Genomic DNA, 230,686 nt, shown 5'->3' with positions numbered 1-230,686 from the left:
CGCATCGCCGCCGGTAAGCAGGATATCACGTAACTGGGAGTCGTCTTTGAAATAATCCAGCAATCTGGGCAGTCGTTCACTCCAGCTTTCATCCGGCTTAAGTTTGTCCAGGTTAAAATTCAGGCGTCCCCGCTGAAAGTCAAACATACGCTGACAGCTGGCGCACAATCCTCCGCAGGCACGGCCGACGGTGTCGGGGATAAAAATGGCTACTTCGGGGTATCTCCGGTGAATGTTGTGCGAAGGAAGAATCCAGCCTGCAGCGTTGGGTTTTCCGGGCTCCGTTTTGTCTTCCTTCTCCCAGGCTACAATTTCACCAAATTCTTCGACCAGCTGCTGGCTGTAAACCACGTAGCAACGAATGGCCAGATCGCCGCCGACAGCAAATTCAGGTGTTTGAACATTAAGCAGCGACAGGTAATAGGGGTTCACAAAAAACGGAATTCCTTTTTCGCGCGCCTCGTATAAAATTTTCATGGTATCCGGATCAAGCGAATAATCGAGCATCTCGTTTAGCAAGTCGGGCGAGCGTACGGCAAATTTTAGGTGAAAATGACTTTCGTTCCACCATTCTTCCATCTTTTCCCGTTTTTGTTTGAGTGTCATTTCTGTTCCAAAGTTGTACGTTGGGCTGGTGATTTCACCCGTATCAATTTTTTTCAGCAGAATGTTGATGATCCGTTCCTTGTTCTTTTTTCGCAGTTCAATGATGTTACTGTCAATTCCTGAAGGATATTTCTTCATCCACGCTAACACTTCTTTCTTTTTGGGCAGGTCGCGCGGTAAAGAGCCGTTTAGTTGCCGGAACAGCTGCAGCATGTCCATAAAGAAGCCGGGTTTGGCACCGCCAATTCCAAAGTTGGTGGCCATCCACAGCATTTTTATCGGGTTGCTTACCGCCATTTCGCCGTGAATATTCTGGTCGACGTATTGTTCTCCCGCATGGTCGACATAGTCCAGAATACGTATGGTTGCAAAATCTTCCCAGTTCAACAATTCATACAATTCCGGATTGGTTTTCGGGCTGTAGTAGAAGCGCTCGGCCGCACTGTTTCTTTTTAGTTTGGGCAAAACCCAGTTGCGAACCGCAGTTAGCGCTTCTTCGCGTGTGGCGGCAGTTAGCAAAATCTTTTCCAGTACAGGATTTTCGTTTAACAGTGTTCGGAGCAGGCGATGGGCGTGAACGGTGATGGCGATATTATCCAGATTTGCTGAAGTTGTCATGGCTTTGTTTTTTTGAAATGGAACCCGTATTCTTTAATATAAGAAAAACAGGGCACTTTTCCTATATTTTAACTTGCTTAAAACGAGGAGTATTATCAGATTTTTAACAAAAAAATGAAAGTGGAATTCAGTATTCGTATTATTCGCCAAAACAATTATCTTTGCGCTGATTTTTAGTAATTTATTTAGAATTCCCGGGAGGGAAGGATCACCTAAAATTTGAAATAATGGCACATAAAGCAGGCTTTGTGAACATTGTTGGAAATCCCAACGTGGGGAAATCCACCATCATGAACGCACTCGTTGGAGAAAAACTCTCCATTATCACCCAAAAAATGCAAACCACCCGCCACCGCATCAAAGGCATTGTTAGTGGCGATGAATTCCAGATCGTTTACTCGGACACACCCGGTATTCTGAAGCCCAGTTACAAACTACAGGAATCGATGATGAAATTTGTTGATTCGGCGTTGATCGACGCGGATGTGATTCTGTTTGTAACCGATGTAAAGGAAAAGAGTGACAAGAATCCGGAGTACATTGAAAAGGTACGCAAGTCGAATATGCCGGTGATTGTATTGATCAACAAAATCGATTTGTCGAACCAGGAGGAAGTGTTGAAACTATATGATTACTGGAGAACTGTTTTTCCGGGCGCGGATGTTTTTCCAATTTCGGCGCTCGAAAAATTTAACATTGCGCCGATTTTCGACCGTATCCTGGAATTGTTACCCGAAAGTCCGCCATTCTTCCCGAAAGATGAACTGACAGACCGGAACGAACGCTTTTTTATACAGGAAATTATCCGCGAAAAGATTTTGCTGAACTACCAAAAGGAAATTCCTTATTCGGTGGAAGTGGAAGTGGAAGACTTCAAGGAAACGGAAAAACTGATCAATATAAGAGCAGTGATTTATGTTTCGCGCGACAGCCAGAAAGGAATCATTATCGGACACCAAGGGAAAATGATTAAAAGAGTGGGCTCTGAAGCGCGTGCAGATGCCGAAGAGTTTTTCGATAAAAAAATATTCCTCGAATTGTATGTGAAAGTGGCCAGGGACTGGCGGGAAACAGACCGTCAGCTGAAGAAATTTGGCTACGACGCGTATTGATTTTAGTAGTGAGTATTTAGTAGTGAGTAATGAGAATTTCTTGTTAGGCAATAACAGGAAACACCGGACTTTGGTCCTTAAACAAAGAAGAAAGAAATGAGCAGCAAAATAGCAGCAATTGTAGGAAGACCCAACGTTGGAAAATCCACGCTTTTTAACCGTTTGATTGAACAGCGTAAAGCCATCGTGGATGAGACGGCCGGTGTAACCCGCGACCGGAATTATGGGAAAAGCCAGTGGAACGGCGTTGAATTTTCGGTAATCGATACAGGTGGTTACGTGGTAAATTCGGATGATGTGTTTGAAGCGGAGATCAACAAACAGGTGCACCTGGCGATTGATGAGGCGGACGTGATAATGTTTGTAGTTGATGTTGAATCCGGGATAACCGATCTTGATGACGCCGTCGCAAACATCCTTCGCAGAAGTAAAAAAGAAGTAGTGCTGGTGGTTAACAAAGTGGACAACAACCAGCGTATCCTCGATGCACAGGAATTTTATGGTTTGGGTTTGGGTGAGATCTTTTGTATTTCATCCATGACCGGCAGTGGTACAGGCGATATGCTTGATGTACTGGTGGATAAACTTCCCAAAACATCGGATGCGGATGAGGAGCATGAGTTACCTCACTTGTCGGTGGTTGGAAGGCCGAATGTGGGGAAATCATCTTTTATCAATGCATTGACCGGGGAAAACCGCAACATTGTGACCGATGTGGCCGGGACTACCCGCGATTCCATTCATACCCGCTACAATAAATTTGGGCACGATTTTATGATCGTCGATACCGCCGGGTTGCGGAAGAAGGGAAAAGTGAATGAAGATCTTGAGTTTTACTCGGTGTTGCGCTCGGTTCGCACCATCGAAAGCTCGGATGTGTGTTTGCTGATTCTTGATGCCACCCGTGGAGTGGAGGCTCAGGATGTGAATATTTTCAACCTGATTGTTCGCAATAAAAAAGGGGTTGTGGTGCTGGTAAACAAGTGGGATTTGATTGAGAAGGATACGCATTCAACCAAAAAGTTTGCCGAACAAATCCAGGAACGTTTTGCCCCGTTTACCGATGTTCCGATCATTTTTATTTCGGCACTTACCAAGCAGCGTGTGCACAAAGCGCTCGAAACAGCCATGGAAGTGTACGAAAACCGGAAGCAGCGTATCAAAACTTCGGAATTGAACGAAGTATTGCTGGGCGCTGTCGAAAATTACGGGCCACCCGCTGTAAAAGGTAAGTTTGTCAAAATTAAGTATTGTACGCAGTTGCCATCGCCAACGCCAACGTTTGCCTTGTTTGCCAACCTGCCGCAGTACATTCGCGAACCCTACAAACGCTATATCGAGAATCAGTTGCGCGATAATTTTAACTTTACCGGCGTACCGATTCAGATCTTTTTCCGCCAAAAATAGGAATAGAACCTTCAAAGAAAGATACAAAGCTCCATTTGAACAATGCGTTTCGAATGGAGTTTTTTTGTTAGCAGGTGTTAAGGGGTAAATTGTATTAACTTCTTTAAATAGTATCTTTAGGGAAACATTCAGGTAATGGCACGATTTTTAAAAGACCGTTCAAAGGCAAAGGGATTGGTACCGGGTTCGCTGGTGCTGATCGGTAAGCAAAAGATGGAGAAGTCCATCATACAATTCATGCAGATTGATACGGATAGTTTGGTGGAAGAAGAAGTGGGCAGCACCCGCGAAGCACTGGAGAAACTAAACCCGGAGGCTGTAAACTGGATCAATATATACGGGATACACGACCTGGATATGATTCAAAACCTGGGCTCGGAGTTTGAACTTCCGGGGCTTTTGCTTGAAGATATTCTGAATACCGACCAGCAGCCGAAATACGAAAACGGGGAGACTTACGATGCTTTTATCATGAAAATGATGCACCAGGTCGGGAACTCAAACCGGATTCATGCCGAGCAAATCACCATCATTCTTCGGAAAGACTGTATCATTACTTTGCAGGAGCGGAGGGGAGATGTGTTTAACCCGGTGCGCGAGCGGATTCGGAAAAACAAAGGCCGGATTCGTAGCCATGGGAATGATTACCTCGCGTATGCACTAATGGATACAATTGTTGATAATTATACCATCCTGATTGAAAGCATCGGAACAAAGGTGGAAGACCTTGAAGACCGGCTGTTCCGGCAAATGGATACAAAAATTGTGGAAGAGATCTATCAGTTCAAAACCGAATTGAATTACCTGCGCAAATCAATCCGGCCGGTCCGCGATTTTCTGGTCCTTCTCAATCGTACGGAAGACTCCTATATTCAGGAGAAGAACCGGAAATTTCTGGCCGACTTGTACGAACTGGCGGTGCAATGTACCGATGCCATCGAGCTATACAACAGTCTGGTTTCGGATCAGCTCAATATCTACAACTCCAATATGAGCAACAAAATGAACGAAGTGATGAAAACACTCACCATTTTTGCTTCCATCTTCATTCCGCTGACTTTTGTTGCCGGCATTTACGGAATGAATTTCAGGTACATGCCCGAGCTCGATTACAAATATTCTTACCCCATTCTTTGGGGAATAATCCTATTGCTGGCAGGTGGTTTGCTCTATTATTTCAAACGTAAAAAGTGGTTGTAATCAGTCGTTTTGAGCGCGAATTCTTTCTATTAAATTATGTTTGAAAAGGTTGAGTGTTTCAGGAAATATTTTCCAATTTTGTAGAGCCCGATGATTGTGCGTTGGGTGTTCAAGTGTCTGAAAATAAAAAAGCAAAGTTATGTACATCGTTCATGTTTTTGTTCATGTAAAAAAGGATTATGTAGAGGATTTTATGGAGGCTACTATCGAGAATGCAAAGAACAGTCTTTTGGAGCCGGGGGTTGCACGCTTCGATATTGTGCAACAACAAGACGACCCGACCCGCTTTGTTCTCGTGGAAGTTTACCGGCACTACGAGGATCCGGCACGGCATAAAATGACGGAACATTATCAGCGATGGCGCGAAACCGTTTCAGACATGATGGCCGAACCACGCACATCCTCTGTATTTTATAATGTTTTTCCGGAAGACGAAAGCTGGGAGTAATTTACAATAGTCCGAACAGCTGGATCTCCGGAAGTAAATTTTTTGTATGTCATTTAGTTTTTCATTTGCAACGGCGTCACAGGTTGTCTTTGGCAATCATGCCGTAAACAAGGTTCCGGACTTGATTTCGGGATATGGTACGAAAGTGTTGATTGTTACGGGAAAGAACCCGGAACGGGCAATAGCTTTGTCAGAAAAGCTTGTGCCTGGTACAGAGGTTTTTTTCTTTTCGGTTGAATCGGAGCCTACTACCCACCAGATAAACAAAGGTACAGAACTGGCTCGCAGTACAAAGTGTGAGGTGGTGCTTGCTTTGGGGGGCGGAAGTGTGATGGATGCCGGAAAAGCCATTGCGGCAATGGCCACCAATCCGGGAGATTTGATGGAATATCTGGAGGTGATCGGGCATGGAAAAGCCTTGACTCAGAAATCGTTGCCATGTATTGCGATTCCGACCACATCGGGGACGGGGGCCGAAGTCACTAAAAATTCGGTCATCAAATCACCTGAAAACAGTGTGAAGGTGAGTCTTCGGAGTAATTTTATGTATCCCGACGTGGCGGTGGTCGACCCGACACTGACTTACTCCATGTCGTCGGCTCTGACTGCGAGCACCGGCCTCGATGCCTTTACGCACCTGATGGAAACCTTTGTTTCGAATCAGGCCAATCCGTTTAATGATATGATTTGCCGGGAAGGAATGCAGCGCATTGCAAGGTCCCTGGCAAAAGCCTGTAAAAACGGGAACGATGAGGCTGCCAGAGCCGACATGTCGATGGCAAGTTTGCTGGGTGGAATGGCATTGGCGAATGTAAAACTGGGGGCAGTTCATGGTTTTGCCGCGCCAATGGGCGGGTTATTCCCGATCCCGCATGGTACGGTTTGTGCCAGCCTGATGGCCGCGGTAATGGAAACGAACATTGAGGCATTGAAAGAAAAAGGACACAGTGTTGCGAAATACGACGAACTGGCCCGGATCCTTACCGGTAGTGAACTGGCAAAGGCAGAAGATGCCGTGGTTTGGGCCGAAAATCTGATCACAGAATTAAATGTTCCGTCACTGGCAGCATTTGGCCTTACTCCGGACGATTTCCCGGGATTGGTGCAAAAAGCAAAAGCCGCCAGCAGCATGAAAGGGAATCCGCTAGAGTTAACCGACGAACAGTTAACCTGGATACTTGAGAAGTCGCTTTGATGCATTTTATCCGGTTTTCTTTCAGGATCAGGTGGGACCAATGGAATAATTTTTGCGGAATAAAGGTTATCTTTGTACATAAATTCTAAGACAATGATTGGCAGATTTTTTCATACACCCGGAACGAAGAAGTTCGGAATTACTCCACGTTTTTGGGATCCTGACAAGGAAGCTCGGGATGAACGCGAACGCAGGATAAAGGAGGAAATGGGAATTGTGGATGAAAAAGTAGATGACGGAAGACCTTATCGTCCAAACGTTAAGGGGCAGTTCCGTTCGCAGGGAGGACTTTCGCGCACCTCGGAAGATGCGCGCAGGTCGCAAAGCCGCCGGTTGATCTGGATCTTTCTGATTCTTGCACTGGTTCTTTACCTGTTTTTTTATTCTGACTTTTTAGGCTAATCAACTTGTTATACTACTCATTTTTAATCGAATAAAAATCTTACTTTGAGCGATATCATCCAGTTATTACCTGATGCAGTTGCCAACCAGATAGCTGCGGGCGAAGTCATTCAACGTCCGGCATCAGTGGTGAAAGAATTGGTAGAAAATGCACTCGATGCCGGGGCCACCGAAATTACCATCAACATAAAAGATGCAGGAAAAACCCTGATTCAGATCAGTGACAACGGATGTGGCATGTCGCCCACCGACGCCCGCATGGCTTTTGAGCGGCATGCTACCTCGAAAATAAAAAATGCCAACGATCTTTTTTGTATTCGCACCATGGGATTCAGGGGCGAAGCGCTGGCTTCGATTGCGGCCATTGCCGATGTGGAGCTGCGCACCAAAAAAGTGGAAGATGAACTGGGAACGTTTATCCATATTATTGGTTCCGAAGTAAAAACCCAGGAACCGGCCGGCGTAAACAATGGCACAAATTTTCTGATCAAAAACCTGTTTTTCAATGTTCCGGCCCGCCGGAAATTTTTGAAAGCCAATTCAACCGAATTAAAACATATTATCTGGGAAGTTCAGCGGGTGGCGCTGCCCAATCCCGGAATCCGCTTTTCGCTCATCCACAACGGAACACCGGTTTACGAACTCCCGGCGGCCAATTACCGCAAGCGGATCGTGGATGTGTTTGGGAAAAGTCTGGCACAGAGTCTGGTAAATGTCGACGAGGATACCAGCATTGTAAAGATCTTTGGGTTTATCGGGCAACCAAAATTTGCCCGGAAAACAATGGGAGAGCAGTTCTTTTTTGTGAACGGCAGGTTTATGCGGCACCCTTATTTTCATAAGGCAATAATGCAGGCCTACGAGCAATTGTTACCGCCCGATTCGTACCCTTCATATTTCTTGTTTCTGGAACTGGATCCGGGAAGTATCGATATCAACGTACATCCGACAAAGACGGAAATTAAGTTCGAGAACGAACGGGACATCTGGCCGATTGTTCATGCGGCCATACGCGAATCGCTCGGAAAACACAACGTGGTTCCGTCCATCGATTTCGACCAGAGCGGAAGTATCGATATTCCGGTGCCCAAACGCAGCGCCGAAGGAATCCGCTTTCCCGATATCAAGATCAATCCCGATTACAATCCGTTTGATACCGACAAACAGCATTCGGGAGGAAGTTATACGCCCTCTTCAACCACCACTTTTCGCGAGAAGAAGAACCTGGATAACTGGGAAGATTTGTACGAAGGAGTTCAACTAAAAATAAAGACAGAAAACGAGCCGGTTGCAGTAAGACAATCGGTTGACTTTTCGGAGGCGCGGGCCGAGCATTTTACCGGCAAAAAAGTGCTTCAACTTAAACAGCGTTATATTCTTACCCCGGTGAAATCGGGATTAATGGTGATTGACCAGCGGCGTGCTCACGAACGTATTTTGTTCGAGCAGTTTTTGGAAGTGCTGAAATCGGATTCGGTGGCCAGCCAGCAACAGCTTTTTCCGCAAACCATTGAGCTGAACCCGGCTGATGCTGCGGTGTTGAGATCGATTCTTGAAGATTTGCTGTCGCTGGGATTTGATATCCGGGAATTTGGAAAGGACACCTTTGTTATTAACGGAACTCCCGGGGTTTTGGATGTTACCTCTCCGGAATTGATTGTTGAAAAATTACTGGAAGAATATAAAAATTCGCCGGTAGATGCACGCACCAAGGCAAAAGAACAGATTGCCCTTTCGCTGGCAAAAGCTTCGGCGCTGAATTACGGAATCGACCTGAAGCAGGAGGAAGTGGATCATTTGATCGATAATCTTTTTGCCTGCTCCACGCCAAATTTTACCCCCGACGGGAAGAAAGTGCTGAACATCATTCCTCTTGAAGACATTGAAAAAGGTTTTTTAAGATGACAGATTGTCGCTATTTTCAGCGAATGATAAAATGGAACGGCTATTGTAAACTTCCAGCCTGAAATGAATGTTTAGTTTTTATAATAAAAAATCGGTAGTTTTTGAGACGGTTCTGTTCCGACTTCTAACTTCCGACTTCTAACTTTTGGAATATGAATTACAGACCTGCACTCAATATGCCACCAGTGGTAAAAAACCTAATCCTGGTAAACGCATTGTTTTTTCTTATGACGGTGGTGCTCGAGCAAGCCGGCATTGATTTGTACAAATACCTGGGTTTGTATTTTCCCGCATCCGATCATTTCAGGCTACACCAGTTGTTTACGCACATGTTTATGCACGGAAGCATCGGGCATATTTTCTTCAATATGTTTGCCTTGTATATGTTTGGGCGTGTGTTGGAAAGTGTTTGGGGACCCAAACGGTTTCTTACCTTTTACCTGGTAACAGGCCTGGGAGCGGCAGCCTTGCATACTTTTGTAAATTATCTTGAGTACCAGTCGGTGGTTTCAAAAATCGCTCCCGAACAGCTCGATTATTTTAAAGACCTGGCAATGCAGGGCAAGTACATTCCGAATACTCTTTCTGAAAAGCTGACAATGATTTTGAATACGCCAACTGTGGGTGCGTCGGGAGCTGTGTTTGGAATTTTGCTGGGCTTTGGAATGCTGTTCCCCAATACCGAGTTGATGCTGCTTTTTCCGCCCATCCCGATCAAAGCAAAGTATTTTGTGATTGGTTACGGAGTACTTGAGTTGATTCTGGGTATTTCACAACCCGGAAGTAATGTGGCTCACTTTGCGCACCTGGGAGGTATGTTGTTCGGGTATTTTATGATCCGGCACTGGAACAAGAATTCGAGGCATTTTTATTAAAAGCGAAAATACGAAGTGGACATTTGGGGCGACATAAAACGAACGTTTAAAGAAGGATCGGTATTAACCCGGCTGATCTACATCAATATCGGGGTTTTCCTGGTGTTAAAAATTATCGGGGTTGTGTTTTACCTCGCCGGACAACCTTTTTCACTTGTCGACTGGCTGGCGGTTCCTTCCGTAACCAGTGAGTTGCTGCACCGGCCCTGGACCCCGTTAACTTATATGTTTTTGCACGCGGGTTTTCTTCATCTGATATTTAACATACTAGGATTGTACTGGTTTGGGCAGTTGTTTCTTTATCATTTTGAAGGAAGCAAATTACTGAGTGTGTATTTGCTGGGAGGACTTATGGGGGCTGCTTTTTATATTGTGGCCTACAATGTGTTTCCTGCATTCGACTCTGTTTACGGACTGTTGCTGGGGGCTTCGGCATCCATTATGGCAGTTTTGGTAGCCGTTTCTTTTTACGATCCGAACCGGGAGATTTACTTGTTTTTTATTGGTAAGTTCCCTTTAAAATATGTGGCTGCATTTTATGTCTTGCTTTCAGTAATAGGAATTTCAACCTCCAATCCCGGGGGAAACATTGCCCATTTGGGAGGTGCCTTTTGGGGCTGGTTTTACATTTCCCAGCTGCGCCGCGGAAAAGATTGGGGAGCAGGTTTGGTTGATTTGATTGATCGTTTGGCTGAATTTCTAAAAGGTTCTTTTAAACCCAAAAGCCGAATGAAAGTAACGTACAAACAGCCACCCCGAAACGACCATGAATACGCACATCAACAACATCTGAAACAGGAGGAAATCAACCGGATTCTGGATAAAATCGGTAAATCGGGTTACGATAGCCTCACCAAAGAAGAAAAGGAGCTGTTGTTTAAGCAGGGGAGAAAGTAGTTCAGAGTTTAGTGTTCAGAGTTTTGGATAACTGATAAAGTAATCCTATTCTTCTAATGCAGAACGTGCCTGGTAAATACTGGCGTTTAGCTCGAACCCGATCAGCAAGATAAGCGACATCATGTACATTAGTAATAAAATGATCAGCAGTGTGCCAATTGATCCGTACAGTGCGTTGTACTGGCTGAAGTTATTGATGTAATAAGTAAAACCAATCAGCCCCAATATGCTTAAAACGGTTGTTAATGTACCTCCGGCAGAGATAAACCTCCATTTGGTTTTTTTTGCGGGTGCCATGTAGTATAAAAACGAGTAAGCAAAAAAGAACAACGAGACCGTAATAATCCATTTACTGATGGTTAGTAACACCACCAGAAAGTCGTCGCGGATAATGTTTATGCGGTCGAGGTATTTAATGAATTCCTGCCCGCCGGTTAACAAGGCAATCGCAACGGTTAGTAATACTGATAAAATAATTAACATGTAAATGGCGGTAACCCGCTGGCTCCACCACGATCGTCGCTGGATGCTGTGAATGGTGGCATCAAAAGCGCTCATCATAGCTGCGAGCCCGTTGGTCGCGAAAAACAAGGCTGCTAAAAAGTTTAGCCAAAGTCTGTCATTCCTTGGAATGGTGATTATCTCAATTAAAGTTTTTTCTATTGTAGTGAAGGTACTCGAAGGAACAATCTGCTTTATAAAAAGAAATAGTTCGTCCTGAAAATTAGGTATTTTTATATAAGGGATAAGTGTAAATAGGAAGATTATAAAAGGGAAGAGGGCAACAAAGAAAGAAAATGCGATGGCTGATGCACGGGTTGTTATTGAGCCGTCAACAATGCTTCTCCAGAAAAACAGTGCCACATCGTACAAGGGAACATCGTCAAACAAAGGAAGTGAGATCTTTTTTGCGCGTTCAACAATGTTCTCTCCTAACTTTTTTACCCGTTCAAAAGTTTGGTTTGTTCCCATACAACGGTGGGATTATTGTTTTTCAATTCGTAACTGGTGAATGTATTCTTTTGCATCCGTTTTTTTCAACAGAAAATAAACCCTGAAGTTTCCCTTTGTGGTTTGAAGTTTCCCGATAACGGATTTAGCTCCTTCTTTTCCACTGTTGTGGATCACTGTAAATGCATTTTCCATGACCGGGGGAAAACTATTAAAGAAACTGGCAACAATCTGTTCGGCCTGCGATTTACTGTAAACATTGTCGTTGTCCAGAACTACCAGCTCAACATTCGGGTTAAAAAAGCCGGAAAGGAGTTTTGAATCGCCGGTGTCAAAACTTTTTATGATATCGTTGGGTACCTGAGCCGTGGAAGTTAGCGTCAGTATTGAAAGAAAAAGAGTGATTATCAATGATATTTTTTTTGTTAACTGCATCTCGTTCTAATTTTTATATTGCATTCGCGTTGCAATCTTACAAAAACTATGCAAAAACAGGATTATACCCTTATTTTTACTGTAAATTTATAAAATTATATGTCAAGTGGGAGTTTACAGAGCTTAGTTATTGCATAAGATTTGCTCAATTTGATGCAACTTCGGAAGCTTTATCCCGGCAAATGTATTGGAACAATGAAGATTACCCTGTTGGTTATTGGTAAAACGGATGCAGCTTATTTGCGCGAAGGAATTGATATTTATCTAAAACGGCTAAAACATTACATTCCTTTTGAAATAGATGTAATCCCGGATATTAAAAAAGCCAGAAACCTGACGACAGACCTTCAAAAGCAAAAAGAAGGCGAGCTTATTTTGTCCAGGTTGGGGGCGGGCAAAGAGTTACATTTGTTTGATGAGGGAGGAAAATCCTATTCTTCCAGAGACTTTGCCCAATTGCTGGAACAGAAAATGTTAAGCAGTGTAAAAGAGCTTATTTTGGTAATAGGAGGGCCTTACGGTTTTTCGGATGAGGTGTATGAAAAGGCAAGCTCAAAAATTTCTTTGTCGAAGCTTACATTTTCGCATCAAATGGTGCGACTTTTGTGTGTGGAGCAAATTTACAGGGCATTTACCATTTTAAAGGGCGAACCATACCATCACGATTAAAATGTGGAAACTGAATAAATACACCTACCTTTTTGTCGCAATCTTTATTCTGATTACAGCTGCGGTTCTTGAAAACGGTTTGTTGAAACGACATCCCGAAACTGCTCTTATTCAGGAATTTCAGGATAAGCTTATTGAAAACGAAAAAGAGCTAAAAGACCGCGTTCATAATTTGGGTGAAAAACTGGCTACGCTGGAGTTTGAAGAAGTGGTGGACGAGTTTTTTCAGCAAAAGGAAACCAATATCCGCGAAACGGGTTTTGGATTTTTGGTGTATCAGAATTCAAATCTTGTTTTTTGGTCCGACCGTTCGATTGCCTTTTACGACAAACCGGATGAGTTGATCAATAAAAAGGCGGGTTTTGCAGAGCTGCCCAACGGTTATTACCTGCTTGATACAATGATCGTTAACGACTACCGGATTTACGGTTTGCAGCTGATCAAAAACAACTACACCTTCGAAAACAAGTACCTTCAAAACAACTTTTACAGCAGTTACAAGATCCCGAGCGACTATATCATTGACGAGCAACGAAACGACGATGCCTATGTGCTGTACGACTGCGAAGGTAATTTTCTGTTCTCGTTGTGGCCCTACGGAAAATATCTTTGTACCACCAACCAGCTGTATGCGCCCGGATTTATTTATTTATTGGGGCTGATCGTTTTGCTTATTTATTTCAGGCGGGAGTTTATTGCCACAAAAGCTTCGATTGTGCTGAAACTTTGTGCCCTGGCAGGTGCCCTCTTTGTTGTATATTGGATACATCTTTTATTTCGGGTTCCCAAAGTGTTTTATCACCTGAAGTTTTTTGGGCCCGATTTTTTTGCCATTAATTACTGGTTACCGTCGCTCGGCGATTATTTTTTACTGGCGGTATTTTTTCTTTTCTGGATTTACAATTTTGCACTCGACCTCAGGTTGAAGGAATTAAAAGAGAATTCAGCGCTTTCAGAAAAAGGGATAATCAGTTTGTTGCTGTTGTTTGCCGGATCGCTTTACCTGATGGTTCACTACCTGATCGGTGAGCTGATCAATAACTCCACCATTTCGTTTGCGTTGAATAAAATTACCGGAATTTCGTTTCAGAGTGTGCTGGGGATCTTCTCGGTGGGTTTGTTGCTGCTGGGGATCACTTTCTTTATCATACGCATTGTGGACGAAGCCAGAACCAGGATGCCGCTGAGGCAATTGTTTCTTTTTTCGCTGATCATTGCTTTGTTTCTGTCCGGAGTGCAGTGGCTGGCGGTTGGGCAGGTGTATTATTACGTGCTGATACTTTTTGTAGCCAGTACCATGCTCGCCAGTTTGTTAAGCGCAAGATACCTGGAAACCTTTACCCTGAGTTACCTGATTGTATTTGTGTCGCTGGTTTCGGTGTATTCACTGATGGTAATTAATCAGACGATCAGCAACAAAGAAAAGGGGCAACAGAAATGGCTGGCAGTAAAGCTGGTAACTGAACGCGATCCTGCCGCCGAGGTCTTTTTGGCCGAAATTCAGTCACGGATAAAAGAAGACCGTGCGATACAGAGTCTTTTGCTCCAGGGAGAAGATGTAGCCGAATACATCGAAAAATCATATTTCAACACTTATTTCCGGAAATACCTGCTAAATATTTATGTGTGTAACGATACTACCCAGTTAATTACGCAGCCCGATGATGTTATGGTAAAGTGTACCAGCTTTATGGATGAACTGATCGAAAATCAGGGCGTCGAGATTCCGGGAACCGATTTCTATTTTATGGACAACATGAACGGGCGGGTGTCTTATACAGGGCGTTTCAGGTACAATCTGGGCAAAGGCGTTGGGGTGGAAATATTCATTGACCTGGATTCAGATATTTTGTTTGAGGGCATTGGTTTTCCCGAGTTGCTGATCAATAAATCGATGGTGCTGTCGAATGTTTACAGGAAATTCTCGTATGCAAAATATTACGGAGGCGAACTGACGGATAAGTCGGGCGAATACAATTACAATTATTACGGGCATGTTTACCTGACTTCTGAAGATGAGTTTTCGTTTATCAGACAGGATAAGTACGAACACCTTGTTTTTCATACCCAGGAAAACAATTACGTGGTGGTTACCCGCGAACTCCTGACTTTTATCGACTACCTGATTGCTTTCCCGTATTTGTTTGTGTTTTATTTCCTTTTGTTGCTGTTTATCCTGGTGGTTGGCAACAACACACTTCGCGAACGCCGGTTTAGTTTTAACCTGAAATTTAAAATACAGGCGGCGATCATTTCCATTGTATTTGTTTCGTTGCTGGTGGTAGCCCTGGTAACCATCTTTTACAATGTAAAGCAGTTCAAAACAAAACACAGCGACGATCTTAACGAGAAAATGAAATCGATCGCCGAAGAGATTGACATGCGCCTGACGAATCAACGTGCCATTACCCCTGAACTGGCGTTGATGTTGCAAAGCGAGTTGATCAAATTGTCCAATATTTTCCGGACCGATATTAATATTTACGGAACAAACGGACGGTTGGTAGCCTCGTCACGTGCCGAGATTTTTGAACGGGGCCTGGTGTCGCCACGAATAAACTCGAGGGCCTATTACGAAGTGTTCTATAATTTCAAGATCAGCTATTTCCAGCCCGAAACCATTGGGACACTCTCGTATTTGTCAGCCTATCGTCCGTTGTTAAACGACTGGAACGATTACCTTGGCTTTATAAACCTGCCTTATTTCATCAAGCAGGATTCCTACAGTCAGGAAATTTCCACTTACATCGTGGCCTTTATCAATTTGTACGTACTGCTGTTCTTGGCCAGTATTATTGCCGCTGTATTTATTGCAAATCAGATTACAAGGCCGCTGGTTCTGATCCAGGAAAACCTGCAGAAAATGCAGTTGGGGAAACGAAACGAACCAATATCGTACAGCCGTCAGGATGAAATTGGCAGCCTGGTGAAAGAATACAACAAAAAGGTGGATGACCTGGCCATCAGTGCCGAGTTGCTTGCCCGTTCGGAACGCGAGTCGGCGTGGCGCGAAATGGCCAAGCAAATTGCACACGAGATAAAGAACCCGCTTACCCCGATGAAGCTGAACATCCAGTATTTGCAACGGGCGAAAGGGAAAGACGAAGACTACAACAAACACCTCGACCGTGTAACCAGCATATTGATTGAGCAAATTGATAACCTCTCGAATATTGCTACCGAGTTCTCCAATTTTGCGAAGATTCCGACGGCGAGCAACCAGGTATTCAAACTGGCCGAGCAGTTGCAGAAGATGATTGATCTGTATGAAACCTACAACCAGGCAGAGATTGTTTTCCATACCAACGGATACGATTATATTGAAGTGAATGCCGATAAGGAACAGTTGTCGCGGGCGATTATTAACCTCATCCGAAATGCTATACAATCCATTCCCGATAACCGGAAAGGGAAAATAAGCATGGAGCTTACCCGGAGGGAAGATATGGCTGTGATAGCTATCACGGATAACGGTGCAGGTATCCCGGTCGAACTCCGGCACAAGCTTTTTACCCCAAGTTTTACTACCAAGACAAGTGGTATGGGGCTGGGCCTGGCCATTGTAAAGAACATTGTAGAAAATTTCTCAGGAAAGATATGGTTTGAAACAGAAATCGGAAAAGGAACCACCTTTTACATCGAGATTCCGATCAGTCAAAAAGGCTCAGACCATCACCTGAAAAGAACAAAACGGGTTTAATTAGAAGAGATTAGGATATGGTGCCACTTTCATTTAAAGAGATCACAAAACGGTTGAAGACCATCGATTTTCCACCGGTTGATATTGTTGTCGGGATCGGAACCGGGGGAGTTCCGGCAGCTACCATGGTGGCTTATCATTTGGATGCCGAGTTACAGGTGCTCACGATGAACTACCGTGACGAACAGAACAATCCGCGGTACGAAGCTCCTGTAGTCCTGGCTCAACCCAATTGGCAACTGCAAGGAAAGCGTATTCTTTTGGTGGATGATGTGTCGGTAAGTGGAAAAACGATGAATGCCGCCCTGGAATTGCTAAAAGGCCTTGATGTAAAAACCTGCGCCATGAAAGGGAAAGCTGATTTTGTGTTGTTTCCCGAGGTGAAAGATTGTGTTAAGTGGCCCTGGAAACCCTGATGGATCTATTTTCCGCTTTTGGCACTCTACCTGTTTCTCAACTAATTGTAACGTGGGAATGTCGGTAGTCGGAGTTGGCAACTCGCGCTGTTATGTTTTTCTTGTGAACATATAGTCGAATTAGTTGAGCTGATTTCAGGGGCAATTGTTTGTTTGAAATCTTCAATACAAGGATAAAGTGTCCTTATTTTGCTATAATTTAGTTGTGCAAAAAATCAGCAAACAGGATTCATCCGGATGGCTGCTGGTAAACCTTGCACCGCCGGAAAATGTCTATTCTTTTGAGCTATGAAAATAAAATTCGATTACTTTCTTAAAATATTGGTACCGGCAATATTGTTGCTTGTCCCTTTTTGGGGGAATTCGCAGTCGGTAGAAGAATCGGCAACCAGGAAGCCAAAGATTGGGTTGGTATTGAGTGGTGGCGGAGCCAAAGGACTGGCGCATATCGGGGTAATCAAAGTGCTGGAAGAAGCTGGTATCAGGCCCGATTTTATTACAGGTACAAGTATGGGAAGCATAATCGGTGCCTTGTATGCATCGGGTTACACCGTTGAGGAGCTTACAGAGATCAATAAAAATGTAGACTGGAACAACCTGCTCACCGATAAGGAGATTCTTCAGAAGGTGAGTATGGAAGAAAAAAAGGAAACACAGAAATATATTTTCGAAATCCCGATCAGCGACAACCAAATCAGACTGCCTGCCGGGATGATTGAGGGACAGCACCTGGAAGCCTATTTCTCGGAGCTGCTGTGGCCACTCACATCGGAAGAGGATTTTGATGAGCTTCCGATTCCTTTTCACTGCATGTCGGTTGACATAATATCGGGGAAAGTTGTTGAGCACAGTTCGGGCGACCTGGTCGAGGCTATTCGCGCCAGTATGGCCATTCCCACGGTGTTTACGCCTGTTGATATGGATTCGATGCTGTTGGTGGATGGAGGCGTTGCGCGTAACTTTCCGGTTCAGGAGGCCATTGACATGGGGGCGGATATCATTATTGGAGTGTATGTTGGTTTTCCGGAAGAAGTAACCAAGTCCGAACTCTGTACCATGCCCGAAATTCTCTCGCGTTCCATTGCTTTGTCAGGAATTGTAGATGCCCGTCAGCAAAACGAGAAAGTGGATATTTTGATTGTTCCTGAGCTGTACAATTATGGCTCGGAAGATTTTACCAATGGGCCGGTAATTCAGCAATTGGGAGAAATAACAGCACGCGAAAAACTGGATGAACTAAAAGCACTGGCCGACAGCCTGAACCTTCAGCTTAAACCTGTGAAAAGGATCAGGCAGCCACGTAGAATAAAAGTGGCGGGAATTGAAGTGGAAGGCCTTGAGTTTGTCGGGAAGGATTACATTGAATCCAAATCAGGAATCGAACCCGGTGATTCGGTTTCGTACAACGATGTTCGCGAGGCGATCGAATACATGCACGGATCGCCGTATTTTGATAAGATTACTTTTTCGCTCAAAAAAGGCCCGGATAACAACGACTACATCCTTGTTTTTCATGTGAAAGAAAACCCGCGGGTTATGTTCAAGTTCACACCGAATTACGACAACGATATGGGAGTAGGGCTGGTCACCAACTTTACCCTCCTGAATGTGGTAATGCCTTCGTCGCGCCTACTGTTTACAGCACATATTTCAGAGAATCCGGCGCTTCGTATCGAAATGAGCAAGCTCTTGGGGCGGCAGCAAAAGTTCTCCAATCATTATTTTTTCAATTTAAGCGACTATAAGCACCCCATGTTTATTGGTGGCAATGAGCTGGGAAATTACAAGTATTTTTCGCTCGAAGGTGGGTATGGAATTCATTATTCTCCGGGCTTGAACCATATTCTGGGAGTAAATGGAATGTTTAGATACAATCGGATTTCCCCGATGGAGGATTTGAAAACTATTTATGATGAGGCAGGATTTTCCCGGCATGCTACCAAAGAGTGGGGCTATAAATTCTTTTATCGTTTGAATACAACTGACGACCTGTATTTTCCAAGCAAAGGAGTAAGGATGAACCTTTCTTTATCGCATGTTTTGAGTGCAAAAGTTAAGCGGACCGGCGAACTGCATGGAGAGGGGGTTGATTATGTCTTGTCGGAGCACGATGGATTGTATGCTTCGGTATTGGCCGATTACGATTGGTACAAAACAACGGCTGATTTTTTAACTTTCGGGTTGGGGCTGAATGCCGGGTTTAATACGGACAATCCCGGTGTGGGTGGTATGTTTTTGTTGGGAGGAGAACGCTTTAATACCCGTGATATTTACCGGGATATGGCTGGTTTTAGTACGGCTGAGTTATTTACGTACAACTTTGCTTTTGCCAAGGCTGAGTTAAATGCCCGCATCGTTAAAGGGCTTTATTTGTCGGCAAGCGTTAATGCAGGCAATATCAACGACAAGTTTGGAGATTTGGTCACCGACTTTACCGACAAATCTGTGGCTGATTATATATGGGGCTATAACTTCGGGGTAAAGTATAATTCGCTTATTGGGCCGATGCAGTTTCTTATTGGAGATAACAACCTCGATTCAAAAACGCGTTTTTTCTTAAGTGTGGGCTTCCCGTTTTAGTGCTTCTTTATGTTTGAGAAGTATTCGAAAGGCATATAGTTAAAAATTAGGTGAGTATTTTCGTTTAGTGACGGGAATCTATTATTTTTAGTGCGCTTACACAAAAATCACAGGTAAACGAAAATCCATTAAAATTATATGAAATGAAAAATAGAAGAGACTTCCTTAAAATTTCTGCTGCCGGAGCGGTTGGTGCAATGGTGCTGGGCCCGGTTGCATGTACTACGGCTGTTACGCCCGATAAAAAAAGCTTTGGAGTGGGTTTGCAGTTATACACCATTCGCGATGCAATGGCGGCCGATGTGGTAGGTTCGCTGCAAAAAGTATCGGATATGGGGTATAAAAACCTGGAATTGGCTGGTTATTCCAACGGCAAATTCTACGGATACGAACCTGCCGAGTTTAAGAAAATTGTGGAAGACAAAGGCATGCAGATTATCAGCAGCCACACACAGGTAGAAGCAGCTGGTATAACCATGGAAAACGCCCGTAAAATGGCGGACGACCATGCAGCGCTGGGTGTAAAATATTGTGTACAGCCCTGGGTAAACGACGAAGATCGCAACATTGAAACCTACAAACGGATGATTGCCGATTGGAACCAGGTGGCGTCTGTAATGAAGGAAGTGGGAATTCAGTTTGGCTACCACAATCATAATTTTGAATTTGCGAACATGGATGGAGTGGTTCCCTACTACGATATTTTTATGCCCGAAATGGATAACGGTTTGATTACCATGGAACTCGATTTATATTGGGCTACCAAGGCCGGTCAGGATCCGGTGGAAATGTTCGACAAGTATCCGGGACGCTTCCAGTTACTGCATTTCAAAGATATGGCCAAACAGACCGATCCTTATTTTGACGTCGTAAAAGACGACATTACTTCTGTGGGGGCTGGCTTGATCGATTTCAACCGGATTTATGCTGCCCGAGAAAAGGCTGGCATGAAGTACCTTTTTGTTGAAGACGACAACCAGGGCAACGGTTTACCTTTTGAAGGAATTGAAACAAGCATCACTAATCTTACTACCAAAATTTTGGTGTAAAGTAGATTTTGAAAAATAATGGGGAACCGGTTTCATTTGAAGCCGGTTTTTTTGTGTCGTAAAGCAGGGGTTGATAAAATTGCGAAGGAACTTGGTAGTTGACTTAAAATAAACTAAGTTCAAACAAGTTTCCGGTTTCGGAACTTTTCATAAAAACCAAAATTTATACAACAGAATCATATGAAGGTACAAGCGCCTATAAAAGTGTTTCTTGCAGCTTGCGTGCTTTTGCTGGCCGGCTGTGGTGGTAAAAAAGAAGTTCAAACTCCTTCCGGTAATATTCTGATTAACCAGGTGGGGTACATAACTACGTCTGCCAAATTAGCCTTGCTGCGCACTGGTTCTGATGATTTTCAGGTTAAAACAAAGGAAGGAAAAGTAGTTTTTGAAGGAGAGACCGGTCCCCTGGAATATTGGGAATTGTCGGGAGATACTGTTCAAGTAGCAGATTTTTCAGATTTGACCACTCCCGGAGACTACTTTTTATGTGCCGGTGAAGAAGTTTCCTATCCATTTAAAATTGCCGGTCGCTTGTACGGAGAATTGGCCGATGCCGCGCTCAAGTCTTATTATTTTGCACGTTGTGGTGTTGATCTGGAAAAAGCCTATGCCGGTAAATGGCACCGCAAAGCCGGGCATCCGGATACGACCGTATTGGTGCATGTTTCGGCAGTGGACGGTTACCGGCCCAAAGGAACCGTAATTTCATCGGCGGGCGGCTGGTACGATGCAGGCGACTTTGGAAAGTACATTGTGAACAGTGGAATAAGCACGTATACATTATTGCTGAGCAGCGAACTGAACAAAGCATACCATCAGTCACAAAACCTGAATATCCCCGAATCTGGAAACGAATTGCCCGATATTGTTGACGAAACCCTGGTGAACTTGAAATGGATGCTAAGCATGCAGGATCCCAACGATGGGGGAGTTTACCACAAGCTGACAACCAAGAATTTTGTGGGCTTTGTGATGCCTTCCGAAACAAACGATCAGAGGTATGTTGTTCATAAAACGACTGCTGCAGCCCTCGACTTTGCAGCAACGATGGCATTTGCGGCGCGCATTCTACCCGAATACAGTCTGATTGAATTGGCCGATGAAATGGCAGCAAGTGCGCAGAACGCCTGGCAGTGGGCGCTCCGGCATCCTGACGAGGTGTACGAACAACCGGAAGATATCAAAACCGGGGCTTACGGAGACAATAACTTAAGCGACGAGTGGTTTTGGGCAGCTGCTGAAATGTATCTTTTGACGAAAGATGCGCAATACCTCGAAAAGAGTAAGGAAAGCTATCAGCAACCAGGCACATCAACCTGGAGACAGGTAAATACGCTGGGAGTGATCTCGTTATTGACTTCCGAAAAGCGGGCTGAGTTCTCCGGGATGGAACAGGATTTTCTTGCGTATGCAGATCTTTTGCTGAGCAAGGAAGAAGAGTCGCCGTACGTTGTCAGCATCGACCGGTTTGCGTGGGGAAGTAACTCCGACGTGGTCAACGATGGCCTGGTAAAATTGATTGCCTTCCGTTTAACAGGAGATGAAAAGTATGTTGCATCTGCCAGAAACGACCTGGATTACATCCTCGGACGAAACGCGACGGGTTATTCATTTGTTACCGGCTTTGGTTCCAAATCGCCAATGCACCCGCACCAGCGAATTTCCTCTGCCGATGGGGTGGAAGATCCCATGCCGGGCTACCTGGTAGGAGGTCCGAATACAAACGTGTTTACCGACTGCGACCAGGATAAAGTGCAGCGAAGTCAGTTTCCGGCCCGTTCGTATGTGGACGAGGAGTGCAGTTATTCCACCAACGAAACAGCCATTAATTGGAATGCTCCCTTGGTATTCCTGGTTTCATCATTGGATGCGGTAGACCGGTAATTTTTGCGTTTGTTCAACAGTTTTTACTGAAAGATTGGGCGAGACTTTTGGGCTGGTTGGTTTCATCTGTGCGTTTACCATTATTTCCTTCCATCTGTTTTAAGCCATGTAACCGCCAATTTAAACGAATTATTAATTCAGCTTAAGTTTTTACCGACTGTAAAAGATTGTTTTTATTTTTGCATTCAATTAAATGAATGAACGTTCATTTATTAATTAATGCAAAATGGCCAGAATAACGGATCAGAAAAAAGTGCAGCGCTTGAAGCAATCGACCATGGAGTTGGTTGTGGAGAAAGGGTTTGGAGGAGCTTCGGTAGCTTTGATCAGTAAAGATGCCCAGGTTGCTTCGGGCTATTTTTATATGCATTACGCAGGTAAGTACGAGATGGTGAATGCCATTTTGCACGAGGTTTACCAGGAGGTTCTGGTTAAGTTTGATGACCTGGTAAATCACGGTTATTCGTTCTGGGAAACGGTGGAGAAGATTGTGTTGCATTTTATCGAGATTGCGAATACGGAGCCGGTTAAAATTAAATTTCTGTACGTTCTGACCAACGATTACAGTTTTGTGTTGGATAACCAGATTCGGGAAAATACGTATCGTATCATTAAACGACTTTTAGACATTGGCCTGAAATCAGAAAGTATCGATAAAAACATCTCTGAAGATGATTTGTACCTGATTATGATGGCTACCATTTTCCAGTACATTAACCAGCATTTCAAAAGAAACAAAACAAATATTCAGGAAAAAGAAACCAAACATTTATTGTATTTGATTCATAAGCTATTAAAGTGAGGACCATGAGAAGGAATAGTATTGCATTTTTTATGTGGGGGCTTGTTGTAATGTTTACCGCAAATGTTACCGCGCAAACAAAGCCTCCCCGTTTGATGAGTTTTGAAGAAGCTTATCAGATGATGGAGCAAAACAATCCCGGATTACTGCGGATGAAGGAGCAGGTAAAGCAAAAGGAATTTGAGCAAAAGGCAAAGCGTGGCCTGCATTTACCAACCGTTTCGCTGAATGCGCAGGCGGTTACCATGTCCGATCCGCTTCATTTGGACCTGACACCGGTACGCGATGCCATTGTGCCCTTGTACAATACCTTGGGTACTTACGGCGTTTTTTCGGGCGTACCCAACCCCGATCCCAACACCAACCAGGTTTTGCCTGTTTTACCCGATGATATAAGTACCCAGGCTGTACGGGAAAAGCTGCTCGAAGCCGGTCAGGTAGTGCAGAACGGAGATTGGGACCAGATGATTCAGGAGAAAAGTTTTGCTACGGTTTCCGCCGGTTTTGTATGGCCCATTTATGCCGGTAGTAAAATTCAGGGAGCCAACGAGGCAGCCGACGTAAATGTGGGGATCAGTAAAGAAGAAGTTCGGGTGGAGCAAGGCGCACTGCTTACGGAGTTGGTTCAGCGCTATTACGGACTGGAGCTGGGCCTGCAGGTGTTGAAAGTTCGGGAGCAGATGCTGAAAAGTATGGACAACCATTACCAGGATGCCCGGAAGATGTTTGACAACGGCATCATTGCCAAAGTGGAGCTTTTGCATGCCGAAGTTGCCCGGAACGAAGCCGAACGCGAATACAAACAGGCGGTGCGGAACCTGGACATTATCCGTTCGGGTTTGGCGGCAACACTGGCCAACGATTCGCTGGATGCTTTGACCCCCACCAGTCACTTATTTATTAATAAAGAACTGAGTGGGCTGGGAGAGTGGATTGCAAAAGCCAAACAGGAAAACCCGCTGCTAAAACAAATTCAGGGCAAAAAGGAATTGGTGAACATTCAGCACAAAGTGGAGAAGCGCGATTACTTACCGTCGGTGGCTGCAATGGGGAACTACAACCTGGTGGATAAAAATCTTTCACCTTACATGCCCGACTGGCTGGTGGGTGTTGGAATGAAATGGACCCTTTTTGACGGGATGGCCCGAAACAATAAAGTACATGCCAGCAAAACACTGCATAACCAGGTTGAATTTGCCGAACAAAAAGCACACAGCGACCTCGAAGCCTATTTAACAAAGTTGTACCAGGAGCTTCACATGCAAATGGAACAGAAAACAGAACTGGAAACCACGCTGGAATTGGCAAGCGAGTATGCCGCAAGCACCGAGAAAGCATTTAATGAAGGCTTTGCTACCTCTACTTCGGTGGTGGATGCGCATACAAAAGTGGCGCAGGTAAAAGCCTTTCGTTTAAAAGTGCTTTACGACTACGATGTGGCGCTGGCACGCTTTCTTCAGGCTGCCGGAACCCCCGAAGAGTTTACGTCGTATTGCCGTGGAGAGAACACCGTTTTGGAATCATTATAGAAAATAGAAAAAATAAAAGCGATGAGTAAAAAAGCACTAGCCTCCCTGTTTGTATTGGTCGCAATTGTAGCATTTATTGTTTACACATTGATTGTGGTACTAAAACCCGAGCCGGTAATTTTACAGGGAGAAATTGAAGCCAAGGAATACAATGTAGCTTCAAAAGTTCCCGGACGAATTCAGGAGATTGCAGTAAAAAAAGGACAGAAAGTGGAAAAAGGCGACTTTATCTTCTCCATCAACAGCCCTGAAATTGATGCAAAACTGGCCGAAGCCAATGCCGCCCGGACGGCTGCCGATGCCCAAAGCCGGAAAGCAAAGAACGGAGCTCAGAAAGAAGACATCGAAGCGGCTTACAGTACCTACATTAAAGCCGAAGCGGCCGCACAGTTTGGTGAAAAGACTTTTCAGCGTATTCTGAATTTGTACAACGACGGAGTTGTGCCGGAACAACAACGCGACGAGGCCGAAACAAAAATGAAAGCAGCACGCGAAACGGCGAATGCAGCCAAAGCAATCTGGCAAAAAGCCGAAAAAGGTGCCCGCGAAGAAGACAAAACAGCGGCCGATGCGCTTGTAAAACGCGCCGATGCAGCCATCGAACAGGTACAGTCTTACCTCGATGAAACCACGATTCACTCCATTGCCAAAGGGGAAATCTCAGGTGTGAATGTGGAAGAAGGCGAACTGGTTTCCACCGGATTCCCGGTAGTAAACGTAATTGATATCGACGATATCTGGGCTACCTTGTACATTCGTGAAGATTACCTGAGCCACTTTAAAATGGGCGAAACGTTTACCGCGATGATTCCGGGACTGGAAAACCGTGAGTACTCATTTAAGGTGACTTACATAAGCCCGACAGCAGATTTTGCACGTTACAATGCCACCAAAACTTCGGGCGAGTTCGACCTGAAATCATTTGAGATTGAAGCCCGTCCGGTAACTAAAATTGAGGGACTGCGTCCGGGAATGACGGCTGTGGTTCGTTTGTAAAAAGAAGATGGAGATGAGCATCCCGAAAAGACATCCGGTATTTATGGTGATGGGGCGCGAGGCCGAAAGGATCAAGCACAATCCTGCTTACCGTTTCCTTTTGTTCCTGGGACCTCTGATCGGTATCTTTCTGCTGTATTTTATTTTCCGGCAGGGAGTAACGCGCGATTTGCCCATTGCGGTTGTCGACCAGGATAATTCCAGTCTTTCCATTAAATTGAGAAATGCACTGGAGGCTTCGCCAGATTTGGCGGTAGTGGCATCGCCGGCCGATATTTTTCAGGCGCGCGAAATGCTGGAAAGCGCTCAGGTAGATGCGATCGTTCTGCTGCCATCCGGTTTGGAGAATAAGGTTTACCGGGAAGTGGAAGCGGTTGTCCCGGCCTACATTAACGGCACCAACGTGCTGACAGGCGGAATCATCCAGCGCGCAGTGCTGAAAACGGTGGGTACGATCTCAGCCGGTATTCAGCTAAAAAAACAACTGCTAAACGAGAAGAACGAAGCCCAGGCCATGGCGCGGGTAATGCCGGTTGAGTTGCGGCAACACATCCTGTTCAACCCATACGGAAACTACAATTACTTTCTGAACTCGGCGATGATGAACATTATGTTGTACCTGTTTGCTTTCCTGGCGTCGATTTATACGTTTGGGAATGAGTTGAAACGAGGTACCGGGCGTGAGTTGCTGGAAGCCAGTAATTCGAGTGTGAGGCTGGCCATTGTCGGAAAAATGTTCCCGTACACCGTAATTTTCACCGGATTTGCCATGCTGATAAATCTACTTTTGTACGAATTTGGTGGCATGCCGATAAACGGCAGTTTCTTCCTGATCCTGTTCGGGCAGTTGATAACCATGCTTACCTACCAGTTGCTGGGGGTTTGGCTGGTAGCGCTCACTTACAACCTGCGTCTGTCGTTGTCGATTGCCAGCGCCTATTCAATGATGGCGGTAACATTCTCGGGGCTTACCTTTCCTTTTGAAGGAATGCCTCTGGTTGCGCGCATTTTTGCCGCATTTTTCCCGTTTACCTGGTGGGAAAAACTATTTATATCGCAATCGCTGTACGGAGGGCCCAGGAGCGACGCACTGATCTACATTTGTTGCATCCTGATTTTTCAATTACTGGCCTTTACCGGCTTTAAGTTATACAAACGTCGCCTGGGCGATGAAAAATATTGGGGAAAAGCATAAGGAAAATGATGACCGAAAAAGAACATAATCCGGGAAGTCTGGAGTTGATAGCCATTCATTTTAAGCAGGAATTAAAGGAAGTTCTTGCTGATAAGGGGGCGATGCTTATTCTGATTGGCGCGATGATTATTTACCCCCTGGTTTATTCGATCGGCTATTCGGGCGAGGTTCTTACCGAATTGCCGGTTGGCCTGGTCGATCTCGACCAGAGCTCTTTTAGCAGGCAGTATTCCCGGATGCTGGACGCTACCAGCGAACTGGACGTAAGCTGCAATCCTTCGAGCCTTGATGAGGCCGAGAACTTATTCATGAAAGATGAAATAAAAGGGGTGCTGCTGATCCCGAAAGGTTTTGGAAAAGACATTCTGGAAGGGAAACAGGCGCATGTTTCGGTCTATGCCGATGGAAGTTATTTCCTGAAGTATAAAACGGAGATTCTGGCGTCGAACATGGTTAACTCGTATTTTAATGCGGGTGTGGCTGTTCAGCGTTACATGATCGAGGGCAAGTCGTTTGACCAGGCAGTGGTGGCCAGCAGTCCGATCAGCACACACACGCATATTTTGTACAACCCAAGCGCTTCGTACGGGAGCTTTGTTATGCCGGGTTTAATCCTGATCATCATTCAGCAAACCTTGCTGATTGGAATCGGGATTTTGGGAGGTTCTTTCTCGGCATCAAAGAAAACACCGTTCTTGCTTCCGGAGAACAGGCGGAGGAGGGAAGTCCTTCCTTATTTGCTGGGGAAAACCGGGGCCTATCTGCTGGTTTCGTTGTTCAACGTGGCACTGGCTGTAATTTTGGTACACCACTGGTTCAATTACCCCGATAAAGGAAGCATCCTGCATGTGATGATGCTGTTGTTTCCTTTTTTACTGGCAGTTATTTTTCTCGGGATAGCGCTTTCCACCTTGTTCAAACACCGCGAATCGGCGATTGTTTTTATGGTGTTCCTGTCGCCCATCGCTTTGTTTTTAAGTGGTATTTCGTGGCCGGTTTCGGCCATGCCCGAATGGCTGGTGGTGTTGTCGAAAATATTTCCCGGAACTACCGCTATTCCCGCCTACCTGCGTTTGCGAACCATGGGGGTGGGGATGTCTGATATCCGGCACGACATGATTGCTTTGTATATTCAGGCCGCGGTTTATGCCGTATTTACACTGGTATATTTTTACCTGCACGTTTATGCCGATAATTCAAAACTAAAAGAAGAAAGCCATACGTGAGTTAGGGCTAAAAGAAGACATAAAAGAGAGAGGCTGCCGAAATACAATCGGACAGCCTCTTCTTCTTTGATCTATTAATTGCAGCAACGAAAACTGAAGTATTATTTTAATATGACTCCCCATTCAGTCACGTAAAAATCATTCCGTACCAATGGCTTTATCACAGGTTCTTTTAGAACTTTCGCCTTGTTGGCACCGGTTATCAGGTAAAACAGGCGGCCCATATTATCCGGGAGGGTTGAAAAATTGAGCTGAATGGCTTTATCGATGATTTCATTGGTTTGCGGATAGATTAGATAGAAACTGTTGGTATTTAGCCGGGGAACCCAGTAATCGGTAAAGTCGGTGATTTCCTGTGGCGAAAAATTGTACTGTTGCAGGTTGTTTTCGAAGAAAGTTTTTAGCTCGTTGCGGGGGATGCACCACCCTTCCTTATCTTGGAAAATATCGGGTTGCGAGCTTTCGTAAAACAAAAACGTGTATTGATTGTCAATCAGCCCACTGGGGAGAACATTGACACACCATTCACCGCCATATTCCGGAATCGATTCAATAACCTCTCCTCCGAGTGGAAATTCTATTTTCACACAAAGATTTGTTTGTTCGGTTGGGTAAATATAGATGTTGGGTTTGTAAACTGTAATATTTCCAATTGACGCTGTGTAAATATCCTTCAATCGTCCCTTTTGGGCGGTTAAACTCACAAAATAAGGAGGTGAAGAGGAAAATGTGTGAACCGGGCTTTTCTCGGTCGAAGTTTCACCATCGCTAAACTCCCACAAGTAAGTGCTTGCATTTTCAGAACAGTTGGTAAAATGAATTTGGCCTTCGGTTGTGTCGCTGAACTGATAGGTAAAACAGGCCTCCAGAAAGTCCGAATCATCATCGTTGCAACTCCAAATGAGGGCAAAAAGGAAAAACAGCGCCAGGTACTTTTTCATTATCAGTAAGTTTGGATTTTCAATAAGATGGAAGTGGAAATGAATTGGTTGCGTTGGTTTTTAAAATTGTTGGGGAAATATTGAATATTGCTGATTTCAAAAACCAAAAAAGGAACTCATTTCTGAATTCCTTTTTCAATGGTTGACCTGCCAGGGCTCGAACCTGGACTCTTCTGATCCAGAGTCAGACGTGTTGCCAGTTACACCACAGGTCAATGTGGCTGCAAAAATAAGAAAACTCTGAAAAATAAAATGTTCTTTGGTAAAAATATTCAGTGGAAAATGCTTCCTGTATCCCGCGTTTTAGTTCGAATAAGAAAGGGCATTTTAGGCCTGGGAATGAATTTTAACCTAACTTGTACGCCCAATTAAATACCGAATCGTAAAAATGAGTTCAGCCAATTGAATGTGCATGCGGCTGACTTGTCAAAAGAAACCAGGTTATGATGAGAAAGACACTGCTTTGGCTCGTAATGATTGTTGTTTCCGGAACTGTTTTTTCGCAGGAACTTCAAACCGGATTACGTGAGAAATCTTTTTCGCGAAATGATTGGGCGAAGGAAAAAATAGCGAAACGAATTACCTGGTATCAGTTAAAAAGTGGAGAGTTGTTTGGTGAGCCGCAAAGTATCAATGTTATCAAAGTTGATTTAAGAAAGCACAAGTACGACGTGTCGGTGGTTTATTCTGATTCTGCACGTATTCTTTTGAGTGAAATGGCCGAACAACAGAATGCGCTGGCCGCCATAAACGGGACATTTTTCGATATGAAAAAAGGAGGGGCGGTTGTGTTTCTAAAAGCGGGTAATGAAGTAATAACTCCGCCCAATCCAGAAGCAACAGCACTTATCCGAGAGGCAGCTTTTGCTGTGGGCGATTCTGCCCTGGTTGTTGAGTTTCCAAAAGAGGAATGGACCCACTGGCATACAAATTTCGAAGACATCATGGTGTCGGGCCCCATGCTCGTAAAAAACGGGAAACTCGTCGAGTCTGATTCCGTTGCGTTTAACACCACCAAACATCCACGTTCTGCCATTGGCATTACCTATGATTATGAACTGTTACTGGTGACCGCCGACGGAAGACATAAAGACAAAGCCAATGGACTTTCGATGAACGAATTGGGGGTTTTAATGAAGGAACTGACTTGTAAAAATGCCATGAACTTGGATGGTGGCGGATCGACTACGCTTTGGCTAAAAGAAGAGGGAGTAGTTAATTTCCCGTCTGATAATAAGGCTTTCGACCACGAAGGTGCCCGGAAAGTGGCCAATGGCATTGCGATTCTGCGAAATAAGTGATGTTGTGACATGCAAAAAAAACATCAAACAAAAAGGGGAAAACTTTCGTCTTCCCCTTTGTTTGGTGGTGCCACTCGGGATCGAACCAAGGACACACGGATTTTCAGTCCGTTGCTCTACCTACTGAGCTATGGCACCCCTTTATTTTGGTGTTGCAAAAGTAGACATTTTTTTGAAACTCCAAAGAAAAAATGTAGAATTTGGAAAAAAATCCATCTTTGTTTCTCTTGCCCGGCGCCGGATGTGATCATTTTAGGGATTCCCCGGAATCCTGACTTTGCAATTGAATACTTTTCTTACTTTTGCAGGCTGATTATAACACATAATGGTAGAGACTGATTTTCTGACACATACATTGGGGAATGGGATTCGCATTATCCACCAGTTTACCGATTCACCGGTGGGCCACCTGGGAGTGCTGATAAATGCGGGCTCGCGTGATGAACTGGAAGAAGAACACGGCCTGGCTCATTTTATCGAGCACTCGGTTTTTAAGGGAACGCAAAAACGGAAGGCTTTTCATATTCTGAGCCGGATTGAAGGAGTAGGGGGAGAGCTGAATGCATACACTACAAAGGAAGAAACCGTGCTCTATGCAACTTTTCTGACCGAGTATTACGAGCGCTCAGCCGAGTTGCTGGCTGATATTCTTTTTAACAGCGTTTATCCCGAGAAGGAGCTGAAGCGCGAAAAGGAAGTGGTGGTGGAGGAAATCAATTCGTACAAGGATTCGCCTTCTGAATTGATTTTTGATGAGTTCGAGGAGCTGGTTTTTGATGGCCATCCCATTGCGCGCAATATTCTGGGAACAAAAAAGAACCTTCGGTCTTTTACCCGCGATTCCATTTTTCGTTTTATCGAAAACAATTACCACACCGATCAGATGGTGATCAGTTCGGTGGGAAATGTCGATTTTGGCGTGCTGGTAAAAATGCTGGAGAAATATTTTGGTGCGGTACCGGCCAAACTCCGGAACAACTCCCGTGTAAAATTTGAAAACTACAAGCCGCAGCAGCAAATCATTCAGAAAGATACTTTTCAGTCGCACTGTATTATCGGAAACATTGCTTTTGATGCCTGTCATCCGCAGCGTACGGTAATGGTTTTGCTAAACAATATTCTGGGCGGTCAGGCCATGAATTCACGTCTGAACCTGGCATTGCGCGAACGGCGTGGAATGGCTTACAACGTAGAGTCGGGCTATACGGCTTATTCTGATACGGGGCTTTTTAACGTCTATTTTGGAACGGATAAAGAAAACCTGGATAAAGCGCTGGCTTTGGTTCTGAAAGAGTTTGACCTGTTGCGCGATAAAAAGCTGGGCGCACTGCAAGTAAGCAGGGCTAAAAAACAGCTGATCGGCCAGATTGCAGTGGCTACGGAAAGCCGCGACGATATGATGCTGACCATCGGGAAAAGTTATCTTTTGTACGACAAGGTAGACCCGCTTCGGGTGGTTTTCAAAACCATTGAAGAGATCACTGCTGAGCAATTGCTGGAGGCGGCCAACCTTGTTTTGGATAAAAACCAGATGAGTACGCTGATTTATAAGTAGTCATAAAATTTGGAAAATGAACCGGCGAAAGGACATTGATCAGTACATTCTGGATCACATTGACGAGGAAGACGATGTTCTGAAGGAACTCGATCGTGAAACACATTTGAAAGTGCTGGGAGCCCGCATGTTGTCGGGGCATTTGCAGGGGCAGTTGCTGGCAATGATCTCCCGGATGATCCGGCCCAAATTCATTTTGGAGTTGGGAACTTTCACCGGTTATTCTGCCATTTGCTTGTCGAAAGGCTTGCAGGCTGAGGGCAAAATTGTGACCATTGAGATTGACGACGAGTTGGAGTCGCTGGCGGCCAAATACTTCAAAAAAGCCGGGATTCAGGAGCAGGTGGAACAACGCATTGGTTCGGCACTCGAAATTATCCCAACCTTAAACGAAAAATTCGACCTGGTTTTTATCGATGCTGACAAACGCGAATACGTGGAATATTACAATCTGCTTATCGACGGGCTGGAGAGCGGTGCTTTTATCATCGCCGACAATACGCTCTGGAGTGGAAAAGTGTTGGATAAGCCCCGGGCTGATGATTTTCAAACCCATGGAATCCTCGCGTTCAACACGCTTGTTAAAAACGACAATCGCGTAGAGAAGGTGTTACTTCCGCTACGCGATGGTATGACGTTGATCCGAAAAAAATAGATTTATTCGGCTTTCTTATTTGCTTTAAACTTTGGTTTCCGGTTTCTGTTGCGCTGGTTCCTGTTATTGGATGGGCCTTTTTCCTGCGGATTTTGCATTTCCTGCGGGTTGTTTCTCCTCTCTTGTTGAGGATTCCTTTTTTCTTGCTGGTTGTTTCTCGGACCCCTGTTGTTGCCGCGGCGTTCCTTGCTTTTGTTCCGCGTTTTTTTCTTGTCGAAACGGTCGAGCTCGCCATCCAGCGTTACTTCCATCTGGCTCGATTCTTTTACTTTTTTCCCAAGCAGATCAACCTCGGGCTGTATGCCTCGTTTGTTTTGCTGAATAATGTCTTTTACCTGTTTCAGGGAAAGGTTGAAAGTGGTTCCCATGCTGCCTGCAAGCGCATACCAGATCTCTTTTTTCAGGTAATCGGTTTTGAAGGGTTTGGCGATACCTTTGGCCAGTTCCAGATCGAGCAATTCTCTTGGGAACTCATTTCCTGCTTCCACATATGCGTCGAGTTCGTACAGCAAACAGCATTTTAGTTTTCCGCAGGCGCCGGCCATTTTCTGTGCCGATGGCGACAGGCCCTGCCGCAAGGCTGCTTCCGACGAGATACTGGAGAAATCGGTACGCCAGCTTGAGCAGCAAAGCTCGCGGCCACACGATCCGATCCCGCCTACCAGTCCGGCTTCCTGTCGGGCACCGATCTGCTTCATCTCGATTTTGATGCGGAAATCACGCGCAAAAATTTTGATTAGCTCGCGAAAATCAACACGTCCTTCGGCGATGTAATAAAAAATGGCTTTTTTGTTGTCGCCCCTGTATTCGACGTCCCCGATTTTCATATCAAGCCCCAGTTCTGCTGCAGCCTGACGTGCTTTTATCATGGTTTCCTTTTCACGTCCGCGGGCTTCCTTCAATTTCTCGATATCCGATTCGGTGGCCTTCCTGTAAACAGGATTCAGCGTGTAGCGCGACGGGTTTTTTATGCGAAGTTTAAATTGTTTCTCCGCGAGATACCCGGTTAGGGTTACTTCGCCCACATCGTGACCGGGTGATGTGGCAACTACCACTTTGTCGCCTCTTTTTACCGGCAGTCGGTCTATATTTTTAAAATACTCCTTCCGGGTAGTTTTGAATTTGACTTCAACAATATCTGATTTATCTGAGGTGTCCGGCAGATCGCTCAGCCAGTCATATCCTTTTACTGTATTGGTCGAATCGTTGTTAAATGAACATCCGTTACAACTCATATATCCTCTCCACGTTTTAATCTCAACGTGTTACATGCTTTGTTGCACGACACGTTTCCTGAAAATATTTGGGTACAAAGATTGGAAAAAGAATTGAATATCGTAATTTAATTAGCGTCTAATTTAATACCTATAAGTATGAATATGTCTGAAATTCTTTCTTCAATCAATGTTTGGGCGGTGTTGGTGGCTGCTCTGAGTGCATTTGTTGTGGGCTGGCTGTGGTACGGACCTTTGTTTGGAAAACAGTGGATGAAGCTAAATGGTTTCACCGAAGAGATGTTGCGCGAAGGAGGGGGGATGTCCATGCCTTTGATCATGATTATCAACTACATTGCCACTGCTTTGGCCGCTTTTGCCATTGCCATGTTTATCGGAAGCGAAGCCGATATGCACTTTGGAATTTTTGCTGGTTTTATGATTGCTTTGTTTTGGATCGGTACCAGCCGCCTGAACGATGTGTTGTACGAGCGAAAGCCGTTCAAATTGTACCTGATCAACGTGGGGTACTACCTGGTTATCTACATCATAATGGGGGCAGTGCTTGGCGCCTGGCATTGATTGGCAGGTAGGGGTTTAGGAGGCAGAATGCAAAAGTGTTCTGCTTTTTTTGTTCTTTTACTATCCTAATAAAGCTGGCATAATGGCTATGAAGATACATTGGCTTCCACTTTTGTTCCTATCCTTGTTTCTTTCTGTGAATTTTAAAGGCAAGGCTTTTGAGTTGTCGAGTTGTGCGGAAATCAGTGTAATAACTTGTAGTCCCGGTAATGAATCCTATTCTGTATACGGACATTCAGCAATTCGGGTGAAAGATTTGTCTCTCAATTACGACATGGTATTTAATTACGGAATATTTGATTTTAACTCCTCCAATTTTCTATATCGTTTTGCGAAAGGAGAAACGGACTATTTGCTGGGTGTGTATCCATTTGTAAATTTTATGGAAGAATACATCGAAAAACAACGTAGTGTTTATGAGCAGGTGTTGAATCTTCAGCAAAATGAAAAACAAAAGATGTTGAACTTTCTTCTTTGGAATGCGAGGACTGAAAACAGGATTTATCGTTACGATTTCTTTTTTGATAACTGTGCTACCCGGGTGCGCGATGTGATCGCCAATAATGTGGAGGGGGGAATAGAATATTTTGACGAAACCCCAGAAAAAACATTTCGTGATTTGATAAAGGAATACCAGAAACAGTTTTTATGGCTGGATTTTGGTATTGATTTTTTGGTTGGTGCCGATGCTGACCGTAAAGCTACTTTGGAAGAAGAGATGTTTTTGCCGGAATACATCATGGCGCATTTTGCTGAGGCCCGTCGAAGGAATGGTGAGTTGCTGGTGATGCGTGCGAATGTAATTTTTTCAGCAGGAGATAATACCGTTAAAAATAAATGGATAACACCTTTGGGAGTTTTTGGTATGTTGCTTCTTTGGATATTGGGTCTCACTATTATGCAATGTCGCAAAAGAAAATCGGGAGGCGTAGTCGATATTGTTGTTTATGGTTTGAGTGGAATAGCCGGACTGCTTATAGGCTGGTTTGTTTTGTATTCAGAACATCCGGCAATGAGCCCGAATTATAACTTACTCTGGTTGGTTCCGCTAAATCTGATTTTCGCTTTTGCCTGGTTGAAAATTAAATGGAGGCCAGTATTAAAATACTATCATTTGTTAGTATCTGTCTGGTTGGCGGCGTTTGTTGTCCTTAGCAACTTTCTCCCTCAGAAATTTCATCTGGTTTTTTACATATTGATCGCGATAATACTCACGCGCTCTTTGTCGCATTCTTTGCAAATTCTAAAGGAACGAAAAGGGTAATAATTCGGTATCACTGTTTACATTGTTGAAAAAAATCTTTGAACAATCAGGTCGCAGATTTCCTTTCCGTAGCTAAACTTTTATCTTTGTTTCGTTCAAAAAACAGATTGATTTGACAGGACAAAAAAAATATGTGGAAACACCTTTGATGAAGCAATATTACGACATCAAGGACAAACATCCGGAAGCCATTTTGTTGTTTCGCGTGGGTGATTTCTACGAGACATTTGGTGAAGATGCCATTAAAGCTGCCGAGATTTTAGGGATAACACTTACGCGCCGGGCAAACGGAGCTGCCAGTTATGTGGAACTGGCCGGATTTCCGCACCATGCGCTTGATACGTATTTGCCAAAACTGGTGCGCGCCGGTCAGCGCGTAGCTATTTGTGAGCAGCTCGAAGACCCAAAACTCACCAAGAAAATTGTAAAAAGGGGCATTACCGAGTTGGTTACTCCGGGTGTTTCCATCAACGATAATATTCTCGAAAACAGGGAAAATAACTTTCTGGCATCGGTTCATTTTGATAAAAAACGTGCCGGCGTGGCATTTCTTGACATTTCGACCGGGGAATTTCTGGCAGCGGAAGGTACCCACGAATACGTTGATAAACTCTTGTCTTCGTTTCAACCCAAAGAAGTGCTTTATCAGCGCGGAAGAGGAAATGATTTTCAGGCCCTGTTCGGATCAAAATACTACACCTTTAATCTGGAAGACTGGGTTTATACCAGCGATGCGGCCAGCGATCGGCTGACCCGGCATTTTGAAACCAGTTCGCTAAAAGGATTTGGTGTGCAGTCCTTGCAAATGGCAGTGATTGCTGCCGGAGCCGTGTTGCATTACCTCGATATCACCCAGCATCAGCATTTGAGCCATATTTCCGGATTGAGCCGGATTGAAGAAGAACACTATGTCTGGATGGACCGGTTCACGATCCGAAACCTGGAGCTTTTTGCGCCCATTCACGATGGTGGCAGGTCGCTGATTGAGGTGATCGATAAAACCATTTCGCCGATGGGCTCCCGCTTGTTGAAACGCTGGATGGCGCTGCCTCTAAAAGAGGTTGGCCCGATCAACGAACGCTTGGAAGTGGTCGAGATGTTCCTGAAAAAGCCGGATGTAAAGGAAAACCTGGAAGAACATTTACGACAGATTGGCGACCTGGAACGGCTTATTTCAAAAGTGGCGGTGGGGAGAATTAACCCGCGCGAAGTGGTGCAGGTGAAGAATGCGCTGAATGCCATTGTCCCGATAAAAGAGGCCTGTGCTGCCGTTGAAAATCCAGCGTTGAACCGCTTTGCCGAACAGCTGAATACGTGTAGTCTGATTCGCGATCGGATTCATAAAGAAATTACGGCCGATCCGCCAACCGCAATCCAGAAAGGAAAAGTAATTGCCGAAGGAGTTTCGGAAGAACTGGATGACCTGCGTTCGCTGGCGTATTCGGGGAAAGATTATCTACTGAAAATACAACAGCGCGAAAGCGAAAAACACGGTATTTCGTCGCTGAAAGTGGGGTTCAACAATGTTTTTGGTTATTACATTGAGGTTCGGAATACGCATAAAGACAAAGTCCCTGACGAGTGGATACGCAAACAAACACTCGTAAATGCCGAACGGTACATTACCGAAGAGCTAAAAGAATACGAATCAAAAATACTGGGGGCAGAAGAGAAGATACAGGTGCTGGAGAGCAGATTGTTCAACGATTTGGTGATGGCCTTGTCGGAATACATTTCCGCGATTCAGCTGAATTCGAATATTCTGGCGCGGATCGATTGTTTGTTGTCGTATGCGTCGTGTGCGGTTCAGTATAAATATTTCAGGCCCGAGGTAAACGAAACGGCCGAGATTGACATCAAAAACGGTCGCCATCCGGTAATCGAGCACCAATTGCCGATCGGGGAGTCGTACATCTCCAACGATGTTAAACTGGATCAGGACGATCAGCAGATCATCATCATTACCGGACCCAACATGGCCGGTAAATCGGCCTTGCTGCGGCAAACGGCCCTGATTGTTTTGCTGGCGCAGATGGGAAGTTTTGTGCCGGCAGAGGTTGCCAAGATCGGTTTTGTTGACAAGATATTTACGCGTGTAGGCGCTTCCGATAATATTTCGCTGGGTGAATCTACTTTTATGGTGGAGATGAATGAAGCGGCCAGCATCTTGAACAACGTTTCGAACCGCAGCTTGATTCTGTTTGACGAACTGGGGCGCGGAACTTCGACTTACGATGGTATTTCCATCGCGTGGTCGATCGTGGAGCATCTGCACGAACATTCGTATGCAAAAGCCAAGACACTTTTTGCCACGCATTACCACGAACTGAATGAAATGGAAGGCGCTTTTCCGCGGGTGAAAAACTACAATGTGTCAATCAAGGAAGTGGCGAATAAAGTGATTTTCCTTCGGAAACTGGTGCGAGGAGGCAGTAACCACAGCTTTGGTATCCATGTGGCAGCGATGGCCGGGATGCCAAAATCGGTGATAAAACGGGCCGAACAGATATTAAAAAAGCTGGAAGGGGGAAAAGAAAAGGAAAGTCTGGCAAAACCATTGGGAGAGATTGGCGAGAAGAGGGAAGGGATGCAATTGAGCTTTTTTCAGCTCGATGATCCTGTGTTAAAGCAGGTAAGAGATGAAATTGCAGGCTTGGATGTAAACAATCTGACCCCGCTGGAGGCCTTGAATAAGCTGAATGAAATAAAGAAATTAACCGGAATCAAATAAAGCTGTGCATTTATATTTTGCGAGATTAAAAAATAGCAATATATTTGCAACGCTTTTGAAAAACGTTCTTAAAGATACGCGAGAATAGCTCAGTTGGTAGAGCACGACCTTGCCAAGGTCGGGGTCGCGGGTTCGAGTCCCGTTTCTCGCTCATAAAAGAAGGGAAGGAAATGTCTATCCCTAATCCGTAAGAAGGATTGGGACGTCACCTGCCCGTCGTTCAAAAACATAAGGATGCCCGGGTGGTGGAATGGTAGACACGTTGGACTTAAAATCCAATGAACATTATGTTCGTGGGGGTTCAAGTCCCCCTCCGGGTACCAAATGCGAGAATAGCTCAGTTGGTAGAGCACGACCTTGCCAAGGTCGGGGTCGCGGGTTCGAGTCCCGTTTCTCGCTCGAAAAGAAAGCTTCACATTTTTGTGAGGCTTTTTTTATTGCCCTTTCTTCAGCAGGAGAAGCATTTGATATGGATGGAAGCAAACGTATGGATGTTGATTTTCCTTGGTAATTTAACTGCGTATATTTTGTGGCGGCTTTGGATTTTGTCGGTTCTCCGGTAATTTTAAGTTGACCGGAGATGGTGTATATGTGTGGGTTTTAATTTATTTTGCGCTTTGGTTTAATATTAGCGCTTCAAATCATGAAGAAATCAAAAGTGACAATCAAGGAAATTGCAGAGAAGTTGAATGTTTCGCCCTCTACAATTTCCAGGGCTTTGCAAAATCATCCGAGTATTGGCAAGAAGACTACCTCGGAAGTGCAGAAACTGGCTAAAAAAATGGGATATTATCCCAACTCGCTTGCGGCCAACCTTCGGAGGAATAAAACCAATCTGATCGGCGTAATTATTCCGCGGATCGACAGACACTTTCAGTCGCTGGCAATCAGCGGAATTGAGGAGGTCGCGAGTAAGGCCGGGTATTATGTGGTTATTTTTCAGTCGAACAACTCCTACGAAAGAGAGAAAGAGAATGCGCGCATGTTGATGGCCAGTCAGGCGGATGGAGTGATTGCTTGTTTGGCCATGGAAACCAATAACTATGATCATTTAAACGCCTTTAAAAACAACAATGTACCGCTGGTTTTCTTTGACAGGGTGTGCTACGAACTTGAAACACACAAGGTGGTCATCGATGATTTTGGTGCCGCGGTAAAAGCAACCGAGCATTTGATTTCCATTGGCTGCAAACGAATCGCACATGTTGCCGGTAATCAACACATGGCAATTTTCAGGGACAGGTTGCGGGGCTACCAGGAAGCGTTGCGCAAGAATGGTATTCTACCCGAAGATGAACTGATCGCATACACCGAAGATCTTAGCAGGGAAGAGGGAGCCTTGGCGGCCCGTAGATTTTTAAACATGCAAGCTCGTCCGGATGGAATATTTTGTTCCAACGACACCAGTGCAATTAGCGTTATTCAGGAAGTTAAACGATTTGGGCTGAAAGTTCCGGACGATGTGGCTGTTATTGGTTTCAGCAATACTCCTTCGTCATTGATAGTGGAACCGGCCCTGACTACAATCGACGACCATGCTTTTGAAATGGGGCAGGCAGCAGCGCGCATGGTTATTCGCCAGATTGAAGATCCGCAACAGGATATTGCATCAGAAACCATTGTTATTCGAAATGATTTGGTTGTAAGGGATTCTACGCTAAGCGGGGAGCGTAACGTTGATTAAGACATTGATTTTATTCATTTTTTTTGCTTTGCTAAAACAAACGATTGTTTTTTAATAGTCACTTGTAGTTCTACATCTAAAAATATTTATTGTGAAAGTTGTGTTTTTATTTACACAAACGATTGCGTAATGTTTTTTGTTTTTTATTTTTGTTGATCATTACAGGGATGCCGAAGCATTGAAAAATTTCCATAGGATGAGAAAACGAATGTTAGTTGTGCTTTTTCTGGTGGGTGTAGCGCTTGCTTCCCTTTTGTTTTGGAGCGTAGACTCTGATGCAAAAACAGGAGGACTTTTGGCTGGTGTGTTCTGTAGCACAGAAGATAGTGCTTTTGCCGGACAGGATGTGGCAGGTCAGTTGCCAGATTCGATTTTCTTACCACCCAATAGATTTGCTAAAAAGTACGGTGAATATCGTTCTCCGCTGAATTTCTACGATGGTACACCGGTCGAAACAGCAGGTGACTGGAGTGAGCGCCGCAAAGAAATGCTCGATCGCTGGCACGAAATGATGGGCGAATGGCCGGCTGTCATTAAAGACCAGGAGTTGGAATACCTGGAAACGATCCGTCGCGAAAATATTACGCAACATCATGTTCGGTTTTACTGGACTCCCAACGAAACAACGGATGGGTACCTGCTGGTACCCGATGGAGATGGACCGAAACCGGCAGTGATTACGGTTTTTTATGAACCCGAAACTTCCATTGGAGGGGGGACGAAGCCATACCGCGATTTTGCCTGGCAGCTGAGTAAGAGGGGATTTGTGACTTTGTCTCTTGGAACGCGGGAAGCTTCAAAGGCCAATAACTTCTCGTTGTATTATCCTTCAATCGATAACGCGCAGGTTCAGCCGTTGTCGATGCTGGCCTACGCTGCGGCCAATGCCTGGAACGTTCTGGCAAAGGTCGACGGTGTTGATTCTTCCCGGATTGGCATTGCGGGGCACTCATTTGGCGGTAAATGGGCCATGTTTGCATCGTGTTTGTACGAGAAGTTTGCCTGCGCCGTTTGGTCCGATCCCGGAATTGTTTTCGAAGAATCACGCCCGTCAGTAAATTACTGGGAGCCCTGGTACCTGGGTTATCATCCCAAGCCTTGGCGGCAACGGGGGTTAATTACGGAAGACAACCCCGCAAAAGGCCTTTACCTGAAACTAAGAGAAGAAGGATATAATCTGACGGAGCTTCATGCACTAATGGCTCCCCGTCCCTTCCTGGTGTCGGGAGGTTCGGAAGATCCTCCGGAGCGGTGGATGGCTTTAAATCATACCATAAAAGTGAATGAGTTGCTCGGATATGATAAGCGGGTGGCAATGACCAACCGGCCCGAGCATTCTCCAAATAAAGAATCGAATGAGCAGATTTACCAGTTTTTTAGCTATTTTTTGAAACCGTAATAGCAGACCTGAATCAATAAAATGATAAACCAAAAAAAAAGATATTATGACTAAAAGATGGATTTCTATTAAAGCAGGAGTATTGGCGACAGTAATGGCCCTTTTAAGTGGCTTTGGCATAGCACAGAATGTGACAAAAGGCAAACGGGTAGGCATCATTGGCCTCGATACTTCGCACAGTATTGCATTTACAAAAGCAATGAATAGCCCTACTGCCGGAGATAGTTTTCTGGGATATAAGGTAGTGGCTGCTTATCCGCAGGGAAGTTTGGACATTCAGTCTTCAGTGGATAGGATTGAAGGTTATACCAAGGAAATACAAAATTATGATGTCGAAATTGTTGCTTCTATCGAAGAGCTGCTTACCAAGGTAGATGTTGTGTTGCTGGAAACAAACGATGGACGCCGTCACCTGGAGCAAGCTTTACCGGTACTGAAAGCCGGAAAACGATTGTTCATTGACAAACCGATGGCAGCATCGTTAAGTGATGCCATGGCAATCTTTGACGCAGCCGAACATTATAATGTGCCGGTTTTCTCGGCTTCTTCACTGCGTTACATTGCCAAAATGGACGAGGTCGCCAGTGGAAAAGCAGGAAAAGTATTAGGGGCTGAAACGTTTAGTCCCTGTAAGTTGGAACCAACACATCCTGATTTCTTTTGGTACGGGATTCATGGTGTTGAGCCGTTGTTTACCGCCATGGGAACCGGTTGTAAAACTGTAGTGCGTGTAAGTACGGCCGATACCGACATGGCCATTGGTACATGGTCCGACGGACGAATCGGTTCATTCCGTGGATTACGCGGAGGAAAAGCCGGTTATGGTGGAGTTGTATTTGGCGAGAAAGAAATCATCACTTTAGGGTCTTACAATGGTTACAATCCTTTGCTCGAAGAAATTGTTCGTTTTTTTGAGTCGGGCGTTTTGCCTTTTCCAAAAGAAGAAACACTTGAAATACTTGCCTTTATGGAGGCTGCCGATTGGAGCAAGAAAAAAGGCGGCATCCCTGTTTCGATGGAAGATGTGATGAAAAAGGCCGAAAAAGAAAGTAAAAAGAAAATCAAATTATAACAATCAAACGATAAATCATGGAAAAAGATAGAAGAACCTTTATAAAAACGACAGTGTTGGGAACCGCCGCTTTATCATTGGGTGGAGTATTACCCGGATTTGCAGCCAAAAATTACCGCAATGTGATAGGAGCCAATGAGCGAATTAATGTTGGTGCGATGGGAGTCAACTCCAGAGGATTGGCCTTGGCGAAAAACTTTGCGATGCAGAAAAATTGCAACCTGATGTCGGTTAGTGACGTGGATAGCAGGGCTACTGAGAAATGTGTAAGCAGCATTAATGAGATTACCGGCAGTCGTCCGAAATCTTTTGGTGATTTCAGGAAGGCGTTGGAAGATAAAGACATGGATGCGATAATTATCGCTACACCCGACCACTGGCACGCTCCGGCTGCTTTGCTGGCCCTGAAAGCCGGGAAGCATGTTTACCTTGAAAAACCCTGTAGCCATAGTCCTGCCGAGGGCGAGATACTGGTAGAAGCTGCCAGTCGTTACAACCGGATTTTGCAAATGGGAAACCAGCGTCGTTCGTGGCCCAATGTGATGAAGGCAATCGACGAAATTAAATCAGGCGTCATTGGTAAACCGTATTTTGGAAAAAGCTGGTATACAAATAAACGGGGCTCGATTGGTGTTGGTAAATTGTCTGCTGTTCCTGAATGGTTAGATTGGGAATTGTGGCAGGGACCGGCTCCGCGTATGCAGTTCAAAGACAATTATGTACATTATAACTGGCACTGGTTCTGGCAGTGGGGAACAGGCGAAGCTCTGAACAACGGAACGCATATGGTTGACTTGTTGCGCTGGGGAATGGATGTTAATTACCCGGTACGCGTTAGTTCAAATGGCGGAAGATTTCACTTTCAGGACGATTGGGAAACTCCGGACACACAGGTGATCAGCATGGATTTCGAGGAAGGTTTCACAATGACCTGGGAAGGCCGCAGCTGTAATGCCCGTAACATTGAAGGATCGTCGGTAGGAGCCATGTTCTATGGAGACAAAGGTTCGCTGCTGATTACCGGAGGTAATGGTTATACGGTTTATGACCTGGCCGGGAAAGAGATCAGTAAAGTAGAGGACAAAGAAAAAATTGATCCGCGTAACGCAGCCAGTCCTGCACAGCAATTGGATGCCCTGCATATTCAGAACTTTTTTGGCGGCATAACAAAAGGAGAAAAACTTAGCTCTGATATTGACTCCGGTCACAAGAGTACTTTGCTGGTACAATTAGGAAACATCGCACAACGCGTAGGCAGGTCATTGGATATTGACCCGGCAAACGGTCATATTCTAAAAGACAAGGAAGCCAACAAACTGTGGGCGCGCGACTATCAAAAAGGCTGGGAAATGAAGCTGTAATCAGCACAATTCGCTGTTTTAAATGAATAAAATGAAGAACAATTATACCCGTTGGCAGCTAACTTTTCTGGTGGCTTTGCGCTTCCTGATCGGATGGCATTTGCTGTACGAGGGGGTGGCAAAACTGCTAAACCCCCAATGGTCGTCAGTCGGCTTTTTAAAAGAGTCGCAATGGATACTTGCCGGGTTTGCTGATTGGGTTGTTACTAATCCGAACATCCTGAATACGGTTGATTTCCTCAATACCTGGGGGCTAATTGCCATAGGTTTGGGACTTATCCTGGGGATGTGTTTCAGAGTTGCCGCCCTGTCGGGATTTGTGCTGCTGGTAGTTTATTACCTGAATTGTCCGCCGTTGGTGGGTATCGAATATGCATTGCCGGCTGATGGGAACAATCTGATTGTCAATAAAACCCTGATCGAGGCTTTTGCACTGGCTGTGCTTGCCTTGTTCCCAACCAGTAAAATTCTGGGAATGGATGCGCTGGTTGACCGGTTCAAAATAAAGAAGGAGGAGAAATAAGATGAGTGATAAAAAAACGGATCAGGGAGCTTCGCAGCAGGAAAATACCGGTTTAAACCGGGATATGAAACGAAGAACTGTTTTGAAAGCCATGGCCGGGCTGCCCGTTTTGGGCTTGTTTGGAGTTGGCTTACTTGACAAACGTAATTACGATCTTTCCAAGAAAAATTCAATCATAAAAGATTTGGGCCTGGATTCTCTGGAACTTCCTAAATCTGATTACGGACAAAAAAAATCACAGGGAGAATTGATCCGTGTTGGGTTTATTGGTTTTGGTACCCGTGGCAAACAGTTGTCGAATGCGCTGGGATTTATGCATCCGGATGATGTGAAAACACGTCAGCAAAAAAATACACTCAACAGTTGGCTGGAACAGGAGTACCTGGATGTGGCCATAACGGGTATTTGCGATGTTTTTGACAACCATGCGGAAAACGGACTGGCCACTGCCGGAAACTATACACGTCCGGGAGGGGAGGCTGCGCCGAAGTTACCGGTTAAACGCTATCGGACCTATCAGGAGATGCTGGCCGACAAAGAAATCGATGCGGTAATTATTGCCACTCCCGATCATCATCATGCTCGGATCGCAACCGATGCCGCAAAAGCGGGTAAGCATATCTATTGCGAGAAAAGCGTGGCACTCCACGAAGCGGAACTCAACGAGTTGTACGAAACGGTGAAAAACAGCCCGGTTGTCTTTCAGCTGGGGCATCAGATTCCGCAGAGTGTGGTTTTTCAGCAAGCCAAAGAAATTGTCAAAAAGAATATTCTTGGGAAAATTACCTTGATTGAAACCACCTCCAACCGGAATTCTGCCAACGGTGCCTGGGTCAGACATCTCGACGCAAAGGGAAACCTCAAACCTGGTGATGAAACAGTAATCGACTGGAAGCAGTGGCTTGGAGCAGCGCCTGAGGTTCCGTTCAGTGTCGAAAGGTTTTATAACTGGACCAAATGGTTCGACTATGATTCGGGAATGATCGGTCAGTTATTCACGCATGAATTTGATGCGGTAAATCAGCTGCTACGGGTAGGAATTCCTAAATCGGTGGTTTCTTCGGGCGGCGTGTATTACTGGAAAGACGGGCGGGAAATGCCTGATTCGCTTCATTGTGTTTTTGAGTACCCTGAAAAGGAACTAACGCTGATGTACAGCGGTAACCTTGCGTCAAGTCGCAGCAGGGGAAGGGTTTTTATGGGGCACGATGCCTCGATGGAGCTTGGAAACAATGTGATTATCCATGCCGATTCGGGCTCAACCCGTTACCGGGAGCAGATTAAATCGGGAGCCATTGACACCCGTTCGCCTCTGTTGACCTACAATCCGGCTTCGCAGCAGATTGATGCGGTAAGTTCGGCTTCCGAGAAATACTATGCTTCCCGCGGACTTACTACGACCACGCTTAACGGGCGGGCGGTGGATGTTACGCACCTGCACCTGCGCGAATGGCTGAACTGCATCCGAAACGGAGGGACCACCAGTGCCAACATCGATATGGCTTTTGAAGAAGGTATAACCTGTATTATGGCTCATCGGTCCTACGTCGAGAAACGAAGAATGGAGTGGGACGAGGTGAACAGGAGAATTGTATAAAACTAAACAGAAACGAATCATAAATGGGAGTATTCCCGCACTCCTGGGAAACCATTCAAAACAAACAATTTTAAACTGATGAAGAACAAAACATCCTTTATATCCATCGCCATACTTGGCTTAATGTTTTTTATTTTTGGCTTTGTCTCCTGGGTCAATGCCATTCTGATACCGTATTTTAAAATAGCCTGTGAACTCACGCATTTTCAGTCCTATTTAGTAGCTTTTGCCTTTTATGTGGCCTACTTTTTTATGTCGGTACCTTCTTCCTTTTTGCTGGAAAAGGTGGGATTTAAAAAAGGGATGATGATGGGCTTTTTTGCCATGGCTTTCGGGGCATTCCTGTTTGTGCCGGCAGCTCTTAGCCGCGCCTATCCTGTATTTCTGACAGGTTTATTTCTGATTGGAACCGGACTGGCTTTGTTGCAAACGGCGGCTAATCCGTATATTACCATTGTGGGGCCGATTGAAAGGGCCGCACAGCGCATCAGCATCATGGGAATCTGTAACAAAGTGGCCGGTATTCTGGCGCCGCTTATTTTTGCAGCCGTTGTGTTGAAAGTAACCGACAGCGAATTGTTCCGTACGCTCGAAAGCGGTACGCTTTCAGTTGCCGAGAAAAACCATTTGCTGGATGAGCTTATCCGACGGGTGATTCTTCCGTATTCGGTGCTGGGAGCAATGTTGATCGCGGTGGGACTGCTGGTCCGTTTTTCGCCCCTGCCCGAGTTAAATACCGAGCAATCAAACAAAGAAGAACTGGCAGAAGGTGAACACAGTAAAACCAGTATTTTCCAGTTTCCATACCTGATTCTGGGGGCACTGGCCATTTTCTTTCACGTGGGGTCTCAGATTATTGCCATCGATACCATTATCGGTTATGCACAAACCATGGGGCTCGATTTGCTGGAAGCCAAAGTGTTCCCGTCGTACGTGCTGGGAGCTACCATGTGCGGCTATTTTATTGGGGTGATCACCATTCCCCGCTATATCAATCAGCGCAATGCTTTGTTGGTTTGTACCATCATGGGGCTGGTTCTTTCAGGAGGAGTGCTTGTGTTTAGCGGGCAAGTAAATGTATTCGGGCACCAGACCGATATTTCCATCTGGCTTTTGGCAGCGCTGGGATTACCCAATTCTCTGATATTTGCCAACATTTGGCCGCTGGCCATCAAAGGGCTCGGACGTTTCACAAAACTGGGTTCTTCCATTATGATCATGGGCTTGTGTGGTAACGCACTTACACCGGTTTTGTACGGAATAATGGCCGATCATTTTAGTGTGCGTTCGGCATACATGATCCTGATTCCGTGTTATATATACCTGGTTTTCTTTGCAGCTTACGGTTACCGTGTAAAGCGTTGGAAACCGGCCGTAAAAGCGCTGGCTTAATTTTTCTGAAAAATAAAAGAAAGGAATACAATGAAGCGGATAAAAATTACAAACGGAAAACTGATTACTCCTTTTCGGATAGTTGAAAACGGAACCCTGCTGATTGAAAACGGAAAGATTGTGGGGACCGGAGAAGGTGAAATGAGTTTTCCGGGTGCAGAGGAAATAGATGCTGCCGGAAATTATGTTTCCCCGGGATTTATCGATATGCATACGCACGGTGGTGGCGGCTACGATTTTATGGATGGTACACCCGAAGCTTTTCGGGAAGCAGCCCGAACGCATGTTCGGTTCGGGACAACGGCACTGGTACCAACCACGCTTACCGCCGAAAAAAAAGACCTGTTGGAGCTTCTGGAGTCGTACAAGCAGGTGAAAAATGAAAATTTCGGGGGCGCTCAGTTTCTGGGGCTGCACCTCGAAGGGCCCTATTTTGCCATGAGCCAGAAAGGAGCTCAGGATCCGCGTTACATCCGCAATCCGCAACGTGAAGAGTACCAGGCTTTGCTTAATCAATCGTCGGATATTATTCGTTGGAGTGCAGCTCCCGAGCTGGAAGGCGCCATGGAGTTTGGCCGCGAACTAAGCAAAAAAGGTATTCTGGCTGCCATCGCTCATTCCGATGCGACTTCTGAAGTAGTGGCGGAAGCCCTGGAAAATGGTTACACCCACCTGACCCATTTTTATTCGGCAATGTCGGGTGTAACCCGTCGCAATGCTTTCCGTTATGCCGGAATTATTGAAAGTGGCTATTTGTACGATCAGTTAACCGTGGAGATCATTGCCGATGGCGTACATCTTCCGCCCAGTTTGTTGCAACTGATATATAAACAGATGGGACCCGCGCGGATTGCGCTGATAACGGATTCGATGCGGGCTGCCGGGCAGGAAGTTGACGAAAGCATATTGGGAAGTAAAAAGGACGGCCTGCCGGTACTGGTTGAAGACGGAGTTGCCAAACTTCCCGACCGCACAGCTTTTGCCGGTAGTGTAGCCACAGCCGACCGACTGGTGCGAAACATGATTCAGCTGGCGGGCGTGCCTTTGTTGCATGCCATTCAGATGATAAGTTCTACACCTGCACGAATTTGTGGAGTAGAAAAGCAAAAAGGGAGCCTGACCATCGGAAAAGATGCCGATGTGGTGATTTTCGATCCGGATATTCAGGTGTTGGCAACCCTTGTTAAAGGAGATGTTATGCATAGCAAACTATAATAAATCGGTCAATAATAAAGCCGTTGCATTTTCGGGGGTGAAGTGCAGAATAGCGGCAGTTTTTACCGGAATGAAAATTTCCGGATGGATAAACCCTTGTCAATTATGTTGTTGTTGAAAATTTAAAACCAATGATACAAGAAACTGAATTTAAGAAAGATACTCTTTCTGTGAAGTTGTTTTCTACCCGTAGGGAAATGGGAGAAGATGCTGCCTTGCAGGTAGCTCAAACAATGCGTTCTTTGCTGGCAGAGCGCGAAAACATCCGAATGATTTTTGCCGCTGCGCCTTCTCAAAACGAATTTCTGGAGGCATTGATTGCCCAACCCGGTATCGATTGGCACCGGGTGATCGCTTTTCACATGGACGAATACATTGGCCTGTCTGCTGATGCTCCGCAGGGTTTTGGTAATTTTTTAAAAGAACGGATTTTTTCCAAAGTGCCGTTTCTTGAAGTACATTACCTGAATGGCCAGGCAGCTGATCCGCAACAGGAATGCATCCGTTATGCCGAACTGTTGAATCGTTTTCAGCCCGAAATTGTTTGCATGGGAATCGGCGAAAATACACACATTGCTTTCAACGATCCGCACGTGGCGCGTTTCGACGATCCGCAGTCCGTAAAGGTGGTTGATCTGGACTTGCAGTGTCGCCAGCAACAGGTAAACGACGGATGTTTTACCTCGATTGACGAAGTGCCCACTCACGCACTTACGCTTACCGTTCCAACACTGATGAAGCCCGGCTTTGTATTTTGCATGGTGCCGGGTACCAACAAAGCTCAGGCAGTTCAGAGTACGTTAACGCAAACGGTCGATCAGCATTACCCGTCAACAGCCTTGCGTAAGCATCCGAACGCTGTTTTATTTCTTGACGCTGCCAGTGCCGCATTGCTTCAGTAGAAGCAATTTGCATAAACCACCAACCGAAACACCGTTCATTCTTGATTGAAAAAGAGGAGTAAAGAATTTCTGACTTTGAGAAATCCTGTTCAGGTCAGGATTCTTTACTTCTGATACTTTTTGCTAAATTCACCCTGAGTATTTTTACTTAAACCAACCGGTTTCACCCGAGAAGAAATGAACTTCATTTGTTTCCGGCTGAATTCTGTAACCTGTAAAATCATGAATAAAACAAAAGTATCACTGTTGGTCGTTTTGCTTCTCTTTTTTATTTCACTTTCCGGAATTGCACAAGAGTTGCACATTACCCACGGGCCCTACATTCAGGCGCTGGGCGAGAATGAAGTGACCGTTGTTTGGACCACCGACAGCAACGCGGTATCGTGGGTAGAAGTAGCCCCGGCAGGAGATGACAGTTTTTACGCCAGCGAACGCCCGAAGTACTATGAAACGTCCAACGGAAACAGGATTGTAGGAAAGCTGCACAAAATAAAGATTCTGGACTTAAAGAAAGGCACTGAATACCGTTACCGTATTTTCTCGCAGGCCGTGTTAAGTTACGAAGGACACCGTGTTTTGTACGGAAACATTGCCTCTTCCAATGTATATTCGAAAAAGCCCTTGCGGTTTTGTACGCTGGACGACGACAAGAAATCGATCTCTTTTCTTATGCTGAACGATATTCACAGCAGAGTGGATGATCTGAAAAATCTGTCGCAAAAAGTGAAGTACGGAACTACCGATCTGGTGTTTTTCAACGGCGACATGGTTTCTTCCATGAATGATGAAACCCAGTTTTTCAGCGGTTTTATGGATGAATCGGTAAACATGTTTGCCGGAGAAGTACCTGTTTATTTTTGCCGCGGAAATCATGAAACACGGGGAAAGTTCAGCGTGGCTTTTCCTGAATATTACCCCACCAATACCGGGAAACTGTATTATTCATTCCGGCAGGGGCCTGTGTTTTTTATTGTGCTCGACGGGGGAGAAGATAAACCTGATTCGGACATTGAATATTCCGGGCTGGCACAATTTGATGCGTATCGTACGGAGCAGCAAAAGTGGCTGAAAGAGGTCGTGCAGAGCGAAGCGTTTACAACTGCCCGCCACAAGGTGGTGTTGATACACATTCCTCCGGTGGGCTCCAGTTGGCACGGCCCGGCAGATATCCGGAATAAGTTTTTGCCGGTGTTAAACGGACAGGGAATAACAGCGATGTTGTGCGGGCATTTACACCGGTACGAATATGTAAAACCGGAACCGGAAGTGCACGATTTTCCTATCATTATTAATGCACACAATACGTCGCTGGAAGTGGAGGCCGGCCTGGATAATTTTACCGTTATTCAAAAAAGTACGGGAGGAGAAGCCCTGCAAAAACTGACTTTCTGAGGAGGAGCCTGGCTCTTCGACAAATGAATTGCGTCGCTTATTTTTGAAAGTGGAAGCGTTCTGTTTTTGAAACATATCAATACAACCGTCATGAAAAAACAACGAAGCCTGCTTATGCTGGTGGCATTTTTTGCCGCTTTTTATGCGTGTCAAACCACTGTTGAACCCAAGCCGGAACCTCAGTTTATCACCATTAACGGCCCAGACCTGGTGGCTCCCGACGGAAGCAAGTTTTTTATCCAGGGAACCAACCTGGGGAACTGGCTGAACCCGGAAGGATACATGTTTCGTTTTCAAAAAGCAAGTTCGGCAAGGCTGATCGATCAGGCATTTCGTGAAATGGTGGGGCCTGATTTTGTGGATGAGTTCTGGCAAAAATTCAAAGACAATTATGTTACCCGCGAAGATATTCAACACATTAAAAGTACCGGAGCCAATACCATTCGCATTCCTTTTCATTACAAACTTTTCACCCACGAAGATTACATGGGGTTGAGCCATGATCAGGATGGTTTTCAGCGTTTGGACAGCCTGGTGGAGTGGTGCCGTGCTTCCGAAATTTACCTGATACTGGACATGCACGATGCTCCCGGCGGACAAACCGGCGATAACATCGATGACAGTTACGGTTATCCGTGGCTGATGGTAAGCGAACGCAGTCAGAAGTTGTTTGTGGACATCTGGAAACGAATTGCGGAACATTACAAAAACGAACCGGTTATTCTGGCCTACGATTTATTGAACGAGCCCATTGCTACGTATTTTAAAGAGGATGAGGCCATGCTGAATGAACAGCTGGAACCTTTGTACAGGAAAGCCGTGACAGCCATCCGCGAAGTGGACACCAACCATATAATTATGCTGGGAGGTGCACAGTGGAACAGCAATTTCCGGGTTTTTACCGATTCGAAACTGGATGACAAAATGATGTACACCTGCCATCGTTACTGGTGCGATACCCTGCAGGCCAACATCCAGGACTTTGTCGATTACAGGGACTCGGTAAATCTGCCCATGTTTATGGGAGAAACCGGCGAAAATACCAACGAATGGATTTCGGCCTGGACCCGGCTGATGATCCGTAATAACATTGGATACACCTACTGGCCTTACAAAAAGATGGGAAGCGAAAGGGGAATGGTAACAGTTCCGACTCCTGAAAACTGGGACTTGATCGTCGCATTTACCGAAAGCGCGCGGGGTAATTTCGCCGAAATTCGTGCAGCCCGTCCCGATCAGGAGCTGGTGAAAAAAGCCCTGCTTGAATTCATCGAAAACTGCCAATTCAGAAATTGTACAGTTAACGATGAATACATTAAGGCGATGGGGCTAAACCCCTGATTCTTTTATTGGGAAATTACTTTAATCAGTTTGCCTCTTGTTAGTTGCTGGTTCAGCTCCATGTTGTTCAGAAGCGCCAGTTCCTTGTATTGTTCTTTCGGAACTTTGAAGTAAGCAAAGGCGTCGGCCAGTGTACTTGTTTTTTGTACCGTTTTTATGCGGATTCTGTCGGGTTTAACGTTCAGTTTCGATGCTTCTGTTAAAGTTGCAAAACCTTTCATGGTGGATTGGAAAGAAGGCAGGAACTGGTTGAAGTCAGCGTCGCTGGCAATTCCATGGAACGTGTAAACTTTTCCATCTTTCTGAATAAAATACGAGCAAAGTTTAATAACCTGTTGTTGTCCCGACTGGCTTTGCGAAGCCTGCTGCGAGATAACGGCCACGGCGTTGTTCCCGTTTACTTTTACATCCTTGCTTTCGATGATCGAAAGTTTCAGGTCGCTGATGGCTTTTTGCGAAGCGGCAGCTGGGGTGCTTTCGTCCGAAAGCATGAAAATAATTCCTGCTTTCTGATCGGGGGCGGCCATCTGTACCTGGGTAGGCGCATTCACCAGCTTCCATCCCGAAGGAAAGGCAAATTTAAATTTCAGTTCAGGATGATAAAATGTATTGTTCTCCACAAATCCTTGGCGCGGATCTTCTCCGTAAACAATCCCGTCAATCATGCTGAGGTAATCGTTGGTGTCAACAATAAAGTTTTTTCCCGGGTATTTGGCCTGCCATTCGTCGCTGATGCGGTGAACCGAATTAAAACGGTCTTCGGGATTGGGGTGAGTTGAAAAGAAAGTCGGCACGCCTGCCTGCTCGCTGCCCATGCTCATTTTCTCCAACACCTGGAAAAAGTCGGCCATTTTGTGGGCATCGTATCCAATTTTAGTAGCGTACTCCACTCCCAGCCGATCCGATTCGCGTTCGTTTTCACGGCTAAAACTCATAAACAGCAATTGCATGCCGGCCATGGCTTCATCGGCCAACTTGTAAATTTCTTTGGAGGCAAGCATACCGCCGAGCAATACTGCCTGCCCAATGGTTTGGTTGGTTTGCTGTTGAGCAGAGTGGCGCGCGGTTACGTGGCCCATTTCGTGTCCCAAAACACCGATCAGCTCGGCCTCGCTGTTGAACTGCGCCAAAATACCCCGGGTAACATACAGGTAACCTCCGGGTACTGCAAAGGCGTTTACCACCGGCGAATCAAGAATGGTAAAATGATATTTTAAATTGGGGCGATGCGAGATCTTGCCCATTTCCGTTCCTTTTTCTTCAATAAACTTTTGAATGACGGGGCTGTCATAAATACCAAAAGTGGAAACCACCGAAGGGTGATACTGGGCTCCCATGGCAATTTCCTGCTCTTCCGAAACAAACATGATTTGCTTTTTCCCGGTAACCGGGTTTATTGCACACGAGGGAACCAAAAAAATAAGCGATGCAATTAATAAAATAGAAAAAATCGATTTTGTTGTTTTCATATTCTGAATGTTAGTTGCAGTTTCTTTGTTATACGACAACACTTGCAATGTTAAAAGGGTTTAATGTAAACGTTGCGTTTATTGTTACTTTATAAACCAATGTGTAAATTTCTTCAAAATTTCAGATAATACCTATGTTATTACAAAAAACTGCATTTACGGGTTTATTTTGGACACTGTTTTTTTTGAATGTTTTCGCGCAGAATTCAGCGGTTGATAAGATTGACAAAGCGGGTTTGCATGAACATCTGAGCTATCTGGCGTCGGATAAACTTGAGGGGCGTTGTTTGGGAACAAAGGCCAACGGACTGGAAATGGCAGCTGATTACATTACTGAACAGGCGGAAAAACTGGGATTGCAACCCGGATTTCCGGCGTACAGCCAAAAGGTACCCCTGCTTTCGTCGCGTCCCGATCCGGAAAGTTTTATAGCGGTGATTGGGAGAAACGGAAAAACTGTTTTTCGTACGTCCGATTTCATTCGCCTGGATGGCCGCATGGAGGAAGAAGTGTTGAGCGATGCAACCATTGTAATGGCAGGTTTTGGAGACATTGATGATGAAACAGACGTAAGCGGGAAAGTGGTGGTAGTAGCCCAGGGCAAGGCCGACGGTTTTCCTGAATCCGCAAAGTTCTCGTGGAATAACCGCGATGAGCGGCGTAAAATCCGTTCGCTTGCGGAAAAAAAGCCGGCAGCCATTGTTGTGGTTACTTGTCCGCACGATCGTCACAATCATGCATTCAATGAAATAAAAGTCTGGAATAACCGCGAACGATACAGCCTGTCCGATAGTCAGACAAACAAAGGAATTCCGGTGTTGGTGGCACTGCCCCGGCTGGCTGATAAAATTCTGGGAGGGAAAGGGCAGTTTGAAAAGTACCTTGTTAGTGTAGCTGCCTCCGGCGTTAAGCAAGGATTTGAGATGGATGACAAGCAGCTTTCGGTGAATTCAAAAGTGATAAAAAATGAAATAAAAGCCCGTAATATTGTCGCTTATGTGGAAGGATCAGATCCGGTTTTAAAAGACGAGTGTGTGGTGTTTATGGCACATTACGATCATGTAGGAGTGGATCAGAACGGCGATGTGTACAACGGGGCCGATGATAACGGATCGGGAACTGTGGCCATTATGGAAGTGGCGGAAGCGTTTGCCAGCCTCGATCCAAAACCCAAACGAAGCATTGTGTTTTTATGGGTTACCAGCGAAGAATTGGGAATGTTTGGCTCGAATTATTATGCACAGCATCCGTTGTTTCCACTCGAAAAAACGGTTACCTGTTTTAACCTCGATATGGTAGGGCGGGTGTTCGAACCCCGCGATACAATCTGGAACAAATCGCCCAAAAAAGTAAAAGATTTCGACGGCCTGTATACTTTATCCAACAATGCATGGCCAGAACTGGCGGAGATCAACCGGCAAAAATGCGAAGAACTGAAGCTGATTCCGGATACCACTTTGCCCGCTTATTTTCTAAGGGCCAGCGACCATTACAGCTTCCACAAAAACGGGGTGCCGGTGTTAAATTATGCAACCGGTTATCATGCTGATTATCATCAGGTGGGCGACGATGTGGACAAGATCAATTTTGACAAGCTAAAACGCGTGGCAGAGCTTTGCTTTTGGATGGGGCTCGATATCGCCAACCGCCAGGAAATTCACATAAAAATCAAGGAAGAGTAATTTTGAGAAGTGAATGCTGACTCATCAAACATTAAGCCGATTATAAATGAAGAATAAATTATTACTGACTTCTCTTTGCCTCTCAGTGGCAAGCCTTCTTTTCGCACAAAAAAAAGAAATGGAGACCATCACCGAAAGTGATCTTAAAGCACACCTTGAGTTTATTGCCAGCGACTACATGCAGGGACGCGATTTCTCGACACCCGTTCCGGGGGTGGATTTAGCCGCCGATTATTTGAAAGCTCAGTGTAAGCTGATGGGACTGAAACCGGGAGTTGAAGATTATTTCCAATACGTGGAACTGGAGATGACCAAGCCCGATTTGGGAAATACTTTTCTGGAGATTCAAAACAACAAGGGTGAAGTGCTGGAAACCATCAGCGACGACTTTTTTTCTTTGCTGGGGCCTCTTAACGGAGATACGATTGAAAGCGAAGTAGTTTTTGCAGGGTACGGATGGTACAACGACAAAACGAAATACAACGACACCGAAGGTATAGATGTAAAAGGAAAGATTGTTTTGGCCATGAGCCGGAACCTCGAACTGTGTAGGGATTCTGCTACCAAAAGCATGGACTTTGGTACCGAGATGCGCAAAATGAACAAGATGCTTTTAGGCGGAGCAAAAGCTTTGATTCTGGTCCCCGATCCCCTGAATCCTGACCCAACAGGATTTGATGAGGTTAAGCAGTATGCCAACGGGGGAAGCATGGTGATAAAAGGGAGCAAAAAGAGAAGACAGTCTTTACCCCTGAACCTGATTTTTGGAACCGGGGAACTCGCCGATCAACTTTTAAAATCGTCGGGAAAAACACTGGCGCAGCTCCAAAGCGAAATCAATGAAAGTGGTTCGCCAAAGTCGTTTGAACTGGAGGGGATCAGGGCAAAAATCCAGCTTCCGAAGAACCAGTCTGAAATGTTGGGAAAAAATGTAATTGCAGTGGTGGAAGGCAGCGACCCGGTTTTGAAAAACGAGTGCGTGGTTTTTACGGCTCATTACGATCATGTTGGAGTAGATGCCAACGGGGAGGTGTTTAACGGTGCCGATGATAACGGTACCGGTACTGTGGCTTTGCTTGAAATTGCGCAGGCTTTTCAAAGCATGAAAAAGAAACCCAAACGAAGCATAGTTTTTGCATGGGTAACCGCCGAAGAAAAAGGATTGTTCGGATCAGATTATTACACGCAGTATCCCGTGTATCCGCTCGAAAAAACACTGATTGATATTAACCTCGACATGGTGGGACGCTCGGCAGAAGCAGAACCCCTGCCCGGTGCATCTACCGAAAAACAACTGGCCGGACCCAATGGCCTGTATGTAATTACGGGGAAACAAAGCTCTGAATTTTGGGAGCTGAGCAAAGAAATTAGCCAGGAGCTAAACCTGGTGTTGAACGATAAGCTGTCCAACACATTTTTGAACAGTAGCGACTATTTTCATTTCTATAAAAACAATATCCCGATATTGGGGCTTTCAACCGGAATGCACGACGATTATCACAAAGTAAGCGACGAAATTGACAAAATCGACTACACCAAAATGAGGCGAATTGCTCAATACGCATTTCTGGTTGCCAACAGGGTGGCTAATCAAAAGACCCGCATTGTGGTGGACAATCCTGTGAATAAGAATTGATTTGCGAGCGTCGATGAACGAAGGTTGATGGCAGATATACTTGCTTTACATTCGTTTCCATCGCAAATTGGCAATCGTTAATTATCAATCATCATTCAGGAGAGAGCCTTCAGCTGTGGGCTCGTTTGTCTTACAGCTTATTATTAAAGCAAAGTGTTCAATTGAAAAATTGCTATAAAAAAATTCACCGGGTGACTTTGAGTTAAATCAAACAGTCACCCGGTGAATATTGTACTCAGTTAACAAAAGTCGATGGCTGATTTCTGTTTCAGGTCAACTTTTATTCCATTGCTTTTTTCAAGCCTTCGGTAGTGGTGTAGTATTTTACAATCATGTTCGGAACTTCCCATTCCGGTAGTTTACCGTCCACCAGGTATTGCAGGTATTTTTCGGTTACCTGTCCGAAATGCGCTTCGTGTCCAACTTTGTACTCATCCGGAATATTCAGTTTCCATTTCGAATCGCTTACTTTTTCGAGTGTAATACCGGGGAATTTTTCAGCCAGTCCTTCCACTGCATTGTACAGGAAGCCGGCAAAAGCTTTTAGGTCTTCTTCGCTTGTTTCAATGTACAGCTGAGGTTTGTAACCTTCCTCTTCTCCTTGTTGAATGATGAGGTCGCATTTGGTTCCGCGCATGATCGAATAATGCGTGTCGCCTGTACCTTCCGGAGCCTGGAAGTTCCAGATAACCGAAACTTTTGCATGAATCCCTTTTAATGTATAGTTGATTTCGCCGTTGCTGTAAACTTTCAGCACATCGTTGTCAAGGTCTTTTTGCAGGTAGTCGGGGTAAGTGGCCAGTCCGGTAACTTTCTCAAACATTTCGGGTGTCATGTCGGTTGTCCAGCGTTTGGCCGATAAAACCTGCACATCCGATTTGTTTAGCGTTACTTCGGGGAAAGCTTCCCACTGGATCATGTCAACAAGGTGAGTGGTAACATCCACAACGCCTTCGCCCTGCTGTTGGGTGTCGAAAAACCAGGCCGGACGAACAAGCGGATTTCCCGAAACGTATTTAAAGAAGTGGTGCACACTTTCTTTGGTAATGGCCGGATTTTCTTCTGTCCCCACTTGCAGTTCGCCAAAAACTTCGGGAAGTAATGACAACTCGCGCTGCAACATGGTCGTGATTTCGTAACGCTCGGTCATAATATCATACAGCAAAACGCCTTTTTCCTGGGCCAGCTTAAAGGCTTCTTCCAATCGGGGGAATTCTTCGGGCGAGATAACCATTGGTTTGTCGGCCAGCACATTAATCCCGGCTTCTATCGATTTGAGGATGTACTCGGTTTTCTTGGCATTATTTCCAGCTGTAACCATTACATTTCCCGGTTTTTCGCTTAGCATTTTCTCCAGGAAATCAGGACCGGTATATACTTTTTCCAACCAGGTTGTCGGGTTTTCGCTACGGGTGTTGTAACGTTCAATCAATGCCAGATGACCTTGTACATCGCGGCCTTCCGGAGCATAAACATACACGGTTGGGTCTACCTGTTCATACATATTTTTTTGAACCAGGGCAGCATGGAAATGTCCCGGGTCAAGGGTCATGATTCTGACCTCTCCTTTGGCTCCTGTAAACATAGGTTGTGAATCTTTTTGGGTATCCGTTTTTTCGCGATTCCCTCCGGCACAGGCCGCAAGAAAAAAGCTGATTATGGCAACGCCAATAGCTTGAAGCTTCATAGTGATTTTCTTTATGGTGAATTTAGTTTCTCAAAAATATAATTTTATTTGGATTGCCCGGGTAATCAGGCCTTCAGGAATAGAGATTGTAAGCAGAAATTTCAATTTAGGTCCGGGGCAGACAAATTAAAATTTTTCAAAAGATTTTCGGTTGTTTTGAAAATCATTATTTTGTCGACTGAAATCGAAAGCTAATTTTTGCCATCTTTTATGAAACGAGCATATAAATCATTCACCTCCGAGAGAATGATTGTCCGTCAGCTGATGGATGTGCGAGTTCCCTCCGTTGGTTGCGAATCTTTGAAGAATAATTTTAATCGTATGAGAAAAGTTGCTGTACTATTGCTGAATGTTTTGGTATTTCTTTTAGCCGCGTGTCAACCAAGCATTTTTGAAATTTATGTTTCGCCCGGGGGAGACGACTCGGCAAACGGGAGTAAGACTACACCCGTAGCAACGCTTGGCCAGGCTGTTGAGCTGGCACGGGCCGCTGCCGGACAAAGGACGGTTCATGTATTGGTAGAAGATGGAACTTACTATTTGCCGCAAACCCTGAAACTGGATGCCGGTATTTCAGGAACCGCTGAAAAACCCGTTGTTTTCAGGACCTTGAATCCGCCGGGAGAAGTTGTGATTAGTGGCGGGCAGAAACTGGAACTGGATTGGAAGCCTTACCGGGAGAGCATTTTTTGTGCGCGAATATCCGAAGATGTAGATATCGATCAGCTTTATATCAATGGGCAACGGCAACGCATGGCCCGCTTTCCGAACGCGGTGCCCGGGAAAAACGTGTTCGATGCCTGGGACCTGGAACATACGCGTGAGCCGGAACCCGGAACCGACCCGCTTACACCCGAACGGATTGCTTCGTGGGAGAATCCGGCGGGAGCTTTTATTCATGCCATGCACATGGCTTTGTGGGGCGATATGCACTGGGTAGTGAAAGCAAAAAATGCGGACGGGACGCTTGATATGGAGGGTGGTTGGCAAAACAACCGGCCTTCGCAAATGCACCCGCGCTACCGCATGGTGGAAAATGTGTTTGAAGAGCTCGATGCGCCGGGAGAATGGTACTACAATGAAACGGAAAGCATGTTGTACTATTTTCCGTTGAACGACGAAGACATTTCGAAAGCCTTGGTGGAAATTGTTCGGCTGAAACACTTGCTTGAATTAAACGGAACAAAAGAAGAGCCGGTAAAACATGTTCAATTCGATGGCTTTGTATTTCGCCATGCCGCCCGCAGTTTTATGGAAAACAGAGAGCCGCTGCTTAGAAGCGACTGGACAACCTACCGCGGCGGGGCTGTTTTTATAAACGGTGCCGAAGATTGTTTGCTTCAGAACTGCGAGTTCGACCAGGTGGGTGGCAACAGCATTTTTGTCAGCAACTACAACCGTAGAATTACCATAAAAAGTTGTTACCTACATCATTCGGGAGCCAATGGGGTTGCTTTTGTCGGCGATCCCGGGGCTGTGCGCAGTCCCTTGTTTCGCTATGGGAAACAGGATTTCGAAGCCATTGACCGCACTCCCGGGCCAAAGTCAGATAATTATCCGTCGGAATGTTTGGTGGAAGACTGCCTGATTACGATGACCGGGCGCGATGAGAAACAAACTGCACCCGTGCAGATTTCCATGTCGCACAAAATCAGGGTGAATCATTGTTCTATTTACGATGTCCCGCGTGCCGGAATTAACATCAGCGAAGGTACTTTTGGCGGGCACATCATCGAAAACTGCGATGTGTTTAACACGGTACTCGAAACCAGCGACCACGGAAGTTTCAACTCGTGGGGCCGCGACCGTTTCTGGACGCCCGACACCCGTCAGACCGATGTGGAAGTAAAAAAGGACCGCAACTTACCGAAAATCGATATGCTGGATAAAAACATCATTCGGAATTCGCGCTGGCGCTGCGACCATGGCTGGGATATTGATCTCGACGACGGATCGACCTGGTATGAAATCCACAACAACGTGTTGTTAAGCGGAGGTTTGAAAATGAGGGAAGGATATTACCGAACCGCCACGAACAACATCATCATTAACAACAGCCTGCACCCGCATGTCTGGTATCCTGAAAGCGGCGATGTGTTTAAGCACAACATTGTGTTTGGGGCTTACCGTCCGGCAGTGATGAATTATACGCTGGGCCCGGATGACAAGTGGGGGCAGGAACTCGACTCCAATCTTTTTGCGACCGGAGAGGCGGATCGTCTTAAATTTGCACAAAACGATTGCGATGCCCACTCTGTTTCGGAGGCACCTCTTTTTGCCGATGCGGCACACGGCGACTATACGGTGAGCGAACAATCACCTGCATTGAAAATTGGCTTCCGTAATTTTCCAATGGATCAGTTTGGAGTGAAATCAGAACGTTTGAAAAAGCTGGCTAAAACTCCTGATATTCCCCAGCTAATCACCGAACGCTCCAACGAAAGCGGCAAAGTATTTAGCTGGAAGGAAGGGAAGGTGAAAAACATTGAAACCATGGGCGAACAGTCGGCAGCCGGGTTGCCCGCTATGGCCGGAGTAGCTGTTCTTGAGGTTCCTGAAAATACCGGAATTCATTCGATGAATTTAAGGACGGGCGACGTAATCCTGAAATGCAACGGACAGGATGTGGCGAATTTTGATCAACTGGTAAAGATTTTTGAGAAAGCAAACCAGGAGGAAGAGCTGGTGATCACCATATTCCGAAACCAAAAAGCGGAAGAGATCAGGGTTTCTCTGGCCAACCCTTCAAAAAAGTAATAAGAAGAATAAGGTAATTGTTCGGTAAGCAATGGTAAATTTGAAGGATATTCATTTTCCTGTTTTTCTTGAAAGAACGAAAGTCAATAACAACACAACAACAATAGAAATGACACAACTTCGCAGCCTGATTTTATTTTTTGCGGTAGCCTTATTTGCCGCCTGTAGTGTGCAGCCCGAAAAAGCATCCGATCTTAAGTTATGGTACAACGTGCCCGCCGATGCCACGGTTAAAGATGATCCGAATGGCTGGCGCGACGATCGCGAGTGGCTGAAGGCTCTGCCGCTGGGAAATGGATCAATGGGCGTGATGGTGTTTGGCGATGTAAACCAGGAACGCATCCAGCTGAGCGAAGAAAGTATGTGGTCGGGAAGTGTGAACGATAATGACAACCCCGAAGCACGCGAAGCACAACAGGAAATAAGAAGGTTGTTGTTTGAAGGGAAGTACAAGGAAGCAACCGCGCTAACCAATAAAACACAAATATGCAAAGGTGCCGGCAGCGGACATGGAAACGGTGCAGAAGTACCGTTCGGATGTTTTCAAACGCTGGGTGATTTGCGCTTCGACTTTGGGATAAATGCCGCTTTTGAAAACTACTACCGCGAGCTCGATTTAAACGATGCGGTGGTGCGCGTAAAATATACCAGGGAGGAGGTGAATTTTCAGCGCGAGATTTTTACCAGCTATCCTGATCAGGTGATGGTGGCCCGCTTAACGGCTGATAAACCGGGGCAGATTTCTTTTAGCTGCACGATGGATCGTCCCGAGCATTTTAAAACCTATGCCGAAGGTGGTCAGTTAATTATGACAGGTGCTTTGCCCGACGGAAAAGGAGGCGAGAATCTTCATTACATGGCTCGTTTAAAGGCCATTGCCAAAAATGGCAAGATCGCTTACAAAGATTCTCAACTGGTGGTAAAAGATGCCGACGAAGTGATTCTTTTGTTGGCGGCGTCAACTGATTATGTATTGAGCTATCCAGAATACAAAGGCCGCGATTATGCTGATGTAACAGCCAAAAGCATTGAAAACGCATCCAAAAAATCATACAAGGAATTATTGAAAGCACATCTTTCAGAATACCAAAACTATTTTGCACGGGTAGATCTTGATCTTACTCCGGCAGAGATTGAGCCCGTTCCTACCGACAAGCGGATTGAGTTATTCCGCGAAAGCAATTCAGATCCACATTTGGTTGAGTTGATGTTTCAGTACGGGCGCTATTTGTTGATTTCCTCTTCCCGTCCCGGATGTTTGCCGGCCAACCTGCAGGGCTTGTGGGCCAATAAAATCCAAACGCCCTGGAACGGTGATTACCATACCGATGTGAATGTGCAGATGAATTACTGGCCAGCCGAAGTAACCAATTTATCCGAAATGCATTTGCCCTTGTTTGATCTTTTGGAATCGTTGGTAAAGCCCGGCACTAAAACGGCTGATGTTCAGTATGGAAACCGGGGTTGGGTAATTCATCCGATAACCAACGTTTGGGGCTACACGGCTCCGGGCGAAGCAGCCAGCTGGGGAATGCACACCGGCGGTAGTGCCTGGATTAGCACGCACATTGCCGAGCATTACCGTTTTACGGGCGATAAGGAATTTTTGAAACGAATGTATCCCGTTTTGAAAGGTGCTTCCGAGTTTTATGTCGATTGGCTGGTAAGCGATCCCGAAACCGGGAAACTGGTTTCCGGTCCTGCCGTTTCGCCCGAGAATACTTTTATTGCTCCCGATGGAAGCCGCAGCCAGATAAGCATGGGGCCGGCACACGACCAGCAGGTGATTTGGCAACTTTTTACCGATTTTATTTATGCTTCGGAAGAGCTTGGGATGGAAAATGATTTTGTACGCGAAGTAAGGGAAGTCAGGCAGGAATTAGCAGGGCCTAAAGTTGGCTCCGACGGCCGTTTAATGGAATGGGCCCACGAATTTCCGGAAGTAGAGCCCGGGCACCGGCATATTTCGCATTTGTTTGCAGTGCATCCGGGCGAACAAATCAACACCTGGGATACGCCTGAGTTGGTAGACGCTGCCAAAAAATCGCTGGATTACCGCATTGCCAACGGTGGCGGACACACCGGCTGGAGCGCTGCCTGGTTGATCAGTCAGTATGCGCGTGTTTTTGAGGGAGACAACGCAAAGAATAGTCTGAATACGGTACTGCGCAAAAGCACCTCGCCCAACTTGTTTGGACAACACCCTCCGTTTCAGATGGATGCCAATTTTGGAACCACGGCCGGAATCGCCGAAATGCTGCTGCAAAGTCATGCCGGGGTGTTGCACCTGCTGCCTGCTCTCCCGGCTGAATGGCCTGAAGGAAGTGTGAAAGGATTAAAGGGCCGCGGTGGCTTTGTAGTAGACATGAACTGGAAAAACAGCCGCCTGGTGAGTGCAAAAATTTACTCGGAAAAAGGAGGCAAGATCCGTTTGCTGTACAATTCTGATTACTCCGAATTGTCGCTGGAACCCGGCGAAACAAATGAATACAAGGTGGAACTTAACAGTGGGATGTAAACGATTCCGGAGCGAATTATAGAATTGGATATTTCGGCAGAGGACGTATGGATTCATAAAGAGGGTGAAGGGAACCGAATGATTATCCTTTCGATATTTGTTTTACATTTGCTTTCTAACGATACCGGTTTTGAGCGATAAACTTATATGGGAGAATATAGCCAAAGGTGATAAAAATGCCTTGAAGCAACTTCATGAAAAGTATTTTTATCAAATGGGGCTTTATGCACATAAAATGCTGCATGACGACCAAATTGCGGAAGAACTGGTGTCGGACTGTTTTATCAAGATATGGGAGAACCGAAGAAAGATTGAGATTGAGTCTTCTGTCAAACATTATCTTTTCCTGATGTTGCGAAACGGTATTGTCGATCATTTCCGTAAAAAGCGGATTGTAAGTACCGAACCGATTGAAAACATTAACGACCCCGCCAGCGAAGAGTATTTTGATGAACAAAAACAATATGCAAAACTGTACCAGTTCTTACAGAAACTGCCGGAACAACGCAGAAAAATCCTTGAGATGGCTGTTTTTGATTCGCTTACTTATGCTGAAATAGCACAAAAGCTGGACATCACTAAAAATACTGTGAAAACACAAATCGGGCGGGCCTATCGTTTTCTGAAAGAGAACCTCGAACCCACTGATTTTTATCTTTTTTGTACTTTACATCCTGCTGATAAAGAGTCTGCTAAGAAAGATATTTAAATATTTTTCAAAAAAACTCCTTCTGATGTCGCCCTCTTTTTCCCCTATTTCCGTCTTTTAAATAGATCAGTGATTGTTATTGTCTGGTTTAGTTATGGGATGGTAGAAAAGGGCCATCCCATTCGTTCAACAGTTTAAAAAGTACAATGGAAAAGCAAGATAAATTTTGGGAGCTATCGGCGGGGAAGATCTTTGATGAACTCACTCCCGAGGAGGAACAGGAGCTGAGCCAGCTTCTTGGAGAAGGGGAAAACAGTGCAGTTTTTAAGCAAGTTGAGAACGTTCATGAAGGCTTAAAGAAAAGCCAGGCTTTGCAGAATTTTTCGTTGAAACTTTCGTGGACAAGGATTTCCAACAGTATGAAAGTTCGGAGAACGCAGCTCTACCGGTCGGTGTTTAAGTATGCTGCTGTTCTGCTTGTGGCATTTCTTGCTGGCATACTGGTGAAATCGCAATTTCCCTCAACCGGAATACAGGGTTTTACCGAGTTAAAGGTCCCGCTGGGGCAAATGTCGGAAGTTACGCTTTCTGACGGTACGCATATCTGGTTAAACTCGGGAACCACACTAAAGTATCCCAACTTTTTTGGCGATGACAGCCGCGACATATCACTGGATGGAGAAGCGTTTTTCAAAGTTGAGCACAGCAAGGTTCCCTTTGTGGTAAAACTGAAAAAAAGCGAAGTCGAAGTTTTGGGAACCTCGTTCAACGTGGTTTCGTATGCCGAAGAAAGTTCGAGCCAGGTAACGCTTGTCGAAGGTTCGGTGCAAATAAATACGTTGGAAGGGAAGGCGATTACCAGGATTAAACCTTCGGAACAAATAAATATCCCGGATAACCTGGAAGAATTGACTATAAAAACGGTTAACACCGGTTTCTACAGCAGTTGGATCGACGGGAAGATTGAGTTCGATGAGGAACGACTGGCCGATATTGCATTACGGCTGGAACGCTGGTACAATGTTAAAATTAGCTTTACCAGCAAAGATGCCGAAGACCTTCGGTTTTCCGGAACTATCCTGAAAAACAAACCTTTTGATCAGATTATTAAGGCGATCAGCTTGCTGCTTCCGGTCGAAATAAAGTATAAAAATAACTTGGGAATAAAAGACGAAGTAATCATATCAAAAATTGAAAAGCCTATGTAAGTATTTCAAAATGCTAAAAAGCTAAAAACGGCGGAGATGCGCCACATATCCACCGTTTAATGCTTAAAACAAATTGTCGTAATTATTTTAAACATTCAAATTTATGAAAAAACGATCAAACCGGGTCGGTTTAAACCGGCCATTGAAAAAACTTTTACTAAAAATGAAATTGACTTTTGCGATATTTCTTTTTTGCCTCGTAAGCGTTAGCGCTTCTACCTATTCGCAGGTAACCAGGTTAAATATTTCTTTAAGCGGTAACAACATGGTAGATGTGTTTAAAGAAATTGAAGAACAGAGCGAGTTTTATTTCTTCTATCAGCGTGAAGACCTGAAAGATCTAAACAATATTTCCGTAAATGTGCAGGATGCTACCATTACGCAAATTCTTGATGAGGTGCTAAGTGGAACCAACCTAAGTTATAAAATTGTTGACCGTTATATCATTGTAAAGCAAGAAGGGAGCGATTTTGGAGAAACTCTTTTGCAGCCGGACCAGCAAAAAGGGGTTCGCGGAGCGGTCACAGATAATAAGGGGGAATTTCTTCCCGGAGTAACGGTTTTGATAAAAGGCACTTCTCAGGGAACCGTAACCGATATGGATGGCAAATTCTCCTTTTCGGAGATCCCGGAAGGTGCAGTTTTGCAGTTTTCTTTTATTGGTATGAAAACCCAGGAAATTGCTGTCGGAAGTAATCTTGTTGTTAATGTATCTATGCAGGAAGATGCCATTGGCCTGGAAGAAGTGGTGGCTGTTGGATACGGAACACAGAAAAAGGTTAACCTGACGGGGGCTGTTTCTGCCGTAAAAATGGAAGAAGTACTGGGCGACAGACCGGTTACCAGTCTGGGGGCCATATTGCAAGGCTCCATCCCGGGATTTACTGCTTCTTCGTCAGCTGTTCCCGGAGGCGGAAATAATTTTAATATCAGGGGGTTGGAATCCATTAACGGAGGAGCACCGCTTGTGCTGGTTGATAACGTTGTTTTCAACGATCTGTACCTGATTAACCCGGAGGACATTGAAAGTGTTTCGGTGCTGAAAGACGCGTCTTCGGCTGCAATTTACGGGGCCCGCGCATCGTTTGGGGTTATTCTGATCACGACCAAAAAAGGGAAACGGAATGAGAAGCTGACCATCAACTACAATAACAATTTTGCCTTTTCCAGGGTAGATAACCTTCCGGAGCTGGCTTCACCGTCCGATATGATCAAAACCCTGCAGGATGGAGGTTATTCATCTATCTGGTCGGGGCAGAATATTGAGACGTATGTTGGTCTCTTGCAGGATTATATCAGTAACCCGCAAAATTATCCGCTGGGCTGGACAGAAGTAAACGGAACAAAATATTTCCTGAAACAAACCGATGTCATGGGAGACATGTTTGAAACCTCGTGGAAACAAAACCACAATATTTCGGTACAGGGAGGAAGTGAAAAGATCAATTATCGTATTTCGGTTGGCTATACCGATGAAGATGGTATTCTGGTTAGCGGAAAAGATGCATTTACCCGGACCAACGTTTCGTCCTATGTCAGTGGCGATATCACACCCTGGCTGAGCACTTCCATGGACATGAAATACAACAGCGGAGATAAGCGCTATCCTTTTCTGGACGGAAGCAGCGAGCTGGGAATCTGGAAAACCAACCTTCCGTCGTACCATCCGGATGGAATGCTGCCATACGGAACCGACGGGCAAGAGTATTTGGTTATGACCCCGGCCAATGTTATTAGCATGGCCAAGGCGTCAAAAAGTGTAAGCGACGATAGCCGTATATTTTCGCGTACAGAACTCAAACCGCTTAAAGGTCTGAGTGCCATCCTGGAATATTCATTTCAGTTAAGTATGAATGATTATGAGGCTTATGCCAATTACTTTCAGGTACATCAGGGACTGGCAGAAAGTATAAAGCCTTCCACCTCCACCGATCCGTTTACAACCTCAAGGTCGTCAACACGGTATACCACCATCAATGCTTACGCCAATTATTCCAATACTTTTAACAAGCTACACAATGTTTCGCTGGTGGCGGGTTATAACCAGGAGTACAACGATTACCGGTACATTTATTCTCAGGCGTATAACATGATCAGCAATGATTTACCTTCGTTGAGCGGGACAAACGGAGCAACTCCTTCACAAACAAGCGATGCCTACAGTCAGTATGCACTTCGTGGGAGTTTCTTCCGTGCCAATTATAACTACGCACAGAAGTATTTTATTGAATTTAACGGCCGTTACGATCTCTCGTCCAAATTCCCGAAAGATTACCGTTCCGGATTTTTCCCCTCGGTGTCGGCAGCCTGGAACATGGCCAATGAGCCTTTTATGAAAGGCGCCGAAAAAGTTATCTCGCAACTGAAACTAAGAGGTTCGTACGGAACGCTCGGAAACCAGGATATTGGTAATTACGGCTATTTGCCAACTCTGCCGGTTGTTGACGGCCAGTGGATTTACAACGGTGTTGAGCCTCAGACAATCGGAAATATGCGCATGGTTCGGGCCAATTACACCTGGGAGCAGGTAAATACCATTAACGGAGGTATTGATTTTGGTTTCCAGAACCAGAAACTCACCGGAACCTTTGACATTTACCAACGCAATACCATTGGGATGTTAGGACCGGGCGAGGAGCTCCCGGCCGTTGCAGGAGCCACTGCTGCCGACCAGAATGCTGCCGATATGGAAACAAACGGCTGGGAATTCTCTCTGAACTGGAAAGGAAATGCCGGAGAAGTAAAGTATGGTCTTGGCTTCAATATCTACGATTCCCGCTCAAAAATTACCAAGTATAAAAATGAAACGAAATTGCTTTCGGCCCCTTATTATGTAGGCCAGGAGATTGGCGAAATCTGGGGTTATGTTGCCGATGGTTTTTATACTGAAAGCGATTTTGACGAAACCGGTGCCTTACGCAGCGATGTGGTGAGCATTAAAGGTGTAACCTCTCATGTGGGAGATATCAAGTATAAAAACCTGATGGATAACGAAACCAGCGTCAATATTATCGATCAGGGCGATAATACTGTTAATGACCCGGGCGACCGCACCATAATCGGAAACAGCCGTCCGCGCTTCCAATACGGGTTCAACGGAAATGCCGAATGGAATGGATTGGGCCTTTCGTTCATACTTCAGGGAGTTGGAAAACGCGACGCGTGGATAGGTGGTAATATCAAGTTCCCCATGTCCGATCAATATGGTACGGTTTATAAAGACCAGGTGGGAAAAATCTGGACTCCTGAGAATAGCACCAATGCTTTCTATGGCCGGATTTATGAAAACGCCGGCAGTTCGCAGGGCGCCAACCAAAGAGCATCCGATAAGTTCCTGAGTAACGCGGCTTACCTGCGGGTAAAGAACATCACATTGAGCTATAATCTGCCTGCTAGTATTTTGCAACGGATACATCTGAAAAATGTAAAAGTCTTCTTTAGCGGAGAAAATCTGTTCACTTTTGATCATCTGCCTTCGGGTATTGATCCTGAAAGCCTAGGATGGACTTATCCACATTACAGAACACTCTCATTTGGGATAAACTTAAACTTATAACAACTATGAAATTCAAAAAATATATACTCTACATACTGATAGCGACGCTATTTAGTTGTAATAATGACTTTTTGGAGTATGCTCCCAAAACCTCGCTCACAGAGAAAACGGCCTTTGTTACCTACGATAATTTTAAAACCTATTCATGGGGATTGTATAATATCTTCTCTGATCCGTTAATGCGACAGTACCTTGGCACAGGAGCCCAGGTTTATACCCACGCTTTGGGCGATGTACATGCAAACTACTTATACAGCAGTAGTGGTACGAATGTACAGAACAACGACTGGCAATGGAACAACATAAGTTCTACAACGAATACTGACGACTCGTGGGATTTTAGTTATATCCGGAAGGTAAATATTATGCTTCGTAATATTGAAAATTCGGAAATGACCGATAAGGAGAAGGCGCACTGGCGGTCGGTGGGCTTGTTCTTCCGCTCGTATCGTTATTACGATTTAATGGCCCGTTACGGCGATGTGCCGTGGCTGGAAAACGTTGTTGAAGACGATGATCTGGAGGTTTTGTACGGAGAAAGAACTCCGCGTGAAACGGTGGCTGAAAACATCCTGCGTGATCTAAAGTATGCCGAAGAGAATATCAATGTAAACGGTGAAGGAGCAAACACCAATACCATTAACCGGGATTGTGTAAGGGCCGTTATGTCGCGGTTTTGCCTGTTCGAGGGCACGTGGAGGAAGTATCATTCCCTTGCTGACGCTGCAACTTTCCTGAACGAGTGCGAAAGGGTTTCCAAACTTCTTTTGGAAGCATACCCTACCATTGCAAACAATTTTGTTGATCTCTGGACCTTAGATGATTTGGCAAATGTTCCCGGTATTATTCTTTATAAACAGCTGGAGCCTGATTTGGAAATGTCGACGCTGCCTCGTATGGAAAGAGGTGGTTCTCAGAAAATTGGACTGCATGCACGTACTGTTGGCCGGTATTTATGTCAGGACGGAAAACCGATTGCAACCAGTCCGCTTTATGAAGGAGCCGGTCCGGCCGCATCGGTTAACGACGAGTTTAAGAACAGGGATCACAGGCTCTACTGGCGTTGTGTTCCTCCTTATAAAACCAACAAAGGAAATGGTGTAGCCGTGACAGATGCCAACAGAGATTCGTGGTGGACCGAAGGAATGGACCCCAAAGACCGGTACTACATCGATTACATGAACAGCATCAACGATGCCAACCACCAGTTTCCGTTACATACCTGGCAGCCACAGTTTCTGTCGCGGGTGCCGATGATTCAAACTTCACCCTACTCATGGGGGCCAATGCGGAATTATGGCGGTTACTATCTCTACATGTATTTTAATACTTACAACGAAGCTGCTATTCAGGCCGGAGGAAGGTTTGCCGTAACCGATTGTCCTGTCTTTCATATAGAAGAAATTATGCTGAATTATGCAGAGGTAGAGTTTGAATTGGGAAAATTTGACCAAAATGTGGCCGACTTAACCATCAACAAACTACGTGCACGGGCCAATGTGGCAGCCATGAAGGTATCCGAAATTTCGGAGTCGTTTGATCCGGCGAGAGATGCTACGGTTGATCCTGTAGTATGGGAAATTCGCAGGGAGCGTATGGTTGAATTACTGGGAGAAGGATTTGGCTTTTATGATATTAGAAGATGGAACCGGGCAGATTATTTTATGAATCAAAGGCCTCTTGGAGTGCGGGTTGCTGCCGATGAAAAGAGTCAATACTTTGGCGGAGCTTCCAGGTTTATTACCGCCGGTGATGTCAACCCCGATGCTTCTGTTACCGCCGATGACATTGACAGGGTTGTTTGCGTTGATGATTTTGTGAAACAGGGAAAAGGATGGAAAAACCATTACTATCTTAATCCGATACCAAAAACTCAGTTGATACTGAACGACAAACTGGTTCAGAATCCTGACTGGGAGTAAACGTATTTCCTATGTACTAAAGAAAAAAGGAATTGAGATAAATAAAGGGGAAGGTTGATACTTCCCCTTTTGACTAGTTGAAAATCCATACTGAAAAATGTATCACCGCCGGAATATGTTTCATAGAGTGAATTTGCTTTTCGAATAAGAGGTGAGCATTTGTTATTTTCGTAAAATACTCTTCACTGCCAGGTGTTTATCGCGGGCATAGTATTTTTCAGAATAGAAGACTAAAAATGAATACGATAGAAATGAGAAAAACTAAACTTTGTATAGTTCTGACCCTCTTTTTCGTGCTGTTCTTACACGCGCAACAGGGAAGATCGGAAACAGAAAATGAACCTTATGGTCTGACTTTTAAACGAATGCCAACCACCTGGGACGAGGGCATTCCGCTCGGAAACGGTATGATCGGTGAATTGGTCTGGCAAAAGGACGGCAAGCTCCGCTTTTCTCTCGACCGTGCCGATTTGTGGGATTTGCGGCCGATGGAAAACTTAAGCAAGCCCGAGTTTAGTTTTAAGTGGGTGCAACAACAGGTAGAAGATAACAATTACAAGGCGGTGCAGCAGATGTTTGATGTGCCTTACGACCGGGCTCCGGCTCCTTCGAAGATTCCGGGAGCAGCCCTCGAGTTCGATCCGGTTGCTTTGGGCGAACTTCAGGAAATTACACTTTCATTGCAGAATGCGATTTGCAATGCGATCTGGAAAAACGGGGCGAAATTGGAAAGCTTTGTACATGCAACGCAGCCGGTAGGTTGGTTCAGATTCACGAATGTGCCGGATTCTTTTAGTCCCGAGCTTGTTGTGCCTCCCTACAGGAAAGAAGGTGCTGCCGGTGCCGACAGTCCGGTAACCGGGCAGGATTTGCAACGGTTGGGCTACGAACAGGGCAAAGTGAGCAAAGACGAGAACCGCATTGTTTATCGCCAAAAAGGATGGGGCGGATTTGAGTACGAAGTTGCCGTGGCATGGAAACAATCCGGCCAAACAGTGACCGGAGTATGGTCAATCAGCTCAACGTTTTCGGAAGAAAAAGGTGAGAAAAAAGCCAGTGAACTGGTGAGTGAATGTATAAAGGATGAAAGCTTTGATAAGGCATTTCAGACACACTCCGACTGGTGGCGAACCTTCCATAGCAAATCATCTGTTAGTATTCCTGATCCGGTTTTGGAAAAGCAATGGTACCTCGAACAATACAAATTTGGTTCGGTAGCCCGTGCCGATGCGCCACCCATTTCGCTGCAGGCGGTTTGGACGGCCGACAATGGCAAACTACCTCCGTGGAAAGGCGATTTTCACCACGACCTGAACACCCAGTTAAGTTACTGGCCGGCCTATTCGGCTAACCACCTTGATTTGGAAGAAGGGTTTATCAACTGGCTTTGGGACAATCGTGAGACATTCAGAAAATACACGCGGGACTACTTTTTAACTGATGGAATGAACGTTCCGGGAGTAACTACCTTGACCGGCGAACCAATGGGGGGCTGGATTCAATATTCACTGGGGCCAACGGTGGGCTGCTGGTTGGGGCAACATTTTTACCTGCACTGGAAATATTCAGGCGACGAAAAGTTTCTGCGCGAAAAAGCCTATCCCTGGATTAAAGAGACAGCGGTTTATCTAGAACAACTCTCGGTGAAAAATGCCGCAGGACAACGACAGCTTCCGCTGAGTTCCAGCCCGGAAATATTTGATAATTCGATGAAAGCCTGGTTTAAGCAAACCAGCAACTTCGACCTGGCACTTGTTCGGTGGACGTTTGGAAAAGCTGCCGAGCTCGCTTTGCAGCTAGGTTTACATGAGGAGGCAGCTAAATGGGAAACCCTTCTTGCCGAGTGGCCGGATTTTGCCCTTGACGAGTCAGGTGCCCTGGAAATTGCCCCGGGAGTGCCATATGTCCATTCACACCGGCATTTTTCGCATCTTGTTGGCTGGCATCCTCTTGGAGTTATCGATTGGTCGAATGGCGGGAAAGAACAGGCTATTATCAGAGAGACATTGAAAACGCTGGAAAATGGGAGTCCCGATTATTGGGTTGGCTACTCATATAGCTGGTTGGGAAATCTGTACGCGAGAGCCTTTATGGGTGACGAAGCGGCCCGAACCTTGCGGATTTTTGCCGAACATTTTTGTTTGCCAAACAGTTTTCACGCCAATGGTGACCAAACAAAACAGGGCTTTTCGAAATTTACCTACCGCCCATTTACCCTGGAAGGCAACTTCGCTTTTGCCGCTGGTATTCAGGAAATGCTGCTACAGAGCCACACCGGAACAATCGGCGTGTTTCCGGCTATTCCTGATGATTGGCAGAATGTCTCGTTCAATACATTAAGAGCGCAGGGTGGTTTTCTGGTGACGGCTCAGAAAGCAAACGGCAAAATAGCCAAAGTGAGTATTGCTTCTGAAAAAGGAGGAGTTTGTAAAATAAGCAATCCTTTTCCGGGGAAGACATGTCGCGTAAAATGCAGTTGGAAAGAAAGTGGTAGTTTAACCGGAGATACCTTGTCAATAGAAGTTCCTGCCGGGGAAACGATTGAGTTGATGGAGTAACAACAGGAACTAAGATTTCCACTCCTGAAGATTGGCTGTGTAAGCCAGAGTAACTTTAGAAAATGATAAATTAAAAGAAAATCCGATGTTGAAAAAAATAGTTCTGTTCTCAGCTGTAATCGCGTTGTTTCATTTTGGAAATAGCGCAAAGGCTGGTGAACCGAAGCAAAAGCCCAACGTAATTTTTATCTATGCCGACGATCTGGGACGTGGTATGTTATCGTACGAAGGGCAGGAAATAGTAAAAACACCCAATATTGATAAACTGGCAGACCGGGGACTGCGTTTTAACCAGGTTCGCGGCTGCATGTTTTGTGCTCCTGCGCGTGCCAGTTTGCTAACCGGTTACAACGATTGCCGCACCGACAAATGGAAAATAACCAGCGGCGGAGCTTATAAAAAGGTCTTCGCGGGTAAGGTTACTGCCGACGAAGTTTCGGAGGCATTGGATAAACAGGTGGGGCGTTCAGGCGATTCTATTGTTACCATGGCCGAAGTGTTTAAAAAGGCAGGCTATGTTACCGGGCAGGTAGGGAAACTGGAGTGGGGCTTTTCGGTTTCTTTTGAGGAAATGAAACGTCATGGCTGGGATTATTATTACGGCTATCTCGACCATGTGATGGCGCACGGTTTTTACCCGGCTTATATGTTCGAAAACGGCAAAAAAGTGGATATTCCCGGAAATACCCGGGAGGACTGTGGAAAGACCATCGAACGGGAAACACCGGAGGCTTTTAAAGAGCGCTGGAACATGGAAGGACGTGCGGTGTATTCGCAGAACTTGTTTCTGGATAAAATGCTCGGCTTTATCCGGGAAAATAAAGACCGTCCTTTCTTTTTGTATCACCCCACCCAATTGCCGCATGGTCCGGTGGCTGTGCCGGCGGTTCATCCCGATTTCGTTAACGATAACCGCCTGACGCAGATTGAAAAAGAATACGCGTCGATGGTGAAAATGCTGGATGAGCATGTGGGGGTGATTCTGCAGGAATTGAAAAAGCTGAAGCTGGAAAAAAACACCATCATTGTTTTTAGCGCGGATAACGGCCACGAAATTTATTATGCCCAGGAAGGCCGGATTGTTAAGCCTGTACGCAACATGGAAACGGGCGAGCGTTTCGACAATATCACCACAAAATTTTATTCCGAAATCGGAGGCGATGTATTTAACGGAAACGATGGAATGGCCGGTCTGAAATACGATAACTGGGAAGGCGGGCTTCGCGTGCCGCTGATTATTAAGTGGCCCGGAGTAACACCCAAAGGCAAAGCGGTGAATAACCTGGTGGCCAATTACGACCTTTTACCCACTTTTGCCGATTTACTGGGGGTTGAACTGCACGAGCAAAAAGACGGCATTTCGCTTTTGCCTATATTAACCGGCGAAGGAGCGGAAACCGAACACGATTATACTGTGAATGCCTCGATGTATGGTGGCACAATTGTGACCAAAGAGGGATGGAAGCTGCGGCATTATTACCCAAAAGATATCTTCCAATTGTATTACCTGCCCGACGACTATAAAGAAGAAAACGATCTGGCCACGAAATACCCCGATAAGATGGACGAGTTAAAGCAACTCCTGTTAAAAGAGTGCAACGGCGATTTAAGCCGGGGCTACTTTACCTATCAGAAATTTGTGCTTCCGATGGTTCAAATGGAGCCTTGATTCATAGGATTCTTTTTGTTGGGCAACCCCGGAAAGGAGAAGCATTGTTCTTTTTTTTCTAGAATGTAGAAAACGTTTTGGATACAAAAAGTAAGCGCTGTTTGTCAAACGACAAACAGCGCTTTTGATAAACACTAACTAAACGTTTACACTATATGAATGCAAAACACGTCATTTTTATTCAGTTGCATTTGGATCAACTATTGTTCCTTCGCCTTCTCCATCCTGCCAGTAAACGGGCTCGCGGTAAACTTCTTCTCCCGGATAACCTTTGTTTTGATTGATTGTACCCAAGGTGTTGGCGTTAATGGTAGCTGCAGGGATTGGCCAAAATGCCAAATGCGGAGCTGCACGATAAGTGTAGTGCGGAGCAACAACATTTTTCCCGTAGAATACGTTTTTCTCCATTACCCTGTCGTACCAGAAGTTATCGCTAGAGAAATTATCAAGATTATAGGTTTTTCCGTTGTAACATTGTTTTCCGGTTTGTGCAAGGATTAAAGCTATTCGTGTAAGCTCTGTTTTTCGTGGTTCTTCGTAGAACAATTCACGGGCACGTTCATCAAGGATGGTTCCTATGTTGATATCGCCAGCCGAGTATGGATCACAACCTGCCCGTTCGCGAACTTCATTTACATCGTCGGCCGCTTTTTGTTTTTCACCTTTCCAGAAATAGGCTTCGGCACGCAATAAATAGGTCTCAGCCAAACGATACATGTACCAGTCGGCACGTCCTCCATCTGGTTTAACCTGAGTTTCATCGGGCATAAATAGTTTATACCTTGGAAAACCAAACCACGAACGAATGGTATCAGGACAAAGAAGGCCTCCGTTGTCATCATATAGCTGGAGTTTCTTTCCATAATATGGATCTCCGTCTCTTTTCAAAGTGGGAGCGTTGTAAACCATATCCTCCATGTTTGTCCAGTTTTCTTCGTTGTGGCGCATATCTTTTGGGTCCGTCCAAATAGCCGTGTGATGGTACGAGGTTTGACGGCAACGGCCAATTCCCCTCCCATATAGGTTTATTTGATCTATTTCAACCGGGACACCTCCATAATTTTGCCCCAGAGGAATGTCGGTTAACCCGGTTTTTCCGCTTGGAGTTTTTATTCTTGAGCTAAACCAGTAAGGAACACACTGGCGCATAATTCTTGACCGCACACTGGCGTCAGCTTCGGTAAATTCTTCACGCGAGATAATGGTATAAATTTTCTCGCGGTTTTCAGCCAGGGCTTTATTTTCGCACTGATGTAAATCCCAAATTACATCCTTGTTAGGATCATCTTTATCAATTCCGAAACGTTCTGTCATTAAATGATGGTATCCATCGTTAATCACAGCTGAAGCAGCACTGATTGCTCCGTCGAAATCGCCATCGGCAAGGCATATTTTTGCCAAAAGATGATTACATGCTGCTTTGGTAACATCGCCCACTACACCGGTTTCGGCTTCTGTTTTTACCCACTGTGCGGCAAACTGCATGTCTTTTTTAATCTTTTTGATGATACTTTCGCGCGTACAAGTGTAAAAGTCGAGTACCGGCTGCTGAATTTCACCAAGAATTAACGGAACATCGCCAAATTGCATAGTAAGCCTGTAATAAGCCCGTGCACGGTGGAAATAGGCTTTCCCTAAAACATTGTTTTTTTCAGCTTCACTTGCATATTCGGCGTTGTCGATACGATTGATAACAACTCCGGCATATTTTACCTTTTTGTAGTTTTCAATCCAATACCAGCCAATTTTGTTATAGTCATTGCTGTTCAAATTTGCATCAGGTAATATTTGCGCGGGTAAGTCCATTGCCGGACCACTTTTATCGGTCGTTCCTTCAACTGCGACTTCCGAGAAAATACATTCTGTAATCATAGGCGTACCATCGCCGTACCATTCCCACATAATATTACGGTTAGCGGCAAGTAGAGCAGCTTCCAATCCTTCGGCATTCACAAAAGTATTTTCCGGTGCGTAAAACGATAGTGGCTTTGGCTCCAGGAACTCTTCGGTACAGCTTGTCCACATTAACACCATTACCAGTGTAATGAATGGAAATATTTTAATTCTTTTCATATCTATAATTTTTATAGGGTAAGGTTAAGTTTTAAAGTATAATACGACGGGGTGGTGTAACCGTTGTTTTCCGGGTCCATCCACGACCAGTTAGGCGCCCACACAAATGGGTTTTGTGCGATTAGTGATAATGTGCAACGCTGAACCTTAATCTTGTTTAGCACATTTTGGGGAATGTTGTAAGTTAAAGCAACATTGTCGATCCTTACAAATGAGTTCTTTTCATATACATTAAAACCTACAACAGTACCACTTTCAATACTAGCCCATTTGTTGCTTGGGTTTTCAGGTGTCCAGTAAGGAACTTTCATTGAAACTCCCCTGTCGTAGAATACATTTTGTCCTTTCAGATAATTGTTGGCTTTCCAGTATCCAAGATAAGAGTACATTTTTATCGATGCAGTCCAGTTTTTCCAGCTAAAATCATTACGGAAAGTAGCTCTGAATTTTGGTTTGGAATATCCTTGGAATATTTTGTCATCATTGGTAAATACTCCGTCAGTAGCATCAGCTATACCATCGCCGTCGGTGTCTTCTGTTAATTGGTCAATGATTTTATAATCACCGGGTGATAATGAATATTTTGCAGCTTCTTCTGCTTCATCTTCCTGCCAAATGCCGTCGGTCTCGTAATCCCAGATCTGATCCAGTGCATGACCAATAAACCATTTGTTGGTGGGGTCGTCGAGTTCCTTTCCGTTCTCATCCAAATCACCGTAAAGGCTTACAATTTCATTGCGGTTATGTGATAAGGTGAAATTTGAACTCCATTGAAAATCATTCTGATCGATATTGATAGAATTTAGTCCGAGTTCAAATCCGCGGTTGTCAACTTGTCCCAGGTTTGTAAATACGCTTGAATACCCTGTAATGTCTGGTAATTTACGCGATACCAACAGATCTCTGGTTTGCATCAGATAGAGTTCAAAATTACCTCTTAAGCGGCCGTTAAAAGTAGAGAAGTCAAGTCCAAAGTTGTAAGCACTGGTTCTTTCCCATTGCAGATCGGGGTTTGCCATGCGGTTAACGTACATGTACGAAGCATAATTGGCTGTACCATCTGTTGTTAATACTGTCCTTCCTGAATACAGGTCAGAAAGCGCTTCGTAACGGCCTACAGCACGGTTCCCGTTGGTTCCGAAAGAAGCACGAAGTTTTAACAGATCCATCCAGGATACATCAAAAAAGTCTTCATCGCTAACGGTCCAACCCAAAGCTACTGAGCCAAAATTGGCGCGGGGATGTTTTTGTCCGAAAGCAGAGTAACCGTCACGCCGGTATGAACCGGTAAACAGGTATCTGTCCTTATAAGTATAGTTTAAACGAGCCATAAGTGCATCGGCAGTACTGTACTGGTCATCGCTGCTGATTTCTTCATCCTTGGTACCGGCCCCCATATTGTGCCAACCCAAAACATCGTTCGGAAGGAATTCGCTGCGGTACATTCTTTCGCTCCAGTACTGGTATTTTTCTGCGTTTTGAACGGCTGTGAAATCAAAATCATGTTCTCCGTATGATTTGTTCCATTTCAGGATGTTGTTTACCTGCCATTCAAAAACATTACTGCGCGAACGGTTGGCATATCCACCGGCAGGAGCCCAGCCTGTATATTCCGAAGAGTAACTGTAAAAGTCCCTGTTCCAGTTAAAGCGAGTGATGTATTCAGACGTAAAGCTAAATCCATAAGGCAAGGTAAGAGTGCCATAAATTTTATTGTTGAGCGAATTGTAATCTCTTAAACGATCTGCAAAAACAATCTCGATATATGGATGTGATGACATGGAGGCGTTTCCCGAGGGGGCATATGATATAACATTTGTGTCGCCTTCATAAAATTCACTGTAAGGAGTATTGTACCATATTCTATCGGTATTGGCGGTATAGTTGCTCTCATCGCGAACCGAAAATGCTGTATTTATCCCAACTTTCAGGAAGTCGGTAACGGTTCCTTCCAGGTTTAAGCGCGAACGATAAGTTTCAAATTTCTCGTTATAAACGACACCTTCGTTGTTAACATATCCCAATGACCAATAGTACGATAAATTGTCGGTACTTCCTGAAAGGCTTATGTTGTAGTCTTGCCGTAATCCGGTTTGCAAATAATGATCGTACCAGTTAATCTCATTCCCGTTTTTATAATTATCTACTTCAACAGGCGAGAATCCAATGCGTTGCAGCCATATTTGAGTTAAGTCTGTTGCTTCAGATGAACCATCGTAAGCTTTCCATGCGTCTGCAGTAACACCATCGGGTAAATTATCGGGACTGTAATAGTATCCGGGTTTTCCTACCTGGCCACGTTGGTTTGCTTCAAAACCAGCTATTCTCCACTGGATAAATTCTTCACCATTCATTAAATCAAGATTGGCAGAAGAGCGCGTAGCCAGACCAACACTTGCACTAACATTAATGGTAGGTTTCCCTTTTTTCCCTTTTTTTGTGGTAATAATAATTACCCCGTTTGATGCACGCGAACCATAAATTGCTGCTGATGAAGCATCCTTCAAAATATCAAATGCATCAATGTCATTGGGATTGATATCGGCAAGGTCGCCATAATAGATCATTCCGTCAACCACAATTAAAGGAGCGTTTGCGCCCGACCCCCGAAGGTTTGTTTCTCCACGTACCTCCATGCTTGAGGCACTGCTGAGTCCTTTGGCACTAGTACTGAAATTAACATTCAATCCCGGAACATTTGCCCGTAAAAGGTCAGTCATGTTTGAAGTGGCTTCAGCTTCCAGTTTTTCCGCATCAACCTGTGTTACTGCTCCGGTAAGGTCTTTTTTCTTAACGGTACCATACCCGATCGCAACCACCTCTTCCAATCCTATAACATCGGGTTCCATGGTTACATTAACAATGGTTTGATTGCTAATTTCCACTTCCTTTGTTTTCATTCCAATAAATGAAAACATCAGAACTTTCGCATTTTCGGGTATTGAAATGGAATAAACACCATCGGTGTTGGTAATTGTTCCCGAAACAATTTCTTTGACTACAACGGTAACTCCGGGAAGGGGAGCCCCGCTATTGTCTATCACCTTCCCGGTAATAGTTTTTTGTGCCATAGCACTACTCATAATTGTAGTAAACACTACAAAAAGCAATAGTAGTTTTCTCATAAAGTTAGATTTAACGTTTATAATTTCGATGTAATAAATCCTCAAGATTTATTAACCAGGATAAAGTATTCTTTCAGTTAATTAACTGTTAAGAAGGATAGTAAAGGATTAGGTGTCAGTAGAAGATAAATATTTTTCCATAGTTTTATACAGTTTAGTTAAATGTACCGATTTGATTAAGCTTCATTAAAAAGGAGAATGTTACAGCATTTTCCTTTTTTCTTTCAATTCCCGTAGGTTATTAAAAACACATAGAAACTTTTCAACGTTTTTTCAAAAGTACGGCTGAAAATGATATGTTGCCAGTATGTGATTTGCAATGTTCAATACTATTTTGGCAATGTGAGAAGTAGGGAGCTTTTGGGATGTGTTAAGTAATGGGGCTATATTGCGCTGATCCATAGGGGGTGAAGATTGGGCAATTTGGAATTATTCCCCGTCAATGTTAGGAATGGCTGTAGTTTAACCGGAAGTAATTGAATTGAGGAGGTACACTATTATTTTACCAAAACTCTGACAGCGTTATTAAAAGAATGCTGCTGTCAGAGTCTTGTCAATAAGAAACTATTTTATTTCAAAGGAAGCGGCGAATCATCGCATTTAAAATCGCCAATGGCATATTGAGCGCCGTCTAAATAGAATTTTAGCAAACGGGCGTCTTCAAAGCTTTGGGCATTGTGCGATGGCGAAACATAAAATACCCGTCCTTTGCCGTGTTTCTTTATCCACGACACATAGCGGATATTATCGTCGATGGGCTTTGTTTTACCTGTAAGTTTATCGGTGTCCATTTGCAGCAATGGTCTGAAATTCTTTTTCTCATAAGCCTTGTTGAACAGGTAAGGCTCGTCAACATGGGTGAAAGCCTGTCCGTTAAAGGCCTTTACCAACGGATGATTAGGTTCTGCCAGTTCAAGGGTAACAGACTGCTGCCGGGGATGGTAGTCAAAGCTTCCTCCCACCATCTCGCTAAATGGCATTGAGTTGTTTTGCATGACAATCGCACCGTGAACGACCATTAATCCGCCACCTTTTTCCACGTAGCTTATCAGGTTGGCTTCCAGTTCGGCAGCTTTCTTTTTTACCTGTTCTTCATCCATGCTGGTATCTTCTTCCAGGGCATCCATAATCAGGTCGCGGCGCGGGCCTTTTGAGCAGGTGCTGTTTAGCACAAGCATGTCGTAATCCTTCAGGTTGCTTGCTTCAAAGCAAAATACATCTTTTGTTATTCGGGTCTCATAGGCTCCCGTTTTTTGCCCCAGCATTTTAATAACCTGGCTGGTATGAGGAATTACCCAGTGGTTAAATCCGGTAAAGCGATCAAAAATCAAAACTTTTCTGGTTTTTGCCGGCTGAACCTCGGCTTTTGCAGGGGCAAGTTTTTCTATTTTTTGTAACCACTCCGGAGTAAAATCAAAGGCTTCCTCCTGAGCACTGGCAGTTATCATGGCTGCCACAAGAAATAATAATAGTATGGCTTTTCGCATTTGTGTATTTATTAAAAACAAACACTGATAATACTGATTTTTTCGTATTTACTGATCTTCCGTGCAAATATCTTTACTCCGTATCATCAGTGTTCAATTCATATTAGCGTTTAATATAATCAGTTCCGTATGGGTAACGTTGCGGGCGGCTCAGCATGGAGTTGGCCAGGTCGTTGTTTTTGAAACGTTCTGTAGTTGGATCCCACTCCAGTACTCCCGGAATTTGCATGGCAATATCGCTTATTAAACAAACGGAACATGCACGGTGTCCTGTTTCCGCAGTACATATAGGCTGTTTGCGTGTTTTTATCGCATTTAACCAGTCGCCATGTTGTTCTTCACTCACATACAACTTAATCTCGTTGTCGCCGATTTTTTCTTCCAGAATTTTCGGATCACTGGCATTCAGTGCTTTCGAACTTTTTTCTTTCGAAACAGGATCGCTGGCCGAAGCGGTGTAACTGCCGCGCGATACAAAGATCCATCCGTTCTCTCCAATGTATTGAATGCCATTGGTATATCCGCCGCTGGTATAAACTGTAATGCCATTCGCGTACTCATGTTTTACCATAAAATCGCCGTGCACATTCCAGTCGCCCGATTTAGGGAATTCAGCAACCGCTTCAATCGAGATTGGTCCGGTATGTTCGGTGTCCATTCCCCATGCAGCGCTGTCGTAGTGATGTTGTCCCCAGCCGGTGATCATTCCTGCACCGTAATTTCTGTGGCGTAACCACCCCGGACGGCTGTAATCGTGTTGCGGGTGTACCAGCTTTTCTTTGTACTCTACTTCGGGTGTTGAGCCCAGCCACATATCAAAATTCAGGTTGGAAGGAATTGGGCCGGATTCAAAAACAGGCCCGCCGGGATCGCCCGGAAGGCCAATTTTTACCGTATGTATTTTGCCGATTCTTCCGTTGCGAACCAATTCGGCAGCAATGCGGAACTGCGGCATGGAGCGTTGTTGTGTCCCCATTTGCAGGATAACACCGGTGCGGTTTACAATGTCGCTAAGCAGTCGCCCTTCTTCTACAGTAAGCGAAGTTGGCTTTTGCAGGTAAATATCTTTTCCGGCCAAAGCAGCTTCAACAGCAGGCTGTGTATGCCAGTGGTCGGGTGTGCTGATTACTACGGCATCAATGTTAGGATCCAGAAGCAGTTCGCGGTAATCGCCGTACATTTTTACATCAACGGCATTGTTGCTGCCCGATTTTTTATTGTAGTAATCTTCGATACGTTTTTTCGAATCTCCCATACGTTTGCTGTCCACATCACAAACAGCCACAAAACGCGCCTGGTCGTATTTCAATGTTTCAGCGGTGTCGTGGTCGCGCGCAATCCGGCCACATCCGATCTGGGCCACATGAATTTTATTACTGGGTGCGCTGGCACCAAAAACGGAAGATGGCACGATGGTGGGAATTACCAGAGCTCCGGCAGTTGTTGCTGCCGCGTTTTTCAGGAATATTCTTCTTCTCATCTGTTATAAATTTTGGTTTGACTTTTTTCTTTTAAACTTTTAATTCACGATTGCTTTAGTTAGCAGCAAGAGGAATGAATGCTTTATTCTTCTATGCTAAAATTTATCATTTTCTCTGCTCACTATTCTTTGCTGTATTTTTCAAATTCTTCGGCAATACCGGCTTCCTTTTCATCGCCGCTGTGCACGATTACGCGGTATCGAAGTTTAATCTGATCGCCTTTTTTCAATTCGGTTGTTTGATCGTTTTCGGGCCAGTACATGGGTGTTGGAGAGAAGAAGCCATAGTCGCGGGTAAACCAGGGCGACGGATACCAATCGTTGGAAGGGTGTTGCAAAATCGCCATGCCTTCACGTTTCCCCATTCTTTCGCCGTTGCAGTCCATCCAGGCCGAGCGTTTCCCAAACGTACCATTGTCGCCTTTTTCGCCCGAATCACCTTCGGCATTTACCATTTTTCCTCCGCCAATAACGGCCAGGTCGGGATCCATTCTTCCGCTAAAAAACGAATGATTGGTTTTTTGAATGGTAACATCCATCAACATTTCCATGCTTACTTCAAAGTCGAGGAAAAATTTGTCGGGTGATGGCTGGCTTACGGTAATTCTCCTTCTATCGATAATTGGGGCATCGGCGCCGGGGCGCCGCCAGATACATTCGTTTTCAACCACGGCTTTTTCGCCGCCCGATTCAACAATGTCGGCACGCAGCGAAATTATTTGACCGCGTTCCAATCCTTCCTGCCAGTAATTGCCGCCGTTCACACGGTCGCAGCCAAAAAACAGGGAGCTGTGGTGCGGGTAGTTGGCATTTCGCATAGAAGTAACACTGGCGTTTGATGGGCCGTTTACCGGGAAAAAGAAGGGATACTTCTCGTATTCCGAAAGAATGTAGTTGGTAAAAAGATTTCCGTTGACTCTGAATTCAATTTTATCGCCAACCTTTTCGGCGGTAATTTTCTGTTGTGCCTTTGCGCTGCCAACTGCCACGCAAAAGATCAGTATGAAAAATAATTTTACGTTCATTCGTTTTATTTTTTTGTTTCTTCTTTTGACAACTTTAGTTCACAGTAGTTTTACTCCATTTCGATGGTGGGGTTAGCGGCAAAACTATTCCAGAACTTTTCTGCGGTTCCCGCATCCATTTTTCCGTCAAATACAATCATGCGGTATTTAAGCGTGTAATCTTGTTTGGAATCCAGTTTCCAGTCGTTGTGTCGGATGGGTACAAATTCGAAATACATGTCGCCCCTTCCACCGTTGGCATCGAGCGGCCATACCCGCATGGGTTCGGGGTGCATGCGGTTCGAAGGATGACTCAGGAAAAGAATCCCGGAACGGCCTTCTTCCGTGTCCGATTCCCCTTCAACGAGGCACCAGCGGGCGTTTGATCCATCGGCATCCAGCCTGGTTTTGCCTTCTGAAGTAAGTACGGTGCAGTTGTCTTTGTTCCATTTTTCGGTGGCTCTCCAGCCTATTCCGCCACCATAGCGGTAGGCATCGAGCATAATACCATTTTTTAAAGGGCTGTTCAGACTGGTGGTATAATCGATCATCCAGATATCTTCTCCGGTATTCCATGCCCGCACGTCCAGTATTTCATTCATGGCCACCTGGTCTTCACCCGCCGCGCCAAAGTCGATGTGTTGTTGCAATGCCTTAAACCCGCTAAAAACCTCCCCTTCGGCTTCCGACAGGAAACCGGCAAACTTCACGGTTCCCTGGCCTTTTATCAGGTTCCAGAAATCCACTTCGCGGCCGTTGATGTGGGTTTTGGTCCAGGGCCCCCAAATGCCGTAGTGATGGTAGTGGTCGGGTGCCTGAATGCGGGTAAGTTGCTGGCCTTCGGGCGACCACAAAGGATGAATGTAACCCGATCGTTTAAAAAGCGGATCGGCTTCTTTGGGTGGAAGGGTAACGGCATACCTGTACTTAAGAATGGGCTTGTCGTTCATTGTCAGGCTTAAATCCTCGTCGTCTTTCGCAACGGTTACTTTTGCTGAAGCTTTTATTTCCTGTTCTTCGCGTTTAAGAATGAACTCACGTGTTGTGCTTTTTTTTAGTTCTCCCTTTACCAGGAACCATAAACGGGCCGAATGTCCGCTTTCAATCTGAGAGGGGATGGCGGTTTCGCCCTGGCTGGTTTTCTCGTACAAAACAAGCCTGCCTTGATCGGTATTGTAGTTTATTCCGTCCAACGAAACAGATACGGGAGCATCCATCCGGTCTTCTTCTGTTAGCACTTTAAACCTGGCCAGTTCCTGTGCCAGTAAAGACTGTGCAAAAAGAAAGATGGTAATGATTAGTATGGTTCTCATAGTGGTTCAGATTATTGATTCTCCTTCGGTATCATCTGCGGTACAAACTTGTCGATGGTTTCTTTAAAGGCCCGAATGTTTTCAGTTGTTACGTCCTGTGGCATTCCGCCGCCGCACGACCAGATCACTCTTTGGGCATCGGCAAAATCCTCCACCATTTTCTTTGTTTCCGTTCTTACCTGCTCCGGTGTTCCGGCAGCCAGTACATCGCGTGGCGGCAGGTTTCCGATCAGCGTTACTTCGGGGCCTGCCAGCCCGCGGATTTCCTTCATGCTGTGCTCGAAGCTAAAGTTATAAAAATTAACCCCCATTTCGCGTAAAAAGGGAGTAGACACCAAACCCTGCGCATCGTTGTGGAAGAAGTTGATTTCAGAATCAAATGCCTGGTAAATTCGTTTGATATAGGGAATCGCAAATGTTCTGCATTCTTCTTCCCCTATAAATCCAACAATGTCGTCGAGCAGCAAAATTCCTTGAATGGAGGGGAACATTTCTTTTTGATACTGAACCCAGTCAATGGTAAAGCGTGTGATGGTTTCCAGCAGTTGGTGGCTGTTGTCCGGGTCCATCATAAAAGCCATCATCAACTCGGTGGTACCCAGCAGAAAGGAGGCTATGTTCAGTGGGCCGCGTGCAACAGCAAATTTTATTTCGTGCCCCATGTCACGGATGGGAGCGTGGTAGTTTAACAAGCGCTGAATGACAAATGGAAGCAATCCGTCCGTTTTGGGGTTGGGGACTTTAAGGGTGCCTGCCTGCGATATGTCGCTTAGCACCCGGTCGGCATGAGGCAGGCTGTATTCATTCCACACTGTTTTGGCTCCAAAAGCTGAAGGCTCGGTGCACATCCCAAACTCCGACCAGAAACCGGGAAGAAAGAGGATGTCGGGAAATGTTTCGATCGCTTTTTTGTTGGTGTCGAACCAGGTTTGTTCCGAAGAATAATACTGCAAGGTCGATATTCCAGCCCAGCCGGGTAGCCACGGACTGTCAATAATAAATCCGGTCACAGGTTTTTGCGGCGTTTCACCTCGTACTATTTGGGTAAGAAGCTGCCATTGTTCGTTCGTCATTATTATTGCTTTAGTTACCTCACAAATTTAAATCGTATTAAAAGAATCTGACAGTATAAACTTTGCGAGGCTTTGTACTTTTTTGACATTTTCTTATTTTGGTGGACGAAATACTGAAGGGTTGTGAAATGAATGAACCCGGATAAAAATTTGTAGCGATGAAGATAATGCACGAACAGATTGATTTGCCCGGAAGGACGAAAATACGGGTAAAACTGCAGGAGAAGGCTCACTTTACTTATCCCTGGCATTTTCATTCAGCCTACGAGTTGCTTTATGTTCTGGATGGCAGCGGAACCAGTTTTGTTGCAGATAACATCGAAGAGTTTCAGTCGGACGACCTGGTTTTGCTGGGGACCAATCTGCCTCATTTCTGGAAAAGCGACGAATCGTATTACGATCCTGACAATCAAAAAAAGATCACTTATGTGGTTATCCAGTTCTCCAACGATTTTTTCAAGGAAGCGATTTCTGAATATCCCGAGTTTTTCAGGATAAAGGAATTACTGGAGCGTTCGGGAAGAGGAGTGCGGTTTTCGAAGGCTTTTGCAGAGAAAGCCCGACGAAAGATTTTTAAGGTGGTAAAAACCAGTGGATTCGAGAGAATGCTGCGTGCCTTGGAATTACTGAGTTATCTGGCAGAAACGGAAGAATACAAGTTGCTGGCCGGCGAACTTTACCGGGTCGAAAATCACGATTTTACGAGCGACAGACTGGCCAAAGTGATGAATTACCTGAACAGCAATTACCTGGATAAGATCGAATTGGGAAAGGTGGCAGCGGTGGCCAATTTGAACCCTTCAGCGTTTTGTCGTTTTTTTAAAGAGAAATCGGGAAAATCGCTGGTTGAGTTTATTAACGACATGCGTATCAATTATGCGTGCATGTTAATGATTGAAGGGAAAATGACCGTAACACAGGTTTGCTACGAAAGCGGGTTTAACAACCAGTCGAATTTTAACCGGATTTTTAAAAAGTATACCGGATTTACACCTACCTTGTACTCTCAAAAGTTTCACAAAAACAGTGATTTAAAACCCAAGGAAGAAGTGCCCGAAGTATAGCGGCAGCTGGCTTTCCGGTTGGAACGCGAATGAATTCCGGGCTTGATATGAAAAATAGGGTTGTTGTACCGGACTGAATAAAAGGATTTTAAAAACGCTGATGAAAGAAGTATTAACTTTATCACAGTCTCAATATAAAAGTTAAACCAACCAATCGAATGAATCGTATCGCATTGCTTTTACTCGTACTTCTGCCTGCCGGATTGTTGGCGCAGCAAGTGGAATTTTTGCCTGACGACTGGCAAAATCCGGCGGTTTTTGAAAAGGGGCAAAATCTTCCGCATGCTTTTCATATTCCCTACAGTTCGCGCGAACGAGCCATTCAGGATTTACCCCGAAAATGCGAAAATTATCAATTGCTCAACGGAACGTGGAAATTTCTGTGGGTGGAAACGCCCGATCAGGTTCCAGCTGATTTTTGGAATCCCGATTTCGAGCTTAATGGATGGAACGAGATTACGGTTCCGTCGAACTGGCAAATGGAAGGGTACGGTCATCCGAAATTTCGAAATGTTGCGTTGTCGTTTGAAAGCGATCCTCCGAAAATTCCGGAATATTACAATCCGGGAGGTTGCTACAAACGTAAGTTTGAGTTACCCGAAAACTGGGGGGAAAAGGAAGTGATGCTTCGTTTCGAAGGCGTGAAATCGGCTTCCTATGTGTGGGTGAACGGCGAAAAAGTGGGTTACAATCAGGGCGGTTTTGAGCCGGCCGAATACAATATTTCCCGGTTTTTGAAGAAGGGCGAAAATGATCTTTCGGTGGAAGTGCTTCGTTTTAGCGATGGTTCTTACCTCGAAAACCAGGACATGTGGCGCTTGTCGGGGATTTTCCGGGATGTGAAATTGTATGCACAGCCACAAACCTACATTCACGATCATTACGTTACTACGGATCTTGATGAAGAATACAAGGATGCAACACTGAAAGTGGAAGTTGATCTGACAAACACACTACCGGAAAAAAGGGAAGTGAGTATTGAAATGGATGTGTTGGACGATGAGGGAAGATCAATTCTTGCGGAAGGCATTCAAAAAGAAACAGCGGCAGTTGATTCTGCCTCAATAAAAAAAGTAACATTGTCAACGGTGGTGGTCGATCCGACCAAGTGGTCGGCTGAGTTTCCCCATCTTTTTCAGTTGTTGATTATTCTGAAAGACAAAGACGGAAATACGTTGGAAGCGCTTTCGCAAAAAATTGGTTTTCGTGAAGTGAAATACAAGGATCACATTCTGACGGTTAACGGGGCTCCTGTAAAACTAAATGGGGTGAACAGCCACATGCACGACCCAAAACACGGGCAGGCCGTTCCGCAGGAAACATTGCGAACCGACCTGATTCTGATGAAACAGCACAACATCAACTGTGTGCGAACCAGTCATTATCCGCCAACCCCGGAATACATTGCCTTGGCCGACGAACTGGGGATGTACATTTTTGATGAAGTGGGCGATGAAGCGCACAACAACATTCATTTGTCTGAAAATCGTGCCTGGACTGAGATGTACCGCGATCGTTCTCGCAAGCTCGTGTATCGCGACCGCAACCGTCCTTCGGTGATTGTCTGGAGTGCCGGAAATGAATCGGGCAGCGGAGAAAATATCCATGAAGTGATTAAAACAGGCAAAGCGATCGACCCGAGCCGACCGGTCTGGATGTACGGCGGAAATACGTTTTACATTCCTTTTGAAGACATAGTCGGGCCGCGTTACTGGAGTCCGATCGATTATAAAAACCTGGCCGAAGGAAAGGTGCTTCCGGAGAATGACCAGCGGGCTTCGTTTATGGATGAATACCTGGCTGCCACCGGGAATGGTTTGGGCGGGATGGACGAATACTGGGAATACATTTGGAAGTACCCGCGACTGACAGGCGGAGCCATTTGGGACTGGATCAGCCCGGGAATTGAAACACCGCGCCGGATTCTGAGTGATCTTTCAGAAGCCAAAAACGACGGACAAATTATGGGACGACCTGTATTTGCCGAGGGGAAAAATGGCTGGGGACTCGAATTTTCGGGGCACGATGACTGGGTGGAGTTTTACCGCGATCCAAGTCTTGATATCACCGGAAACCAGCTCTCCATTTCATTTTGGGTGAAACCTTTCGAAATTCCACAGCCCAATACGTTTATAGCCAAAGGCGGGCACGGATACGGAATCGGAATGGAAGATCCGCGGACGCTGGAGTTTTACCTGCAAAGTGGCAAACGCGTTTCTGCCAAAGCAAAAGTGAACAGCGATTTTTACGGAAACTGGCACCACATTGCGGGTATTTACGACGGACGGAGCCTGCAACTTTACATCGACAAAAAACAGGTGGCGACCAGTTCCTTTAGCGGAAATATAAGTTCAACGCCTTTCCCGCTTTGTATTGGGCGTGAAGCCGAAACACAGGACCAAGGCGAATATTCCGGACGGCTTTCCAAAATGGTGATCGACGATGTAAAGATATTTCCGGAAGCTGTCCGGGTTGGAAATATTGAACACCAAACCGACGGCGCTGTGTTGCATCTCGATTTCGAAAAGGACACCACAGCGGGTTCGTTTTATGCTGTTGGGCTGGGAGGCAGAACCTATGGAATTGTGTGGCCCGACCGAACTCCGCAGCCCGAAATCAACCAGATAAAAAAATCAGGTCAACCGGTGAAAATCGAGGTAATTGATATGGCAGCCGGGAGAATCCAGGTGATCAACCGTCATCAGTTTAAAAACCTGAAAGAACTGGACGGACGATGGGAACTGAGAGTGGATGGAAAACCCTCGCAGCGCGGAATTTTTGAATGCGAAGCTGCTCCCGGAGATACCGTTGAAGTTACGATCGATTATCGCCGTCCGCGTATTGATTCGCGTGAAGAGTGTTTGATGCTTGTTTCGTTTGTGTTGAAGGAAGACCAAAGCTGGGCCCCGAAAGGGCACGAAATTGCCTGGGAGCAATTCAAGGTGTCAACCGATCTGTATTTTGTGGAAGAAAAGCCCAACGACCGGAAGGTTTCTTTTTCGGAAAGTAAGGATAAGGTTGTGATAACTGGAGATGATTTCAGTTATGTGATCGATAAAAGCACTGCGAAACTTTCTTCGCTGCAATTTAAGGGAACGGAATACCTCGAAGGCGGGCCGGTGTTTAACGTTTGGAGAGCGCCCACTGCCAACGATCTGGATCCGTGGGGAAGTTACATGTTTAGCAGCGATAACCGCACACCGGGTTATGGAAGGAGCATCGACAACCAATTGCGAACACTGGGCATGCGCGACCTGTTGACGCAGGTAGATGAAGTGGACGTAATTCAGCTAAATGAGAAGGAGGTAAAGGTGAGAATGAAAGTGTTTTCGAACTCTTCGCTTCCGGCCAATCGCCGATTAAACCGGGGTGGTCTTTTCTCGGCTTTTGAACGAAACGAAACCTGGACTTTCTCAGCCAGCGGGAAAATCGATCTGGAACAGGAAATCATTCCGCACGGACCGATGCCGGATATGTTGCCCAAAATTGGTTTGCAGTTTGAATTACCAAAAGCTTTTAGCGCGGTTGAATATTACGGTCGCGGGCCTTTTGAAAATTACCCCGACCGCAAAACCGGGGCAAAAGTGAATTGGTATCATTCCACTGCTGATTCGATGTACGTACCCTACATTATACCACAAGAGTATGGCAACCGAAGCGATGTTCGCTGGCTAAAAGTAGAAAATGCGGACGGTAAAGGTTTGCTGATCAAAGGAGACGATTGGCTAAATTTCAGCCTGCACAAATATTCCACCGATAACCTTTCGCGGGCCATGTACACTTATCAATTGAAAGAGGCGCCCAATACTATTCTGAATGTGGATTTTGAAGTTTCGGGTGTGGGCGGAACCGCGATTCGCCAATTGCAAAAGTACCGGGTGCGACCGGGCGTTCGGAATTACAAGCTTTCGATCACTCCGTTTTAGCGATGCTTTTTCCCCGCAAAAAGAGGCTTCTTAATTTTAACCTTTATAAGCCGGGTTATACCTTTCTTTCGGTACCTCGCCGGAACATCTTCGTTTTTAAAAACCTGGACACTTTTAATCCATTGAGGATTGATGTTTTCAAGTTTTACCTTCTTTTTACCATTTACGAGGATCAAGGTGTCGTCGGTTTGGAAATTAATTGGTGTGTCAATAATTCGACTGACTTTGCCGGATTTGTTTTTCCTGATTGTTGCATTCATTTTAACAGAGGCGTCTTTCGAATCCAGTGTTCGAATCTCCTTTTTTGATGGTGGCGTGTCTGTCTTTTGAGCGCTGGAAATCAGCACCGAACCGGAAAAGACCAATGTCAGAATAAGTAAGCAAATTGTCTTTGAGTTAGGCATGGTGAACGTTTTTGTTGTTGAATCCCAGAGTATTATAATTGAGAAAATATTGTGCAAATTATTCTGTCAATGACTGATACAGATTGAAAATAGATCGATGTAGATTGAAGCCGGATTGAGCCAATCTCATCTTGGATTTCAACTTGAAACGGGCTGATGCTATTCTGTCTCCAATGGCATCAATAAATGGGGCGGCACCTAAAGTTTTCCGATTTCGCGTGTACCGCTTCCTTTTTCCAGGCCAACGTTCAGGTCTCCCAGTTCAGCACGGGCAGCTTCAACAATTTCCATCAATTCGGCCACCTTCTCGGGGTGCGATTCAATTACATTGTACTGTTCCCCGGGGTCGCGCATCATGTTGTAAAGCTCGGGTTGTTCCACTGTCATTTTTACACGTGCCCCGCCGTGGCCGTCTTGTCCGGGTGTGGTATGGTACGATCGCCAGGTGTGTGGCAAAACCAGCTTCCAGTTGCCTTTACGCACGGCATTCAGGTTATTGGTGTCGTAGTAAAAAAGAATGGTTTCGCGCGGTTCGGCTTCTGTATTTCCTTTCCATAGCTCAACAACGCTGGTTCCGTCAATTTTTTGTTCAGGTAAACCGGTGCCGGCAATTTCTGCAAAACTGGGAAGAAGGTCAATGGCACAGGTGAGTTTGTTGCAAACGGTGCCTGCCGGTGTTTTTCCGGGCCATTTGATAATAAAGGGAACCCGTTGCCCGCCTTCCCAGCTGGTGGTTTTGCCTTCGCGCAAACCGCCTGCCGATCCGCCATGGTTTCCGTAGTTTAGCCACGGGCCGTTGTCGGTGGTAAAAATGAAAACGGTATTATCGTCGATTCCGTTGTTCTCCAATGCTTTTTCTATTTCACCCACACTCCAGTCAATTTCCATCATTACATCGCCGTATTTGCCCTGCTCACTTTTCCCCCTGAATTTCTCGGAAACACCCAGCGGAACGTGTCCCATCGAGTGCGGGAGGTAGAGGAAAAACGGTCCGTCGGCGTGACGGTTGATGAAATCCACGGCTTTTTCAGTGTAAAGCGTGGTCAGTTTGTCCTGATCCTGAAGGCTTGTTATCCGCTCACTGACTTCGTTGCCGGTAATCACAGGAAGTTCGGGGAATGTTCTTTTGCGGTGACCTTCGGGCGGCGGATTGCCGAGGCCATCCAAAGGCCACATATCGTTCGAGTAGGGAAGACCTACAAATTCATCAAAACCATGTTGCAGGGGAAGAAATTTAGGTAAGTCGCCAAGGTGCCACTTGCCAAAAATTCCCGTTGCATATCCTTTGGTTTTCAGCAGTTCGGCTATCGTTGTTTCGTCGGGGTTAATGCCAATTTCGCTGTTGGGGCGCAGTGCTCCCGAAAAGCCGATCCGGTTGGGGTAACAGCCGGTTAGTATGCCTGCTCGCGAGGCGCTGCATACCGGTTGGGCGGCGTAAAAATTGGTAAAACGCATACCGCTGGCAGCCATTTTGTCGAGGTTGGGCGTTGTGTAACCCGTAGCGCCGTAACATCCCACATCACCGTATCCCATGTCGTCGATAAAAACCACTACGAAATTGGGCAGTTTTTCATTCTCTGTTTTGGGAGATTGAGTTGAACAAGCTGTAAAAAGGAGTGACAAAAGGGCAATCAGACTGATGATTTTCATATGGATCGGATTTAGTTGATAAGCGAAAGTAGTGAATTATTCAATGAAAGTTAAACCTTGTCGGCATAATGCTGGTGGAGAAATTCAAAAAAGCGGTTGATGCGTTCCACTTTCGTGTCTTCGTTTTTGGTGTCTTCTATGTGGGCTATCCAGAATTTTTTAGCCGAAATTGTTAGCTTTTCGAAGTACCTGGCCATTTGCTGATCGTTGTCGAGTAGCCATTGTAAATATTCGGGAACGGCAACTGTACGCGGTTTTGTGTTTTGTTCCAGTTCAATGTAAACCGTGTCTCCTTCCTGTTTCCGGATCGTATCGCGGATGTCTTTTTTGAAATGAAGCCAATGTCCGTTTTTTCCGTTGGGAAGCAGGTTCATCTCGTAGGTTTTACCTTCTACGGTAACCTTGCTCCAGATGTGTTTGCTGGTGCCGAATTCCTGGCGGCTGTCAAAAGGAAATTCGGCATAAACGCCGTTCATCGGACCTTTTACCAGGATGGTTTTGTAGCTGAACTTTTTAGGCATTTCCAAGGAATTTCAGGTTGCGCTTCAGCCCGTTAAAACCGGCTCTTTTTACCGCAGAGTTCTTAAACAATTCATTGAAAAGCGGTCGCTCCATATTTTCCCAATCGTCTTTATTTAGCTGAAGTAATTTGGGGTGAGGATTAAAAGAAGCCTCGTTGTGTGGTTCCGATTTCAGGTTCCAGGGGCAAACATCCTGACAAATGTCGCAGCCAAAAACACGGTTGTCAAATTGTCCTTTCAGCGATTCGTCCAGTTCGCCTTTTACTTCAATGGTTTGGTACGAAATACATTTGCGGGCATCCACCACCCGGTTGGCAACAATGGCTTTGGTAGGGCAGGCATCAATGCATTTGGTACAGCGTCCGCAATGGTCGCTTACCGGTTTGGGGTTGTCGTACGGAAGTTCAATATTCACGATCAGTTCCCCGATAAAAAAGAAGCTCCCGTGGTGAAGTGAAATCAGGTTGCTGTTTTTGCCAATCCAGCCCAATCCGGCTTTCCGGGCCCAGGCACGTTCCAGTACCGGTGCCGAATCCACAAAAGGCCGCCCTGTGCAGGAGGTGATTTCAGTATGAATGAATTCCAGAAGCCGACGAAGTTTGTCTTTCAGAACAAAATGATAGTCGGTTCCATAGGCATATTTCGAAAGCACTGGCGCTTCTTTATCGCTTTGTGTTTCTTTGGGAAAGTAATTCTGGAGAACGACGATGATGCTTTTTGCGTTCTCTACCAAAAGTTGCGGATTGAGCCGCTTCTCCGTATTTCGCGCCATGTATCCCATCTCTCCGTGCATTTGGGCGGAAAGCCAGGATTCAAAGTGTTCCTTTTCTTCCGCGAGAAAAGAGACCGGAACAATGGCGCAATCAGAAAGTCCAAGCGATTTTGCTTTTTCTTTGATTAAATCAGATGTTTGTGTGGATTTCATCGTTCTCTGTCCCTAAGGGTTACGAAGTTCCCTTAAGGGTTTAAAGTATCTGTTTTCGTTTCCTCAAATCTAAACTACTTTTTTTATAATGTCAACAACTCGCCCACCATTTGAATCAGAATGCTTTTATCATGTGTATAATCATGCCCGGGGGAGTGATAGTTTATTTTCGACAGACTGGGACTACAAAACATTTTTAGAACTTGTACGAAAGTTTATTACTCCGGTAGCAACAATTTACGCTTACTGCTTAATGCCCAATCATTTTCATTTTTTAGTAAGAAACAGAGAAATCCAGATTCCATCAGGTTTTAAACGTAGGGATGAGAACAGCTATTTCTCGCATCAATGGGGAAGCGTTCAGAATACCTTTTCTAAAAAGAAAAATTACAGAAGTGGAAAAAGAGGGGGACTTTTTTGTCAGTCGATTAACAGAACGTTGATTGACTCGGAGCAACATTTGCAAATGTGTTTGGTATATATTCATAACAATCCGGTGAAACACGGTTTCACAAATTCTCCGGGAGAGTGGAGGTTTTCTTCCTACAAAGCAATAATCTCACAAGAGAAAACAGATATAGCGCGGGAAAGTGTTTTAAGGTGGTTTGAATCGAAAGAAAATTTTAAAGCTTATCATGAATCTAATGCAGGCGAGCTATTTGCTGAGAAGTATAAACTTCGTTAATTTGTTCTGTCAAATAATCAAAACCCTAAGGGAACGTTGTAACCCTTAGGGTGATAAATTAGTTTTATGCGCGTTGCTGTTGTTGATTTGGGAACCAATACCTGCAATTTACTTGTGGCGGAGATCCGGAAGGGGAGTTTCCGGATTTTGCACCAAAGCAAACAACTGGTTAAACTGGGCGACGATAAAATTCGCGACAACGAAATCAGTCCGGCTGCAACGGAAAGAACGATTGAGTCGTTTCGGAAACACAAAAAGATCATACAGGACCTGGGAGGAGTTAATTCTGTTTATGTGCTTGCTACTTCGGCTGTGCGTACCGCCGCCAACAAAGCTGAATTTCTGGAGAAGCTGGGAGAGGAGAGTGGCTGGCTGGTGAAAATTGTTAGCGGGAAAAAAGAGGCGGAGTTGATTTTTAAAGGCGTTTTACTGGCTTTTGAAAACCTTGACAATCCATCGGTGATTCTGGACATAGGTGGAGGAAGTAACGAACTTATTCTGGCGCTCGATACCGATATTATCTGGAAAGAAAGCCAGCCAACAGGAATGGCGCGAATCATCAACCGTTTCGATCTTTCCGATCCGATACAGGAGAACGAAATCAAGCTGCTCCAGGAGTATTTTGCAGCGCAGCATTTAGAGGCGATTCAAAATTGTTGCGAACATTCTGTAAAAATGCTGGTAGGTTGCTCGGGGGCTTTTGATACGGTAGTTGATATGATTGACGAGGTGGATCCGGGAACCAGGCAACGTATTAAACAGGAAATAACGCTGGAAGATTTTTATGCAGTCTATCACCGGTTGATTGCTTCGACCCGTGCCGAACGCTTGCAGTTTAAAGGGATGGATTATGTGCGGGTTGACCTGATCGTTCCGGCTGTGATTCTGATCGAAACCCTTGTTCGTGAAATTGGCATTCAGGAAATTGTACAAACCGATTTTGCCCTGCGCGAAGGTGTGGTATTTGAGCTGATGGAGAGGCTGAATAACTATTAGTTCGCTAAGCGATTCTAAACTGCCAGGCGCATAGGTTTACTACTTCATTCCGGGTTTTAACTGCTGTAGCTCCATTTTCATTTCATTCACACTTTTCAGAAGTTGTTGCAGATCACTCTCCGGTTCCGGAATTTCGGTATTGAGGTAGCACACAAACTTCCAGATTTCTTTTACCTCGGTTACCGGTAGTTCGTAAGGTTCAAATTGCGTATTCAGCGAAATCATTTCAAATGATCTTTTTTCCGTAATGTCATTTTCAACCATTTTAAAAACAATTCCTTCGTCGCGGGTAACCACAATACAGGCTTGTCCCGATCGCACATCCATAAAATCCTGGACAAATTCACCAATCACTACCGATCCGCTGGGAATGGGCAACATGGAATCGCCGGTAATGGTAAACGCCCGGTACTTTTTCTCTTTCGACAAAAACGGCAACTGAAAAACCGGCAGTTTCCCAATGTATTCGGGGTCGGCAAAACTGGTTACATAACCGGCCTGTGCTTTTTCGTTTACAAACTCGATGTTGTCGTTGTTTGATGAATCAACCGTAGTGGCAATAACGCGGAGGTTGGTGCCGCGGATAAATACATCAAAACCATTTTGGAGATCGGTGAACTGCAATTCTGAAAGCCGGTTCAGGTCAATGTTGATCAGTGTATCGATGGCGATGCCATAAAATTTTGAAAATGCCTGCAGCTGCGGAACCGTTGGCTGGCTGATGGAATTTTCCAGTGCATTAATGGTGGTGCGTTTTAAATTAAGCGCTAAAGCCACATCATTTTGTGTGCGATTTTTCCGGTTTCGTAAAAGCTTGATATTGTTGCTGAAATGGTTCATCCGACAAATTTTTTTCTTCAAAAGTAAAAAATATTCTTGTGGATATAAAGTAATTGATTAATTTATTATCGCCTCATTTGATAATAATATTATCAGAGCTATGAAAACAATTTCCATTATTTCCAGTGGGGTTAAACCCGATAATTAGGTTCCAAATCCCCGGTGTTGACCGGGGATTTTTGCCTTTAGTTAATGGAGTTTGGGCACCGGGGATTTGTGTATTATGATTTAAAGGAAGAAACAATGGACGAGAAAATTCAGAAGAAACTGGCCATATTATCCGACGCTGCCAAGTACGATGTTTCGTGTGCATCGAGCGGAAGCACACGAAAAAACACGGGCAACGGGATCGGGAATGGTGTTGCCGCCGGTATTTGCCACAGTTTTACGGATGACGGGCGCTGTATCAGCCTGTTTAAAATTCTGATGACCAACCATTGTATGTACGATTGCGCCTATTGCGTTAATCGCCGCACCAACGACCGTCCACGGGCCACTTTGTCGCCGCAGGAGATTGTCGATTTGACGATCGGTTTTTACCGCCGTAATTATATCGAAGGCTTGTTTCTGAGTTCGGGCGTGATAAAAAATCCGGATTTTACGATGGAGCGAATGGTATTGACGGCCAAAAAACTGCGTGCCGAAGAAAATTTCTACGGGTACATTCACTTGAAAGCCATTCCGGGAGCGAGCCCTGAACTGATAGAGGAAGCAGGCATTTGGGCCGACCGCCTGAGTGTGAACATGGAAATTCCCACTGAGCCTAACCTGAAAAAACTGGCACCCGAAAAAAATTACCCCGACATTATCTCGCCAATGACGCAGATCCGGAATTCGATCCTGATCAGCAAAGAAGAAAGAAGAAAGTTCCGCAGTGCCAAGCAGTTTGCGCCGGCAGGACAAAGCACTCAGCTGATAGTGGGGGCCACTCCCGAAACCGACCGGGAAATCATTTTGCTTTCGTCGGGCTTGTATCAGAATCAAAACCTGAAGCGAGTGTACTTTTCGGGTTATCTGCCGGTGAATGATTACGACAAACGGCTTCCGGCGATTAGCCGGCCTCCCCTGGTGCGCGAAAACCGCCTGTATCAAAGCGATTGGCTGATGCGCTTTTATCATTTTAAAGCCGAAGAGATTTTGACCGAAGACCATCCTTTCCTGGATTTAGATGTGGATCCGAAACTGGGATATGCCTTGCGAAATATGCACCTGTTTCCGGTGGATATCAATAAAGCCGATTACGAAATGATTTTGCGGGTGCCCGGAATCGGTGTGCTGTCTGCTCAAAAGATCATCATGGCGCGTCGCCATCGCCGGCTTACCACCTTGACGCTGAAAGAGCTGGGGGTAGTGCTGAAACGGGCCAGGTATTTTATTACCTGCAACGAGCTGGCTGCAAAATTTTCGGATTGGGATCCGGTTCGTTTAAAGCGACAACTGGTGATCAATACGCATTCAAAATACCGGAAATCGCCGGATACTCAGTTGGAATTGTTTGCCGATTTCAAACCGGTTTTGCCAACGTTGCATTAGTTCTGAGTTTAGAGTTCAAAGTTCAGGGAGGATCGAGTATCAGTTATCAAGTATCCAATTATGAAAATTTACACTTACGATAATAGTTTTGAGGGATTGCTGACGGCAGTATTCGAGTGTTATCGCCGGAAGGATTTTCCGGTTGATATTTGCGCGCGAAATGTCCAATCCCGGCACCTTTTTTTGGAGAATGTGGATATTCAGACAGACCCGCAAAAAGCAGAACGTGTTTGGAACGGAGTGCAGGCGAAGATGTCGGACGCTAACAAGCAGCTTTTGTTTTATGCTTTTTTGTCTGAAGAACAGGGAATTGAGATGAAGATCTACCGTTTTCTGAGGCGCCTGTTTAGCGGTTACATGAACCTTGAGACCGATTACGGCGATTTGGATGTGATGGCGCTTACCCAGTCGTCGCAAAAGGTAAAGAAGGAAGCCATGCGAATCATGCAGTTTGTGCGGTTTCAGCGAGCAAAAGACGGAATGTTTTTTTGTGGCATCGAACCAAAATTTGATGTGCTGCCGTTGGTTGTTACGCATTATCAGAAGCGCTTTGCCGATCAGCGCTGGCTGATTTACGACCTGCAACGAAACTACGGTGTTTATTACGATAAAAACAAAGTGGAAGAAGTGGAGATATCGAAGAAACAGTTTAATGCTTTTAATGGCCAGGTGAAACAGGCGCTGCTGGATGAAGGAGAAGATTTTTACCAGAAATTGTGGTGCTCGTATTTTAAGCACATCAACATTGAAGAACGAAAAAACCTTCGCTTGCAGTTACAACACATGCCCCGAAGGTTTTGGAAATACCTGCCTGAAAAGCAAGCAGGTGCTTGATTTTTTATATTTGAGGAAGCGCTTTGTTGGGCTTATTTTTTCTTGAAAATATTTTTCAGGTCTTTCAGGTTTTTTATTTCCGGTTCCTGTTCGCCGGAAGAATCATCATCTTCTGTTTGTGCTCCTCTTTGCATCAAATCCATGGGATTGTTGCTGTCGAATTTCTGAAATTGAACATCTCCAGGTACGTCAAATTTTGCGGAGGGAACGGGAACATCGAATTGGATGCTTGTAGCAGTCCAAACCGTTTTTTGTCCCAAAACTTTTACTTCTGTTTTAACTGCTATGTCTTTCCAAATCCAAATGGTACTCCCCATTCCTTTCCATACTTCACAGTCTCTGCCGTCTACAGCTTCGTTTCCTTTTTTCTCGAAACCCAACTGTTTCATCAGCTGTTTGGAAAAATCCTTGATGTCAAAATCCGGATCTTTCATTAGTTCTTCCAGAATCGAATTATGCATCTGCGTGCCGGTGCTTTGTCCGGGTGTCCACTGGTAGATTTCAAGTCCCAGCGTCAGTTTTACTTCATCGGTTACGTTTTTCTGACCAAAACTTTTCATTACGGTGTTGGTAACTTCGCATTGGTCCCATCCGTGTTCATCAATGTATAAAGTTTGTGAGCCGGTTGTGTTGCCGCTGTATGTGTATTCAACAATGGCCGTTTTAAATTTGTAGGGTTTTATGGTTTGCTGAGCACTGACATATGCGCAGGTAATAATTGCCAACAGGCCGAGAATCATTTCTTTCATCGGTTTTATTATTGATTGTTGATGTCTTTGTATTTCTCTTCCAGTTGTTCCATGCGTAGTTTGAACGTTTGCATTACCGTGGCGAGTGCGGCTGCCTGTTCTTCGTTCAGCCCTTCTTCCAGTACTTTGGTTTGATCTTCCATTTCATTGTATTTTCCCGCAAATTGTGCAAAGTTGGAAGTAAACTTTCCGAGCGCTGCAACCATTTTAACTTTGTCGAGCATGTTGAGGTCTTCCTCTTTTTTCCCGGCAAAGTCTTTACAATCTTCTGCCAGTTCTTCAGCCGTGTCGCTGAACAAATTGATGGCTTCTTCCGAGGCTTTTATAAATTTCTCAATGTCGTCGTTTCCCTGTAATTCAGCGGGGATGTCAATCTTGAGAGGGGGGAGCGGATTGGAAGACGGGGAGTTGGCGCACGACGATATCAGAAAAATGATAGTGATGCTGATAACTGCGAATCGATAATTCTTCATAGCTAATTGGCTTAAAAGTGAGGTTTACAAAGAGGAAGGGTAATACCCTTCCTCTTTGTTTTTATAAGCTAAACATCAGTTTTACACCGGCCCGCAGGTAGCCTCCACTGCTGATGGTATAGCAGAGTTCAGGGGCGAGTGTCATTTTTTCTGATAAGCCGATGTTAAGGCCGGCTCCGAGGTTTAAACCAACATCGGATGATGATGCAGAACCACCGCCCAGCCATTCTCCCAATTCAGGGATATCAATTTTTACCATGGTAATATTAAGTCCGCCGATGCCGTACAATGCGCCAACATTTTCAATTTGGGTAATGCTGTAGTTGGCATTAAAGTCGAGTGCCGACCATTTTACGTAGTCTTTCTCCAGAAAATAGGTAAACGCTCCTGTGGCAGCCCACTTTTCATTGATCTGATAACCAGCATTGGCGCTAATGCCCAACGAGCTGATGTCGGTAGCAAAACCCAGACCCGGGCCTACGCTAATCTGAGCCTTTGCCTGATTGGCAGTTAAGAAAAGAACGAAAGCAAAAAGTAGTGTGATTAAATTTTTCATAATTGTAATTTTAAAGTTTATAATTTGGAAGTGACTGATTTTATGATTCTAACAGATTCCGTAATATGCCTGCATCACCTTCTTTGTTACGGTTTGAACTTCCGGGGGAGAGCTGGTCGATGAGTTTGTTGATGGGCATGGATTGCAGCCATACTGTGCCGGTGCCGCTTAGTGTTGCCAGGAATAAGCCTTCGCCGCCCAAAAGCATTGATTTAAGGTTTCCGGCCTGTGTTATACTGAAATCAATTCCTTCCTGGAAGCCGACTACACAGCCTGTATCAACGCGGATGGTTTCGTTGTTAAGCTCGTGCCGGATAAGGGTGCCACCTGCATGGATGAATGCGCGTCCGTCGCCCTGAAGCTTTTGAAGAATAAATCCTTCGCCACCAAAGAATCCGGCCCCCAGTTTCCGGTTAAAATGCATGCTTATTTTGGTTCCGAGTGCAGCGCATAAAAAAGCGTCGCGCTGAACGATAACCGAGCCGCCCAGCTTCTGTAATTCGAGCGGAACAATAGTTCCCGGGTAAGGAGCAGCAAATGCCACATGACTTTTCCCTGTACCACGGTGTGTAAAATGCGTAATAAAAATGGATTCGCCCGCTATTTTTCGCGATGCTGCCGAAAGAAGTTTGCCGAACAAGCCTTTATCCGGTTCCGATCCATCGCCCATTTTGGCTTGGAAATCGATGCCTTCTTTCATGTATAGCATGGCTCCGGCTTCGGCTATTACTGTTTCGTTCGGATCTAATTCAATTTCTACATACTGGATATCGTGGCCACCGATTTTGTAATCTACTTCGTGTGATTTCATCTGATTTAATTTGTTCGTTTTCAAAAGTGTTTTTAGCTGGTAGGCTGATTGCATTCCTGTTTTTATTGCTTATTCTCTGACCTTATTTTCAGAGTGTGTTGACAAACGGGAGAGGTTTAATCTATCTGCCAAACAAGAGTCGTTTGATTTGCCCCAGAAACCTGAGTACCATCAGAATCGAAACGGCACAAAACAAGAGGGGGAGCCTTAATAATAATCCGAGCCAGAAACCTGCGCCGGGTTCGAGCACTGTGCTTTCCGGGAATTCAGGGTCGTAATACACCGTTACGCTTGTTCCTTCTGCATATTTTTTAAGTTTGTTTACTTCGCTGTTTTTCATACTGCTTGAGCCATCGGCCATAGTAATGCCCGAGCTGCTGTATTGGCGATCATTTACGGTATAGTCGTAATATACATTGGCCGAATACATGTCGGTGCCTTCACTGTTGGTGCTTTTCCCTAACTCCGAAGCAGTGATTACTCCCTGTACTGTTGGCCATTTTTCCGTAGCCCTGGCTTCTTCTAGCATGGGTTTGGTAAAGTACAGCCAGCCCATAAAACCGCTGGCAAAAAATACCGTGGCAAAGACTAGTGTCCCAATGGGTGATTGTTTTCTTCGCATACCTGAGGATTATTGATTTTTCGGATTAGGTCCGTATGGGTTACTTCCTGATGTACTGTCGGTAGCAAGCAATACCAAAAGCCAGATAAGGCCTATTACAGGAATAAAGGCAATTAACAACATCCAGCCGCTTTTGCCGGTGTCGTGTAAACGCCTGACGCCGACAGCCAGACCTGGAATTAACATGGCCAAACCATAAAGCCCGCCTATTGCACCCCATGTTCCGAGGGCCGCATCCAGCGCTCCTGCAGCTATCGAAAAAATGATGTTGAAAAGAACAAACATCCAATACTCTTGTCTTCTGGCACGACCATTAAAGTCGGCATACTGTTTTAATACTTTTAAATACCAATTCATAATTTTAGTGTTATTGAAATTTTCAGATAGTTTTTTCTTAGAACTTCACAAATTCAACTCTTCTGTTGTTGGCTTTCCCTTCAGGAGTGTCGTTCCCTCCTATGGGTTTGCTTTCACCCCAGCCTTTGCTGTTGAGCCTGTCGGCTGCAATTCCCATTTTAACAAGCTGTTCCATTACTGTTTTGGCCCGGGCTTCAGAGAGGGTTTGGTTTTGGGCATCATCGCCGTCGCTGTCGGTGTGTCCTTCCACACTGAATTTCAGCTCAGGCTGTTTTTGCATCAATTCAAAAATATTATTGATCGGTCCTATGCTTTCGGGTTTCAATGTGGCTTTGTTTACGTCGAATTTTATCCCGTTACAAACGATTTTGCCGTCCTGCATAACCCGGTCGTAATATTTTACACCGCCTTTGGCTATGCGCACGTTTTTAATGTATTGTAGTTGTTCTGGTTTATCGCTTGAATATCCTGTTAAGTGAAAAGTAAGCCCGGTCGGATTTCCTTCCATACGAGGAATGTTTATCAAACGTGTTTCATCCAGGTAAACTTTTAACTTACTTCTGGTATATGCTATTGATATATGCCTCCACATACCATTGGGGTTTTCTTTTGGAAGTACCTGATAGCTATTGTCATATTCGGCTGAGTAACTGTTTATTTCTACTGGTTTATAATTGCCATTTGATTCTTGATTTTTTTTGTCGAAAAAGTATATATAAAGGTCTCGCTGATTCTCATCTTTCCAAAACCAAGCGTCTAATTCAACTGTAAATACTTCCGGCAAGTAATCGTCTTTGCTGTTTTTTAAGTAGGGAATAATTTCGCCGCCCTTTGGAAAAGCAATAACATTTTCGCCATTTACATTAATAATTTCACAATTGCCCTCAACTAAATCCCAACGGCTGGGAAACTCGCCGTTTTCTTCACCGTTTGAGGGGCCGTCTTCAAAAATTACTTCATCGCCCGGAACAAAATCGAATCGGCTCCATTGTATGTTCATCTTAGGGGTTGGCTGCCCGTTGGTGCCGGTACCGGAAAGCTGCTGCTGGTTCTCCTGTTGTTGCTGGCTTTCCTCTGCTTCGTTCGGCTTGTTCTGTTCTTCCCCCTTTTTCTTTTTTTTCCCGAAAAGGCTTCCAATTCCTTCTTCCAGTTTATCGAATCCTTTGTCGATAGCTTTATCGGTGTTCGAGTTGGCCCGCTGATTTGTTTCCCGGTTAACTTTCTTTTTTACATCTACTTTTACCTGCGCCGGGGAAATCATCGCGAAAAGCAGTGATACTGAAATAAGGAGGAGGATTCTGGTTTTCATTGTTTTTGATTTTGTTGTGAAGGTAGAAGGGTTTTGGAGCAGTGCCCGGGTTTAATTTGAAAGTGTTCTGTTTCACTTTGAATTTGTAATTGTCTGTTCAGAATTTGCATCAATTCCTTTTTCTTCCGCATGGAAGTGGGAATAAGTGTATTGTCTTTCATTACGAGCGAAAAACCGTGCGTTTTGTCGATTTTTACCAGGTGTTCGAGGTTCACCAGAAACGATTGATGAGGCCTGAAAAAATTATGATGCAGAAGTTGCCGCTCGTATTCTTTAATATTCCTGGAAACAACTACCGGTGGACGGTTTATAAAAAAGAAAGTAGTGTAGCTGTTATTGCTTTTGCAATAAAGTATATCAGAATTGGGAATGAGGTGAATAGAATCGGAAGTGTGTAGCACAATACGTTGCATCGAAGCTTTTTCTGTAAAGCTATGAGGCGAGAACTATTGGTTTTAGCAAGGTTTTGAATTCGGGCAGCAATACTTTGAAAGCGTTCGGGTTTTTCAGGTTTTCTAATTATTAGAGATTCTCGAGCATCTGAATCAGTCTTTTTTTCTGGCGGATGGATACCGGGATTTCTTTTTTGTTTTTCATAATAATAAACCCGCCGTCCGATTTGTCAATCTTTTTTACATGGTTCAGGTTAACCAGAAAAGATTGGTGCGGACGGAAAAAACCATGTCCCGAAAGCAGTTCTTCGTATTCGCGGATGCTTCTCGATACCATTATCTTTTCGTTGTCGGCAAGATGGAAAGTCGTGTAGCTGTTGTCGCTGCGGCAAAACAATATGTCGCTGGCATCAACAATATGCAGCGAATCCATGGTTTTCAGCACCAGTTTTTTTCCTTGGTTTTCATTTTGCAGGCTTTCGAACAGAACACCGGTTTGAAGCTGCTGATTTTCACTTTCGTTAATTTCGTCGATGGCATGTTGTATTGCCTGCTGAAATTCTATTTCGTTTACCGGCTTAAGAATGTAGTCGAGCGCACTGAATTTAATGGCTTTCAGAGCATAAGTATCGTAGCCTGTAATAAATACTACTTTAAACGAATAAGGCTTTAATTGCTGAAGAATCTGGAAGCCGGTACCTTCGTTCAGTTCCACATCGAGCAAAACAAGGTGTGGCTTCTCCTTTTTTATCAGTTCAACGCCACTTCCGACCGAATTGCCAATTCCTGCCAGCTTTACTCCTGGAAAATATTCTTTTAATAACCGGCTGTTAACTTCCTGCATGGCCGGTTCGTCGTCTATCACAACTGCTTTAATCATACATCTAAAACCGGAATGTTTATAACAATTCTCACTCCCGTTACAGAGGGGTTTGAATCTTGTAGGTTTATCAGTTCAAAAGTAAACTCTTTTTTGTGTTTTTGCTGAATTAACTTTCTACGTTTTTCAAAAATTTGCATGGCCATAGAGCGGTGACCTAATGCTGAGTTTGTGGTCATTCCTTTCCCGTTATCTTCAATAATGAATTCAATCCATTGGTTTTTATCGGTAATCTTTACTGTTAATTTTCCCTGGTAGTCAATGTTGTTGAACCCGTGTTTGATGGCGTTTTCAATAAAAGGTTGGATAACCATGGGCGGAATTTGAATAAAATCGGCTTCCTGTTTGTCGTCGGTAATTATTTCGAAATCGAATTTTCCGGGTTTGCGCATCTTCTCGAGTTCCATGTAGTTGCTCAGCATTTTTATTTCATCGCGCAGCGCAATGGATTCGCTGGCAGAATATTCAAGGGTTGAGCGGGTTAAGGAAGCAAACTGAGCGAGATAACTGGCAGCTTTCTTCGTATCGTTTCCCATTATATAATTCTGAATGGAGCCCAGTACATTGAAAATGAAATGCGGGTTCATTTGCGAACGAAGTACTTTTTGTTGCAGGTCGTTTTGTACCAGCAAGGCTTGTTTCCTGCGAATTTGCAGGATGTATAAAATCATAACAATAATAAGCAGTAAAACAGCCAGTAAAACAATTCCTGCACGGAGCCGCTGGTTTTTTAGTTCGTTTTCGGTGGTGAGCAGCTCAATGTGTTGTTCTTTTTTTTGGGTTTCGAAACGAATTTCCAGAGCCTGGATTGTTTTATTATTGGCCTCATTTATAATGCTGTCTTTGTACGTGTGACTCTTGTGCATGGCAGCATATGCTTCTTCCCATCGATTTTGTTTTTTATGGATTTCGGCATAATTGGAATAAGCAGTCATCAGATTTTTTAGCGAGCTGACTTTTTGAGCCTGGGATATCGCTAAATCGAGGTGGTGCAACGCGGTTGGGTAATCTTTTTGGGCAATGGCAATCTCACTTAGGTAGCAATTGCAGTAGCTTTGGTAACGCAGGTCATCGCTTTTCTGATGGAAAATTAATGCCTGTTCGAATCTTTCTTTGGCTTTGTCGTATTCTCCGTTTGCCAGATAAGCCCTGCCAATCAGGTGTTCGGCAACCCCCATTCCTTCATCAGAGCCCGTTTCCGCAAGTAGATCGCGCGATGTTTGGAAATAGTGCATCGCCGAATCGTTTTGTTCTTTTATGAGAAATATCTCGCCAATTGATCCGTAGTTATAAGCCAGGGTACGCATGTCGTTTCGTTGCCTGGCTATATCAGATGATTGTTGAAAGTAGCTTAAGGCCCGTTCATAGTCTTTTTGAAGAATAAGCGTAGTTCCCAGTGCATTCATGGAGTATGATGAAGACTTTAAATTCCCGATAGCATCTGAAATTGCCAATGCTTTATGGAAATAATCAATTGCCAGGTCCGTAACGTCCTGTTTTCGGAAAACCTGCCCCAAATTATTGTAATTGTAAAACATTTGGGTGCTGTCTTTTTCCTGGATGGCAATTGCCAGTGATTTATTATGATATTCGTATGCTTCTTTGTAGTTTTCATTGTAACGGTACTGAAGACCAATAAAATCGTAGGCTTTCATTTCTCCTTTTGCATAACCTGTACTTTGGGCCCTTTCGGCATACTGTTTTAATAGCGGAATATAATCTTCTCCCAGTTTTTTTCTTTGTTTTCTGATTTGTTCGAAAGTTGACTCTAAACTGTCGGGTATTGTTTGTGCATTGACAATTGCACGCAGGCTGTCTGCCAATCGTTTCTCTGAAAGATTATCGGCTTTGGTTTCTAACTCAAAAAGTAGAAAGAGAAAAAGTACATATTTTAGGAGGTGTAATTCATGTTTCATTCAGCTAACGGGAATTAGAGGTTTGTATCGATAGAGGTGATTGTTTGTAATGTATTGGTTTCTTTGGTCTTCAGTGTAAACAACCCAAACAGAATCGCTTTATCGTAATTGCCGGTAAAGTAATTATTGGGAGCTAGGTTCATGCTTTTTTTTGCAATTTCACCTGTATCTCCATTTTTTTCAGCATTTTTCAGTTTCAGGATGTAGGTTTCATTTGAGTTTTTGAAATCACCTGTTACTGCAAACATATTGACCAAATAGTTGACTGTTTGGGCAATCAATTTGTTGTCGTCCAGATATTGGGCTATTCTAAGTGCATTCTTAAACTGAATAATTGCTTGCGGATAGTTTTCCGTTTCATCACCATGTTCGCCGTATTCATAGTGTATTTTCAATTTTGGACGGTCATCTACCCCCGTTTTTCCTAACCTTTCTTCAACGTAAAGTGCTGGTGTGTCTTGTCCGGAAACAATATCATAGGGGAAGAAAAAAGGAAATAAACTTATGTTGATTATAAAGCGTACAGGGATTCTGTTCATTATGGTTTATGTTATTAGTAGACAGATTAGTTAATATAAATTCAAAAATAGGATATTTATCGACAAGCCGTAAAAGTAGTCATTGAAAACAGTGCATTTACTATTTTTTGTTATATGAAGACGTTGGTAAATAAAAAACCGCTCCTTTTTTGAGAAGCGGTTTTGCTGAAATTATGATAAAAAACTAAAAAGATTATTTGTCTTCTGTTTGGGTTTTAGGCAACAGCAGGTTCAGAATAATTCCCACTGTGGCAGCCAAGCCGATTCCGGCGAGGGAGAAATGACCATAGGAAATAATGGCACCGCCGATTCCGACAGTAAGAACTACCGATACAATTACCTGGTTACGGGTTTCACCCATGTTGGTTTTTGAATCAACCAGTGTTTTGATACCGATGGAAGCAATCATTCCGAATAAAAGCAACATGATTCCGCCGAGGATGGCTTGCGGAATGGTTTCCAGGAAACCACTCACTTTTCCTACCAACGAAAAAACGATGGCGGTAATGGCTGCAATTCTCAAAATAAACGGATTGGTAACTTTGGTAAGCGTAATAGCACCGGTTACTTCCGAATAGGTTGTGTTGGGAACACCACCAAAACATCCGGCAATACCGGTCGCAATACCGTCGCCCAGCAAGGTGCGGTGCAAACCGGGTTTTTCAATGAAATTCTTGTCGCAAACACCTCCAATGGCGTACATATCGCCCACGTGTTCAATAATAGGAGCAATGGCTACCGGAATCATATAAAGAATAGCATGCCAGCTAAGTTTTGGCGCTGTAAATTCGGGCAACGAAAACCAGGCTGCTTCTGCAATAGCCGAGTAATCAACCTTCCCCCATATCATGGCTACGATGTACCCCACTGTGATCCCGATGAAGATAGGAATCAACTTGATCATTTTTTTACCAAAAATTACCACCGTAATGGCGGTTGCCAAAGAAATAATAGCCAGCGCCCAATCGGTTTTTGCCATATCAACCGCAGCAGATGCCAGCGACAACCCGATGATCATAATTACAGGACCTACTACAACTGCGGGAAACAGACGCTCCACAAATTGGAGTCCGCGCAGTTTCACCAAGCTGGATACAATGGCATAAACAATCCCAACAGCAATGATGCCGGATAATGTTCCTGGCCAGCCGTAAAGTTTGGTGGCTTCGATAATGGGGGCAATAAAGGCAAAACTACTTCCTAAAAACACAGGAACCTGGCCTTTGGTAATAAAATGAAAAATCATGGTACCAATGCCGGCGGTAAAGAGCGCTACAGCCGGATCGATACCTACCAGGAGAGGTACCAAAACAGTGGCGCCAAAGGCTACAAACAGGAACTGAACTCCCAGTATCGTGTTCTTTGGGGTCAGTTGCTCGCGAAAGGTTTTTTGACTCATACTTCTTCTTTTTTTTGCGTGGTTTTTTTATAAAAAAGACCCGCTTCCAATAGAAACGAGTCTTTGCCTATTAATTAATTTAAAATTTCTGCCGGAATCTCCTTTATGGGCTTTATTCGTACCGATTTAATGAACAGATCGCCGCCTTCAGATTGCAGCTGAATTTTGCCCGATGACAACGGTTTTATTTGGCCGTCTTCGTAAATACCGGTGTTGGTATTTACCATTACTGTTTTTCCATTAACAACATGTACGCAGGTTCTTCCTACGGTATAAAGTTCTACTGTATTCCATTCTCCCAGCGGGTTCTCTGCGTCAATAGCTTTTTTAATGCCAGGCCCTTCAAAATCTTTTCCAAACTGTGTTGCTTTGCCGCCTTTGGCATAAACAAACGCATCGTCTGATTTTGCCACTTCGGTTTCGCAAACGGTATTGTTCATCAGGTAAGTGTCTCCCAGTTTTTCATGCATTAGCTGGCACTCAATGTTGGTCATCCAGGTGCCCAGAGCCTCGCCAAACTCACCAAAGCTATGGTAGAGCAAGCCGCTGTTGCGCTTTGTATAAACCTGTTCTCCCCATTTAAAAACCAGCTCCAGGTGGTAGTTGGCGAAAGTGTCAACAGTAGCCAGCGAACCATTTACTTCTCCCGAGATGTGGATCAGTTTTTCGCCGTTTTCTTCCACTACCTTAAACACTTTATCAGTTGTTGCCTGGGCATGAAGATGGTCAAAGCTGTCCAGTGCGGTTCCGATGTAAGTATCCCATCCATCGAGGTTTTCGCCGTTGAAGATAGGTTGCCACGGTTTTTCACAACTTGTGAGCAGAACAATAAAGCTACTAAGTAGAAACAGACGAGAAAAAAGACTCATGATTTTTCGGTTTAGATTAAAAATTTTGCAAAAAAAAACTGCCCATAAATATAGGACAGTTTCTTAAATATTGTATTCTTTTTTTGTTAAACCGCTTCTGCAGCAATTAATTCTTTTGCCCTGTCGAGCATCGATGTGTCATCCAACAATACGATCCCACCGTTTGGTCCCGGTTCCATATGGATTCCTACTGCTTTCCCGTTTGTGTAGTTGGCTCCTCCGAAATAATTCCTGACGGTTTCTTCACTCACGTTGAACTCTTTTGCCATTTGCCTGATTGCACCGTCAGGTAGGCTGTCTTTGACTTTTCGCAGTTCGTTAAATGTTATTTTTTTTTCCATATCGCTGAGATATTATTGATTAATTATTATGATTATTTAAAAGAACGTTTCACTTATCTGTAAAATTAAAATTAATAATTTAATAATAAAAGATTAAAGCCTCAGCAAAGGAAAACCTACTGATAAAGTAGTGAAATTATGTGAAAAATAGAACTCGGGTAAAAATGTAACTGGCAGATAATTAGTGTTGTGTATTTTTGATCGTATGTTGTAAAGCAGGGTTTCTTAACGGTATTCTTAACAATTTTTAAGTTTCCGGGTTTAAGGCAGGATGCTGTTGTAGATTGCCTGGTGCATTTCGGTTCGGATATTGAGTTGATACAGCCGGTTGTTTTCGCGGCTAGGATGAACCCGGTTCGACATAAATACGAACAAGACTCCGGTTTGCGGATCGGCCCACGCAAAGGTGCCGGTAAACCCTCCATGGCCAAAACTGCTTTTGCCGGCCGAAACTGCCGGGTAAGCGTCGAGCAGGTCTTTTTTATTGTTGTCGATTAAGGGTTTGTCGAATCCGAGCCCTCTTCTGTTCCGGTTTTCGGGAAACTGGGTACGGGTAAAATCATCCACTGTTTCTTCTGAAATGTAACGCCGGCCTCCAAAATAACCTTTCTGAAGGTACATCTGGAAAAGTTTGGCCAGGTCGTTTGTGGTGCCAAACAATCCTGCATTCCCCGAAATACCGTTCATCATGGCCGCTCCTTCGTCGTGCACAAAGCCGCAAACCATTTCTTTCCGAAAAAGATCGTCGTTTTCGGTGGGCACAATTTGCCGCATGGGAAAATGCTGGTAGGCATTGTAGGTAATGGTGTAGGCCCCGAGTGGTTTGTAAAAGGTGTCTTTGGTGTATGCTTCGTAGGGTTGCCGGGCAAGGTGCTCAATAATGGATGGAAACAGAAAAAAGCTAAGCCCGGAATAGGTGTAACGTTTTCTCGGAAGTAATTTGGAATTCCGGATGGTGTCCATCATTTCGGTCAGATAGTTCGGATTCATGTACAGTTTGTCGGAAACCCGGATATTGAACTCTTCGGAAGGTTCGTGACGAAACACGTGGGTATCCAGGTTACCTTCCTTGTCGACAGTGTTCATCCAATACGAAATATAGGGCCGCAATTGCGCCTGATGCGCCAAAACATCCCTGATTACCAGGTTTTCTTTGTTGGAACCAATAAAGTCAGGCCAGTATTTGCTCAGTTTATCGTCTACATTGAATTTTTTTTCGTCCACCAATTTCATTAAGGCAGGCAGGGGGCCGGTAACCTTGGTGAGCGAAGCCCAGTCGTAAACACTGTTTTTTTCAACCGGCTGCGCCTCATTGTAGGTAAAGTAGCCAAAGCACTTGTGGTAAACAACATTTCCGTCTTTTGCCACGAGTACCTGGCAGCCCGGGTAAGCTTTCTCATCGATTCCCATTTGGGCAATGGTGTCGATCAATGCCAGCTTCTCCGAACTCATTCCTGCTTCTTCCGGAATAGTGTACGAGAAAGTACTGTTGCCTTTTACGGTCATTCCGTCATTAACCCGAAAACGCGTGTCTACAGTTACCGGCAGTTTCCCGTTGGCATCAAAAGCACCAAAAACAAGCTGTGCTGCCAGTTCGCGGGTCAGGTCGGTTCCCTGGTAGGCCAGTATCAAGCCTTTTGCATGGTGAATATTAGAAAAATGCTTGAGCGCATAAGCGTTGCCAAAAAACACAAATACGGATCTTTTCTCGGCAGTTAAATCTTCCACTGCCTTTTGCTGAATGCTGCTCACACCGTAATTTCCTGCCGGATAGCGGTGGATTCCTTCAATGGCTGCTATTACCAGGCTGTAGTTGGAGAGTTTGCTTCGAAGCTGTGCCCATTCTTTTTCCGTAGCATTTTTCGAAAGCACAAAATGATCGATTTGCGTATAATTGTCGAGCATTGTTTGAAATGCGCTTTTGGAACTGCTTCCCAGACTTACGGAGGCGATTTTTTCTTTTTCCAGATTCTGAACGGGTAGCACGCGCTGGTTTGCCAAAACTGTCAGCGAGGCTTTGATTAGCTTTCTTTGTGTTACTTCAAAAAATGGAGAGTTCAGCTTTTTAGTGAGATCTTTAAGCTCGGCTGCCCGGTATTCCTGCAGCCTGGTCCACCTTTTTAGCGCCAGTATTTTTCTACATTTTTCTTCGATCGCTGCTTCAGTTATTTCTCCTTTTGAAATGGCATCTTTAACTGCAGATATTGCCTTTTCAATGTCCGGAACAAATTCCACCATGTCATTTCCGGCGATTAGCGCTTCCACTTCTGCCCGGCCGGGGTCCGATCGAACTCCTTTCATTCCGATGGCATCGGTAACAATAAAACCGCGGTAGCCAATCTCTTCTTTCAGATAACCGGTTACTATTTTTTTTGAAAGCGAGGATGTCTTTCCCGATGAATCAAGCGCCGGGACGGAAAGGTGGGCAGTCATAATTCCGCTGATTCCTTTTTCAGACAAATACCGGAAGGGATAAGACTCGATTGAATCCAGCCTTCCCTTTGAATGAGGAACAAGCGGAAGTGTAACATGCGAATCGGTTTTTGTATCGCCGTGACCGGGAAAATGTTTGGCTACCGGAATTACCCCGGCATCTTGCATTCCTTTGGAAACCATCCAGGTTTTTTCCGCCACATTTTGTTTGTCTTCGCCAAACGAACGGAAATTAATAACCGGGTTGGAAGGAGTGGTATTAATGTCGGCAACAGGTGCAAAGTTCATCTGGATGCCCAGCAATTTGAGTTGTTCGCCAAACTCAAGTCCCATTTGATAAATGAGCGCGGTATCCTGAACGGCACCGAGGCTTTGCGCATACGGATATTGGATGGTGCTATCGGTTCGCATAGCCGGTCCCCACTCGCCGTCAATGGCAATTAACAGGGGCGTTTCGGAAAAGGCCTGAAACTGGTTGATCCACGAGGCGGTTTTTACGGGTGTTCCCTGCATTACCAGCACTCCGCCAGGCTTGAATTTCCGAATTTTATCCAATACCGCAGCCTTGCTTGCTTCGTTTTGTTTGGGATACGCAGTGATCATCATCAGCTGGGCAATCTTTTCATCGATGGAAAGTTGGTCCATTTTTTCGTTCACCCAGGGATCATTTTTGAAAACGGCAAACGGAGGATCGGCAGCTTTTGCTACAGAGATGAGCAGTATGCATAATAGTATCAGAAGAAAATATTTCTTAGGCGTTGGTTTCATTTCTAAAAGTTTTCTTTTAAGCTCATTCCATGAAACCCACCCGAACACTTTATTGTTTAAAATATTTAGCATTCATGGCCGTTTCAATTTCCGGAAGAATAAGCGCTCCGAAAATATTATAAATCTATCTTCGTAGCAACAAATGTAAAATTTTAATACCGATGTTCAGAATAAATTTAGCCCTGATTTGTTTGTTCCTTTTTGTACAATGTTTGGTAGTGAAAGCCTCCGAAATTAAAGTAGGTGCCGATCGGCCTGAACTTTATTTGCCTTTAATGAAAGGAAAAAAGGTAGGCCTGGTAGTGAATCATACGTCGCAGGCAGAAGGTGCGCATCTGGTTGATTTTCTGCGTGACAGGAAAGTGGATGTGGCAAAAATATTTGCTCCGGAGCATGGTTTTCGTGGCGATGTATCAGCTGGTGGTAAAGTGGATGACGGAGTGGATGCAAAGACCGGAATCCCGGTTTTGTCGTTGTATGGTGAAAACAAAAAGCCAACAGCGGAGCATATGAATGGATTGGATTTGATGGTTTTTGATATTCAGGATGTCGGGTGCCGGTTTTATACCTACATTTCTACGTTGCACCTGGTGATGGAAGCTTGCGCCGAGCATCGTGTTCCGCTTGTTGTTTTGGACCGTCCAAATCCGAACGGAGATTATGTGGCAGGCCCGATTCTGAAAGAAGGGTTTGAGTCTTTTGTGGGAATGGATCCGATACCATTGGTGCATGGGTGTACTGTGGGGGAACTGGCGCAGATGATCAACGGAGAAGGTTGGCTGGAGAACGGTGTTAAATGCGAGTTGACGGTGATTCCGGTGAAAAATTATGACCACACCATGTCTTATTCCTTGCCCATTGCACCGTCGCCCAATTTACCCAACGACCTGTCGGTACGTTTGTATCCTTCGCTGTGTTTTTTTGAAGCCACCAGCGTTAGTGTGGGGCGCGGTACCAGGTTTCCGTTTCAGGTTTTGGGCGGATTAAAACCGGAACTGGGTGATTTTGAATTTACTCCCCGAAGTATCCCGGGTGTAGCGGTAAGTCCGCTGAACAATGATAAAAAATGTTACGGTGTTGATTTGCGATCAATCAAAGATGCTCCTGAATTTACGTTGAAATATTTTCTTGATTTCTACAACAAATACGAAAACAAAGAGGAATTTCTTACCAGCGAACGGTGGTTGAATCTTTTAGCCGGAACTGATTTGCTGATTATGCAAATACGAAATGGAGTGGCGGAAGACGAGATTGTTAAGAGTTGGCAACCCGGGCTAGAGGCCTATAAAAACATACGGGCGAAGTACCTGTTATATCCCGATTTTGAGTAGAAAATCCGGTTTTCTTTCTTCAAAATGAAGCAAGGAAATCTGAGTTTTTGGGGAGACCGGTTAAATAACTCAGTATTAAATCGTAATAAATGATGAATAAATGCTTATAGATTGTCAATAAGTGTTAAAAATTGTAAATTGATTTTTTATATTTGCATACTATATAGTAGCATTAAGCCGTTATAAGACTAAAGAAAACTAAGTTGGCCAAGTATCTATTCTACATAACTGTGGTGGGAACACTATTATTCTCCCTGTTTTCGTGTGAAGATGAGGGATATATGTCGTCGCCGGATGCTGAGCTCCAGTTTTCTAAGGACACCATCGCTTTTGATACCATTTTTACCACCATCGGTTCTACCACCCAGCGTTTTACTGTTCGGAATCCTTATAACGAACCGGTTTTGATCTCGAATATCCGGTTAGCGGGAGGCTCCATGTCAAATTTCAGGTTGAATATAAACGGTGAGTTGGAGAACGAAGTGTACGATGTGGAAGTGCCCGGACATGATAGTATTTACATATTTGTGGAAGTGACGATAGATCCCAACGGGCAAAATTTGCCAATGGTTGTACAGGATTCTATTCTCTTTTCGACTAATATGAACTTGCAGGATGTGAAGCTGATTGCTTACGGGCAGGATTTTGTATTGGTGAAAGCTGAAAACATTGAAACGTCGACTACATGGACAGCAGACAAACCTTATTTAGTTTACGATTACGCTCATGTTGACAGTCTGTCGACGCTTACGATACAACCGGGTGCGCGGATTCATTTTCATAAAGGGGCCGGATTATACGTTCGGGGAACCATAATTGCAGACGGTACTTTTGAACAGCCAATTCAGTTTTTATCAGACCGGCTGGAGGATTCTTACAAAAATGTACCTGACCAGTGGAACAGTGTTTTATTGTTCTCCGGCAGTCACGACAATGTATTCAATTTTGTAACCATCAAAAATGCGAACATTGGCTTGCAGGTGGGGACTATTGAGCATGATGGGTATGCCTCAGTGCGGCTTACCAACTCTAGGATCGAGAATATGGCTTACGCTGGTTTGTTTGCCATGAAGTCGAAAATTTACGCCTACAATGATGTAATTGCAAACTGTGGTTTTTACGCAGCGGCCCTGTTGGTGGGTGGAGAATACGAATTTTATCACACTACCATTGCCAACTACTGGGGGAATCTGGGCAACAAAGTTCGTACAACTCCGGCGCTTGTCATGTCGAATGTACTGATTGTGGAAGGTGCTGATGGCAGCTCGGTATCCTACAATGGCGACCTTTCCAAAGCCACGTTTGGAAATAGTATTATTTATGGCAATATCAACAAAGAGGTGGAATTGGGCGATAATGGTGAAAATGCCTTTGAATATTATTTTGACCATTGCATTATGCAGGTGCCGGATACTTTAAATACGACCAATAAGGATCATTACAATTCTGTGTGGAAGGGTAGTAATTACGATCCGTTGTTTGTGGATCCATATAGCGGGTTGAATTACCAGCTCGACACATTATCTGCTGCAATTGATGTGGGCAGTTCAGAATATTCCAAGCTGTTCCCCTTAGATCTTTTAAATAAAAGTCGGACAGCGGATGGAGGACCCGACCTGGGGGCTTATGAGCGCTATGCCAAGTCGGATGAAGACTAGTCTTTTCTGCATATTTCTTCTATTTTTTATTTTCAGAACCTCGGCCCAGGATTCCAAGCAGTTTACTGTTGTTTTTTACAATGCTGAAAATTTGTTCGACTGGAAAAATGATTCGCTGACCAATGACGACGAGTTTACGTCAGGCGGTGAACGTCACTGGACATACAAACGATTTCAGAAAAAACTACAAAACACATCCAAAGCTTTGCTGGCAGCAGGAGAATGGAGTACCCCTTCGGTTATTGGTTTGTGTGAAGTTGAAAATCGTTTTGTGTTGGAGCAGCTGTTGGAGAATACCGCCCTAAAGTCAATCGGCTATCGGATTATTCACAAAGAATCGCCGGATGCGCGTGGCATTGATGTGGCGCTTCTTTATAATCCGAACGATTTTTATCCGGTAGAATACAATTACTACCCGTTAATAAATAAAGATGGAAGCGTAAGAAGCACACGCGAGATATTGCATGTTGCCGGAATATTGGGCCGTGCTGATACTCTTCATTTTTTTATGAATCACTGGCCATCGAGGTACGGTGGTTTGATGGAAACAAAGGAAAGCCGAAAGCTGGCGGCTGAATTATTGCGAGAGAAAGCAAGCCGAATTCTGAAGCAAAATCAACAGGCAAAAATTGTAATCATGGGTGATTTTAATGATCAGCCAAACGATGAAAGCCTGCTTTCACTCGGAGCTCAGGCTTTGTTAGGCAAGGCGGTAAACGACCGTTTGTATAACTTGTCCGCTCAATGGATGAATAGAAACACAGGAACGTTGAAGTTTCAGTCTCAATGGTTTGTCTTTGATCAAATCATTGTCTCGGGTTCTTTATTGAACTCCGAGAAAGGAATAAAGACGATCCCCGAAAATGCAACGATCGTAACGTTCCCTTTTTTGTTGGAAGCAGACGAACGAAATGGAGGCCAAAAGCCATTTCGCACCTACAATGGTTTTCAGTACAATGGAGGTTTTGGGGATCACCTGCCCATTCGCTTACTCCTGGAGTTAGATTAGTTTGCCTTTTTGAGCCCCAATTCTTCCGCCTTTTTTAGCATGAAGGCATAAGCTTCCTCATAGTTATTGTGAATGTCCCCGTCCAGGATGGCATCTTTAATCGCATCTTTTATCAGACCCACTTCCCGGCAGGGAGCCAGATTGTAGGTTTTCATGATTAGCTCGCCATCTACGGGAGGCTGAAAATTCCGGACAGCATCTTTTTCTTCAATCTCCTTTAGTTTTTCGCGCACCAACCGAAAGTTCTTCATGTAACGCTTTACTTTATCCGCGTTTTTCGAAGTAATATCAGCTTCGCAAAGGGTCATTAAATCATCAATATCGTCACCTGCTTCAAAAAGCAGTCGCCTTACTGCAGAATCGGTTACAATCTCTTCCGAAAGTACGATGGGACGCATATGAAGCTGTACCATTTTTTGTACATATTTCATCTTTTCGTTCAAGGGGAGTTTCATCCGCCGAAAGATCTTGGGGATCATTTTAACCCCGATGAAATTATGTGCATAAAATGTCCAGCCCTGGCCTTCCACAAACTTTTTGGTAGCCGGTTTGGCAATGTCGTGCAGCAGGGCAGACCAGCGTAACCAGAGGTTGTCGGTGTTTGGGACGATGCGGTCCAATACTTCCAGGGTATGGTAAAAATTGTCTTTGTGCCCAATGCCGTTAACTACATCAACACCTTTCATGGCCTGCAATTCCGGAAAGATAATGCGCAACAACCCGGTTTCTTCCAATAGTTTGAATCCTTTGGAAGGTTTGTCGGCCATCATTATTTTGTTTAATTCATCAATAATGCGTTCTCCCGAAACAATCTTGATTCGCTCCCTGTTTCGGGCAATTGCCTTATAGGTCTGTTCCTCGATCTCAAAATTAAGCTGGGTGGCAAAGCGAATTGCCCGCATAATACGAAGCGGATCATCCGAAAAAGTTATATCCGGATCAAGCGGGGTTTTGATGGTTTTGTTTTGCAAATCATCCAGCCCGTTGAACGGATCCAGTAATTCCCCGAAATTGTGCTGGTTCAGGCTAAGTGCCAGCGCATTTATGGTAAAGTCGCGCCGGTTCTGGTCGTCTTCCAACGTTCCGTCTTCTACGATCGGTTTGCGCGAATTTCGTTGATAAGACTCTTTTCGGGCACCGACAAACTCAATTTCCATGTCTTTAAACTTGAGCATCGCAGTGCCAAAGTTTTTGAACACATTGACTTTGGGAGTGGGTCTTAGTTGTTTGGAAACCTGTGTAGCCAACTCAATACCGCTTCCGATGGTAACAATATCTATGTCTTTGGATGGACGGTTTAAGTAGATATCGCGTACGAATCCGCCGATAACGTAGGTTTCCGTCTGCATTTGATCGGCAACTTCCGATATCGTTTGAAATATTTTGTGTTTCAATTCCTTCATTAATATCAATTTTCAAAGAAGCATGTTTATGAAACATAGTTCTTACTGGGTGGTGGCGCATCAGCGCCTGAATAATTCGGCTTAATCAACTGCCAAAAAGGATGAAATGTTCAGCAATCCTGCCATTTCTGAAAAAATCGTGACAAAATTACAAGAAAATAGTTGAAATTAAACGGTATATTGTGATTTGAACGGGTGGTATTATTTTTGCATGAAAGTATATAGATATTTAGATTGATAAATTTTAAAACAATTATATCATGTTAGAACATTTAACAAAAGAAACTTTCAAAGAAAAAGTCTTTAATTTTGAAGCAAACAAAGAGTGGAAATACGAGGGGTCAAAGCCTTGTCTGATTGATTTTTATGCCGACTGGTGTGGCCCGTGTAAAATGGTTGCTCCGGTGTTGGAAGAACTGCAGAGCGAGTATGGCGACAGCATTGTTATTTACAAGGTAAACACCGAAGAGCAGCAGGAACTTGCCGGAATGTTTGGAATTCAAAGTATCCCATCGTTATTGTTTGTACCACAGGATGGCCAACCACAAATGGCAATGGGGGCGTTACCAAAACAGACTTTCGAAAGGGCAATTGCCGATGTACTGAAAGTGGAAAAGCCACTTGCTAATTAAGATATTCAAGCACTTTCTCTAGCTTAATACCACGGGAACCTTTTATTAAAATGTTCCCGTTTTTTATGGGGTCTTTTTCCAAAAGCTGGCAAAGGTCATCTACTTTTTCGAAACACGGGAAGTCAAAATTTTGATTGGCCCTGGCAAATTCCTTTCCCACCAAAAATACATTCTGAAAAGCTTTTTCACGAATTGTTTTTAAGATGGAAAGGTGTTCATCAAACGAGTATTCGCCTAATTCAAGCATATCTCCCAAAATAAGATAGGCTGAATCCGGGTTGTTGGCTGCAAAGCTGTCAAGTGATGCTTTCATGCTGGTTGGGTTGGCATTGTAAGCATCCATAATTATGCGCAGGTCATTCTTTACAATCAGTTGCGAACGGTTGTTGCGTGGTTCGTAGTTTTTAATAGCACTTTGAATTTTTAGCGGATCCACTTCAAAAAAGTTCCCGATGCAGGCAGCTGCCAATACATTTTCGAAATTGAAATTACCGATCAGTTTGGTGTTGATGTACAGCACCCCTTTGGGGAAGTTTACTTTTAGGTGAACAAAGGGGGGCGAATCCAGCAACTCGCCTTTGAACCCGGCATCAGTAGTTCCGTACGAAATTCTGTTTGGAATGTTTTTCCCGAGTTCTTCGAGGTAGGTGTTGTTTCGGTTGTAAAAAATAACACCGCTTTTCTTTGCCATGTAATCGTACAGTTCGCCTTTTGTTTTGATTACGCCTTCAAACGATCCAAATCCCTCCAGATGGGCTTTCCCCACGTTGGTGATGATCCCAAAATCGGGATCGGCTATCTGGCACAATTGCGCTATTTCTCCGGGGTGGTTGGCTCCCATTTCCACGACGCCAAACTCGGTGTTGCTGTCCATTTTTAATAAGGTAAGCGGAACGCCAATGTGGTTGTTGAGGTTGCCCTGGGTAAAGGAAACCTTGTATTTTTCGGCAAGCACGGCAGCAATCAGCTCTTTGGTGGTTGTTTTGCCGTTGGTGCCGGTAATGCCAAGGATCGGGATTCCCAGTTTTTTCCGGTGAAACAAGGCCAGTTGCTGGAGCGTAGTAAGAACATCGTCTACCAGGATTGTTCGTTCAGTGGAAGCAAATTCTTCCTCGTCGATAACCGCGTAAGCAGCGCCGCTTTTTATGGCATCGTTGGCGTAACGGTTTCCGTTAAAGTTCTCACCTTTTAATGCGAAAAAGATGCATCCTTGTTCAATTTTGCGGCTGTCAGTCGAAACGGTCTGACGGGCTGCCAGAAAGTACTGGTATATTTTTTCCAATGTGGTCATACTCAAAAATACATAAAGCGACATAAAAAAAGCTTCACGTTACATGAAGCTTTTCTCTTTATCTGATAATTTTCTTTTTCAATTAAAATCCTTCCGGACTTCCAACCCTTGTCATTGCACAGCGGAATCCAAGGTCATTCTTTGCGTGTTTCTGATCGAGGTAACGACGTGTTCCCGGAACCAGCCAGTAAGGACGGTCTCTCCAGGATCCACCTTTGTAAACCCGAACCTCGTCGGTAATAAGTGAAGTAAAATACCCGGGACGGTTATCCTGAATGTACATTCCTTCGCTTCCTTTTTTCTCTGCGGCATTCCAGTTGTCACCTTCAACTACCTGCGAATTTAAATCACCATCTTTAAAGTTTCTGTAATCCATGCCTGGAATAGTGTCTTTGATTAACTCCCCGTATTGATTGCGCATCAATTGACCGTTGGCATCTCTTCTGTATTCAGTGATTACATTTCCACGGAAAGGATTGAATTCTTCCACATCTTCCATTGATTGAGAACGATACACATCGGCTACCCATTCGTTCACGTTACCTGACATACAATATAAACCATAGTCGTTAGGTTCGTACGAGAAAACAGGTGATGAAATATCTGCATTATCGTTCAAGGCACCTGCCATACCCATCATGTCGCCTCGTCCGCGAACAAAGTTGGCACGCATTCTACCTTTGTCTTTTTTGTGATCGTCGCGCAGATAAGCTCCGTTCCATGGGTACAATTTACGGTCGGTAAGCAATTCTCCATCGGTGTTGCCAATCAAGCCATAGGCAGCGTATTCCCATTCGGCTTCGGTGGGCAATCTGTAATTTGGAAGCACAATGCCGTCTTCCCATTTTACCCGACGTGCTGTGCCGTCACCATTTTCAACCGGTTTTTTACCTGCAGTTCCGTCATAAAGCCCGGAAAGGTAAGTTTTGGTTGTATAGGTGTTTTGTCCGCCTTGGGCAGCATCGTGTGTTAAAATACCTTTTTCTACCAGAATTTGCTCATTCACCCTGTCGGTACGCCACTCGCAATAAGCTTCAGCCTGTTCCCAGGTAACTCCAACAACCGGATATTCGCTGTAGGCGGGGTGTCGGTAGTAGTTATTTACATAGGGTTCATTATAGGCCAATTCGCTTCTCCATACGGTAGAGTCAGGAGTAATTGACTTTAATCTTTCTGTATCTCCCGGATACACTCTCGAAGTCCAGTGGGTAAATTCACGGTATGATTGGTTGGAAACTTCCGTTTCATCCATGTAAAACGATGCAACCGTAACCCTTCTCGGGAAGTTGTCATTCCGGTACATTACATCTTGTTCAACACGTCCCATGGAGAAAGTTCCGCCTTGTACAAAAACAAGGCCCGGGCCTGCATCCTGTTCGTATCCAGATACATTGGGGATGTTGCCGGTTTCAGGATCATTGTATTTCCAGCCGGTAGTACGTGACGATTCACCGCCTCCTTTCCCGAACAAACCACAGCCCGAAACAAGTGCGGCAAACATCAAAATGAATAATGGTTTTAGTTTCATTAAACGCATTTTTGTACTTAAAAAATTCAACTTGACAACAAATATAACTGATTTATTCAATTCTTATTGTCCAGCCATTTTAATATTTTCAGGAACTTTTCAAGGATGTTGATATCTTTGCTGACCTTGCGTGGAGGTTATTTGTTCTTACTACAGAGCAAAATAACTGCAATATTTAACGACGGTTATCGTTTGAGATTTATAATTGAATCGTATTTATGAAAAAATATTTACTCCTGTTATGCATCGTTTGGCTCGGTTTCTCTATCGACGATACTCAGAATGAAGAGATAACGTTGGACTGGGGGAATCCGTTTGGCATTCTCAATAGTGGCGCAGGATTCACCGAGATTTTCGAGAACACGACATTCCCGGAAACGACCAGCGAGTTACCTGTTTATACCCGTATTTATGACCTTCCGGAAACCAATACTTCCTACAAAATAGTTCTGGATAATCCGGTGTATGAAGCGACGGATTGGGAGCTTTCAGAGCAGGTGCTGGCGACACTCCCCGGTGACATTCAAATTAACAGCCAACTGTTAAAATCGGGGCATTCGGTTAAAAACGAGGTTCAGATTGTTCCTATAAAAAAGGTGAGTGGAAAGATATGGCGCTTAAAGTCGTTTGAGTTAAAACGTTTTGCGGTGCCAGCACTTAAAAGTAGTGTTCAGGAATACGATTGGAGTTCCAGTTCTGTTCTCAGTTCCGGAAAATGGATAAAAATAGCCACTACGGCGAAGGGGATCTACAAAATACCCTATTCGAAACTTAAATCGTGGGGTTTTGAACAGCCAGAAACTGTGGAGGTATTTGGTAGCGGGGCCTTGCCGCTTTCAGAAGATCCGGGGCAAATAGAGTACGACGATTTGAAGCAGTGTGCAGTGTGGCGGGGTGCAAACGGTGGCGAAGACTGTCTGTTTTTTTATGCGCCGGGCCTCACCCAATGGACCTTGAACGGTGATGGGTATTTTACGCATTACACCAATGATTACTCGCGGAAAGGATATTTCTTTCTTTCAGATAATGCACCGGCACAAAAGCAGGTGGAGGTTCTTCCCGAAGTAGAAGAGCCTGTTACCCATGCAACTGCTGCTTTTAGTGCTTACGACTTGCAGGAAAGTGATCTGTACAATTTGTTGCCGCGCGGATCCGGGAAGCAGTGGTTTGGGCAAAAGTTTGGCTCTGGTAATACCCGGAGTTTTACCTTCAACGTATCGGATGTGGATGAAAATGCAGAGGCAAGCTTGTTGGTGACCGCTGCCGCCAGAAGTTACCGTACTTCGTCGATGGTTACTTCGGTGAATGGAACGGACCTGGGAGCGGTAGGCTTCAGTTTGGTTGACACCGATGAAGACAATGGCTTGTATGCCGATCTTCGGGATCGTCGGTTTTCGTTTTCGCCAACCGGAAATGAATGGGTCGTATCCTTAAATTATAGTGCTTCCAACGTAAGCGCTTCCGCCTGGATTGATCACCTGGAACTAAACTACCGCCAAAAACTGAAAGCGGGTACAAGCCCGTTGTTTTTCAGAGATGCCTTGTCGGTTGGCGGGGGCAACATTGTTCAGTTTTCCATTGACGGTGCCGGGGCTTCCACCCGTTTGCTGGATGTTACCGATATTAATAATGTAAAAGAAGTGCCGGCCGAATTAAGCGGCAGTACTTTAACGGCCAAACGTCCGGCGGACGAATTGCGTGAGTACGTGGTGTTTAATACAAACGGTACTTTTAATGAACCGGAGTTGGTGGGGGAAGTTGAAAATCAAAATCTTCATGCGCTGAGTACCCCGGAATACGTGATTATTACACATCCGGCATTTAAAGACGCAGCTAACGAACTGGCCAATTTTCATCGCGCCTACAGCGGAATGAGCGTGGAGGTAGTGGAGGCCGATAAAATATACAACGAGTTTAGCTCCGGAAGTAAGGATGCCACCGGAATACGGAACTTTATTAAAATGATGTACGACCGGGGAAATACCTTAAAATATGTACTGCTCGTGGGCGATGGCAGCTACGATAACAAAGGCATTCATTCCGAAAGCAATAACTTTATCCCTACTTTCCAGTCGGCTAATTCGTTATTGCCCACTTCTTCGTTTGTTACCGACGATTATTTTGTCATGCTTGATGCCGGCGAAACGGTTTACAAAGGTGCCATCGATCTGGGAATTGGCCGGCTGCCCGTTGCCACAGCCTACGAGGCACAGTCGGTGGTAGATAAGATAAAACGTTACCACGAGCCTGAAGCATTGGGGAGCTGGCGAAGTGTGATCACATTTATCGGCGATGACGAAGATTCCAGGCTTCACATGCGGCAGTCGGAGGAACTGGCTGATTCGGTAAATAAAAACAACAAAGCACTTCTCAGCGACAAAATATACCTGGATGCATATGTTCAGCAGGTAACACCGGCCGGAGAAAGCTATCCCGATGTAAATGCAGCGATTGGCGAACGTGTAAAAGACGGAGTGCTGATCTTGAACTACATCGGACATGCCAGCGAGCGTAACCTGGCGAAAGAAAACGTTTTGGGCATCAGTGATATAAATGCGTGGTCGAATACGGCGCGGATGCCGATTTTTGTAACGGCAACCTGCGAATTCAGCCGCTTTGACGGAGATGAAACATCAGCTGGTGAATACATTTTGCTGAATCCCAACGGCGGGGGAATCGGACTTTTCTCCACAACCCGTGTGGTTTTCGCCAATGCTAACTTTAAGCTTAGCAAGAGTTTCTATAGTTACATTTTCAAAAACGATGAGAATGGCGAACACTACCGTATGGGGGATGTGATGCGTTTGGCAAAAACCAAGATCGGAGATTCGATCAACAAACGTAACTTTTCCTTACTTGCCGACCCGGCGCTGCGGCTTTCGTTTCCGAAATACAGGATTGTCACCAGTAAAATAAACCAGCAGGATGCCAATGGCGAAAAAGAAACGATAGGTGCCCTGCAAAAGGTAACCATAGAAGGTTATGTGGCCGATGCCTTTGGTAATAAGCTGGATGACTTCAACGGAAAAATGATCCCAACGGTTTTTGACAAGGAAGTGGTAATGGAGACACTTGGAAACGGAGGGGAGACACCGATGAAATTTAAAGTGCGTGAGAACATTATTTACAAAGGCGAGTCGACTGTGAAAAACGGAGCATTCACGTTTAGTTTTGTGGTTCCGAAAGATATTTCATACAGCCTGGGAGAAGGAAAAATAATGTATTATGCCGATAATGGTTTGGAAGATGCCCACGGAGCCTTTGATAATTTCAACATTGGCGGCGCGGGCTCTGATATTACAGACAACCAGGGGCCGGAGATCGACCTCTTCCTGGATTCTCCCGATTTTCAGTCGGGCGATAAAACCAGTAAAAACCCAACCCTGATGGCCAATTTGTCGGATGATAACGGGATTAATACGGTGGGAACCGGTATTGGTCATGATATTACGGCGGTAATTGACGGAGATTATTCCAAAGTATATGTGCTGAATGCTTATTACAGGGCTAATGCCGATGATTATACCAGCGGAACGTTAACTTTCCCCTTGTCGGGTTTGCCGGTGGGAAAACACACCCTGCGCTTAAAAGCCTGGGATGTGGCCAACAATTCTTCCGAGAAGGAAATAGAGTTTGAGGTTACCAATGAGCTGGAGATCACCGAAATCAGTAATTATCCCAATCCGCTTTCGGATTATACCTATTTTGTGCTGAAGCACAACCAGCCTGGTGCCACTTTGGATGTGATTTTTGATGTGTACGATAAAAACGGACGGTCGGTAGATCGTTTCCAAACCACGGTGGGCTCAAATGGGAACACTACCAACCCTGTTCGCTGGGACATTGCCGAGTCGCGGATTGCCGCAACGCCGGGTGTTTACGTGTACCGTGCCATTGTGCAAAACTCGGATGGAATAATTTCTTCAAAATCAGGTAAAATGATTATTGCACAATAATTTTTTCAGGCAGGTAAAATTTTTAGGGAAATGTTCCGTTCACTTATGTATGAAATATGGTTGCAAAGACAAATGTACTATCTTTGCACGCTCAATTTTAGATAGATTATGATTAAATTTTTCCGTCTTTTTGTTGTGTTGGCGCTGGTTTTCATCACGGTTGAAAACGTAAAAGCGCAGGGTACCTTATCGGGTGCGAATACCATTACTACCGGTGTTCCTTTTCTGGGAATTACCCCTGATTCGAGAGCAGGTGGTATGGGTGATGTGGGGGTTGGTACTTCTGCCGATGTGACATCACAGCACTGGAACCCCGCAAAATATGTATTTATGGAAAGCGAAATGGGAGTGGGGCTATCTTACTCACCCTGGCTTCGCAACCTGGTTGACGACATAAACCTGGCTTATTTGTCGGGTTATAAGAAACTGGATGATATTCAGGCGGTAAGTGCATCGTTGCGTTACTTTGCTTTGGGTGACATCACTTTCACCAGCGAGCAGGCAGAGATTATTAGTCAGCAAAGCCCGAATGAATTTGCCATTGACCTGGCTTATTCGCGAAAACTTTCGGATGTTTTTTCCGGATCGGTTGCTGTTCGCTACATTCGCTCCGACCTCACAGCCGGACAGGATGTAAACGGTGTTCCTACCTATCCCGGTAGTTCTTATGCTGCCGACGTTGCTTTTTATTATTACAACGAGTTCAGAAGAAGCCGGAAGAATAATTCTTTCTCTGCCGGTGTCAATATCCAGAATATCGGTTCCAAAATTTCGTATACCGATGGTGAAATAAAAGACTTTATTCCGACTACTTTGAAGTTGGGAGCTTCTTACACCATGGAGCTGGATAATTACAACTCATTCTCTTTTTCGGTGGAAGCCAATAAATTACTGGTTCCGACACCTCCGGTCGATTCTACTGCTTATGGCGAAGATGATGTGATCTGGGCCGGTGGTATCAATTCGGATATTGGTGTGATCGAAGGGATTTTCAAATCCTTTGGCGATGCACCCGGGGGCATGAAAGAAGAGTTTCAGGAAATTGCCTGGTCGGTAGGTGTTGAATACTGGTACAACAAACAGTTTGCGCTTCGTGCCGGTTATTTCTACGAAAACGAATTTAAAGGAAACCGTAAATACCTGACTGCCGGTGCCGGTTTGAAAATGAACGTTTTTGCGCTCGATTTTTCATACCTTCTGCCTACGCAGCGAAACCATCCACTTGAAAATACACTGCGGTTTTCGTTGTCGTTCGACATCGACGCATTTAGCAATCAGCGATAATGAATTTCCGTATTGGAGTAGGATACGATGTACACCGTCTGGCTGAGGGGGAAAGCCTCTGGTTGGGCGGTATTTTAATTCCGCATCACAAAGGAACGGTAGCTCATTCCGACGGCGATGTGGTGATACATGCCATTTGCGATGCCATGCTGGGGGCCTTGAAACTCCGCGATATCGGTTCCAATTTTCCGGATACTGCTGCCGAGTTTAAGGACATTGACAGTAAAATTTTGCTGGCCCGCTCATATGAACTGGTAAAAGAGAAAGGCTATTCGATTGTTAACATCGATGCTTCCATCAGTGCACAACAACCCAAATTAAAGCCCTACATTCCGCAAATGGAACAAACCATGGCCGATGTGTTGGGAATTGATGTGGATGTGTTATCGGTAAAAGCGACCACCACCGAAACGCTTGGGTTCGAAGGCCGCGAAGAAGGCATTTCAGTAACTGCAGTAGTTTTGTTGCAAAAAGCATGATGACTTCAAAAAAAACATTGGTAATTGGTGCGAGCGAAAACCCGGAGCGTTATTCCAACCGGGCGATTCGTAGTTTGCGCAGCCACAACCACGAAGTGGTGGCACTGGCCAAACGCGAAGGCAAGGTGGAGGATGTAAAGATCGCTACCGATTTTCCGGCAGACAAAGTGCATACGGTTTCGATGTATGTGGGGCCGCAAACACAGCCGGAGTATTATTCGCAAATTCTGGAAATGAAACCTCAACGGGTGATCTTTAACCCGGGAACTGAGAACGAAGCCTTTAGCGCCCTGCTGGAGGAAAACGATATTGAGGCTGTGGAAGCCTGTACACTGGTAATGTTAAGCATCGGAAATTACTGATCATGTTTACTGAAGTAAAATCGCTTGAAGAATTCAATCAACTAAAGAAAGAAGCGGCTCTGCTCGCTTATTTTTCTACCGAAGCATGCAGTGTTTGCAAAGTGCTCAAACCAAAGGTGGAGGCTATGGTAAGTGCCGAATTTCCCGAAATCAAACTGGCGTATGTAAAGTCGGAAGTATTGCCCGAAGTGGCGGCCCAAAACCAGGTGTTTGCGGCACCCACGATCCTGGTGTTTTTTGACGGCCGCGAATACATCCGCAAAAGCCGCAATGTGGGGGTGAGTGAATTACAGGAAGCCATTGCCCGGCCCTACGAACTGATGTTTGGGTAAATTCTCCTTTTCTTTTCTGAAAGTCAATCTTTAAAAATATCCAATTCTCAATTTTGAACGTATAATATCCAACAAAATCCGGAAAATTGGATATTGGGAATTCTACGTTGGATATTCTGCATTAAAAATTAAAAACAAATCCCGGATATACGTTTAAACTTTCATTTTTGTTGGTGATGCCCCGGAATTATGATTGTTTTATTGAATATCCGTTTTGTATCATGGTTCTCATTAACACGTCATGCTGTCCGTCAGCTGACGGATTCAGCATCTATTACTCAATAGGATCAGCCTTTTAAAAATGAGACCCTGAAACAAATTCAGGGTGACCCCTGATTGCGATTGATTACGGACATCCAATTTTAAACCAATGTACTTCAAGTGCATAATGGTTTTGCTTTACTTCAAGGTTTTCAGCAGCCCAAAACACAGCTCATCAATTTTTTGTCTTTTGGGATGAAAAGCTGATACATTGGAAAGAATAACAACCGCCGTTTTGCTTTCGACGTCAACGGCCATAGACGAGGTATAGCCAAGCGTTCCGCCATTGTGCCAGTGCCAGGTTTTGCCCGTTTCGGTTTTCAGGATGTGCCACCCCAGCCCGATGTTCATTCGCGCGTTTACTTCAAAGGTTGTTTCCCGGGTTAAAGCCAGCTCTGTGTTGGCCGGATCGAACTGGGCCTGCGCAAATTTTGAGAGGTCACTCACGTTTGAGAGTATGCCGCCTGCACCCACCAAAATATTGAAATCCCAATTGGGTGTTACCTGACCACCGGCATCAAGACCCGGTACCAGCTCTGCTGTAAGTTTTTCGCGGATGGCGGTGGAGTATGCCATTGCATATCTTTCAAAAATATAGTTGTGTAGCATGGTTTCGTAATCCGAACCTTCTTTTTGTGCCAGCAAGTAAGCCAGCAATCCTGTTCCGAGATTCGAGTATTCATACCTTTCTCCCGGCGATTTGCGGAAAGTAGTGTCCTGAGTGAGGTAGTAAAGCAGGCTGTCTTCCGAATAATCCCGGTACGGATTCCGGAAATCAACGGCTCCCAGATTCAGATTCGTTGGCAGGCGGGGTAGTCCCGAAGTATGATTAGCCAGTTGTTGCAGGGTGAAAGTGTCGCGGGGATGGAGCGGAACATCGATGCAGCAGTTGATGCGGTCGCCTAAATCAAGCGTTTCGTTCAACACCAGGTTGGCCAGCAGGGTAGCTGTAAACACTTTGCTGATGGAACCAATCTCAAAAATACGCAGCGAATTATCAGCAGGTTGAAAGGTGTCATTCACCCGTTTGATGCCGGTGAACAGTACGCTGTCGTCTTCGATCAATGCAATGGCCAGTTGTGTTTTTTCGGGAAAGGGTAGCATATGCTCTGCGATCAGTTGACTTTGTTCGGGAGTGGCAGGCCCCAGTGCACCCGAGAAACCTTTTACAGGTTTGGAGGACTGGCTAAATACGCTAAGTGTGAGTACGATGGACAAAATGGCAAGTAACGATTTCTTCATAAGTTTTAATAGTAGGTATTCAACGGCCGTCAACCGGTAGATGCAACTCGCATGTTTGCGAGCTGACGGATAAACATGTTCTTTGGCGAATCAGACAGTTAAAATTCATGCTCGTTTCATTCTTTTTTGGTGTATTTAAAATAAAACAGGTTATCCATCATCTGAATGCCGGCGGGTAGGCTATTAATTTTTGTGTCTGTTACATCAATTAGTTTAAGTTTTGAGGTGCTGTTTATTGCCGAAATATCGGAAAGCTCCTTATTGCCGTTTAGGTACAATTGTTCCAGATTCTCGCAGTTATTGATTCCAAAATCCAGTTGTTTGAGATTGTTGTTTCTTAACGAAAGGATTTTCAATTTCTTCAGTTGGCCAATCCACGAGGGCAGTTTTGTCAACTTATTATCGTCTAAAATTAAAGTCTCAATTTCCGGGTTTAATGCGCTTGCCGGAATTTCGCTTAAGTTTTGATGGCTTAAATCCAGTATTTTTTGTGAATGATTGAGTTCACCCCGGCCATTAAAGATTTCTACCGGGCTTGTGTTTTGTCCAAAAGAAAGAAAACCGATCAGCAGAAACCCAACTGTAATAAAATGTAATTTTCTCATAGGATATTTTGCTTGTTACAACGCATACTTGTTACAATTGCTATTCCAAACTCAGCATTTGGTATAATAGTTCAATAATTCGGAATACGGATCTCCTTTGAGTCCGAGCATTAGGGCAAAAGCCGGTTCTGTTTTGTATCCCTTTTGTTTTAGTTCGACGATCCTTTGCCGGAAGTCTTCACCCCGCTCGCAAAGCAGCCGGTGTTCAATCAGCATGTGGCGGTAGGCATTCTGCTCACGAGTAGGGATTTGCTGCCCAAAAATCTCGATCTCAAAATCATCGACCCGGAAATTGGCAACCACTGCTTGTTCCTGCTGATGAATCGCTTCTTTTACCTGAAAATGCTGCGCATCCGAAAACGAATCTTTTATCAGTTTGATAAACTCATTTTTGTTTTGATAGCAACAGATAATATCCAGGTCGCTGTCCTCAATGTCGATACAAATAGGGATGGTTCCCACGAGCAGGGGGGCAAAGGACGAAAGAATGTCCATGACCCTGTTTTTTGTAAGCACCTCGTAAGCCCTTTTTTGTTTCGGATTTCCGTTTTTGAGGTAATCCAGGTTGTCGAAATTGGTATTCATTTTCGGTTGCTATTGCGTTCACCAGAGGTGTATTAGTGTGTTTTATTATAAATTACAGGCATTTGCCCTTGCCATTTGTTCCACAAGTCATTGTCGGTAGCGAGGCGCGCCATAAAGTGAGCGGTGTTTATGCGGCTTGTTTTTCCGGGCCTAAACAGGGCACTTCTTACGGGCGATGGGTAGAGTTCGTATTCGCTTACCTTTTCTTCGTCGATCAAAGTGTCGGGACGAACAGCCACCCACTGAATGCCGGCATGGTTTTTACCTACTCCGTGGCGCAGAAACCCGGCTGCTTTTTCGTTGTCGGAATGCGGAGGAACCAAAACGCGAATAAGTGCCATCACGAGTTTCTCTGCGACTGATTGTTTTTCATTCAGGTCATTGTTTCGGCTGCCCGCCGTATTCATCCATACAATTTTAACCGCTTGTTGCCGCGCATTTTTTTCGATGGCTTTGCACACTAACTCCACGGCACCGGCCACTAAATTCCGGGGTTTCCCAAACAGTCCTTTGAGGCTAAGGTTGTGCCCAAGGCAGGAAACTACCGACTGACAGTCGCTTAAAAGCTCTGCCATTTCATCCACGGAAACCTCCGAAATGCCAACCCTGATGATGGTGACCTGGTGGTTGGTGTTCCAGCTTTCAGGAAGGCTGGCCAACGAACGTGCCACCAGCTTTACCGGCTGGCCCTTTAGCAGCAGTTGTTCCACCACTTGCCTGCCTGTTGCGCCGCTTGCTCCCAGTACCAGTGTTTTCATGTTGTTGATTCTTTGTTATACTGCCAGCACTCCTAACGTTTAATGTGCTTTCTCGCTTACTTTTCTAACTTTTCTTCGAGCTTTTTTAGGCGGTTGTCAATAGATTCCATGCCTTTGATAATTTCATTAAATCCTTTCTTTAAGATAATGGCAATTCCTCCACCAAAGACCAGAATCGCCGCAAAAATGAATAGTTCCATATCGGTACATTTTATGAGTTATTATATGTTCTGTATTTTATTTTGAGGACTCCGTAACCGTCAGCTGACAGTGTTTCTCGAGAGGTGCACGTCGGCTATTTAAGTCGGGACCGTCTACTCGATTAGCATTAATCGTTTTTCATTTTCTCATCTTGGATTTCTTTATATGTTTTTCCTTCACTGTTAATCCATTGAATTGGTCCGGCAGATTGTCTTCCCAACACCATATTTGATGCAGCACTCAAACTGTTAAAAATTGTGTCTTCCGAAAATATTAACATCTCTCCATCTTGTATCAAAGAGTCAGACTCTAGAAGTTTGTTCCTTAGTTTTCTATAATTGTCTGTTAGCGATTTTGATAATGACTTTTTAGCTTGAGATCCTCTTTGAACAACATAACCTTGGTCTGATTCATACATACTTGCTTTAAATGATTTTGTTTTAATAAAGTAGAATTCTTTTTCTTTCTCCGTTACGGTTGTTGTGGTAGTCGTAACGGGAGGCCTAACAACTGAAGAAATGAGGAATCTAAATCCCATAATTGGAAGAATCAACTTAATTTGTTCGAGAAAGTATTCCATGTCATCAATATCTGCTTCATGGAGAAGAGGAAGGTTTGGTGTGTTACCATTGTCTATCTCTGCACTTTTACTTTCCTTTGCTTCTTGAATAATTCTTGCTTCTAAATATTTTATGTGTGATTTTGTTAAGAGCTCATCTTTACTAATGAAGAAAACAATCTCAGAGAAATCTCTTTTAGTATCCGATAAATGTTGTTTAAGTCGTGTTTTTATATTTTCTGCTTCTCCAATGTAGACTCTTTCATTGTAGTTTTCTTTTGTAGGTTCAGATTTTAGACAATATATTCCTGGATTTTCAAATTCTAATCGCGAGATTACTTTACTTATTGTTGACCTAGTTGCGTATAAAGCTTTACCAGACCAATTTCCAATCTCTGCTATTCTAGGACCATATTCGGTCCCATCTATCATATACACTGTGAGTTTCTTTCCCATCTTCTTTCAATTAATACTGACGTTCGAGTGTAAGTATATCGCACTTAGATCTTATTGTGTGTTATTAGTGTCACTTGTTGTTGTTCTTTATTCTACTATCTGAAATATAGTCTGAGAGGCTTTGGGTTTTGTTCTGCATTGTTTTCAATGTATTGGGTAATTGTAGGTTTTTAGCTTTCTAAAAATAAACATAATTTCCTAAAAAGTAGCTTTTGACAGGCAGACAATTACCCGCGTTGTAGCTGTAGGCAATGGACTGTCGAAAGTATGTTGGACGAGTCGCCCTGTCGGCTTTTTCAGCATCCTGTCAAATTTTTTCGGCTTCCAGTTCGATTTTTGGGCGTCCTGTAAGTTTTTTTCTCATCCTGTTGCATTTTTTTGAGAATCTAGTAGCTTTTTTTCGTGTCCTGTTTAACAGGAAGGAGCAAAATTGCTACAGGGAGGCTCCACAGCCTACAGGACACCCGGGCGGGTATACAGGATGACTCAAAGCTTAACAGGACGCTATCTTTTAGTTACTTACATACATGAGGCGTTTCCCGTTAACGCCAATTACCTGCCTTTGCTGCGGTATAACTCTTTTTGGTTCCGGAAGTACGGTTCATCTGCTTCAGCGGTACCTCGGAAGACTGATTTTAAAGCTTGTGCCAATACCGGTTTGGCTGTCGACCGAAACCCGCCCGTTGTGCTTGTCAATAATTTCTTTGGAGAGCAGCAGGCCGTAGCCGGTCCCCACTTCTCCGTTGGTGCCGGGTGTCGATTCCTTGATCGTATGGTCAAAAATCGTTTTTAGCTGATGATCGTCCATGCCAATGCCATTGTCCGAAATGACAATCTCCACCCAATCGTTGGCCACTTTTGTCAGGATGGAAATGTGCCCTCCCCGGTTGGTAAATTTTATGGCGTTGCTTAAGAAGTTGCGGATCATGGTGGCAATCAGGTCCCTCTTGCCAAAAATGTTGGCAGCCTCTCCAATTTCATGGGTAAGCTTAATGTCTTTCAGCAGGGCCGCGGGTTGTACCACCTGTAATATCTCGGAAATCAAAGCCGTAACATTGATCTTGTCAAAAGCCTGCAATGCATTCTTTTCAAGATTCCGGGCATAGTTTAAGAGGCTGTCGAGCAGTTCCAGGTTTTTTACCGAAAGGCTGTTGATGATCTCGGTGTACTTTATTGCCTCAATGTTTTGGGTTTCCTTCAGGTTTTCGAGCAGCAAATTCGAAAAACCGATTAATGAATTATACGGGCTTCTCAGGTCGTGTCCGATAATGGAGAATATCTTGTCCTTTGCCGACATTAATTCATTGATTTTCCGGTATTGAATATGCAGGAGCGAATGAGTTGAAACCTTGGAGATAAGCTCTTCGAGTTGAAAGGGCTTGGTTAAAATGTCCCTGCATCCTAGTTTAAAGGCTTTCGAAATATTTTCAAGATCGGTTTTCTCGGCCATAAAAATTATCGGAGTGGAAGCATTTCGGTCGCTTTCCTTAATCCATTTGCAAACCTGGAACCCGTCAACCGGCATTCTTATGTCCAGCAGAATCAGATCAAACTCAATCTCTTTACAGGCTTTGATTGCTTCGTCGGGAGAGGTAGTTGCTTTAATAACATAGTTTGCATCTTCAAAAAAGCTTGAGATCAAGCGAAGGTTTTCCTGTTTGTCGTCAATTATCAATAAATTGACAAGGCCAATGTTCATCATAGACTTATGTTGTAGCGAAAAATATCAAATTCAATGTTGTTTTCATCAATAAACTCCTTGAGTCTTGTGTCTTCCTGGGTTGTATGCATAATGAACCAGTCTTTTATGAATTCATAAAACTTTGAAAAACCAAGTTCCTCGTATTTCGCCAGGTTAAACTGTTCGAGCAGATCAAAATGCAGGGATTGGTGTTGTTTGTAGCCGGGATAATTAATGGAAAACATGCAATTCTCTTCACTGATAAAATGAAACTCGGCATACTTCTCGATTTCAGTAAGTATTTTGACCAACTCTTCTTTTGTTCTTCCGGCATCGAGTGCAATTTTAAAAGAATTCACCAATTCCAGGAAAATTTTATGCTCAAAATCAATTCTGTCAATTCCTGTGTTGTACTCCGCTTTCCAGCCGATAATACCTGTTGGATTCGTTTTTTTCATAGGGTATTCCTTTCTTTTTAACAGCCTTAATCGTCTCCCATACGACAACCAGGCATCTGATTGAAACATCTTTTGTTTCTGTGAACTTTCCGGAAAATAATGGTTTAGTTTCCCTTATTGTTTTTTTAGACGTGTAGGAAAGGTACATTTTTTTCGGATTAATTGGAAAAAGAAATGGTGTCTGGTTAAATTTTGGTGTTCCGGAGTGGTGGTGAAGACAGGATTTTATAAAAGCAGGATGATATCTTTTCTAAAAATATCATCCTGCTTTTATGTCTAGAACAAACTGTCCAGCAAGTCATCGTCCGCTTCTTCGGGCAGGGTAACCTTTAGCTGCGGATTTTCCTTCATAGCCTGCTCAATGGCAAAACGGGCGGGCTTGTTGCGGGCCCAGCTACGGCGCGAAATACCGTTGTTCACATCCCAGTGGAGCATCATTTTCAGCCGCTCTTCGGCCTCGGGAGTTCCGTCGATGCACATTCCAAAGCCTCCGTTGATGACTTCGCCCCAGCCAACGCCGCCGCCGTTGTGCAGCGATACCCAGGTGGCGCCGCGGAAAGCATCGCCCACAAAGTTCTGCACCGCCATATCGGCCGTAAACGATGAGCCGTCGTATATGTTCGAGGTTTCACGGTAAGGTGAGTCGGTTCCCGATACATCGTGGTGGTCGCGTCCCAGCACAACCGGCGCCGAAATACGTCCGTCGCGGATGGCATCGTTAAAAGCTTTGGCAATCTGGGTGCGGCCCGTGCAGTCGGCATACAGAATACGCGCCTGCGAGCCCACTACCATTTTGTTGCGTCCGGCTTCGCGAATCCAGTGGATGTTGTCTTCCATCTGGCGGGTGATTTCTTCGGGCGATTTAGCTGCCAGTTTTTGCAGCACTTCGGCAGCAATCCGGTCGGTTGTTTCGAGGTCTTTGGGATCGCCGGAAGTACACACCCAGCGGAAAGGGCCAAACCCGTAGTCGAAAAACAGCGGGCCCATAATGTCCTGCACATACGAAGGATAAATAAAGCCTCCTTTTTCGTCGGTAACAGCAGCCCCGGCACGACTGGCTTCGAGCAGGAACGCGTTTCCGTAATCCCAGAAATACATGCCGTTGGCAGTCATTTTATTCACGGCCGCCACATGCCTGCGCAGCGATTCGTATACTTTTTCGCGGAACAGTTCAGGTTGGTCCGCCATCATTTGGTTCGATTCCTCAAGCGTAAGCCCGGCAGGGTAGTAGCCACCGGCAAAAGGGTTGTGCAGCGAAGTCTGGTCAGAGCCCAACTCAACCGGGAAGTTTTCTTCGGCCAGTTTCTCCCACAGGTCGATCACATTGCCCTGGTAGGCCAGCGAAACGGCTTCCTTGTTTTCGCGCGCTGTTTTCATGCGGGCCAGCAGTTCGTCCAGGTCGGTGTAAACTTCGTCCACCCATCCCTGGCTGTGCCGAACTTCCACGGCTTTGGGGTTGATTTCGGCCACCACGCAAACCATTCCGGCAATTACCCCGGCTTTGGGTTGTGCGCCCGACATACCGCCCAGGCCGCTGGTGATAAATATTTTTCCGGCAGCATCACCCGGCGAGTGAAGCCGTGCCGCATTCATTACCGTAATGGTAGTACCGTGTACAATTCCCTGCGGGCCAATGTACATATACGAACCGGCGGTCATTTGCCCGTATTGCGAAACCCCCAGCGCATTCATCCGCTCGTAATCGTCGCGCCCCGAATAATTCGGAATCACCATCCCGTTGGTCACCACAACGCGCGGTGCATTTTTATGCGAAGGAAACAGTCCCATCGGATGACCAGAGTACATCACCAGGGTTTGTTCGTCGGTCATTTCGGCCAGGTATTTCATGGTAAGCAGGTACTGCGCCCAGTTCTGGAACACTGACCCGTTACCGCCATAGGTGATTAGCTCGTGCGGGTGTTGTGCCACGGCCTTGTCCAGGTTATTCTGGATCATCAGCATAATCGAAGCCGCCTGTTTTGAGCGGGCCGGGTATTCGTCAATCGGTCGCGCGTACATTTCGTAGCCGGGCCGGAAACGGTACATGTAAATACGTCCGAAAAGCTCCAGCTCGTTTAAAAACTCGGGCGCCAGCACCGTATGAAATTTCTGCGGGAAATAACGAAGTGCGTTTTTCAGAGCCAGTTTTTTCTCGTCGGCCGATAAAATATCTTTTCTTCGGGGGGCGTGATTAATGTTCGTGTCGTAAGGTTGGGGGAGGGGCAATTCACCCGGGATTCCTTCCAGAATCGCCGCTTTGAATGCTGAATTTTCCATGATTCGGCAGTTTTATCTTATTAAATTCGAAATACAGCGGCAAAATATGGTCTTTCCCCGAAAAGACCGATGATTTTTTGCACTTTTTGAGAATATTTGCAGGCATACTTTAAATGAAAGAAAAAATGAAGCGTATTAAAATTGTTCTACTTGCAGTTGTAAGTGCATTTTTATTTTCGAGTTGTGGTTATAATACAATGGTTAACCTGGACGAACAGGTAACCTCTCAGTGGGCACAGGTGGAAAACGTTTACCAGCGTCGTGCCGACTTAATTCCGAACCTGGTGAATACTGTAAAAGGTTATGCGGCGCACGAGCAGGAAACATTGACCGGTGTAATTGAAGCACGTTCAAAAGCAACCTCGATGCATATTGACCCGGAAAAAATGACCCCGGAAACTTTGCAGCAGTTTAACCAGGCGCAAGACGGATTGTCATCGGCATTAAGCCGTTTGATGGTGGTAGTGGAACGTTATCCCGATCTGAAAGCCAACCAGAACTTTCTGGATTTGCAGGCACAGCTCGAAGGAACCGAGAACCGTATTACTGTGGAGCGGAAAAAGTTTAACGATACCACACAGCAGTACAATGCATACATCCGCCAGTTTCCGCGTGTGATTTACGCCGGCTGGTTTGGATTCGAAAAGAAATCGTATTTCGAATCGCGCGAGGGTTCTGATGTGGCACCCGAAGTTCAGTTTTAACAGCATAAAAGAAGTTCGCTTGTAAACAAAAATGAGCAACGAGAACGAACTCTGATCCCGGCAACCGGGATCATCGCTTTTGCGAAAAGGAAGAGTTTGAGCTTAGCTAAAGATTGTTCGTTTTGAAAATATTAGAGGGAGGTAGAAACAATGGGTGTACATAAATATTTTACAGAGCAGGACAAATTGCAGATCACCAATGCAATCAGGGTGGCCGAAACCAATACTTCGGGAGAGATTCGCGTGCACGTGGAAAACTGTTGCAGCGGCGATGTGCTCGACCGCGCGGCTTATCTTTTCGAAAAGCTGGAAATGCATAAAACAGAGCTTCGCAACGGGGTGTTGTTTTACCTGGCTGTGCAAGACCGGAAATTCGCCATCCTGGGCGACGCAGGTATCAACCAAAAAGTGCCTGCTGATTTTTGGGAAAGTACCAAAAATGTGGTCATTACGAAAATGAAAGAAGGGGTGTATGCTGAAGCGCTGGCTGACGGTATTGTAAGGGCCGGAGAACAGCTGAAAGCACACTTTCCTTACCAGAAAGACGATGTAAACGAGCTTTCTGACGAAATATCATTTGGAAAATAAAACAGTGAAACTTTCCGCTTTTTTCCTTTTAGGGAAATGTCAAACAGGGCGGGAGGCAGAGGGGTGATAAGCAAAACATTATGAAGAGAATACTATTTACAGTACTGATATGGATAGGTGCAATGGGTGTGAGCGTTGCACAAATTCCGGAACGTCCTGAGCCGGCGCGGTTGGTAAACGACTTTGCCGGTATTTTGAACACCAACCAGTATGAAAGCATGGAAAGTGCGCTGGAGAAATTTGCCCGGCAAACATCTACCCAGATTCTGGTAGTAACCGTTGCTGATCTCGAAGGCTACGATAAGGCAGACTATGCTTATCAGCTGGGTGAAAAGTGGGGCGTTGGCCAAAAAGGAAAGGATAATGGTATTGTGGTTTTGGTAAAGCCTAAAACGGCCAACAGCCGCGGAGAAGTATTTGTGGCTACCGGTTACGGGCTGGAAGGTGTTTTGCCCGATGCCATCGTTAACCGCGATGTGGTCAACAACGAAATGATCCCGCGTTTTAAGGAAAACAATTATTACGAAGGTTTGGCCGCCGGTATCAGTGTAATTATGGATATTACCCGCGGAGAATACAGTGCCGATGAATACCGGCAAAAAGTAGAGGCAGGAGGTGCAGCGGGTATCCCGTTTCTGATCATCCTGTTTGCCGTACTTATCTCTTTGTTTGGTCGTAGTCGCCGACGCCGGTTTTATTCTCCGGGCAGAAGCTTGCCGTTTTGGCTGGCCATGGGGATGATGTCGGGCAGTCACCGCTCATCGGGTTCCTTTGGTAATTTTTCATCCGGAGGAGGTAGCTTTGGCGGATTCGGAGGCTTTGGCGGCGGCAGCTTTGGTGGCGGCGGTGCCGGAGGCAGCTGGTAGAAATTCGTTCAAAGTTCAGAGCTTGCCCGGCATGCTTTAGCAGACGGGTTCAGAGAGAACTTAAAATAATGTTCAAGCAATAGGAAAAGCCGCATTCGGGAAACCGGAGGCGGCTTTTTTCTGAAAGTCTCTCTAAAAATAGCGCCCCTCGATAACACATCTTTTTCTGGGATTTGAAGAAAATAGGAATGACTTTTAATAAGAGACATGGAATAAGGAATAAGAAATCAGAAAATATTGGCTCAGGTTATTCCGTTTTCTACATTTTTTTATTTGTTATTCCTTATTATTTATTTCTTATTTTCTAGCTTTTTAAAATTCATATTTGTGTATAAAGAGTAGCTAAAAATAGAGAGAAGAGAGAGTTACGTTTGGAACTAAGAATACTTTCATTTCTGTTGGTGATACTCATGTATCATGAATATTTCATCTGGGAAAGACCTGATTCTTTTTAGCTTCCTGAGTTTATTAAAGACAAGACTCGTTTATCTGAAGGTGGTACAATTGTTTTCCTACCAGCTGCTTCGTGGCAACGGGTTTAAAACCCAGCCGGGAATACAACTTTATGGCTCCCGTATTTTCTTCCTCTACCAGTAAGCCCAAAGTCTGGTGGTTCTTTACCACGTATTTATCGATTAAGAATTGAAGCATTTTGGAGCCAATGCCTTTTCCCCTGTGTTCCGGGCTCACTCCCAGTGAATCGAGGTAATATTCGCCGGCTTGTGTTTCGTCTTCGGGGGCGAAACTTTTGTTGTGATGCGCTCTTACATACTCAATAACCGGTGCACGCAGTTCTTCCAATCGTGCCCCTTCGTATACGCTGGCAGCCGCAATAATTTGCTGGTTTTCTTCGGCAACTACACAGTTCCGGTATGAATACTGGTTGTTTTCGGTACTTACAAAATGGTAGAGGAATTCTTCTGCTTTTTTGGGGTTTTCCTCCCCGATGAATTTATATACAATGTCTTCCATTGCCGACAGTAAATGTGTTGTAATGGCGGCAGAATCGTTTAATGTGGCTTCTCTTATTATCATGGCAAGTGTTTCTGTTTTATCCGGAATTTTCCGCTTGTATAAATATTAGCTGTTGTTTGATCGGGCTTTACGGCATAAAAAAAGCTGGCTCGTGAAATGCGAACCAGCTTTTTGATATTTAGGATTTTCTTTTGCTTATTCGGCAATGTCTTCCACAACATTGATTTTTTCATCCACCAAAATACGTCCGCAATATTCACAAACAATGATCTTTTTGCGGCTGGCAATGTCCAGCTGGCGCTGTGGCGGAATGTTGGCAAAACAACCACCGCATGCATCACGCTGAATGGTAACTACTGCCAACCCGTTACGTGCGTTTTTGCGGATACGTTTGAAAGCCGTCAACAAACGAGGCTCAATAAAAGACTCGATCTTTTCGGCTTTTGCTTTTAGCTTTTCTTCCTCGATTTTGGTCTCTTCTGTAATTTCACTCAACTCGTTTTTCTTACGGTCGAGGTCTTCTTCGCGCTCGCTTAGCTGTGTTTTAGAAGAGCCAATTGCTTCTTTTTTGGCAGCCATTTCAGCGGTAAATTCCTTGATCCGTTTTTCTGAAAGCTCGATTTCCAGGTTTTGGAATTCAATTTCTTTTGACAAAGAATCAAATTCACGGTTGTTGCGAACGTTGTTTTGCTGTTCGGTATATTTTGCAATCAGGCCCTGAGAATCTTTGATAGCGATCTTTTTGTTGTTGATGGCCGTATCCAGATTCTTGATTTCGTCGTCAAGGTTCACCAAACGGGTCTTCAATCCGGCGATTTCATCTTCCAGGTCTTGTACTTCCAGCGGAAGCTCACCCCTCAGGGTTTTTATCTTGTCCACTTCTGAAACTACACTTTGCAGCTCGTGCAATGCGCGCAGTTTATCTTCAATCGAAATGTCTTTGTCTTCTTGCCTTGAATAAGGTGCATTCATGCTCGTTCTATTTAATTTTATTTTTCTCCAAATAAACGGGTCCGTAACTGTAACCCTTTTTGTTGCCTTTTGTTTTGGCGAATCAGTTGGCTTTCAATATGCAACCAATTGTTTCCAACCAAAAATCAGAAGTAAAAAACCGGGTTGGTATTCACCTCTGACAAACGGACGACAAATTTAGGGAATTTTTTCGTAAGTAACTCATAAAAAAGTTCTTTAGTAAATTGTTCGCTCTCAAAATGTCCGATATCCGCGATTACAATTTTGTTTTCGGCATCAAAAAACTGGTGATATTTAAAATCGCCGGTCACAAAAAAGTCGGCACCCGCTGCAATGGCCTGTTTTAGAAGGAAGGAGCCGGCGCCTCCGCAAACCGCAATTTTCTTCACTTTTTTATTTTGAAGTGCCGTGTGCCGGATGACTCCGGTTTGGAAGGTTTTTTTGAGCAGCTTCAATACTTCCCGCTCTGTTTTTTCTTTGGGCAGAACGCCCACCATTCCCATTCCAATCTGGTCAAATTTATTGTCGAGTGGATAAATATCGTAGGCTACTTCTTCGTAAGGGTGAGCAGTAGTGAGAGCAGAAACAATTTGCCCCTGTAAGTAGGAAGGAAAAATGGTTTCGAAACGGATTTCGTTTTCGTAATGATGGGCTCCTTTTTCTCCAACAAAAGGCGTGGTACTGTCATTTCCCCTGAAGGTTCCCTGCCCGTGTGCATTAAAACTGCACGAATCGTAATTGCCAATGTGCCCGGCGCCCGCTGCAAAAACCGCCTGACGTACTTTTTCGGCATGGTCGACCGGGACAAAAGTTACCAGCTTTTTCAGCAGTCCGCCGGCCGGCTCCAGAATGCGGCAATCTGACAGCCCCAGCTTTTCACAGATTTTGCCGTTCACACCCCCGGTAACACTGTCGAGGTTGGTATGCGCGGCATAAATGGCAATGTCGTTTTTGATGGCTTTTAGCAAGGTGCGCTCCACATAATTTTTCCCGGTAATTTTTTTCAGTCCCGAAAAAACGATCGGGTGATGTGCAACAATCAGGTTGCATTTGTTTTGGATAGCTTCTTCCACCACTTCTTCGGTTACATCCAGCGTAACCAGAATTGAGGTGAGTTCTGCCTGCATGTCTCCCACAATTAGGCCTGCATTGTCGTATGATTCCTGCAAGCGAAGCGGGGCAACGGTTTCCAAATAATGGGTAATATCTTTAATTTTCGTCATGATCTTCTAAGCTTTCTTTTATTGCCATTAGTTCCTGCCTGATGTCCTGTAATTTTTTTACAATCTCGTAATTGTTCAGCGTATCTTCGCGGTTTTCTTTTAATTTTTGCCGGGCGCCTTTAATCGTAAGGCCACGTTGCTTTACCAGGTAATGAATCAGGCGGATGGTTTCAAGGTCTTCTTTGGTAAAAAGCCGGTTGCCCTTTTTGTTTTTAAACGGTTTTAGCGCTTCGAACTGGTTTTCCCAATAGCGAATATTCGACGGAGTGAGGCCAAACATTTCGGTAACTTCTCCCATCGAGTAGTAGATTTTTTCTATTTCCGGCTTTTTGTAAGGCAACTTTCAGATTTTGAACTGCAAGATAATTAGAATTGAGAACCGCGGCAAAATTGTTTCTCAAAATTGATGGAAACAAAAAACTTCCACCAGGTTTTCTGATGAAAGTTTTTCGACTATATCTTTTGCTTGTGCATGCAATGCTTAGTCGAGCGATTGTCCGATGTTGGACGAGATGGCAATCATTTTGTCGTATTCTTGCGGCGTAAGATCCTGGAACATGTAGTACATCGGATTTAATTTCTGTCCGTTTTTGTGTACTTCGTAATGAAGGTGCGGAGCGGTTGAACCACCCGTGTTTCCCACATAACCGATAATGTCGCCGCGTTTTACGTGCTGACCGCGTTTAACGTTGAATTCATTCAGGTGCCCGTAAACTGTTTCGTAACCAAAGCCATGGTCGATTTTTATATTCAGGCCGAGTCCTACTTTGCTTCTTTTGGATCCTTCCACTTCGGTAACAACGCCATCGCCGGTCGCGTAAATAGGTGTTCCGATGGGAGCCGTAAAGTCTTGTCCCCAGTGCATTTTTTTCACCTTGTAGATCGGGTGCATCCGATATCCCCAGCCGCTGGAAGTTCTTTTTAATTCCTTGTTGCGGATGGGCATAATCGACGGAAGCGAGGCGAGCATCTTTTCTTTGTTCAGCGCCATTTCCATCACCTCGTCGTATGATTTCGACTGGATATAGGTCTTTTTGGCCAACACATCCAGCTTTTTAGCGGTTTCGATCACCAGGTCGGCATTGTCCATGTTTTCGAGGTGCGAATATTTATTGGTACCTCCAAAGCCGGCTTCACGCACAGCCGCGGGAATAGGTTCCGCTTCAAAAACCACCCGGTAAATATTATCATCGCGTTGTTGAAGATCGGTCAATACCTTTTCAACCTTGTTCATGTCTTTTTGCAACAATTCGTATTGGGTGAGCAGCCGCTGGTTTTCGCGCTTCAATGCCTTTGAACGTGGCGTTTCATAAAAACTCAGAAAAATTACCACAAACAGCAAGGCCATCGCCACACTGCTCGACAGATAAGTCAGAACTTTTACAATTCTTTCTTTCCAGGTTAAGCCAATGCTTTCGTAATTAAGAGTGTCAGGGTTAAATTTATACTTCTTTCTTGCCATAAACAGGCCCCTTTTTTTCTATGTTTCTAACAAAATTAATTTAATCGTATAACTTTGCGTTCTTTAAAAAACGTGATATTTTCACGCCGCAAATGTAAGTAAATAACTCATAATTAGTGATTTTCTTGTGTTTGTGTTTAGATTTTTTAACACATTGGAATAAAACATTAGCGATAATATGAAGACTTCCAGAGAAATACGACAGGCTTTTCTCGATTTTTTTCAGGAAAAGAATCACCAGATTGTCAACTCTGCCCCGATGGTAGTAAAGGGTGATCCAACATTGATGTTCACAAATGCCGGAATGAACCAGTTTAAGGATCAGTTTCTGGGGAACGAACCGGTAAAGTGGGCGCGTGTGGCCGATACGCAAAAGTGTTTGCGTGTTTCCGGAAAACACAACGACCTGGAAGAAGTAGGGCTGGATACCTATCACCATACCATGTTCGAAATGTTGGGGAACTGGTCGTTTGGCGACTATTTTAAAGAAGAAGCCATTAGCTGGGCCTGGGAATTTCTGGTGACACGTATGGGGATCAACCCCGAACGTTTGTACGCTACTGTTTTTGAAGGAAGTGCCGATGACAACCAGGCACGCGACGACGAAGCAGCCGGATACTGGGAAAAATACCTGCCCAAGGAACGTATTCTGAACGGAAATAAAAAAGACAATTTCTGGGAAATGGGTGACACCGGTCCTTGTGGCCCCTGTTCTGAAGTGCATGTGGATTTGCGTCCGCAGGCGGAAGTTGATAAGCTGTCGGGCCGCGAACTGGTGAACAAAGACCATCCGCAGGTGATTGAAATCTGGAACCTGGTTTTTATTCAGTTTAACCGGAAAGCCAACGGTACTCTGGAAGAATTGCCGGCAAAACATGTGGATACCGGAATGGGGTTCGAACGTCTTTGCATGGTTTTGCAGGGAGTAACTTCGAATTACGATACCGATGTTTTCCAAAACACCATTGCTGAAATTGGAAAGCTTTGCGGAAAGAAATACGGCGAGGATGAAAAAGCTGATATTGCCATGCGCGTGATTGCTGACCACCTGCGTGCCGTAGCTTTTGCCATTGCCGATGGTCAGTTGCCATCGAACAACAAGGCCGGTTACGTTATTCGTCGTATTTTGCGGCGTGCGGTGCGTTACGGTTATACTTTCCTCGGATTCAAAGAAGCTTTCATCTTTAAATTGATAGACGTACTGAAGCAAACCATGGGAGATGCTTTCCCCGAATTGGTGAGCCAGCAGGTGTTGATTGAAAAAGTAATCAAGGAAGAGGAAGAGTCGTTCCTGCGTACCTTGTCGACCGGGATAAAATTACTGGATGACATTGTTTCGAAAGTAAAAAATGAAGGCGCTGCAGAAATTGCGGGCAAAGATGCTTTTGTATTGTACGATACCTATGGTTTTCCGCTCGATTTAACAGAATTGATTGCCCGTGAAAACGGATTGGGTGTCGACAGTAAAGGTTTTGCCGTGGAGATGGACGCACAGAAAAACCGCTCACGAAATGCCGCTGTGCAGGAAACCGACGACTGGGTGGAATTGCGCAAAATAGAACAAACCGAGTTTCTGGGTTACGATAAACTGGAGGCAGAAGTTCGCATTGCCCGTTACCGCAAGGTCACACAAAAGAAAAAGACATTTTACCAGTTGGTTTTTGATCAGACCCCGTTTTATGGCGAGTCGGGCGGACAAGTTGGGGATCATGGCTACATTGAGTTCGATGGAGTTAAAACCACTGTTTACGATACACAAAAAGAGAACAACCTGATCGTTCACCTGGTAGAAAAACTACCCGAAAATCCATCCGAATATTTTACAGCGGTGGTAAATGTTGAGCGTCGTCAGAAAATTGCGAATAACCACACGGCGACCCACCTGTTGCATGCTGCCCTGCGCGAAGTGCTGGGCACACATGTGGAGCAAAAGGGATCGCTGGTGAATGCCGACCACCTGCGTTTTGACTTTTCTCATTTTCAGAAAATGACCGATGAGGAAATTGCGGAAGTGGAGAAAAGGGTGAATGCAAAAATCAGGCAGAATTCAGTGCGGGAGGAAAACCGCGAGATGCCCATTGAAGAGGCAAAAAATGCCGGAGCGATGATGTTGTTTGGCGAAAAGTACGGTGATGTGGTGCGTACCATCCGTTTTGGCGAATCGATGGAACTTTGCGGGGGAACACACGTTGCCGCAACCGGCCAGATCGGCTTGCTGAAAATTGTTTCGGAAAGCGCCATTGCGGCCGGGGTTCGAAGAATTGAAGCCATTACTGCCGACCGTGCCGAAAAGTACATCAACGATCAGTTGAATATCCTGACCAGTATCCGGGACACCGTAAAAGGGTCGGCCAATGTTTTGGAAAGCATCGGCATTTTGCTGCAGCAGAATTCGGAATTCGCGAAACAAATCGAGAATTTTCAGCGTGAAAGCCTGAAAATCACCAAGGCCAACCTGAAAAGTAAAATCATGTATGTAAAAGGCGTAAACATTATCGCCGATAAAATAATGATCGACAATGCCGCTTTACTGAAAGACCTGGCTTTCCAGCTGAAAGGCGAAGTGGAAAACCTGTATTTGGTATTGGGAGCCGAGATCAATGGGAAACCAAATCTTACGGTAATGATTGCCGAGAACATTGTAGACGAAAAAGGACTGAATGCCGGGCAGATTGTTCGCGAAGCCGGAAAAGAAATTCAGGGCGGCGGCGGCGGCCAGCCGTTTTATGCCACTGCCGGCGGTAAAAATGTTGCCGGACTGGAGGCTGCCATTGAAAAAGCACTTTCGTTTTTGCAGTAATTGAGGTTTTGTTGAACGAATTGGAAAGAACCGCTTCTTTAAACAAGGAAGCGGTTCTTTTTTATTTAAGATAAAAGATTATATCCCTGCCTCCGCTTGGGGAGTCCAGGTAATTGAAAATATCAAACATGTATATTTTTCGGTTGTTGAATGTGACAGGTAAACACTCCATGGTTCGTAAGCTTTTTGTTGCCCAGTCGAATTCTTTATCAATCGCATTTTCCCACTGGCTTGTGTAGCCTTCCAAACAGTAACGCTGATCGTAGCAATCGTACCATTGATTATGGAGGTATTTGACCCACGATCCGGTAACGAAAAGGAAGGTGTCTAGAACGGTTTTATTGTTGCTTTCGATCTGTAAAATGGCGTAATTGAATGGTATTGTATCAACAACATAGATTGTGTCTGTAACGTATATTGTGTCAGTAAATACGTTGTTTGCAGCACCGTTTGATTTAAGTACTTGATTTGCTCTTTGTTCAACGACTTCGTATTCGGGAACAATATCCTGGTATCCGCCCAGGTACTTGATCGTAAATGCATTTTCAAACTCTACTATACATCCTTTGGGGGCATGCACAAAAGATGGAATGTCATTTTGTTTAACACGCAAACATATCGAATTACACGTGTCTTCCGCAGGGCATTCAGGCAAATACTCAGCATCGGAGTAAATGTATACCGTATCAGTGTATACCGTGTAAACGTTGTGTATAGTATCGGTTTCCTGTATGCCTGGTTCCTTTTCTTCCTGATTTGTCCATCCGCAGGAAGCTGCAAGCAATGCTAGTAAAACAGTGAATATTGAGTACAGAGGTTTCATTTTTTTTGACGAGTTTTGGTTTGTGGTGCTTTAACGCGCTGTTTGTTCGTTTTCAAAAGATTTTGCTTTCTCCTGAAATTCCTCTTTGCCTTGCCGGGCGGAGAATACCGGAAAGGCCCTTAAACCAGTCGTGAAAGTTTTGTGACGAGTGTGATGTGCATCTTTCTTATTTAGGTGGCCGGTTAAAGCCGTTGGGTTATTACTGCATTAAAAATAGTAAAAAAATGAAACGCAATAGCTGTGAGTTTTGTAAATATGTTGCATGACAGATTGTTAGAGAGGGTTAGTGCTCGGAGACATCTATTTTATTCAATATAAAAGATTATATTATTACCCCCATGTTCGGTGTCACGGTAAGCGTAGATATCAAACATATAGATTTGTTGGTTATTCAAGGCGACTCGTAACGGAATTAAATTATCAATGATGGTAAGAAAGTTTCCATCTCGGATTGTATAATACTGGGTTTCCCAGTGTTTTATATACTCGTCCACATTAATTGAACAATCTTCAAGGTATCCATGCCAGCGTGTGCAGTTATGCATTCGCGAGATCCAGAAAACAGTCGGGAATTTTACGGTGTCAATTATTGTCTCATTACCAATACATGTTTGAAAAATAGCATAGTTAATTGACATCGTTTTTTTGATAAATATAGTGTCAGTGCAAACGTAAGCAGTAGAATCATTTGTGTTCCCTCTTTCAGATTCAATAATATAATCGGGTGGGATATAAGTTGTGTCCTGCCATCCTCCAAGATAATTAATCACAGGACCGTCTTCAATCCTAAGCGTATCCCACTTTTTGAAATAGAAAAAATGCCCGTTAAAATCTTTTGGTAGTGTAATTGCCGATGGTGTGCATTCAATATCTTCAGGACATTTTTCCGGATAATAAGCTTCGGGATATATTAGAGAGTCAATGTAAACTGTATCCACATAATATATCGTATCGACTTTTGGTTTTTGTTCCTGAAAACCGGGTTCTTTTTCTTCCTGATTTGTCCATCCGCAGGAAGCTCCCAGCAATGCAAGTACAACTGTGAATATTGGGTACAGAGGTTTCATTTTTATTGAAGTGTATTGGTTAGTGGTATGATAAAGCGCTGTTTATTTCTTTTTCAAAAGATTTTGCTTTCTCCTGAAATTCCTCTTTGCCTTGCCGGGCGGAGAATACCGGAAAGGCCCTTAAACTAGTCGTGAAAGTTTTGTGACGAGTGTGATGTGCATCTTTCTTATTTAGGTGGCCGGTTAAAGCCGTTGGGTTATTACTGCATTAAAAATAGTGAAAAAATGAAACGCAATAGCTGTAAGTTTTGTAAACATGTTGCATGACAGATTGTTAGTAGGGGGAAAGGTTTAAGTACAGTAATTTTAGGATACTAAAAAGCATTTTCGATTTTTCTTTCTTCCTTTGATTTATTCTAAATAAAAATTATTTTCAGCCTTTTAATTTTTTAACAAAAATTTCCGGCTTCCAACTTCGGACTTCGGACTAATTTCTGAATAAATGAAGAAATTCTATGCCTTTATAACGTCCATGCCTTTTGCCGCCTTTATTTTTCTAGCCCTCGCATTTTCGATGGCGATCGCTACTTTTGTTGAAAGCAGTTACGGAACACCCACCGCGCGAGCCCTGGTTTATAATACCCGCTGGTTTGAAGTGCTTTGGGGCCTGTTTGCGCTTAACCTGATCAACAACCTGGTTCGTTACCGGTTGTTTTCCACACGCCGCTATACGCTAGGTATTTTTCACCTGTCGTTTCTGATCATGATTTTGGGCGGGGCCATCACCCGGTATTTTAGTTTTGAAGGAATGATGCACATCCGCGAAAACCAGGCGGCAAATTACATTCTTTCTTCCGACGATTATTTTTATGCGGCTTATGAAGACCAGCACAAAGAATCAAAAGTGCGGTTCTCGGAAGTAGTTCCGAAACAGTTTTCCGCAAAATTTGACGTGGATGGGCGTAACGTGAAAGTAAAATCGGTAGGCTTTATTGAAAACGCCGTGCGAAAGGCTGTTCCCTCCGATTCGGGCCAGCCGGCCATCGATTTTGTTTTTGCAGCACCCGGCGGACAAGGTATGCAAAGCTACACTTTTACACGCGGTGTAGTACTGAATTACCCCGGGTTTACGGCAGGATTTGAATCGGGCGATCACCGGATGGTGAATTTCTTTATGAAGGATGGTGCCCTGTTTATGCGTTCAGAAGTGGCCCTCGAAGAAACAACAATGGCTTCGCAGGAAACGGTGACACTTCCTCCCGGAGATACGATTGCTGTAAAATCGATGTTTTTATATGGCTTTGACGATTTCCGTTTCCTGATCCGGAATTTTCATCCGAGTGCAAGTTTTACCGCAGTAAAAAATCAAAGCGAGACCAACGAGAATGCCGTTCTTGTCGAGATTTCCGACGGAGTGAAACAACAGATCGTACCCGTTTACGGGCATTCCGGAATGGCACCCGATACCATCAGTATACCACTGGGGAGCGGAAAACTAAAACTGGCTTACGGTGCGCGGCCGCTTTACCTGCCGTTTAGTATCTATTTAAAAGACTTTCAACTGGAGCGTTATCCCGGCTCGGAGTCTCCGTCTTCGTTTGCTTCAGAAGCAGTTTTGATTGACGGCGAACGCAACATCAACCGTGATATCCGAATTTATATGAACAATACACTTACCCATCGCGGGTATAAATTCTTCCAGTCGTCGTACGATACCGATGAAAAGGGGACCATCCTTTCGGTAAACTATGATTTTGTGGGAACCTGGGTTTCGTACTTCAGCTATTTCTTACTGATTGTGGGAATGATGCTTTCGCTGATCAACAAAAACTCGTATTTCCGCTTTTTGGCGAAGAAGCTCAAAAATATTTCAGTAAGCGCTGTGCTTGTTTTGGGAATTGTTGGCGGATTTTCGATGTCGGCCTCCGCCCAGGGTGGAGCAGAAGCGTCGCTTCCGCCCATCGATAAAAGTGTGGTGGAAGAGTTTGGCCAGCTGTGGGTGCAGGGAGTTGACGGACGTATTGAACCGATTTCGACACTGACCAGCGAGATTGTTCGGAAAGTGAGCAAGAGTTCGACGCTTTACGGAAAATCGCCCGACGAGGTGGTATTGAGCATGATGGCTTATCCGGAAATATGGCGCACGCTGCCGATTATCCGGGTTTCGGAGAAAGACCTCGCCGTGGAGCTGGGGGTGCAGGGTAAATACCTGGCAGCCGATATGCTGTTTGACAGCAACGGAAATTACCGGATCATTGACGAAGTGCGGGCTGCGTATGCAAAAGCACCTGCCATGCGTAACCGTCTTGAGAAGGAATATATTTACCTCGACGAGCGGGTTAACATCTGTTTTATGGTTTTCCAGGGGGCTATTTTTCATATCTATCCGCGCGAAAGAAGAGAAGACACCTGGTATGCTCCCGGAGCCAATGCCACGGAATACACCGACGGTGATTCGATTTTTATCAAAAGCGGGTTTCAGTTGTTGATTCAATCCATTAATGATAACAATAACGAAGATGCCGTTCAATTGCTAAAGGCAGTCGAAAGTTTTCAAACCAAATACGGGGCGGCACTTTTGCCAAGCCCAACCAAAAGAAACCTGGAGATTTTATACAACAAGGTTAATCCGTTTAAGCGGATCTTCCCGTTCTATTTACTGTTTGGAACCCTGCTGTTGTTTGTTTTGTTTGTAAACATATTCAGGCAGAAACCATTGCCTAAGTTTTTCAAATACGGTTTTTTCGCACTGATCGTGATTCTCTTCCTGGTGCATACTGCCGGGCTTGCTTTGCGCTGGTATATTTCGGGGCACGCGCCCTGGAGCAACGGCTTCGAATCGGTGGTATACGTGGCGTGGGCAACCATGCTGGCCGGCCTTATCTTTGGCCGCAAATACCCGATGGTAATCGGAACCGCCGCTTTTCTCTCGGGCATTGCGCTGTTTGTGGCTCACCTTAGCTGGATGAACCCGGAAGTAACGCCGCTGGTACCGGTGCTTAAATCGTACTGGCTGGCTATTCACGTGGCTATTATTACTGCCAGTTACGGATTTTTTGGGCTAAGTATGATACTGGGAGTGCTGACCATGATTTTTATGGTATTGCGCAGCCAAAAGAATGCGGGCAAAGTAAGCGGTTTTATTGAGCAGCTTACTACCATTAACGAGATGTCGGTAACAGTGGGTCTGTATTTTCTTACCATCGGAACATTCCTGGGAGGTGTTTGGGCCAACGAAAGCTGGGGGCGTTACTGGGGCTGGGACCCCAAAGAAACCTGGGCGCTGATCACCGTCGTGATTTATTCGTTTATTGCACACATGCGGATGATTCCTTCGTTGAAAGGAGCCTACAATTATAATTTTGCGTCGATACTTGGTTTTGCTTCTGTGCTGATGACCTATTTCGGCGTCAATTATTATTTGTCAGGACTGCATTCGTACGGAAAAGGCGTGGCCGACGGCGTAAATCCGGCGGTTCCGATAAGTTTTGCCGTGTTGGCCGGGCTAATGCTTTGGGCCTACATTAAAGAATCGAAATACGAAAAGAAGCTGACCGAATAAGCAGCAATCAGATAAACTGAAATAGGTTTCGGAAAAGAATATTGCCCACAGTAGGTGAGGTATAAATGGTATACTTGGGGCGGTCTTTATTTTTCATTTTTGGAACAATTGGCTCTGATAGTCGATTTGGTGATTGTTAATATGTTGATTATGAGTTGATTGTTGTTATGTAGAATATTTATAAATAACAGGCTTGTAAATATCTAATTGTTTGGATGTAAATTCGTTCAGCATCAAAACTCTTATCTTTCGCTGTTTTTTTAATTGAAATATGGGACAGACAGTTACTCGTACTTTTGACATTCTGGAACACACCTTAAAGGAATATCCCCGGAAAGATGCCATCGCCGGAAAAAAAGATGGAAAATGGTACACTTTCTCCACTCAGGAGTACAATCAAAAATCGTATCAATTTGCCTTGGGGCTAATGGCCTTGGGCCTCGGGAAAGGCGATAAAATAGCCACGGTCACCAACAATTGCCCCGAATGGTGCATCGCCGATATGGGCATGGCCATGGCGGGAGTAGTGCATGTTCCCATTTATCCAACCATTGGGGAAGATGAATACCAGTATATTCTGAAACATGCCGAAGTAAAAATGCTGATTGTGGGCGATGCCAAGCTTTACAAAAAACTGTTGCCTTTGGCCGAACAGCTGGAATTGAAGCATTTGTATTCTTTTGAGGCGGTTGAAGAGGCAAAAAATTACCAGGAAATCATGGACCTGGGAGAAGCTGATAGATCAGCATTGGAGGAGAAACTGGAGGAACGCAAAGCTTCTGTAGTTCCCGACGATGTTGCCACACTCATTTATACCTCGGGAACAACCGGCGTACCCAAAGGGGTGATGCTGACCCACGAGAACCTGGTCTCCAATTTTGTGGAACATGCAAAAATGCATCATCTCGGAAAAGAGCACCGGGTGATTAGTTTTCTTCCGCTGTGTCATGTATATGAGCGCAGTGTGAACTACCATTTTCAGTACAAGGGAATGGGTGTTTATTATGTCGGAAGCCTGGCGCAGATTATGAGTGCGATTAAAGAAGTGAAGCCGCATATGTTTAACTCGGTGCCCCGTTTGCTGGAAAAAGTTTACGACGGATTTGTGGCCAAGGGTAAAGAGCTGAGCGGAATAAAAAAGAGCCTGTATTTTTGGGCGCTCGACCTGACGCAGCATTTTGAATACAATAAGAAATACGGTCCTTTGCTCCGAATGAAAATAAAAATTGCCGACAAGCTTATTTACTCCAAATGGAGAGAAGCTCTGGGAGGCAATATCATTTACATTGTCTCGGGTGGGGCAGCTTTACAGCCGCAAATTGCGCGGGTGCTGGGTATGGCCGGAATGTGGAACCTGGAAGGATACGGGCTGACCGAAACTTCGCCGGTGATTGCCGTTAACAACCCGGCACAAAACGAGATGAAGATCGGCACAGTTGGTCCTGTGCTGGAAAATGTGAAGGTTAAAATTGCACCCGACGGTGAGATTCTTTGCAAAGGGCCCAGCGTAATGAAAGGTTACTACAAAGCGCCTGACCTGACGGCCGAGGTGATCGATGAGGAAGGTTGGTTTCATACCGGCGACATCGGTATTTTGGAAGAAGGGAAATTTCTGAAGATCACCGACCGGAAAAAGGAAATATTCAAATTGTCGGGAGGCAAATACATTGCTCCGCAAATGATCGAGAACAAACTGAAAAGTTCTACGCTGATTGAGCAGGTGATGGTGATTGGAGCCAACGAGAAATTTGCTTCGGCTTTGATTTCTCCGAATTTCACCCTGCTCCACGATTGGGCGGCAGAGCATAAACTTCATTACGAAAACAACAAGGAGTTGATCCAGTTGCCGGAGGTAATCGATAAGATTCAGAAAGAAGTGGGCAAGATCAATAAAACGATGGGAAGCCACGAGCAGATCAACCGGATTCGTTTGGTGTGCGAGGAGTGGACACCGGCTTCGGGCGAGCTGTCGCCTACCTTAAAACTTCGCAGAAACATTGTTGCAGAGAAATACCGGAACTTAATTGATGATATTTATTCGGTTGGTAAATAACCGTTTTTTTGTCAGGCGTAAAACAAGCGCTGAACCAAACTTAGCAAAAGCTGCCGGAATTTTCCGGCAGCTTTTCATTTTTTTTGACTATTCGTAATTTGTAAGGAATCGGCCTAAAAGAGCGCTCTGCTCCATGGAATTCCGGCCAGGATCAAAACCAGCGAAAGGGTATAAAAAATAGCCGCAGTTCGGTGCTTTTTCACTGATGATGAAGCTTTCTTCGATTTTGAACGGCCAATGTGAATCAGCACCAGGGCAACCACCATTAGCAAAATGTGCTCCACCGCGTAGAAACGGAGGTCGGGGTTTTTCATGGCTGCTCCAAAATTCTGGAAAGCCGCTTTGGTGATCGGGCTTACAAACGCATAAAGCACCAGCCCCACCAAAAACTGCAGATCAGTAAAAATAACCAGTATTAAATTGAACAGGTTGTCGGTCTTCTTCCATTCTCGTTTTCCTAACCAACCGCTTATGGCAAGAACCACCGAAACAACCAACGCCAGTAAAACCAACCAGCGAAATCCATTGTGTGCATGTAATAATCCAGTGTACATAATATATTAGTTTTAGAATCTAACGTTTACCCGGGCTTTTGGTTGAATAATTGGGTGAATATTCCTCAATTTTCGCATTAAATCCAGAAAGCTGTTCTTTATTCCCGCTTTCTCTGGCAGATATTCACTATTTTTATTCGCAACCTGAAACTGTCCGCTTTGTGAACAGACAGGCAAAGTGGATGAAGATAACAGAAATAAATTCAAACGAGATAGAATTACGCAACCTGAAAACCCGGAGTGGACGGGAATAATAAAACAGAAACAATGCTTTACCGATTTTTAACTTTGATTGTGATGACGGGATTATTGGCAGCTTGTCAGTCAGAACCCAAAAATGGAACACCGAAAAAAATGAAGATCATCATCGATACCGATGCCAACAACGAACTGGACGACCAGCATGCTTTGGCCTATGCTTTTTTGAACAGCGATGTTTTTGATGTGGTGGGCGTAACGGTAAATAATACCGCAAATGGATATGGAATTCAGGGGCAGTACGATGAGGCGCTGCGGATTATTCGTCTGTTCGATCTGGAGGATAAAATTCCTCTTTTTATGGGGGCCGACAGTAATTATGTGGATATTCTGCCGCACATTAACGATACCTTGTTTGACGGGCAACCAGCGGTGGATTTCATCATTCGCGAAGCAATGAAAATGAAGGACGAAAAGCTGGTTTTGGTTCCGGTCGGGAAGCTTACCAATATTGCATTGGCCATTGCCAAAGAACCTTCCATCGTAGATAAAGTCCGGATTATTTGGCTCGGAAGCAATTATCCGAATCCGGGAGAATACAACCTGGTGAACGATGTTTCTTCGGTGAATCCGGTTATTGAATCAGGAGCACCTTTCGAAATTGTAACAGTGCGTTACGGCGACAGTACAGCAACCGATGCGGTTCGGGTTACACCTGCCGAAGTCGACGAGTTCCTGGCCGGGAAAGGGCCGGTTTCTCCCCATACAATTACCGGCCGCCACGGGGGCGAATTCAATTCTTTTGGCAATTACGCCAAAAACCTGTTCGAGCATGCCCACATGCATGGCTATCCGCCATCGCGTGCTTTGTTCGACATGGTTGTGCTGGCTGTTTTGAAGAATCCTGAATGGGGAACAAAACATGAAATTCCGGCACCCAAACTCATCAACCATGCGTGGGAAGAACAACCCGAGAATCCACATAAAATTATTTACTGGGATACTTTTAACAGGGACGCGATTGTGAATGATCTTTTCTCGCTGATGGAGAAAACGACGCCAAAGCAATAAGCAGGGGGAGATGCAGGAACTAAAAAAGCAACTGGAAGTATTGCTGGCCAGTTATTTTAGGGAGCGTTGTGCCGACTTTCCCAAAGGAAAAATGGAGGCTTCGGAATCTCCCGATTTCATTGTAAAGCTGAAGAACAGTCACCGGCTGGGAATCGAATTGGTGCGCCTGAACCCGGGAAGTGCAGATGCGCCGGATGAGTGCGAGGCTGAGCAAAACATTATTCTGGAAGAATTGATTGACGATGCCCGCGAGTTGTTTGAGCAAAATTCGGAGGTAAAACTGTTTGTGAAGTTTCTTTTTAACAAGAAGCATTCGCCATCTCCGGAAACGAGTCTGGTAACAGCAGCAAGGGCGGTTAATGCAATTCGCAACAGTATTCGCAGCAAGAAACCGGGAAACCTTTTTTATCTGGTAATTCCGAAAGAAAAATTACCCGAGGGACTGGACGAGATTTTGGTGGCACATCATCCGGGACTGGAAGCTTCGGTGTGGGAGCGGTCCAATAACCTGGGAATATCTAAGAATGTAATTCAAGACATTCAGAAGTCGATTGAAAAGAAGGAGGAAAAATTACGTTTGTACAAAAAACAAAGGCTGGAGTCGTATTGGTTGCTTATTACCACCGACCGCCTGCGTGGTCAGCGGAATTACAACATCCATAACCAAATTGCGAATCAGAATTTTCAATCCGATTTCGAGGGCGTTTTTTTGTTCGATTTATTTCGTTCCCATGTTTTCCGGTTGGTGTAGTTTTTTCGAGCGAAGCGGACGCAGCCATGGCTTTTCTGCTTGCTCTTTGTGCCAAAACAAAGAGTAAAATACGGCTGATAAGCCAAAAGCCATTAAATGAAAGAACACCTGTTTATTCGAAATGCTTGTATCAACATTCGGTTCTGCACAAAATTTAGTTGACCACTTTGTAGATAAATTGGAATAAGGATGGAGCCAGAGAGGCTGTTCCCCCTATAAAAACAATTTAGATGAAAATCAACGAAAGCAAGTAAATAAAGGCCATGCTTACCACTCCTTGTAACAGAGTGGCTGTGGTATGCGTGCGGTAACCGGTTTTTACATCCATTCCGGAAAATTGAGTGACCACCCAAAAAAAACTGTCGTTGGCATGCGAAATCGTCATTGCTCCGGCACCGGTTGCCATAACTGCCAGCACTTTTCCATACAATGAATCGAGACCGATACTTCCGAGCAGTGGTGCGATGAGTGCAGAAGTTGCCACCAGCGCCACGGTTGATGAACCCTGGGCGGTTTTAAAAACGGCCGCTATCAGAAAAGGAAGAAAGATACCCAATTGGTATCCGGCCAATAGATTGCCAAGTGTTTCGCCAATGTGAGTTTCTTTTAAAATGGTTCCGAATGCGCCGCCTGCCCCGGTAATCAGCAAAATGGGAGCAGCAGCAACAATCCCTTCGCCGATCCATCCGGTAAGCGTTTCGCGATCAAATTTTGGGAAAAGCAGAAAGGATAGAAACAACCCAATCAGCAGGGCATTTACGGGCTGTCCGGCAAAGTTCAGAATTTCGTATAAAACACCTTGCCCGAGCGGAAGCGATGGATAAGTAGCCACCGACCGAAAAGCAATCAGAAAGATGGGGACAACAATGGGCGAAAGCGCTTTTACGCCGGATGGAAGTTGAAGTTTTTCCTGCGTGGCAGCAGGAATTTCTTCGGTATCTTCTGCCACGGTGTAATGTTTTCCCGTGAAAGAAGCCCAGAAATAGCCGGTGAACATGGCAACTAAGGCAACTCCAAGTCCGAATAAAATAACAAGCCCGAGTTGGTCTTCCAGCCCCAGGTTACCCGCAGCTGCAATTGGGCCTGGCGTAGGCGGAACAAAGGTGTGGGCAGCATACAAACCCGTAGCAAGCGCTATGGAAAGTGCCACGGATGGTTTGCCGGTTTTTTGCCGGATCGATTTTTTCAGCGAAGAAAGAATAATGTAGGCCGAATCGCAAAACACAGGAATCGAAACCAGGTAGCCAATGATGGACATGGCCAGCGCGGGGTAACGTTTTCCCACCAGTTTCAAAACCAGGTCGGCCAGTTTTATGGCTGCATTCGATTTTTCGAGTATGGTACCGATAATGGTTCCCAGAATGATGACGATTCCGATGTAGGCCATAATGTTGCCAAAACCGGTGGAAATGCTTGCAGCAATATCGCCAGCAGGCAGTCCGGCCAGTGCGCCTGCCAGGTAAGAGGCCAGCAACAGCACCAGAAAAGGGTGCATTTTCAGTTTTGTAGTTCCCAGAATAATGAACAACACGGAAAACAGTAAAACCGCAATCAGGCCAATAGAACCGGTCATAGAAATAGAATTAAAGGGTGGAGAAATTTGGAACGTTTTCGATGAAATGAATGGGGACTTCAGCAAGAAAGCCTTTTAGCCACTCCGCACAATATTTCATGCCGGCTTCTTCCGATTTTACATGCCCTACAAAAATCACGGCTTTGTTCTTTCCCTGCGACACTGCATCGTTTACATACGAATAAGTTTCCCACTCGGTTGCTTCACCGGCCACCATCACTTCCACGTCGGGTTGCCTTAGCATTTGAATATGGCTTTGTCCGCCCGGAGCGCCCACTGCGAGGCCCATTTTTGTGAACTCCATATTTGGGTTGCCGATCACGCGCACGGTTTCAAGCCCCAATTGTTTTTTGAGTGTCCGGGCATATTCTGTTACACTTTGCCTGGGAAGCTGGTAATGTGTCAGCGAACCGTTAACGGAGCTGGATTGTAGTTCCATCTGGTTGATCATTCCCACATAAATCCCGTCGGGCTCAGTCATGTGAATATGATCGTGAAAGCGAAATATAACGAGGTTGTTTTTTTCGATGAATTCCTTTTTGGCAAGAAAAACCGGGTCGTCCTGCGAGTTGTCTGTTCCGTCGAGGTGACTGTAAAAAACCGGTTCGTGGGTAATTATGAAATTGCATCCCAGTTCAACGGCTTTTTCGAGGGTGGGCATGTCGGCAAACATACAAACGGCAATGCCTTTCAATGGGGTTTGCGGATCACCGGCTTTGTATACATCCACGGTTTTGCTCATCCAGTCGCAGGTAACATGCTTTTTGATTTGCTCCACCACATCATCGGGAGTTTTGGGTTGCATGCTTTGTGCAAAGCTGAAAAACGGGATCAGTGTAAGGAGAAGGATGATTGCTCTCATTGGTATTGCCGGTTTTAGTTATCGGGCGTTAAAAATAGTGGTTCTGTGTTTAGTTTCCTAGCGTTCGCGTGCTCAAATCCGGGTTATTGATAAGTTGACCTCTTACTCTGATGGAAAGGAATTATCGTATTTAGTTGCAGGCAATTTCTCCGTGTCAATTATATCTGCTTTTCTTAAAAGGAGGGAAGAATCCGTAACTTTTTGAGAAGATAAAGCAAGTTAACAGGCAGAGAAACAATGAACTTTAGCGATGTTTTATCGTAAATGGTTGCAAGAGGAAGTTAACGCGGTAAAAACCACAGATCATGTCGTCAACCTTTCTTTTTTTCGACAAACTGGATGCTAAACTTGAGGGCATTATTGGCCGACAGCACCTGTCGTACACTGAAGAAGTTGCCAAAAAGTATATGCTAACACAGGGTGCCGTGGCCATTACGGGTTTGTCTATGGTGCTCGTCTTATCCTGGATTATTGGTGCTAAAATGCTGGCCGAATTTTGCCTGGTCTATATTCCATTCATGTTTGTGGCCAGCTACTTGTTTTTTCGGGCCCGAAAAATGAGCCTCCTGATTTTCGTTTTTAAAATTGCGATGATACTCATTTCATCCATTTACATCATTCGGATGGGCGGCCTGCTAACCTGTGGCGGATTGTTTCTGTTTTCTATTCAGGCCGTTACAAGTACAGTTATTTTACGCGATTTGAGAAAGATAATCACTGTTTCCATCATTTTTGCTGTAGTGATGATACTGCTTGTGGTATTTGAGCCGCTGTTCCCGGTACGTTATGCGCTTAATCCTCAGCAAAATGCCATTGCCTTTGCGGCCAGCATAGTGCTGATCACCGGATACATTTTCTTTTTCAGTCTTTATGCGACGAATCTTTATGCGAAACAGGAACAGCGGGAAACTCAACGACAAAAGGAGTTAAACGATGCCAAAACCAGGCTTTATACCAACATTACTCACGAATTTCGCACACCTCTCACAGTTATTCTTGGTTTGGCAGATACTGTGAAATTTGGACAGCAGAACCACATTGAGCAGAAAATGGATACAATTATCAGGAACGGTAAAAATCTCCTGCAACTTGTTGATCAGATGCTTGACCTGAGCAAAGTGGAGTCGGGTAAACTTTCGGTGGACATGATACACGCGAATATTATCCCTTTTTTAAAATACATTTTTCAGCTACAGGAATTTTATGCGGAAGAAAAGTGCATCAATATGTCATTTTTCTCTGATAACCTGTCGTATGAGTTGGATTTCGATCCTGAAAAAACAGCGGCTGTTGTGGGGAATCTCTTAAATAATGCCATAAAATATACATCGGAAGGAGGAAACGTACAAATGAAGGTCATGGCGCGGTCTGATTCTCTCTATTTAGAAGTGTGTGATGATGGCATCGGCATTCCTTCTGAGAAAATGGAAAGGATCTTTGATCGCTTTTACCAGGTTGACGACAAAAATACCAGAAAAGCAGGAGGAGCCGGTATTGGTCTTGCTCTCACCCGGGAACTGGTAAATCTGATGAACGGAACCATCAGTGTAAAAAGCATTGCCGGCGAGGAGACTGTTTTTACGGTACAACTCCCTGTAAGGCATGAATTCAAGAAAGCAGAGTTCAATTTACACAAACAGACTCTTGAGTCGGAAACCAATGACACTTTTAATGATGTTGCCGAAATCGGGGACGGAGCAAAAAAACGTCTGGAAATTGTGGAGGATAATACGGATGTGGTGGCCTATATGAAGGCATGTTACGAAAGACATTTCCATATTTTTGTGGCAAAAGATGGTTGGGAAGGGTACAAACTTGCGCTGGATGAGGTTCCTGACATTATAGTCAGCGATGTAATGATGCCGGGCATGGATGGTTTTGAGTTGTGTCGAAAACTGAAAAACGATTATCGGACCAGTCATATCCCGGTTATTCTGCTTACGGCCAAAGCGGATATCACTTCCCGCATTGAAGGCCTGGAACAAGGGGCTGATGCGTATGTGGTAAAACCTTTCAATCAATTGGAATTACTGGTTCGCATGCAGAAGCTTCTTGAACTGCGAAGAAACCTGTTCAGACGGTATAGCAATGGTAATGGGATGGAATTTTCTTCCGATCCGATTATACAAAGAGAGGATGCCTTTTTTAAGCGGCTTAACGAATCGATCAACAAGAATCTTGGCGACGAACATTACGACATTCATAAACTATGCGAAGATATGGCCATGAGCAAATCCCAGCTTTACCGCAAGTTTAAAGCTCTTACCAATCAGTCGGCAGCCAAATACATTCGACAGGTACGAATGAAAAAAGCCCGGGAATTATTGCAAACATCCAATATGAACATCACCGAGGTAGGGTATGAAGTAGGCATGAAAAGCCTTTCCACTTTTAGTCAGTTGTTCAAGGATGAGTTTGGAGAAAGTCCGCGACAATTTCTCAATCATCAGAAGGTAAACGGAAATGGCAAGCTACAGTAAACAGAGTAGTATTCTTATCTCGAAGCTTTTATTTTCTCCTTGTTTTTGGAATCAGTAATTAGAGTGATCAAGCGCTATCCCAATCCCACACACAATTTCCCTGCTTGAATTTTCATCAGCTGGTGGAGCATTGAACGAAATTCAGTACAAAGAAGCATCTCCCTATCATTGATTTTACAGCTTAACCGATGGGATTTATTTTCTAAAGATTGAGTGGAAACAGACTTTCTCAGGGAATGGGAAATTATCAAAAGCTTTGGGAAAAGTTCACAACTCTCCGGGAATTTTGAAAAAGAGGAACAGACAATACTGGCCTAACTTCGTTTACAGTTACCAAATAAAATCAGTAAAATGAAAACCAAAATTTTAATGGCAGTGCTGGTCGTTGCAGTTTTCCTGACCGCCTGCGAAAAAGATTACCTTACAGGAACCGACGATCTTGCTCCCTCAGCAAAATCGGCAGTGATAGGCGAGGGAACGATTGTTACTGAAACCGTACATTTTGCGTCACTCGAAGGCAATTTAACAGGCGATCCGGCCGACCGCATGATCCGTGTGTATTTGCCCAAAAGTTACTTTACATGTCCCGAGAGGCATTTCCCGGTTATTTACTTCCTGCATGGTACCCCAGCCTGGGGCGGTATGTTGATGGAGCCGGAACCTTACGAGTATTTTTACTTGTCGGCGCAACTTCCTCATCGGGTCGACTTTCCCGAAGAAGGATTTTTGCCATGGCTCAATAAGCTGATCGACAACGAAGGTATGGAGGAAGTTATCATCGTAATGCCTGATGCGAAAACAAAATACGGTCCCAGCCTCTACGTCAACTCCACCGTTCAGGGAAATTACGAAGATTACATTGTGAAAGAACTGGTTGAATATGTGGATGAGAATTATCGCACGATCCCTCATTTTAACTGGCGTGCCATAACTGGTCATTGTGCCGGAGCTATAGGGGCTCTGAATATTGCGATGAAACACCCAAAAGTATTTCGTTATGTGGGTGCTTTGTCGCCCTCACATTTTCCAGAACCGTTGATTTTATACATGGCTAATTTTATGCCTGTGGAAGATCAGATATGGGGAGTTGAGGGACCGCTTCCGTATGATCCGTTCGCTCCCTTTAAGTTTGTTAACAACGGAGCAGTTATGTTGTCGCAGGCGTGGTTGCCTAATCCCGAAAATCCACCTTATTATTGCGACTTGCCTTTTGAATTTATCGACGGAAATCCTGTTGTCATTCCTGAACGAATGGAAAAACTGAATGATCAAAGTTTGCTGGCAATGATTCAGAAACACCGTATTGGACTAAAACAGCTGAAAGTAATCTATTTTGATTGCGGCGTGAACGACGATTTTTACATTGCCATCAACACAATGACGCATGAGCAGCTCGATGCTATGAACGTCAAGCATCAGTTCGAAACGTATGACAATCCGGGCACACACATCAGTAACCTTTACGAAAGGCTTGGCAAGGTTTGGGTAATGCTTTCAAACGAGTTTCCCGACTATACTCAATAGAAAGTAAGTTAGAATATTTTATGCCACGCAGGCACATTAATACGGGGAAGCAATCTTATACTGCTTCCCCTGGTTTTGTTGTCAGGGAAGTCGCTTATTGCAAAAGGTAGGACTCTTTTATTTGGTTTATGAAAGTGGCTATTTTGTTTCCGTCAAAGGATGTTCTATTTTAGAGACGGGCTTGGTTAGTGAGTTGGGAATACCGCGGGAGTGAACCGTAAAATCCGCCAAGTATTTTTGCTGAAGATCAGGTGACGACAAAATAAACTTAAACAATACAATATGAAACGTGTGGCAGTTATTGGCTTTGGCTTTATGGGGATTATGCACAGCCGCCAGTTGTTGGTTAGCGAAGGAGTTGAATTGGTTGCCATTATTGAAAAGGATGTGGCTTCCGTTGCAAAAAAGCTGAATGAACAGGTGGGGAATTTTGCTGTTGGTGAAGTGGACAACACTGCGTTGCTGAAAGTTCCGGTTTATAGTTCGCTAGCCGATTGCTTACAAGAGCAGAAACTGGATGCGGTGCATGTTTGTGTGCATACCGAATTGCATTATCCACTGGTGAAAGAAGCCCTGAAGAACGATTTGCATGTATTGGTGGAAAAACCATTTGTGCTGGATGTGGAGCAGGGAGAAGAACTGGTGGCACTGGCTGCCGAAAAGAAACGGGTTTTAATGGTGGCTCACGTGGTTCGTTTTATGTCGCCTTACCAGAAACTGCTTGGCTTTATTGAGACAAAAGAATACGGCGACCTGAAGTTTTTGTCGCTATCACGTTTTTCCGGGGTACCGCAATGGGGGCAATGGCTCGAAAAGCAAAAGAACTACGGAATTTCAGGCGGCGCTCTTTTCGATCTGGTTATTCACGATATTGATTTTGCTGCTTTTGCGGTAGGTATTCCTTCTGAATTAAGCAACAAAACGATCCTTCCCGGGAAATTAAGCCGGCATGATTATGTGTTGGCCACCTGGCATTACCCCGATTCGGATTTGGTGGTGCGCATTGAAGGCGGCAATGTATTTCATGCCCGTTTCCCGTTTCGGGCTGAGTACACCGCAGTTTTCGAACAGGCAACGGTGAGCTACTCAATCTCCGATGCGGAGAATATCCTTGTTTCGGGGCATACCGAGCAGACTACGATTCCTGCAAATGATTTGGGAGATGGTTATTTTAATGAAATTCAGTTGTTTTATGCTGCTTTACAAAAGGGCGAACTCCCGGAAAAATACAGTCCTGAATCGGCGTTGGAAACCATACGCTTGTGCTATCGTCACGCAGAGTGATTCTGTTTTAGGCATAAAAAAACCGTCGATTATCCCGACGGTTTTTTTGTTCGTTAAAACGTATTTCTTTGTCCTTTTATTCTACATTATCCAGTGGACCATAATTAATATTCAGCTTGTCCCAGCTTTGGGTTAAATTATCCATTGCTTTGCGAAACCTCGCGTAATCTTTGTTTTCTTTATTGGTCCATCCGGTTTCGGCATAAGCTGCAATCCGTGGGTAAGTCTGGCGCTCCACATCTTTATAGGTTGGTGTCCATTCACTCCACATTTGGCAACCCAGTCCAAATATATTTTTATGATATTCTTCGTTCAGATCCTCCGGGATTGGATAGAAACCATAAGCTTTTTCAAGGCTGATATTTTTGTATGAATAGTCTAAGTAGGTATTTGAATGCAGGGAGTTAACAATGCTGTATCCTTTTTGGGCAGCATCGGTGATCAGGTTAATATCACCTTTCCAGAAATGAACCACCACATTTTTGGCCAGTTCGGTTTCAGCTTCCTTGTCGTCCTTTTTCTCTTCGAAACCTTTGTGAATATTAACTCCCATAATTTCGTTCCATCCCATCATTCTCCGTCCCTTGCTCTCAATAAATTTCGAAATTTTATTGGTAAAGGCAATTTGTAAATCTGCGGGCGTATTAATCCCATTCTCTTTCATGTATTGTTGTACATGTTTCGACTCTTCCCATACTTTGTAGCCTACTTCATCGCCACCAATGTGAATAACTTCGGAAGGAAAAAGTTCAAACAATTCGTTTAACACATCTTTTACAAATTGCTCTACCTCGGGTTTGGTAACATCGTAATTGTCGTAATGACGGCCAAAGGTAACCGGTACGTCAATGTCTTTTCCGGCTGTTCCCAACCAGGTGTATGCTGCTATTGCCGCACTCGAATGGCCCGGCATTTCAAATTCCGGAACAATGGTTATGTTTCTTTCGGCAGCATATTGTACGATCGCTTTAATTTGTTCCTGTGTGTAAAAGCCTGAATGCGGTTCCCCGGCTGTTTTCCCGCTTTTCCATGTTCCGACCTCCGAATCGGTCCGCGTGCCGCCAACTTCGGTAAGTAAAGGGTATTTTTTGATTTCAATCCTCCAACCGGCATCATCAACCAGGTGCCAGTGGAAGACATTCATTTTAAGTTTTGCCATTTGGTCGAGCACTTGTTTTACAAATGTTTCGCCATGAAAATAACGTGATTCATCGAGCATGTAGGCGCGCCATCCAAAGGCAGGTACATCCTCAATTTCAACGGCCGCTACTGTGGCTCCATTTACCAGTTGCAGTAAAGTCTGGATACCGTAAAACTGCCCTTTGGAACCGTTGGCCTCAATCGTAATCGTTTTTTTCTTTGCAAGCAAACGATAACCTTCTTCGCCTAAATTATTGGGTTGTTCAGCGGGTTGAAATACAATTTGTGCACCTTTCCCGGCTTCAATTCCCTGTGCCTTTAATTCAGTAGTCAAGTATTCAGTATGGTTTGTCTCGCCAATAAGCTGAAACCCTTTTGCCAAATTAACACAGCCTTCACCCGTTTTTAGTTGGTTGGGATAGGGAATAATTTCAATGGGTTGATTCGGACAGTCATGTGTGGTACACGACGCGATAAATACAGCTGCTACCGCAATAATCAGTAATCTTAGTTTGTTGCTCATAATATTGTTTTGATTCTTTGTTTGTTCTCCATCCTTCGGGTTGCTTCGGCTCTTGCACCTTGCGTGCAATACCGGTACTAATCATTATTCAATGTATATAATTTTCATGTAAAACTAATATCTTTTGAATAATTTTAATAAGGTGGAGGGATTTTTAGTAAAACATTATGAATTGTCAATACCAAACTACCACACCATTGCTTCCTGTTGTTAGGTAAGCAAGGGTGTGGTAGTAGTTTTCCTTCACTTTGTGATTATCCTGCGCAGTAAAGGGATATTATTGAGCTTTCAGGAAATCGACTTCGGCAATGGCTGCAGAGGTTTTTGCTCCGGCAATTACACGTGATTCGATTCGGATAAAACGGGTCGTTACAGGAGCCTTGAAATGCTGCAAGCGGGGAGAAGGGTCGTTGATCAGGTTCCCGAAATTAAAGGTTTCGATGGTTTCCCATTTTTTGCCATCGGTACTCGACTGGATGAGACCTTCTTCGATCATTCCGTCAGCAAAATTAGTGGGCGGTGTGTAAATAAAACCGGCCAGCTTTTCTTCCCTTGCCAGATCGATGGACAAAAAGTGAGTTCCCTTGCCCTCCGATTTCCAGTAGGTTTTGCTATTCTCGTCGAATGCCTGCTCTCCATTGTGACCTTCTGCTTGTTGGCCGGACGCCAGCAGCTTCCAATCTTTTTTTACGATACCTATGTTTGCAGAGCTGATACTTCCCGCATTTTCGTTGGCGAAGGCACGTGCTTTTACTTCGCCGCCCTCAAAATAGAAAGGACCTTGGTACAGACTGGAGCCGCTTGTGGGTTCTGTTCCGTCGAGGGTGTAACGGATTTGCATATCGCTGTTGATATTGGCGTTGGCGTCTTCTCCGTGTGGTTTCCATCCAAAATCATGCACTTTGGGCTGAATGCTGAGCAAGCCTTCCAGATTCCGGCGGAATTCCAATTGCGGAGGCCGGTTTTCGTAATAAAAAGCACCTACTTCGGCAAGGGCAGGTTCAAGTCTTGACTCCAACACCCTGAACCGGAACTTGCTGCCGGTTACCGCCGGGAAACGCAGAATACGTTTGTAGCCTACATTGGTAGCTGTTGCCACTTCCTGCCAGGCATCCTTTTCCCAAACATCCAGGGCGCATTTTTCAATCCGTTCGCTGTGGGTGGAGATGGCCTCACTCACCGAAAACCGGTTGATGGTGATTGGCTCTGCTGTATTGATTTCAACAAAAGCCTGATCTGCACTTAGCAATTCGCTGGTAAGAATGTCTCCGTCGAGTAGTTTCTTTGAAATGCGGGCTCCGTTCAGTAAGTTGTTCCCATAAGTTGTACTGATCCGTTTTCCCACTTCTTCCAGCACACCAACATCTTCCTGCGAAAATTTGCCTTCGCGGTTGGGTGGGATGTTTAGTAAAAAGATGGAGTTTCCTCCCACTGATCTTTCGTACATATCGAACACGTCGTCGGCGCTGCGGACCTTTTGCGTGGTTTCGTCGCGGTAGAACCAACCTTCACGAATCGACGTGTTGGTTTCGGCGGGCTGATAGTGTAAATACTTTCCTTTAAGCAGGTCTTCGCGACTGCCAAGTGATTTTGCAGTAAGATCGCCAAAACTGTTCATTTGGTTGGGATCTTCCAGGTAAGGAATAACGTTCCATTCGGTAGACCGGGTTCCGCCGGCTTCATTACCGCACCAGCGGATGTCTTCCTTGCCAAATATCACGGCTTCGGGCGCCAGGGTATGAATCAGTTCTTTCCAGGCCATGTAGTCGTAGGTTTGCCCGCCTTTTCGTTTCGGATGAGCACCGTCGAACCAGACTTCATAAATGGGGCCGTACTCTGTTAACAATTCAAACAGCTGGTTAAGAAAATATTCGTTGTAATCGTCCACAACAAACTGAAAGGTGGTCTTATTCTCAAAAGGCCGTCCTTCCACGGGGCGGGGAATCGTACGCTCGGTTTTTTTGCTCAGGTTTCCGTACAGTCCTTCGGGGTTTTCAATCTGGAAAAGATCGGCCGGAGACAGGTAAACCGCCAGTTTCAACCCGTATTTATGGCACGATTCGGAAAGCTCTTTCATTACATCTCCCTGGCCATCTTTATATGGCGATGACATTATGCCATGCGTTGTGTACCGGGTTTGCCATAGGCAAAAACCGTCGTGGTGTTTGGCAGTAAAAATAACTTTGGTCATTCCGGCTGCTTTCATGGCCCGGCACCATTGGTCGGTATCCAGGTTGTGCAGGTCAAATATCTGCGGATCTTCCATACCGCTTCCCCATTCCATGCGGGTAAAAGTATTGGGGCCAAAATGAATAAAAGCAATGAACTCATCTTTCAGTGCCTCCAGCTGGTTCGGTGTTGGAACCACATGGGCTGCTTTAATGATGATCGAGTCGTTTGTGTCGTCCTGATCAACCGGGATGGTGTTGTTTACCTGCATTCGTAATCCGGAAGGTTGGGAGCAGCTCCATAACAGGGCAGTTAAAAGAAGCAATAAAGTTTGTTTCATTTTCATACTATTCAATTGGTGTTTTAAAATGCGATGTATCAAAATAACAATACAAAAAATAATTCCGGCTTCTCTATAAACGATTAAGTAGCCGGAAATTAAAGAACGAAGACCATCGGCCGATCAGCCCTGGGCTTTTGGGATGTATTTCTTTTTTATTTTTCCCAGGGCACTAATGGCGAGCGGTAGAAATTGATGTTATAATCTTCAAACCGTTTTCCATGTTTGGCCAGGCGTAACTTGTATTCATCCCAGTTGCGGAGGTCATTTGCTGTCCAGCCAATTTCAGCATATCCGGGCAGGCGCGGAAAAACCATAAACTCAATGTCTTCTATTTTTTCCAGGGTTTCCGACCAAAGCGGAGCTTCAATGCCCAGTATCTGCTCTTTTTGCAAGCCGGGTACCACGGTGTCGGGCGACCAGGTGTAGGCATGATCCACTTCAATAAAACCGGCCCATTTAAGACCAAGAACGGTTGTTGAGTCGTACTTCATATCCATGTAAGTGCGGGCTCCCGGCGAAACAAGCACCTTGGCACCTTTTTCCAGGCCCATAGAAGTGTTTTTCACATTCGACCAAAACTGAACGGTCACGTCTTCTTCCAAATCTGCGTTGGCAATCTCATCCCAACCAACGATCTTCTTACCGTATTTCGTGACAAGGGGCTGAATCCGGTTGATAAAATACACGTAGTCGTCGTGTTTGGTAACGTGCGATTCGTCTCCGCCAATATGGAAATAAGGGCCGGGAGTGATGGCAGCCAGTTCTCTTATCACATCTTCCACAAACTGGTAAGTGATGTCCATATTGGTAGCCAGGGTGCTGAAGCCTACTTCTATTCCGGTGTACAATTCGCGGGCTTTACCGTCGGGATTTAGTTCGGGATACGAAGCCAGCGCGGCATTGGTATGTCCCGGCATGTCAATTTCCGGAACAATGATGATTTGGCGATCTACTGCATACTGAACTATTTCCTTGTATTGTTCCTGCGTGTAGAACCCGCCTTTTCCTCCGCCTACCTGGGTACTGCCTCCGATTTCGGTCAGTTTCGGCCACGATTTAATTTCGATCCGCCACCCCTGATCATCAGAGAGGTGCAGGTGAAGTGTGTTTATTTTGTAGTACGCGCATAAGTCGATAACCCGTTTTACATCGTCAACCGAAAAGAAATGACGTGCCACATCAAGCATCATCCCGCGGTAGCCATATTCAGGGAAATCGCGAACAACACCGGTAGCCACATACAAAGGCTCGCCTGCGACGGCTTTTACTGGCAGGGCTTGCAACAGGGTCTGAATTCCGTAGAATGTACCTGCAAGATCAGTTCCCTGAACCGTGACCAGCTTTTTGCCGATGTTCAGTTCGTAGCCTTCTGCCTTCAGGTCGCTGTTGGGACTAACCGACAGATAGATTCCTTTTGACGGCACCGAGTTAACGGTTTGCGTTGTTAAGGTGTACCCGGTTATCCGGTTCAGTTCTCCAGTCAGGTAGTCGGCAACCGTTTGCAGACCCTCAACGCCTTCTTGCACATAAACGATGTTGGAGTTGTTTATTTCAAACGCTTCTCCGGTGGCTGTTACGCTGGCCGGTTGCGGAATAAACGCTGTTTGAGCCAAATCGGTTGGTACCTTTTCCGAACAGGCTGATAGCATAAGAATAAGTGCTGTCATAAGTATTAAATAAGATCTGATATTCATCGCCTTGGTTTTTAAAAATTTTAAAGAGAGAGCAAATTTAATTAAAAAAAATCTGTTTTCAGTGTGTGGTAATATGTCTATTTCTTATTGTCCGGAATTTTAGAATGGCAGTTAATGAGTTGATTAAAAGTTTGATGCCCATCACGTTGTCATGTGCCCGTATAATTGTCAAAAAACATTCATTTTTAGGATTTAAGTCTAGCGTTCATTCAATCCTAAAAGTTGAGTGAACACAGTGGCTTGTTCTTATTGCCGACCATCAACATAATAAGCGGCGAGGGTTTTTACCAGCGGTTTTTCGATGGCCTCGTCAACCACCAGCCGGAATTTTTTGCTTTCCACATCGTTGAAATGCTGAATGCGTTTGTGCCCCACCGACTGGCCGTTGGCAACTGTAACCCATTTGCCTTTTACCTGTGCTTCTACCCGGTATTTCCGGATCCGTTCTCCCTGCGCAATATCTTCCTGAATGATGATGTGATTTACTTTCTGAAGGGTACCAAGATCCAATTCCACTTTGTTCCCACTTCCGGAACAGGTGCCCAAAGGGTTTGAAAACCGATGCCGAATTTCATCGCCCCACTCTTTTAAGCGCTGTACATCGGGTTCGGGTAACAGGCCTTCCGGATCGGGTGTCAATCCGATGATCAGGGTTGAATTCCGGCCAACCGATTGGTAATACATGTTCACCAGGTTTTCCAAGGGGAAGATATGCGCTTCATCGCCGGGTTCCCAAAACCACTCGTGGCGGCCGTTGTAGCCACGTAACGGAGCATCGCTCATTGCCGGTACCCAGAATGCACCATTGGGATCGCCCTCTTTCAGCAACTGAAAATTATTTTTGCCGATGTTGGCTCTTGCTGATTCTCCGGCTCCGGTAGAACAATAGGGGAAGGTTGACCAGCACGGATAGCTGACGGTACCCGACTCGGAACCGCCCCAGCGCGCCTCGGCCAGCTGCTTGTTGTGGTAAAACAAACAATTGGGCTGGTATTGCTGCACAATCGGTAATACATCAGGAGCACCATTTTCGGGTGAGTCGGCGCCGCCATCAAACCAAATTTCAAACAACTCGCCGTAGTTGGTGCAGATTTCCTTTACCATTCCTTCTACCATGTGATTGTACCATTTCTGACGGTTTTCACGGAATTCTCCCTCTCCATTCACTTTAAAATCGTGAACACCAATAAACGAGTTCCAACGAATGCCCAGGTAAACTCCCGGTTTGATCCCGTACTTGTGGCACGAGTTCACAAAATCGCGCACAATGTCGCCTTTCCCGTCCTGAAATTTGAGGGCTTTCATGCAGTAAGGGTTGACATCCGACTGATAAAGTGCAAAACCGGTTTCGTGGGTGGCAGTTACAATCGCAAACGTACACCCGGCATCTTTGGCGGCTTTTACCCATTGATCGGTATTCAGCTTTTGGGGCTTGAATACCTGGTAATCAAATACGGGATCGATACGGTTGTTGCCCTGCCCGTATTTTTCTCCGTCGAACACATGCAGATCGTAATGGAACACAGCTCCCATTTCAGCTTCCTGCCACGCTTGCTGGCGCTTGTTGGGAACCGGAATTTTATGCTGTTTTACCGGAACGAAAATGATGTAGGCTTCATCACCCTTTTTAACGGCCAGGCTGAGCACTTGCGGTTCATTGTCTTCCACATAAATAAAGGGGCGCTCCAAACGGTCAGGAACCAGTTCCCAGCCATCTTGCATGGGTAGTTTTTTGGGTGTCAGCACATATTCGGTCGCCTTCTTCCAGTTAATACCATCCGGTGAGCTAACCATCCCAATAAAGGAATGTGCATGGAAAACACCGTAAAAATAATTCCGCCGGGCATCGTACCACATCGACATATCTTCGGTGTCGAGATAATCAATCACTGGTTTCTTCTGCATCTCAAAAGGTCCGGTGGGCGAGTCGGATACGGCAATGGCCTGGTTGCGGATGAAGCGGGTTTCGTTGGGTTTGTCGCCTTTTACGATGAGGTAGAATTTGCCGTCTTTCCCCTGGGTGATGGCCGGGTTTACGGTGAGGGTTGTAATAGGTCCGGAAGGTTCGATCAGCGGTTGGTCCATGCGTGTCCACGGGCCATTGATAGAGTTGGCCACTGCTACACCGGTACGCTGGTTGGGGCGCAGGTAATTTTTCCAATTCGGGTGACTGTAGCCAATTCGGGCAGTTTCAATCAGTTCTTCCTCGCTGTAGTCGTGGTCGCCCATGTTGGTCGACACATAGTAGAGGTAGTATTTATCGCCAAACTTTTTGATTTTGGGATTGTGTACCGTAATGGCATCCCAGTGGCCTTTGCCACGGCTTTGCAGCACGGTTTCCTTGTATTTCCAGGGCCCGGTGGGCGAATCAGAAACAGCGTGTGCCACTTCGGAATGGGTAAGCCAGCTCAGAAACGTATATTTTTTGGGCCAGCGCGAGTAGAAAAGATGGTACTTCCCATCGTCGCCTTTTACCATGGAACTACACCAGTTGTAATAGCCATCGGTTTTAAAAATATTCTCTTCGGAAACGGGTTGAAGACGGTCTTTAAAAAACAGTTGGTCGGATTGGTTTTGCGAAAAAGCAACTGCTGCCAAAAGGAGTAGTAAAACAGAAAAGGTTAGTTTCTTCATGTTAGCTTTTCTTTAGGTTACGGATTAATGCTCCAAACATATCGAGGCCAATGGACTGACAAACTCCGTCTCGGTTTTGGGGCGCCATTTTTTCAATGTCCCATTGGGTAACATCATCAGCCAGTCCCCATTTGCTCTTAAAATACTGAATGTACTCACGGTCGTTTTCCGGGGAGGTAAATTCGGGGCGAAACTGGTTATTCTGAGGATCGCGGGTCTCCCAAATCGCGTTGGCGGTGGCTTTTATATTCTCGCTCAAATCAACATTCAGCAGTGCTGCGATATCTGGTTGCCCGAGGTAGCGCAGCATTATTCCGCGACCGGCCAGGTAGTCGTTTCCGTGAACCGGGCCAAAGCTCGAATAGCAGGGGGCTTCGCGAAAAATCTGGTCTTTCGGAAAAACCAGGGCTTCTTTTACTCCATTGGTTATTAGTCGGATGTAGTTTTTCAGCTTGCGCTCAAATGCCTGTGCGTTAAAATCACGATCGGTGTTGTTGGAGCTTAGCCAGGTTGCTGCATCGACTTTTATAGCGAGCATGTCGGCCAGGGCGGCTACCAACATTCCCTGGTCGCCCGACCATACCCAGCCTTCCGCCCACGGAGGATGAATCTTTTCGGTATAGTCAGATCCTTCAAAAAAAGCCATCGGACGTTCCTGTACCAAGGCTGCATCATCACCAATTTTTTTCAGGTATTGATACTGGCCGAGCTCAAACCACTGATCGAACCACAGCCACTGGCGGCAGGCAAGTTCGAGGTGTTTTTCATTGTTATCCCTGCGTTCTTCCTTGTTCATGCGATAAATGCGGGACGAGAGAAGGAAGAGCAAAACATTGGTAACCGTGTTTTTCACACCCCGACTGTCGCCGTTGGCATCGCCGTTTCGGCAGCCATGCGGCACGGGCTGGGCGTCAGGCGTTGAGTCGTAAGCTGTTTTCCGTTTGTACTCCCAACACAGGTCGGTCGACAACCGGTAGTAGGATTCGGCAAGATCGCGCTCGTTCATGTTTAGCAGAAATTTGCGGGCGTTGATGGCCATCAGTCCCCACCAGCCAAAATCGTCGGCCCATAAACTGCCGGGATCAAAACGCTTGAAAAACAACAGGTTTTCTTCCAGCATCGATTTCACGCGGGTTTTTATTCGTAGAACTTCCGGGTCTTCGGGCCAGCGACTTGCCAGGGCATTTACGAAAACAAGACAGGAATCGAAGGTATTTCCCCGTTTCCAGAAATCGTTGAAATTCCATACTTCCTCAAACCGGTTGAAAGCTGCTATCGCCTTGCTTTTAATTGCTTCCGGGGCGCTATTTTTGTTGCCGCTTGTGCAGGCGGAGAGCCATCCTGATCCGGCCAGTACCGAAAATGCCGCACCTAGTTCTATGAATTTTCTTCGTTCCATTTATTTTTCTGAGTTAAGGTTTCCAAAGCAACTGCCCATCATATCCCGAATTTTCCCCAGACAAGGTAATGTCAGAGTTATTAGTGCTCCAAATTAGATGTTACGGGTTTAATAAAAAAGAAGACGAACATGAAAGTGATTTATTTTAAAAAGTAAGAAGCAGTTTTATCCAAATTTTTGCAGAGAGAACAACTTCTGTCTGGATTCTTGTATACATTTAATAAAATCTATTTAACAATAAAGAATTGAGGCTAAAAACCTTTCGGGGTTTTAGGAATCTGCGACATTTATGCTAAATTCGTCAGTCTGAACCCAATAAAATTAACTATGTCTGTAAAAGATCTCGATAGAAGAAGCTTTCTGACCAAAGCAACGGTTGGAACGCTTGGAATGGCAACTGTTCTGGTAGCCTGTTCCTCTGAAAAAACAAAGAAAAGTGAAGATATTGTGCCTGACCTTCTCGAGCAGGCCCCCGATGGGAAAGTGCTGAAAGCCGGTTTGGTTGGTTGCGGAGGACGCGGGACCGGAGCGGTTATCAATTTTCTGGATGCCGGCCCAAACCTGCAGGTTGTTGCCCTGGGAGATGTGTTTCAGGATAAAATTGACAACTGCCGCGAGCAGCTCAAAAAGGAACGCGGAGTAGAAATTGCCGATGAAAATTGTTTCCTCGGGTTTGATGCTTATCAGAAAGTGATCGATTCGGGAGTGGATTTGGTGCTGTTATGTACACCGCCTCATTTTCGTCCGGTTCATGTAGAGGCTGCCATCAATGCGCGGAAGCATGTTTTTATGGAAAAACCATGTGCGGTTGATCCGGTGGGCGCGCGGTCGGTGCTGGCTTCTTCCAAAAAAGCAGAAGCTTTGGAACTTTCGATGGTGAGCGGTACAATTCGGCGGGTTCAGAAAGATTACATGACCACGGCTTTGAAAGTGAAGAATGGCGATATCGGCGAAATCGTCGGTGCCAACATTATTCGCAACGGAGGAGCGCTTTGGCACCGCAGGCGTCAACCCGAGCGGACGGACATGGAATTTATGCTGCGGAATTGGGTCAATCATTGCTGGCTTTCGGGCGACCATATTGCCGAGCAGTTTATTCACGAAATTGATGTAATGAACTGGTTCCTGGGCGAAAATCCGAAAAAAGCAATTGGCTACGGCGGAAGACAACGGCGGTTAACCGGCGATTTGTATGATTTTTTTAGCATCGAATATGAATATGAAAACGGAATGCGCACACACTGTGCATCGCGGCAAATAAACGGTTGTACCAACGGGAAAGTGGAACGCATTGTCGGCACCAAGGGTATTGCCATTGCTTCGGGGCATATTCTTGACACACAGGGCAATGAAATCTGGACTTATCCGAAGTGGGAGGAAGGTGTTACCGATCCGAAATGGAAAGTGACCAACCCTTTTGTGCAGGAACACATTAACCTGGTAACAGCCATACGTACCGGCAAGGCTGTAAACGACGCTGAAGCTCAGGTGAATTCAACCATTACTGCCATTATGGGGCGTATTGCTGCCTATACCGGGAAAGAGGTTACCTGGGACGAAGTGATGAATTCGGATCTTTACCTGGGACCTAAAACCTATGCTTTTGGTCCGGTGGCAGAGATCAGTAGTGAAGTTCCGCTGGCAGGCGAGGCAAATAAATTGAGTTAGTTCAGAATTCAGAAAAATTAAAGAAATGAAGCATACAACTGTTGTTTTGGTTCTGATCATGGCCGTTTTCTCGGCCCAAGCACAGGAAAAACTATTTACGTTTGGCGAAGTTGTACCATGGAGAAAAGTGGTGGATGGACAAAAAGCCAAAGGCGAAGCCATTGAATGGATCCAGGTAAACACCCTGACTGAAACGTGGAAGAAGAATGGCGAAGAACTGATTTGCAAGGGACAACCCATCGGGGTTATCCGTTCGGCAAAAAAATACCGCAACTTTATAATGCACATTGAATGGAAGCACATGGAAGCGGGTGGAAATTCGGGAACGTTTGTGTGGAGCGATGCCAATGCCGATGAAACCAACCGTCTGCCCAACGGTGTGGAGGTGCAAATGCTGGAACTCGATTGGGTGAAACTTAACACAAGAGATGGCAAGGAGCCGCCGATTGCCTATGTGCACGGTGAGCTGTTTGGTGTGGGTGGAGTTAAAACTGTGCCGGATAATCCGCGTGGCGAACGGAGTAAATCCATTGAGAACCGTTGCAAAGGCAAAGGAGAATGGAATGTTTACGACGTGGTTTGCGTGGATGGAACCATCAAGCTTTCGGTAAACGGAAAGTTTGTAAACGGGATCAGCAAATCGTCAAAGACAGAAGGATACATTTGTTTGGAATCAGAAGGGGCTGAAATTCATTTTCGTAACCTGAAAATCGTTGAATTACCCTGATTTATCCGGGGAGATATGATTCTTTCTAGATCAAAAAAAACAATGTTCATAGAGAAAAACTCTATGAACATTGTCGCTTTGTTTTTGGTCTTTTAACGTATTAAGTGCCTGTGTTGCTTAATTACATTGTTGTTTTCAGATTTGTTTTTTCGACAGAAACTCCTATCTCTGCAATTTGGGCTTCGCTATCGTTTACTATGCCATCGAATACAAATTTCAGGTACCGGGCGTTTCGGGTTTCTTTAAAAGGAATTACCTGTTCAACAGGATTGTTATAAATATTCGAAAACTCACCCTCTTTTATGAGTGCCCAGTTGGTAGTGTCGTTTGCTACCCACAGTTGATAGCGGGTGATCAACCCCGACTTTATTCCGTCTTTGCGCGGAAACATCGAAAAAGACTTTAAGGCAAGTGTTTCTCCCATATCTACAACAAGGTTACCTTTGCCTTTCGACGTTGAAACCCATACGGTTGTTTCATCTTCGTCGAAAAGATTGTTGTTATTGTGACTGTCTTCGTTACCGGATATCACTTTCCATTTCTTCTTCAGATAATTAAACTGTTTGATGGCGGTGGTCCCGGCTTTTCCGTTTGTAAAGATTTTCGCTTTCACTACACCTCCGTCTGAAAAGTCAAACGGAGTTGTGAAAGTCATCGATTTCTGGTCTGGATCAGAACCATCTGTTGTATAACGGATTTCTTTTTGTCCTGCAATGGTGAGGTTCCCATCCTTATCCCTGGCGATTGTTGGAGGAACGAGGTAAGACGGTTCGCTGTGTACCGAAAATTTGGAGATTAGCGGACAGGCACCGGCCTGGGTAATGCGCAATCGTAATCTAGATGTTGTTTGCATCGGGCCACGCCATAGTCTGCGATGGCCGATCGACTCGCCGGAGGTAAACTGAACCCATTGTTCATTCTCCCATTTGTCTAATGTCCAGCCCCAAACACGCTGTCCCAACGCTATGTATTCCTGTATGTTTACAAGATTGAAACTGGTTGTTTCCTGAAAATTAATCACTAATTCATTGGTCAGAATTTCGTCATCGCTTGCCCAGTAAGTATCCGGATCATCATCCAGTACATTTTGCGCCTGGTAGTTTTTTGAATTTCCCCGTACGTTACTTGCCGTTACTTTAGCTCCCTTTGTTAGGTCAACCGAAAAAGTTTCATCCAATATGGTTTTGAATTCATTTAGTGATTTAATGTCGTTTTCGTGAATTTGTCCCCGCCTGTCAGGTGGCAGATTCAACAGGAATGTTGCCCCGTGGCCGATGCTGTTGTAGTAAATATCCAGCAGCTTCTCGGGAGTTTTAACCTTGTCGTCTTCCGACATGTGGTAAAACCACCCCGGACGAATAGAAACATCAACTTCGGCGGGCATCCAGTATTTTCCTTCGCGGTGGCCGTTCAGTGCCTCCCAGTATTTGGTTTGTCCGTTTGCCGGAGGAATTCCGGGTTCACGTCCCTCGGGGGTATAGCGATTCCAGCAGGGGTCTCCCGAAAACCCGGCTTCAGTGCCTACCCAGCGGGCATCGGGGCCAATGTCGGAGAAAATAGCTGCATTGGGTTGTAATTTGCGAACCAGCGCAAAAGTATTGTCCCAGTCGTAATACGATACGCGGTTGATCTCTCTTTTTTCGTTGGCACCTCCGTAATAGCCGGTCCCTCCGTTGGCTCCATCGAACCAGACTTCGAAAACATCGCCATAACTGGTTAGCAGTTCAGTTAGCTGCGCCCTGAAAATATCGATGTATGCAGGCGTTCCGTATGCCGGATTATTTCTGTCCCAGGGAGATAAATAAACTCCGAATTTCAAACCCTGTTTGCGACATTCGTCGGAGATTGCCCGAACGATGTCTCCTTTTCCGTTTTCAAACGGCGACTTAGAAATATTGTGTTCCGTGGTTTTGGTAGGCCACAGGCAGAAGCCATCGTGGTGTTTGCAGGTCAGGATCAATCCTTTCATGCCTGCATCTTTCGTTGTTTTAACAATCTGGGCTGCATTAAAATCGCTGGGATTAAACAATTCGGGCGATTCGTTGCCAAAACCCCATTCTTTGTCAGTGAAAGTATTGATGGTAAAGTGTACAAAGCCGTAAAACTCGGTATTGTGCCACTGCATCTGTTGTTTGTTGGGCAAAGGACCAAACGGTAGTGGCGGCGCTACTTGTGTAGGAGAACATGCTCCAAGCAGCAATGCAAAAGAGATAAAAACAAGAATCTTATTCATGGTGATATTATTTGCTTGACGTTTTATTTTTCTATTCAAATATTTAAAAATAAGCGGGAAAGGTAGTGCGTAAATTCAACTGGTCTCCAAATTTCGCCTGTTGTTCTTTCAACTTCTCAATCATTTTTGATTTGATTTCAGAATAATGCGGATCATCGGAAAGATCGTTTAGCTCCAGTGGGTCATGTTTTACGTCGAACAATTGCATGCGGGCAACTTCGGGGTAAACAATCAACTTGTATTGCTGCGAGCGCACCATTCGTTGCAGGTTTTTGTATGCCCCGAAAATGTACTCCTCACCTTTTGCATTATCATCGGTTAGCAACGGTTTCAGACTTTTGAAATCCACGGTTTGCGGAATGCTGATTCCTGCCAGATCGCAGGAGGTGGCATACATACTTTGCATGTAAACCTGTTCGTCAATCTTTTTTCCGGGAGTTAATCCTGGGCCGATAATCATTAATGGCATCCGAACGCTGTGGTCGTACTGGTTTTGTTTCCCCATCAGCCCGTGTTGTCCTACCGCCAGGCCGTGGTCGGAGGTGAGGATCACGTAGGTATTTTCCATTTTTCCCGAGGCTTCAAGGGCCTTCATAATTCTCCCGATTTCGTGGTCGGCATGGGTGATTATTGCATAATATTCGCGAAGGTGCAACTGAACGGCGTTTTTTGAGCGGGGAAAAGGAGCGAGCATTTCGTCACGGATCCTCTTGTCGCCCTGGTCGAACGGATGTTCCGGAAGGTAATTGTCCGGAATCTTCATTTCTTGGGCAGGGTACATGTCAACAAACTCTTTGGGCGATTGCCGAGGATCGTGCGGGGCATTAAATGCCACATACATAAAGAAGGGCTTTTCGCTGTTTTTGACATGGGTTAAAAGGTAATTTATGGCCTTGTTGGCATATAATTCAGAGGTGTGTTCTTTAACGGTATAAGTGGCGCTTATTTTTGCTTTCCCATTCTCGTTGTAAACAATATCGGTAACAAAGGGTGCCCATTGTCCTTTATAGTCCAGGTTCCAGGGACTCCAGGAAGTATCGTCGGCTTTTTCGCGGCCGTAGGCAAACTTGTTGCTGCCGTTTTCATCGTAGGTCTCATACATCCCTTCGCCAATGGCGTGGGCGAAATCGAAACTTTCGAGCGCTGCTTCGTTGGAAAGATGCCATTTCCCGGTCAGAAAAGTTTCATAACCATGCTGCCGGAGTGTGGCTCCCCACAGCGGAACCTGGGTCTCTTCGCCTCCGATCCTTCCCCAATTGGGCAAGTAGGAGAAATTGCGGGCTGCCCTGAATACCGATTGCCCCGTGTTTATCATGCACCGGCTCGCCAGGCACACGGCTCCACTCCACGATCCCTGGTTAAAAGTATGGGTGAAAGTAACGCCTTCTTCCACCATTTTATCGAGGGTTGGCGTATGTACGTCGTGGTTTCCCAGGGCATGAATAGCGTTGTATGTTTGGTCATCGGTAATAATAAACAGAAAATTGGGTTGCTGGGCGCGAACTGTTTGCAAAAAGAGTAACCCGAGCAATAAGCAGGCAAATTTTGTTTTGTTCATGATGAATGATTTATTTTTTGATGGCAACTAGCCGGAAAAGGTTCAGTTACGGGCAAAGCCTTTGGTTCATTCGAAAGTGGCAAAAGGATGTCCGAAAGGGAAAAGAACGGTTGTTCATAGGCCTTACGGACATCCTCTCGGTTTCTTTACTGCTTGAAAAGACCGGCAGTGTTTGTAATGTCAACGTCTTTACTGTTCGAAACAGAAAGCTTTAAGGTTCCTCCGTTGTGGTCGAAATAGAGCACTTTAATGGAATGATACCCTTTGCTGAGCGCCATCATACCTATTTTTTCTTTCGGACTGTGTGGACCGTCGTTGTTAACTACTTCTTTTCCGTCGATGTAAAGAATGGAACCATCGTCGGACAGTAAGCGGAAAATGTAAATGTCGTTTTCAGGTGCATTTATAAAACCAGTAATCATCAGTCCAATATCTCCTTTTACTCCGTCGGGGATGGAAATATTTGCCACCGGGTAATGCCCGTTTACCGGGGCTTCCTCAATTTCGAGGCACGACGATCCCCTGTATTTGTGCCAGGTAGCGGTAAGCCCTTCTTTTGTTAGCATGGTATCTTTTGCCGGAAGGTAATCTCCTTTGATGTAGCGGGTTTTAAATAGGTCTCCTTTTTTCCCGTCGGGATAGAAGTAACGAAAGATAAAGTCGGTGCTTTCGTTGATAACAATCGGTTCGGTGTATTCTTTTGACTGTGCATCCGGAAATGTTCCGTCGATGGTATAGCGGATGGTTGCCTTGTTGTACCCGCTTTTGATAGTTAGGGTGTCCTGCCCGATAAACATATTGGAACTGTAAAAACCATCCATTTTCTGAATGTAATAATTCATGTTCATCAGGTCAAAACGGTGGAGGTTAAGTTCTACCTTTTTCTGAAACTGCTCCCAGTTTTTTTGCGACGGGTTTTGCCACGATATTTCGGAAAGCGCCAGCATGCGGGGAAGTGTCATGTAATGAAGCCGGGGAACGGAAGGAATCCACTCGGTCCAGATATTCGCCTGAACTCCCCAAACCAGTTTCTCTTGTTCGGCGCTGAGGCCTGGCATTATCGGTTCATAATCGTACAATTTCTGCAAGGTTTTCTCATCGGGGCGGTAATCGAAATAAAAACGATCGGTGGTAGTAATGATGGCTTTATTTCCGGAGGCAGTGGCAACCGGAACTGAGTGGGGTTTCCAGCCGCGCCACCACATAATGGTTGCTGTGGGCGACAAGCCGCCTTCTTCAATTTCGTCCCAGCCAATGAGCTTCTTGTTGTTTTCGTTGAAGAATTTTTCCATGGCTTTGATGAACCACGCTTGCAGTTCTTCTTCGTTTTGCAGGCCGTTTTCGCGCATGCGTTTCTGGCAATCGGGGCATTTTTTCCAATTGGTTTTGTTCACTTCGTCGCCGCCAATGTGAACATACTCGTAAGGGAAAAGTTGAAATACTTCGCGGTACACGTTTTCGCAGAATTCGATTGCGCTGTTTTTTCCGGGGCATACAGGAGGAGAAAAGCTTCCGGATTCCCATTTCACATCGTCGAAACAGGCAACGCCATTGTAATTTTCGATGGCGGCCAGAAAATGTCCGGGCATATCAATTTCGGGTATCACGTCAATTCCCCGTTGGGCAGCGTAAGCCACCACCTGGCTGATTTCATCCTGCGTGTAATAACCGCCGTAAAGGGTATCGCCTTCCATTACTTTCATTTTTTCTTCGGGTAGCAGAAAATCGGGGTTGTCTTCTGCTTTTGCCATACGCAGGTTTTCAAGGTCCTGCGAATTGTATTTTCGCCAGGCGCCTTTTTCGGTCAGCAAGGGATATTGTTTGATCTCGATTCTCCAGCCCTGGTCGTCGGTGAGGTGCCAGTGAAATTTGTTCAATTTGTACATGGCCATTAAATCCAGCAAATCTTCTACTTCCTTTTTCGAGAAAAAGTGGCGCGATACATCGAGGTGCAAGCCCCGGTACGAGAAACGGGGCTCGTCGGTAATACTAACAACCGGAACTTTCCAGTTGATGTTTGTGTTTTCGGTTGCTGCTAGTTCAATATTCATTGGAAGGAGTTGCCTCAAACTTGCTATCCCTGACACGATACCGCGGTACTGGTTGGCAGTAAGTGTAATTCCCGATTTTGTTACCTGTAGGCTGTAAGCGCCTTCGTTCCCTTCTGTTTTTTCCAGCACAAGAGAAATGTCTCCGCTGCCGTTTTGTATCTGAATGTCAAAGCCGGTTGCCTTGTTTAGTGTTTCCTTCAGGTATTCGGCGGCGTTTGCCAAATGATCGTCGCTAATCCCAATAGAAAGATGGTCTTTTAATTGATAGTACCCTGTTCCCGGTTCTGTTTTCTGGGGTTCGGGAATGATCGAAATTGGTTCTTGTTGGGTTTGGCAGGAGACCACTACCAACATGCAAAAAAATGCGAATAGTGTAGATTTCATTCGTCTATAATTATTTATTAATTGTGTGATTCATGATGCTTACAAGATGGTCATTTTAAATAAAGTTGTCAAAAGTTAGTCTGTTGTATGTGAAAATATGTTCGTTTTATAATATTTCTAACTCATGAGTTAGCTAAAAAAAATGTTACAATTTGTACTAATGACAAACGCCATAATATCAGGTAATTATAATGGATTTGGGCTTTGCGTTAAACAACTTCAGTAAGTGTAAATGACGTATTGTGCCCATTTTTTCAGTTTTCATGTAGTGCGGTTTATTTTACTGATGTTTCTATCGTTTCTGTTTTGCCGTTTATGACTACCGCAATACTCTGCGTTTTTTCCGAATAAATTTTGTAACGAGTTACCTTTCCGTTTTCCCAGCTGCAATCCACTTCGTATCCACCTCTGGCCCGCAGTCCGGAGAAAGAGCCTTTTACTGCCCACTCTTCGGGCAATGCCGGCAGTAGTTGAATTACACCGGTTTGGCTTTGCAACAGCATTTCTGCCATGGCGGCCGGAATGCCAAGGTTTCCATCAATCTGAAAGGGTGGATGTGAGCAGAAAAGGTTTTGCAGGGTATTGTATTTCAGTAAACCCCTGATCATTATTTTCGACCGCTCCCCTTCGCCCAGGCGTGCCCACAGAGCGCAGCGCCACGGCCAGGTCCACGAACGGCGGCTGTCGCCAACGGTTGATTCTACCGTAAAAGGTGTGTCGATGTTTTTTCCGTAATTTCCGCTGCGGCTTCGCAGGGAAATAATGGCAGCCTTTGCCAGTTCGGGCGTTTGTGTTAAGCTGATCTGGTGTCCCGGATAAACGGCAAAAAGGTGCGATGTGTGGCGGTGCTGATCGTCGGGGTCGTCGCGGTCTTCCTGCCACTCCTGCAACTGTCCCCATTTCCCTGTTTTGTTGGGAGCCAGACGGTTTTTCATGTCGGTAATTTTATGCTGATAACCGGGATCAACTTCCAGCGCTTTGGCAGCTTTCAGATAGTTGTCGAACAGGTCCCATACAATTTGCTGATCGTGCATTATACCGTCTTCCCTCGGGCCGTGCTCGGGCGACCAACCCATTGGAACCATCAGCGAACCATCGGGCATTTCCTTTAAATGATCTTCCCAGTATTCACAAACCTCTTTGATCATAGGATAGGCTGTTTGGCGTAAATAATCCATGTCGCGTGTGAAATCCCAGTGGTCGAAAACATGCTGCATGTACCATGCGCTCGACGGAATGTTCCATTCCCAACCATTTCCTCCAAAAATATTCTGACTGGTGCGGGCTGTCCATCCTCGGGCATTTTCGCCAAAAGCTTTTCGGGTGGCGATACGGCAAGGTTCGGTACAGGCTTCAAGAAAATGGATGAGGGGGACGTGGCATTCCGAGAGGTTGGATGTTTCGGCGGCCCAGTAATTCATCTCCAGGTTAATGTTGCTGTGATAATCGCTGGCCCATGCCGGTTTGTTGCTGTTATTCCAAAGTCCCTGCAGGTTGGCAGGCAATCCTCCGGGCCGAGATGAACTGGCCAGCAGGTAACGGCCCATTTGAAACATGGTTTCTTCGAGGTCGGGATCGTAACCGCCTTCTCCATATTTTTTCAGGCGTATGTATGTGGGGAGCGCCAGAATATCGGCAGCAGTTTCTCCTACGTCGATTTTTGCCGCTTCGGTGAGGCGGGTGAAATCAGCCAAATGTCTTTTGCGTAGTTTGGCGATGCCGAGTTCTTCTGCGGCCTTTAGTTCTTTTTTGATTATTGGGGCCGGGTCGTCGCCTCGCCAGTTGGAATGGAAATCGGGTTTGTAATTTGTTCTGGCATCTAACAGGAAAGTTATGGTGCGGCAGTTGCTGAATTCCAACGAATTTCCATTCGCTTTCAACTTTCCGCCATCGTGCTTAACCATTAAGCGGGCCGCATATTTCAGTTTGTTGGGCATCATCCCTTCAAAATAAAGAAAATCGTTTTGGGCCGAAGTTGTTGCTCCCTGTGCAGATGCCATAGACACTTTCCCCGATAGTATTGCTTTGCCCTTTGCTTCGTACTGAAAAACAAGCACCTGGTCGGGATAACTGGCGAATGCCTCGCGTGAAAAGGCATTTCCGTTCTGTGCAAAAGTGGTGGTGTGAATTCCGGTGTAAATATCAAGCGACCGTTTGTAGCCGGTGGCAATTGAGTCAGCACCGAAGGAAACCATGATGTCGCCAAAATTGCGGTAGGAGCCAAAACCGTGGTCGCCGGTTTCATAAGCTCCGTCCCAGTTGTTATCGCCCGACCACAGGCTTTGTTCATTAAACTGGATGTGATCGCGGTTGACACCTCCAAACAGCATGGCGCCCATTCGCCCGTTTCCAATGGGCAGCGCTCCCGAATCCCAGGCTGTGGCTGGTTTGTCGAACCATATTGAATGGTTGTTATTGGACTGACTGTTAGCTGTTATTCCGGCAAATAGTAGCAAACATAAACATACAAAATAATGTGTTGAATGTTTCATTTTTCTTCTATTTAGGCTGAAGTGATTTCACAAAAGTATTAATAGATTAATAATACAGGCATAATTGATAGTAGTTATGCTTCTTTTAACAGAGTGATGGAAACTTAAATGCAGAACGAGGAGGTCACAGAGAGGATAGTTTTAATTTTCATTTGTCTTATGTTAGTTTCCTGTTATTTTAATAATCAGGATTAAAAAGGTATTTCAAAAACTTCACATTAAGTAGAATAGTGATTATAGTTAGTAAAAGAAGGTTGTTCTCAACACCGAAAACAACCTTCTTCAAAAAGAATGACTTCCTTTTTAGTTGTAATCTGGATTCTGCTCTAAGTTTTTGTTAATGTCAATCTCAGATTGTGGAAATGGGAAAAGATAATGTTTTGGGTTTTCAAATTTCCGAACTTTCCCTCCCGGATCTACAATTGTTGGTATGACTATGTGTGCAGTTTTCCAGCGTTTTAAATCCATATAGCGCTTTCCTTCGTAGGCAAGTTCAATGCGCCGTTCGTGTCTAATTCTTTCACGCATTTGTTCTTTGCTTAAACCAGTAGGTAGGTCAGGCATTTCTACACGAGCTCTAACGTCATTAACTGCTTTGTATATGGTCTCATCAGGTGTCGTTGATGCTTCATTTTTTGCTTCAGCATATATCAGCAATACTTCTGCGTATCTTAACAAAACCGCGTCATAGTCAGTTTTAACAGAATAACTATACGGAAGATAAGATGTATTTTGAAATTTTTTCAATAAAAATGGTGTGGCAGGAGCAGCATCTCCTCCTGTAAATCCAGGTCTCCAGCGTTTTACCCCGTCTCCAAGTACGTCTTGTCCGTAATACCATGGATCCATGTCTACATAGTTACACCACCGCAATCGGGGGTCACGGTTATCGTAGGGGTGCTCTTGGTCGTAAAGAGGTGATTCCGAAATGTTTTTCCCATCAGTGCACTCGTAAGTATCTATAATGTAATGAACGGGTGCTGTTGAGTGCCACCAGTTATACACGATATCTGCACCATAAAATGGTTGTGCAAGGTTTGGATTAAGATATTTTACTGAAAAGAGTATTTCCGGATTACCTTCTTGTTTATCTCTATCCCAGATATCCATATATTCCGAACTTAGTCCAAAATTTGAATTTGAAATCACATTATTTGCAGCACTGGCTGCTTCTTCCCATCGTTCGTTGTGAAGCAATACCCTTGCTTTAAGCGCGTAGGCAGACCCTTTTACTGCATGTCCGTTATAAGCTATATCTGGCAAATTAGCAATCGCAAAATCAAGATCATCAATAATTGCTGTAACAACCTGTTCTTTCGTAGATTTGGCCGTTGTCGCGGCTTCTTCTGTCGTGGGTGAGCTTAAATAGAGAGGGACACCTCCGTAAAATTCGGAAAGATAAAAATAGAAATGAGCCCTGAGGAATCGAACTTCGGCAATGTACTGGTTCTTAATAGTCTCATCCATATCTACGCGGTCAATGTTTCCTAAGAAAAAATGACAGGTTGAGATACCACTGTATGCATAACTAAAAATGTCACTAACTAAGCCTCCACTGGTTGGTTCTATGTTTCCTTGTGCCAAAGATGTAACTCCATAATGCCCATGTTGGTGGTATAAATCATCGGACATTCCGTCGAGAGTGGTTAAATCCCAGGACATTAGTGAACTTCTTAGTTTTCCATAGCAAGCGTTAAGTGCCATTTCTGCATCGTCTTGAGACTGCCAAAAAGTTTCCGATGCTAGTTGATCCAAAGGTTGCTTGTCCAAAAAAGACTCACATCCATTTAAGAATAGTACGGTTGTGATTATTATTATGGTCTGAAATGTCTTTTTCATATTCATGTGATTTTAAAATGTGATAGTGGCTCCAAGTGAATATATCTTATTCTGAGGATAATCAACAAACCTACCTCCACTAGTTCTTTCAGGGTCTAGATAAGGATATTGAGTTATAGTTAACAGGTTATCTCCCGAGAAATAGAGCCTTATTTTACTGATTTTTGCTTTTTCCAACCATGGTTGATTGAAGGTATAACCAAACTGTATGTTCTTAAGACGTAGATAGGACGCATCTTTTAGAAAATAAGTTGAATTAAGCCCACTTATTGAAGGAGTAGATCCTGCAATATATATTTTAGGCATTTCATTTGTTTTATTTGTTTCGGTCCATCGGTTTCTCCAATCGGTTGTTGGTACAGATCCCTGTCTAAAAGGTTCGAACCCCCAGCCATTTACGAAGAATTTGATGCCCTCAACACCTTGAAAGAATGCTGAAAAGAAGAAGTTTTTATACTCAGCGTTTAAATTGAACGCATATTCAAAATTGGCATATGCGCCATCTACCTCAATCCGGTCGTGAGCATCAATTTGCCCGTCAGGTTTTCCATCAGGGCCACTAATGTCGGCATATTTTAGGTCGCCTGGGCTCGGATTATAAGGTTGTTTTGGCGAGTTCTGTACCTCGGTTTCATCCTGGAATATTCCAATCCATTTGTACAAGTAGAATGTTCCGTAGGGTAATCCTTCTCTTAAAATAGTAGTTTCACCTATTTCTTCGTTTCCAAATTTTGTCAGTTCATTTCGATTTCTAGAGAAGTTTGCATTTACCGAGTATTTTAATCCATTACTTAGTTGGTCTCTGTAGGTCAAGTTTAGCTCAATTCCTTTGTTGGTTACTTCTCCATCATTTATGGTAGGGGCACTTAACCCGAGAGTTCCCGATACTTGGGATCCTCTTAGTATATCGCTAGTTACTTTTTTGTACCAGTCGAAATTAAATTCCAATTTATTTTCAAAAACTGAAAAATCTACACCGGCATCCCAAACTGCTGTTTTTTCCCATGAAATTTGTCTGTTTGCAATTCGTGAAGGAGCTGCACCCGATGATATTGACGCATTGTCAAAAGTATAGTCAGGTCCAAGATTGATTAATTCCTGATATGGATATGTTCCAATGTTTTGATTTCCTAATTTTCCCCAGGATAACCGTAGTTTAAGATTATCTAGCAAGGTAAAATGCTCCATGAATGATTCTTCAGATATTCTCCATCCGGCAGAGAATGAAGGGAAAACTCCCCATCGGTAGTCTGTTTGAAGGCGCGAAGTTCCATCGTAACGCATGTTCGCTTCAAACAAATAGCGGTCTTTGAAGTTGTAATTAAATCTGCCAAACAATGATTGTATTGCCCATTCATACGCTGTCCCTCCTGTAGTTTGCCCATCAGAAGCACCGGCATTTATTTCATGGAGATTATTTCCCGGAAACCCTTGTCTGTACCCACTTAACTCTTCGTATTTATATGCCTCCTGGTTATAACCGGCTAAGGCGGAAAAAGAATGTTCGTTTATTGTTTTAGTATAACTAAGGTGCGAATAAACTGTGGTTAGTATATCATTTTTGTCAGTTATTGATAAAGATTTTTGTGTGCCTCCAACATTAAGGTTTGTCGCAAAATCTCCTGTGAGGTAATTGTATTGAGGAACAAGCGGACGGAAAATTTTTCCTTTTGAGAAGTTCCCGTTTACTGCGGCCTTTGTATGCCAAATCAAATCTTTCGCCAGTGTGAACTCAAGCCATATGCTTGTGTTTACATTATATTTCCGTGTGTTATTGGTGGCTTCTTTGGCCACAGCGTAAGTATTCTTATTGTTCTCGTCCTGTCCGTATGCTTTGAAAGTGTATCTCCCAGAACCATCTGCAATAGTAGGGCCGTACATGGGAGCTTGGGCTAGCGTAGAAAGATACATGTCGGAAGCTGCATTTACAAAAGCATTTGTGTTACTGAAAAAAATGTTTGAGTTAGTACCAAATCGAATGTTGTTCGTGATTTCTGTTTTAGAGTTGAAACTAAATGTTACTTTTTCAAAGTCGAATCCCATCATAATTCCATCTTGGTTGGTATAATTTAACGAGGAATTAAACGAACTTTTAGCTGTTCCTCCACTAAAATTCAAGTTGTGGCTATATGCAAGTGCCGGATTAAATATAAGATCAAGCCAATCGTAATTCGGATAGAGATTACGGTCAGTTGCATTTTTGTATAAATCAATCGTTTCCTGAGGGTATTTTCTTGAGTCCGGTAGTCCACTGTTTGTAATTGCCTCGTTTTTCAGTTCCATATATTCTGCTGAATTTGTTATTACATCCAGCAGTTTTGTCGGGGAGTGAACTCCATAATTTATATCATAGGTGAGTTTGAATTGATTCTTGGTCCCGGTTTTGGTAGTGACCAAAATAACTCCATTTGCTGCCCTTGCTCCATAAATGGCAGCAGATGCAGCGTCTTTTAATATTGAAACCGACTCAATATCCAATGGATTTATAGTATTGATATTGCCAGCGATACCATCAATAATTACCAAGGGATCGGCTCCTGCACCGGAGAAAGTCCCTAACCCTCTGACCCGAAATCTGATCCCTTCGCTTCCGGGCTGTCCAGTACCTTGTGTTACAGACAACCCCGGGAGTCTTCCCTGTAGAGTAGAAGCTGTATTCGAGACTGGACGTTTAACAAGGTCATCTCCATTAACTGCTGCTACCGCTCCAGTTAAATTTGCTTTCTTTTGAACACCGTATCCAATGGCCACAACCTCATCAATCCCAATAGATTCGGGGGTGAGTTTTACATTGAGTGTTTGCTGGCCGCTGTATAGTATTTCCTGGGCTTTCATTCCCACAAAAGAGTAAATAAGAGTTGCATTATCGGGGATGTCTGCCAGTAGGTATTTACCGTCAGCATTGGTTATGGTTCCCTGTGTTGTGCCTTTTATCACTACTGTAACTCCCGGTAATGGTTGGCCGCTGTTGTCGGTTACTGTTCCCGAAAGCGTTTTTTGTTGTTGAGATAACTGAGATTGAGAATGCACCGCATTTTTCCCCGGACTCAGTAAAATCAAATTGTCTTCCATTACTTTATAGGTAACATCATGCCCGGCAAATATGTCGTTCAGAATTTCTTCAACGGTGGCATTTTTTGCATTAACCGATACCTGGCGTTCTACATCCACTTGTTCCCGGATATACAGGAAACGGAAGTTGCTTGACTCTTCGATCTGCTTCAGTACATCAACGATTTGCTGATTTTCAGTGTTAAAACTGAATTTTGTAGCCTGTGAGTAAACCGTTGCAGAAACCTGCATCAGTCCTACCAAAATGAGTATGGCTGTTAGTTTCATTGTTAACAATACTTTTTTTGCCCTTCTGCTGTGCAGAAAAGTATTCATACATTTTTTTTCCATAAATTTGAATGTTTTGATTAAACGTTTTATTGATGGCCTACATCAATCTGAATTTCAAAGCAATTGAGCTGACAGGTGTTCCCGCACTTGTCGGCTTTTCTTTTTGGTTCGTTTTATTTCATAATCAGTTCCTCCGTTTAAGTTTTGTTATGTCGTTTGCTATTTCTATTTTTTGCCCTACGATGGTATAGTTAATGGGAAGGGTTTCTTTAATGATGTCGAGAAATTCGATGATGGATTCGTTTTTGATGGTGCCATCAAAGTGCAACTCAAGTATTTCTTTGCTTTTTACATCGATTTCAACCCCGTATTTTCTTTCGAGAAGCATTACCAAGTCTTTCATATTCATGTTGACAAAGATGAGCTTGTTGTCTTTCCATGAGGAGAACCACTTGGGATTAACTTCCTTAATGTATAATTCTCTTGATTCTTTGTTGAGTACCACTTGTTCTCCTGGCTCTACAATGATATCCTGCGCCAGGATGAAGTTTCTCGTGGACTGTATAATGATTTGTCCTTCTTCGAGTGTCGTGGCTATTTCATTATCGTTCTCATAAGTCTTAATATTAAACTGTGTTCCGGTAACATTTACATCGTAATAAGGAGTGTGAACGACAAAAGGTCTGGTACTATCTTTTTTTACATCAAACCAGGCTTCTCCTTCCAGAAAAACTTCCCGATTCCCGTTTGCTCCTTCTACGCTGTATCTTACCCGTGAGTCGGCATTGAGAAAAATAACCGATCCGTCGGGAAGTATCATCTCCGAAACCGAACCTTTGGGCGAATGAGAGGTATAATAAACCGGTTCTTTGGGGACTGAAGTGATATGCATTGCATATACTCCGGTGATTATGCCAATCACTACTGCAGCAGCAATTTTCCCGATGTAGGTTAAATGACGTACGTTTGCTTTTCTTGGGGATTTGGTTTGTTCAATTTTTGTCCACACCCTGGTGAAAATGGTTTTAAAATCAGGTGATGCCGAGGTATTGTTGCTGTTTGCTAATGAAAGGTCATCCAGAAGTTTTTCTTTGATTGCAAATTCGTTTTCAGGCGAATGAAACAGTGCAAGCATCTCCTGACTCTCCGGTGTATCAGTGTTTTGGTCTTTCCCTTTTTCGAATATATGGTGAATTCGTTTTTTCATTCCTTTTTCAATTGATAGTAATACGTTTTAGTTTGTTGATTTACTCATCTGGATTATTTTTTTTTTATTCCGAACAAAAAGCCGCCTAGAGAATTCAGGGCGACTTTAAATTAAAACTAAACTAAAACTACTTTTGGTAGTAAATATCTCCTTGGTATATATAAGTACGATTGAGCGCTTGGATTTACTCATTGTAAATCGATAAAGAATAATGATTGTTAATGAAGTCTGACTAAGTAAATTTCTACCCGCAGATTATATGGAAGAAAAGCAGGGCAATAAAGGATTCGCTGGCAAAATGTTTTTTCAAAAAGGTGAGCGCCCGGTATAAATGATTTTCAACAGTGCGTTTGGAAAGGTTCATCTGTTGGGCGATTTCATCGTTACTGAAACCTTCGAGTTTACTCAAACGAAATATCTTTTGCTGTTGTTCGGGCATTTGTGCAAGCAGTGTGTTGAGGTTCTGTTGCATTTCTTCAAAAATTACGGAGTGCCAGGTGTAATTTTCATTGGTTGTATAATTCAGGCGGGCATAATCCAGAAATGCGCTCTCAATGTTTTTTCGCCGGATGAAATCGTAAATGGTATTGACGGCAATCTTAAAAATAAAGGCTTTAATGTTCTGTGACGTATTTAGCAAGTCTCTTTTTTCCCAAATCTTGAGAAAAACATTTTGAACCAGCTCTTCCGTGTCGTCCTCGTTTTTCAGATAAGAGAACGAAAAATTGTATATGCGTGGAGCATATTTTTCAAAAAGTTCCTGGAAAGCTTTTTTTTCGTCTTGTTTTATTCGGGAAGCAAGGTTCTGGTCTGCTATTTCTCTTGATGAGTTCAATGTTTAGTTAATTTCAGGTAAATGTAATTTAATTTTAATGGATTTTCAAAGCGATAATTTTATGAAAGGTAACAACTAAAAAAGAGAGCGGAGATTTCATCTGTTTACCTGCTAGGCTAATTAAATTCTATTATTCTTTAATTAACAGGAAACAATAATGTTTTACCGGAATAATATCAAACTTTAGATGCTTTTTTGTCGACAGGTTCAGGGTGAACCGTTGTAATGTAACCAAATTCTTTTTTTATGATCTTTTCAACCCCGGTGCATATTTCGTGCGCATCTTCGAGCGACATGTGCGACGGGAGTTTGATGTGGCAACTCATTTCGGTGTGGTTCCCGTAGTTATGCAAATGAATATGGTGAATATGCAAGGGGACATTGGAACTTTTTTGTGCCGTTTTACTGATCGATGCGAGCAATTCTTCACTGGGACTCTCTCCGAGCAAAGATGTAATTTCCTTCGACAATATCTCGTAACTGGCATACCCGATCATGATAGCAACAATGAATCCCAAAACAGCATCGGTAAACCAAAAGTACTTGCCCAGTCCTATGCCGGCCAAAATCACTACCGACGAAAGTGCGTCGGTGCGGTGGTGCCAGCCATCGGCCTTGAGGATCGACGATTTTGTTTTTCGGTAAGCCCAGAAGGCATATTGAGACATGGCTTCTTTGGCAACAATCGACACAATGGTAACTATCCAGGCAATGGGGCCGAATACCGTTTGCTCGCGTGAGCTGAATTTTTCGAAGGCGCTTAGAATAAAATCGAAGGCAACAATGGCAAGTAAAACTCCAATAATAATGGCTGAAATATGCTCGGCGCGCCCGTGCCCAAAGGGATGATCGTCGTCGGCAGGTTTATTGGAAATCTTGCCTCCAATAAGCACAATTACAGAAGAAACAGAGTCGCTTAAAGTGTGCCAGGCATCGGCTGTAAGGGCGATCGATCCGGTTACAATTCCTGCCCAATATTTTAAGCCAAATAAAAGGGTGTTGGCAATAATGGATATCCAACCTTCTTGTTTAATGTATTTTGCCTTGTCCTCCATAGTGCAGAAACATGTGGCAAAAATACCAAAAAAGATCAGACATGGAAATCTTATTGATTCTGCATCCAGTTATTTAGCTGAGGCCTGTAATTGCGGCCAACCGGAAGCTTTTTGCCTTTAATTTCCACAAATCCGGGTCCCACCGTTTCAATCTTTGAAATGGAAATAATAAAGCTGCGGTGGATTTGTAAGAATCGATCAGGCGGAAGACTTTCCTGTAAATGGCTGATTCGTTCCTTGGTTATTATTTTCTGGGTGCTTGTGTGTGCGATTACATAGTCGCCAAGGCTTTCAAAATACAAAACGTCGGTAAGATTTACTTTGTAATGCTTCTTGTCGGCCTTTAGGAAAATGAAGTCTGCTTCTTTGGGAGCTGCTGTGTTTCCTCCCGTTTTTTCGGGCAGCGACTGCTGGTCAAGAAAATGCTGGATGGCACGGGCAAAGCGCTCAAACGAAATGGGTTTTAACAGGTAATCGACTACTTGCAGCTCAAATGCCTCAATGGCATAATCGCGGTAAGCGGTGGTGAAAATTACTTTGGGCGGGTGGCTGAGCGACCGGATAAAATCGACACCGGTAAGTTGCGGCATTTGAATATCACAAAACAGCAGGTCAACTTTTTCTTTTGAAAGAATGCGCATAGCCTCCAGTGCGTTGTTGCACTCGGCTACAACTGCAAAGTCGGTAAATGCAGCCAGGTGTTTCCGGATCACCCGAATGGCGATCGGTTCGTCGTCTATGATTAAACAGCGGTACATGTTACGATTCAAGTTCAAGAATTAAATTTACAGAAAAACTTTCTGACAGTTCTTCCACGCGCAAAATGTATTTCCCCGGATACAGTAAATCCAGTCTTTTTCGAACGTTTACCAGGCCAATTCCGTTGCTGTAGCTTTGTTCCTTTACTTTTATCGGATTGCGAGAGTTTACAACAGAAAAACTCAGGTTCTTATCGCTTAGTTGTGCGTTGATGTTTACAAAGGCCACCCCCGGAAAATGGCTTACACCGTGTTTAAAGGCATTCTCCACAAAAGGCAAAAGGATCAACGGAGCAATCTTCAGGTCATCAGTTTTATCTGGGAATTCGAGGGTGAGTTTTAACTTGTCAGGATACCTGATTTTTTCAATCTCGATGTAGTTTTTCAGATTGGCAAGCTCTTCCGAAAGACCCACCAGTTTGGCATCGCAGCGGTATAAAATATAATCCAGAATGTCTGATAACTGGAGTACCAGCGTTGGTGCCTCGTCCGATTTTTCGAGCGTGAGGCCGTACAGGTTATTCAGTGTGTTGAACAGAAAGTGCGGGTGAACCTGGGCTTTCAATAATTTTAATTCGGCTTCTTTCAGTTTTAGTTCTGTTATGAGTTGCGCCTTTTCGAGTTCGTTTTTTTCCTGTTGCATAAAAAATGCCCGCTTTACCTGTTTGATGGCAATTCCCATAAAAATGATAAAATGAAGCGAAACTACTTGCAGTTCGGGATGCAGTAAGGTTGGCGAAATAGCGGCTTTGTTGCTTAAAATGTAAAACAGGGCATAAAACACGATCAGAAACGACAACCATATTCCGGCAAGCAGTGTATAAAAACTGTACAGAAAAAATCGAGTGTACCGCTTCTTCCAAAGAAAGCGTGGAAAAAGAAAATGGTTAAAAAAATAGGTTTCCGAAATGGCAACCGGGAGCAGGCCCGCGGAGAAAATGATGGTGGCTTCCCGAAATTCACTGTTCCAGCTAAAAAGAGCGAAGTAGAAAAAAGCCACAATAACCCAAAACAGCAGGTGGTAAGCAATGCGAAAGGTCTTTGACCGCCGGGCAAGTTGAATAATGTGTTGAATCCGATCTGTCATAGTGCAATTAAAAGTAGCAATTTATTACATAACCGGATCAGTGAGAAATTGTATCGACCAAGTTTATTCAATTGCAGCTAAACGACTTTATTTCGCCAGGTTTTGTAGTTTTAACGAGAGAATGTCATATGGGTGTGAATTTAGGGCGTTGATCGATTAAATGGTCTGGATTTGGGCAAGGTGCAGTAGTTTGGTTTCAGGATAAACTAAAAATTCAAGTCATGAACATCTTTGAAATCTTTTATGTAGGCGGACCTCTTTTTATGGGGATTATTTCCTGCTTAGCGCTTTTAGCCTTTGGTGTTTTTATTCTGAAAGTAGTTCAGGTAGTTAAGCATCAGTATACATTGAAAGGATTGGATTTAATTCTGCTGGCCGGATCGGTTGCCGTTGCGGTCGGAGTTTTAGCTCAAATTATCGGAATTGTGCAGGCTCTCGAAGCGATTCGGAACGCAGCAGATGTTTCCCCTGCAATTGTTGCAGGAGGAGCAATCGTCAGTTTTTATACGCCGATTTACGGGCTCCTTGTTTTTATTTTTTCGATGATCTTTTATTTTGTAATGAAAGAGATCATCAAAGCCAGAATGGACAGAAACAATTAAACTTTGAGAGAAAAAACAGGAAAGGGCCGGTTGTCTGCAGATAGCCGGCTTATTTTATTTTGTCCGAAACCTTGCCGATCAGTTTATTCAACAACGGTATCCGGTTCAGTTTGGTAAAAAGGCTGCCTCGTCCGTAGTGCAATAAAATATTGCGGATGTACACAAACAAACCTAAACTGTGTGAGGCAAACAAAACCGGGTCGATGCGTGCGATGGAATAAGTAAAGATCATCAAAGAACCAAAAGTGCTGATGATCCAGAATCCGAGCGGAAGCAGCGATTCTTTTTCGCGTTCGGAATAAATCCACTGGTAAAAGAAACGTGAAATAAATACGAGCTGCGCCACGATTCCCCATATCATCCAAAAAAGAGTAACGTCTTTGTTTCTGAAAATGGAGTTAAAGTTTCCGGAAAATACCAGCCAAAGTAAATAAGAGATGGGCACCAAAACAGCCAAAGACCGCGCTATCCAGTGCATTCTTCTCCAGGCCCCTTTTAGCTGAAGGTTACGAATGTAAATGGTATAAACCAGTGATTGTCCCACAACAATGGCAAAGTCGTTTCGCAAAATTCCGTAGGTGAGCATTATGATGGAAGCCACCAAACTGATTTGCCAGTAAACGATCGGGGAGAGCACTTCGCCTTCTTTTTCCGATTTAAACCACTGAGTGATTGTGCGGATGAAGAACAAACCCTGGGCAAGAAAGCCCAGTCCTATGATAAAAATGTTGTCCATACAATTTTAATCGGGCGCAAAAGTATAAAGAATATCGAACAGTAAGTTGCTGAGTTTATATTTCTTTCAGCTTCTTAAGCGTTTCGCGGGCTGCATTTTGGTGCGCCTCTTTTTTCGAGGTTCCCGAGCCACGGCCAACTTCCGCATTGTCGATTTTTACAACCGCATGAAATTTGGGTTGTTTGAGTTTTTCATCGGTTTCTTCGCTGGTTTCAAACTCAACCTCGCGTTTGTTTTTCTGGCTCCACTCAATCAGCTGGCTTTTAAAGTTCGAATCTTCCTGTTCTATTTCGTTCAGGTTAACAAACTGGGAAAGGATCTTTTTAGTAACAAAAAACTTTGCTGAGTGGTAATCCCGGTCCAGGTAAATGGCGCCAATCAATGCTTCGAGCGCATCACCGTAAATGTGGCTTTTATCAATTTTTTTGGTGGTATTGGAATCGATAAAAACATGTAAACCCATGTCGTGGGTTAGTTGGGTAAGAAAAGCCCGGTTTACGAGTTTCGAGCGGGTTTTTGTCAGAAATCCTTCGTCTTCGTGCGGAAAACGGTTGTAGAGGAAGTCGGCAATAATAGCACCTAAAATCGCATCGCCGAGGTATTCAAGCCGCTCGTTGTTTACAAAGTTGCCTTGCGAATCGACCGTTGAAGCCGACTTGTGGATAAAAGCAAGGTCGTAAAGTTTTAGGTTGCGGGGGTAAAAACCTAGCAGGTCTTTTAAAAACAAGTAAAACTCTCTTCGTTCTGATGAAAAGAGTTTTACTCGTTGTACTATCTTTCTAACCACAGTTTTCTAAAATTTTTTGAAAACCAAAGTAGCATTATGACCACCAAAACCAAAGGTGTTGCTGATAGCAAACTTAATTTCCCTTTCCTTGGCCTTGTTGAATGTAAAATCCAACTTGCTGTCGATCTCAGGATCGTCAGTAAAATGGTTGATCGTAGGGGGTACAATGCTATTTTGAATGGCTAAAATGCTGGCAAGGCCTTCTACCGCTCCGGCAGCTCCCAAAAGGTGGCCGGTCATTGATTTGGTAGAACTGATGCTAAGTTTATAAGCATGATCTCCAAAGGTTTTAATAATCGCCTTTGGTTCGGCAATGTCTCCCAAGGGAGTCGACGTTCCGTGAACATTGATGTAGTCCACATCTTCGGGTTTTATTCCCGCGTCTTCCAATGCCCATTTCATTACAAGGCTGGCGCCTCTTCCGTCGGGATCGGGTGCTGTCATATGGAAAGCATCTCCTGACATTCCTCCTCCGGCAACTTCTGCATAAATCTTAGCACCTCTGCTTACTGCATGTTCATATTCTTCAAGAATAAATGCAGCAGAGCCCTCAGCAATAACAAAACCGTCGCGGTCTTTATCAAAAGGACGCGAAGCAGTTTTAGGATCGTCATTGCGGGTTGAAAGTGCGCGCATGGAATTAAATCCAGCCACTCCGGCTTCGTTCACACCAGCTTCAGAACCCCCGGTCACTATCATATCTGCTTTTCCCATGCGAATCATGTTAAAAGCATCGATAATAGCGTGGGTGGAAGAAGCACACGCACTAACAGTGGTGTAGTTCGGACCTCTGAATCCGTACTTGATAGAAACCAGTCCTCCGGCAATGTTAGCAATCATTTTCGGGATAAAAAACGGTGAAAAGCGTGGTCGCTCTTCACTGTAGGCGCGAACTTCCTCGTGGAAAGTTTGCAGGCCTCCAATTCCGGCTCCCCAAATAACGCCAACCCGGTCACCGTCAACCTTTTCCAAATCGAGGCCACTGTCTTCAATGGCCTGGGCAGTGCTCGCAAACGCGTATTGTGTAAACAAGTCGTGTTTGCGAACCTCCTTTTTGTCAATGTAAAGAAGAGGATCGAAATTTTTTACTTCACAAGCAAATTGAGTAACATGCTTCGAAGCATCGAAGTGAGTTATGGGACCGGCCCCACTCACTCCTTTTTTCAGGTTCTCCCAGTACTCTTGAACGGAGTTACCCAATGGATTAACGGTACCAACACCGGTTATTACTACCCGTTTTAATTCCATAAATGAAAAATAATATGTGTCAGATTACTTAACGGCAGATTCGATGTGAGCGATTGCTTCACCTACAGTAGAAATTTTTTCTGCTTCGTCGTCCGGAATAGCAAGATCGAATTCTTTCTCGAATTCCATAATTAATTCTACGGTGTCAAGTGAATCAGCGCCTAAGTCATTGGTGAAAGAAGCTTCAGGAACTACTTCACTCTCGTCAACACCTAGCTTATCAACGATTATAGCTTTTACTTTTGCTGCAACGTCAGACATAACTTTTAATTTTAATTAATACTAATTTTTGTTTTAAATAATTCGCTGCAAAGTAATACATTTACGCTCGAAATTTCCAAGAAAATCTTTAAAAAAGATGTTAACACGGCAAGTATCTTACACCCTAAATGCCTAAATTTGAATTATTTGTTTAAAAGTTCGAAATCAAAATAGACAATAAAAAATGAGTCAAAAAAGAATCGCAATTCTCGCTTCCGGATCGGGTACAAATGCCGAAAATATTTTCAAATATTTTGCTGATAGCAAGGATGTTGTGGTAGATTCGTTGTGGTCGAACAAAGCCGATGCTTACGCGCTGGTGCGTGCCCGTAATTTTGGGGTGGATACCTTTGTGTTTGACCGTGAAAAATTCTACCAAACTGATACGGTAGCGGATACGTTAAGAGAACGTAAAGTGGACCTGATTGTGCTGGCCGGATTTCTTTGGTTGATCCCCGAAAGCCTGGTTTCGTCTTTTCCAATTATTAATATACACCCGGCACTTTTGCCTAAATACGGAGGAAAAGGAATGTACGGAATGAATGTTCACCGGGCTGTGGTGGAAAACGGCGACAAGGAATCGGGAATTTCTATCCATTATGTGAACGAGAACTACGACGAAGGGAAACTGATATTTCAGGCTAAATGTCCGGTTTCTTCTGAAGACACGCCAGAGCAGGTGGCTGCAAAGGTGCATGAGCTGGAGTACCGGTATTTCCCGCAGGTAATTGCACAGGTGTTAAGCGAAAAGTAAGAAAAACAGGGCTGGTGGTTAATAAATTCTACAATTTAACATATCCTGTTAAATAATGTTAAGGGGCGAAATCAGGGCTTTTTAATCAATTTATATTTGGAGCATGAGTCGTAAAATGCTGATAACGCTAATTGTGCTGATGGCCATTGTGCTTTCAGGTTTGATTTTGGTACAGACTACTATGATCAAGTCTGCTTCAGATATCCGGGAGGAGCAGTTTGACCAGCTGGTGCAAAATGCGCTGAACATGGTTGCTATTCAATTGGATTTAGATGAGCAACGATTGGCGAGGGAGTATGCGCGGCGGGGAGAACTTCCCGGAATGAACGGGAAAAGAGAAGAACTTGGAAATGTATTTCCCTACAACAGTCCGGCAAGAGGAACGCTGAGTTTTAGTCTCAGTTATTCCAATCAGGGAGTTATTAGCCGCTTTGAAGAGCAATACGAAGTTCAGGTTGGCGACCCCTCTGACTCTCTTTCGATGATGGGAGTGGAAGGCTTTATGAAGCAGAGTTTGGAGCAACAACGCCGGAGGAAAGAGTGGTTGCGTAACGCTGATTGGTGGAATTACAAGATAGCGCTGGAAGATATGCCTCTTGAGGAGCGCATTGATTCAACCCGGGTAAAAGCTTTCCTGGATGCGGCAATGGCACAATTTCGGATCGATCTGGAATACAAATATGCCATCAAGAATTCAACCATGGCTAAAGAGACCATTCTTTTTGGTGATAGTGATTATAATCCTAAAAATAGGGGAGAATATCCTCAGCTGTTATTTCAGAACGATTATTACGGCCCAAAACCTAATTACCTAAACGTTTATTTTCCGCATCGGAAACGTTATTTGTTTCGACAGACCGGACTGACTATTATACCTACTATTATTCTGACTGGTTTACTAATTGCCATTTTTGCCTATGCAATTTTGGTCATTATGCGGCAGAAAAAACTTTCAAATATCAAGAACGACTTTATCAATAATATGACGCACGAGCTGAAAACGCCGATCTCAACAATCTCGCTGGCAAGCCAAATGTTGCAGGACGGTAGTATTGCAAATACTCCGTCTACCATCGAGCATGTGTCGAAGGTGATTTTTCAGGAAAGCAAACGCCTTAGTTTCCAGGTGGAAAAGGTGCTTCAGATGGCTGTGTTTAACGAAGGTCGCTTAAAGTTGAAGCTTCGGGAATTTGATGTGAACAAGATGATCGAGACGGTTACCTCCAATTTCGAGCTTCGGGTAAAAAACAAAAATGGAGTACTGCATACCGAAATTATGGCAGAGGATGCTGTAATAAAAGGAGATGAAGTGCATATTACCAATGTTATTTTTAACTTGCTGGATAATGCGATGAAATACAGCAGGGAAAATCCTGAGATTTGGGTGAGAACAGAAAACCGGAAGAATCAGGTAATGATTTCGGTACAGGATAATGGCATAGGAATTGGGAAGGAACACCATGATCAGATATTTGATCGCTTTTACAGGGTTCCTACCGGAAATGTACACGATGTAAAGGGCTTTGGGTTGGGACTGAGTTATGTGAAAAAAATTGTGGATTTGCACAACGGAACCATAAAGGTTGAAAGTGCTTTAAACAAAGGGACGAAGTTTAAAATCTATTTCCCACAAATAAATAATTAACCATGGAACAAAAAACAAAATTATTACTTGCCGAAGATGATGAGAATTTAGGTCTGTTGTTAAAAGAATACCTGATTGCCAAAGGCTTTGATGCTGATTTATATCCAGACGGAGAAGCAGCCTACAAAGGTTTCATGAAAGAGCATTATGATATTTGTATTCTGGATGTTATGATGCCCAAAAAAGATGGCTTTACGCTGGCCAAAGACATTCGGATTGTAAATGCAGATATTCCTGTACTTTTCCTGACGGCAAAAAACATGAAGGAAGATGTGCTGGAAGGTTTCAAAATTGGTGCCGACGATTACATTACTAAGCCCTTTAGTATGGAAGAGCTCATTATGCGCATTGAAGCCATTCTGCGGAGGACTTCTCAGGAAGGTCAGTCAGGAGCACAGCAAGTATTTACGCTGGGGCGTTTTACTTTCGATACCAGGAAACAGACGCTTACTGAAGGCGAAGAATCAGTAAAACTGACAACGAAAGAGTCGGAGTTGCTGAAGCTTCTGTGCCAGAATGCCAATAAAGTTCTGGAGCGTAACTACGCATTAAAGTCGATTTGGATCGATGACAACTATTTTAATGCCCGAAGTATGGATGTTTACATTACCAAACTTCGCAAGCATTTGAAAGACGAACCAACCGTAGAGATTATAAATGTACACGGAAAAGGTTATAAACTGATCATGTAAGAGCCTATCATATACAATGGAAAAGCCCGGAACTCCCGGGCTTTTTCATTGTATATCGTTTGAAGTATTAATCTAATTTAAGTACAGCAAGGAAGGCTTTTTGCGGAACTTCCACGTTTCCAACCTGTTTCATTCGTTTTTTGCCTTTTTTCTGTTTTTCCAGCAGTTTTCGTTTACGGGTAATGTCCCCTCCGTAACACTTGGCAGTTACATCTTTTCGTACGGCCTTAATGGTTTCACGGGCAATGATTTTTGCTCCGATTGCGGCCTGGATGGCAATATCGAACTGTTGACGGGGGATCAATTCCTTTAGTTTTTCGCACATGCGACGCCCAAAGTTGTACGCATTGTCAAAGTGGATCAAGGTTGAAAGTGCATCTACCATTTCGCCGTTCAGCAGAATATCTAAACGAACCAGTTTCGCCGGTTTGTACCCGTTCATATGGTAGTCGAACGAAGCATAACCTTTTGATATACTTTTTAATTTATCGTAAAAGTCGAAAACGATCTCTCCCAGGGGGATATTGAAAATTAATTCAGCACGCTCGGCGGTCAGGTAATTTTGGCTAACCAGTTCTCCTCGCTTTTCCAGGCAAAGTGTCATAACCGAGCCGATAAAATTGGACGCCGTAATAATGTTGGCCCGGATGTAGGGCTCATCAATTTCGTCAATCGTACTTGCGGCAGGCATTCCGGAGGGGTTGTAAACCGTTTGCGTAGTCCCGTCGTTAAGGTGTACCTGGTACGAAACGTTGGGAACAGTGGTAATAACGTTCATGTCGAACTCGCGTTCCAGTCGCTCCTGTATGATTTCCATGTGTAGCAGCCCCAAAAATCCGCAGCGGAACCCAAAACCAAGCGCTGCTGACGATTCCGGCTCAAATGTCAGCGAAGCGTCGTTGAGCTGCAATTTGTCCATTGCTGCGCGCAGGTCTTCATAATCTTCCGCATCAATCGGGTAAACTCCTGCAAATACCATCGGCTTTACTTCCTCAAAACCTTCGATGGCTTTGTCGCAAGGTTTACTAACATGCGTAATGGTATCTCCAACTTTAACTTCCTTAGCGGTTTTTATTCCGGAAATAATGTAGCCTACGTCTCCCGGCCCCAAGACATCCCTTGGGTGCAGGCTGAGTTTTAGCACACCTACTTCGTCGGCATCATACTGTTTACCGGTAGCCACAAACTTAACCATGTCTTTTTTACGGATCTGGCCGTTTCTGATTTTAAAGTAGGCAATAATTCCTCTGAACGAATTAAAAACCGAGTCAAAGATCAATGCCTGCAATGGCGCATCGGGATCTCCTTTCGGGTGAGGAATTTTATGAATGATGGCATGCAGGATCTCTTCAACGCCTTCTCCGGTTTTTCCGCTGGCACGAATAATGTCTTCGTGGTCACAGCCGATCAGGTCAATGATCTGCTCTTCCACCACTTCGGGCATGGCATTGGGAAGGTCCATTTTATTTAACACCGGAATAATTTCCAGGTCGTGCTCAATGGCCAGATAAAGGTTCGAAATGGTTTGTGCCTGGATTCCCTGCGTTGCATCAATAATCAGCAAAGCACCTTCGCAGGCAGCAATCGACCGCGAAACTTCGTAAGAAAAGTCAACGTGTCCGGGGGTGTCAATCAGGTTTAGTTTGAAATCTTTGCCTTCATACTGGTAGTCCATCTGAATGGCATGACTTTTAATGGTAATGCCTCTCTCTTGTTCAAGATCCATGCTGTCAAGTACTTGGGCGTGCATCTCACGCTCGCCAATCGTTTTGGTAAATTCTAAAAGTCGATCGGCAAGGGTACTCTTCCCATGATCAATATGTGCGATGATGCAAAAATTACGTATGTTTTCCATTTACTAAACCATTATAAACTTTTCGAAAGCAGGCTTTCTTGATTTGCCGCAAAGATATTTAAATTTTCAGATTACAATGTGTCTAAATAGCTGGCTAGGTAATTTTCTGGCGCAGCTAAACGGTTTTATTATAAGATGATACGATGTCCGGAGATCAGGGGTCCTGTATTGCGTTCTCTTTTTTAGGATTTATTAAGATTTGGACCCCTGTTTAGGTCCGACTTTTGTGATGTGCATTGATACGTTCTTGAAAGAAATGATAGTAAGTCGGCAAGATGTGAAAAACTGTTAAAAACGAATCACATTCTAATAAAACAGGATCGAAAATATCTTTTGGCACGGAAATTGTAAAATGTTTTTCAGCATGAAAACAATTAAACTGTCAGACAGAAAACAGTTTTTTTAGAAACAATAAAGATACTTCACAGCAATTTGCTGTTTTTTCATAAGTTTGGTTTAGTTAGGTTTAGTTTTGATCCCGGGGTGTTGACCCCGGGATTTTCTTTTTTACGACTCTTTCTGTTTGAAGTATTCTATCTTCCCTGTTAAAGCAATTTCCTTTACTTTTTCAATCAGTGCCAATCTTTCTTCGGCATTGAGTTGAGTAAACGAACGTGCCAATGCGATTTTCTCCCGCATGTACGTGGCATTTTCATTTCCCGAAATCAGCACTGTTACAGGCAACGACCAAACAAAATGCATGGCTTCCTTAATACTCAGGTAATTCGGAATGAGAGGGTCTTCCGTAGTCCAGCCCGCTTCTTTTTTACTGGCGAAGAAGCGTCCGTCGGCCAGCGATTTGATTGCCAGAACTCCCATGTTTCGTTCCATGGCCTCCGGAAGAACATTTTGGGTGAAGCTGAAATAATTGTGGTCCAGCACATTCACCGGCATCAGTACGGTATCAAACATATTGCTTTCTGCACTTCTTTCAAGCATCCGTTTGTGGGCAAACGGATTTTGATGCCCGGTAAATCCGAGGTACTTTACTTTTCCTTCCTGTTGGGCTTTTTGTAAAACGTCCAATACGCCGTTGGAAATCCTGTTGTCCACATCCTGAGGTGTTGAAACAGCATGTACCTGGAAGAGATCAATTTGGTCAACCTGTAATCGGCGCAAGGAACCTTCCAGGTGCTCTCTCACGGTTTTGGCATCCTTTCCGGTTGATTTGGTCATCAGAAAAACCAGGTCGCGGTATTTCGGTGTGAGGTATTTTCCATAACGTTCTTCACTCCTTCCAGCTGAGTAGCTTTCCGCTGTGTCAAAAAAGCGAACGCCGCCCTCCAGGGCCGCTTCAATGATCTCCTGCGCATCCCGCTCGCTTGTCCAGCCAACATGATAGCCACCAGTTCCGAGCATGGTTACATATTCGTTGGTTCTCCCGAGTTTGCGCTTAGGGAGAACCTCTCCCAAACGATCCGAATTATTTTCTTTTGCAAAAGACGACGGGGCAAGACTTAGTCCGGCCGTGAGGCCTGCCAGCGATTTTAGAAAGGTTCTTCTGTCGTTCATCTCATTTAAGATTTTGGTTTCATTCTGATAAAGCTTTTTCAATATACTCCATTCTTCTGAATCGGGGCCTTATTTCCATAAAACATTTTACTAATTAGCAGGTCTTCAATTGTTATAGCCCCTCTTTCTCGCTGTTTTGTTTTTCCATATATTGCTGAAATAAACTCACATCCGGGCATTATTGTGGCGGATGTACAAAAACAGAACTATGACTACACCCGTTTATCCTTGTCTTTGGTTTGACGATCAGGCGCAGAAAGCATCTTCAATTTACTGTTCCTTGTTTAAGAACTCGCGTATTATCTCCCAAAGCCCCGTAGCGGTTACTTTCGAACTTGCCGGAAAGAAGCACATGGCGTTAAATGGCGGGCCTATGTTTTCAATTACGCCCGCGATTTCGCTTTTTGCCACTTGCGATTCGGTGGAAGAAACCGACAGGGTTTGGAATGAACTGGTAAAAGAGGGAAGTGTTCTTATTCCTATCGGTACTTATCCGTGGAGCGAAAGGTACGGCTGGTTGAAGGACCGTTTTGGAATGACCTGGCAAATTTCGTCTTCAGGGCGAAAAGACGGAGAACAAAGAATTGTTCCGTCGATGCTTTTTGTCGGAGAACTTTTCGGGAAAGCTGCCGAAGCCATCGAATTTTATTCCGGTATTTTTGAAGGAGTTACCATTCCGGTTATGGAGAAATACCCGGTAGGAGATGATAACGAAGGTAAAGTACTGTATTCGGAATTTACCCTGAACGAAGCTGATTTGATTGCGATGGACGGGCCTGGAGAACATAAGTACAGCTTTACTGAAGGTGTTTCGCTGGTGGTTGAGTGCGAAGATCAAACGGAGATCGACCATTACTGGGAGAAGTTGACAGAAGGAGGGGAGGAAAGCATGTGTGGCTGGTTAAAAGATAAATTTGGCGTTTCGTGGCAGGTGTTTCCGAAAATTCTGAATCAACTGATGAGTGATCCGGAAAAAGCCGCGCGGGTTTTCGAGTCATATAGAAATATGCGCAAGTTCGAGATCGATAAGCTGGATGTGAGTTGAAAATTTCCAAATAGTTTAAAACTATCTTTTATGAAGATTTTACTGATTACCTTAATGGCAGCGTTTTTTAGCCTGACTCTGGTTTCGCAGGAAAAGTTTGAAAATACATTGACTTACAATGACGAAGCCGGTAGTCCGGAAGCGACGCTCGAATGCCTCGATTTTGTGGCAGGACATTGGCAGGGGAAAGCATTTGGCGGAATTGTGGAAGAAGTGTGGACGCCGCCGCTGGGAGGTTCCATGATGTGTGCCTTTAAGCTGGTGGTTGATAGCCAGGTGCAGTTTTATGAGTTGTGTACCTTGTCGGAAGAAAATAAAACACTTATCCTGCGGCTCAAACATTTTCGCGGAGATTTGAAAGGCTGGGAAGAGAAAGATGAGACCGTGGATTTCAGACTGGTAAAAGTAGAACCGGGGAAAGTGTATTTCGATGGTTTTACTTTTGAAAAGGTATCGCACGACGAAATCAACTTATACGTGGTACTGGAAGAAAAGGGGGAAAAAGAAGAAATGCGTTTTAACTATCACCGGTTTAAAGGTGGAACGTCCCTTTATTAATCGTCGTCATCGTCGTCTTTCCCGCTGTACTTTGCGGGATAAGGTTTATCTCCCATCGTGGCCGACCAGATAATCCGGTTAAAAAGAGCATCGTTTCCGGCATCCACGCGGTCAAACTGCGGGTGCATACTTTTTTTTGCAAAGTGAAGTGCTGTTCCGCTTAGTTTCGACAGATCGGGATTCATTTCATCCAATTGAATTTTATTGGGGACCGACGCAAAAGAGCGATTGTCAGGTGTTGTGGCGAAACAATCAAACATGGGCATGGCTGTGGCATCCTGAATGTTCATCGGCGGAATTCCCAAAATCTGCTCAATGGTGCGTACCATCGAAACCTGGTTATAATTGGTGTGGTTGGTAGCACCCAAACGGGTGTACGGACTAACAACCAACCCTACGGTGCGGTATGCTGAAACATGGTCCCATCCCGATTGGGAATCGTCTTCAGTTACAAAAACGACGGTATTTTCCCAGAAACGACTGTTCGAAATGGCTTCGATAATTTGACCCAGCGCCAGGTCGTTATCAGCTACCATGGCTCGTGGCGTTGGCAATCCCGGGCGTGTTCCGCCGGTATGATCGTTTGGAAGCGCCACTACCATCAGTTCCGGCCATTGGTCGCCTTCCATTTTTTCATATTCGTTTAATTCATCAATAAAAACTTTGGCCCGCAGTACATCCGGTATTTTGTGGCTGTCGTATCCCGGATAGTTTTCACTTAAAATGCCTTCCACCGGCGCAATCGTAGTGTGGTTGGTAAATTCAAACTTTTCTCCGTTTTTAAAACCGTTGTAGATGGATGTCCAGCTGGCATCTTTGTCAAATTGCGGCACACAAGCTTCTCCGTAGATACGCACACTCTTTCCGTGATTGCGTGCATTGTCCCAGATAAACCCGGTGGGGGCGTAAACCAGTGCGTCGGTCTGTACATGCGGGTAACTGCGGAACCACGCTCTTACGTTCTTTTCCACATAATCGGTAACAATGGCCATGTCGGTCCACTGGTGCCCTTCAGCCGAACATTTTCCGGCTGCGTGAAAATTATCGAGCAGTAAAAAGTCGCGGCAGATTTTATGTGTATTCGGTGTTACTTCTTCTCCAAAATTACAAAGCGAAGGTTCTCCGTCGCCCTCTTGCATGTCTCCCAATATCTGGTCGTAGGTGCGATTCTCCTTGATGATGTATACCACGTGTTTGAATACCGATGGTTCGCCGATTCGGGCGGGAACCGGCACGGGGGCAATGTTCTTCCTCGGAAGTTTTTTCGACAAGGCAACTCTGAAAAACTGGTTGTTGGTTTTTACCTTTTCGGTGTATTGAGCGAGTTGCGATTTTTCTGGAACCGGAATAACAGAAACCGAAGCCATCATCCGGTGGCTGTTGTAGGATTTAAGTCCGCTCTCTTCTGAAACACTGGAAATGCGGGCGCCTTCTGCCTCAATGTTGGGCACGTACAAATACGAGTCGTTCAACACACAAACGCCTCCGGGGTAGGCTCCCGTGGGGATAAAACCGGCGATCTTACTCTCTGCCGGTTTGGAGGCAGACGACGCATTTTTGCCAAGTTCAATCACAGCCAGTGCATTGTCCATTCCGTTGGCGACGTAAAGTGTCTTTCCATCCGAAGTGATTCCCAAACCGTTGGGTGAATCTCCAAAGTAAGGATTCTTTTCTTCCCCCAGCTTCACCGGAATGGTTTCCACTACTTTGTCGGTTTTTGTGTCGATTACCGAAACGGCGTCGCTGTTGGCATTTGCCACGTATACAAAACGTTCGTCGGGGCTGGTGATGATATCGTTGGGATGGAGGCCTACGATAATCTCGCTGATCAAAGTACCGGTTTCCGGGTTGAAAACCGAGACGGTTCCTTCGCGGGTAGCTCCCGTTTGCGGATCCACTTTTGCCGAGCCCCACGGAACGCCTGCCACATTTTTATCGTTTTCATCGGGAATGGCACCTCCCCAGTTGGTCACATATATTTTCCCGGCGGCTTTAACCACTCCGTAGGGCGCGACACCGGTTGCAGCAGTCCAGAGTACAGCGCCGGTTTCGGCATTTTGTTTTACCAGTTGATTGTTGCCGTTTAAAGCCACATAAAACACAGTCGATCCTTTTTCCTTTTCCACTGCCAGTTCGTTGGGAAGTGCCGAAGATGCAGGCGCCACGGCATCAAAGCTGTATTTATCAACCAACTTTAACTTGTGCCCGTTCCAGTGGGCTTTTATTAGATACGACTTTCCACGTCCCGAAGCACTGACAAAAAGTTCGTCGTTGTGCCAGCTGATTCCCGAAAAAGTATTCATCACACTTTCACCAATTAAATCTTTCAACGTTATACGTTCAACGATTTTGTTTTTACCGGTTGATATGATCACTACGGAATACCGTCCTTCCACTGCTACCCACTTGCCATCGGGAGATGCGGCACAGTCAAGCGCGTGGTTTTCCAGGTTGGAATCGCCAAAATAAAGCTGTTCGCCTGCCGGATCGATCCACCGGTTGTACGGCATCAGTACCGGCAAATGGTCGTCGGTGAGTGTTTCCTGCTCAAATGCACTCAGGTGTTTGGCCTGTTGCTTTCTGTCTTTTTTAGTTTGTGCCGTGCCGTTCAGGACTAAGCCGGCAAAGAATAGAATCAGCAGAGATGGAACGAAAAACTTCATTTTTGAACTTGTTGGTTGGTAAAGGTATTTGTTTGTTTTGGCTTCAAAGCATTCATTTCTTGATAACTGCGAAGGTAAATTTATTTTACTCCGGAGACTTTGCTGTAATAGTGATTTGACTGAATTTATTGAAAAAGTAAAAAAGTGCTTCTGATTTAGGCTTTAATAACTTCCGTTCCGTCAGAAAAGTGAGCAAAGCGGCCTTTCGTTTTTTCAAAAACCTGGTCGGTGCGTGGCCATGGCCAGCCGCCGTATTCCGTTTTTCGGTAATCGTTAAAGGCCTGCTGAATTTCAGCTTCCGAGTTCATTACAAAAGGCCCGTACTGAACCACCCGTTCGCCAATCGGTTTCCCCTGAAGAATGAGGAGGCGACTTTTCTTTGTTCCGTTTTCGATGGTCACCTGCTGCGATGCATCCAGTTCGATGGCGTGTTCCGGTTCAATTGTTTGGCCTTCGAGTGTTATCGAATCGCCTTCAAAAAAATACAACATCCGGTTTACTTCGGGGCTTGCAAGCGGAATCTCCCAGGAGGCGTTTTCTTCCATGGTCAGCTGCCAGATGGCTACTTCGTGTTCTTTGTCGGATGCCCACGAATCGGGTGCCGGTTCCGCAGCCTGAACATCGGCGATAGTACCTGCCACCACATCAACGGTTGTTTTCCTGTTGTTCGCGTCTTTAAACACCGGGGCCGGAATCTCTTCACTCCAAAGCATTTTATAAGCAGGTGTTGCCATTTTTTTTGAAGCCGGAAGATTGAGCCAAATCTGAAAAAGCTCGGTGGTGTTTGTGTTTTCTTCATCCAGCAAAGGAAACATCTCCGAGTGTTGCAAGCCGCTGCCGGCAGTCATCCATTGCACATCGCGGTTGCCGTATCTGCCGGCGCCGCCTGCCGAGTCGGCATGGTCCACCATGCCCTGCAAAACAAAGGTAACGGTTTCGAAACCACGGTGCGGGTGTGCCGGAAATCCCGGAACTTTATCGCCGTGGTACATGCGCCAGCCATCTTTTGTTACAAAGTCGTTACCGATGTTGCGCCCCTGTAACGAGGCGGCGGGCCCCATTTCGTTGTTGGCTTTGGGGTAATGATCGAGGTGGTGGACACAAAACAGGAAAGGATCGAGTGTGGCCCACGGAAAACCAAGTCGCTGGATGCGTTTTATTTTACTTGTCATCGCTTACGGTGTTTTGTTCTGAACTTCCATTTTGCAAATCGTACTATCAAAACGATGGGGACGTAATGATTGTTCGCCGCGGGGTTTTGTTTTAGCGGAGAATTAATTGGAATAAAAAACAATCGTCCGCTTTTGTATAAAATTATGTTGTCTAATATAGCAGCAACGGTTGTGAAGTGCTTGACTTTCCGTTAAATTAGAAACCTGCTTGCAAGGCAGCAAGCAATCATAAAACCAATAATAAACTAAAACCGATTACATGAAGATCCTGAACCGCTTTCTTATTCCCGTTTTTGTGCTTTTGGTGCTGACTTCGTGCGATACCCTGTTTTCATCGAAAGGACAGGTGATTGACAAGGAAACCCGCCAGCCGCTAAGTGAGGTAAAAATCAACATGAAGAACATCGATACGGTTTACACCGACAGTGCCGGGTATTATTCCTATCGCAAGGTGATGCACGGTTCGGCCGGTGCGCTGGAGATGTTGCTGACGAAAGAAGGCTACCAAAGCAAGCACGTTTCTTTTCGATCGGCAAAAGCAGACCCGCAGAATATGTTGATTGAAATGGAGCGAACGGAAACGGCACAAGCTGACGGCCTGGTTGACCGATGCTGGGTTTCCACGATGTATTATATAAATATGTATGTGATTTCGCTGCTCAATGTGCTCACCTTGTTGTTTGTGGTTTTCCGGAAAGGGCTGAAAAGAAAAGTGCTGTGGATTTTCGGTATCCTGCTGCTCAATCCCACGTTTTTTCTATCGGTTACCGACGGCAGTATCGCAAGTTTCTTCCCGCTTAACGGCCCGGTTTACCTGACGCATTTCTCGGCTTATCCCTTTTCACTAAAGATTGTGCTGCCTTTGGGTATGCTGTTGTTTTGGGGGCTGTATGTGTGGCGCCGGAATAAGCTGGTGAAGGAAAAGAGCTAAACGAAACGTCCCTGCTTTACGCTTTCAGTTTCGCTTTTATGGCTTCCACGGTATTTTTTGCGTTCCCAATAAAGAGTTCGCCGTCGATTTCAAAAACGGGGCGTTTCAAAAAAGTGTAGTCGCTTAGCAGCAGTGCTTTGTAGTCGGCGTCGGTTTTTACCGGGGCTTTGGCCAGCGCATCTTTCAGTTTGCGGGCGCGTTTGTTCACCAGCTCTTCGTAGCTGCCGGTAAACCGGTGGAAATGCTCCACCTGTTCTTCGGTTACGGGCGAGAATTTGATGTCCTGCTGTTCAAAGCTGTCGTCAACTCCCACTTCTTTCATAATTCGCCGGCAGGTATCGCAGGTGGATAAAAAATAAACTTTCCGCTTCATTTTACTTGTTTTGAAGCGGAAAGATAAGCAGCAGGTGCTGAATAAAAAAATGCATGGGTGTCCGGTTGATCCACAAGATTGCTTCTCCCGATACATCGGGCTGTCTGCGACAGAAAAAGAAGTGTTGTTGTACCCTCCGGCTTACTCCGGCACTTCTTCGAAGCCACCGGCTCCAGCCGTCCCCCTACGAGTAGGGGGACAGTTGAGGCCGACAGCTCCGCTGAGCGGAGTGTGGCCGAAACGGGGGGTGAAAAATATAATCTACCTGTCATCACTTCATTATGCTCATTCTAAAAAAGTGGATGGTGTCTGCAATGACGCTCAACACCGTAATGGCGAATGCAGTGAAGCAATCTGTTGGGCTATAACTAATTTTAACCGGAAACAGCTATGAAATACGATGCTTTGCTATCGCTTAAAACTCCACGTCGTACAAGCCCTGGCCGTCTTCCAAAAAGGTTTTTACGCTGATGTCGGTCATCGGGTGTTTGATCAGCTGCATCAGTATCTCCGGGCTGATGGTGGCCGAGTGCGCGCGTTTCATGCTTACGCGGTAAATCTGGTCAACGGTTTTGAAGCTCGCCGCCAGCACCTTGGTGTTGAGTTCGTACTCGATAATGTTTTTGGCAATGTCGCCCACCACGTCAATTCCGTGCGACGAAATGTTGTCCAGACGGCTTACGTACGGTGCCACAAAATCGGCCCCCGCTTTGGCGGCTACCAGCGCCTGTTGCTGTGTGAAAATGGCGGTGGCGGTTACATTTATTCCGGCGTCTTTCAATATCGACATTGCCTTGTAACCCTGCGGTGTTACCGGAATTTTGGTGTAGTAGTTATCGCCCAAATCAAAATACGTTTTGTATTTCTTGGCTTCGCGCACAATGTCGTCGGCATTTTCGCTCATTACCTGGATGTGGATCATCCCGTCGCCCACAATCGCCTTGATCTGGTCGACAGCTACCGAAAGCGGTTGCCCGGCCATTTTCAGAATGGTTGGATTGGTGGTTATTCCTTCCAGCGGAAAGAACTCGTATAGATGTTTCAAGGCTGCTATATCAGCCGTATCTGCCATGTAAATCATAATCACTTACTTTTTGTGGTGGGGTTTGACACGTCTATTGGTTTCTTCGAAATAAGGATGCAAAGTTTAGCAAAGTTTGCCGAACTCAGAATAAATTGACACTGAAACTGAGAAAGTTTACTTTTTCTTCAGATGCGGAAACCGATTAGCCTTTGGTTGAAACCAGGTTTTGTGGTTTGTTTTTGCTTGTAGCGGCTGATCGTCTTTCTCTTCCGCGAAGGGAGATCCACCCGAATGACCTGGTCGGACGGGGACAGGAGAGAGGGTATGTCGGAAGTTGGTTTAGGGTTCGGGGTGGCATACTGGCTCAGTTTTCAGAATCGATTAAGACAATCGAGTGTTGGGTGGTTCTACCCATCCTCTTCTCCTTCCCTGCAAGCAAGGAAGGACGATTAGCCTGTAGTTGACCCCAGGTTTTGTGGTTTGTTTTTGCTTGTAGCGGCTGATCGTCTTTCCCTTCCGCGAAGGGAGATCCACCCGAATGACCTGGTCGGACGGGGACAGGAGAGAGGGTAAACTCCCTGCCAGCGACAACTTCCTTTCGTTCTGGATTAAGAAGAAAACCTGACATGCCTGTATCGTTGCTACAAAGATGTTGTAAGGCCTTGACTTGAATACATAAAATAATTACCTTCAATGCATTAATAACCTTTTGAGCGAATGTTAGTTAGCGGGCACATATTCTCCGGATCATAAAACAATACAAGCTTTTCGATACCCCGATGTGTGCACTTTTATGGATGTAAGATGAAAATGGGCCGGGATTTTCCGGCACTTGTAATAGTTAACCCGCCCCCAGGGCGGCAATGTTAAACCATAAAAACCATACAGTTATGGCAATCAAATTTAAAGTTATTGAGAAAGGCCAGCCCGGAGTAGCCGGTGGTGGCGTGAAAAAGTACTATGCTTCGGCGCAAACAACCGGCGATATGACGCTGCCCAAACTGACCGCGAGTATCGAAAAAGTGAGTACGGTGAGTGGTGCCGATATCCGCGCGGTGTTGTATGCCATGGTCGATGTAATGAAAAGCGCGCTGGCCGATGGACAGATCGTTCGTTTGGGCGACCTGGGAAGCCTGCGGATCAGCATCGCCAGCAACGGCGAAGAGACTCCGGAAAAGGTAAGTGCGAAGTCGGTTAAGTCGGCCCGAACCGTTTTTTCACCCGGTGTTGAGCTCAAAAACCAGCTGAAAATGCTGAAGTACGAAAAGGCTTGATAACAGGGCTTTTCAGAAGCACAAAAAAAACACGCTAGGTTTTTCCAAAAATGTAGCGTGTTTTTTTAAAAAAGACGTGTGTTTTTTCTGAAAACGTAGGCACAAAATCAAAAAGAGGCAGGCAGGCCTCCGCAAAGAGGGGCTTTAGCCCTTAATCTCTGTTTGTTAAAGTTTTACCCGGAGCGCAATCGAAACAATTCTTTTATTAAATTAGTGGCTGAACCTTCGGTGACACCCGGAACGAACAGCAGCGAGAGATTTGCCACCCTTGGACCATTAACGGATAATTTCGGATTGTAAATGCTTTTAAACGTTTGTAATTAGTAATAAACGGGCAAAGGGTTGTTTTAGCGGAAGTTTGAGTTGAAATAGAATAGTAGTTTGAATAGTGGAATAGATGTAATGCATATACACATACGTTGTGTACAAATTTAACCGAGAGATGAGAAATCTAAGTAAATAAACCTAAAATTTAGAAAATATGAAAAAAACGCCATTGTTATCAGGAATTATTTTCATCCTATTTGGGACAGTTGCATGGCTTATTGGTAATTCAATTGATGTAGCAGATTACCCTAATATTAAAAGTTTTGTAACAGGATTAGGTTATACTATTATTGGCCTTGGTATAATCTCATCTTTAATAGATATGCCAGATTGGAGAAGTTATTTTGGTGAACGATTAAAGGAAATCGTACTTGATAGAAAATACCTTGAGAACTTAAGTGACAAAGAACTAATCGGGGTGCAGAGAGACATTCTAAAATCAAGATATAAAGAAACAGGAATTGATAAGGAAGGTTCTTTTTTAAACTTTATGCAAGAAAGCATTGAGCATCTAATTAATTCACCCTTTAGGGAGCATATTGCGTGCAATTGTCATATTACAGAAGTTAAAGATAGACCAGGAGTATTATATTATAAAGAAAAGATGTCTTATACGTTAAAAACTGTAGGTGATAAGAAAATTGAAAATGTGATTTGGACATGGAGAAAAGATGAAATGCTTGAGGCAAAAAAAATGAAATGCACTTTTAAATGTCCTAAATATAAGGAAGATAGGAGTAGCTGTACTTGTTCTGAAGGAAAAAGGTGTGAAGATGGTTTTAAGGAAGTAGGAGAAATAAAGATTAAAGATTTCGGAAAAGACGCACAAGGATATAATATTGACATCAAAGAGTTTATGGAGCCAATTGATGGAGTTCAAGTTTTCGTAGAGTTAGAGTTTACAATGTCTGAGAACAAGTTGTATTCTTGGACAATGGCTTATCCATCAAGGGATATTAATCTAACTTTAATCTATCCAGAATCATATGAAGTTGATAGGTATGTTGGAGGGTTAGATGAAAAAGACTATTATATTTCCACTGACTTTCATGAAAATACTGTTCATTTTGTAAGAGAAGGATGGATGCTTCCTACTTCAGGAATAACATTTGCCTTGAGTAAAAAAAACAGCACACAAGCGGTTATAAGTAATGATGGGAAAACAGCTGTGATTGAAACTGAGAATAATAAATAAAGATTGTCGCGGTTTGATAAGCTGGAGCGTCGAACCCCCGCTCCCCGCTCCCGCGCGAGTCCCCTCGCGTGCTTGTTCGGGGAACTTCCTTTTGCTGATCTGCTCTCAGAGTTATCTCACATTTGGGAAGACACAAAAAAATGCGATTCATGAAAGAATAAACCGTCAAATGATTTAAACCCAATGATGAAAACAACAAAAATTTCCGGATTAAAGATCCCCGTTCGATTGGTAAAAATCATGTTACCAGTATTGTGCCTTACTCTTTTGTTGAGCTGTAAAGATGATGATCAGCCCCTGCTGGAAACGTCAATGTTACAAGGAAAGTGGGTGGAGAAAGAGCCTGAAGACCTGATTCAGTTTGCTGGCACAAACCACACTTTTGTGTTCCGGGAAGACAGCTTTTTCATAAAAATAGAATCCTGGACGGATGTGGTTGAACCCGGAGATCCCTGTGAAGGCTGCCCGGGTTATGGATACGCGAAGGGAGAATACTCTTTTGATTTAACTACCATAAATTTCGAGGGGAAGATCGGCCTGGATTCGAATTTTGCTGAACCAGGTGATTCGGGCAGAGTGTTGACTTATTGTGTTACCTATAATTATACGTTAAAATCTTCCAGCATCCTGGTTTTAGGTCCCGAGTTAGAATACGAAAGCATAACGCTCGTAAAAGAGTAGGCATGGATTTGTAGCTTAACAACTTTGTGTGCTGCAACAAAATAAAGATGTGTGGAACTCTGAGCGAACAGGCTTTGGCTCCTTCAGAGCCGGGTAATATTGGGGGGATGCTGGCACACACAGGGCGTTGCCCTGTGTTTGTGCTTTCGCACCTTTGGTGCTGGAGTGTTAAAAGCAGCCGGGGTGCAAATGTTATTGCAATGGGTCCGAAGTAAAATTATGATGTTGCCTTGAAAGGTAGGAGCTTATTGCACATATCATTATATTTATCCTTGTGAGAAATAAGCCCAAAGGGCTTCTGGCAAAAGCTCGGGGCAAGGCCCTGAGAGTATTGATGAACAATGAAATCAGCCCTGAAGGGGCGCTACCATTAACACCCACTATTATTATGCCTCAATCCTTAGCAAAAGTTTATCTCCACATCACCTTCAGCACAAAAAACAGGGAAAACAGAATTGATTCGGCCATTGAACACCGTCTTTACGATTACCTGGGAGGCATTTGCAAAGGCCTGGAATGTTTCCCCGTTCAGATAGGTGGTTACCAAAATCATGTACACCTATTGTGCACCTTGTCACGAAAAACCACATTGGCAGAGTTGCTGGAAGCGTTAAAGAAGAACTCTTCGAAATGGATAAAATCGATTGATACGAAGTATGAAAATTTCTACTGGCAGCGGGGTTATGGTGTGTTTTCGGTGAATCCATCGGAAGTAGATGTGGTGAAACAGTACATCATCAATCAACACGAGCATCATCGGGTAAGGACATTTGAGGAAGAATATCGTGCATTTCTTAAAAAGTACAAGGTGGATTTTGATGAACGCTATCTGTGGGATTGAGTTGTCGTTTCTTCTGCGAACAGACTTTGGCTCCTTCAGAGCCTCGGGAATATTTGGGGGATGCTGGCACACACAGGGCGTTGCCCTGTGTTTGTGCTTTCGAACCTTTGGTGCTGGTCGTTTAAAACTGAGAGTGTTTTAGTGTTGGAACATTTTACTATGTTTGCCAAGAATGATTATAGAATCTCTTCATAATATTGAGACCATACAAAATGAGGAATTCTTTCTGAAATGTGGAAATCCGTGTACAAGGATAGGCCGGTTAATGAAAGGTGTAATGCGGGGTTTTGTTACCGATGACGATGGCAACGAAATTACAACGCATTTTTACCGGGAAGGAGACATGGTAATTGGAAGCTATATTCCCAATGCGAATGCCCCGGTTTCGATCCAGGCATTGGATGAATGTGAAGTTTTAATGGCTGATTATTCGGCTGTCATGTCTCACCTCAACAAAGACCAGGATATTACCGAAGTAATTACCGTGGCATTTCAAAAATTAAACATACAGTTGCAGTCACGATTAGTCGCCCTTCAGAATTTGGATTCACTAGAAAAATATGAGCTTTTTTTGAAAGAGTATCCTAATCTGATAAATCGAATACCACATTACTATATCGCCAGTTTTTTAGGAATTACGCCTACTCAGCTAAGTAGGGCACGAAAGCAATTTATCAACAAATGTAAACGATAACTAAGCTGAGGTTCTATTTTTTTGTACCTAAAAAATGGCTTTAAAATTTGAAGAGTTTACCCTACATGACAAACAAGGCGATTATGCAAACGTAAAACACATTCGCTTGTCCGGAACAAACTTCGGGATTGGAAATAAGCTTGGCGAACTCGCAAAAAACAGGCATTCGCTGCAAATGCCCAAATGGTCGTCAACCACCAAACGTGATGCTCAGTACACTTACTTAAAAAAGAATTACCCGGCACATTTCGACAGAATGGCTGGTTTCGCCAATGCTTTTGGCGAAGATATTCAACAGGCTGAACACGATTATTCCTGTTTTGGCATCACATTAGCCTTTCCAATGTGTTCGGCGGTATACTACCCTCCCTGTTCTACTGAAACGGAGACTGGGATAATAAGCCGAAATGCCGATCTGGAACTCGTTCGCACTCCTCTGCTACCTGGTGATACAACTGAAAAAAGCAGCACCAAAATAATGGGGAAGCCCTATGTTCTTGAGTTGCATCCTGATAAAGGATATTCTTCTTTGGTAATGTTTTGTTTCGAATTGTATGGCTTGGCTCTGGATGGGATTAACGCTGAAGGGCTGGTGGTAACTCATCTGCATGGCGATGTTCTAAACGAAGACGCCTACAAGCCAGGCATGGATTCGGGAGTGGGTATTAATGAAATGCTTGTTGTTCAGCAACTGCTCGACAATTGCAAGACAGTTGATGAGGCAAAAGAAATGCTTTTGTGTAATAAACACTTTCGGATGATTTTGCCAACCCACTTACTAATAGCAGATAAATTCGGAAATTCGTTTGTTTGGGAATATCCAATTGAACACAATCAGGACTTTTTCACGGATGGAAATTCGGAAATACAGATACTCACCAATTTCCCTTTGTATAAATACCCTGCAATCTACACATTCCCCAAAAGCAATGACTTGTCGTGCCCATTTGCCCGGTATAAAACACTGAGTGAAGAGATCGGTACTTACAGAGGAAAAGTTTCTAATGACTCGATTAAAAAGATAAACTCAAAGGTATTTGTTCGGCAGGAAATGTATAAAACTCCTCCTCCGGTTGCAGTACGAACCATTTACCACAACGTATATGATTGCAATCAAAGAACGATGGAAGTATCTTTTTACAGAAAAGAAGACAATAACAAACAGGAAAGAACCGAATATTTTAAATTTAAATTGAAATAACCGGCCATAGGCAACTAAAAAGGCACCTCCTCGCGGAGATGCCTTTCAACTATTTTGGATAGGTATTATTTCTTTTCTTTTAAATCGATTACCAGGTTGAGTTCATCAAGCTGTTCGTTGGCGATTGGTGCAGGCGAGTCGATCATTACATCGCGGCCGGCGTTGTTTTTCGGGAAGGCGATCACATCGCGGATCGTTTCCAGCCCGGCAAACATCGATACCAAACGGTCGAAACCAAAGGCGATACCGGCATGTGGCGGTGCACCAAATTTAAAGGCGTTCATCAGGAAGCCAAACTGTGCCTGTGCCTGTTCGGGAGTAAAGCCCAGTTTGTCAAACATTTTTGCCTGTAACTCCGAATTAAAGATTCGTACCGAACCTCCACCGATTTCAACACCGTTGATCACCAGGTCGTAGGCATTGGCGCGAACTTTTCCGGGATCGGTATCCAGCAGTGGAATGTCTTCGGGCTTGGGCGAAGTAAACGGATGGTGCTTGGCGTAGAAACGTTGTGTGTCTTCGTCCCATTCGAGCAGCGGGAAGTCGACCACCCACAAAGGTTTGAAAATATTTTTATCGCGCAGTCCCAGCTGGTTGGCCATTTCGAGACGCAGCGAACCCAGTGCTTCCTGTATGTGCTCTTTGTCGCCCGACATTACCAGGATCAGGTCGCCTGCTTCGGCACCGGTAATTTCTGCCCAGGTTTTCAGGTCTTCTTCCGAATAAAATTTATCAACCGACGATTTGAAGCTTCCGTCGGCATTGCATTTTACATACACCAAGCCTTTGGCGCCAATTTGCGGACGTTTTACCCACTCAGTCAAACCATCAAGCTGTTTTCTGGTATATTCCGAACAACCTTTGGCTGCAATGGCTCCAACGTATTCGGCTGCATCAAACACGCCAAAACCTTTTCCTTTTGCGGTTTCGGTCAGCTCGCTGATCAGCATTTCAAAACGGGTATCAGGTTTGTCCGAACCGTATTTTTCCATGGCTTCGCTGTAAGGCATCCATGGGAAGTCTTCCACTTCAACACCCAGCGTTTCTTTAAACATATACTTGGTAAGGCCTTCGAACATTTCAAGCACGTCTTTCTGCTCCACAAACGACATTTCGCAGTCGATCTGGGTAAACTCTGGCTGACGGTCGGCACGCAGGTCTTCGTCGCGGAAACACTTTACAATCTGGTAGTAGCGGTCGAATCCGGCCACCATGAGCAATTGTTTGAATGTTTGCGGCGATTGCGGCAGTGCATAAAATTCGCCGGCGTTCATACGCGACGGAACTACGAAGTCGCGGGCACCTTCGGGAGTCGATTTGATCAGAACCGGAGTTTCGGTTTCAATAAAATCTTTTTCATTCAGGTAATTGCGAACGGCGTGTGCCATTTTTGCACGCAGAATCAGGTTATCACGTACGGGAGCACGGCGCAAATCGAGGTAACGGTATTTCATCCGCAGTTCGTCGCCACCATCGGTATCGTCCTGAATGGTAAACGGAGGAATATCCGATTGGCTCAAAACGTTGATTTCGCTCAAGGCAATTTCGATCTCACCGGTTGGAATGTTCTTGTTTTTGCTCGAACGTTCGCGAACGGTTCCCTTTGCCTGAATCACAAATTCGCGGCCCAGTTGGTCCAGCATCGAAGCCACTGAGGCATCGGTTTGTTCGTCAACTACCAATTGTGTAATTCCGTAGCGGTCGCGCAAGTCGATAAAACTCATGGCTCCCAGGTCGCGGATGCGCTGCACCCAACCTGAAAGCGTAACTTCCTGGTTTATATTTTCAATACGTAGCTCGCCGCAAGTATGTGTTCTGTACATGATGTCTGTCTTTTTATTCGGTTGCGAAAATAAGAAGATTTTGGCAATTTTGTCCGACATTTGTCGCCTTAACTTGTATGATAACCAAGATTAATGGACCGGATGGAAGCCGGTGGGAGGAATAACGAAAAACAAAAAAAGAACCTAAGAGAAATTGCAGCCATGATTGAGCCATTTAACGACGAATATTTTATGAAAAAGGCTTTTGCGGAAGCCTTGCAGGCGTACGACAAAGGCGAGGTTCCGGTAGGGGCGGTGGTAGTTGCGAACGGGAAAATTATTGCGCGGGCCCACAATCTCACCGAAACGCTGAACGATGTTACGGCTCATGCCGAAATGCAGGCAATTACTGCCGCTGCCAATTTGCTGGGCGGGAAATATTTGAATGATTGTGTTTTGTATGTTACGCTCGAGCCTTGTGTGATGTGTGCCGGGGCGCTGGGGTGGTCGCAGATCGGTAAAGTGGTATTTGGTGCGCACGACGAAAAACGGGGCTTCAAAAAATATGCGGCGCAGGCGCTTCATCCCAAAACCGAAGTACAGGGTGGTGTTCTGGAAACCGAATGCCGCGAACTGATGCAGGACTTTTTCCGGAAAAAGAGATGAGATTTTTATAGTAGTGAGTAATGAGATGTGTGTATTGAGTACTTGAAATAGGAGTTACTCAGTACTTAATACTTCATACACATATCAATATTTTCTATTCTGAAACCTGAAAACCAATCTTCTTCAGATCGCTCCAGAACCCGGGATAGGATTTGGTAACCACCATCGGGTCTTCGATTCGCATCGGAAGTCCGGCCAGTGCCATAGGTGCAAAGGCCAGCGCCATGCGGTGGTCGTGGTAGGTTTTTACCAGCGGAAGCTCTTCTTTGGTTTCCATGTCAAGCTTTCCGTCCCAGGCAAGTTCACCATGCGCCGGTTCAACCAGGGTAGCTCCGAATTTGGCCAGTTCGTTTTGCAAAGCTGCAATGCGGTCGGTTTCCTTTATTTTCAGCGTTTTCAAGCCAGTAAAATGAAAAGGAATGCCTTTCGCTACACACAGACAGGCCATGGTTTGTGCCACGTCCGGGTTTTCGATAAAGTCAAGATCCAGACGGTCGGGCTGGTTGTTTTTTGTTTTGCTGAGTATCACCCCGGTTTTTTCCTGAATGGACTCCACTCCAAAATGCTGAAACCAGGCCGCAATGTCGGCATCGCCCTGCAGGCTGTTGAGCACCAGGTTTTCCATAAGTATTTCGCCCGAATCAACCAGTGCCATAATCTGGTACCAGTACGAAGCTCCCGACCAGTCGGCTTCGCAGATAAAATCGATCGGGAAATAGCGCTGTTCCGGAACGATGATTTCGTTTTTATGCCACTGGTAACGAATGCCAAATTTGGCCATCAGCTCCAGCGTAAGTTTTATATAGGAGCGCGAAGTTACATCGCCTCTGAGATTTAATGTCAGTCCGCCTTCGAGCGTGGGCGCAATCAGCAACAAGGCCGTAATGTACTGGCTCGATACGCTGCCGTCGAGCTGGATGGTTTTTCCTTTTAGGTGCGAACCAAATATCTTGAGTGGCGGGCAACCTTCCTCTCCCAGGTATTCAATGTTGGCCCCGAGTTCGGTTAAAGCATCTACCAGAATTTTAATGGGGCGTTGTTTCATGCGTTCCGAGCCGGTGATTTCCCATTCGCCAACCACTTTCGCCAGAAAGGCCGTCAGAAAACGCATCGCAGTTCCGGCATGGCCAATGTCAAACTTACTTGAGTTCGAATAAAGTGCGGCTTGCAGCACCTTGGTATCGTCGCTGTCCGAAAGATTGTGTATCGGGTAGGGACTGTAACTCAAGGCATGAATGATAAGCGCCCGGTTGCTGATACTTTTCGACGCCGGCAGTTGGATGGTTCCCGACAAGTTTTTTATAGCTGCTGAAATCTGGTAATTCATAGGCTGTAATTTCTGACTCTTTGATTCAACTAAAAATGGGATTACAGGTTTCGGTAATATTCAAGTGCTTCCTGTATCAATTCTTTGCTGCAATTTTGGTTGATGGCAATTTGCCCGATTTCCGGTAGCAGCGTGAAATTGATCCGTCCTGATTCATTCTTTTTATCGTGTGTCATCAGCTGGTAAAGGCGTTCAAAATCGCTTTCTGAAATTTCGAATTTGCCGTAAATTCCCAGCATCCACTGTGTTAATATATTTAGGTCGCTTTCAGGGAAACCACACATTTTTACGGAAAGGTACAATTCTGCAATCATTCCGTAGGCCACCGCATATCCGTGCAGTACCGGGCGTTTTTGCTCCATGGCCAGGCTTTCAAAAGCATGACCGACGGTGTGTCCGAAGTTCAGCGCCTTACGAATGTTGTTTTCCGTAAGATCGTTGGCAACAAAGTACTCCTTTACATTCACCGAGTGGCGGATGATTTCCTGAAGATGGTCGTAGTCGATGTTGTCGAAGTCAAAAGGCTTGAGTTCTTCCAGGTGCTCCGGATTATGAATTAACCCGTGTTTGATCATCTCTGCAAAACCCGAAACCAAATTCTCGCGGTCAATCGTTTTCAGAAAATCGGTATTGATAATAACAGCAATCGGCTCTTTAAACGTTCCCACTTCGTTTTTCAGCCCGCTGAAATTTATCCCAGTTTTTCCTCCCACCGAAGCATCCACCTGTGAAAGCAGGGTAGTTGGGATGTTCAGAAAATCGATGCCACGTTTGAAGGTGGTAGCCGCAAAGCCTGCCAAATCGGTGAGCATTCCGCCGCCAATGTTAATTAAAAGTGATTTGCGGTCGCAACCGTTGTGCGAAAGAAATTCCCATATTTTACCTACCGACTCAATTTTCTTGTTGTGTTCACCGGCGGGAATTACCACTTTCTTAACGCCTGATTCTTCAAAAAAAGCGTTGAAACGGGGGAGCCAAAGCTCGTCCATCGTAGTTTCGGTAGCCAGAAACACTTTTCCTTTTGGGTATTTTTCGATGTAAGCTTTGAGTTCGGCTTCCAAATCACGTGTGTATAATATTTTGGAATAAATTGTTGAATTTCCCATATGTTGCTGCTAAATTGCGTTAAAGTTATAATAATAATGGGTTTTGGATTTGTTTCCGGACACTGTCAGACAAGTCTTAGAATTTTAATAACGAAGAATGAAGATTACGAACAGGAGGAGGGCCACCAGGTATAAACGCATTTTTTTTCTGGTGAGTATTGTGATTGCTTTAATAAGTCTTGCATTGTTTTTACTTGATTACACCATTTTCGGATTAGCCGGAGTGGGCGTTTTTTCCATTTGGTATTTGTTTTTTCATGTGGCTGATTACCAGTATTTGCAGTTTAACGATGAACATGGAAGGATCGTGTTAAGGTACTACAAAGCCATTAGTTTTGGATCGAAATCCTATCATTCTATTGAGTTTCCGCATACAATTCTTCAGAATGCACATTTCGAGAATTCGCTGTTTGGAAAGCTTACTGATCTGACTTTTTTGGTGCGAACCAGGAACGGAATTGCCGAATATCCCTCGGTTAGTTTATCGGCCTTGCCCTTTGAAGACCGGCAGAAAATGAAGGACAGCCTGTACAAAATACTTCGGAGCTAAACCCCTTGCATGGAAGAAAGCCTCAAATATAAAATAGCACTTTCTATGTTACCCGGGATCGGCGGAATTCTGGCGCGAAATCTTGTGGCTTATGTGGGGAGCGTGGAAGATATTTTTAGTTCGTCGCTGAATTCACTGAAGAAAATTCCCGGAATTGGAGAGCAAAACGCCCGGAGGATTCGTAACTCGAAGGTGCTGGAGAAGGCTGAGAAAGAGCTGGAGTATATTCATAAACATGGAATAAAAACGGCTTTTTACACCGAACCGGGGTATCCGCGAAGGCTGAAAAGCTGTGTCGATTCACCAATATTGATTTATTACAAGGGCAGCTTTAATCCCGACAAACAGCGAGTTATTAGTATTGTAGGTACGCGCAATGCCACTGATTACGGAAAACGCATGATCGACGACCTGGTAAGTGCATTTGCAGAAAGAGGCTATGATATACTGGTGGTGAGTGGTTTGGCTTACGGAATTGATATTCACGCGCACCGTGCAGCTCTGAAGAATAACATCCCCACTGTTGGTGTGGTTGCCCACGGACTGGACCGCCTGTATCCGGCGTTGCACCGCGAAACCGCCGTTAGTATGTTGGAGCATGGTGGCTTGTTAACCGATTTCCCGAGCGGGACAAAAATAGATCCGCAGAATTTTCTGAAACGTAATCGTATTATTGCCGGTCTGGCTGATGCAACTATCGTAGTAGAGTCGGCAGAAAAAGGCGGCGCCCTGGTTACCGCAGATATTGCTTCTTCTTATAACCGCGATGTGTATGCTTTTCCCGGGCGTTCGGGCGATGTCTATTCGAAAGGGTGCAATCAGCTGATTCGTAATAACGGCGCAACCTTAATCGAGGGGATTGAAGACCTGGAATATTTTATGGGATGGGAAGCGGTTGTCAGAAAAGAGGCGGTGCAATCAAGTTTGTTTGTTGAATTGAAACCGGAAGAGCAAAAAGTGGTGGATTTGTTGTTAAAAGAAAAAGAACTTTTTATCGATCAGATTTCTGCCGAAGTTCAACTTCCGGTGAGCCGTGTTTCCGTGATGTTGTTAAATCTTGAATTCCAAAATGTTATTCAGGCCCTGCCCGGAAAAATATATCGTTTAAAGTGATTTGCAGTTAAAGCTCTCATTCTCATTTAAGTTTTCTATTTTTGCGGCATGAAGAAAACATTTGAGCAATTAAAAGTAGCAAAGTCGATACTGAAATCGTTGGACGACATCGGTTTTACAACGCCAACACCGATTCAGGAACATGCTATTCCTAAAATAAATTCGGGGGTAAATATTGTGGGTGTGGCTCAAACCGGTACCGGGAAAACGGCTGCTTACCTGCTGCCTCTTTTAACGCGCTTAAGAAAGCCCGAAGGAACCGACCCCCGGGTGTTGATAGTGGTTCCTACCCGCGAATTGTCCATTCAGGTGGGAGAAGATATTGAAGAACTGACTTCCTATTCAGAACTGCGGCATGCCGCTATATTTGGCGGAATAGGGTGGACAAAACATGCGGCCTTACTTGAACCGGGAGTTGATATCCTGGTGGCAACCCCGGGCCGGTTGATGGATTTGTACAAGGTGGGAGCCTTGAAACTGAACAAGGTGAAATACCTGGTTATCGACGAAGCCGACCGGATGCTGGATATGGGTTTTATGCCGCAATTACGTCAGTTGCAGGAGGTCATTCCGGCCAAGCGGCAGAATCTTCTTTTCTCTGCAACTTTTTCTGAACCCATTGAAAAGCTTGCTGCCGAATTTTTGGATCATTACGATAAGCTGGAGATGGCACCATCGGCCACACCTGTGGAGCTGGTAACGCAAAAAGCATACAACGTTCCCAACTACAGGACCAAGCTGAACCTGATAAAGCATTTACTGGAAGACGAAGAGAAATTTACCCGTGTCGTCATTTTTGTGAAGACCAAGGAACATGCGGAGGGAGTATTTCGGGTGATCGAAAGAAAAGCAGAAGGGGAGAAGCGTATTCTTCATTCCAACAAAGCACAGAACTCACGGATCAACTCCATTCAGGCATTTAAAAACGGTGAAGTCAGGATACTGATTACCACCGATGTTTCGGCACGCGGAATGGATGTAAGCCAGGTGAGTCATGTAATCAATTTTGATTTACCGAATGACTACGACGACTACATTCACCGAATTGGCCGTACAGCCAGGGCGGGAAATAAAGGAGATGCTATAACATTGATCGATCCGTCAGATGAATGGCACTGGGATAAAATCCAGAAATTGATTCGTACCCATGTTGAATTGCTGCCCCTTCCGGAAGAGGTGGAAATTCTGGAAACTGAATTTGGAGAGAACCAGCAACAGCTTAAGGAAATTGACAGGCAGCGAAAAATAGACGATCCTACGTTTCAAGGGGCCTTTCATCAGAAGAAAAGACATAAGAGTTTGAAACGCTCTTATGACGACAAGTTTTCGAGAACAAAAGCGCGACAGAAGAGAAAGAAAAGAAAATAAGTTGTTGGTTGACAGCAATAAAAAAGGGAAGCATCGCTTCCCTTTTTTGTATATTGCATTGATCGAGTTTTATCGCTCAGCTCTTCTTCTTGATGAATAGTTGATGTTCAATGCAGCCGACTTACGCAATTCCTGCTTAACATCGTTCACAATACCCATCTTCGTATTTTCATCAATTTTCAGAGACGTGACAATCATCGGACGTTCTGCTTCCACTCTTGCTTCACGTTCAGCAATTACATAATCCTGAACTTCACTTACATCAGCAAACTGATCGTTCAACTGAATACGTGGTGCTTTTCCAAATGTTTTCTGAAACTGAGGTTGAGGTTCTCCAATGTAGATGTAACTTACCAAAGATTTCTTTTCCAGTTTGCTCAATTCGGTAGCTTCCGGAAGGCGCATCTTTACTTTTAAAGTTACTTCACGCATTGTAGTACTAACCATAAAGAAGAATAAAAGCATGAACACGATATCCGGCAAAGAAGCCGTCGAAATTGGAGGAAGTTCCTTCCCGCCATCTTTTCTAAATTTACTCATCTCTTATTCTTTTTAGATTTTTCCTTTAGGTTCAGCTTCTGAGATCTTCTGCGGGTAAATCTCCCGAACAGCGCCTTGTTGTTCACTGTCAAGATTACTGTAAGGTTTTCCCCACTTTCTCATTGCTAACTCGTCTCTTAACTCATTAATGGCAGCAACCAGCTCGTTTTGTACAGCGAGATACGTTCCGTATTGGGTATCAAGGTCATTTCGCAGAGAAATAACTCCTTTGGTTACCATTACTTCACCGAAGTAAGGTATTTCCTTTGGTTCTTTCTCGGGCAAGTTCACATCGTCAAATGGATTTTCCATAAACTCTTTTGCCCTTTCGCGAAGATTGTCAATACGTTCGTAGTCTCCTTCTACCAACAAGTCGTTGTTTTTATTTACCAGAACTACAAAGATGTTACGTTCGTTAATATCGTTTTCATCTTCCTGTTCTTTATCGACCCATTGCGGAAGTCTCCTTCGAAGACCGCTGTCAACGT

Annotated in this window: 179 protein-coding genes and 5 tRNA genes (2 of these 184 only partly in view); 95 read left to right on the top strand and 89 right to left on the bottom strand. The window is 44.6% G+C overall.

Translation table 11 applies throughout. The features are described 5' to 3' along the window. A protein-coding gene (locus D1614_RS06765) for a KamA family radical SAM protein (protein WP_119437136.1) crosses the window boundary here: on the bottom strand, positions 1–1,224 show its 5' portion. The gene continues 960 nt to the left of window position 1, outside the view; 1,224 of the gene's 2,184 nt are visible here — the first part of the coding sequence; it begins with the start codon at positions 1,222–1,224; its stop codon lies off the left edge, out of view. Positions 1,225–1,451: 227 nt separating this feature from the next. Between D1614_RS06765 and era the strand changes: the two genes are divergently transcribed. The 9 genes from era to D1614_RS06720 all read left to right on the top strand — a co-directional run bounded on the left by era (position 1,452) and on the right by D1614_RS06720 (position 10,665). Beyond that, positions 1,452–2,336: a GTPase Era gene (gene era, locus D1614_RS06760; RefSeq protein ID WP_119437135.1), complete on the top strand. Its 885-nt coding sequence runs from the start codon at positions 1,452–1,454 to the stop codon at positions 2,334–2,336. Positions 2,337–2,432: 96 nt separating this feature from the next. Beyond that, positions 2,433–3,743, top strand: a complete 1,311-nt coding sequence (der, locus tag D1614_RS06755) for a ribosome biogenesis GTPase Der (protein WP_119437134.1) — start codon at positions 2,433–2,435, stop codon at positions 3,741–3,743. A gap of 135 nt (positions 3,744–3,878) precedes the next feature. Continuing rightward, positions 3,879–4,943, top strand: coding sequence for a magnesium/cobalt transporter CorA (gene corA, locus D1614_RS06750; RefSeq protein ID WP_119437133.1), 1,065 nt, complete (start codon positions 3,879–3,881; stop codon positions 4,941–4,943). 139 nt (positions 4,944–5,082) lie between these two features. Beyond that, a complete protein-coding gene (locus D1614_RS06745; protein ID WP_119437132.1) occupies positions 5,083–5,391 on the top strand; it encodes a putative quinol monooxygenase in 309 nt (102 codons plus the stop codon). A gap of 46 nt (positions 5,392–5,437) precedes the next feature. Continuing rightward, positions 5,438–6,586, top strand: a complete 1,149-nt coding sequence (locus tag D1614_RS06740; protein ID WP_119437131.1) for an iron-containing alcohol dehydrogenase — start codon at positions 5,438–5,440, stop codon at positions 6,584–6,586. Positions 6,587–6,679: 93 nt separating this feature from the next. Continuing rightward, positions 6,680–6,988 (top strand): hypothetical protein, encoded by a 309-nt coding sequence (locus tag D1614_RS06735; protein ID WP_119437130.1) that lies wholly within the window; start codon positions 6,680–6,682, stop codon positions 6,986–6,988. 45 nt (positions 6,989–7,033) lie between these two features. After that, positions 7,034–8,893 (top strand): DNA mismatch repair endonuclease MutL, encoded by a 1,860-nt coding sequence (mutL, locus tag D1614_RS06730; RefSeq protein ID WP_119437129.1) that lies wholly within the window; start codon positions 7,034–7,036, stop codon positions 8,891–8,893. 152 nt (positions 8,894–9,045) lie between these two features. Then, entirely contained in the window at positions 9,046–9,768 is a 723-nt protein-coding gene (locus tag D1614_RS06725; RefSeq protein WP_119437128.1) for a rhomboid family intramembrane serine protease, read from the top strand. 15 nt (positions 9,769–9,783) lie between these two features. Further along, positions 9,784–10,665 (top strand): rhomboid family protein, encoded by an 882-nt coding sequence (locus D1614_RS06720; protein ID WP_119437127.1) that lies wholly within the window; start codon positions 9,784–9,786, stop codon positions 10,663–10,665. A 45-nt stretch (positions 10,666–10,710) separates the two neighbouring features. On the opposite strand, the gene D1614_RS06715 is transcribed toward D1614_RS06720, so the two are convergent. Both D1614_RS06715 and D1614_RS06710 read right to left on the bottom strand, forming a co-directional pair. Then, positions 10,711–11,637 carry a YihY/virulence factor BrkB family protein gene (locus D1614_RS06715; RefSeq protein WP_119437126.1) on the bottom strand — a complete coding sequence of 309 codons (927 nt, stop codon included), beginning with the start codon at positions 11,635–11,637 and terminating at the stop codon, positions 10,711–10,713. A 12-nt stretch (positions 11,638–11,649) separates the two neighbouring features. After that, positions 11,650–12,051 (bottom strand): DUF4783 domain-containing protein, encoded by a 402-nt coding sequence (locus D1614_RS06710; protein ID WP_119437125.1) that lies wholly within the window; start codon positions 12,049–12,051, stop codon positions 11,650–11,652. Positions 12,052–12,246: 195 nt separating this feature from the next. Here D1614_RS06710 and rlmH point away from each other — a divergent pair, with 195 nt between their 5' ends. The 11 genes from rlmH to D1614_RS06655 all read left to right on the top strand — a co-directional run bounded on the left by rlmH (position 12,247) and on the right by D1614_RS06655 (position 28,097). Further along, the gene (gene rlmH / locus D1614_RS06705) at positions 12,247–12,720 is read left to right on the top strand and encodes a 23S rRNA (pseudouridine(1915)-N(3))-methyltransferase RlmH (protein WP_119437428.1); all 474 of its coding nucleotides are present in this window, start codon (positions 12,247–12,249) and stop codon (positions 12,718–12,720) included. 1 nt (position 12,721) lies between these two features. Continuing rightward, entirely contained in the window at positions 12,722–16,420 is a 3,699-nt protein-coding gene (locus D1614_RS06700) for a sensor histidine kinase (protein WP_119437124.1), read from the top strand. Between the two features lie 17 nt (positions 16,421–16,437). Next, entirely contained in the window at positions 16,438–16,836 is a 399-nt protein-coding gene (locus tag D1614_RS06695; protein WP_119437123.1) for a phosphoribosyltransferase, read from the top strand. Positions 16,837–17,124: 288 nt separating this feature from the next. Beyond that, positions 17,125–19,416, top strand: coding sequence for a patatin-like phospholipase family protein (locus D1614_RS06690; protein WP_119437122.1), 2,292 nt, complete (start codon positions 17,125–17,127; stop codon positions 19,414–19,416). 143 nt (positions 19,417–19,559) lie between these two features. Beyond that, a complete protein-coding gene (locus tag D1614_RS06685) occupies positions 19,560–20,465 on the top strand; it encodes a TIM barrel protein (protein ID WP_119437121.1) in 906 nt (301 codons plus the stop codon). A gap of 180 nt (positions 20,466–20,645) precedes the next feature. Beyond that, the gene (locus tag D1614_RS06680) at positions 20,646–22,349 is read left to right on the top strand and encodes a glycoside hydrolase family 9 protein (protein ID WP_119437120.1); all 1,704 of its coding nucleotides are present in this window, start codon (positions 20,646–20,648) and stop codon (positions 22,347–22,349) included. A 226-nt stretch (positions 22,350–22,575) separates the two neighbouring features. Next, the gene (locus tag D1614_RS06675; protein WP_119437119.1) at positions 22,576–23,151 is read left to right on the top strand and encodes a TetR/AcrR family transcriptional regulator; all 576 of its coding nucleotides are present in this window, start codon (positions 22,576–22,578) and stop codon (positions 23,149–23,151) included. Positions 23,152–23,156: 5 nt separating this feature from the next. Then, the gene (locus D1614_RS06670; RefSeq protein WP_119437118.1) at positions 23,157–24,680 is read left to right on the top strand and encodes a TolC family protein; all 1,524 of its coding nucleotides are present in this window, start codon (positions 23,157–23,159) and stop codon (positions 24,678–24,680) included. A 21-nt stretch (positions 24,681–24,701) separates the two neighbouring features. Beyond that, the gene (locus D1614_RS06665; protein ID WP_119437117.1) at positions 24,702–25,676 is read left to right on the top strand and encodes an HlyD family secretion protein; all 975 of its coding nucleotides are present in this window, start codon (positions 24,702–24,704) and stop codon (positions 25,674–25,676) included. Between the two features lie 13 nt (positions 25,677–25,689). Beyond that, positions 25,690–26,871: an ABC transporter permease gene (locus D1614_RS06660; RefSeq protein WP_162304435.1), complete on the top strand. Its 1,182-nt coding sequence runs from the start codon at positions 25,690–25,692 to the stop codon at positions 26,869–26,871. Positions 26,872–26,876: 5 nt separating this feature from the next. Then, the gene (locus tag D1614_RS06655) at positions 26,877–28,097 is read left to right on the top strand and encodes an ABC transporter permease (RefSeq protein ID WP_147384055.1); all 1,221 of its coding nucleotides are present in this window, start codon (positions 26,877–26,879) and stop codon (positions 28,095–28,097) included. 101 nt (positions 28,098–28,198) lie between these two features. Here D1614_RS06655 and D1614_RS06650 read toward each other — a convergent pair whose 3' ends face one another. Next, entirely contained in the window at positions 28,199–29,038 is an 840-nt protein-coding gene (locus D1614_RS06650; protein ID WP_119437114.1) for a PKD domain-containing protein, read from the bottom strand. A gap of 139 nt (positions 29,039–29,177) precedes the next feature. Further along, a tRNA-Gln gene (locus D1614_RS06645) sits at positions 29,178–29,253 on the bottom strand. 228 nt (positions 29,254–29,481) lie between these two features. Here D1614_RS06645 and D1614_RS06640 point away from each other — a divergent pair. After that, on the top strand, positions 29,482–30,339 hold the full coding sequence (locus tag D1614_RS06640) for a phosphodiester glycosidase family protein (RefSeq protein WP_119437113.1): 858 nt from the start codon (positions 29,482–29,484) through the stop codon (positions 30,337–30,339). A 62-nt stretch (positions 30,340–30,401) separates the two neighbouring features. On the opposite strand, the gene D1614_RS06635 is transcribed toward D1614_RS06640, so the two are convergent. Beyond that, positions 30,402–30,477: transfer RNA gene (locus D1614_RS06635), tRNA-Phe, on the bottom strand. 187 nt (positions 30,478–30,664) lie between these two features. On the opposite strand from D1614_RS06635, the gene D1614_RS06630 reads away from it, so the two are divergent. Together D1614_RS06630 and D1614_RS06625 are read left to right on the top strand one after the other, a co-directional pair. Beyond that, positions 30,665–31,894, top strand: coding sequence for a M16 family metallopeptidase (locus D1614_RS06630; RefSeq protein ID WP_119437112.1), 1,230 nt, complete (start codon positions 30,665–30,667; stop codon positions 31,892–31,894). 16 nt (positions 31,895–31,910) lie between these two features. Beyond that, the gene (locus tag D1614_RS06625; RefSeq protein WP_119437111.1) at positions 31,911–32,549 is read left to right on the top strand and encodes an O-methyltransferase; all 639 of its coding nucleotides are present in this window, start codon (positions 31,911–31,913) and stop codon (positions 32,547–32,549) included. 2 nt (positions 32,550–32,551) lie between these two features. Here the strand turns inward: D1614_RS06625 and D1614_RS06620 are convergent, their stop codons facing one another. Beyond that, positions 32,552–33,784 (bottom strand): PSP1 domain-containing protein, encoded by a 1,233-nt coding sequence (locus D1614_RS06620; protein WP_119437110.1) that lies wholly within the window; start codon positions 33,782–33,784, stop codon positions 32,552–32,554. A 138-nt stretch (positions 33,785–33,922) separates the two neighbouring features. On the opposite strand from D1614_RS06620, the gene D1614_RS06615 reads away from it, so the two are divergent. From D1614_RS06615 to D1614_RS06535, 17 genes are all read left to right on the top strand, one after another. Beyond that, complete coding sequence (locus tag D1614_RS06615; protein WP_119437109.1) at positions 33,923–34,345, top strand: DUF1761 domain-containing protein; 423 nt, start codon at positions 33,923–33,925, stop codon at positions 34,343–34,345. 88 nt (positions 34,346–34,433) lie between these two features. Next, complete coding sequence (locus D1614_RS06610; RefSeq protein WP_162304434.1) at positions 34,434–35,609, top strand: lipoprotein N-acyltransferase Lnb domain-containing protein; 1,176 nt, start codon at positions 34,434–34,436, stop codon at positions 35,607–35,609. Between the two features lie 112 nt (positions 35,610–35,721). Further along, complete coding sequence (gene mutS / locus D1614_RS06605) at positions 35,722–38,340, top strand: DNA mismatch repair protein MutS (RefSeq protein WP_241558087.1); 2,619 nt, start codon at positions 35,722–35,724, stop codon at positions 38,338–38,340. 78 nt (positions 38,341–38,418) lie between these two features. Next, positions 38,419–38,491, top strand: a tRNA-Gly gene (locus D1614_RS06600). An 85-nt stretch (positions 38,492–38,576) separates the two neighbouring features. Then, positions 38,577–38,663, top strand: a tRNA-Leu gene (locus D1614_RS06595). Positions 38,664–38,666: 3 nt separating this feature from the next. Then, positions 38,667–38,739 (top strand) — tRNA-Gly (locus tag D1614_RS06590). A 211-nt stretch (positions 38,740–38,950) separates the two neighbouring features. Continuing rightward, positions 38,951–40,024 carry a LacI family DNA-binding transcriptional regulator gene (locus tag D1614_RS06585; protein WP_262707202.1) on the top strand — a complete coding sequence of 358 codons (1,074 nt, stop codon included), beginning with the start codon at positions 38,951–38,953 and terminating at the stop codon, positions 40,022–40,024. Positions 40,025–40,220: 196 nt separating this feature from the next. Continuing rightward, positions 40,221–41,423 carry a sialidase gene (locus tag D1614_RS06580; protein ID WP_162304433.1) on the top strand — a complete coding sequence of 401 codons (1,203 nt, stop codon included), beginning with the start codon at positions 40,221–40,223 and terminating at the stop codon, positions 41,421–41,423. A gap of 46 nt (positions 41,424–41,469) precedes the next feature. Continuing rightward, positions 41,470–42,495, top strand: coding sequence for a Gfo/Idh/MocA family protein (locus tag D1614_RS06575; RefSeq protein ID WP_119437106.1), 1,026 nt, complete (start codon positions 41,470–41,472; stop codon positions 42,493–42,495). 17 nt (positions 42,496–42,512) lie between these two features. After that, positions 42,513–43,856 (top strand): Gfo/Idh/MocA family protein, encoded by a 1,344-nt coding sequence (locus D1614_RS06570; RefSeq protein ID WP_119437105.1) that lies wholly within the window; start codon positions 42,513–42,515, stop codon positions 43,854–43,856. Positions 43,857–43,887: 31 nt separating this feature from the next. Further along, a complete protein-coding gene (locus tag D1614_RS06565; protein ID WP_206609938.1) occupies positions 43,888–44,379 on the top strand; it encodes a DoxX family membrane protein in 492 nt (163 codons plus the stop codon). A 1-nt stretch (position 44,380) separates the two neighbouring features. Next, positions 44,381–45,976 carry a Gfo/Idh/MocA family protein gene (locus D1614_RS06560; RefSeq protein ID WP_119437103.1) on the top strand — a complete coding sequence of 532 codons (1,596 nt, stop codon included), beginning with the start codon at positions 44,381–44,383 and terminating at the stop codon, positions 45,974–45,976. 78 nt (positions 45,977–46,054) lie between these two features. Continuing rightward, positions 46,055–47,368 (top strand): sugar MFS transporter, encoded by a 1,314-nt coding sequence (locus D1614_RS06555; RefSeq protein WP_119437102.1) that lies wholly within the window; start codon positions 46,055–46,057, stop codon positions 47,366–47,368. Between the two features lie 30 nt (positions 47,369–47,398). Beyond that, the gene (gene nagA, locus D1614_RS06550) at positions 47,399–48,583 is read left to right on the top strand and encodes an N-acetylglucosamine-6-phosphate deacetylase (RefSeq protein ID WP_119437101.1); all 1,185 of its coding nucleotides are present in this window, start codon (positions 47,399–47,401) and stop codon (positions 48,581–48,583) included. A 131-nt stretch (positions 48,584–48,714) separates the two neighbouring features. Next, complete coding sequence (locus D1614_RS06545) at positions 48,715–49,485, top strand: glucosamine-6-phosphate deaminase (protein WP_119437100.1); 771 nt, start codon at positions 48,715–48,717, stop codon at positions 49,483–49,485. A 222-nt stretch (positions 49,486–49,707) separates the two neighbouring features. Further along, the gene (locus D1614_RS06540) at positions 49,708–50,877 is read left to right on the top strand and encodes a purple acid phosphatase family protein (protein ID WP_162304432.1); all 1,170 of its coding nucleotides are present in this window, start codon (positions 49,708–49,710) and stop codon (positions 50,875–50,877) included. Between the two features lie 90 nt (positions 50,878–50,967). Further along, on the top strand, positions 50,968–52,218 hold the full coding sequence (locus D1614_RS06535) for a glycoside hydrolase family 5 protein (protein ID WP_119437098.1): 1,251 nt from the start codon (positions 50,968–50,970) through the stop codon (positions 52,216–52,218). A gap of 5 nt (positions 52,219–52,223) precedes the next feature. On the opposite strand, the gene D1614_RS06530 is transcribed toward D1614_RS06535, so the two are convergent. Further along, on the bottom strand, positions 52,224–53,687 hold the full coding sequence (locus D1614_RS06530; RefSeq protein WP_119437425.1) for a M48 family metalloprotease: 1,464 nt from the start codon (positions 53,685–53,687) through the stop codon (positions 52,224–52,226). Between the two features lie 134 nt (positions 53,688–53,821). Between D1614_RS06530 and D1614_RS06525 the strand changes: the two genes are divergently transcribed. Beyond that, a complete protein-coding gene (locus D1614_RS06525) occupies positions 53,822–55,369 on the top strand; it encodes a M20/M25/M40 family metallo-hydrolase (protein ID WP_119437097.1) in 1,548 nt (515 codons plus the stop codon). 46 nt (positions 55,370–55,415) lie between these two features. Continuing rightward, entirely contained in the window at positions 55,416–57,005 is a 1,590-nt protein-coding gene (locus D1614_RS06520) for a M20/M25/M40 family metallo-hydrolase (RefSeq protein ID WP_119437096.1), read from the top strand. A 280-nt stretch (positions 57,006–57,285) separates the two neighbouring features. On the opposite strand, the gene D1614_RS06515 is transcribed toward D1614_RS06520, so the two are convergent. After that, complete coding sequence (locus tag D1614_RS06515) at positions 57,286–58,692, bottom strand: putative oxidoreductase C-terminal domain-containing protein (RefSeq protein WP_119437095.1); 1,407 nt, start codon at positions 58,690–58,692, stop codon at positions 57,286–57,288. Between the two features lie 321 nt (positions 58,693–59,013). Here D1614_RS06515 and D1614_RS06510 point away from each other — a divergent pair, with 321 nt between their 5' ends. From D1614_RS06510 to D1614_RS06475, 8 genes are all read left to right on the top strand, one after another. After that, the gene (locus D1614_RS06510) at positions 59,014–61,449 is read left to right on the top strand and encodes a PDZ domain-containing protein (protein ID WP_162304431.1); all 2,436 of its coding nucleotides are present in this window, start codon (positions 59,014–59,016) and stop codon (positions 61,447–61,449) included. A 109-nt stretch (positions 61,450–61,558) separates the two neighbouring features. Beyond that, positions 61,559–63,967 (top strand): glycoside hydrolase family 95 protein, encoded by a 2,409-nt coding sequence (locus D1614_RS06505; protein ID WP_119437424.1) that lies wholly within the window; start codon positions 61,559–61,561, stop codon positions 63,965–63,967. Between the two features lie 130 nt (positions 63,968–64,097). Continuing rightward, positions 64,098–64,676, top strand: coding sequence for an RNA polymerase sigma factor (locus tag D1614_RS06500; RefSeq protein ID WP_162304430.1), 579 nt, complete (start codon positions 64,098–64,100; stop codon positions 64,674–64,676). Between the two features lie 146 nt (positions 64,677–64,822). Then, entirely contained in the window at positions 64,823–65,824 is a 1,002-nt protein-coding gene (locus tag D1614_RS06495) for a FecR family protein (RefSeq protein WP_119437092.1), read from the top strand. A gap of 103 nt (positions 65,825–65,927) precedes the next feature. Further along, on the top strand, positions 65,928–69,380 hold the full coding sequence (locus tag D1614_RS06490) for a TonB-dependent receptor (RefSeq protein WP_119437091.1): 3,453 nt from the start codon (positions 65,928–65,930) through the stop codon (positions 69,378–69,380). A gap of 5 nt (positions 69,381–69,385) precedes the next feature. Next, positions 69,386–71,302 (top strand): RagB/SusD family nutrient uptake outer membrane protein, encoded by a 1,917-nt coding sequence (locus D1614_RS06485; RefSeq protein ID WP_119437090.1) that lies wholly within the window; start codon positions 69,386–69,388, stop codon positions 71,300–71,302. Between the two features lie 251 nt (positions 71,303–71,553). Beyond that, positions 71,554–73,860, top strand: a complete 2,307-nt coding sequence (locus D1614_RS06480) for a glycosyl hydrolase family 95 catalytic domain-containing protein (protein WP_175579269.1) — start codon at positions 71,554–71,556, stop codon at positions 73,858–73,860. Positions 73,861–73,945: 85 nt separating this feature from the next. Continuing rightward, entirely contained in the window at positions 73,946–75,529 is a 1,584-nt protein-coding gene (locus D1614_RS06475) for an arylsulfatase (RefSeq protein WP_119437089.1), read from the top strand. A 177-nt stretch (positions 75,530–75,706) separates the two neighbouring features. Here the strand turns inward: D1614_RS06475 and D1614_RS06470 are convergent, their stop codons facing one another. The 7 genes from D1614_RS06470 to D1614_RS06440 form a co-directional block, all read right to left on the bottom strand. Then, the gene (locus D1614_RS06470; protein ID WP_119437088.1) at positions 75,707–77,602 is read right to left on the bottom strand and encodes a RagB/SusD family nutrient uptake outer membrane protein; all 1,896 of its coding nucleotides are present in this window, start codon (positions 77,600–77,602) and stop codon (positions 75,707–75,709) included. Positions 77,603–77,613: 11 nt separating this feature from the next. After that, the gene (locus D1614_RS06465; protein ID WP_119437087.1) at positions 77,614–80,727 is read right to left on the bottom strand and encodes a SusC/RagA family TonB-linked outer membrane protein; all 3,114 of its coding nucleotides are present in this window, start codon (positions 80,725–80,727) and stop codon (positions 77,614–77,616) included. A 569-nt stretch (positions 80,728–81,296) separates the two neighbouring features. Continuing rightward, positions 81,297–82,214, bottom strand: coding sequence for a ThuA domain-containing protein (locus D1614_RS06460; RefSeq protein ID WP_119437086.1), 918 nt, complete (start codon positions 82,212–82,214; stop codon positions 81,297–81,299). 103 nt (positions 82,215–82,317) lie between these two features. Beyond that, on the bottom strand, positions 82,318–83,694 hold the full coding sequence (locus D1614_RS06455) for a Gfo/Idh/MocA family protein (RefSeq protein WP_119437085.1): 1,377 nt from the start codon (positions 83,692–83,694) through the stop codon (positions 82,318–82,320). 122 nt (positions 83,695–83,816) lie between these two features. Next, a complete protein-coding gene (locus D1614_RS06450; protein ID WP_119437084.1) occupies positions 83,817–84,719 on the bottom strand; it encodes a DUF6807 domain-containing protein in 903 nt (300 codons plus the stop codon). A gap of 50 nt (positions 84,720–84,769) precedes the next feature. Next, entirely contained in the window at positions 84,770–86,011 is a 1,242-nt protein-coding gene (locus D1614_RS06445; protein WP_119437083.1) for a DUF6807 domain-containing protein, read from the bottom strand. Positions 86,012–86,022: 11 nt separating this feature from the next. After that, positions 86,023–87,084: a uroporphyrinogen decarboxylase family protein gene (locus tag D1614_RS06440; protein ID WP_119437082.1), complete on the bottom strand. Its 1,062-nt coding sequence runs from the start codon at positions 87,082–87,084 to the stop codon at positions 86,023–86,025. 158 nt (positions 87,085–87,242) lie between these two features. Between D1614_RS06440 and D1614_RS06435 the strand changes: the two genes are divergently transcribed. Both D1614_RS06435 and D1614_RS06430 read left to right on the top strand, forming a co-directional pair. Then, positions 87,243–88,148: an AraC family transcriptional regulator gene (locus D1614_RS06435; RefSeq protein WP_119437081.1), complete on the top strand. Its 906-nt coding sequence runs from the start codon at positions 87,243–87,245 to the stop codon at positions 88,146–88,148. Positions 88,149–88,306: 158 nt separating this feature from the next. Continuing rightward, complete coding sequence (locus D1614_RS06430; RefSeq protein WP_119437080.1) at positions 88,307–92,074, top strand: beta-galactosidase small subunit-related protein; 3,768 nt, start codon at positions 88,307–88,309, stop codon at positions 92,072–92,074. Here D1614_RS06430 and D1614_RS06425 read toward each other — a convergent pair. The 4 genes from D1614_RS06425 to queG form a co-directional block, all read right to left on the bottom strand. Then, positions 92,071–92,478, bottom strand: coding sequence for a hypothetical protein (locus tag D1614_RS06425; RefSeq protein WP_147384053.1), 408 nt, complete (start codon positions 92,476–92,478; stop codon positions 92,071–92,073). The two genes, D1614_RS06430 and D1614_RS06425, sit on opposite strands and share 4 nt — an antisense overlap. A gap of 198 nt (positions 92,479–92,676) precedes the next feature. Continuing rightward, the gene (locus D1614_RS06420) at positions 92,677–94,128 is read right to left on the bottom strand and encodes a sulfatase family protein (protein ID WP_119437078.1); all 1,452 of its coding nucleotides are present in this window, start codon (positions 94,126–94,128) and stop codon (positions 92,677–92,679) included. Between the two features lie 50 nt (positions 94,129–94,178). Further along, positions 94,179–94,649 carry a YdeI/OmpD-associated family protein gene (locus tag D1614_RS06415; RefSeq protein ID WP_119437077.1) on the bottom strand — a complete coding sequence of 157 codons (471 nt, stop codon included), beginning with the start codon at positions 94,647–94,649 and terminating at the stop codon, positions 94,179–94,181. Next, the gene (gene queG / locus D1614_RS06410; protein WP_119437076.1) at positions 94,642–95,574 is read right to left on the bottom strand and encodes a tRNA epoxyqueuosine(34) reductase QueG; all 933 of its coding nucleotides are present in this window, start codon (positions 95,572–95,574) and stop codon (positions 94,642–94,644) included. The genes D1614_RS06415 and queG overlap by 8 nt, the downstream gene beginning before the upstream one ends. 88 nt (positions 95,575–95,662) lie before the next feature. On the opposite strand from queG, the gene D1614_RS06405 reads away from it, so the two are divergent. Both D1614_RS06405 and D1614_RS06400 read left to right on the top strand, forming a co-directional pair. Further along, positions 95,663–96,259: a hypothetical protein gene (locus D1614_RS06405; RefSeq protein ID WP_147384050.1), complete on the top strand. Its 597-nt coding sequence runs from the start codon at positions 95,663–95,665 to the stop codon at positions 96,257–96,259. 66 nt (positions 96,260–96,325) lie between these two features. Continuing rightward, complete coding sequence (locus D1614_RS06400; RefSeq protein ID WP_119437074.1) at positions 96,326–97,255, top strand: Ppx/GppA phosphatase family protein; 930 nt, start codon at positions 96,326–96,328, stop codon at positions 97,253–97,255. A 39-nt stretch (positions 97,256–97,294) separates the two neighbouring features. On the opposite strand, the gene D1614_RS06395 is transcribed toward D1614_RS06400, so the two are convergent. Then, positions 97,295–98,095: a helix-turn-helix domain-containing protein gene (locus D1614_RS06395; protein ID WP_119437073.1), complete on the bottom strand. Its 801-nt coding sequence runs from the start codon at positions 98,093–98,095 to the stop codon at positions 97,295–97,297. 243 nt (positions 98,096–98,338) lie between these two features. On the opposite strand from D1614_RS06395, the gene D1614_RS06390 reads away from it, so the two are divergent. Together D1614_RS06390 and D1614_RS06385 are read left to right on the top strand one after the other, a co-directional pair. After that, the gene (locus D1614_RS06390) at positions 98,339–99,628 is read left to right on the top strand and encodes a putative DNA modification/repair radical SAM protein (protein WP_119437422.1); all 1,290 of its coding nucleotides are present in this window, start codon (positions 98,339–98,341) and stop codon (positions 99,626–99,628) included. A gap of 60 nt (positions 99,629–99,688) precedes the next feature. Then, the gene (locus D1614_RS06385; RefSeq protein ID WP_119437072.1) at positions 99,689–100,462 is read left to right on the top strand and encodes a TIGR03915 family putative DNA repair protein; all 774 of its coding nucleotides are present in this window, start codon (positions 99,689–99,691) and stop codon (positions 100,460–100,462) included. 32 nt (positions 100,463–100,494) lie between these two features. Here D1614_RS06385 and D1614_RS06380 read toward each other — a convergent pair whose 3' ends face one another. From D1614_RS06380 to D1614_RS06310, 15 genes are all read right to left on the bottom strand, one after another. After that, the gene (locus tag D1614_RS06380) at positions 100,495–101,211 is read right to left on the bottom strand and encodes a hypothetical protein (RefSeq protein WP_119437071.1); all 717 of its coding nucleotides are present in this window, start codon (positions 101,209–101,211) and stop codon (positions 100,495–100,497) included. Positions 101,212–101,219: 8 nt separating this feature from the next. Next, positions 101,220–101,684: a hypothetical protein gene (locus tag D1614_RS06375; RefSeq protein ID WP_119437070.1), complete on the bottom strand. Its 465-nt coding sequence runs from the start codon at positions 101,682–101,684 to the stop codon at positions 101,220–101,222. Between the two features lie 61 nt (positions 101,685–101,745). Beyond that, complete coding sequence (locus D1614_RS06370; protein WP_119437069.1) at positions 101,746–102,240, bottom strand: outer membrane beta-barrel protein; 495 nt, start codon at positions 102,238–102,240, stop codon at positions 101,746–101,748. Positions 102,241–102,280: 40 nt separating this feature from the next. Continuing rightward, a complete protein-coding gene (locus tag D1614_RS06365) occupies positions 102,281–103,051 on the bottom strand; it encodes a TIGR00266 family protein (RefSeq protein ID WP_119437068.1) in 771 nt (256 codons plus the stop codon). 121 nt (positions 103,052–103,172) lie between these two features. Beyond that, positions 103,173–103,673, bottom strand: coding sequence for a DUF3592 domain-containing protein (locus D1614_RS06360; RefSeq protein WP_119437067.1), 501 nt, complete (start codon positions 103,671–103,673; stop codon positions 103,173–103,175). A 9-nt stretch (positions 103,674–103,682) separates the two neighbouring features. After that, complete coding sequence (locus D1614_RS06355; RefSeq protein WP_119437066.1) at positions 103,683–104,030, bottom strand: DUF805 domain-containing protein; 348 nt, start codon at positions 104,028–104,030, stop codon at positions 103,683–103,685. Between the two features lie 37 nt (positions 104,031–104,067). Further along, positions 104,068–105,339: an OmpA family protein gene (locus tag D1614_RS06350; RefSeq protein ID WP_119437065.1), complete on the bottom strand. Its 1,272-nt coding sequence runs from the start codon at positions 105,337–105,339 to the stop codon at positions 104,068–104,070. Next, positions 105,336–105,752: a LytR/AlgR family response regulator transcription factor gene (locus D1614_RS06345; protein ID WP_119437064.1), complete on the bottom strand. Its 417-nt coding sequence runs from the start codon at positions 105,750–105,752 to the stop codon at positions 105,336–105,338. Before D1614_RS06345 ends, D1614_RS06350 begins: the two co-directional genes overlap by 4 nt. A 109-nt stretch (positions 105,753–105,861) precedes the next feature. Next, positions 105,862–106,611, bottom strand: a complete 750-nt coding sequence (locus D1614_RS06340; protein WP_119437063.1) for a LytR/AlgR family response regulator transcription factor — start codon at positions 106,609–106,611, stop codon at positions 105,862–105,864. Further along, complete coding sequence (locus D1614_RS06335) at positions 106,608–108,527, bottom strand: tetratricopeptide repeat-containing sensor histidine kinase (protein WP_119437062.1); 1,920 nt, start codon at positions 108,525–108,527, stop codon at positions 106,608–106,610. The genes D1614_RS06340 and D1614_RS06335 overlap by 4 nt, the downstream gene beginning before the upstream one ends. A 14-nt stretch (positions 108,528–108,541) precedes the next feature. Beyond that, entirely contained in the window at positions 108,542–109,066 is a 525-nt protein-coding gene (locus tag D1614_RS06330; protein ID WP_119437061.1) for a hypothetical protein, read from the bottom strand. Positions 109,067–109,259: 193 nt separating this feature from the next. Beyond that, positions 109,260–110,465, bottom strand: coding sequence for a uracil-xanthine permease family protein (locus D1614_RS06325; protein ID WP_119437060.1), 1,206 nt, complete (start codon positions 110,463–110,465; stop codon positions 109,260–109,262). A gap of 74 nt (positions 110,466–110,539) precedes the next feature. Then, positions 110,540–111,334 carry a 3-keto-disaccharide hydrolase gene (locus tag D1614_RS06320; protein ID WP_119437059.1) on the bottom strand — a complete coding sequence of 265 codons (795 nt, stop codon included), beginning with the start codon at positions 111,332–111,334 and terminating at the stop codon, positions 110,540–110,542. Positions 111,335–111,420: 86 nt separating this feature from the next. Further along, the gene (locus D1614_RS06315; RefSeq protein ID WP_119437058.1) at positions 111,421–111,675 is read right to left on the bottom strand and encodes a DNA-binding protein; all 255 of its coding nucleotides are present in this window, start codon (positions 111,673–111,675) and stop codon (positions 111,421–111,423) included. A 261-nt stretch (positions 111,676–111,936) separates the two neighbouring features. Then, positions 111,937–114,876, bottom strand: a complete 2,940-nt coding sequence (locus D1614_RS06310; protein WP_162304429.1) for a serine hydrolase domain-containing protein — start codon at positions 114,874–114,876, stop codon at positions 111,937–111,939. 161 nt (positions 114,877–115,037) lie between these two features. Here D1614_RS06310 and D1614_RS06305 point away from each other — a divergent pair, with 161 nt between their 5' ends. The 3 genes from D1614_RS06305 to D1614_RS06295 all read left to right on the top strand — a co-directional run bounded on the left by D1614_RS06305 (position 115,038) and on the right by D1614_RS06295 (position 118,874). Next, a complete protein-coding gene (locus D1614_RS06305) occupies positions 115,038–116,207 on the top strand; it encodes an exo-beta-N-acetylmuramidase NamZ family protein (RefSeq protein WP_119437056.1) in 1,170 nt (389 codons plus the stop codon). A 203-nt stretch (positions 116,208–116,410) separates the two neighbouring features. Then, positions 116,411–117,865, top strand: coding sequence for a hypothetical protein (locus D1614_RS06300; RefSeq protein ID WP_147384048.1), 1,455 nt, complete (start codon positions 116,411–116,413; stop codon positions 117,863–117,865). After that, on the top strand, positions 117,855–118,874 hold the full coding sequence (locus tag D1614_RS06295) for an endonuclease/exonuclease/phosphatase family protein (protein WP_119437054.1): 1,020 nt from the start codon (positions 117,855–117,857) through the stop codon (positions 118,872–118,874). Before D1614_RS06300 ends, D1614_RS06295 begins: the two co-directional genes overlap by 11 nt. On the opposite strand, the gene D1614_RS06290 is transcribed toward D1614_RS06295, so the two are convergent. After that, positions 118,871–120,277 (bottom strand): CCA tRNA nucleotidyltransferase, encoded by a 1,407-nt coding sequence (locus D1614_RS06290; protein ID WP_119437053.1) that lies wholly within the window; start codon positions 120,275–120,277, stop codon positions 118,871–118,873. The genes D1614_RS06295 and D1614_RS06290 overlap by 4 nt on opposite strands. 260 nt (positions 120,278–120,537) lie before the next feature. Here D1614_RS06290 and trxA point away from each other — a divergent pair, with 260 nt between their 5' ends. Then, the gene (gene trxA, locus D1614_RS06285) at positions 120,538–120,909 is read left to right on the top strand and encodes a thioredoxin (RefSeq protein WP_119437052.1); all 372 of its coding nucleotides are present in this window, start codon (positions 120,538–120,540) and stop codon (positions 120,907–120,909) included. Here trxA and D1614_RS06280 read toward each other — a convergent pair. After that, positions 120,902–122,200, bottom strand: a complete 1,299-nt coding sequence (locus tag D1614_RS06280) for a UDP-N-acetylmuramoyl-tripeptide--D-alanyl-D-alanine ligase (protein WP_119437421.1) — start codon at positions 122,198–122,200, stop codon at positions 120,902–120,904. The two genes, trxA and D1614_RS06280, sit on opposite strands and share 8 nt — an antisense overlap. An 82-nt stretch (positions 122,201–122,282) precedes the next feature. Continuing rightward, positions 122,283–123,728 carry an SUMF1/EgtB/PvdO family nonheme iron enzyme gene (locus D1614_RS06275; RefSeq protein WP_119437051.1) on the bottom strand — a complete coding sequence of 482 codons (1,446 nt, stop codon included), beginning with the start codon at positions 123,726–123,728 and terminating at the stop codon, positions 122,283–122,285. Positions 123,729–123,946: 218 nt separating this feature from the next. On the opposite strand from D1614_RS06275, the gene porU reads away from it, so the two are divergent. The 5 genes from porU to D1614_RS06250 all read left to right on the top strand — a co-directional run bounded on the left by porU (position 123,947) and on the right by D1614_RS06250 (position 130,141). Further along, a complete protein-coding gene (gene porU, locus D1614_RS06270) occupies positions 123,947–127,684 on the top strand; it encodes a type IX secretion system sortase PorU (RefSeq protein ID WP_119437050.1) in 3,738 nt (1,245 codons plus the stop codon). Positions 127,685–127,792: 108 nt separating this feature from the next. Beyond that, on the top strand, positions 127,793–128,968 hold the full coding sequence (gene porV, locus D1614_RS06265; protein WP_119437049.1) for a type IX secretion system outer membrane channel protein PorV: 1,176 nt from the start codon (positions 127,793–127,795) through the stop codon (positions 128,966–128,968). Next, complete coding sequence (gene ispF, locus D1614_RS06260) at positions 128,968–129,447, top strand: 2-C-methyl-D-erythritol 2,4-cyclodiphosphate synthase (RefSeq protein ID WP_119437048.1); 480 nt, start codon at positions 128,968–128,970, stop codon at positions 129,445–129,447. The genes porV and ispF overlap by 1 nt, the downstream gene beginning before the upstream one ends. Next, positions 129,444–129,809 carry a CoA-binding protein gene (locus tag D1614_RS06255; protein WP_206609937.1) on the top strand — a complete coding sequence of 122 codons (366 nt, stop codon included), beginning with the start codon at positions 129,444–129,446 and terminating at the stop codon, positions 129,807–129,809. Before ispF ends, D1614_RS06255 begins: the two co-directional genes overlap by 4 nt. A 2-nt stretch (positions 129,810–129,811) precedes the next feature. Continuing rightward, positions 129,812–130,141, top strand: coding sequence for a thioredoxin family protein (locus D1614_RS06250; RefSeq protein ID WP_119437046.1), 330 nt, complete (start codon positions 129,812–129,814; stop codon positions 130,139–130,141). A 399-nt stretch (positions 130,142–130,540) separates the two neighbouring features. On the opposite strand, the gene D1614_RS06245 is transcribed toward D1614_RS06250, so the two are convergent. The 9 genes from D1614_RS06245 to hutU all read right to left on the bottom strand — a co-directional run bounded on the left by D1614_RS06245 (position 130,541) and on the right by hutU (position 139,224). Next, a complete protein-coding gene (locus D1614_RS06245) occupies positions 130,541–131,644 on the bottom strand; it encodes a serine hydrolase domain-containing protein (protein ID WP_119437045.1) in 1,104 nt (367 codons plus the stop codon). 116 nt (positions 131,645–131,760) lie between these two features. Then, on the bottom strand, positions 131,761–132,249 hold the full coding sequence (locus D1614_RS06240) for a leucine-rich repeat domain-containing protein (RefSeq protein WP_119437044.1): 489 nt from the start codon (positions 132,247–132,249) through the stop codon (positions 131,761–131,763). A gap of 51 nt (positions 132,250–132,300) precedes the next feature. Beyond that, complete coding sequence (locus tag D1614_RS06235) at positions 132,301–132,834, bottom strand: DUF4269 domain-containing protein (RefSeq protein ID WP_119437043.1); 534 nt, start codon at positions 132,832–132,834, stop codon at positions 132,301–132,303. A gap of 32 nt (positions 132,835–132,866) precedes the next feature. Next, positions 132,867–133,592 carry an NAD(P)-dependent oxidoreductase gene (locus D1614_RS06230; protein ID WP_119437042.1) on the bottom strand — a complete coding sequence of 242 codons (726 nt, stop codon included), beginning with the start codon at positions 133,590–133,592 and terminating at the stop codon, positions 132,867–132,869. Positions 133,593–133,648: 56 nt separating this feature from the next. Beyond that, entirely contained in the window at positions 133,649–133,792 is a 144-nt protein-coding gene (locus D1614_RS25635) for a hypothetical protein (protein WP_155523332.1), read from the bottom strand. Positions 133,793–133,920: 128 nt separating this feature from the next. Beyond that, positions 133,921–134,808, bottom strand: a complete 888-nt coding sequence (locus D1614_RS06225) for a GIY-YIG nuclease family protein (RefSeq protein ID WP_119437041.1) — start codon at positions 134,806–134,808, stop codon at positions 133,921–133,923. Positions 134,809–135,418: 610 nt separating this feature from the next. After that, entirely contained in the window at positions 135,419–136,510 is a 1,092-nt protein-coding gene (locus tag D1614_RS06220; RefSeq protein WP_119437040.1) for an ATP-binding response regulator, read from the bottom strand. Further along, entirely contained in the window at positions 136,507–136,947 is a 441-nt protein-coding gene (locus tag D1614_RS06215) for a bacteriohemerythrin (RefSeq protein ID WP_162304428.1), read from the bottom strand. The genes D1614_RS06220 and D1614_RS06215 overlap by 4 nt, the downstream gene beginning before the upstream one ends. A gap of 276 nt (positions 136,948–137,223) precedes the next feature. Beyond that, complete coding sequence (gene hutU, locus D1614_RS06210) at positions 137,224–139,224, bottom strand: urocanate hydratase (RefSeq protein WP_119437038.1); 2,001 nt, start codon at positions 139,222–139,224, stop codon at positions 137,224–137,226. A gap of 125 nt (positions 139,225–139,349) precedes the next feature. On the opposite strand from hutU, the gene D1614_RS06205 reads away from it, so the two are divergent. The 3 genes from D1614_RS06205 (at position 139,350) to D1614_RS06195 (ending at position 141,382) form a co-directional block, all read left to right on the top strand. Then, positions 139,350–139,928 (top strand): LemA family protein, encoded by a 579-nt coding sequence (locus D1614_RS06205; protein ID WP_119437420.1) that lies wholly within the window; start codon positions 139,350–139,352, stop codon positions 139,926–139,928. Positions 139,929–140,078: 150 nt separating this feature from the next. After that, a complete protein-coding gene (locus D1614_RS06200; RefSeq protein ID WP_119437037.1) occupies positions 140,079–140,516 on the top strand; it encodes a TPM domain-containing protein in 438 nt (145 codons plus the stop codon). Between the two features lie 80 nt (positions 140,517–140,596). Then, positions 140,597–141,382 (top strand): TPM domain-containing protein, encoded by a 786-nt coding sequence (locus D1614_RS06195; protein ID WP_119437036.1) that lies wholly within the window; start codon positions 140,597–140,599, stop codon positions 141,380–141,382. Between the two features lie 468 nt (positions 141,383–141,850). Here D1614_RS06195 and D1614_RS06190 read toward each other — a convergent pair whose 3' ends face one another. From D1614_RS06190 to D1614_RS06170, 5 genes are all read right to left on the bottom strand, one after another. Beyond that, positions 141,851–142,417: a GNAT family N-acetyltransferase gene (locus D1614_RS06190; RefSeq protein WP_119437035.1), complete on the bottom strand. Its 567-nt coding sequence runs from the start codon at positions 142,415–142,417 to the stop codon at positions 141,851–141,853. Between the two features lie 135 nt (positions 142,418–142,552). Then, entirely contained in the window at positions 142,553–143,329 is a 777-nt protein-coding gene (locus D1614_RS06185) for a zinc ribbon domain-containing protein (RefSeq protein WP_119437034.1), read from the bottom strand. A 125-nt stretch (positions 143,330–143,454) separates the two neighbouring features. Beyond that, positions 143,455–144,552, bottom strand: a complete 1,098-nt coding sequence (locus D1614_RS06180; RefSeq protein WP_119437033.1) for a Nif3-like dinuclear metal center hexameric protein — start codon at positions 144,550–144,552, stop codon at positions 143,455–143,457. Next, complete coding sequence (locus D1614_RS06175) at positions 144,539–144,892, bottom strand: MerR family transcriptional regulator (protein WP_206609936.1); 354 nt, start codon at positions 144,890–144,892, stop codon at positions 144,539–144,541. The genes D1614_RS06180 and D1614_RS06175 overlap by 14 nt, the downstream gene beginning before the upstream one ends. A gap of 141 nt (positions 144,893–145,033) precedes the next feature. Continuing rightward, on the bottom strand, positions 145,034–146,014 hold the full coding sequence (locus D1614_RS06170) for a M23 family metallopeptidase (RefSeq protein WP_119437032.1): 981 nt from the start codon (positions 146,012–146,014) through the stop codon (positions 145,034–145,036). A gap of 178 nt (positions 146,015–146,192) precedes the next feature. On the opposite strand from D1614_RS06170, the gene alaS reads away from it, so the two are divergent. Beyond that, a complete protein-coding gene (alaS, locus tag D1614_RS06165) occupies positions 146,193–148,814 on the top strand; it encodes an alanine--tRNA ligase (protein ID WP_119437031.1) in 2,622 nt (873 codons plus the stop codon). A 61-nt stretch (positions 148,815–148,875) separates the two neighbouring features. Here alaS and D1614_RS06160 read toward each other — a convergent pair whose 3' ends face one another. Together D1614_RS06160 and D1614_RS06155 are read right to left on the bottom strand one after the other, a co-directional pair. After that, on the bottom strand, positions 148,876–149,637 hold the full coding sequence (locus D1614_RS06160; RefSeq protein ID WP_147384046.1) for a hypothetical protein: 762 nt from the start codon (positions 149,635–149,637) through the stop codon (positions 148,876–148,878). A 305-nt stretch (positions 149,638–149,942) separates the two neighbouring features. After that, positions 149,943–150,704, bottom strand: coding sequence for a hypothetical protein (locus D1614_RS06155; RefSeq protein WP_119437029.1), 762 nt, complete (start codon positions 150,702–150,704; stop codon positions 149,943–149,945). Positions 150,705–151,146: 442 nt separating this feature from the next. Between D1614_RS06155 and D1614_RS06150 the strand changes: the two genes are divergently transcribed. Both D1614_RS06150 and D1614_RS06145 read left to right on the top strand, forming a co-directional pair. Next, positions 151,147–154,206, top strand: a complete 3,060-nt coding sequence (locus D1614_RS06150) for a cytochrome c biogenesis protein CcsA (protein ID WP_119437028.1) — start codon at positions 151,147–151,149, stop codon at positions 154,204–154,206. Between the two features lie 271 nt (positions 154,207–154,477). Next, entirely contained in the window at positions 154,478–156,259 is a 1,782-nt protein-coding gene (locus D1614_RS06145; protein ID WP_119437027.1) for an AMP-dependent synthetase/ligase, read from the top strand. Between the two features lie 113 nt (positions 156,260–156,372). Here D1614_RS06145 and D1614_RS06140 read toward each other — a convergent pair whose 3' ends face one another. Next, on the bottom strand, positions 156,373–156,813 hold the full coding sequence (locus tag D1614_RS06140; protein WP_119437026.1) for a cytochrome B: 441 nt from the start codon (positions 156,811–156,813) through the stop codon (positions 156,373–156,375). A gap of 297 nt (positions 156,814–157,110) precedes the next feature. On the opposite strand from D1614_RS06140, the gene D1614_RS06135 reads away from it, so the two are divergent. Both D1614_RS06135 and D1614_RS06130 read left to right on the top strand, forming a co-directional pair. Then, positions 157,111–158,082: a nucleoside hydrolase gene (locus D1614_RS06135; protein ID WP_119437025.1), complete on the top strand. Its 972-nt coding sequence runs from the start codon at positions 157,111–157,113 to the stop codon at positions 158,080–158,082. Between the two features lie 10 nt (positions 158,083–158,092). Continuing rightward, positions 158,093–158,833, top strand: coding sequence for a hypothetical protein (locus tag D1614_RS06130; protein ID WP_119437024.1), 741 nt, complete (start codon positions 158,093–158,095; stop codon positions 158,831–158,833). 226 nt (positions 158,834–159,059) lie between these two features. Here D1614_RS06130 and D1614_RS06125 read toward each other — a convergent pair whose 3' ends face one another. Continuing rightward, the gene (locus D1614_RS06125; protein ID WP_206609935.1) at positions 159,060–160,406 is read right to left on the bottom strand and encodes a GntP family permease; all 1,347 of its coding nucleotides are present in this window, start codon (positions 160,404–160,406) and stop codon (positions 159,060–159,062) included. 10 nt (positions 160,407–160,416) lie between these two features. After that, complete coding sequence (locus D1614_RS06120; protein WP_119437023.1) at positions 160,417–161,268, bottom strand: Nif3-like dinuclear metal center hexameric protein; 852 nt, start codon at positions 161,266–161,268, stop codon at positions 160,417–160,419. A 305-nt stretch (positions 161,269–161,573) separates the two neighbouring features. Between D1614_RS06120 and D1614_RS06115 the strand changes: the two genes are divergently transcribed. The 3 genes from D1614_RS06115 (at position 161,574) to D1614_RS06105 (ending at position 166,556) form a co-directional block, all read left to right on the top strand. Next, a complete protein-coding gene (locus tag D1614_RS06115) occupies positions 161,574–163,748 on the top strand; it encodes a hybrid sensor histidine kinase/response regulator transcription factor (protein ID WP_119437022.1) in 2,175 nt (724 codons plus the stop codon). 351 nt (positions 163,749–164,099) lie between these two features. Continuing rightward, positions 164,100–165,272, top strand: a complete 1,173-nt coding sequence (locus D1614_RS06110; RefSeq protein ID WP_119437021.1) for an alpha/beta hydrolase — start codon at positions 164,100–164,102, stop codon at positions 165,270–165,272. A 282-nt stretch (positions 165,273–165,554) separates the two neighbouring features. Continuing rightward, positions 165,555–166,556, top strand: coding sequence for a Gfo/Idh/MocA family protein (locus tag D1614_RS06105; protein WP_119437020.1), 1,002 nt, complete (start codon positions 165,555–165,557; stop codon positions 166,554–166,556). 76 nt (positions 166,557–166,632) lie between these two features. On the opposite strand, the gene D1614_RS06100 is transcribed toward D1614_RS06105, so the two are convergent. The 5 genes from D1614_RS06100 to D1614_RS06080 form a co-directional block, all read right to left on the bottom strand. Next, positions 166,633–168,219 carry a beta-N-acetylhexosaminidase gene (locus D1614_RS06100; RefSeq protein ID WP_119437417.1) on the bottom strand — a complete coding sequence of 529 codons (1,587 nt, stop codon included), beginning with the start codon at positions 168,217–168,219 and terminating at the stop codon, positions 166,633–166,635. A 277-nt stretch (positions 168,220–168,496) separates the two neighbouring features. Continuing rightward, complete coding sequence (locus D1614_RS06095) at positions 168,497–170,728, bottom strand: alpha-L-fucosidase (protein ID WP_119437416.1); 2,232 nt, start codon at positions 170,726–170,728, stop codon at positions 168,497–168,499. Positions 170,729–170,883: 155 nt separating this feature from the next. Then, a complete protein-coding gene (locus D1614_RS06090) occupies positions 170,884–172,425 on the bottom strand; it encodes a beta-N-acetylhexosaminidase (protein ID WP_119437019.1) in 1,542 nt (513 codons plus the stop codon). Positions 172,426–172,671: 246 nt separating this feature from the next. Continuing rightward, positions 172,672–175,059: an alpha-L-fucosidase gene (locus D1614_RS06085; protein ID WP_119437018.1), complete on the bottom strand. Its 2,388-nt coding sequence runs from the start codon at positions 175,057–175,059 to the stop codon at positions 172,672–172,674. A gap of 1 nt (position 175,060) precedes the next feature. Continuing rightward, positions 175,061–176,458 carry a hypothetical protein gene (locus tag D1614_RS06080; RefSeq protein ID WP_119437017.1) on the bottom strand — a complete coding sequence of 466 codons (1,398 nt, stop codon included), beginning with the start codon at positions 176,456–176,458 and terminating at the stop codon, positions 175,061–175,063. Positions 176,459–176,785: 327 nt separating this feature from the next. Here D1614_RS06080 and D1614_RS06075 point away from each other — a divergent pair, with 327 nt between their 5' ends. Together D1614_RS06075 and D1614_RS06070 are read left to right on the top strand one after the other, a co-directional pair. Beyond that, positions 176,786–178,126, top strand: coding sequence for a Gfo/Idh/MocA family protein (locus D1614_RS06075; RefSeq protein ID WP_119437016.1), 1,341 nt, complete (start codon positions 176,786–176,788; stop codon positions 178,124–178,126). 25 nt (positions 178,127–178,151) lie between these two features. After that, entirely contained in the window at positions 178,152–178,853 is a 702-nt protein-coding gene (locus tag D1614_RS06070; protein ID WP_119437015.1) for a 3-keto-disaccharide hydrolase, read from the top strand. A gap of 121 nt (positions 178,854–178,974) precedes the next feature. On the opposite strand, the gene D1614_RS06065 is transcribed toward D1614_RS06070, so the two are convergent. From D1614_RS06065 to D1614_RS06015, 11 genes are all read right to left on the bottom strand, one after another. Continuing rightward, positions 178,975–181,086: an alpha-L-fucosidase gene (locus D1614_RS06065; protein WP_147384045.1), complete on the bottom strand. Its 2,112-nt coding sequence runs from the start codon at positions 181,084–181,086 to the stop codon at positions 178,975–178,977. Positions 181,087–181,129: 43 nt separating this feature from the next. Beyond that, positions 181,130–182,644: a sulfatase family protein gene (locus tag D1614_RS06060; RefSeq protein ID WP_119437013.1), complete on the bottom strand. Its 1,515-nt coding sequence runs from the start codon at positions 182,642–182,644 to the stop codon at positions 181,130–181,132. 146 nt (positions 182,645–182,790) lie between these two features. Then, positions 182,791–185,079: a family 20 glycosylhydrolase gene (locus D1614_RS06055; RefSeq protein WP_119437012.1), complete on the bottom strand. Its 2,289-nt coding sequence runs from the start codon at positions 185,077–185,079 to the stop codon at positions 182,791–182,793. 275 nt (positions 185,080–185,354) lie between these two features. Continuing rightward, complete coding sequence (locus tag D1614_RS06050; RefSeq protein ID WP_119437011.1) at positions 185,355–187,571, bottom strand: glycoside hydrolase family 95 protein; 2,217 nt, start codon at positions 187,569–187,571, stop codon at positions 185,355–185,357. Positions 187,572–187,874: 303 nt separating this feature from the next. Next, positions 187,875–189,410, bottom strand: a complete 1,536-nt coding sequence (locus tag D1614_RS06045; RefSeq protein ID WP_162304427.1) for a RagB/SusD family nutrient uptake outer membrane protein — start codon at positions 189,408–189,410, stop codon at positions 187,875–187,877. Between the two features lie 12 nt (positions 189,411–189,422). Beyond that, positions 189,423–192,713 carry a TonB-dependent receptor gene (locus D1614_RS06040; protein ID WP_162304426.1) on the bottom strand — a complete coding sequence of 1,097 codons (3,291 nt, stop codon included), beginning with the start codon at positions 192,711–192,713 and terminating at the stop codon, positions 189,423–189,425. Between the two features lie 223 nt (positions 192,714–192,936). Continuing rightward, entirely contained in the window at positions 192,937–193,959 is a 1,023-nt protein-coding gene (locus tag D1614_RS06035) for a FecR family protein (protein ID WP_119437008.1), read from the bottom strand. A 244-nt stretch (positions 193,960–194,203) separates the two neighbouring features. Further along, the gene (locus D1614_RS06030) at positions 194,204–194,794 is read right to left on the bottom strand and encodes an RNA polymerase sigma factor (protein ID WP_119437007.1); all 591 of its coding nucleotides are present in this window, start codon (positions 194,792–194,794) and stop codon (positions 194,204–194,206) included. Positions 194,795–194,970: 176 nt separating this feature from the next. After that, entirely contained in the window at positions 194,971–195,849 is an 879-nt protein-coding gene (locus D1614_RS06025) for a cation diffusion facilitator family transporter (protein ID WP_119437006.1), read from the bottom strand. A 50-nt stretch (positions 195,850–195,899) separates the two neighbouring features. Beyond that, a complete protein-coding gene (locus D1614_RS06020) occupies positions 195,900–196,607 on the bottom strand; it encodes a LytR/AlgR family response regulator transcription factor (RefSeq protein ID WP_119437005.1) in 708 nt (235 codons plus the stop codon). Position 196,608: 1 nt separating this feature from the next. After that, entirely contained in the window at positions 196,609–197,694 is a 1,086-nt protein-coding gene (locus tag D1614_RS06015; RefSeq protein WP_119437004.1) for a sensor histidine kinase, read from the bottom strand. A 221-nt stretch (positions 197,695–197,915) separates the two neighbouring features. Between D1614_RS06015 and D1614_RS06010 the strand changes: the two genes are divergently transcribed. Next, a complete protein-coding gene (locus tag D1614_RS06010; protein ID WP_119437003.1) occupies positions 197,916–198,296 on the top strand; it encodes a MotA/TolQ/ExbB proton channel family protein in 381 nt (126 codons plus the stop codon). A 49-nt stretch (positions 198,297–198,345) separates the two neighbouring features. Here the strand turns inward: D1614_RS06010 and D1614_RS06005 are convergent, their stop codons facing one another. The 4 genes from D1614_RS06005 to D1614_RS05990 are packed head-to-tail and all read right to left on the bottom strand — an operon-like array spanning position 198,346 to position 201,328. After that, positions 198,346–199,032: a lipid-A-disaccharide synthase N-terminal domain-containing protein gene (locus D1614_RS06005; RefSeq protein ID WP_119437002.1), complete on the bottom strand. Its 687-nt coding sequence runs from the start codon at positions 199,030–199,032 to the stop codon at positions 198,346–198,348. 55 nt (positions 199,033–199,087) lie between these two features. Then, complete coding sequence (rnc, locus tag D1614_RS06000; RefSeq protein WP_119437001.1) at positions 199,088–199,819, bottom strand: ribonuclease III; 732 nt, start codon at positions 199,817–199,819, stop codon at positions 199,088–199,090. A 6-nt stretch (positions 199,820–199,825) separates the two neighbouring features. Further along, positions 199,826–201,067 (bottom strand): beta-ketoacyl-ACP synthase II, encoded by a 1,242-nt coding sequence (fabF, locus tag D1614_RS05995; protein ID WP_119437000.1) that lies wholly within the window; start codon positions 201,065–201,067, stop codon positions 199,826–199,828. Between the two features lie 24 nt (positions 201,068–201,091). After that, complete coding sequence (locus tag D1614_RS05990) at positions 201,092–201,328, bottom strand: acyl carrier protein (RefSeq protein WP_119436999.1); 237 nt, start codon at positions 201,326–201,328, stop codon at positions 201,092–201,094. Between the two features lie 184 nt (positions 201,329–201,512). Here D1614_RS05990 and purN point away from each other — a divergent pair, with 184 nt between their 5' ends. From purN to rprY, 3 genes are all read left to right on the top strand, one after another. Continuing rightward, positions 201,513–202,082 carry a phosphoribosylglycinamide formyltransferase gene (purN, locus tag D1614_RS05985; protein ID WP_119436998.1) on the top strand — a complete coding sequence of 190 codons (570 nt, stop codon included), beginning with the start codon at positions 201,513–201,515 and terminating at the stop codon, positions 202,080–202,082. A 103-nt stretch (positions 202,083–202,185) separates the two neighbouring features. After that, positions 202,186–203,727, top strand: coding sequence for a sensor histidine kinase (locus D1614_RS05980; protein ID WP_119436997.1), 1,542 nt, complete (start codon positions 202,186–202,188; stop codon positions 203,725–203,727). A 2-nt stretch (positions 203,728–203,729) separates the two neighbouring features. After that, positions 203,730–204,419 carry a response regulator transcription factor RprY gene (gene rprY / locus D1614_RS05975; protein ID WP_119436996.1) on the top strand — a complete coding sequence of 230 codons (690 nt, stop codon included), beginning with the start codon at positions 203,730–203,732 and terminating at the stop codon, positions 204,417–204,419. A 67-nt stretch (positions 204,420–204,486) separates the two neighbouring features. Here the strand turns inward: rprY and lepA are convergent, their stop codons facing one another. Together lepA and D1614_RS05965 are read right to left on the bottom strand one after the other, a co-directional pair. Beyond that, entirely contained in the window at positions 204,487–206,274 is a 1,788-nt protein-coding gene (lepA, locus tag D1614_RS05970) for a translation elongation factor 4 (protein ID WP_119436995.1), read from the bottom strand. A 507-nt stretch (positions 206,275–206,781) separates the two neighbouring features. Further along, positions 206,782–207,786, bottom strand: coding sequence for an aldo/keto reductase (locus D1614_RS05965; protein ID WP_119437415.1), 1,005 nt, complete (start codon positions 207,784–207,786; stop codon positions 206,782–206,784). Positions 207,787–207,994: 208 nt separating this feature from the next. On the opposite strand from D1614_RS05965, the gene D1614_RS05960 reads away from it, so the two are divergent. Together D1614_RS05960 and D1614_RS05955 are read left to right on the top strand one after the other, a co-directional pair. After that, entirely contained in the window at positions 207,995–208,831 is an 837-nt protein-coding gene (locus tag D1614_RS05960) for a VOC family protein (protein ID WP_119436994.1), read from the top strand. Positions 208,832–208,861: 30 nt separating this feature from the next. Next, positions 208,862–209,389, top strand: coding sequence for a DUF6265 family protein (locus D1614_RS05955; protein WP_175579268.1), 528 nt, complete (start codon positions 208,862–208,864; stop codon positions 209,387–209,389). Here the strand turns inward: D1614_RS05955 and D1614_RS05950 are convergent. Continuing rightward, positions 209,386–212,052 carry a YncE family protein gene (locus tag D1614_RS05950; RefSeq protein WP_119436993.1) on the bottom strand — a complete coding sequence of 889 codons (2,667 nt, stop codon included), beginning with the start codon at positions 212,050–212,052 and terminating at the stop codon, positions 209,386–209,388. The two genes, D1614_RS05955 and D1614_RS05950, sit on opposite strands and share 4 nt — an antisense overlap. Before the next feature lie 155 nt (positions 212,053–212,207). After that, positions 212,208–213,224: a pirin family protein gene (locus D1614_RS05945; protein ID WP_119436992.1), complete on the bottom strand. Its 1,017-nt coding sequence runs from the start codon at positions 213,222–213,224 to the stop codon at positions 212,208–212,210. 259 nt (positions 213,225–213,483) lie between these two features. Between D1614_RS05945 and D1614_RS05940 the strand changes: the two genes are divergently transcribed. Further along, the gene (locus D1614_RS05940; protein ID WP_119436991.1) at positions 213,484–214,155 is read left to right on the top strand and encodes a peptidase associated/transthyretin-like domain-containing protein; all 672 of its coding nucleotides are present in this window, start codon (positions 213,484–213,486) and stop codon (positions 214,153–214,155) included. A gap of 16 nt (positions 214,156–214,171) precedes the next feature. On the opposite strand, the gene D1614_RS05935 is transcribed toward D1614_RS05940, so the two are convergent. Together D1614_RS05935 and D1614_RS05925 are read right to left on the bottom strand one after the other, a co-directional pair. Next, positions 214,172–214,528 (bottom strand): arsenate reductase family protein, encoded by a 357-nt coding sequence (locus D1614_RS05935; protein WP_119436990.1) that lies wholly within the window; start codon positions 214,526–214,528, stop codon positions 214,172–214,174. Between the two features lie 415 nt (positions 214,529–214,943). Then, positions 214,944–215,609, bottom strand: coding sequence for a transaldolase family protein (locus D1614_RS05925; RefSeq protein ID WP_119436988.1), 666 nt, complete (start codon positions 215,607–215,609; stop codon positions 214,944–214,946). Positions 215,610–216,442: 833 nt separating this feature from the next. Here D1614_RS05925 and D1614_RS05915 point away from each other — a divergent pair. The 6 genes from D1614_RS05915 to D1614_RS05890 all read left to right on the top strand — a co-directional run bounded on the left by D1614_RS05915 (position 216,443) and on the right by D1614_RS05890 (position 221,765). Continuing rightward, positions 216,443–216,826, top strand: coding sequence for an HU family DNA-binding protein (locus D1614_RS05915; RefSeq protein WP_119437413.1), 384 nt, complete (start codon positions 216,443–216,445; stop codon positions 216,824–216,826). Positions 216,827–217,307: 481 nt separating this feature from the next. Continuing rightward, complete coding sequence (locus tag D1614_RS05910) at positions 217,308–218,348, top strand: hypothetical protein (protein WP_119436986.1); 1,041 nt, start codon at positions 217,308–217,310, stop codon at positions 218,346–218,348. 240 nt (positions 218,349–218,588) lie between these two features. Further along, on the top strand, positions 218,589–219,029 hold the full coding sequence (locus tag D1614_RS05905) for a hypothetical protein (protein ID WP_162304425.1): 441 nt from the start codon (positions 218,589–218,591) through the stop codon (positions 219,027–219,029). Positions 219,030–219,303: 274 nt separating this feature from the next. Next, a complete protein-coding gene (gene tnpA, locus D1614_RS05900; protein WP_241558086.1) occupies positions 219,304–219,870 on the top strand; it encodes an IS200/IS605 family transposase in 567 nt (188 codons plus the stop codon). A gap of 172 nt (positions 219,871–220,042) precedes the next feature. Next, positions 220,043–220,564: a Crp/Fnr family transcriptional regulator gene (locus tag D1614_RS05895; RefSeq protein ID WP_119436984.1), complete on the top strand. Its 522-nt coding sequence runs from the start codon at positions 220,043–220,045 to the stop codon at positions 220,562–220,564. Between the two features lie 34 nt (positions 220,565–220,598). Continuing rightward, complete coding sequence (locus tag D1614_RS05890; protein ID WP_119436983.1) at positions 220,599–221,765, top strand: carcinine hydrolase/isopenicillin-N N-acyltransferase family protein; 1,167 nt, start codon at positions 220,599–220,601, stop codon at positions 221,763–221,765. Positions 221,766–221,830: 65 nt separating this feature from the next. On the opposite strand, the gene aspS is transcribed toward D1614_RS05890, so the two are convergent. Next, the gene (gene aspS, locus D1614_RS05885; RefSeq protein WP_119437411.1) at positions 221,831–223,588 is read right to left on the bottom strand and encodes an aspartate--tRNA ligase; all 1,758 of its coding nucleotides are present in this window, start codon (positions 223,586–223,588) and stop codon (positions 221,831–221,833) included. A gap of 93 nt (positions 223,589–223,681) precedes the next feature. Between aspS and D1614_RS05880 the strand changes: the two genes are divergently transcribed. Next, on the top strand, positions 223,682–224,194 hold the full coding sequence (locus D1614_RS05880; RefSeq protein ID WP_241558084.1) for a nucleoside deaminase: 513 nt from the start codon (positions 223,682–223,684) through the stop codon (positions 224,192–224,194). A 94-nt stretch (positions 224,195–224,288) separates the two neighbouring features. Here the strand turns inward: D1614_RS05880 and D1614_RS05875 are convergent, their stop codons facing one another. After that, complete coding sequence (locus tag D1614_RS05875) at positions 224,289–225,521, bottom strand: 3-phosphoshikimate 1-carboxyvinyltransferase (protein ID WP_119436982.1); 1,233 nt, start codon at positions 225,519–225,521, stop codon at positions 224,289–224,291. A 41-nt stretch (positions 225,522–225,562) separates the two neighbouring features. Beyond that, complete coding sequence (gene aroB, locus D1614_RS05870) at positions 225,563–226,627, bottom strand: 3-dehydroquinate synthase (protein WP_119436981.1); 1,065 nt, start codon at positions 226,625–226,627, stop codon at positions 225,563–225,565. Between the two features lie 97 nt (positions 226,628–226,724). Here aroB and D1614_RS05865 point away from each other — a divergent pair, with 97 nt between their 5' ends. Genes D1614_RS05865 through D1614_RS05855 form a run of 3 tightly spaced genes read left to right on the top strand, consistent with a single transcriptional unit; the run spans position 226,725 to position 229,658 of the window. Next, complete coding sequence (locus D1614_RS05865; RefSeq protein WP_119436980.1) at positions 226,725–227,177, top strand: hypothetical protein; 453 nt, start codon at positions 226,725–226,727, stop codon at positions 227,175–227,177. Between the two features lie 45 nt (positions 227,178–227,222). Further along, positions 227,223–228,290 carry a DNA-processing protein DprA gene (dprA, locus tag D1614_RS05860; protein ID WP_241558083.1) on the top strand — a complete coding sequence of 356 codons (1,068 nt, stop codon included), beginning with the start codon at positions 227,223–227,225 and terminating at the stop codon, positions 228,288–228,290. 48 nt (positions 228,291–228,338) lie between these two features. Beyond that, positions 228,339–229,658: a DEAD/DEAH box helicase gene (locus tag D1614_RS05855; protein WP_119436978.1), complete on the top strand. Its 1,320-nt coding sequence runs from the start codon at positions 228,339–228,341 to the stop codon at positions 229,656–229,658. 69 nt (positions 229,659–229,727) lie between these two features. On the opposite strand, the gene D1614_RS05850 is transcribed toward D1614_RS05855, so the two are convergent. After that, positions 229,728–230,198, bottom strand: coding sequence for an ExbD/TolR family protein (locus D1614_RS05850; RefSeq protein WP_119436977.1), 471 nt, complete (start codon positions 230,196–230,198; stop codon positions 229,728–229,730). A 12-nt stretch (positions 230,199–230,210) separates the two neighbouring features. Next, positions 230,211–230,686, bottom strand: the 3' portion of a protein-coding gene (locus tag D1614_RS05845; RefSeq protein ID WP_119436976.1) for an ExbD/TolR family protein. It continues 91 nt past the right edge of the window; 476 of the gene's 567 nt are visible here — the last part of the coding sequence; its start codon lies beyond the right edge, outside the window — the gene reads right to left on this strand; its stop codon occupies positions 230,211–230,213.

It is taken from the genome of Maribellus luteus (genome assembly GCF_003576475.1).
Lineage (GTDB): Bacteria > Bacteroidota > Bacteroidia > Bacteroidales > Prolixibacteraceae > Draconibacterium > Draconibacterium luteum.
This window is presented reverse-complemented; position numbering and strand designations above follow the sequence as displayed.

Bases quoted from the DNA above. Each gene is read 5' to 3' on its own strand.
- D1614_RS06690 (WP_119437122.1), top strand. From the start codon at position 17,125: ATGAAAATAAAATTCGATTACTTTCTTAAAATATTGGTACCGGCAATA.
- D1614_RS06180 (WP_119437033.1), bottom strand. From the start codon at position 144,552: ATGACGAAAATTAAAGATATTACCCATTATTTGGAAACCGTTGCCCCG.
- D1614_RS06425 (WP_147384053.1), bottom strand. From the start codon at position 92,478: ATGCCTAACTCAAAGACAATTTGCTTACTTATTCTGACATTGGTCTTT.
- D1614_RS06070 (WP_119437015.1), top strand. From the start codon at position 178,152: ATGAAGCATACAACTGTTGTTTTGGTTCTGATCATGGCCGTTTTCTCG.
- D1614_RS06340 (WP_119437063.1), bottom strand. From the start codon at position 106,611: ATGATTAAAGCAGTTGTGATAGACGACGAACCGGCCATGCAGGAAGTT.
- D1614_RS06080 (WP_119437017.1), bottom strand. From the start codon at position 176,458: ATGGAACGAAGAAAATTCATAGAACTAGGTGCGGCATTTTCGGTACTG.
- D1614_RS06205 (WP_119437420.1), top strand. From the start codon at position 139,350: ATGAAGCGTATTAAAATTGTTCTACTTGCAGTTGTAAGTGCATTTTTA.
- D1614_RS05915 (WP_119437413.1), top strand. From the start codon at position 216,443: ATGGCAATCAAATTTAAAGTTATTGAGAAAGGCCAGCCCGGAGTAGCC.
- D1614_RS06055 (WP_119437012.1), bottom strand. From the start codon at position 185,079: ATGAAATCTACACTATTCGCATTTTTTTGCATGTTGGTAGTGGTCTCC.
- D1614_RS05865 (WP_119436980.1), top strand. From the start codon at position 226,725: ATGAAGATTACGAACAGGAGGAGGGCCACCAGGTATAAACGCATTTTT.
- D1614_RS06625 (WP_119437111.1), top strand. From the start codon at position 31,911: ATGAACCGGCGAAAGGACATTGATCAGTACATTCTGGATCACATTGAC.
- D1614_RS06150 (WP_119437028.1), top strand. From the start codon at position 151,147: ATGAAGAAATTCTATGCCTTTATAACGTCCATGCCTTTTGCCGCCTTT.
- D1614_RS06330 (WP_119437061.1), bottom strand. From the start codon at position 109,066: ATGAACAGAATCCCTGTACGCTTTATAATCAACATAAGTTTATTTCCT.
- D1614_RS06445 (WP_119437083.1), bottom strand. From the start codon at position 86,011: ATGAGAACCATACTAATCATTACCATCTTTCTTTTTGCACAGTCTTTA.
- D1614_RS06530 (WP_119437425.1), bottom strand. From the start codon at position 53,687: ATGAAAACAACAAAATCGATTTTTTCTATTTTATTAATTGCATCGCTT.
- D1614_RS06275 (WP_119437051.1), bottom strand. From the start codon at position 123,728: ATGAAACTAAAACCATTATTCATTTTGATGTTTGCCGCACTTGTTTCG.
- D1614_RS06075 (WP_119437016.1), top strand. From the start codon at position 176,786: ATGTCTGTAAAAGATCTCGATAGAAGAAGCTTTCTGACCAAAGCAACG.
- D1614_RS06050 (WP_119437011.1), bottom strand. From the start codon at position 187,571: ATGAAACATTCAACACATTATTTTGTATGTTTATGTTTGCTACTATTT.
- D1614_RS06355 (WP_119437066.1), bottom strand. From the start codon at position 104,030: ATGAATTGGTATTTAAAAGTATTAAAACAGTATGCCGACTTTAATGGT.
- D1614_RS06745 (WP_119437132.1), top strand. From the start codon at position 5,083: ATGTACATCGTTCATGTTTTTGTTCATGTAAAAAAGGATTATGTAGAG.
- D1614_RS06580 (WP_162304433.1), top strand. From the start codon at position 40,221: ATGAGAAAACGAATGTTAGTTGTGCTTTTTCTGGTGGGTGTAGCGCTT.
- porU (WP_119437050.1), top strand. From the start codon at position 123,947: ATGAAAAAATATTTACTCCTGTTATGCATCGTTTGGCTCGGTTTCTCT.
- D1614_RS06640 (WP_119437113.1), top strand. From the start codon at position 29,482: ATGATGAGAAAGACACTGCTTTGGCTCGTAATGATTGTTGTTTCCGGA.
- D1614_RS06710 (WP_119437125.1), bottom strand. From the start codon at position 12,051: ATGCAGTTAACAAAAAAAATATCATTGATAATCACTCTTTTTCTTTCA.
- purN (WP_119436998.1), top strand. From the start codon at position 201,513: ATGAGTCAAAAAAGAATCGCAATTCTCGCTTCCGGATCGGGTACAAAT.
- D1614_RS06320 (WP_119437059.1), bottom strand. From the start codon at position 111,334: ATGAGTCTTTTTTCTCGTCTGTTTCTACTTAGTAGCTTTATTGTTCTG.
- D1614_RS06675 (WP_119437119.1), top strand. From the start codon at position 22,576: ATGGCCAGAATAACGGATCAGAAAAAAGTGCAGCGCTTGAAGCAATCG.
- D1614_RS06090 (WP_119437019.1), bottom strand. From the start codon at position 172,425: ATGAATATCAGATCTTATTTAATACTTATGACAGCACTTATTCTTATG.
- D1614_RS06440 (WP_119437082.1), bottom strand. From the start codon at position 87,084: ATGACGAACGAACAATGGCAGCTTCTTACCCAAATAGTACGAGGTGAA.
- D1614_RS05875 (WP_119436982.1), bottom strand. From the start codon at position 225,521: ATGAATTACCAGATTTCAGCAGCTATAAAAAACTTGTCGGGAACCATC.
- aroB (WP_119436981.1), bottom strand. From the start codon at position 226,627: ATGGGAAATTCAACAATTTATTCCAAAATATTATACACACGTGATTTG.
- D1614_RS06125 (WP_206609935.1), bottom strand. From the start codon at position 160,406: ATGACCGGTTCTATTGGCCTGATTGCGGTTTTACTGTTTTCCGTGTTG.
- D1614_RS06450 (WP_119437084.1), bottom strand. From the start codon at position 84,719: ATGAACGTAAAATTATTTTTCATACTGATCTTTTGCGTGGCAGTTGGC.
- rlmH (WP_119437428.1), top strand. From the start codon at position 12,247: ATGAAGATTACCCTGTTGGTTATTGGTAAAACGGATGCAGCTTATTTG.
- D1614_RS06465 (WP_119437087.1), bottom strand. From the start codon at position 80,727: ATGAGAAAACTACTATTGCTTTTTGTAGTGTTTACTACAATTATGAGT.
- D1614_RS06025 (WP_119437006.1), bottom strand. From the start codon at position 195,849: ATGGAGGACAAGGCAAAATACATTAAACAAGAAGGTTGGATATCCATT.
- D1614_RS05955 (WP_175579268.1), top strand. From the start codon at position 208,862: ATGAAGATTTTACTGATTACCTTAATGGCAGCGTTTTTTAGCCTGACT.
- D1614_RS06250 (WP_119437046.1), top strand. From the start codon at position 129,812: ATGTTTACTGAAGTAAAATCGCTTGAAGAATTCAATCAACTAAAGAAA.
- D1614_RS06230 (WP_119437042.1), bottom strand. From the start codon at position 133,592: ATGAAAACACTGGTACTGGGAGCAAGCGGCGCAACAGGCAGGCAAGTG.
- D1614_RS06020 (WP_119437005.1), bottom strand. From the start codon at position 196,607: ATGTACCGCTGTTTAATCATAGACGACGAACCGATCGCCATTCGGGTG.
- D1614_RS06280 (WP_119437421.1), bottom strand. From the start codon at position 122,200: ATGACCACATTGGAAAAAATATACCAGTACTTTCTGGCAGCCCGTCAG.
- D1614_RS06670 (WP_119437118.1), top strand. From the start codon at position 23,157: ATGAGAAGGAATAGTATTGCATTTTTTATGTGGGGGCTTGTTGTAATG.
- D1614_RS06100 (WP_119437417.1), bottom strand. From the start codon at position 168,219: ATGAGCAACAAACTAAGATTACTGATTATTGCGGTAGCAGCTGTATTT.
- D1614_RS05895 (WP_119436984.1), top strand. From the start codon at position 220,043: ATGATTATAGAATCTCTTCATAATATTGAGACCATACAAAATGAGGAA.
- D1614_RS06435 (WP_119437081.1), top strand. From the start codon at position 87,243: ATGAAGATAATGCACGAACAGATTGATTTGCCCGGAAGGACGAAAATA.
- D1614_RS06240 (WP_119437044.1), bottom strand. From the start codon at position 132,249: ATGAGAAAATTACATTTTATTACAGTTGGGTTTCTGCTGATCGGTTTT.
- D1614_RS05910 (WP_119436986.1), top strand. From the start codon at position 217,308: ATGAAAAAAACGCCATTGTTATCAGGAATTATTTTCATCCTATTTGGG.
- D1614_RS06735 (WP_119437130.1), top strand. From the start codon at position 6,680: ATGATTGGCAGATTTTTTCATACACCCGGAACGAAGAAGTTCGGAATT.
- D1614_RS25635 (WP_155523332.1), bottom strand. From the start codon at position 133,792: ATGGAACTATTCATTTTTGCGGCGATTCTGGTCTTTGGTGGAGGAATT.
- D1614_RS05980 (WP_119436997.1), top strand. From the start codon at position 202,186: ATGAGTCGTAAAATGCTGATAACGCTAATTGTGCTGATGGCCATTGTG.
- lepA (WP_119436995.1), bottom strand. From the start codon at position 206,274: ATGGAAAACATACGTAATTTTTGCATCATCGCACATATTGATCATGGG.
- D1614_RS05945 (WP_119436992.1), bottom strand. From the start codon at position 213,224: ATGACAAGTAAAATAAAACGCATCCAGCGACTTGGTTTTCCGTGGGCC.
- aspS (WP_119437411.1), bottom strand. From the start codon at position 223,588: ATGTACAGAACACATACTTGCGGCGAGCTACGTATTGAAAATATAAAC.
- D1614_RS06185 (WP_119437034.1), bottom strand. From the start codon at position 143,329: ATGAATGCACCTTATTCAAGGCAAGAAGACAAAGACATTTCGATTGAA.
- D1614_RS06665 (WP_119437117.1), top strand. From the start codon at position 24,702: ATGAGTAAAAAAGCACTAGCCTCCCTGTTTGTATTGGTCGCAATTGTA.
- hutU (WP_119437038.1), bottom strand. From the start codon at position 139,224: ATGGAAAATTCAGCATTCAAAGCGGCGATTCTGGAAGGAATCCCGGGT.
- corA (WP_119437133.1), top strand. From the start codon at position 3,879: ATGGCACGATTTTTAAAAGACCGTTCAAAGGCAAAGGGATTGGTACCG.
- D1614_RS06470 (WP_119437088.1), bottom strand. From the start codon at position 77,602: ATGAAAAGAATTAAAATATTTCCATTCATTACACTGGTAATGGTGTTA.
- D1614_RS05960 (WP_119436994.1), top strand. From the start codon at position 207,995: ATGACTACACCCGTTTATCCTTGTCTTTGGTTTGACGATCAGGCGCAG.
- D1614_RS06510 (WP_162304431.1), top strand. From the start codon at position 59,014: ATGAGAAAAGTTGCTGTACTATTGCTGAATGTTTTGGTATTTCTTTTA.
- D1614_RS06375 (WP_119437070.1), bottom strand. From the start codon at position 101,684: ATGAAGAATTATCGATTCGCAGTTATCAGCATCACTATCATTTTTCTG.
- D1614_RS06695 (WP_119437123.1), top strand. From the start codon at position 16,438: ATGGTGCCACTTTCATTTAAAGAGATCACAAAACGGTTGAAGACCATC.
- D1614_RS06610 (WP_162304434.1), top strand. From the start codon at position 34,434: ATGAAGATACATTGGCTTCCACTTTTGTTCCTATCCTTGTTTCTTTCT.
- D1614_RS06060 (WP_119437013.1), bottom strand. From the start codon at position 182,644: ATGAACAAAACAAAATTTGCCTGCTTATTGCTCGGGTTACTCTTTTTG.
- D1614_RS06200 (WP_119437037.1), top strand. From the start codon at position 140,079: ATGGGTGTACATAAATATTTTACAGAGCAGGACAAATTGCAGATCACC.
- D1614_RS06400 (WP_119437074.1), top strand. From the start codon at position 96,326: ATGCGCGTTGCTGTTGTTGATTTGGGAACCAATACCTGCAATTTACTT.
- D1614_RS06130 (WP_119437024.1), top strand. From the start codon at position 158,093: ATGCAGGAACTAAAAAAGCAACTGGAAGTATTGCTGGCCAGTTATTTT.
- D1614_RS06420 (WP_119437078.1), bottom strand. From the start codon at position 94,128: ATGAAAATCATCAGTCTGATTGCCCTTTTGTCACTCCTTTTTACAGCT.
- D1614_RS06135 (WP_119437025.1), top strand. From the start codon at position 157,111: ATGACGGGATTATTGGCAGCTTGTCAGTCAGAACCCAAAAATGGAACA.
- D1614_RS06245 (WP_119437045.1), bottom strand. From the start codon at position 131,644: ATGAAGAAATCGTTACTTGCCATTTTGTCCATCGTACTCACACTTAGC.
- D1614_RS06525 (WP_119437097.1), top strand. From the start codon at position 53,822: ATGTTATTACAAAAAACTGCATTTACGGGTTTATTTTGGACACTGTTT.
- D1614_RS06110 (WP_119437021.1), top strand. From the start codon at position 164,100: ATGAAAACCAAAATTTTAATGGCAGTGCTGGTCGTTGCAGTTTTCCTG.
- D1614_RS06560 (WP_119437103.1), top strand. From the start codon at position 44,381: ATGAGTGATAAAAAAACGGATCAGGGAGCTTCGCAGCAGGAAAATACC.
- D1614_RS06350 (WP_119437065.1), bottom strand. From the start codon at position 105,339: ATGAAAACCAGAATCCTCCTCCTTATTTCAGTATCACTGCTTTTCGCG.
- D1614_RS05850 (WP_119436977.1), bottom strand. From the start codon at position 230,198: ATGAGTAAATTTAGAAAAGATGGCGGGAAGGAACTTCCTCCAATTTCG.
- D1614_RS06220 (WP_119437040.1), bottom strand. From the start codon at position 136,510: ATGATGAACATTGGCCTTGTCAATTTATTGATAATTGACGACAAACAG.
- D1614_RS06480 (WP_175579269.1), top strand. From the start codon at position 71,554: ATGAGAAAAACTAAACTTTGTATAGTTCTGACCCTCTTTTTCGTGCTG.
- D1614_RS06405 (WP_147384050.1), top strand. From the start codon at position 95,663: ATGTCAACAACTCGCCCACCATTTGAATCAGAATGCTTTTATCATGTG.
- D1614_RS06455 (WP_119437085.1), bottom strand. From the start codon at position 83,694: ATGAGAAGAAGAATATTCCTGAAAAACGCGGCAGCAACAACTGCCGGA.
- D1614_RS06315 (WP_119437058.1), bottom strand. From the start codon at position 111,675: ATGGAAAAAAAAATAACATTTAACGAACTGCGAAAAGTCAAAGACAGC.
- D1614_RS06255 (WP_206609937.1), top strand. From the start codon at position 129,444: ATGATGACTTCAAAAAAAACATTGGTAATTGGTGCGAGCGAAAACCCG.
- D1614_RS06630 (WP_119437112.1), top strand. From the start codon at position 30,665: ATGGTAGAGACTGATTTTCTGACACATACATTGGGGAATGGGATTCGC.
- D1614_RS06575 (WP_119437106.1), top strand. From the start codon at position 41,470: ATGACTAAAAGATGGATTTCTATTAAAGCAGGAGTATTGGCGACAGTA.
- D1614_RS06215 (WP_162304428.1), bottom strand. From the start codon at position 136,947: ATGAAAAAAACGAATCCAACAGGTATTATCGGCTGGAAAGCGGAGTAC.
- D1614_RS06160 (WP_147384046.1), bottom strand. From the start codon at position 149,637: ATGAAACCTCTGTACTCAATATTCACTGTTTTACTAGCATTGCTTGCA.
- D1614_RS05905 (WP_162304425.1), top strand. From the start codon at position 218,589: ATGTTACCAGTATTGTGCCTTACTCTTTTGTTGAGCTGTAAAGATGAT.
- D1614_RS05925 (WP_119436988.1), bottom strand. From the start codon at position 215,609: ATGATTTACATGGCAGATACGGCTGATATAGCAGCCTTGAAACATCTA.
- D1614_RS06650 (WP_119437114.1), bottom strand. From the start codon at position 29,038: ATGAAAAAGTACCTGGCGCTGTTTTTCCTTTTTGCCCTCATTTGGAGT.
- D1614_RS06335 (WP_119437062.1), bottom strand. From the start codon at position 108,527: ATGAAACATGAATTACACCTCCTAAAATATGTACTTTTTCTCTTTCTA.
- D1614_RS06295 (WP_119437054.1), top strand. From the start codon at position 117,855: ATGAAGACTAGTCTTTTCTGCATATTTCTTCTATTTTTTATTTTCAGA.
- alaS (WP_119437031.1), top strand. From the start codon at position 146,193: ATGAAGACTTCCAGAGAAATACGACAGGCTTTTCTCGATTTTTTTCAG.
- D1614_RS05950 (WP_119436993.1), bottom strand. From the start codon at position 212,052: ATGAAGTTTTTCGTTCCATCTCTGCTGATTCTATTCTTTGCCGGCTTA.
- D1614_RS06700 (WP_119437124.1), top strand. From the start codon at position 12,722: ATGTGGAAACTGAATAAATACACCTACCTTTTTGTCGCAATCTTTATT.
- D1614_RS06195 (WP_119437036.1), top strand. From the start codon at position 140,597: ATGAAGAGAATACTATTTACAGTACTGATATGGATAGGTGCAATGGGT.
- D1614_RS05880 (WP_241558084.1), top strand. From the start codon at position 223,682: ATGGACCGGATGGAAGCCGGTGGGAGGAATAACGAAAAACAAAAAAAG.
- der (WP_119437134.1), top strand. From the start codon at position 2,433: ATGAGCAGCAAAATAGCAGCAATTGTAGGAAGACCCAACGTTGGAAAA.
- D1614_RS06740 (WP_119437131.1), top strand. From the start codon at position 5,438: ATGTCATTTAGTTTTTCATTTGCAACGGCGTCACAGGTTGTCTTTGGC.
- D1614_RS06545 (WP_119437100.1), top strand. From the start codon at position 48,715: ATGATACAAGAAACTGAATTTAAGAAAGATACTCTTTCTGTGAAGTTG.
- D1614_RS06310 (WP_162304429.1), bottom strand. From the start codon at position 114,876: ATGAAACCAACGCCTAAGAAATATTTTCTTCTGATACTATTATGCATA.
- ispF (WP_119437048.1), top strand. From the start codon at position 128,968: ATGAATTTCCGTATTGGAGTAGGATACGATGTACACCGTCTGGCTGAG.
- D1614_RS06040 (WP_162304426.1), bottom strand. From the start codon at position 192,713: ATGCAGGTTTCTGCAACGGTTTACTCACAGGCTACAAAATTCAGTTTT.
- D1614_RS06010 (WP_119437003.1), top strand. From the start codon at position 197,916: ATGAACATCTTTGAAATCTTTTATGTAGGCGGACCTCTTTTTATGGGG.
- D1614_RS06225 (WP_119437041.1), bottom strand. From the start codon at position 134,808: ATGGGAAAGAAACTCACAGTGTATATGATAGATGGGACCGAATATGGT.
- D1614_RS06035 (WP_119437008.1), bottom strand. From the start codon at position 193,959: ATGAAAAAACGAATTCACCATATATTCGAAAAAGGGAAAGACCAAAAC.
- D1614_RS06505 (WP_119437424.1), top strand. From the start codon at position 61,559: ATGACACAACTTCGCAGCCTGATTTTATTTTTTGCGGTAGCCTTATTT.
- D1614_RS06360 (WP_119437067.1), bottom strand. From the start codon at position 103,673: ATGCGAAGAAAACAATCACCCATTGGGACACTAGTCTTTGCCACGGTA.
- era (WP_119437135.1), top strand. From the start codon at position 1,452: ATGGCACATAAAGCAGGCTTTGTGAACATTGTTGGAAATCCCAACGTG.
- D1614_RS06190 (WP_119437035.1), bottom strand. From the start codon at position 142,417: ATGATAATAAGAGAAGCCACATTAAACGATTCTGCCGCCATTACAACA.
- D1614_RS06145 (WP_119437027.1), top strand. From the start codon at position 154,478: ATGGGACAGACAGTTACTCGTACTTTTGACATTCTGGAACACACCTTA.
- D1614_RS06620 (WP_119437110.1), bottom strand. From the start codon at position 33,784: ATGAGTTGTAACGGATGTTCATTTAACAACGATTCGACCAATACAGTA.
- D1614_RS06365 (WP_119437068.1), bottom strand. From the start codon at position 103,051: ATGAAATCACACGAAGTAGATTACAAAATCGGTGGCCACGATATCCAG.
- D1614_RS06485 (WP_119437090.1), top strand. From the start codon at position 69,386: ATGAAATTCAAAAAATATATACTCTACATACTGATAGCGACGCTATTT.
- D1614_RS06170 (WP_119437032.1), bottom strand. From the start codon at position 146,014: ATGGCAAGAAAGAAGTATAAATTTAACCCTGACACTCTTAATTACGAA.
- D1614_RS06540 (WP_162304432.1), top strand. From the start codon at position 49,708: ATGAATAAAACAAAAGTATCACTGTTGGTCGTTTTGCTTCTCTTTTTT.
- D1614_RS06680 (WP_119437120.1), top strand. From the start codon at position 20,646: ATGAAGGTACAAGCGCCTATAAAAGTGTTTCTTGCAGCTTGCGTGCTT.
- D1614_RS06380 (WP_119437071.1), bottom strand. From the start codon at position 101,211: ATGAAAGAAATGATTCTCGGCCTGTTGGCAATTATTACCTGCGCATAT.
- D1614_RS06660 (WP_162304435.1), top strand. From the start codon at position 25,690: ATGAGCATCCCGAAAAGACATCCGGTATTTATGGTGATGGGGCGCGAG.
- D1614_RS06155 (WP_119437029.1), bottom strand. From the start codon at position 150,704: ATGAAACCTCTGTACCCAATATTCACAGTTGTACTTGCATTGCTGGGA.
- D1614_RS06290 (WP_119437053.1), bottom strand. From the start codon at position 120,277: ATGAAGGAATTGAAACACAAAATATTTCAAACGATATCGGAAGTTGCC.
- D1614_RS06715 (WP_119437126.1), bottom strand. From the start codon at position 11,637: ATGGGAACAAACCAAACTTTTGAACGGGTAAAAAAGTTAGGAGAGAAC.
- D1614_RS06565 (WP_206609938.1), top strand. From the start codon at position 43,888: ATGAAGAACAATTATACCCGTTGGCAGCTAACTTTTCTGGTGGCTTTG.
- trxA (WP_119437052.1), top strand. From the start codon at position 120,538: ATGTTAGAACATTTAACAAAAGAAACTTTCAAAGAAAAAGTCTTTAAT.
- D1614_RS06140 (WP_119437026.1), bottom strand. From the start codon at position 156,813: ATGTACACTGGATTATTACATGCACACAATGGATTTCGCTGGTTGGTT.
- D1614_RS06570 (WP_119437105.1), top strand. From the start codon at position 42,513: ATGGAAAAAGATAGAAGAACCTTTATAAAAACGACAGTGTTGGGAACC.
- D1614_RS06685 (WP_119437121.1), top strand. From the start codon at position 19,560: ATGAAAAATAGAAGAGACTTCCTTAAAATTTCTGCTGCCGGAGCGGTT.
- porV (WP_119437049.1), top strand. From the start codon at position 127,793: ATGATTAAATTTTTCCGTCTTTTTGTTGTGTTGGCGCTGGTTTTCATC.
- D1614_RS06235 (WP_119437043.1), bottom strand. From the start codon at position 132,834: ATGAATACCAATTTCGACAACCTGGATTACCTCAAAAACGGAAATCCG.
- queG (WP_119437076.1), bottom strand. From the start codon at position 95,574: ATGAAATCCACACAAACATCTGATTTAATCAAAGAAAAAGCAAAATCG.
- D1614_RS06015 (WP_119437004.1), bottom strand. From the start codon at position 197,694: ATGACAGATCGGATTCAACACATTATTCAACTTGCCCGGCGGTCAAAG.
- D1614_RS05855 (WP_119436978.1), top strand. From the start codon at position 228,339: ATGAAGAAAACATTTGAGCAATTAAAAGTAGCAAAGTCGATACTGAAA.
- D1614_RS06345 (WP_119437064.1), bottom strand. From the start codon at position 105,752: ATGCAACGTATTGTGCTACACACTTCCGATTCTATTCACCTCATTCCC.
- D1614_RS05890 (WP_119436983.1), top strand. From the start codon at position 220,599: ATGGCTTTAAAATTTGAAGAGTTTACCCTACATGACAAACAAGGCGAT.
- D1614_RS06385 (WP_119437072.1), top strand. From the start codon at position 99,689: ATGAAAATTTACACTTACGATAATAGTTTTGAGGGATTGCTGACGGCA.
- D1614_RS05935 (WP_119436990.1), bottom strand. From the start codon at position 214,528: ATGAAGCGGAAAGTTTATTTTTTATCCACCTGCGATACCTGCCGGCGA.
- D1614_RS06475 (WP_119437089.1), top strand. From the start codon at position 73,946: ATGTTGAAAAAAATAGTTCTGTTCTCAGCTGTAATCGCGTTGTTTCAT.
- D1614_RS06520 (WP_119437096.1), top strand. From the start codon at position 55,416: ATGAAGAATAAATTATTACTGACTTCTCTTTGCCTCTCAGTGGCAAGC.
- rprY (WP_119436996.1), top strand. From the start codon at position 203,730: ATGGAACAAAAAACAAAATTATTACTTGCCGAAGATGATGAGAATTTA.
- D1614_RS06085 (WP_119437018.1), bottom strand. From the start codon at position 175,059: ATGAAGAAACTAACCTTTTCTGTTTTACTACTCCTTTTGGCAGCAGTT.
- D1614_RS06725 (WP_119437128.1), top strand. From the start codon at position 9,046: ATGAATTACAGACCTGCACTCAATATGCCACCAGTGGTAAAAAACCTA.
- D1614_RS06390 (WP_119437422.1), top strand. From the start codon at position 98,339: ATGGACGAGAAAATTCAGAAGAAACTGGCCATATTATCCGACGCTGCC.
- D1614_RS06655 (WP_147384055.1), top strand. From the start codon at position 26,877: ATGATGACCGAAAAAGAACATAATCCGGGAAGTCTGGAGTTGATAGCC.
- D1614_RS06370 (WP_119437069.1), bottom strand. From the start codon at position 102,240: ATGAAAAATTTAATCACACTACTTTTTGCTTTCGTTCTTTTCTTAACT.
- D1614_RS06305 (WP_119437056.1), top strand. From the start codon at position 115,038: ATGTTCAGAATAAATTTAGCCCTGATTTGTTTGTTCCTTTTTGTACAA.
- D1614_RS06415 (WP_119437077.1), bottom strand. From the start codon at position 94,649: ATGCCTAAAAAGTTCAGCTACAAAACCATCCTGGTAAAAGGTCCGATG.
- D1614_RS06555 (WP_119437102.1), top strand. From the start codon at position 46,055: ATGAAGAACAAAACATCCTTTATATCCATCGCCATACTTGGCTTAATG.
- D1614_RS06005 (WP_119437002.1), bottom strand. From the start codon at position 199,032: ATGGACAACATTTTTATCATAGGACTGGGCTTTCTTGCCCAGGGTTTG.
- D1614_RS05965 (WP_119437415.1), bottom strand. From the start codon at position 207,786: ATGAACGACAGAAGAACCTTTCTAAAATCGCTGGCAGGCCTCACGGCC.
- D1614_RS06065 (WP_147384045.1), bottom strand. From the start codon at position 181,086: ATGAATAAGATTCTTGTTTTTATCTCTTTTGCATTGCTGCTTGGAGCA.
- D1614_RS06325 (WP_119437060.1), bottom strand. From the start codon at position 110,465: ATGAGTCAAAAAACCTTTCGCGAGCAACTGACCCCAAAGAACACGATA.
- D1614_RS06095 (WP_119437416.1), bottom strand. From the start codon at position 170,728: ATGAAACAAACTTTATTGCTTCTTTTAACTGCCCTGTTATGGAGCTGC.
- fabF (WP_119437000.1), bottom strand. From the start codon at position 201,067: ATGGAATTAAAACGGGTAGTAATAACCGGTGTTGGTACCGTTAATCCA.
- D1614_RS06115 (WP_119437022.1), top strand. From the start codon at position 161,574: ATGTCGTCAACCTTTCTTTTTTTCGACAAACTGGATGCTAAACTTGAG.
- D1614_RS05940 (WP_119436991.1), top strand. From the start codon at position 213,484: ATGAAGATCCTGAACCGCTTTCTTATTCCCGTTTTTGTGCTTTTGGTG.
- D1614_RS06430 (WP_119437080.1), top strand. From the start codon at position 88,307: ATGAATCGTATCGCATTGCTTTTACTCGTACTTCTGCCTGCCGGATTG.
- dprA (WP_241558083.1), top strand. From the start codon at position 227,223: ATGTTACCCGGGATCGGCGGAATTCTGGCGCGAAATCTTGTGGCTTAT.
- D1614_RS06045 (WP_162304427.1), bottom strand. From the start codon at position 189,410: ATGAAAAAGACATTTCAGACCATAATAATAATCACAACCGTACTATTC.
- D1614_RS06615 (WP_119437109.1), top strand. From the start codon at position 33,923: ATGAATATGTCTGAAATTCTTTCTTCAATCAATGTTTGGGCGGTGTTG.
- D1614_RS06490 (WP_119437091.1), top strand. From the start codon at position 65,928: ATGAAAAAACGATCAAACCGGGTCGGTTTAAACCGGCCATTGAAAAAA.
- D1614_RS06460 (WP_119437086.1), bottom strand. From the start codon at position 82,214: ATGCGAAAAGCCATACTATTATTATTTCTTGTGGCAGCCATGATAACT.
- D1614_RS06515 (WP_119437095.1), bottom strand. From the start codon at position 58,692: ATGAAGCTTCAAGCTATTGGCGTTGCCATAATCAGCTTTTTTCTTGCG.
- D1614_RS06120 (WP_119437023.1), bottom strand. From the start codon at position 161,268: ATGAGAGCAATCATCCTTCTCCTTACACTGATCCCGTTTTTCAGCTTT.
- D1614_RS06395 (WP_119437073.1), bottom strand. From the start codon at position 98,095: ATGAACCATTTCAGCAACAATATCAAGCTTTTACGAAACCGGAAAAAT.
- D1614_RS06495 (WP_119437092.1), top strand. From the start codon at position 64,823: ATGGAAAAGCAAGATAAATTTTGGGAGCTATCGGCGGGGAAGATCTTT.
- D1614_RS06105 (WP_119437020.1), top strand. From the start codon at position 165,555: ATGAAACGTGTGGCAGTTATTGGCTTTGGCTTTATGGGGATTATGCAC.
- nagA (WP_119437101.1), top strand. From the start codon at position 47,399: ATGAAGCGGATAAAAATTACAAACGGAAAACTGATTACTCCTTTTCGG.
- D1614_RS06535 (WP_119437098.1), top strand. From the start codon at position 50,968: ATGAAAAAACAACGAAGCCTGCTTATGCTGGTGGCATTTTTTGCCGCT.
- D1614_RS05990 (WP_119436999.1), bottom strand. From the start codon at position 201,328: ATGTCTGACGTTGCAGCAAAAGTAAAAGCTATAATCGTTGATAAGCTA.